The following is a 230,686-nucleotide window of genomic DNA, read 5'->3' as shown; positions in this document are numbered from 1 at the left end:
TACTATTTATTTTTTTTGTTTTAATTTTCTGATAGTAGCATTCAATTCGAATCCTAAAAGCAGAATCATACAGTTTATCCAAATGTAGAACATTAGAATCAATAATGTCCCAATTGAACCATAAAGTTCGTTATATTTTGAGAATTTTATAACCCAAATCCCAAAAAAGAACGAAGATATAACAATTAAGATGGTCGTAAAAACAGATCCAATGCTTATAAAAGGCACTTTATTATACTGCTTTGTACCATAACGCAATAATATTGAGGACGTTATCAAAATCATTAAAACCACAAACAAATATCGACCCAAAATAATCAACGGAATTCGATCACTAAGGACATCTTGAATGATTGTTTTTTGAATAAATACCTCAAAAACGACAATTGTTGCAACAGTAACAAACAAAATAACGGTCATCACAAGTGAAATAGCCAACGCCACCAAATATTGATGCAAAAATCCACGTTTGTCAAAAACATGTTTTGAAGATTCAAAACCGCTCAAAATACCATTTATACCATTTGCCATCAAAAATATGGACAGGAAAAAACCCGTTGATAATAAGCCTGAATGACTATTATTTAAAATATCGCTAATAATTTTACTTATAGCATCGAATGTGTTTGGAGGAACGCTCTGTTGCACAAACTGAAGAAAATCGTCCTGAAAATTATCAATTGGAATAAACGGAATCAAGTTCAAAATAAACAGCGCAAACGGAAACAAAGCCATAAAAAAGCTAAAAGAAACCGCACTTGCATGATATGAAAATGCCCCATCGATAATACCGATGGTATACATTTCAAGCAAATCATACAGCGAAAATCCTTCCAGCCAAGGCAATTTTATTTTCTTTAAAAGTCGGGCTAAAGAACGCACCACGGGTATTCTCTCAATCCGAGCTTCTATCTCTTGCGACATATTTTGTTGATTTTAGATTTTAGAGTTCAGATTTTAGATTACAAAACTCATAACTCATAACTTATAACTCATAACTTAAAAAGCTTTCAAGCTCAAATCCATGTTATAAATCGAATGCGTCAATGCCCCTGATGAAATGTAATTTACACCGCAAAGACCATACTCACGGATTGTTTTTTCATTGATATTTCCTGAAGATTCCGTTTGGCATTTTTTGCCAATTAATTCAACCGCTGTCTTGGTATCTTCGTAATTAAAGTTATCAATAAGGATTCTGTGAACACCATCACTCAATAAAATCTCTCTAATTTCATCTAGATTACGAGCTTCAACAATAATTTTTAAGTCCAAATTATTTTCCTTCAAATATTCTTTTGTTTTAGAAATCGCTCGTGTAATACCACCGGCAAAATCAATATGATTGTCTTTCAACATAATCATATCGTATAATGCATAACGGTGATTTTCGCCTCCTCCAATTTTTACAGCCCATTTTTCAGCGACTCTAAAATTTGGAGTTGTTTTGCGGGTATCTAAAATCTTTGCGCCAGTTCCTTCCAAAAGTTGCATTAAATGACTGGTTTTTGTTGCAATTGCCGACATACGTTGCATCGTATTCAAGACCACTCTTTCAGCTTTTAAAATAGACTGTGAGCTTCCTGAAACTTCAAAAACAACTTCACCGTATTCAACATGAGTTCCATCTTCGATAAAAGTTTTCACTTTCAGTTTTGGGTCCACATGTTCAAATATCATTTTAGCCAATTCAACGCCAGCAATTATCCCTTGATCTTTTACCAATAATCTCGCCTGACCATGTGCTGTATCAGGAATGCATGCCAACGAGCTATAATCACCAGGACCAACATCTTCTCTAATGGCATTTGTAATCAAAAGTTGTAATTCTGCTTGAAATTGCGCTTCACTTATCATTTTTCTATTTTTTATAATATGCTAAATTAGGATATATTTTATGGATTTAAAAATTCCAATAACACGAAAAGTTATATAAAGTATTAAATATCTCTTTTTTAACTATTAAAATATTCGGAAAAATAAAGTTACAATTCTTAACAAAACTTAATCTCTTAATAAGCGATCAATTAAATACCTTTGAGGTTCAATCAAGCAAAAATTTATGGGATTAATTAAAGATATTTACTCTGTTTCTTTTTACGAAAAATTTGGTCAAGCTGTGGCCGAAGTGCATCCTTCATTCAATAAAAAGAAATTCATTGACGCGATTTACGAAGGCGATTTTATTCAAAAAGAATGGAAAGAAAGGATGAAGCATACAACAGTTGTTTTACATCAATTTATGCCTCAAAATTTCGTAGAAGCAACTTCTTTGATTGATAAAATCATCGAAAATCTAAAGAAAAACAACTTTGCAGACAGTAATTTGGCTTTCATCTTTTTTGCTGATTATATCGAAATGTATGGTCTACACGATTTTAAAACTTCGGCGAAAGCCTTTGTTTCCATAACACAATTTATAAGCTGTGAATTTGCAGTTCGTCCTTTTATTTTAAAGTATAAAGAACAAATGATTGATGAAATGGTAAAATGGTCTTTACATGAAAATCATCACGTACGACGATTAGCCAGCGAAGGTTCTCGCCCGAGATTACCGTGGGCAATGGCGATTCCGTTTCTAAAAAAGACCCTACTTCTATTCTTCCAATTTTAGAAAATCTAAAAAACGATCCGTCAGAATATGTTCGTAGAAGTGTTGCCAATAGTTTAAATGATATTGCAAAAGATAATCCGCAGATTGTTCTTGAAATTGCCTCTAAATGGAAAAGCTATAGCAAAGAAACCGACGGAATCATTAAACACGGCGCTAGAACTTTATTAAAACAAGGTCATCCTGAAATTTTAAGCCATTATGGTTTACAAAGCACGAATATTGAACTTTCGTCTTTTGAAATCAAAACGCCAATTGTAAAAATTGGTGATTATCTTCAATTCCAATTTCATTTAAATAATAAAAATGAAGAACCAAAAACTGTTCGTTTAGAATATGCAGTTCATTATAAAAAAGCAAAAGGACATTTGGCGAAAAAGTCTTTAAAATCAGCGAGAAAATCTATCATCCGAATCAATTGACTAAAGTTGAAAGAAATCAGTCTTTTAAATTAATTACAACAAGAGTTTTTTATACTGGAATTCATCAATTATCGATTATTATAAATGGAACGGAGAGTGAGGTTTTGGAATTTGAATTGATTGGTTAAACAAAAAAATTCAATTTTCATGCTCCAGAGGAGCAAAATATTTATAGAAAACATCATATATTACCGCAAAAAAGCTCCAGCGGAGCGGCATTTATTTCACCCCACTGGGGCTTAATTTGGTGTTATATCCTTTTTTCTACAAATATTTCGTCCCTCTAGGACTTTTAAACTTAAATTTAATCATATCCTAAAAACTTAACCATCGTTTTTTCTTATTTTTATAATTCGAAAAAACTTTTCTTAATCTAAATTAAGTTACAGATTTCTATCACAACTGTAATTTTGTTTTCAAATCAAATCAAAATACCACATGTCAAATATTAGTTTAATTATCGAAGAACGCTCAGCCAATATTGGTAATTTTATGGTGGGTCGTTTATTGCCTTTCCGTGAAAAAAGAGCCGTTGGCCCATTTGTATTTATCGATCATATGGGACCTGCACATTTAAGTGATCATGAAAATATGGATGTTCCGCCACATCCGCATATAGGGCTTTCGACTTTAACTTTTTTGTTTGAAGGAAGTATCATGCACCGAGATAGTTTAGGAACCGAATTAGAAATAAAACCCGGCGCCGTAAACTGGATGACAGCCGGAAAAGGAATCGTACATTCTGAAAGAACACCAGAATATTTAAGACACTCAGATAAAATGCTTCACGGATTACAGATTTGGGTGGCACTTCCGAAAGAATTGGAACAAATGGATCCAAATTTCACGCATGTTGAAGCTGATGATATTCCGGCTTGGGAAGAAGACGGCGTTTCATATAAATTAATCGCCGGAGAAGCTTTCGGAAAGAAATCGCCTGTTCCTGTTTATAGTCCGCTTTATTTTATTGAAATTAAAAGCAAAGAAGCTAAGAAAATTAATATTGGAAGCCATTTATTTGGCGAAAGCGGTTTGTATATTTTAGAAGGAAGTCTTAAAAATGGTGAACATGTTTATGATCCTAGACAAATTTTAATTACAACAGAAGCTTCTCTTTGTGAGTTTGAAATTTCTGAAAACTCAACGGTTTATATCTTCGGCGGACAACCATTTCCTGAAGAACATTTTATCTTTTGGAATTTCGTTTCTTCGGATAAAGAATTAATCGAAAAAGCCAAAAAAGACTGGACAGAACAAACTTTTCCAAAAGTTCCAGGCGAGACCGAATTTGTGCCATTACCTGAACCAAGAATCAAATAATTATGGATACAATTTCAGCAAAAATAGATACGCGTTTATATAGAACGGAAATTACATCGGCAAGTGGAAATGTCTTAATTTCAGATGAACCACAATCATTAGGCGGAAAAAATTTAGGTTTAAATCCAACAGAGCTTTTGGCTTCGTCATTAGCTTCTTGCACATTGATTACTTTGCGAATGTACATTAATCGCAAACAATGGAATGTCGAAGAAATCAATATCAAAATTGATTTTGAAAGAGATTCAGAGCGAAATTGCACCTCATTTACCAGAAGAATTGAAGTAATCGGCGAAGTAGACGAAACGCAAAGACAAAGATTGGAAACGATTGCAAATAGCTGTCCAATTCACAAAACACTGACACATTCAATCGAAATCAAAACCACATTAATATAATTACAATGGAAATTCAACAAATAAACGATACAAGAAGAGGCTATTTTGAAGCGATCGAAGACGGAAAAGAAGCTGGAAAAATGACTTATACTTGGGCAGGAGATTCAAAATTTATAATTGATCATACTGAAGTAAGTCCTGATTTTAATGGAAAAGGTGTGGGTAAAAAACTGGTTATGGCTTCTGTAGAATATGCGAGAGCTAATAATTTGAAAATTATTCCGCTTTGTCCTTTTGCAAAAAGTGTTTTTGATAAGGTTCCTGAAATACATGATGTACTTTTTTCTTGAAGGGACAAAGTTACAAAGTAACAAAGGGTCAAAGGTTCCACTTTAAACCTAATATTTTTAATACTGAGACGCACTTTTGTGCGTCTTTTTTATTTTTTATAATACACATTTCTTTAAAACTTTGTCACTTTGCACCTCTGTACCTTTGTCACTTTGAAAACTTTGTTTTCAAATTTCTCCGAAAACTCGTATATTTGCGCGTAATTTAAACTTAGAGTATGACAAGGATAATTACGCTTTTCTGTATTTTTATAGCACAAATCGGCTTTTCTCAATCGGCTGAAAGTTATTTAGAAAAAATCAGAAATAATGAAGCGCTCTTAACCGCTTTTTTCAACAAATGCCTAAAGGAGGCGATTTACACCACCATTTTTCAGGATCAATTTACGCCGAACCGCTTTTAGAAAGAGCCATTGCTGAAGACTTTTATTTGAATGTAGAAACTATGGCAGTTTCGAAAACCAAACCTGAAAAAGGAAATTGGAAGAAGTTCTCTACTATAATTGAAGAAGAAAAAGCAGATCCAAAAAAATTAGAGCATGAAAAGCTAGATTACTACAAACAGCAAATCATGCAGACTTGGTCAATCAAAGATTATAATGGTTCTGTTCCTTCTGACGATCAGTTTTTTGATTCGTTTATGAAATTTGAACCAACAATCGCAGGTCATTTTGCAGAAGGAATGCTTGAACTTAAAAAACGTGCAATTGCCGAAAATGTAAGTTATATCGAAACACAATTATCGACAATTCCTTGTGATATGAATGTTTCTGATTTAGCTGATTTCAATACAAAATTACGTCAGGCTTCTGCTCAAAAAGATGAAAAAGCAGTTTTAAAACTTTTGGACGAATTGTATAAATCACTTCAGAAAAAAGAGGCTAAAAAATATGCCGAAGATTTCAACAACAATTTCTTGGCAAAACTTCATAAAGAATTAAAAATTGATGACGAAAAATTCACAATGCGTTATCAGAACTTTGTGCTTCGTTTTATGGAACCGGTTGATTTATTCAAAAATTTGGTGATTGCCTTTATTTCGTCAAGCGAAAGCAAATTGACAGCCGGTGTAAATATCGTTTCTCCAGAACATGGCGAAAATTCAATGAAAGACTATTGGCTTCACATGGTGATGTTTAAATACTGTCACGATAAATTTCCGAATGTAAAATACACGCTTCACGCAGGCGAATTGACTTTAGGTTTGGTTCAGCCAGAAGAATTGACTTGGCATATTAACGATGCGATTTATGTTGCCGGAGCAAACAGAATTGGACACGGAGTTGACATTGCATACGAGGCAAATTCATACGATTTGTTGAAATATATGTCAAAAAATAATATTCCGATTGAGATTAATTTAGCGAGCAACGAGTTCATTTTGAAAGTAAAAGATAACAGGCATCCGTTTACACTTTACAAAGAATTTAATGTTCCAATTGTAATCAGTACAGATGATGCGGGAATTTTAAGAAGCAATATGACAGAGCAATATGTTTTATTAGCAAAAAGATATCAGGACGTTTCATATTCAACAATAAAAAAATACGTTTACAACGGCATTAATTACAGTTTTATCCAAGACGAATCAGTTAAAAAACAATTGATTAAAGATCTTGATAATCGTTTTAAAGCTTTTGAAGCGAAATTCACTAAAAACTAATAAAAATCAGCCAAATCTGCTAAATCTGCGAGAGTATATTTTTCTCCCGCAGATCAAGCAGATCAAGCAGATAAAATTCATTTAAATATGATTCTAGAAGCGGCATTTCTATATGTAAAACCAGAATTAGCGAATCAATTTGAAGCTGATTTTGCGAAAGCAAGCCAATACATTTCATCAATAGACGGTTATTTAGGACATCGTCTAGAGAAATGTCTGGAAGTCGAAAACAAATATCTTTTATTGGTAGACTGGAATACACTTGAAGATCACACAGTAGGTTTCAGAACCTCAGAAGCGTATTTGGAATGGAAAAAGATTCTGCACCATTATTACGAACCGTTTCCAGTTGTAGAGCATTTTGAAACCGTTTTTGAAAATAAAAAATAGTTTTTTGCCACAGATTTCACAGATTAAAAGGATTTTTATTCAGTTTAAATAATTTAATCTGTGTTAATCTGTCAAATCTGTGGCAAAAAAATAAAAATAAATTCGTGCTAATTTGTGCAATTCGTGGCAAAAAAACTTTACAAATGAACATCAAGTTAATCGCAATAGGCAAAACAGACAATAAATCGCTTCAGACTCTGATTGACGATTATACCAAACGTTTGTCGTTTTACATCAAATTTGATTTGGAGATTATTCCCGACATCAAAAACGTAAAAAACTTATCTGAAAGTCAGCAAAAGGAAAAAGAAGGCGAATTGATTCTATCAAAACTTTCCGCAACTGATCAATTGATTTTATTGGATGAAAACGGAAAAAACTTTTCGAGCGTAGGTTTTTCAGAAGAATTGCAAAAGAAAATGAATTCCGGTGTAAAAACGTTGGTTTTTGTTATCGGTGGTCCTTATGGTTTTTCTGAAACAGTTTATAAAAAAGCACAAGGAAAAGTTTCGCTTTCGCTAATGACGTTTTCACATCAAATGGTTCGTTTATTTTTTATCGAACAATTATACCGCGGATTTACGATTTTACGAAATGAGCCTTATCATCATCAATAGTTTTTGTTTCAAGTTTTGTTTGTTTCAGGTTTCAGGTTTTAGAAGATGAATTCTTCATCAGTCAAATTAATTAAAGGAACTTGAAATTTTAAAGTTCCGATAAAAATCTTGTTTTTTATATAAGCGTCGTAGCTTATATTTTTATTAAAACAAAACATATACTTAAGAGGCTTATCATGAATCATGTGATTCAAATAACTCTGTAATTCTTCTCTTTTAACCAAAATTCCCTCTACTAAAATTGAATTATCTTTTTTGAAATACACTTCAACTCCAAACTTTGGTTTTTCCATTTTATAAAGCACTTTAGTAAAAGGCAAAAAAGCTAAATTCTTTCCAATCGAATCTGCATAAGAATAATAATTTTGAGCATTTTCATTTTTATGCGCACTATCTTCGCGTTTCTTTTCCTGCAATTTCATTACCTCAGGAATTACCAATTTTAAAGGAAGACGCTTGTCAATATTAAAAATCCAATTGGTTGAAATGATGCTATTTTTTCGATTGACATCAGCAATTGTGTCTTTTCCTTCTGTTTTAAAGAAGATATAAATTGGAGAATGATCTTGTACGTCTTTTACAATTGTAACATTTGATTTTGGGAGCAAAACATCTTTTTTTCTCCACAGGAAAATAGAAGACAAATTATGGCTAAGACAATGTATTTCATATCATTAATAGTATTTTTAAAAATTATTCAGCTCTGTATTTTTTCTTGTAATAATGAATAATATCTCTTTTCTAATTTCATATAATCATTTTTCCAATCCTGGACAGTTTTTGGAACGTTATACTTTGAATAATTCAAAATTAAAATCTCATCATCTATATCATCAAAAAGACTCCATTCTTCTTCATCTTCATATATCTCCCCCTTCCAGATATTCATTTTATTTTTATCAAAAGCTATGAGGAATTTTTCACCAACATATCTGCGAATTTTCCAAAATAAACTAACTGCATCTCCATGATTTAAATTGAAATTTATTTCAAATACTTCATAAAAATCTATAGGATCACCTATTTCCTGCACAAATTCATTTTTTGTCCAAATAGGTATATCTCCAAAATAGAATAAAATAGCTGTACTTTCTCCTATTTCAACTTTTTGCAGTATGTTTAGAGTATTTATAATGTTTGGTTTTTCCATAATCATCAATAAAATAAACTCGATTAATTAAACTTACTAAACAAAGTAACACATTCCACCGCTTCTTTCACATCGTGAACACGAAGAATTTTTGCGCCTTTCATTAAAGCAATCGTATTCAGAAAAGTTGTTCCGTTTAAAGCTTCTTGCGGTGTAATGTCAAGTGTTTTATATATCATCGATTTTCTTGAAATCCCTGCTAAAACTGGCAATTCTAATAAATTAAAAAGCTCCATTTTTTGCATGACTTCATAATTCTGATCGGTTGTTTTGGCAAAACCAAAGCCAGGGTCTAAAATCAAATCGTTGATTCCGAGACTTCTTGCCTTTTTTACTTTTTCTGAGAAATAAAAAAGCATTTCTTTAACGATATCATCATACTGTGTCAAACTCTGCATCGTTTGCGGATTTCCACGCATATGCATCATAATATAGGGAACGTTATAATGCGCAATTACCTCAAACATTTTTTTGTCTAATTCTCCCGCCGCAATATCGTTTATAATCGCTGAGCCACTTTCAATACTCGCTTTTGCAACTTCGGCTCTAAAAGTGTCGATTGATAATAACGTTTTTGGAAAATGTTTCAAAATCAATTCAATTGCAGGAACAATTCTATCGATTTCTTCTTGTTCCGAAACAAATTCGGCACTTGGCTTGCTGGAATATGCACCAATATCGATAAACGTTGCTCCTTCTGAAAGCATTTTATCGACTTGTGAAATAATTTCGTCTTCGTTTTTGTATTTTCCTCCGTCAAAGAAAGAATTTGGCGTAACGTTTAAAATTCCCATTACTTTAGGAATCGATAAATCTATAAGTTCGCCTTTGCAGTTAATCAACATTTTGTTTCAAGTTTTATTTGTTTCAAGTTTCAAGTTGATGCAGATTGCGCAAGTTCGAAAACTTGAAACGTGAAACCTGAAACTTGAAACATTTTCCGGTTTCAAGTTATCCCCGTTAACACTTTGTTTAGAAAAAACTTGAAACAAAGAAAACCTGAAACTTGAAACTCTAAAAAAATTATCCTTATTTTTGAAAAAATTTAAGCAAATATACAGCATATAAATGAAGAATACTTCCCAAGAGTTTGATAATGTAATTACGATCTGTCGTACTTTGTTTATCAATAAAATGAAAGATTACGGCAGTGCATGGAGAATTTTAAGACTTCCATCATTGACTGACCAAATTTTCATAAAAGCGCAAAGAATCAGAAGTTTACAAGAAAACGATGTTCGCAAGGTTGATGAAGATGAAAAAGGAGAATTCATCGGAATTATCAATTATTCGATTATGGCTTTGATTCAGTTAGAGCTTGGCGTTGTGGATCAGCCTGATCTTGACGTTGAAAAAGCAACCGAATTGTATGATGCTAAAGTAAAGCTTACCAAAGATTTAATGGAAGCAAAAAATCACGATTACGGTGAGGCTTGGCGTGATATGCGCGTAAGCTCTTTGACCGATTTGATTTTGCAGAAACTGCTTCGCGTTAAGCAAATTGAAGATAATAAAGGAAAAACTTTAGTTTCTGAAGGAATTGATGCTAATTATCAGGATATGATTAATTATTCTGTTTTTGCACTGATTTTAAATCCTATAAAATAAATAGTTCGCCACGAATTGCACGAATTTTCACAAATTAATTCGTGAAAATTCGTGCAATTCGTGGCAAAAAAATCCCAAATATATTCCCATGAAAAACATCATTACCCAATTTTCCCGATTATTTGTCGGTGTATTATTTATCATTTCAGGATTAATCAAACTGAATGATCCCGTTGGTTTCTCTTATAAACTAGCTGAATACTTTAGCGAACCTGTTTTCAATATGCCATTTTTAGAACCTTTGGCATTAGGTTTAGCAATCTTTTTAGTGATTTTAGAAGTAGTCTTGGGTGTAATGCTTTTGGTTGGATATAAATCAAAATTGACGATTTGGGCTTTATTATTATTGATCGTTTTCTTTACCTTCCTTACCTTCTACTCGGCTTATTTTGACGTAGTAAAAGATTGTGGTTGTTTCGGAGATGCCTTACACTTAACGCCTTGGCAGTCATTCACGAAAGATGTTGTTTTACTTTTCTTCATCTTGATTTTATTTATCAATAAGAAATTAGTAAAACCATTATTTTCAAAAATGGTTACTAATATTCTTGTATTAATCAGCATCATTCTTTGTGTATTTATGGCTGTTTGGGTTTTAAACCACAATCCGATAAAAGATTTCCGTCCGTATAAAGTGGGGACAAACATCGAGAAAGGAATGGAAATTCCGGAAGGTGCTCCAAAATCGGTTGTTGAAATGATTTTCATTTACAAAGTAAACGGCGTTGATAAAGAATTTACAGAAAAAGATTTGATGAATATTCCGCAAGGTGCCACTTTTGTCGATCGTAAAGACAAAGTGATTACAGAAGGATATATTCCGCCAATTCATGATTTCACGATGACAAAAGACGATTCTGATTATAAAGCAGAATTATTGCAAGAGCCTAAATTAGTAATTTTTGTGACTTATGATTTGGCTTTATCGAATCCTGAAGGAATGAAAAAATTAGAAAAAGTAAATCAGGATGCAAAAGCAAAAGGCTATAAAGTAATTGGAATGACGGCTTCTGGACCAGAAGAAATTGCAAAAGCAAAAAAACAATATGGCTTAAATGTTGATTTTTATTTCTGCGATGCAACAGCTTTAAAAACCGTTGAAAGAGCAAACCCGAGCATTGTGGTATTGCATAAAGGAACTATTATTCAAAAAGTACATTACAACGACGTTGATGATTTGAAATTATCTGATGTTGCTTACGGTATTTAAAAGCCTAAACAAATAATTTACTAAACGCCAATATTTCTCTTTTTTAGATTTATTGGCGTTTTTTTTGAATAAACAATTAACCAAAAAGAAATATGTTTTCAAGGCCAAAAAATGAATCAACTACCAAGTTTTCTAAAATTCTTTACTTTTTTTATTTATATTCTTTGTGATTCTTTATGTCATTTGTGATTCTAATTTTTACGAAACTGATGGTGTACATTTGATTCCTCTTCATATCCTAGCATTAATCTCAGGTATTATTTTTGAAAGCAAAAGAATCACAAAAGCATGGACAACAGTCGCTGTAATAACTATTATTTCTTTTATTTCTACTTTTGGCTTAGGTCTTTATTTATATTACATCTCGCCTAATTCAGAATTTGATTTGACGCAAATTTTAAATCTAAGTATTTTAGCTTGGCCTATTGTTTTCTTTATTTTATATGTTGTCTTTTCGTTACTATTTAACAAGAAACGAATTGTTCCCCAATTGACAGAAGGCATAACTTTAATTCTTTCGATATCCATGATTTACTGGGTTATAGATAATGGTTTGGTAAGATTTGATAATATCATTTTACGAACATTTATGATTATTGTAATTTCACTTTCCATATTTTCTCTATATAACGCTTTTAGCAAAGCTTATTTATCAGATACTAAAAAACTAATCTTGAGCATCTGGAGTTCCATAATTATGTTTTTTTTCGCTATCGATAATTTACATGGATTTTTTTATTACGGAAACGCTGTAAGCACTAATGAATTAATACAAGGAACTTACATTGCAATTCAATATTTTCTTTTAGGTGTTTCAAGTATTTACATGATTCAGAATTTTATGATGCTTATGGGTTTTCTGCTAAGCTGGAAAATATTCTTCTTTACAAAATATTCTGATGCAGTAAGAGAACTAAAAACTCAACACATCGATAGATATTCAGATACACAAGTAAGTAAATCAGACTCCAAGTTTTGTCTTCTTTTTGTTGGCACTATTTTCTTTTTAAATTATTATTATAAAATAGTTCCGAGACAATTTATAATCTGGTTAACTTTTGTGATATTTCCATTTCTATTAATGACGTATAATCATTTTCTGAAAAAGAAAAAATAAACTGGAAATCTGACGTTTTTTTGCTTTGAAATTCCGCTATAAAATTAAAATTCTGACTCATTTTTTATTTTATAAAAATTGCAATTAAAAATTAATCGGAATTTTGGCTCTACTATTACGATTTCATTTTACTTTTTTTAACCCAAATTTCACATTTTGTTATAAAATAAACGATTCTTCAAATTTTGTTAATGAACAATTGGCATTCAATTTGTTTGTTTAACTTTGTGAATTCAGTACTTAATAAAAAATAATTTAAATATAATATGAAACAATTAGCCCTAGTCTTTATTGCGTTTATTACTTTTTCATGCACTCAGGCTCAGAAAAAAGAATTTTCAAAAGAAGCCTTATCTGAAAAATTATTAGCTTCAAATGAAAAACAAGTTGCCTTCGAGAAAATTTTAAAAAAATACAAAGGAAAAACTTTAGTTATCGAAGTTTGGGCTTCATGGTGTGGCGACTGCGTAAAAGCAATGCCAAAAGTAAAAGAATTACAAGCCAATAATCCAGATGTATCTTATTTATTCATTTCAGCGGATAAAACAGCGGATAAATGGAAAGCCGGAATCGAAAAACATGAATTAAAAGGTGATCATTACATGATGAACGACGGTATGAAAGGCTTATTCGGAAAAGCGATCGACTTAGATTGGATTCCACGTTACATCATCGTTGACAAAACAGGAAAAATTGTGCTTTATCGCGCTATCGAAACTGATTTTGACAAAATCAACGAAGCTTTAAAAAGTTTAAAACAAGCTTAATAATTACTTTAAAAACAAAAAATTAAAAGAATAATAAAAACTACCAAAATGAGAAAATCGATTGTTGCAGGAAACTGGAAAATGCATAAAAATGCCGCACAGACTGAAGAATTATTGAACGAATTAATTGCTAAAATTCCAGCAAAAACTAATGCACAAGTAATTGTAGCGCCAACTTTTGTTAACTTACAGGTACATGCTACAAAATTAAAAAATACAACTATTGGTGTTTCTGCTCAAAACGTTCACCAAGCTGAAGGCGGAGCTTTTACAGGAGAAATTTCTGCAGATATGTTGACAAGCATTGGCGTTAATACAGTAATTTTAGGTCACTCTGAGCGCAGAGCTATTTTCCACGAAACTGATGCATTAATCGCAAACAAAGTTGATACTGCTTTGAAACATGATATGACAGTAATTTTCTGTTTTGGAGAAGAATTAAAAGACCGTCAATCAGGAAATCACTTCAACATTGTGGAGAACCAATTGCGTGACGGAGTTTTCCATATTGCAAAAGAATCTTGGTCTAAAGTTGTTTTAGCTTATGAGCCAGTTTGGGCTATCGGAACTGGAGAAACTGCTTCGCCTGAGCAAGCACAAGAAATGCACGAATTTATCAGAGAAACTATCCGCAAAGCTTTTGGAGCTGATATCGCTGATGAAGTTTCTATTTTATACGGTGGTTCTGTTAAACCAGAAAACGCTAAAGAAATTTTCTCTAAACCAGACGTTGACGGTGGTTTAATTGGAGGTGCTTGCTCTAAAAGCTGATGATTTCTTAGCAATTGTTACTGCTATCTAATTTTAGATTTTAGATTTTAGATTTTAGATTTTAGATTTTAGATTTTAGATTTTAGATTTTAGATTTTAGATTTTAGATTTTAGATTTTAGATTTTAGATTTTAGATTTTAGATTTTAGATTTTAGATTTTAGATTTTAGATTTTAGATTTTAGATTTTAGATTTTAGATTCCCTTATAAAAAAAGCGTTCGCACAGCGAACGCTTTTTTTATTCTCTTTTGACTTTCGACTTTCGACTTTCGACTAAATTTTAATTAATAAACGATTTCAAAAGCGGACAATTGTACTTTTTAAACGTTGGTGTTGTTTTATAAATGGAATAAAAATTAGCCAATTCTTTTCCTGCTTTAAAAGGATTTTTAGCTTCTTCTTCCTCTGTAATTATTTCCGCGTAATGATCATGATAATTACATTCAAAAATCATTAAACTTGCCATTGCTTTTTCGTTGCTGTTTTTAGACATTTTCAACGCTTTTTCATAATACATTTTGGCCATTTTTAAATTGTAATAATTTCCGTTTTGAAATTTCTTTTCGTTCTCTGTATTGTCTCCGTAAACATAATCTGTGTAGGATGATCCTGAAGTCCAATCATAAGACGTCATCATCCAGGAATTTCCTAAATACGAAACATTAAAATATGCGTGAGCCAATTGCAAATTACTGCTTGCTGTATTTTGTTTTTTTAGCTGAATTAATTTTGCAATAAAATCGGTTTTATTGAAATGGTAATCGAATTTACGTTCTTTGTCATTTTGGAGAATTTTAGGCGTAAAAGGATTTTCGTTTAAATAATTTTTATACTCATAATTCTTTTCCCAAAAGTCCTGAGGCATGCTTGAAAAAGTTTCATAAGCAAGTTCCAAATCATTATTTCTAAAAGCAATTGTGCCTTTTAAATCCTTGTAGTAATTGATATTTGGAGCAATTGTGCCTGAACAAATATATTTTTCAAAAGGAGTTTTATCATTTTTTTGCTGTAAAGTCATTAAAAGATCCATATCTTTTACAGATGCATTGCGATCAAAATAGCCAATATAACTAAAGAAATAAGGATTACTATATGCTGAATACTCTCCATCATTTTTAATATCTGATTTCATCGAAAGCAAACCAGCCGAAACAATGTCGCCTTTTTTACGAAAATCATCACTTGCAATTCGGTATAAACTGTATAAGTTTTTAAATAATCCCTGATCTGTTTCTACTAGATTTTCTACAGAATTAAAATAAGTATAAAGCTGATTCTGAACTTTCTCATCCTTTAAATCATCTTGTTTTAATGAAACCAAAGCCAGCTGAATATTTTTTTGCATTTGTATCGATGCATTTGCCTTACTAGAAATCATATCAGTATATTTTTTCCTTCGTCAATGTGATCGTCAATAAAGCATAATTGAGCAATTGTCGCGGTAATATAATCTTTCTGTGCATCAGAAGTTTGTTCGCGAATCGAAATCAGGAAATATTCTAATTCTCTCAAGTATAAAATATCCTTATTAAAGTTTTCATCTTTCGTTTTAGCATAATTTTCATACCAATCTGTACTGCTGAAAACTACAGACGGCGTTCCGTCATTAGTATATTGAGGCGTAAAAATCCAATCTTCGAGTTTGTTTACTTCTCTTCCAATCAAAAAACTCAAAAACAAGCTATTCGGACTTAACTCAAAAATTTCTTTAATCGATTTTAAATCCGGAGCAGGATTTCTAAGACTTTCAATTGACAAAATAACGCTTCGCTCTTCATCATTTTGTGCCAAAGCCAAAGTTTCTACAGTCAATTTCCAATTGTAATGCCGCACCACTGCAAATGATTTTTCTTCGCAGGAATTAAAAACTTTACTCAGCAAATAATTTTGCAAAGGTAAATTCTCAACACATAACGCATTGTAATACAACGCCCATGGTTTAAGAATTGTATTTGATTCTGAAGCAAAATAGTCATTAAATAATTCGGCAACTTTTTGCTTTTGCTGTGCATAAAAATAATATCGCAACGCTAAAAAAGCATAACGCTGTTTTAAAAATGAATCTTTAGCCGATTTTATTTTCTTTTCAAAATCAAAATTATCTTCTAAATCATAGTTTTTATAATTGCTTCCTACTTGATCCCAAGATTCCCATTTTGTATATTCTACATTCCCATATTCCAACTTTTTAGCCAGCAAAATATAATTTAAAAAGGCTTTATTTTTAGACAACAATAAAGCTTCTACAAAAGTGTTTTTAGGAAATGTACTTTTTAAAGTTTTGTTTTCAAAAGCAGTTTGAAATTGCTCCGAATCTGTTTCATACAAAATCTTATGAACGTCATCTGGATTAATGCTGTATCCTAATTTCTTTTTCCATTCTAAACAATTCTTTTCCTGATCTACGCTAGAAACAGTATTGGTCGCATAATAATAATCTGCCGAATAATAGAATGGCGTTAATTTAAAGAAACCTTCCCGCTGTGCTCTAAACAAAGCCAAACGGCTGGTTTCTGGCGAAACGCTCCATCCGCAGGCAAATGAAAACTGAACGCTTAAAACGAAAAGCAAACTGCTAAAAACGCGCATAAAAATTGGAGATATTTTCGGTTCCATAATCGTTTATATATTTTTTATCAAAAGAGAAAAAAGTCACTTTTGTCTGATTGTCAATCTGAATTTTGTTTTTAATAATCGAAATCATTTTATCGATTTCATTATCTGAAATTTTCTCGATTCTAATTTCATCGCCATTTCTAAGATACGTCTGTCCTACTAAAACATCATCTTGCAAAACATATTTGTCCTCTGAAGTTTTTTTCACCTTAATGGAATCTTTTATCAATCGATCATAATCGGATAAAATGCCTTTAAACTGATTTCCTCTAAAAGCTACTCCCCAACTATACAATGGCAACGCAATATCTAGTTTAAGTTTGTAATCGCTGTGCGTTATGTATTGCGCCAATTCTTCGCTAGTTCCAATAGAGTTTTTAGTCTGAAAATCGTCTGGTTTGGTAATATTGTAACACATCAGCAAGCCTTTATCAACTGGCGGTATTCCGGCTTTTGTAGCATATTTATACTGCCAAAGCCTAATTGTTGCCACAAGTTTTGAAGATGGAAATTGCTTTTTAACTTGTTTTAATAAATAGAAATAATTCTTTTGCGATCTTTCGGTCCAGTCACAATCAATCAGGATTTCTTTAAAATCAACTTTTAATTTGGCAGATTCTGCTTTTTTAACCGAATCATAATTCAGAGCTTTAAAGTCTTTCTGCTTATAATAATCTTTCGGATAAACAATATTATAGGCATTGCTTTCTGCTTTTCTATCGTTCATTTTTTTAGCAATCTGTTCGATTCGGCGAGCCATTCTCACCGCAAGACTATCCAGCTGTTTGGTATCTGATTTTAAAACCACTTCGTTCGTAATAAAAACACTAGGTGTAATTTCCGGATTACTTTTATTGAATGAAATATCCTGAATCGTAGCAACTGGCAACGATTCTTTAGTATAAGGATTATAATCTACATCAAAAAAACGGACATACATGTGGCTGATATCCATTTTTTTATTAAAGAATCTTCTTCCTTTTGAAAGTACATATCGGTTTTCCAATAACAAAAGGAACGGATAACGTCGTGCTCTTTTTCGCAACTTGCACCACTTAAAACAACTAAAAGTAGCACTAAAACAATATTTTTCATATCCTAAAAAACTTACAAAATCTACTTCAAAATTAATGCTAAAATTTATAACAATATGATTTATTTATGAACAACTTTTGCTTTCTATTCTTACCTTTGCAAAAATTTTTTATTTATGTCAAACATCTATTTAGGATATCATTTTACAATTGAGCCAAAAGAATTGGGTTCTGAAATTTTAGTGGCTGAATTGGGCGAAAAAGCGTTTGAAAGTTTTACAGAAACAGAAAACGGTATTTCTGCTTTTGTGAAGAAGGATTTATGGGATGAAAATATTCTGGATGATATTTATATTCTACAATCTGAAGAATTTAAAATTGAATATACGATTGAAGAAATCGATCAAGTAAACTGGAACGAGGAATGGGAAAAGAATTTTGAACCAATTGATGTTGAAGGAAAATGCCATGTTCGCGCTCCTTTTCACGAAAAAACCGATGCAGAATTTGATATTGTAATTGAACCTAAAATGAGTTTTGGAACTGGTCACCATGAAACTACTCACATGATGATTCAACATTTACTAGAAATGGATGTTAAGGGTTTAAAAACACTTGACATGGGTTGCGGTACTGCAATTTTGGCCATTTTAGCCGAAATGAAAGGCGCTGAACCTATCGATGCTATTGATATTGATAACTGGTGTTACTTGAATTCGATCGAAAATGCTGAACGCAATAATTGCAAACATATCTCCGTTTATGAAGGCGATGCTCGCTTTATTGGCAGGTAAAAAATACGATTTAATTATTGCCAATATCAACAGAAATATTTTGTTGAACGATATGCAAGCGTACGTTGATGCTTTAAATCCAAAAGGAATTATTCTTTTTAGCGGTTTCTACGAAGAAGACATTCCCTTTATTGATGCTTCATGTGTTGAAAAAGGATTGACTTATGTTAAAAAGCTTCAGAGAAACAACTGGGTATCTCTAAAATACGTAAATTAGACACTGATAATCAATTCAGTACAAAACATAAAACTATGAGTACTAAAGAAAAAGTAAGAGAAAGAGTTCGCGAAAAAGAAGCCATTGCTTTTAATAACGAGATCATTGTTTACAATGATGATGTAAATACTTTTGATCACGTAATTGATACTCTTATGCGTGTTTGCGACCATACTGCAGAACAAGCAGAGCAATGTTCTTTGATTGTACATTACAACGGAAAATGCACTGTAAAAACAGGTCCGATTGAAAAACTTAAACCTCAATGCACACAACTTTTGGAAGCTGGCCTTAGTGCCGAAATTGTTTAGTTGCAAATTTTTTAGAAAGCATTCTATTTTATTCTATATTTGAATAAAATAGAATGTTTTTTTTATGGAAGAATACGGAAAAATATTAATCATTGCGATGCCCGTTTTTTTGGCCTTAATCATTTTTGAAAAAATCTACGGCATTTATAAAAAAAACGATACTGCACCTTTAATTGACAGTGTGTCGAGCATCAGTTCCGGAATTACAAATTCGGTTAAAGATGTTTTGGGTCTTAGCGTAACTTTTCTTTCGTATGAATGGCTGGTTTCTAAAATTGCATTACAGCATTTAGAACCAAGTGTACTCTCCTATTTTATAGCTTTTTTTGTTATTGATTTTTATGGTTATTGGAGCCACCGATTAGCACATCAAATCAATTTTCTTTGGAACAAACATGCCATTCATCACAGCGACGAAGAGTTTAATTTGGCCTGTGCATTGCGCCAGCCTATTGCAAGTTTAGTGAATCTGTTTACGTTTTTATTGATTCCTGCGGCGCTATTAGGAGTTCCTGCTTCTGTAATTGCCATTACGCTTCCGTTGCATTTATTTTTGCAATTTTGGTATCATACCAAACACATCAACAAAATGGGATTTTTGGAACATATTATCGTGACACCTTCGCATCATCGTGTTCATCATGCCATAAATCCTGAATATTTAGACAAAAACCACTCGCAGATTTTTATTTTTTGGGACAAATTGTTCGGTACTTTTCAAGCCGAATTAGATGATGTTCCGCCGGTTTTTGGAATCACAAGACCTGCAAATACTTGGAATCCAATAAAAATCAACTTTCAGCATTTAACCCTTCTTATCAAAGATGCTTGGCGTGCCGAAAACTGGAAAGACAAATTCACTATCTGGTTTAAACCAACCGGCTGGAGACCAGAGAATTTTGAAGAAAAATATCCCGTAAACAAAATTGAGAACGTATTTGACTTTGAAAAATATGGCACACAAAACTCTCAAAAGCTGATTTATTGGTCGGTAACTCAAGTTTTGATAACATTATTGTTTGTTAGTTATTTGTTTGATAATATTGCTAAAATTGGTCTGCCAAATATTTTTGTCTATGGATTTTTTATTTTTATTACAATCTATAGCTACAGCGAGTTAATGGACAAAAGCAAATATGCCATTTTTTGGGAAGGATTCCGTTTTAGCATTGCGATCGGAATTATCGTTTTCAACGGCGATTGGTTTGGACTTAATACCATTTTTTCTTTAGCCAATTCTATTATTTTAACCTATTTAACTTTATCTTTTTTAGCTACAATTTATTTTGTGACTGTCGATTTCAAAAACAACCAACCCCAAACTATAAACCCCATGAATGCCTTATGAGAAATGCCACATATTTTAAAATTTACCTCGCTTTCTGCCTAATTTATCTAATTGTTTTACTGCTAGGATATGAAAACCTTGATTTATATTTAAAGCCAATTTTAATTCCGCTGTTAAGTTTTAGCGTCTATTTTTGTCGATCATTTCCAACAAAAAATATTTTATTGCTTGCTTTGTTCTTTTCATGGATTGGCGATGTGATTCTGCTTTTTGCAGATTTAGGCGAAATTTATTTCATTCTCGGATTAGTTTCTTTTCTTATTTCTCATGTTATTTATTGCGTTTTGTTCAATAGACAAATCAAAAAGAAAACCTCGAGAAATTTAATCGTTTTTGGAATTGGGAGCGTAACAATCGCTTTGTACTTAATTGGCATGCTCGCAGTATTATTGCCTACTTTAGGCGATTTGCAAATTCCGGTAATCGTGTATGCAAGCGTGATTTCGATTATGCTTTTATTTGCTTTTAATGGTTATTTAATGTGGCAGAAACCTGGAAATATTTATGTTTTTTTAGGGGCAATTTCTTTTGTAGTTTCGGACAGCATATTGGCAATTAATAAATTTTATGCGCCATTTGAGAAAAGTGCATTTTTTATCATGCTTACTTATCTTGTGGCACAATATCTGATTGCTGTTGGTATATTGAAAGTGAATCCAAAAAAGCTGATTGAGACGCAACTTGGATTTAATTTAAAACCAAAAAAGATTTTCAAAATCATTTTTTGCGAATGAAAAGCCGATACATTTGTATGACCAAAACTCTTAAAACCATGAAAAGAATATTCTTTTTTTAATTTTATTAATTAGCGCGACCTCTTGCATGAGTACTAAATCAACATTGAAAAATGTCGATGATAACGCTCCTGATTTAATTTTGAAGAAAGACAATACGTTTGCCATTACGCTTTTTGCCAAGGATAAAAAATACGGATATGATCCTGACTATCCAGTCAATATTTTTTATAGAAATACCAAAGACGAAACATTAAATGAAACTCGTTTTTTAAATGCATTGGCTGGTCCAAAAGGGGAAAAATAACATACAAGCGCTTAGAAACATGTTGCCCTTTTCCAACTAAAAGAAGCGATATGGGCGCAGGATTTTTAAATGTTTATGAATTGACTTGGGAAGGACAAAAAAAGCCAGTTATCCTTTATTTGAATGTATATGAAAAAGGAATTTTAATGGTTCCGATGGGACTGAGTTTGAAACAGAATTAAATATGACACTAAATAGAGACGAATTAATACATCCAATATTTCATTTGTTATTCATTTCAGCTCCAATAACTGGACTCATCTTTGATTATCATTCTGATTTTTCTGAAAAAGCATTATTGTCTTATTTCGTTTTAATGTTCTTAAATATTTGTGATTCTGTGAAATTAAAAGGAAATGAAATCATTCATGGAATTCATCTTTCCCCATTCGGCTTTATAAAAATTAAAAAACGAATGGCGATTGATGATATAAAAGAATTGAGCATTCATAAAAATGAGAAAAAATACTGCGAGATTAGAGCTATCTCTGATAATGATTTTTTAATTATTAAAACTGTTGCAAATAGAATTCCTGCCGCAGAAGAATTGAAAGAAATTCACTCTAAAATAAACTCCAAAAAACAGATTATTCAAAACTTTAGTTGACTTAATTTCTCATAATTCCACTAAATCTAGCCCTGATAGCAGTGGAAATCATTTCACTCTTAAACTTATTTTTTCCTGACTGGGCAGAGCGACCGGAGGAAGCTCCTGAACAGACTTTGGAAAAAAAGTTTAAGAGTGAAATATTGAAACGAATAGCAGGATTAGCTTCTTAAAATAATCTTAAATCTTCATCCGAAACTCATAAATCATAACTACCTTTGCAGTGCAAAAAATAATTTTATGAATCTACAACATATTCCTCAAATTAAGCATACTGACAGCGGGAATTTCTTTTTATTGGCGGGGCCTTGTGCTATCGAAGGAGAAGAAATGGCGCTGAGAATTGCTGAAAAATTAGTTGGTATTACCGACAATCTTCAGATCCCTTATGTGTTTAAAGGATCTTTTAAAAAAGCGAACCGTTCAAGAATTGATAGTTTCTCTGGAATTGGTGACGAAAAAGCGTTGAAAATCTTAAGAAAAGTATCCGAAACTTTTCATGTTCCAACCGTAACAGATATTCATACGAATGAAGATGCTGATATGGCAAGCACAATACGTTGATGTTTTGCAAATCCCAGCATTTTTGGTTCGTCAAACTGATTTAGTTGTTGCCGCCGCAAATACTGGAAAAACAGTAAACTTGAAAAAAGGACAATTTATGAGTCCAGAAAGCATGAAACATGCTGTTCAAAAAGTTTTAGACTGTAATAACGAAAATGTTATGGTTACTGATCGCGGTACTATGTTTGGCTACCAAGATATGATTGTTGATTTTAGAGGAATTCCTACTATGCAACAATATGCATCGACAGTTCTTGATGTTACACACTCTTTACAACAGCCAAATCAGACTGCGGGTGTAACGGGCGGAAGACCTGACATGATCGAAACAGTTGCAAAAGCTGGTATCGCTGTTGGTGTTGACGGAATTTTTATCGAAACACATTTTGATCCTGCAAATGCAAAAAGTGACGGTGCCAATATGCTTCATTTAGACTATTTTGAAGGTTTAATGAACAAATTGGTTGCTATTAGAAAAACTGTAAATGCCTTTTAATTTATAATACTTAAGTTCTTTGAAAACAAAAATTTTATTTTTCTTACTGGCTTGTGTTTCTTTAAACACATTTGCTCAGGAAGAAATACCTGTACAAAAATACGTCGCTCACAATAAAGGAAAATTCTTTGTGATGTGGGGTGGAAATAGAGAAAGTTACACTAAATCTGATGTAAATTTCAGAGGAAAAGATTACAACTTTACAGTTGCTGACATGTCTGCTCATGATAAACCGAAAGGATATCATGTTGATTATATAAATCCTGCGAACATGACAATTCCTCAGACAAACTTGAGATTGGGTTATTTTTTTAGTGATCACTACAGTGTAACAATTGGAGTTGACCATATGAAATATGTAATGACACAAAATCAGATTGCAAATGTTACCGGAAACATCAATTTACCTGCTGATCAACCTGGATCTTATTACAACGGAGTATATAATAATACACCTGTAGATATGTCTCAAAATGGTGCTATTGAAGGTGGATACCCTAAAGGTGAAGCACAAGGATTCCCTCCTGCTTTTTTAATGTACGAACACACAGATGGTTTGAACTACATTAATACTGAGGTTTCTAGATTTGATGATATTTCGAAGTGGTTTGGATTGCCAAATATTGATAAAGTTCAGATTAACTTAACTGAAGGTTTAGGAGCTGGAGTTTTATACCCAAAAACAAACACAAGTTTGTTAGGAATGGAACGTCATGATGATTTTCACGTTTCTGGATTTGGTGTATCTGCTAAAGCGGGACTTAACTTTACTTTCTTTAAACATTTTTACCTTCAAGGCGAGTTAAAAGGTGGTTATATTGATATGAAAGATATCAGAACTACTGTAAGCAATGACGATAAAGCTTCGCAACACTTTATGTTTTTTCAGCGAATTGTTGCTGTAGGAGGAATTTTCAGAATCTAAAAAGATTAATTTATAAAATTAAAGCAGAATTTCATTCATTTGAAATTCTGCTTTTTTGTTTATGTTAATTGGGAACGAAAACTGAAGAATAAATTATACTTTTAATTTTTTAAAATTTGAACATGAAAAAATCAAAATCCCTCTTTCTTATAATTACCTTTTTACTGAGTTTTGGATGTGCTTTATTTGTTGCTATGAAAGTTTTTCCGAATAATCCGTTTTCAGGAAAAAAAGTCGGAACTGCAGTTTTTGGTAAAATTCAGGATGGTGATATTATATTTCAAACTTCTGAGTCTCCACAATGTGAGGCAGTGCGAATTGCAACAAACTCTAAATTCTCGCATTGTGGCATTATTTATAAAATGAACGGAGATTTATTTGTTTTTGAAGCTGTTCAGCCTGTAAAACTGACTCCACTGAAAGACTGGATTCAACACGGAAGAGACAATAAATATCTAGTAAAAAGATTAAAAAATGCAACTGCAATTTTGACTCCGGCAACTTTGCAAAAAATGAAAGATTACAGCCAACAATTTAATGGCAAAGAATACGATGCTTATTTTGAATGGAATGACAACAGAATTTATTGCTCAGAATTGGTTTGGAAAATATATAAAAATGCTCGCTGGCATCGAATTGTCAAAACTTAGAGAATTGAAAGATTTTAATTTAGAAGATCCAAGAGTTCAAAAAATAATCAAAGAACGATATGGCAATGAAATTCCTCTTGAAGAAAAGGTAGTTGCTCCTTCTGATCTTGCTGATTCTGATTTATTAAAAACAGTGATTGATACTTATTAAAACAAAACATATATAAAAGCAAAAAGCTATGAGTTTTTACTCATAGCTTTTTTGTTTAAATTATAACGATAGCTTAGTTTGCTGTTGGTAAAACAATTCCGTTTTGATCTACTAAATAGATTAATGAAGTCATAGTTGTCGCACCAAGTTCTAATTCTCTTTTATTGATGGCATCAAATTTATCGTTTGTCGCGTGGTGATAATCAAAATAACGCTGAGAATCTGGCTGTAAACCTGCTTTTACAATTGTTTTTGACGTCAAATGCTCAATATCTGATCCTGCGTGTCCTTTTGTGAAGTTATGAATCAAATAAGGCTCGAAAAGGTTTTTATATTCTTGCAATTTTTTGAAGTTAGCATCATCAGCTTCGATTGAAAATCCTCTTGGCGTAAATCCTCCTGAATCACTTTCTAAAGCAAAAATGTGGTTTTCGTTCTTTTGTTTTGCAACTTCTTCATATTTTGCACCACCTTTTCCTCCGTTTTCTTCATTCATAAACAATACCACACGAATTGTATTTTTAGGCTTGTAGTTTAAGTTTTTCAGGATACGAACTACCTCCATACTTTGTACTACTCCTGCTCCATCATCGTGAGAACCATCGGCTAAATCCCAAGAATCAAGGTGTCCTCCAACAACAATAATGTTCTCAGGAGTTACTGTTCCTTTTAATTCTCCAATTACATTATACGACTGAGCATCTGGCAAAGTCTCGCAAGATTGTTTGAAATAGAATTTTATACTCGGATTGGCTTTCAAAGTTTTGCTCAATAATTCAGCTCCATTTGTACTAATTGCGTACTGCTGGAATATATTGCTCTTTTGGCAAATCGCCATAACTTTGTGCTCCTGCATGAGGAAAATCGTCTAAACGTAAGTTTAACGAACGAACAATTGCACCAACTGCACCAAGCTTAGTCGCTTCTTTTGCACCGCTTCTTCTTTGATCTCCTGCACCCGAATAGGAATCAAAAGTTCCGATGTTTTCAGGATTCATTGGTCTGTTAAAAAAACTATTTTACCTTTTACTTTATCACCAAGGCTTTTTAATTCGTCAAAGCTTTGTACTTCGATTACTTCTGCAGTAATTCCAGTTTTTGGAGTTGCTACAGAACCTCCTAAAGCACAAATTGGCACAGCAGTTTTTACTTTTCCGTCCAAAATAAAAGCAGTTTCTTTTTCACCGCGAACCCAGTGAGGAACTGTAACTTCTTGTAAATAAACCTTGTCAAGACCAAGGCTTTCTAATTGTCTTTTTGTGTATTCTACACCTTCTGCGGCGCCTTTTGATCCAGATAAACGGCTTCCGATATCATTTGATAAATATTCTAACCAAGAATAACATTTAGCTTCGGTTAAAGCTTTTTTGTAAAATAATTTAATGTTTTTTTCATCATTTGATTGTGCAAACGATGCGGTCAATCCATTTAAAACTAAAGCAGTTAAAAGAATCGTTTTTTTCATGTGTTTTATAGCATTTTTGGGTTGTTTTACAAAGGAACAAAATTCTTTTAGAACTGTCAGCGTTTTTTTTGCAGTCATTTGTTAAAATAAAAAGCTCTGATTGTAATTTTTAATTTACAACCAGAGCTTTAAAATTTTATCAAAGCAAATTACTTTACTTCAATAAGTTTATTTCTTGTACCGATTCCATTTTCATTAAAAGGTTCAATAGTGAAATAATATTTTGTTCCTTTATCAAGACCTCTAAAATCATATGAATTGTCGCCATAAACCATAATGCTGTTATATAATTTATCAGGGGCAATTCCGTAATAAATATTGTAGCCAACAACATCATTTTGTTTTTTCCAAGAAATCATAGCATTTCGTGAATCTGCTTTATTTCTTTCTACTTTAAAAGAAGAAACTGCTTTTGGTTTTTCTGCCAAACCATTTCCAAAAACTCTGAAATCAGAAATCGCAAACAGTCCCGATGCATTATGAATGTTCTCCATTTTGATATAACGCGCTTTAATTGATTTTGTAAGCTCCACATAATCATGTGGCACATCTTTGTCATTTTTGGATTTATCTACAACCAAAGTCCAATTTTGAGCATCATCAGACATGAATATTTTATATTGGTAATAAATATCCATTGCTTTATTATACTGCGTCGCTTTATGATCTGCGTAATTAATTTGAAACGCTTTGATTTCCATTTGTCTTCCTAAATCCATTTGAAGCCATTCACCAGGATTATTTGTTTTAGCTGACCAATAGGTTTGAATATTTTCATCTGTCAAGTTTTCTGGACCATAACAGAATTTCTCGTAGACTTTTTTCCACCATTATCCATTCTGTGCGTTTCAACTTCCATACATTCTTCAGAAGATGAAACCGTTACAGGCTTTTTGTATGAAAGCAACATCCATCCTGATGAAGCACCTTTTGTTTGATCACGTTTATCAGTTGGAAGTGCAATCGGGAAATCTCCGTATGCTGTAATAGAATACATTACATCATCTTTATCAAATCCGGCAGGAAACATATCGATACGACGCTCAAAACGGTCTTTTATTGAGATTTTGCAGGTTCCAGTATTCCAATAATTCCCGTAATTGTCAGCAAAAGTATTTCCGTGTCCAGCGCCAATTACAAATCCGCCTGGTTTATATGACATCGGATTGTGCTTTTGATATGTAAATGGCCCTAACGGATTATCGCCCACATGAACTCCATTTGCATAACCTTTAAATTCGGTTGCAGGCGCTCCATATTGCATATAATATTTTCCGTTATGCTTTGTCATCCATGCTCCTTCAATGAAATTTCCCCAAGGCGCTGGTTCCATGTCATTATTTGGTCCAAAACGCTCCCATCCGTGGGCTGAAGGATCTAAAATTGCAACTTCCTTAATCTGTCCGTATGGACGCTGAATATCTTCAACTTCGGTTGCTTTATACAATTGCGCATAATCTGCTTGATTTCCTTTTGGCAACCAAGTATTATAATCAACTTCTGTTCCTACAAGAGGTAGTTTTCCGCTTGATCCGTAGTACATATATACCTTTTTGTCATCATCTTGAAAAATCGCTGGATCCCAAGTTGGAAGCATTGCTTTATCAACATGACGCGTCCATCTTCCTGATTTTGGATCGGCTGTTTTCCAAATTGGATGATCTCTTTTCCAAGTTGAACCCACATAAAATAATGTATCGTTTACAACCCAAGCCGCAGGAGCGCATTGATCGTCATCTCCTGGCTGTCTTTGAAAACTTCCATAAACAAAATTCCAATCTGACATGTCTTTACTCCAAAAGAATCCCGCTTGATTGGTTGCAAATAAATAATATTCGCCTTTGTATGTAATAATCACCGGATCGGCACTAGAACGACGAGAATACGGAATTCCGTTATGATTGTAAGTCGTGTAATTGTATCCAATATTAATTGGATTACAGTATGTTGTTGCCGGTTTAGATGGATCAAACCATTCGGTTTTACCAGTATTCTGCGCTAATACAGTGTTATTGAAAACAATCAAAAACAATGCAAACGGCAGTATCAGTTGTTTATATATTTTTTTCATGATCTGATTTGATTTGTTTGATAAAGGCATTAAAGATTACTTTTTAATACTTAATCTTTCCTTTAAAAGTTCTGGTTCATTTGTCGTGATGTAATTGAATTTTTGATCGATAATCCAATCCATATCTGTCGATTCATTTACAGTCCAAGCATTCAAAATAATTTTGTTTTCCTTCGCTTCTTTTATCCATTCAGGATGTTTTTTAAATACTGAATAATGGTAATCGACGCCATCAATTTTATCCGCTTTAACCTCGATTGGAGATTTATTTCCTTCTAAATATTGAAGTTTTGTTTTTGAATCTATAGCTCTTATTTGTTTTAGAATATCATAATCAAAACTGATGTAGCAAGTCTTTTTTTCTGCTTTTAATCTTTTAATGACTTCAACGGCCATTAACGCTGTTTTTTGACCTCTTTCTTTACTGATTTCTGAAGGCTTTATTTCGCAAACTAAAAGTGTGTGTTTGTTGTTTTTTATTCCTTCTGAAATATACTCGTAAAGCGTTGGCAGTTTTTCTCCATTGGATAATTTAAATTGCATTAAATCGGCATAATTTGTTTGCTCGATCACCAATTTGTTAAAATGAGCATCGTGATTGATTACAAGCGAATCATCAGCCGTTCGCCACACATCAAATTCTGATCCTGGCAATTTTAAGTCAATTGCATGTCGTAAAGAAGCGATTGAATTTTCTGGAAGATTATTTTTTTCCACGCACCTCTATGTGCTACAATGGCATTTTTTTGTGCATTGCAAAAAGAGAAAGCGAATAATAAACTTAAAAAAAGAAAGTATGGGATTTTCTGAAAATATTCATGGCTTTTAAAGATTAAAAGGGTTTTGTCTTTTAGAAAAAAAGCCCTCCAAATGAAGGGCTCTTAACTAACCAATAAACCAACTATTTAGTTAACTCGAAACTAACTTTCTTGTCGGCAGTTGAATTTCCTCCAACGAAAACATCAAACTGTCCAGGCTCTGCTACGAATTGTAAATCAGAGTTATAAAATTTTAAATCTTCAACCGTAATATCAAAACTTACGGTTTGTTTTTCACCCTTTTTAAGCGCTATTTTTTGGAAACCTTTTAGTTCTCTAACTGGTCTTGTTACTGAACCAACTAAATCTCTAATATATAATTGCACGGTTTCTTTTCCGTCAAAATTTCCAGTATTTGTAACATCAACCGTTACTTTTAATTTTCCGCTAAAATTCATTTTATCAGAAGAAATTTTCAAGTTTGAATAATCAAAAGTGGTATAGCTTAATCCAAATCCGAATGGGAATAAAGGCTCGTTTCTTTCGTCAATATAGTTTGATCTGAATTTCTCAAATTTACCTTCTGTGTTAGAAAGTGGTCTTCCTGTATTTTTGTGTGCGTAGTAAATTGGCAATTGACCAACGCTTCTTGGGAAAGTTGCTGTCAGTTTTCCAGAAGGATTTACATCTCCAAATAAAACATCAGCAATTGCATAACCAGCTTCTGTACCCGCAAACCAAGCATTTAAGATTGCCGGAACTGTTTTTTCTTCGTCAGTAATTACTAACGGGCGTCCGTCAAATAAAACTACAACAACTGGTTTTCCTGTTTTTAGTAAAGCACTTAATAAATCTTTTTGCGCTTGTGGAATTTGCAAGTTTGTACGGTCGCTAGATTCTCCGCTCATTTCAGCTGATTCTCCTAGAGCCGCAACAATTACATCAGACTGGTTGGCAACTTTTAAAGCCTCTGCTAACAATTCTTCTTTTGAACGTCCATCTCGGTGCAATGTTTTTCCAAACATTGTAGCATTTGTTTCAAAAGTCTCATCGTAATCTAAATTACTTCCTTTAGCGTATAAAACTTTAGTTCCAGCTCCAGCAACTTCTTTTATTCCTGCTAATAATGAAACCGCATTTTCCATTTTTGTAGCTACACTCCATGTTCCTGGCATATTTTCTTTAGCATCAGCCAAAGGTCCGATCAAAGCAATTGTTCCTGATTTTTTAAGAGGCAATAATTGATTTTGATTTTTCAATAAAACCAATGATTGTGCTCGCAATCTGGCGCGCTTCTTTTCTACTGTCAGTTGTGAAGATTTCAGTTTTAGCTCTTTTTTCATCACAATATTTATAAGGATCTTCAAACAATCCTAAATCGTATTTTGCTTCTAAAATAAGTTTTACAGCATTGTCGATAGTTTCGATAGAAACTCTTTTTTCATCCAAAGATTTTTTCAAAGTTCCTAAGAAACCTTCTCCAACCATATCCATTTCAACACCAGCATTTAAAGCTAAAGCCGAAACATCTTGAAGATTCCCCATTCCGTGTTCAATCATTTCAGGAATTCCTGTAAAATCGGTTACTACGAAACCTTTGAAACCCCATTGTTTTCTTAAAACATCTGTCATTAACCATTTGTTTCCAGTTGCCGGAACTCCATCAATTTCATTGAAAGAAGCCATAACTGAACCTACACCAGCATCAACTGCCGCTTTGTAAGGAGGGAAATAATCATTGAACATTCTGATATGGCTCATATCAACTGTATTGTAATCACGTCCAGCTTCTGGTGCGCCATATAATGCGAAGTGCTTAACACAAGCTAAAATGGAATTGTTTTTTGAAAGGTCATGTTGCTGATATCCATTAACCATTGCTTTTGCAATTTGGCTTCCCAAATATGGATCTTCTCCTGAACCTTCAGAAACTCTTCCCCACCTTGGATCACGAGAAATATCAACCATTGGAGAAAATGTCCAGTTGATTCCGTCAGCACTTGCTTCTTTTGTCGCGATTTGAGCACTTCTTTCGATTAAAGCCATATCCCAAGTACAAGACAATCCTAACGGAATTGGGAATGTTGTTTCGTAACCGTGAATAACGTCCATACCAAAAAGCAACGGAATTTTCAAACGGCTTTTTTCAACCGCAATTTTTTGTACTTCTTTGATTTTTTGTACTGATTTTATATTGAACAAACCGCCTACTTTTCCTTCTGCAATATTTTTTGCAACGTTTGAGCTGTTTGCTTGTCCTGTTGTAATATCACCAGATGTTGGTAAATTTAACTGTCCTAATTTCTCCTCTAATGTCATTTTTGACATTAATTCAGCCACAAACTCTGACTTAGGTTTAATTTTTACTGTACTTTTTGTGCTCTTTTTTGAGCGTAACCCAAAACAGCACATCCTAAAAAAGTAAGACTAATTTGTTTTTCATTATAATTTATTTATTTGTTTGTATTCGTTTTTCTTTGTTGCAAGCATCCAGTCATAAATCGCCGCATTATCATAAACCCTTGTCCAACTATTGTGTCCGGCATCATCAAAAATGGTCAGCTTTACATCTTTTGCATTGCATTTTTTAATTCCTTGTAAATGGTCATCGCGTACTCAACATTTACTACGTCATCTAATAATCCGTGGAAAATTCTGGTTGGAATGTTCGCAATTTTACAAGCCCCTTCTAGCGGAATCAAATCTACAAAACCGGCAATAGGTACAACTGCGGCAAACATATCTGGATAAGAAAGTGCCAAATTCCAAGTTGCCCATCCGCCAGAACTTAAACCCGTAACATATATTCTATCTGAATCAATTTTGTTTTCCTTCTGAATTTTTAAAATCAATTCATAAATTGATTCAATACTCCAATTTTCATCTTCCTTGCATTGCGGAGCCAAAACATAAGCATCTAACTGATGCGTTTTTAAATAATTTAAAGGACCGTGAATTTTCACTTTTGAAATATCAGTTCCCTTTTCTCCATCTCCTGAAATAAAAACTATTAAAGGCTTCTTTTCTTTAGTATTTGCTGGCTTGTATAAGGCATAACCGAGCTCGTACTTTTCCATTATTACTGTATTGATTTTTCCTGTAGTTTCGGTTTGAGAAAAACCAAATGCCGAAAACAATAAGATTAGAAGCGTTACTTTAAATTTCATTTAGATGTATAATTAAATTCCGTATTTACCTGATGTAAAACCAAGTTTTTTCAGTCCTTGTTTTGTATCTGATGCATTCATGAACAATTTCCACAATAAACCACTTCTGTAGTTTTCAACCATAGGCGCAATAGTTCCCTGATCGATAGCCAAATAACGTGCTGTCACCCAATTATACTGTGGTGAAAACGCATCATAAGGCCCCGCAATTCCAACAAGTTTTGCCTTATTATCATCGTATAAATAGTGCAAAAACTTCATAGATTCTACCGGCGTATATGGAAAAGATGATAAAGTCGCTGTTGGCGAAATAACTCCGTTATCGTTATTTGGCTGATGCGCTGTGTAACCCGTTGTTCCGTCAGGATTACGAGTGTAACTTGCTGTTAATCCCCAACATTTATCAGAGTAATCTTTGAAACCTTTTGGATTAGCAACACTGTATTGAACCATAATTTTTGCATGGTTTTGTGTCAATTGCCAATAATCTGCGTATTTGTCTTTCAGCATATTTGGATCTAAACCTAAATACGAGTAATGCGACCAAAACATTGGCCCGACATTTCCAACAGCTCCATTATAACTTAAAACAACTGGAATACCATATTGAGAACCTCCATTTACTATAGCACCATTTCTTGCCCAAGCTTGGTGATAAACCTCCGCAGAAATTGGGTGTGTCGGAGATGAAGCCGCCATTACATAAGTAATCAAACATTCATTGTAACCTTCAAGTTTGAAGTTCATTTCCCAGCCATAATTTGGTGACCAATGCCAGTATAAAGCATTTTCTCCTTTTGTGTACCAGTCCCATTCCACACCTTTCCAAAGCTCATCGGCTTTTGCCGCTAATGCTTTTTCAGAAGTGCTTCCATCTTTAAAATATTCTCTAATCGTAATTAAAGCTTGACAAACGAAAGAAGTTTCTACTAAATCTCCTCCATTATCTTTTGTGCCAAATGGAATAACTTTTCCGGAAGTATTGTCCATCCAATGTGGCCATGCACCATGAAATCTGTCGGCTTTTTCAAGAAAATTCAATGCAGTGGTAAGTCTAGAAACAGCTTCAGCTCTTGGCAAAAAACCTCTTTCTACGCCTACTACGATTGTCATTAATCCAAAACCTGAACCTCCTGTTGTTATAATATTGGACTCAAAACTTGGATCTTCTGTCAGGTATCTTTCTCTTGCCAATTTTGAATTCGGATCAGCATAATCCCAAAAATATTTTATTGCATCTTTTTGAACTTGATCCATTGCCTCAGCATCTGTCAAAGGTTTTGCTGGCGTAGTTGGATTTGTTGGTAAAGGAGTTCCTCCGCTATTTCCTTCATTTGGTGTCGAAGATGAACAAGAACTCACAGCACTCAAAAACATTATAATATATAGACCTAACTTCATTTTATCAATTTCTTATTATTAATTACTAAAAAATACACCTGGATTTTCTCCAGGTGCATTTCTGAAAAATTTATCGTTTATCTTTCTCCAGTTTATATAAAGCCGTAACTTCATTATCTGAAAGAGTCGCATCATATATTCTGAATTCATCCATTAAGCCAGTATAATTAAGCATCCAGCTATCAGGAGCGCCCCATGGAGCACCTAAATGCCGCTGATAACCTCCAATAATGAATTTTGACACTTCAGAACTAGCTAATTCTCCAAAAGGACCGCCTCCTGTCGCAGGATCGCTTGCATACCTTTTTGAAATTGATGCTGGTAACGTTATTTTTTGTCCATCAATATAAATACTATAAGTAGAACTTGTTCCATTATATGACCAAACTACCTGCTTCCAAGCACCATACATATTAGGCAACATATTTGCTCCTCCGTGTTCTATAAATTGCCCCGCAAAAGGAATACTCGGAGTAACATCTCTTTGAACATGATTTTTAAGAAACATCGATGTGTTTGAATTACCATTTTCAATCAAAGAAAATATGTTTCCCCAGAAATCTGTTTTCTTTGGAAGCATAAATAATGACTGAGCACCACCAGTATGTGGATCAGTTTTGATCCACATTGAAATTGTAATATTCTTTAAACCAGCAATAGAACTTGCAACATTATTATAAGCTATAAATGAAGTTGTAGAACCTTTGTAAGCACTACCTTTCACGCCTGTGTCATAAGAAACATTTGTTCCTGTTCCACCCGTAATTGCGCCTTTTGAGTCATTGATATTTCCATCAAAACTGAATTTAGCAAGTAAATGACTTGGTGCAATATCATCTGAATTCTCATATCCGCCAATTGACTCGTATGGAATTGGACTGTTGACTTTATCTATACTATCCTCACAGCTTACAAAAATTTGTGAAGCCAAAGCAAAAGAAAGTAATAAAATAGATTTATTTTTTTTCATTTTAATTGATATTTAAGGATTAGTAACCAGGATTTTGAGATGATAAACCTTTTGCTTGATTAAGGAATGATGCCGGAATTGGGAATAATTCATTTTTACCTTCTGTAAAAGTCTTTCCATCAATTGCAAAAGCCGCTTTAGCTTGACCAGTTCTAACTAGATCAAAGAATCTATCATGTTCGAAAGCCATTTCTACTCTTCTTTCTTTCCAAATTGCAGTTCTTACATCAGCCTGAGAACTTGCACCAGTATTTCCTAATCCAGCTCTGTTTCTAACTTGGTTCAATAACGGAATCGCGACAGAAGTTTGACCTAATTCATTCGAAGCCTCAGCTTTCATCAATAAAACCTCAGCATATCTTAAATATTTGATATCAACATCAGTTTCCCATGCATCTGTGTAAGCAGAAGAATATGCTTTGTAGTTGTATCTTTCGTTTTCAACTGTATTTGGCACCACTCTACCATCATATAAAGTTTGTCCTCTAAAAATGATAGTTGCCGCTTTTCTAACATCTCCTGGCTCATATGCATTTACTAAACTTTGAGATGGTGTATTGAAGCCCCAGCCCCAGCCACCGGTACCACGTGCACCTTGTGTGTTAGAGTATCCTTCAATTCCTTTTGCAGGTACAGCACCTTGCGCGTAAATTTCGAAAATTGACTCAGAATCAAACTTTCCTGTAGCTTTATACATTGATGCATAATCACTTACAAGTGAGTAACCTGTAACTTTATTACAATTATCAATTACTTGTCGCCATTTCTTTTGGTATAAACTTACTTTTGCCAATAATGCATAAGTCGCGCCTTTTGATGCTCTTGATCTTTCGTTTGAAGAATAAGCCCCTTTTTCAGGTAATGTCGCGATCGCATCATTCAAATCTTTCTCAATAAAAGCATAAACATCAGCGGCTGTTTTACGTGTTAATTGCATAACTCTGTCTGATTCTGAACTTGGAACTGGTACATGGTCTACAATTGGCACTCCACCGTAACATTTTACCAAAGTAAAATACATAAAAGCTCTTAAAAACTTAGCTTCACCAGCAAGTCTGCTTCTAAGATTTGCATCTGCTTTGTCTAATTTTGGAAGAATAGCCAAAGCCTGATTGCATCTGTTTATCCCATCATAATTAGCAATAAAAGTACTTTCTGCTGAAGGATTAGAAGCATTGTAAGTTAACGCATCTAATACATCTTTATCTGTTCCAGTATCTCCAGGCGAAGATCCTTTATCAGCATCATCTGATGTAATACTAGATAATCCGATCCAACCAAAAGAGGTCATATCCCAATTTAAGAACTTGTTATAAATGGCAGTTACAAACTGCGATGCTCCTGCGTCATTATTATATAGTTCAGTATCATTTGTCGAAATAGTTTCTGTTTGCTGAACATCTAAATAATCGTCTGCACATCCTGTAAAAAAGAATGCCGAAAGCACAAACGTTGTAATATATATCTTTTTCATCTTTTTAAAATTTTAAATTAGCACCAATTACAAATGATCTCAATGTTGGGTAAGCATCAAGCTCAACTCCCTGAGTACCATATGGATTTCCGTCTCCATTTAATTCTGGAGAGAATCCTGAGAATTTTTGTGTAATAAATGGATTAATAGCATTTACATAAATTCTGCAAGCGCTAATAAAATTATTTTCTTGTATAGGCAATTTGTATCCTACTGTAATATTGTTGATTCTGAAGAAATCACCTGACTCTAAATAATAAGTAGAAGCAACTGGTACCTGATTAAAAGGTGCAGGATTTGAAGCTGTCAAATTATTTGGTGTCCAGAAATCAGTAGCGATTGCATCTTCAATGTTTTCTCCTGCAAAACGCTGTGCTTTTTTACCATTGTAAACTTTAGCACCGCCTGTTCCGTATCCGTCAACAGAAAAATCAAAGTTTTTATAGTTGAATCCTAACGTAACTCCATAGTTTGTTTTTGGTAAACTAGATCCAACATATTTTCTGTCTGTATTAGCATTTAAAGCATCTTGAGTAACTTTATCTCCTGTCGCGTTGTAGTACAACATTTTTCCGTTTGTAGCATCAAAACCAGCATAATCATAAATGTAGAAACTTCCTAAAGGCTGTCCAATTGTAGTATTGTCTAACAATTTAGTAGTTTGTCCGTTACCTAAACTTCCACCAACAACTGGAGATAGAATAGCATCTTTTAAACCTGTAAGTTCGTTTTTATTATTTGAGAAGTTACCACCAATCCAGTAACTGAAGTTGTCACCAATTTTATCATCCCAACGTAATGAAATTTCATAACCTTTGTTTGAAACTTCTCCTACGTGTGCTGGTGACTGATCTGTAAGACCTGAAGTCATGTAAGGTTTTGTATATAAAATTACATTTGATGTATTTTTATCATACAAATCAAAAGTTCCTTTTAATCTGTTATTTAAGATTTCGAAATCTAAACCTACAGAAGATTCCTCTGTAATTTCCCAAGACAATGTAGGATCAATTTGAGAACTAATTGTAGTACCTTCATTTAGAATAGAACCTCCTAAATAAGCATTTTTTCCAGAAGCGTAAGACTGATTGTTAAGTGGTACATTTTGATTACCTAATTTACCCCAGCCTCCTCTTAATTTCAACAAATTAATAGCTGTAACATCAGACATAAAACTTTCTTTTGTTATCACCCATCCTAGACCGAAAGCAGGAAAAGTTCCCCAACGATAATCTTTACCAAAATTTGATGATCCATCACGTCTAAGTGTTCCAGTAACTAAATATCTATCCATTAATTTATATTGGAAACGCCCAAAATAAGAAGCCAATTTAGTTTCGTTGAAAACTATATTATATAAGCTAGTTACAGAAGCGAGCATATTCTACACCATGTCCAGCATTAGGATCATTCAAAGCCCAATAATTAGAATCTGGATTAACATTTTTTCTAGCAATAGTAAGTGTTTCTCTAGGTCCTTTTACCGAAGTTTCAATACCAGCTGTTACCTCAACATCATGAATATTGGCAAACAACTTATTATATGTCAAATAATTCGATAAATTCCAGTTGAAATAATCTTCTCTTCCTTTTGTCAATAAATTAATATTTGCATTAGGGAATTCCTTAGCATAATCGCTATCTACTTTATTAGGATTTGCCGCTAACCAAATATTCTTTGTATCATTAAAATTATATTGTTTCCAAGTATAATATTCACCATTAAATTGTGAAGTAAATTTTAATCCTTTTAGAATTTCGTAATCTAATTTCAAACCACCTTGAAGTGTAACACTTTTTTGCTGTTCGTCATAAAAATTTAATTGAGCTACAGGATTTCCAACGTTGTTGAATGAAGAACCTGTTTCACTTGCAAAACCATTATCGCCTACACGAGATACACCATATTTTCCGTCAGGAAAATAGACAGGTACTATAGGAGATTGTTTGTAAGCATTTGTAAATGCACTTAATGGTTTTGGAGAAGAATTAGCTGATGTAAAGCTGAAGGTTTGATTTAAAGTCAGTTTTTTAGAAATTTTGTATTCATTATTATTTCTAAAAGTAGTTCTTCCGTAATCAAGTCCATTTAAAACAGCTTTCTCTTCATAATTTCCTAAACTGAAAAAATACTTGATATGTTCTGAAGATCCTGAAATCGATACGTTATTTTGAGTATAACTTCCAGTTCTTGTAATTTCATCAAACCAGTCTGTATTAACAGGTTGATCTTGAGAAAAGGTTGTAGATTGCAAAGCGACGTTTGAGTAATAAGCATATTTGTTGCTTCCTGCCATCTTAACTTTTTTAAGTGGCTGTCTTACACCTCCAAAGCTTTCAATCTCTACAGAAACTTTATCTCCTGTACCTTTTTTAGTTGTAATAATGATAACTCCATTTGCGGCACGAGTTCCGTAGATTGCTAATGCAGAAGCATCTTTTAAGATTTCATAAGAAGTAATATCATTTGCATTGATGTTATTGATATTCTCTGTCTGCATACCATCAACAATGTACAGTGGATTTCTTCCTCCTAATGCAGTTCCTAAACCTCTAATAACAACAGAAGGAGTACTTCCTGGCAAATCAGATGAAATTACCTGAACACCAGCCGCTTTACCTTGAATCGCTTGTGACGCATTTATTACTTTCGTTTTGGTGATTTCTTCTGCTTTTATAGATGAAATAGCAGTAGTATTATCTACTTTCTTTCTAGTTCCATAACCAATAACAACAACTTCTTTTAAAGCAGTATCGCCTGCTTCTTTTAAAGTAATTGACATTGTTCCCGCAGTTGCTGGCACAGAAACAGAATCAAAACCAAGCATAGAGATTTTTAGAGTTTCCCCAACTTTAGCATTAATGGTGAAATTACCATCGAAGTCGGCATCAGCAGATGTTCTGGATTCTGGAGCACTTATTATTGCCCCTGGAACTCCCATTCCATTACTGTCTACCACTTTCCCTTTAATTGCTTGAGCCTGCCCCATCATATATGTAGGCGGCAACAAGAGCGCTAAAAAGCTAAAAATAAAATTTTTCATACAGTACGTAATCGTTTAAGTTAGTAGAGCCAAATTAAGCAATTACAACGTTGTAGTACATCAATTAGCACTACTACATAGCTACATCATTATGTTAAAATCCTTTCATATACTACTAAAAATCAACACTATAAATGTTAATTTATTTTCTTTAACATAACCTTATGATGTAGTAATGATGTATTGGAATTCTATAAAAAAAGAACTGAAAAAATAGAATATTTTTAAAATTTAAATGCTAATCTTACAGAGTTAATAAAAACTTTGACAGGTTTTCCTCTTGATTTAGATTAAGTTTCTTTCTTAAACGATATCTGTGCAATTCTACGCCTCTAAAAGAGATGTTCATCATAGGTGCAATTTCCTTTGAAGAAAGGTTCATTTTAAGATAAACGCAGAGCTTTATATCTTTTGGAGTTAGGTTTGGAAACTTTTTAGAAAGATTTATAATAAACTCATTATGGATCTGATTCAGATTTGTTTCAAAAATTTCCCATTCGTGTTTATTCACTTCATTAATTTTAATTGCTTTTTTGATTTCGCTTTTCAGTTTATTAAAGTCTTTCTCCGAATCTAAAATATTCTGAATTTTATCAATCATTTCACTTTGCTTTGCAATAGACAAAGATTTTCCGGCAACTTCAGAGGATTTGGTTTGCAATTCTAATTCAAGAATGTGTTTTTCATATTCCTGAATATTCAATTCATTTTCTTTTTCAATTCCATTTCCAAAATTTCGCGCTGATGCTTCAGTTCCTCAGCTTGAAGTTTTAATTTTTGCGTGTAACGAAGCTTATTCCATTTGTAGTAAAAGAATAATACTGCGCCAACAATAAGCAAATAAAGCAGAATCATCCAGAAAGAAAAATACCACGGCTGGGCAACTTTAAACTCAAAAGTCGAAACTTCATCGTAGTTGGCACCATCGTGTTTGAAAATATCAATTGAATGATAGCCACTATTCAAATTGTTTAAAACGATTGTCCCATTTGAAATCGGAAAATAGTTTTTCCCTCCATTTATTTTATAAAACAAATTAGGCTTGCTGGCACCATAAATTCCCGAAATTACATTTATTCGGAGTTCTGTGTTGTGTTTTATTTTGCCTTCATTTTCTAATAAAACATTATCATTGTAAGCTTCAACTTTTACAGCTTCATTTTGTTTGTTTTCATATGAAAGTTGCAGTGATATAAATCCGTCGTCAAGATTCATTAAATAATGATTTTTGCTTTTGAAGATGCGCAAATTCTCATTAATCAATTTTCCTTTATAATACTTCTCCTGAATCATATTCCAGACAAATTTGTTGCCCGTTGCATAAATATGATATAGAATACCGTCTTGAAGTACTATAAAATGATGCTCATCGATTGCGACTACATCTGAAACATTCTTGAAATTGGTATTAAATAAGTCGTTCTTCTCTAATTTATTTGAAATCGAATTGAACGTGTACCAAACATTATTAATTAAAAAGAGTATTTCATCACGAAACTCAAAAATCTTTACGCCAAAGTCATTTTCTATTTTGCTCTGCTGTGTGATATTTTCAACTTTTTTGGTTTTAAAATTATCATCAAAAAGAACCCTATACAATCCTCGATAATTATCGGCGACCCAAATTTCATTTTTTTTATTTTGAGCAACATATTTTATTGGTTTTGTAAAATCATTAATTACTTTGCTTTGCTGTAAGTTTGAAGCATTGTTATAAACCAAAATTCCGCTGTAAGTAGATTGGAAATACGTTTCATTGATGATGCTTTTTGACAGATTCCATCCGCCACTGACATTATTGACTTTTGTCAATGCACCATTTTCATAGCAAAATGTTCCATCGTTGTGGCCGATTACATATTTATTTCCAATTTTGGTAATATTCCAACCTTGGCCTTGTGTATTCGGAAGCATTTTAAAATTTCCCGACTCAAATTCAAAAATACCGTGATTTGAAGCAATCAAATAGCCTTTGTCAATTGTAGCAACAGAATAAACAGATCCTAAAATACCTGAGTTATCATAAAAAAATGAAATTGGAGAATTGACTTCAACATGTGCAATTCCGTTATCCAAACCAAGCCACAAATCTTGTTCTTTATCAAAACCGATGCACAAAACAGAATTGTTCATCAAAACATTGTTTCGATCAATATTTTTATAGGTCTGCGAGGCAAGATCATAAATAAACACCCCTTTATTCCCAGTTCCAATTACAAGTTTGTCATTTTTAATAAATTTAGCCACATTGATTCCAGTACCTTTTAAAGTTTCATTTAATGGACTTTTCCACGCACTCAAACCATTTTTATCAACAACAAAAACTCCTTTTTTGTGTGTAAAAATATAGGTCTTCCCATGGAATTTTTCGACCGCATGAACAACAGTATTTTTCAAAACATTCCATCCTTTTGGGCTTGCAATTTTAGAACCTTGCATTCTAAAAATACCTTTATCAACAGAAGCTACATAAAGATTTTGATCTACAACAAAACAGTAAGAAATTAAGAATGGGAATTTGATTTTCTTAATTTGTTTGCCGTTGTAAATAAAAACATCATTAAACGACTGAAAGTATAATGAACCATTAAATCTGAAAATTTTCCAAATTTCTTCATTGTCTTTTTCATCAAACAAACGCAGATTTTTCGTAATTGAAACATACTGCATTTTTCCATCTTTCCTTTGCCAATAACCAAATTCCTTATAAGATCCCGAATAAATTCGGTCGCCTTCAATTAATATTGAACGGATAATTGTTTTATTTGGCAAAGAATATTTTTCCCAAACAACGCCATCATATCGCAACAAATAATGATTGTTGGCAAAATACATGGCTTTGTCATTTCCTTGAGAGATATTCCAAATTTGATTATCGCCCTGATAATCTGATTTATTATAATTTTCTACGAAGGGAAGTAATTCTTGTGCTTGAATTTGAAAAGCAATGAAAAAGAAGAAAAGTGATTTTAAAAGTATCGATTTCAAGATATTCAGTTTTGTCACCAAAGATACAATTTTAAGAAGTAAAAAAGCTTCTCAAAGGAGAAGCTTTAAGAGTTTAGAATGGTTCAAATTTAGTTTTTTAATAACTGAAAAACCTGATTTGCAATTTCATACTCTTCATCTGTTGGAACTACTAGAACTTTCACAATTGAATTTTCCTTGTTAATTTCTCTGATTTCCTTTGAGCGAACTTGATTCTTTGAAGCATCAATTTCAATCCCAAAATAATCCATATCTGTACAAACCAAATTTCGCATATAAGATGAATTTTCACCAATTCCAGCCGTAAACACAATTGCGTTTAAGCCATTTAAAGCCGCCGCATAAGCCCCAATTGTCTTTTTGATTCTATAGGCATTCATTTGTAATGCTAATTTGCATTCTTTATTTCCTTTTTCAGCTTCAGCTTCAATATCTCTTAAATCGCTGTAGCTTGTAAGACCAAGCATGCCACTTTGCTTCAACAAAACTGCATTTACTTCGTCAGGAGTATATCCTAAATTTTTGATCATATAAAAAATGACAGACTGGTCAATATCACCAGCGCGAGTTCCCATAATCAAACCATTTGAAGGTGAAAATCCCATTGTGGTATCAATACATTTTCCATCTTTTATCGCGGCCATACTACAGCCGTTTCCTAGGTGAATGGTGATTATTTTAGAATGATTTTCTAGAAATTTAATTGCTTTTTCAGAAACGTATTTGTGGCTTGTTCCGTGAAAACCGTAAACACGTACTTTGTTTTCTGTCAATAGATAATTTGGAATTGCGTATTTATAAGCAACTTCAGGCATTGTTTGGTGAAAAGCCGTGTCAAAAACAGCAATTTGCTCTGCAGAACTGAAAATCTCTTCAGCAACATTAATTCCTTCTAAATTTGCGGGATTATGCAACGGCGCCAATTCAAAAAGTTGCTTGATTTTTGCTTTTACTTTTTCGTCAATTTTTACGGTATCGCTAAAATCGCTTCCGCCATGCACAACGCGATGCCCAACTGCCGCAATTTCTGAAGTTGATTTAATTACGCCTTTTTCGGCATCTAAAAGCATATTTGCTACTTTTTGCAAACCAACTTTGTGATTTGGAATTGGAAGTGATTCCTCAATTACGTTTGAAGAAGTTTTAAAAGTAACATTTGAAGTTTCTAAACCAATTCTATCAATCATGCCTGAACAAATTACTTCGTTTTCCGGCATAACCATTAATTGATATTTTATTGAAGAACTTCCTGAGTTTATAATTAATATTTTCATTTTTAAAAAGGTGCTAAGATGCTAAGTTTCTAAGTTTTCTATTTTAGTTTTTATTGTCATCCTGAGCGTAGTCGAAGGCTCGCCAAACAAAAAGGGCTTCGACTACGCTCAGCCTGACATATTATTTTAAATTAATTAAATTCCTTGAGCCTGAATTGCTGTGATTACTACCGTATTAATGATATCATCAACCGTACAGCCACGACTTAAGTCATTTACAGGCTTATTTAAACCTTGCAACATCGGACCGATGGCCAAAGCTCCAGTTTCTCTTTGAACGGCTTTATACGTGTTATTTCCTGTATTTAAATCCGGAAAAATCAATACGCTCGCCTGTCCTGCTACCTCTGAATCTGGCATTTTGCTTTTTCCTACTGCGCGGTCAACTGCTGCGTCATATTGAATTGGCCCTTCGATTTTTAAATCAGGACGTTTTTGTTTTACAATTTCTGTTGCTGTTCTAACTTTATCTACTTCATCACCTTTTCCAGAGGCACCAGATGAATAGGAAAGCATAGCAATTTTTGGCTCAATTCCGAAAGCCGCGCTAGATTCGGCAGAGGAAATCGCAATTTCTGCCAATTGTTCAGCAGTTGGATTTGGGTTAATTGCACAATCTCCAAAAACAGAAACTCGATCTTCCAGACACATAAAAAATACGGAAGAAACTACAGATGAATTTGGTTTTGTTTTAATGAATTGTAAAGCAGGCAAAATGGTGTGTTGCGTAGTATGCGCCGCTCCAGAAACCATTCCGTCTGCATGACCTTTATACACCATCATAGTCCCAAAATACGAAACATCTTCCATTAAATCTCTTGCCATAGTGATGCTTATATTTTTAGCTTTTCTAAGCTCATAATACGTATTGGCATAATCCTCAAAAAGTTCCGATTCTTTTGGATTGATGATATTTACTTTTGAGAAATCCAAAGTAACTCCAAGTTCTGCAACTTTGCTTTCGATTTGTTTTTTCTCCAATGATTGAAATATCAACCACGTCCATATCCATCAATCGCGAAGCCGCCAAAATTATTCTGTCATCATTTCCTTCTGGCAATACGATATGTTTTCGATGTTGTTTCGCCCTTTTCACCATGTTGTATTGAAACATTTTTGGTGTCATACCTTCTGGCACAAAAGTAATTACTCTTTCAGACAGTGCTTCAATTTCAACATATTTCTCAAATGTATTGATTGAGGTTTCTATTTTATGTGTGTTATTGGCATAAATTTCAGATTTGATTGATCCAATTTTATTAGTAATATGATACGTTCCACCATCGACTGCTATAATTGGCACTACTGCCGAAAGTCCTTCGATCAATTTTAAAATACTGTCTTCAGGTACGATATTTCCGGTTAGAATAATTCCTGAAATAGTAGGGTAATTTGCTGATTCATTGGCCTGCAAAGCTCCTAAAATAATATCTGAACGATCGCCTGGTGTAATAACCAATGCATTATTATTCAGGTGAACCAAATAGTTGTGCAATTGCATCGCTCCTACACTGTAATGCCCGATTTCATTGTTCAGATAATTTTCTCCAAACAAAACTTTGGCATTAAGCTCATTTACAATTTCCTGCATGGTAGGATTGTTCAAGCTAGAAATAAGCGGAATTGTATTGACCAAAACGCTTGGAGGCAAGCTTTTTTGAAGGCTTTTGGTTACCAATTTAATGTTCTCAGGTTGTACTTTATTTGCAAAAACGGACAAAACCTCAACCTCTTTGACTTTAAATGAATCGTAAACTAAATATAAGCTGTCAACTAATTCTTCTAAGGTTTTTCCAACTCCTGAACCAATAATTATGGTTGGGATTCCGAGGTTTTTAGCAATTAAAACATTCAAATCCAATTCAATCGAAGTTCCTTCGCCAGTAAAGCTTGTTCCTTCAACCAACACAAAATCAAAACGGTCTTCAAGTTTTTTATACTTTTCAATAATCAAATCTAAAACCTCTCCTATTTTGCCTTTATTTTTCTTCTTGATTAGTTTGCTTTTTGTAATTGCATAAGCATCTTCAAACTTTATATCTAGATTAAAATAAGACAAAACGGTTTCAATATGATTGTCTTTTTCTCCATCTACAAAATCCTCAACAATAGGCCTAAAATATCCCACTTTAGCTGTTTTGCCAATCAAAATGCTCATTAAGCCTAGCGTAATTATCGATTTACCGCTGTTATGATCACTTGTGGCTATATATATTGCTTTACTCATAATTTATGTTTTGAAACTATTCTTATCCCTTTTAAAATTAGAAAACGCTAAAACCAGCGTCTTTTTTTGAAATATATTATCAGCGCTATCACCAACAAAAACATTACGCCCATAACTATAAAATAGCCGTTTTCAGTTTTGAGTTCAGGCATATTTTCAAAGTTCATTCCATACACTCCTACAATAAAAGTCAACGGAATAAATATTGCCGAAATAATGGTCAAAGTCTTCATAATTTCATTCATTTTTCGGCTTTGTTCCGAGAAATAAAAGTTTGATGCACTTTCCAATGCGCTCATATCTGATTCTATCTGCTCTAACAGCTCTAAACTCTTTTGATGAAGCCTAATAAAGAAATTAAACGTTTCTTTCTGAATCAGTCCGTTTTCATCTTCATCATCTTTAATGGTTTTTAAATAATACAAAGAATCCCTTAATGGTACAATGGAACGTTTTAAGAAGTTTAAATTATCGCGGTGATTTTCAATTTTTTCAAGAATAATTGGTTTTGCGTCTTTTTTGGTCAAATTGATCAATTCTTCCACTTTATCTTCTTCATCTTCTAGTGTTATATAGAAATTTTCCATTACGGCATCCAATAATAAATACAGAAGATAATCGACTTTTTTAGTTCTAACAATTCCTGCATGTGTGCGAAGACGTTCACGGATGTGTGTGAAGAAATCACTTCTTTTTTCTTGAAACGAAATCAGTATCCCGTCTTTCAAAATAAAACTAAGTTGCTCAACACTAATATTATCTGAATATTCAGAAGGCAAAAGCGATTTTATATTGAAAAATAAAATTTCTGGTTGTTCTTCTAATTTGGTTCTTTTGGTTGTATTTAAAATATCGGCAAGTAAAAAGTCGTCCAATTTAAAATGCGCTCCAATCATTTTAAGCAGACTTATATCATTTAAGCCATGAACATTTAGCCAATTGTTTTTAGTATAATCAAAACAAGAATTTAAAGCTAGGACCGTAAATTTATCATATTCAATAACATCTGCATCATTATAAACAAAAAGCCGCATTTCAGTTTCATTTTCTTTATGCGTGCCTGTATACTCTAATGTAATATCTTCATGACTTGCGCCCTTTCTTGTATTTAATCTTTCTCATTCATGAAAATTTACAATAGTAATATTACGAAAAAGATTTGGAATGAGAAATGACAATTGTCAGTTTGTAGAAATCCTTAATGTAGAACTCAGGGTAGTGTACTTCTGCATTAAATAAAAATTAGATATAAAAAAACCGAGCCATTTCTGACTCGGTTTTTATATTCATTGTAAAGACGCACTGCAGTGCGTCTCTACGGAGTAAATTATTTTACTTCTTCGAATTCAACGTCTTCAACATTGTCTCCAGACTGCTCTTGTTGTGGAGCGGCTTGTTGACCTGCTTGGTCACCACCTTGAGCGTACATTGCTTCTGTAGCTGTTTTCCAAGTCGCATTTACATTGTCTAATCCTTTTTGGATTGCGTCAAGATCTTGAGATTGGTGAGCCATTCTCAATTCAGTTAAAGCATATTCGATAGCTGTTTTTTGATCGTCTGTCAATTTATCTCCTAACTCTTTCAATTGAGATTCAGTTTGGAAGATAGTACTGTCAGCTTCGTTTAATTTCTCAGCTCTTTCTTTTGCAATTCTGTCAGCATCAGCGTTAGCTTCAGCATCTTTTTTCATTTTTTCGATTTCTTCAGCTGTTAATCCAGAAGAAGCTTCGATACGGATATCGTGAGATTTTCCTGTTCCTTTATCAGTAGCAGAAACTTTGATGATACCATTAGCATCGATATCGAAAGTTACTTCGATTTGAGGAACTCCTCTTGGTGCTGGTGGAATACCATCTAAGTGGAAACGACCGATAGTTTTGTTATCAGCGACCATTGCTCTTTCTCCTTGTAATACGTGGATTTCAACAGATGGTTGAGAATCAGCGGCAGTAGAGAATACTTGAGATTTTTTAGTTGGGATAGTTGTGTTAGACTCGATTAATTTAGTCAATACACCACCCATAGTTTCGATACCTAAAGAAAGAGGTGTTACGTCAAGTAACAATACATCTTTTACATCTCCAGATAAAACTCCACCTTGAATAGCGACTCCAATAGCCACAACCTCATCAGGGTTAACACCTTTAGATGCTTTTTTACCGAAGAATTTCTCCACTTCGTCAGCGATTCTTGGCATACGAGTAGAACCTCCTACAAGGATTACTTCGTCGATATCAGATGTAGATAAACCTGCATCTTTTAATGCTTTAGCAACTGGCTCCATAGAACGTTTTACTAAAGAATCAGATAATTGCTCAAATTTAGCTCTAGATAATTTTTTAACTAAGTGTTTTGGTCCAGAAGCAGTAGCAGTTACGTATGGTAAGTTGATTTCTGTTTCAGCAGAAGATGATAATTCAATCTTAGCTTTCTCAGCGACTTCTTTCAAACGCTGTAATGACATTGGATCTAAACGTAAATCAATTCCTTCTTCAGATTTGAATTCGTCAGCTAACCAGTCAATAATAACTTGGTCAAAATCATCACCTCCTAAGTGAGTATCTCCATTTGTAGATAATACTTCAAATACACCGTCTCCTAATTCAAGAACAGAGATATCAAAAGTACCTCCACCTAAATCGTAAACAGCAATTTTTTGATCATTTCCTTTTTTATCTAATCCGTAAGCAAGTGCGGCGAGCAGTTGGCTCGTTGATGATACGCATAACTTTAAGACCAGCGATTTCACCAGCTTCTTTAGTAGCTTGACGTTGCGCATCGTTAAAGTAAGCAGGAACTGTAATAACTGCCTCAGTTACTGTTTGACCTAAATAGTCTTCAGCAGTTTTTTTCATTTTTTGAAGTGTCATTGCAGACAATTCTTGAGCAGTGTATAAACGACCGTCAATATCCACACGTGGCGTATTGTTGTCACCTTTTACAACACTGTAAGGAACTCTTTTTGCTTCATTTTCAGTTTCAGCAAAAGTGTGTCCCATAAAACGTTTAATAGAAGCAATCGTTTTTGTAGGATTCGTTACTGCTTGTCTTTTTGCAGGATCACCTACTTTAATTTCTCCACCTTCAACAAAAGCGATGATAGATGGTGTAGTTCTTTTTCCTTCTGCGTTAGGGATAACAACTGCTTCGTTACCTTCCATTACAGAAACACAAGAGTTCGTCGTACCTAAGTCAATTCCGATTATTTTACCCATTTTTTATATATTTAATTTTTGATTTAATTTTTAAACTCATGTGGCATAAGTCAATCTTTGTGCCAATATAAAAAACCAAATAAAATTGTCAGTTTTACTGTCGAGGCTTAAAATTCATCTGCCAACATGACATTTTTTAAGACTGACATATGTGCCACATAGGCCTTAAGTATGTCATTAATAAGAAACTGGTTCCTGCTCCCGAAGCTTTATGACCTTTTTTTTATTATGATTTCTATCAGAGCTGGTGCATTCTGATGTTTAAAATAATTGGACATTCAAGAACTTTTTGGACACAATAGCAGTAAAACTGCAGAAATTTACGCATGTAAGTACAAAGAATATACAATAAATAAAAAGTTCTTTTGATGATTTGTAGCTATTATTTTATATTTTAGCAATACAAGAAAAAGCTATTTTATAGCGCATATATCCGTATACTTGCTACAAAGTAAGGCATATAAACTAGTTTGTGACAATAAAGCAAAAAATGACGATATAATGAGTTTTCACTTTTCAATAAAGAATAAAAATAAAATTTCGTTCCATCAATTATTAGAAAATAAATACTTGCAGAAAGAAACAAAAGTATCATTTGGAGTAAATCTAAATGACATTGTAAATGGATATTCAAAATTCTATTTACCAAAACTTTCTTCTAGAGGTGTTGCATTAACAACTAATTCTGAAAAATATGACGTAGAAATAAATGTTGGAGCTACTAAAGATGATTATTTATTAGCCACAAAAATTACTTTAGCCTTAGCAGAATTAAATGATTCATTAATCGATCCGGAATTTGATTCAGAATTAAACTTAACTGAATTTGAAAAAAATATAATTCAGATTGGATTGAAAGTGTAAAACATTTAGGAATTGATTCTTTTATTCAAATGATTCACGAAGGTGAAGATGTAGTCTTAGCTTTTATGGGACCTATTAGACATTATTATGTAGGCAAATATATAATTGATAAACTTTCTACTGATAGTGCTTCACAAGAAACATTAAATGATCAATTAATCGAAGAAGTTCGAAAAATTCAATACTTAGAAGACACCGAAGAAGGAATTGAATTTCCTTCTGTTAAAATAATGGATTTTCCAGAAGAAGGTGAAAAAAATTAACTGTAATACTTCCTAATTTTAAAGTTTTACTTAATAATGTAGATTATGTAGTTTTAAATAAAGTCGGAGAAATATTAATTAAAGTTTCTTACTTAGAATTTGTCAATTATATATCACCTAAAGCCAAAAGAGTTGATGAAAAACAATATATTATTTATCCGATTAATGAAGAAGATTATTTAAAAATGATTTTACACTTTAAAGCAATCGAAAATGAAAAAACAAATACTGTAAAATCTGAAGTCAAACCTGAACTTAAAACACAAATTATTAAAAAAGAAGTTGAAAAAGAAGTTGAAAAAGAAGATTCGAAAAAACTAAAATGGTGGCAAATTTGGAAATGAAACTTTAAGAATGGAAAAATGTAACTAAATAAAAAACTACTGCCAACAATCATTACAAACGATTTGCGAATTTAGTGGAATTAACGGTTTTTCATCGTATTTTCGTTAAACCAAAATACTCAGTTTCAAAACTCGCAAACTACTTGTAGCGTCGCGTTGTGTGTCACATTAAACACCACTCGAATGAAAAAAATATTGATATCCTTAATTCTTCCATCTTTGTGTTTTTCACAAACATCAAAAAAATATAAAAAGTGAAATTCTTTTCAGAGGGCCACTTTATATTCAAGTTTACAGTGTCATTGATACACTAGTAAGTCAAGAGAAAAGACAGATTAAGGATAGTTTGAATTTCACTATAGTTACAGAAAAGTATAAATCAGGATATAAACATTTTGAAGTTTTAGAAGATAGACTGACCAAGCTATTTTACTGGAGACAATTCTATCCAAATGGAAATATTAAGGAAGAAGGCACATTTACAAAAGAAGAATTGATATGCATTGGCAATTGGAAATTTTATCTTGAAAATGGAAACTTGAAAAAAACAACAAATTTTGATTCCTTATTCAATGTGCCATACACAACGGCGATCGAGATCGCAAAAAAACAAAATTACGTAATGCCCGACATTGAAATAGATTTGGTGGTAATTGAAAATAAATCCTATTGGCAAATAAGAAAATGGATAATGAAAAATGGAGATGGTATGTCTTCAACTATTTTGGTAGATACTAACGATGGAAATATTGTAAAATCAACAGAAGAAGTTGAACGACATTATTAAAATGCGAAAGAACAACATGCGTTTGGCGATATTACAAATTTAGCGGTAAAATCACGTTTACGTCTCGCAAGAAATTTTATCTTTAACAGAAAATAAGCAGTTCTGAACTTCGCAACCTTCGCCAAGCACGAGAACGTTAGCAGAAATATCGCCAAACTAAATGCTAAAATTAACCTTATGAAAATTTTTCTCTTATCTATTTTATTGTCTTTTTGCATGAATAAATCAGAATGTAAATTCGATTTTAGCGAGTTAAACATTAAAAAATTCGATTTGGATACTTCAGCAAAAGGTTTCAATTTTAGAGATAAATCAAAATTCAAAAAAACAATTATCTCGAATGAAGTATTTATAATAGAGTTTCATGAAAAAACTCAAGTGCTTTCATCAATAAAAACAGTGTTTTATGTTTTACGATTTGAAAATAATTTATTAGAAGGATATACTTTTAAAATCCCTGTTGATAAAAATGAAGATGGAACAGAATTTTTCAATAATATGTTGAAAAAAATAGACAAAACTAAAAACAATTTTATAGATAGTGAAGAAAAACTAGCATACATGAAAATGACTAATGATTGTAAACGTTTTTTTCGATTTACTGGTAGTGAAATATTTGGAGGAATACATAATAAACCTTAAGATAATTCTGCTAACACACGCTACAAGCAAGCTGGGCATTTGGCTGAATTTAAAGATGGTTTACTTGGAAAATTGTGCATAATGGAAAAACGCCGAAATTTATATTTGAAATAAGTAAAATTCATTTTTAAGAATTATGCAACCAAAAATAACAACTGGATAGGTAAATATTAGCACATCTACACAATGGAAAACTACACCATAATCATTTTCATATTAGCCATTGTAATTGGTCTTTCTGCTTTTGCTGAAAAATCAAAACTGCCCTATCCTATTCTTTTGGTCATTGTTGGAGTTGCCATCGGTTTTATTCCGACAATGAATGAAATCGAAATCAATCCCGAAATTATTTTCTTGATATTTTTGCCTCCGTTATTGTATGATGCATCGTTTAATATTTCGCCAAAACATTTCAAAACAAACCTTAGTACTATCAGCACATTAGCCATTCCATTAGTTTTTCTGACTACTTTTTGGATAGCTGTAGTTTCACATTATATGATTCCAGGCATGAGCTGGCCTTTATCTTTTGTTCTTGGTGCCATACTTTCAGCAACAGATGCCGTTGCGGCAGTAAATATTACAAAAGGGCTTGATATTCCAGAAAAGACTTTGACCATACTCGAAGGCGAAAGCCTTATAAACGATGCATCAGCATTGGTCGCTTATCGTTTTGCAGTAGCGGCCGTTATGGGATCGGCCTTTATAATATGGAAAGCGACATTCGAATTTATTTTCTTGCTTGGTGGCGGATTCTTAGTTGGTTTTGTAATGGGCAAAATTTTAGCTTTAATACTGAAAAAAGTTCGAGACAACATCAACGTCACAGTGAGTTTTATGCTATTAATGCCTTTTGTGACTTATTTGGTTGCAGAACATTTGCATGTTTCGGGCGTAATTGCGGTTGTTATTTTAGGTTTGGCAATGGCGCGTTTCAGCAACAAAATTTTGCCCGAAAATTTAAAAAACAATGCTAGAAGTCTTTGGGATGTTATCATTTTTCTGCTCAACGGATTGATCTTTATTTTAATTGGACTCAATTTTCGATACATTCTGAAAGATATTGATGACGGCATGATTTTACCATACATTGGTTATGCTGTAATAATTACAATCATCGCACTCCTAACTAGAATGACAAGGGTATTTTTCCAAAAGAAGAATCTGCAGAAGGCTTTTCAAAAGAACAAAAAAGAAAACGAAAAGTCAGTGAGCATGCGTTGCTTGATTTTGGCAATAGCTTAATTATAAGTTGGTCTGGAATGCGAGGCATTGTCTCGCTCGCAATTGCTCTGGGTTTACCTAAATTTTTAGAAGACGGAACTCCTTTTCCGGAACGAAATGCTATAATTTTTATTTCGGTAGCAGTGGTATTGATAACCATTATCGGGCAAGGACTTACGTTGCCTTGGATTGTTAAAAAAATAAATTCTTTGAAAGAAAAACAGCATTAAGAGATAATTGTTTTATTTTTAATCTATCAAATAAAAATAAAATGAAATCAGAAATTACCGCAACCACGCCAGAATCAGAAATTGTTACAACCCGAGTTCTGAATTTTCCTCAAGAACTGGTTTTTAAAGCTTGGAGTGATCCTGATCATTTGAAAAATTGGTGGGGACCAAAAGGCTTTACCAATACTTTTTACGAATTTGATTTTCGCGAAGGCGGAAGATGGAAATTTACAATGCACGGCCCTGAACGAGGAAATTTTGAAAATGAATGCGAATTCATAAAAATTGACAGACCCAATCTTATTGCTTGGAAACGTTATTCAAAACCTCTTTTTCAAATTTTGACAACATTTGAAACGGTTGATGAAAACAAAACAAAAGTCGTTTTTAAAATGCTTTTTGAAACTGTCGAAGAATGCCAAAAACTGAAACCTTACGTTATCGATAAAAATGAAGAAAACTTTGACAAACTTGAAGTTGAATTATCGAAAATGAGCTTATAAAGATCTCAAATAAATTATATCGCATGGTAATTAATGAAGAGAGAAAATGTGCAGAGTTTACAATACCATCGGATGTCTCAATACTTTACAATTTGATTTAGTCAGATATAACATCGACCATTTTCATTCGTTGAATGAATTGATTATTTTTCGGAAAAACCATCAAATCAATGAAGAGCAAATTATTTCCAATCATGTTTTATTTATTGAAGAAGAAAAATCGGCGCTCGAGAAAGACTTATCAGAATTAAATACCTCAATTCCGCAAAAAAAATGGTTCTCGAACTGCAATTAAGACAGCAACTCGACAATTTTAATGACCAAATTGAAAACCTTCCGGAAACCCATTCTAGAATTATCCCAACAATAAAAGACTATTGGTTCAATCTTGTTATCTGCACGAAATTTTGGTCGGCACAGCTCAAATTTCATTACAACATCTTTCTTTTCAATTATCAGGTAAAAAAACAGCTTTTTCGAAAAAATAAACGGTTCGAGTATATTTCTGCCAATTTCCAAAATGTTGTAAACGAAAGCAGTTTTTACGATTTACAAGCATTCGAAAAGAAAAAAGAAATAATAGAAACGCTAAGCAATACTATCTACGGCGCAGTTGGCGAGCAAAAAGTTGAAAGCATGCTCAAAAAATTAACCGACGATTACATTTTGATAAATGATTTTTGCCGCACATTCGATCCGCCAATCTATAATAAAAACAATCACGATCACATTCATTCGATTCAAATCGATCATTTATTGATTTCTCCTGCTGGAGTTTTCTTAATTGAAACAAAAAACTGGAGCGATAACTCTATAAACAATCCTGATTTGCGCTCACCTGTGGAGCAAGTCCTTAGAACCAATTATGCTTTGTTCAGATTATTCAACAATCAAATAAGCAAACTAAATAATGATTTTTCTCGGCAATATTGGGGAAATCGAAAAGTGCCAATCAAAAACATCATTGTTTTTACCAACAAAAAACCAGTTGAGGAATTCGAATTTGTAAAAATCCTCACCGTTGATGAATTGCTTCCTTACATCAAATACTTCGACGCAAGCTTTCTTATTGAAGAAACCGAAATAATCGCTGATTTCCTTCTAAAATTCTCCGAACAGAAACAAGTTCACTCTAAATTAAACAATTAACAATAGTTAAGATTTTCTAAAGCACAGTTATAATTAAAATATCATCTTTTAAAAAGCCTTATATTTATCAAAAAACTATAAAATCTAACCCATGAAAAAATTAATTTGTTTTACTCTTTTGTTAATTACACCATTCTTTTACGCACAAACTAAAGTTGCAAAAAAACCTGAAAGAGTAATCATAGCTAACAATGAAATTATCACCATGCAACAACTTGAAGAATATGGCAAAGAAGGGCGCATAAAATCAATGTCAAATGGTGTTTCGGAAGAAAAAAGAAATGAATTTGCAAAAAAATTTGGAGATAAAATTGGAGATAAAGAGTTTATAAGCTTGGTCGAGATTTATGACATTGCAAAACCAGAAAATAGTAGTTCAACACCAGAAAAAATAGCCAAAAAAGAAAATCCCGAATATCTTCTGAATGTAAACGACAAAGCCAAAGATTTTACCTTGAAACTAGTTGATGGTAAAGAAATAAAACTTTCCGATTTAAAAGGAAAAGTGGTTCTTGTCAATTTTTGGGCAACTTGGTGCGCGCCTTGCCTTCAAGAATTTTATGATGTTCCAGAAAAAATTCTAGAGCCATTCAAAAACGATAATTTTGTGTTTTTAGCTATTTCAAGTGGAGAAGCTGAAAAAATAGTAGCAAAAAAAGTTGTTAAACTTAAAGGTGACGGACTGAATTTTAATTACGGAATCGATGCCGACCGAAAAATTTGGAACGATTATGCTACAAATTCAATTCCTAAAAACTTCGTGATTGATCAAAATGGAGTTGTAAAATTTACGGCGACAGGAAATGCTGAAGGAAATCTAGATAATATTGCCTCTGAAATCAAAAAATTGCTTGCAAAATAATTTATTCTAATACATCTATTGAAATAAATCAAAAATAGCAAGATTTGGATTTTCTAATATTCTAAAACAAGTGATTTTTGCTTAAAAAAACTATGAAAGCAAATTTTAAAATTCTTCCTTTAAATCATGTTGAATTTTTAGGATTATTTGAATTAACTGATTTAGAACTAGAAAAAATTGGTGCAATTAAAATGACAGTTGATAAATTTCCGGGATTTCCTTGTAGAGTAAGTCTAGAAGATGCAGAAATAGGAGAAGAAGTTATTCTCTTGCCCTATAAGCATCACAAGACAAACTCGCCTTATCAAGCCAGCGGACCCATTTTCGTTCGAAAAAGAGCCACTACACCACTATTTAAAAACAACGAAATACCAACAATGCTAAATCATAGATTACTTTCACTCCGTAGTTATGACAAAAACGGCATAATGAAGGAGGCAGTTGTAATAGAAGGAAATACTCTTAAGGAGCAGATTTTTAAGTCTTTTGAAAACGAAAAAATAGATTACATCCATATTCATAATGCAAAACCTGGCTGTTATAACTGTCTAGTTGAAAGAGTAAAATGAAAATATTTCTTTTATAGAAAAACAAAAAAATATGCATGCATAACAATTTCATGCTATTCGTTTATTTTTTATTCGTAATTTCGGTTTTTCAATAAAATACTATATTAAAAATGGCTTCATTTATTAAAGAAATTTCTTTTCGTTGGTCAGATTTAGACCCAAATTTTCACGTTCGTCACAGTGCTTATTACGATTTTGGCGCACAGCATCGTATTGAAATCCTTGAAGAATTAGGTTTGACTTTAAGAGTGATGCAGACACAAGGTTTTGGACCGGTTTTGTTCAGAGAAGAATGTGTTTTCAGAAAAGAATTAAAACTTTCAGACAAAATATTCATTCATACTAAAACTTCAAAAATGAAAGCCGATGCTTCTCGCTGGTCTATCATTCACGAATTTAGAAGAGAAGATGATACACTTTGCGCAACCATTACTGTTGATGGCGCGTGGATGGACACAAAACTTAGAAAACTAGCTTCGCCAACGCCAGAAATCGCAATTGAAGCGTTGAGCATTTTCCCAAAAAGCGATGATTTTGTTGGACTGTAAAAACAAAATTATTTGTCTTAACTTTATAAAATCCAAAAAGCAATATTAAATTTGTTTTTTGGATTTTTTTCTCAAAATCAAAACACTTATGATTGATTACATAAAAGACTTTAGAATTTTATTCTTCATTGTTATTATCGCTCTTGTAACGATTGTTTTGGGCGCTTTGACAGATAAAATTCTTCGCTATTTTTTATATCGAAAATTGAGCGACAAAGAATTTGATCCAACGGGGTTTAGATTCTTAAAACACTTAGTCATAACTGTAATTTATATTCTCGGATTTGCTTTTGCTTTAATCCAAATTCCTGAATTTAAAATCATTGGACATTCATTTTTAGCCGGTGCCGGTGTTATTTCACTCGTTGCAGGTTTGGCTTCTCAACAAGCGTTAAGCAATATTGTTAGCGGAATATTTTTAGTTATTTTCAAACCTTTCAAAATCAACGACAAAATCACAATCAACAATTTTGTCGGAACAGTTGAAGATATCAATTTAAGGCAAGTGGTTCTCAAAGATGCTGAAAATAATAGAATTATTATTCCAAATTCAGTCATAAGCAATCAAATTATCGTGAATACCAACATGCATGATACCAAATGCTGTAAAATCATAGAAATCGGAATTGGTTATGATTCTGATGTCGAAAAAGCATTGGAAATTATGAAAGATGAAATCGCCAAACATCCATTTTTTATAGACACAAGAACTGCCGAAGCCAAAAAGCAAAACACACCGTTAGTTATCGCGCGCGTTGTGGCACTGGCAGATTCTAGCGTAAATTTAAAAGCGTGGGCATGGGCAAAAAACTCTACAGACGGATTTGTAATGTATTGTGATTTGCTTCAAAGCATTAAAAAACGTTTTGATGAAGCCAAAATCGATATTCCTTATCCGCAACGAGTCGTGACAATTAAACAGTAATTTACTCAAACTTTAATCCAAAGTTTACTTTCTCAAAAGTCGTACTACAGGAAATGGCAAATCGGCCAACATTTACAGTTCCGAAAATCCCTCCTACTGAATGTCCAGAATAAAATCCGCCAGCAGAAAATCGGCGAACTTGATATTTCAAGGCAATATCATTCACTCTCGAACTCAATTGTCCAAAAGCAATCACATGTGGAATAATTTCATAGCTTCCAAAAACCTTCGGAACTAATTTTTTATAATAATCAAAACTTTCATCGGTTTCGTAATCCACACTTGTTGAATGAAGATTTTCTAGATTTCCGCCTATGTAAGTGTTTTCAGAAAAATGCCATGAAATGCTAAAACCTGTAAAAGTTCCGTCGTAACCACTCCGCGATTCCAGATAACCAACTCCAATCGTGGCTCTGAATTTTCCGCAAATTTTTCCGATGTAGCCAATGTAAGTCCGGTCAATTTCTGACTTGTCAATTCCAGCGCCAAAAATAATATCGTCATCGCACATATTAAAAGCATACTGAAAATAAGCCGAATATTGATCTTTGTTGGTCGCAACAACGCTTCGGCCTTTATCAAGATCGATATTTGCAGAAATTAAGGTTGAATTTATAACGGCGAAATCAAATGTATTGAGTTCTTGGGCAAATGTGGGGACTGTGAGCAGGAATAAAAGTATCGTTTTTTTCATAATACTATTTTTTTAGCTTACAACTTTCTGATACTAAATTACATACTATTTTCCTGTTAATAAAAGAAGTCCTCTGAAGTGTAACATTACTCGTCAAAATGCATTATTTTCAAAATCAGCATCATTTAATCGATAAAATTTCAATAAATCATCGATAATTAGCAATAAAAATCAGCAAACCATTTTGAAAGCTTTTTTCTGATAACTTTAAGACCCAATTCTTTGCATTTCAAATTGGTTAACGGTAATTTTATGCTTCCAACATATAATCAGCTCAAAAATGAAAATTGCAAAGCTCTTATTGTTCTTATTCCCTTTTTTGGCCTCTTCGCAAGATGTCAATGTTAAAGCCTTAGATATTAATTTGACCAATTACGAATATCCATTCCCTGTTCATTTTTTAGAATTAAACAATCAGCGTCAATACATGCAAATGTTTTATATGGACGTTGTTCCGGAAAACTATAACAACAAAAATGTCGTACTGCTTCACGGAAAAAATTTTAACGGAGCTTATTGGGAAACTACTATAAAAGCATTAAATGCCGCAGGTTACCGCGTTATTGTTCCGGATCAAATTGGTTTTGGAAAATCATCAAAACCAGATAATTTTCAATATACTTTTCAGCAATTGGCAGAAAACACTAAAAAATTATTGGATCATCTTGGAATTGGAAAAGCTACTATTCTTGGTCATTCGATGGGTGGCATGTTGGCAACACGATTTGCTTTGATGTATCCAGAAATGACTGAAAAATTAGTTCTCGAAAATCCAATTGGCTTGGAAGACTGGAAATTAGTCGTTCCATACAAACCCGTTGATTGGTGGTACGAATCGGAGCAAAAACAAAACTTTCAGTCGATTAAAAATTACCAAATGGCCAATTACTATAACGGAAAATGGAATGCCGATTACCAAAAATGGGCCGAACTCAGCGCGGGTTGGACAACCGATCCTGAATATGACAAAGTAGCTTGGAATTCGGCGCTTTTGTACGAAATGATTTTTACGCAACCAGTTTTATATGAATTCAAAAACATTCAGGTTCCTACTCTTTTAATCATTGGAACAAGAGACAAAACGGCTTTAGGAAAACCCTTAGTTTCTGAAGACATTCAAGCAACAATGGGAAATTATGCTGAATTAGGAAAACGAACTCAAAAAGCAATCCCGAACTCAAAACTGGTTGAAATTCCAAATACAGGACATTTGCCACATATTGAATCTTTTGATCAATTTATAAAACCATTAATCGTATTTTTGAAAGAATAATTTTTTAATAGCCACGAATTCACGAATTATTTTAAATTAATTCTTAAATAAAAATTCGTGAATTCGTGGCGAAAACTTTTATAATAACTAATTTAAAACCATAAACTATGTTTACAATCGAACAAATAAAAGACGCACATGCTAAAGTAAAAAGCGGAGCAGATTTTCCAAATTATATACAAGATTTAATTATTCTAGGCGTAAAAGGCTATGATACTTACGTGAATGATGGACATGCAGAATATTTTGGCGTGAACAATTATTCTGTTTCTTCAGATGAAAAATACGGCACCATTTCAGTCGCTTCATCTGTCAACAAAGAACTTTTTATCGAATTTTTGGTAAAACATCAGCATGGAGAAACCGATTATCTCACTTTTTGCAATCATTGCGGACAATGCGGTATTGCAAAATGGCGCGTTGATATTATCGAAATGACTTGCACCTATTTTGACAGTGCGGAAAACGAAATTTTAATCGAAAAAATCCCAAGTTAATTTTTTAATAGATATGAAGATTTTCAAGAGAATAAATTCAGTTTTCAAAACAAATATTTTAATTGCTCTTTTGTTGGTTTGTTTTACAGCCTTTTCACAACATAAGAAAGAAAAAACTAAGTTTAAGGTAATTGCTTTTTACACGGCCAAAAATGATCAAGCACACATTAGTTTTGTGCATGAAGCCAATAAATGGTTTCCAAAAGTTGCTGAAGAAAATCATTTTGAATACGATTCTACAAGCAATTGGGACAATTTGAATGCAAAATTTTTGGCAAAATATCAAGTTGTGTTGTTTTTAGACACTCGACCAGAAACTCCAGCGCAACGTGAAGCTTTCCAAAAATATATGGAAAACGGAGGCGGTTTTATTGGATTTCACTTTTCGGCTTTTGCCTTGAATGATTCGTCATATCCTCAAAACTGGGATTGGTATCACAATACTTTTTTAGGTTCTGGCGAATACGGAAGCAATACTTGGCGACCAACATCGGCCATTTTGAGAGTTGAGAATCAAGATCCAATAACTAAAAATATTCCGAAAACCTTTAAATCGCAACCAAATGAATGGTACAGATGGAGCAATGATTTGACAAAAAATCCAGACATCAAAATCCTTTTGGCGATCGATGAAAGCAGTTTTCCTTTAGGAACTGGCCCAAAAGCTCATGAAATCTGGCACAGCGGGTATTATCCAGTTGTTTGGACAAACAAAAAATACAAGATGATGTATGTAAATATGGGTCATAATGATATTGATTATGAAGGCAAAACCAACAAAACCCTTTCGTACTCCTTTGAAAACGAAACACAAAACAAAGTGATTTTGAATGCTTTGCTTTTGTTTGGAAAATCAAAAAAATAAATAATTTCAAAATGTCAAACAAACTGTCTTCAATCACAAATTTTGAAGAAATTTTTAAACCAATTACCATATAATTTAATGAAAAATAAAATTGCGATAATTCTTTTTACACTATTATTGATTTCTTGTAATTCGAAACAACAGGAAAACAAAACTGACAAAACAGATAATCTAAAAAAAGAAACATCGGCAAAAGTAATTAGCAAAAAAATGAATCTGATACGTTAGATTATCAAACTTCGACATTTGATAATCCCGAAGATGCTGATCGTATATCTAGACAAAAGGAAAATTTGAAACGACTTTCAGAAAAAAGGTTTTCTTAAGCATTCATAATAAATTAATTGAAAAATTAAATGAAGAGCAAAAATCTTTTTTCAAAAAGAATCTCAATTATGAATTACTTTTTGTTGCAAAAGGAAGTCTATTTATGGAAAACAGCAATGATTTTGTCTTTGTTGTTTATGACAAACTCAATGTGAAAATTTCGTTTATACTCTATAATGAAAAAACTGCTGTATATGCTCGCATTATATAAAGACATAAAAGTCATAAATGGTTTAAAAGATGCAGATTGCGATTTCTATTCTTTTGGAACATTAGATTATCAATTTGCAGATGAATTTTTAGTTAGCAATGAAAATTACTTAACAAAAAGTATTGAAACTTATTTAGAATATTCTCCCGTTAAAATTGCTGATATATCAAAAGTGCAAGATTTTGCATTAAAAGATGGATGCTTTGCTAAAAATGTGTCAAAAACGAACCTTGCAAATACACTTTGTTTGGCTACAAGTGCTGTTTACAACAATTGGGAATGCTTGCGATACAACAAAACAAACAATACTTTTTTAATTTTTTACGGTCAGGCTTTCGCAGATTGATGATTAAAAAGTGTATTAAAAATATATTTAAAATGTCACACAAACTTTCTCCAATTATAAATTCTGAGGAATTAATTCAATTATCTGATTCAACAGTAATTGTTTTAATTGACGCTAGAGCAGGATTAAATGCCGAAGAAAATTATAAAAACGAACATTTAAAAAATGCGCGTTATGTTGATTTGAACAAAGATTTGGCAACAATCGACTGCAATCCGAAAAATGGCGGCAGACACCCGCTTCCATCTTTAGAAAAATTTTCAGAAGTACTTTCAAAAACAGGAATTTCACCAGAAAGTCATGTGGTTGTTTATGATGACAAAAACGGTTCAAATGCGGCTTCGAGATTTTGGTGGATGCTGAAATCGATTGGACATGAAAAAATTCAGGTACTGAACGGCGGTTTACAAGAAGCCATAAAAGCTGGTTTTCCTATAAATTCTGGAATCGAGCAATTTGAAAAAAGCAATTATCCCGCTTCAAATTGGAAATTGGCTGTTGCCGATATCAACGAAGTCGAAAAAGCGCGCAAAAACGATCAAAACATCGTAATTGATGTTAGAGATAAAAATCGTTTTGATGGCTTCACAGAACCGCTAGATTTAATTGCTGGGCATATTCCTGGCGCAATCAATATTCCGTTTAGCGAAAATTTAGATGAAAACGGATTTTACAAATCGGCAGAGGATTTAAATGAAAAATATACAGCCATTTTGGGCAATATCAATCCAGAAAATGTAATTGTGCACTGTGGCTCGGGTGTAACGGCCTGCCACACCTTACTGGCAATGGATTACGCAGGAATTCCGATTCCGAAACTTTATGTTGGTTCATGGAGCGAATGGTCACGAAATGATCGCGAAATGGCAACAAAAGAAGCGCAATAACCAAAAAAAGCAAAACAAAAAATCTTTTCAGCCACAGATTAAAAGATTCAAAAGATTAATCTATCTAATCTGTGCAATCTGTGGCAAAAACATAAAATAATTATTTTAAGAATTTATAATGCAACACTGGGATATACTTTTATCAAATCAGGTAAATAAAAAAACTAATCGACAACATATTAAATGGCGAAGCAACTGGAGAATTAGCTGTTTTTAATACTCAAAAAGGAATACTGTTTTCTGATATCGCGATCGAAAAATTCATTGAAAAAGAGTTTCAATATGACAGCGTAGAAGCTTCACCAGAATCGCACAGACAACTTCGAACTTTCTCGTCTGGCGAACGCAAAAAAGAGTTTTTAAAATACTGCATCAATCAAAAGCCAGATTTTATCATTTTCGACAATCCTTTTGATCATTTAGATCAGGCTTCAAGAGTTGTTTTAGCTGATTCTTTAAAAGACCTTACAAATGATATTGCAATTATCCAGCTCTTAAATCGTACTGTTGATGTACTTGAATTTGTTCCAAACAAAGCTCAAATCAAAGACAATACTTTTGAACTCCATCCATTTGTAAAAAACGAAAATCATTTCAAAACCTTAAATACAACTGCAATTCCAAAAGCAACCGAAATTCATACTTTTCCTGAAAATGAATTAATAAGACTGGAAAATGTTTCTGTAAGTTATGACGAAAGAAAGATTCTCAATAACATTTCGTGGACGATAAAACAAGGCGAATTTTGGCAATTAATTGGTCCGAACGGCTCTGGAAAAAGTACCATTTTATCTTTGATTACGGGCGATAATCCAAAAGGTTTTGGGCAAAATTTATATTTATTCGGAAGAAAAAAGGGACTGGAGAAAGCGTTTGGGAAATCAAAAAACAAATTGGAATTTACACCACCGCAATGATGGATTTGTTTCAAAAAGGTCATACTTTGGAACAAATGATTCTATCAGGTTTCTTTGACCAGATTGGACTTTACACGGAACCTACAACACATCAAAAAAACATCGTAACACAATGGCTAGAAGTGATTGAAATGACGCATCTAAGAAAAAAGCGCTTCATAGATCTTTCTATCGGCCAGCAAAGAGTTGCCTTAATTGTTCGTGCCGTTTTAAAACATCCGCCATTATTGATTTTAGATGAACCCGTAGAAGGTTTAGATGATGAAAATGTAGATTTAGTAATTCAGCTTATCAATACAATAAAACAAGAAACAAACGTTACCATTTTATACGTTTCACATCGTATCGAATCTGGATTAGCTCCTACTTCTATATTTGAACTTTTATCTTCTGAAACAGGATCTATTGGAAAAATAAAATATCACTCCGAATTAGTCAATTAGATAATGTGACAATTAGAATATTTGCTTACATTAAAGTAATATACACAAAGTAGATCTGTAGAGACGCACTGCAGTGCGTCTCCGCAACGAATATCCACAATGCGTTAGACGCCGCTGTGCGTCTCTACAGAAAATTGGAACGATAAAAAATTATGCTAAAACAAAAAAGCTCCAAAAAGGAGCTTTTTCAATATTAAGAAATTATCTAATTTTCTAATTGACAAATTATCTAATTCAATTCTCTTCATCAGTATTATGCGATTTCACATAATTTTGCCATTTCTCGATACAATCCTTAAAATCCTGAGGAAGTTCAGTATCAAAACGCATCATTTCACCTGTATTTGGATGAACAAAACCAAGCGTTTTAGCATGCGGCGCCTGACGAGGCAATGCTTTAAAACAATTCTCGATAAACTGTTTGTATTTTGTAAAAGTCGTTCCTTTCAAAATCAAATGACCGCCGTAACGCTCATCGTTAAATAACGGATGCCCGATGTGTTTCATGTGCGCACGAATCTGGTGTGTTCTTCCTGTTTCTAGTTTACACGAAACCAAAGTCACATAACCAAAACGCTCCAAAACTTTATAATGCGTTATAGCAGGTTTTCCAATTTCTGGATCATCAAAAACCGCCATTTGCATGCGGTCTTTTAAATGTCTTGCCAAGTTTCCTTCAATTGTTCCGCTGTCTGCTGTAACATTTCCCCAAACTAGAGCAATATATTCACGTTCTGTTGTTTTTGCTTCAAATTGTTTGGCTAAATGCGTCATAGCGCCTTCTGTTTTGGCCACAACCAAAAGTCCAGAAGTATCTTTGTCAATTCTGTGAACCAAACCTGGGCGCTCACTACTATTCATTGGCAAATTTTCAAAATGAAATGCCAACGCATTCACCAAAGTTCCGGTATAATTGCCGTGACCTGGGTGAACTACCAATCCGGGTGGTTTATTGATAAGTAAAAGCGCATCATCTTCGTAAACGATATCCAGCGGAATATCTTCCGGATCTACTCTATTTTCAAATGGCGGATGCGACAACATTACTGTTATCACATCAAAAGGTTTTACTTTATAATTTGATTTTACGGGAATATCATTCACAAAAATATTCCCATTTGTTGCCGCATTCTGAATTTTATTTCGCGTGGCATTCGGAATCAAATACATTAAATATTTGTCAATACGCAAAAACGCTTGACCTTTAGGCACTTCAAATCTGTAATGTTCGAATAATTCGTCTTCCAGATCTAAGTTTTCTTCAATATTATTGCTCATCTTTTGGGGTTTCTACAGGCTCAGTTGCAGTACTGTCTGCCTGGCTATCATCTACATAACTCGCTTTTCCATCACCTAAAACCAAATCAATTTTAGACGCTTTCAAAACACGGTCTCCTACTTTTAAATTTCTTCCTTTGTAACGCATTTCCAAAACCATATCTTTTCCAAGATTCGGAATATAAGTAATAGTTCCTGGCTCAAGCCCTAAAGCTTTCAATGTTGGAACTGCTTCACGATATGTTTTTTCAATTAAATCAGGAATCTTTACAGATGAAAATCCCGATGCATTAATTTTGATGTATATTTTTCTACCTACTTTAACCATCGTTCCCGGCAACGGATCCTGCTCAACAACGCTAAATTTCGGATATTCACTTCGGTAATCAACACTATCCAAAAGCACATAATCTAAGTCCAGTTCGTCAAGTTTATCTTCAACTTGCTCTTCTGTCAATTTAGATAAATTCGGAACCGCAATTTCATGTCCGTGATCAGTTGTAAAAGTCAGCCAATGCATAAACAAATAACCCAAAACTGCAATGATAGTCGCCGCACTTAACAATTGTAAAAAAATACGCGGCTAGTTAAATACTTACGTAAACTCATAAATTAATTTTTAGATGAACGCAAAGATAAAGTATTTCATTTCAAAAAAATGATAATTTTGTTTAAAACAAAAATGCTCTGCGATTGTTATTTCTATTAAAAACTAAAATCTTCGGAATTTGGTATTTTAGAATTTAAAATTTCAATTTTTAGGAGCTGTTTCCCGCTTTCGCCTATATTCCCGATAAACAAAAACTACGGCTAAAAAGCCTTGTTTTTCTAAATCGGGAGATACCGGCTCTATCGGGGCTAAGGCACTTGGTTTCAAAAGAAAATTTTGTTTTTAATAAACTAATTACAATATTGTCAAGCTGAGCGGAGTCGAAGCTCCGCAAAGTGATGCGAGCAAACGAGGCTTCGACTCCGCTCAGCCTGACAAGCAAAACGAATAAAAACAACAATTCGTGAAATTAGTGGCAAATAAAACGATTAAACAAATTAACGATTAAACAAATAAATAGAAAGTCAATGAAAAACATTGCCATTATCATGGGCGGATATTCAAGCGAATACAAAATTTCGCTTATCAGCGGGAACGTTGTCTATCAATATCTTGACAAAACAAAATACAACGGATTCCGAATTCATATTTTCAAAGAAAAATGGGTTTATGTAGATGCCAACGACGCCGAATTTCCAATTGACAAAAATGATTTCTCAGTAACTGTAAATGGTGAAAAAATCACTTTTGATTGTGTTTTCAACGCCATCCACGGAACTCCAGGCGAAGATGGATTAATGCAAGCTTATTTTGAATTAATTGGTTTGCCACAATCATCTTGCGATTATTACCAATCGGCTTTGACTTTCAACAAAAGAGATTTATTATCGGTTTTAAAACCATACGGAATCAAAACGGCAGTTTCTTATTATTTAAACAAAGGCGACGAAATCAATACAGCCGAAATCGTTAAAAAAGTTGGATTGCCATGTTTCGTAAAACCAAACAAAGCAGGTTCTAGTTTCGGTATTTCAAAAGTAAAAACAGAAGCTGAATTGCCAATTGCAATTGAAGTGGCTTACAAAGAAGACAACGAAATTATCATCGAAAGTTTCCTTGATGGAACCGAGGTTTCTGTTGGCGTAATCAATTACAAAGGAGAAATAAAAGTATTGCCAATTACAGAAATTGTATCAGACAATGATTTCTTCGATTATGAAGCAAAATACGAAGGAAAATCACAAGAAATCACACCAGCGAGAATCTCTGATGAACTGACACAAAAAGTTGGAGAAACAGCAAAACGTGCCTACGAAGTTTTAAAAATGAAAGGTTTCTCAAGAAGCGAATTCATTATTGTTGACAACGAACCATATATGCTTGAAATGAATACAATTCCAGGTTTAACAACCGAAAGTTTGATTCCGCAACAAGCAAAAGCGACGGGAATTTCTCTAGAAGAGTTGTTTACAAATGCTATTGAGCTAGCGCTTTCTTAAAGATGCTAAGATACTAAGGTGCTAAGATTCTAAGATTTTAGCACCTTCTTTTTTAATTATAACATAATCTTGTCGTTCTGAATTTCCGGTTCTAAAAAAACTTAGAAACTTGGTATCTCAGAACCTTAGAATCTTAAAAAAAATGCGAAAAGCCATATTCCCAGGATCGTTTGACCCAATTACACTCGGACACGAAGACATCATCAAAAGAGGAGTTCCTTTATTTGATGAAATCGTAATTGCCATTGGTGTAAATGCCGAAAAAAATACATGTTTTCATTGGAAGAAAGAAAACGTTTCATTGAAGAAACCTTCAAAGACGAACCAAAAATTTCGGTAATTACATACGAAGGATTGACTATTGATTTGGCAAAAAAAGAAAAAGCTAATTTCATTTTAAGAGGTTTGCGCAACCCAGCCGATTTCGAATTCGAAAAAGCCATTGCACATACAAACCGAAAACTTTCAAAAATTGAAACGGTATTTTTATTGACTGCGGCAAAAACTTCTTTCATTAGTTCAAGTATTGTACGTGATGTTTTGCGTAATGGCGGCGAGTATGAGATGCTGGTTCCAGACGCAGTAAGGGTTAAGAAATAACTGAATAAATCATTTATTCAGTTTACTTGCACAGGTAAGATAAATCATTATTTTTGTTAATATAACCTATAAAACTTAACTAATGATTTTTTACGGAACCAAATCAAAACACATTAAAAACGACCGAATTAACAATGTAGATTGCCCAGATTGCAACGCTACTGTTTCCATGAACTACAGTTTATATGAAAAGTATGCACACATTTACTGGATCCCATTTTTTCCAATTAAAAAATTGACATTTGCTGAGTGCAACTCATGTAAAAAGACATTTGAGCAAAAAGAATTTTCACCTACTATTAAGCAAAAAATACAACATTCTATTGGAAGAATCAGTAGTCCGCTTTGGATGTATTCTGGAATTTTTATTATAGCTGGTCTTTTTCTATTTGGTATGTATAGCACGGTACAAAAAGGAAAAGATAATATCTCGTATATCGAAAGCCCAAAAATTGGAGATGTATACAGCATCGACAATGCAAACGGTTTTTATTCGACGATGAAATTGACTGAAATTTCAAAAGACAGTTTGACTTTGTTATTGAATGATATGGAAGTGGATAAGAAAACAGGAATTGACAAAATTGACCTAGAAAAAAATTATAGAGATAAAAAGATTATAGCCAAAAAAGATTTGCAAAAACTTTTTAAAGAAAATAAAATTTATGAAGTGGTGAGGCATTAATACTTCTAACCACAAATTTGTAAGCGAAGCAAATTATAAGTAATTTCGCATTTTAAAAACAAACAAGAAATAATGAGCATTGAAAGAGAATTAAGCAAACGAAGCGGATCTAAATGTGAACTTTGTGGCGCTGAAGAAAATCTAAAAGTATATCAAGTATTACCAACTAAAAAAGGCGGAATTGATGAAGCAATATTTGCCTGCAATACCTGTATTGACCAAATCGAGAACCCTGACAATGTTGATTTAAACCACTGGAGATGCTTAAACGATAGCATGTGGAATGAAAATATTCCGGTTCAAGTAGTGGCATGGAGAATGTTAAGCAGAATGCGTTCTGCTGGATGGCCTCAGGAATTACTTGACATGATGTACTTAGACGAAGACACGCTAGAATGGGCAAAAGCAACTGGCGAAGGCGAAGACGATGAAAACAAACTCGTTCACCGCGACAGCAATGGCGTTGTTTTGCAACATGGAGATTCGGTTGTATTAATTAAAGATCTTAAGGTAAAAGGCTCAAGCATGGTTGCCAAACAAGGAACTGCGGTTAGAAACATTCGTTTAGACCATGAAAACGCTGAATACATCGAAGGAAAAGTCGATGGTCAGCAAATTGTTATTATCACGCAATATGTCAAAAAAATATAGTTTTTTTTTTGAGGTACAAAGGTTCAAAGCAACAAAGGTTCAAAGGTTTTCAATCTGGAACTTAAAATCAAAATAACCTGAAAAATAAAAAAAGCTGTTCTAATTGAACAGCTTTTTTGTTTTTATGATGTAAGAGACAAAGATTTAAAAACTTTGTCACTTTGTTCCTTTGAGACTATGAACCTTAAAAAAAATTATTTCTGGAATAATTTATTGATTTGATCTTTTACGAATGGCTCAGAAACACTGCTTGTTGCAGAAGTAGCTTCTTTGCTAGAAACCATAAATTGAACAGTTGCTTTATCTGGAACAACACTTCCTGTGTAATGCAACCAGATATAGTTGTTTGGCAATTCTAATTTAATATCGTATAAAGGGCTTGCTGTGAAACCATTCATGATAATAGTGTAAAGATTTGAGTAATCGTTATTCACATTTTTGAATGAAAATTTTCTTAAAGGTGAAGAATCGTCATCGTTTTGAATACTAGTGTAATACACTGTGTACTCGTCTCCAATTTTTTGAATGTAATTGTTATTTACTTTTCCTAATTTCTCAACAGGAACTGTTTCAAGAACTTTAATTTGTGCAAATGAAACGAAACTTAAAAACAAAGCGACAACGGTAATAATGTTTTTCATAACAGATTTGGGGTTTACAATTTTACTGTAGCAAAAAAACATAGAAATAATGAAAAAATCGCTATCAAATGATTATTTTTTTAACACAAAATTGCAAAACTTAATTTAAATTTTACAAAACACTGATAAACAACACAATAGACCAAATTTTACTCACCTATCCTTTTTTTCCTCAATCTAATATTTTTTGCTTTTATCTTCTTCTTTCTTCACGACATTGCGGGCAACTTCAATTTTAAACTTTTTCCCCTTCATTTTTTCGTCTTTAATATGCTTCAAAAGATCTTTTACTTTGTTGAATTTTACCGCCGCAAACGAAACAAAATCTTTTACTTCAATCAATCCTAAATCATCTTTTTCCAATTTTCCTTTTTGAGAAAAGAAACCTACGATGTCAAATTTATTCAGTTTTGTTTTCTTTCCGCCACTAATGTATATAGTTTGAAATTGTGGTGGTTTTGGCAACGAAACTTTTCCTTCAACGTCCAAAACTTCCATTTCGTAATCAATGTAATCCAATTGTTTTTCACTTTCATGGATAATTACGTAAGCCGTTCCTGTTGCCTGCATACGAGCTGTACGACCATTTCTATGTGTGAATTCGTCTTCTTTTAATGGCAAATGATAATGAATTACGTGTTTCATTTCTGGAATATCCAGTCCTCTCGCGACCAAATCTGTCGTGACCAAATAACTGATACTTCCATTTCTGAACTGAATCAAAGCGCGTTCACGCTCGTCTTGATCCATTCCGCCATGATAATAAACCGAATAAATTCCTTTTTCGTTCAATGTGTCACTAATTCGCTCTGCGGCATCTCTGTGATTACAAAAAATAATAGCCGATTCTGATTTTAGCGAACAAATCAAATTGAACAAACTCTGCAGTTTATCTTTTGCTGGCGAAATCACCATTTTCATCGAAAGATTTGTTTTTTCCTCTTCTTCTGGAATAAAATCCAAAACAACTGGATTTACAACTTTTGTATATTTCGGAATTTCAATATCTGATGTTGCTGATACCAAAACTCTTTTATTGATTTTCGGCAATCTTGCAATAATAAAAGACATTTGCTCATGAAATCCCAGTTGCAACGATTTATCGAATTCATCTAAAACAAGCGTCTGAATTTTATCTGTTCTGAAAGTTTCTCTGTCAATATGATCTGCAATTCTTCCAGGAGTTCCAATCAAAACCGCCGGCGGATTGCTCAAATTCTTGATTTCAGTATCAATCGAATGTCCGCCATAACAGATGTTTACTTTGTACTTTGTTCCCATTTTTTTCCAAACTTGTTCAATCTGCAATCCAAGTTCGCGCGATGGAACTAAAATCAAACATTGCACTGATAAAATCTCAGGTTGAAGCAATTCCAAAATTGGAAGCAAAAAAGCTAATGTTTTTCCAGATCCAGTTGGAGAAAGTAATAATATATTGTTTTCGTTTAAAATAGCATCATGTGCCATTTCCTGCATTTCATTCAGGTTATCAATCCCTAAATTCGAAAGTATATCGTTGGAATGGTGTTTTTTCATGCGAGCAAAAGTAATTAAAAGGTTTCAAGTTTTTCTTGTTTCAGGTTTCAAGTTACTTAACGTAAAGTTTTATTTCACGCAGATTTTGCAGATTGAGCAGATTAAATATTAAAATAAAAATCCGCAGAATCTGCCAAATCTGCGAGAGAAAAAATAATCATAAAGCAGATCAACATGAAACTTGAAACATGAAACTTGAAACAAAAAACTTATATTTGATTTCTATTAAAATAAAACTCATGAAACTTTTTACATTTCTCATTTCACTTTTTACCATCACTACTTTCGCTCAAAATAATAAAAAATACGATACTTTTTTTGAGAAAGGAAACGGAAACCAATCGGCTTCTTATCAAGAAACTATAGCTTATTTTAAAATGCTTGCCGCCGATTTTCCAACTATTCAAATGAAAGAAATGGGATTGACAGATTCTGGTGAACCATTACACATGATAACTTTTAATCCAGACAAGGAATTTGATTTCGATAAAATTCAGAAAACTAAAGCGATTTTATTTGTAAATAACGGAATCCACGCCGGCGAACCCGACGGAATCGATGCTACAATGCAGTTTTACAGAGATTTGGCAACCGGAAAAATGAAAGCACCAAAAAATACGGTTTTGGTTACAATTCCGGTTTATAATATTGGCGGTGCTTTAAATAGAAATTCGACAACGCGCGCCAATCAAGACGGACCTGAAGTTTATGGTTTTAGAGGAAATGCCAGAAATTATGATTTGAATCGTGATTTAATGAAATCGGATACTCGAAATACGAAGAGTTTTGTAGAAATTTTCCAAAAAATAGATGCCGATATTTTTATTGATAATCATGTGAGCAACGGTTCTGACTACCAATATAAACTGACATATATCATGACGCAACACAACAAACTTGGAAAAGTTTTGGGTGATTTTATGAATGACGAAATGATGCCGGCTTTGGTAAAAGATCTTCAGAAAAAGAAAATCGAAACTACACCATATGTAGATTCGTTTAAAGATACACCAGATAAAGGTTTTGGGCAATTTGTTGATAGTCCGCGATATACAACGGGTTATACTTCTTTATTTAATACTATTGGTTTTGTGGTTGAAACACATATGCTAAAAAATATGCTGAACGTGTAAAAATGACGTACGAATACATGAAATCGACTTTAGATTTTACCGATGCCAATTATCAAAAAATAAAAGATTTAAGAGTTAAGAATTTAGAACAATATCAGCCTAAAAAATCCTATACACTACAATGGGAAATGGACAGCACAAAAGCTACAAAATTTACTTTTTAGGCTACGAAGCGGGTTACAAAAAAAGTGACGCTACAACAGGAGATCGTTTGTATTATGACCGAAGCAAACCGTATAAAAAAGATGTTCCGTATATCAAAGAATTCAAATCGGCTAAGGAAATTATGATTCCTACGGCGTATATAGTGCCACGAGGTTATTGGAATATTATTGATCTTTTGAAAAACAATAATATCACATTCCGTCAATTTAAGAATGATACAATTATTGAAGTGGAAAGCTATAAAATTGCCGATTTTAAAACGGTTCCATCTGCTTACGAAGGACATTATACGCACCGAAACACGACTGTAACTTCTAAAATGGTCAAAATGGCTTTCGCCAAAGGTGATTATTACGTTCCAACAAACCAAAAAGGCGTTAAATATTTAATCGAAGCTTTTGAACCAGAAGGTGTTGATTCATTTTTTAACTGGAATTTCTTTGATCCAATTTTACAGCAAAAAGAACATTATTCGGAATATATTTTTGAAGATACTGCTGGACAACTTTTAAAAGACGAACCAACGCTTAAAGCAGAATTCGAAACCAAAAAACAGAACGACCGCGAGTTTGCTAAAAATTCTGAAGCACAGTTGGATTGGATTTACAAGCATTCTGTTTATTATGAGAAGGCGCATTTGCAGTATCCTGTTTATCGCGTTTTGTAGATTTTTTTGGATTGTGTTGATTTTTTAAACGCAAAGTACGCTAAGATTTTTTTATTTTGATTGGGTTGGGCTTCCGATAAGGTCGCAAAGCTTTGCGTGTAGAACATTGTCAAAGTTTGAAACTTTGACAATGTTGAAACTAAAAACTTTTTTACTTTTAGAAAATTATGACATACAAACTTTTTCTCGATGATATCAGAGATGTAAATATAGTTTACAAAAACCTTACTAATAACGATTTTGTCGTGGTTAGAAATTGCCATGATTTTAAAAAAGTGATTCTAGAAAAAGGACTTCCTGAACTAATTAGTTTTGACAATGATTTAGGTCTCGATGAAAACGATAATGTTGCCGAAGATGGCTACGCTTGTGCGAAATGGCTAGTTTATGAATCTGGAATAGATTTAAAGAATCTAAAATTCAATGTTCATTCTGCTAATCCTGTTGCCAGTCAGCAAATTCAGGGTTTACTTGATAATTATATTAGACATTTGAAATCACAATAGTGCAGATTTGCAATATGTACTTTTAAAAAACAAATATAAAAAGCAAGGTTGCCTTACTTTGTGGGCACGGATTGCAAATCCGCGCTATCGGATTAATAAAAGAACGACAATGATAAACAAAATCCTGAAACCAATAATTATTTCTTTTATTCAACTCATTTTATCAGTGATAACATATAAGGCAATAGTCCATCTTTATCCAATACCACACAAGTCTGTTGGGTTTGGATTAACGATTTTATTCACTGGATTTTTTTCAATTTGACTATTCTTTTATTTAATTTTTATTTAGCATTTTTTAAAAAGAATATTTATTGGGTCGCATTAATTCTTTTTGCTTCCGTCGCTATTTTTCCATTTGAGGCTTTTAACGAAAGACCATTTAGAAGCTTGCTTTTAATTTTACTTGCTCTAGTTGGTTTTCTATCTTCTTTGATACTGAATAAGATATTAACTAAAGAAAAACAATAGCTCAAGCTCAGATTTATAAATCTGTACTATCGTTATAGTTATTTTGATAATCAGAAAAACTTTTATTTTTTTACGGCTTCCCGTAACCATATTCAATTTCAACATTCTATATTTGGTTTTAGAATTCATTACCCAATTCTAACCTTAACCAAAAACTATGAATAACCAATCAGGCGACACTATTGTTGAGGGAATATTTTACGGATTAAATTATTTTGGAGCCCTATTCCATTGGTCCGTTTTCTTCGGCAGAAAATCTTTTCAAAAAGTACTTCAAAGCAGTTTTATAAATTCCGTAATTGGAATTCTTGTCCTTGTTTTGATCGTAATATTGTTCAAAAATGAAGTTTTACATTTAATCCTATCTCTAATCAAAAACCGCCTAAATCAACACTAAAAAATGAATCCACAACCTTCAAGAAATTCATCTTCAAGAAATTCATCTTCAGGAAACTCATCTTCAGGAAACCCAAAAGTCTTTTCAATAATAGGTTTAGTATTTGCCATTATTGCTTTTCTTTTTTCAATTATTCCATGTATCGGGTTTTATGCCATCGGGCCAAGTATATTTGCAATTGCGTTCAGCGGTATTTCATATCTCGGTTTAAAAGAAAGAAATGAAAGCACTGGAACTTCTCTTGCTGGATTAATTGTTGGAGTTGTCGCGATCTCAATTGGCGCTTTTCAATATTACCAATATCAAACTGTTTTTGAAACTAAAGCCGAAATAGAAAAATCGATTAATGAAACTGAAGAACATGTAATGGACACGCTTCAAAAAAGGTTTTAGAAAAAGTGGGCGAAAAACTAGAAGAAGAATTGGAAAAAGATTCGATACAAAAAGCCAAAAATGATTCGATCCAAAAAGATTCTATTTCAAAAAATAAGGAATATCATTTTTTCAATCTTTTAATATTTATGGCGATTGTGTTTTTGATTTTCTATTTAAAAACAGATCTCATAAATATCAAATGCCCTTATGCTGAAATTGGAGTAAAATGCAAAACCTGCGGACTTACAACCTCTTTTAATAGGATTTTAAATGGTAATTTTTCTGATTTAAACTTTGGTTTTTTATTGCTATTTATTGCTTTTCTATCACAATTGATTATTCGGCCGTTGGTCAGCTTTATTTTGCTTTTTTCGGACAAATTCAAATTGATCAGAAATATTGATATTGTGTTTTCTATTCTTTTATTTGGGTTTGCTTATGCTGAATTTATATAACATTTTATAAAATTATTTCTTTTAATAAACTGAAATCATGAAGTTTAAACTCCCAATAATAATCGCATTTGCTGTCGGAATTTCTTCATGCAAAAATGAAGCAAAAAAGAATAATCTTAAATCTAATCCAGATGCTTCGGGTTTCAAAAATCAATAGTTCAACTATGATAAAAAAATACAATGCTCTTCTTATTTTTGGAATTATAGAAACAATTCTGTTGCTAATAACTTTTTATTTTACTTCAAAAGACAACGCTCTTTCGTTTTCAGTTTTAACAGCACTTTTTCTAATTGTTGCTCCTGTTGTGTACTATTTTTTGAGTCGAAAAGAAAAAACAGAACTCACCTTTTGGTTTGTTTTCTATTTGGCTTTCAAAATAACACCTTTTATATTCCCAATGGAAGGCAACTTTTTTAAAGTTATTTTTGATTGGAAAATTTATTTCAATATTGCATTTCTTTTGTTTTTGATATGGACAGCCATTCAATTTATTTTAAACTTAAAAAAAAACATAAAACTAACCAATAACGAAAGCCAGGACGATTACGATGTAATTACTCATTCTTTACAAAAATCTATTAAGTTTAAAAAATTAGGCCAAATAATAACATTCGAAATTTGTTCGCTCTATTACTGTTTTATAAAATGGACAAACAACAAAACTCCTGAAAACCAATTTACCGGATATAAAAACAGTGGAGTATCTGCCATTTATATTGGCCTAATGCTGGCCTCGATTGCCGAAGCCGCAACGATGCATATGCTACTTATTTCGCACAGCAAAAAGGGCGCAATCTTATTTTTGGTCTTACACATTTACCTTTTGCTAAATCTAACCGGGCAATTAAAAGCAATAATTTTTAGAAGACATAGTATTTTGTCCGAAAAAATTATAATTCGTTACGGGCTTTTTAATTCGTTAGAAATCCCAATTGATTCTATTGAGAATATAAGCAGATTTGAAGGCGATTATGAAAAAAACGGCAATCTAGCAAAGCTAGCCTTATTAGGCAAATTAGAACCTCACAATGTAAGTATTGAAGTTAAAGACAACATAGAAGTTCATTTACCTTTTGGCATTATTAAAAAGCCGAAATTAATACTCTTCTACATTGATGATGTTGACACATTTGTGTTTAATGTTAAATCCCGATAACGCAGATTACAAATCTGCGCTATCGTTATACTAATTTCTTTGTCAGAAAAAATAACATTTACGGTTTCCCGCAACTATATTCAATTTCAAGATTTTATATTTGAAATAAAATAGCATTTCCTAACGCGTTCGCTTGGATTTGTAATACATGTCCGAAAAGAAAAAAATATCAAAGCACAAAAACGAATATACTTTGTGGATTTGCTTGTGCTGTATTTATGTAAAAATATTTCATTTAATAAACTTGTCTGATGAAATTTAAACCTGTACTTCTAGTTGTTTTTATTTTAGGTATTTCTTCATGTAAAAATGAGTCAAAAGAGGATAATCTTAAATCTAATCCCAACGCTTCGGGGCTAAAAACTGAAAAGAAAACTGTTTTGGAAGATTCTTTAAAGAAGGATTCCGTAGCTGTTGACTCGTCAAAAAGTAGTTTGGCTGAAGACAGAAAGTTATTAGCCGATTTTTTCATTAAAAATGACAAAAAGCCACAATTCTTTTTGATCAACAACCAGAAGGATACAACAATTATCTGTGCGGAGAAAACCAAAATTACCATTAAAGCAAATTCTTTTGTTTTTCTTAAAACAGGAAAAGAAGCAACAGGGAAAATTAAAATATCGGTTAAGGAATATTACGCTATTTCCGATATGATTTTGGGCGGACTTTCGACAACTTCTAACGGGAAATTATTAGAAACCGGCGGTATGCTTGATATTTCTGCAACAGCAAATGGCGAAAAATGTGATTTAAAAAAGGGAACGAACATCGAAATTGCTTTTCCTCAAAAAATCGCTAGAGACAAAATGCGGCTTTTTTATGGAAACTGGCAAAAAGATCAAATCAATTGGATTGTCGACAAAAGTTCGTTTGATCTAAGTGAGACTTTTGAGAATGTTGACGAAATGCCCGTTTATATTGGCGGAAAGGATGCATTTTACAAATTTATTGGTAATAACTACAGACGTCCTGACGAAGAAATTAGCGGCAAAATATATGCTACTTTTGTTGTAAACAAAGAAGGAAACGTCACTGATGTTAAGATAAAAAAGGTTTGAGCAGAGTCGCTGATGAAGAATTTCTTAGAGTTCTCAAAAAACTTGGAAAATTTACTCCTGGCAAAATAAACAGTGTTCCTGTAAACTATATGTACTCTATACCAATTACTCTACAGTCAGGAGACTCCAATATTTCCTCCTCAAATAATTACAACAATAGAATCGCTGTAGAACCGTATGTTACAAAAACTGATGAAAACAAAAAGGCAGATGAAATTAGTTATTATATTTTCAATAGTACAAATCTAGGATATATAAATTGCGATCGATTTTTGAGCTATATTCCGTCAATGGTATTTAATTATGGTGTTATTGTTGAAGATGAAAGCAATGTGTCGATAAATATTATTTACCATCGTTTTAAATCAATTATGAAAGGCGCATTAAGTCCTAAAAAAGCTATTTTTTACAATTCGCTTTTAAAAGAGAAAATTACAATTGTTGCTATTAAATATTTTGAAGGCAAACCATTTTTAGCCATTAAAGAAACTACAACTAGCGAAAAATCTGAAAAGGATTTGCAATTCAATCCGGTAACACCTGAAGAGTTAAAAAATGAAATTCTAAAATTGAATACATTAAATTGAAACTTTAAGCATTAAAAAAAATAAAGACAAAGTTTGGCGCCGCGTGAGGGATAGAAGCTGGCTACCGAAGTAGCGCGGATAGCCCGACAGCATCCCGATAAAAGGGCGAATATGCGCAAACTGAATTAGCCCTTTTATCGGAATGGTGGCACGCCCTGCTATTTCTGTTTAAAAATCAATCTTCGAACGCAACCTTTTCAAGCTTTTTGTACTATAAAATATAACGAAAACAAAAAGCAAAATGAAAAAACTAATCTTCTTATTTACCGCACTTGCGATTGTTTCTTGCTCTAATGATGAAAAAGCTGAAGCCAGCACTAAATCCAGCATACCTTCAAACTTACAAGGAACTTATTGCTATATCTCTGGAAGTACAGTTTTCTTTGACAAGGACAATAATGCAACTTGTGTTGCTAAACCAGAATCTACTTCTGCTTTTTACTACAATAGCTCATTAAATGCTACAAAAATTCAGTGGACTATTGAAGCGCAACCAGCCGGAAGCATAATTGTAAATGGAAATGATAATCAAGAAATGATTAGCCTAACTTTTAAAGATAATTTTGAGAAAGGATCTATTCATTCTGTTGGTGAAAGCGAAAAAGGTACCTGCGGACCTACTTTGTTTATTACAAACAAATAAAACTAAAGACAAAAAAAAGCCCAATATTTAGTATTGGGCTTTTTGATACCATTATGGAATCCAAATTTAAGATTCTAAGTTTTCTTTTTTTGCTTTTAGATCTACCGGAATTGTATTTTCTTCCTGAAACAATAATTTAATGTTTTCATAAGAATTTTTAAGTGCTTCTTTGATTTGTTCTCGATTTAACCAAGCAACTTTTTCGATTCCTTCTTCTAGTTGACCATGTGGAGTTCCTTCAAAATCAGATTGCATTTCGAACCAATGCGTGATTTTAAGTTTGTATTTTCCGTTACGTTTAAAGATATGATAGGTTTTTTGAAGTTTATTCGTAATACGAAGCTTGTTTACTCCTGTCTCCTCCTCTACCTCACGCATAGCCGTCGCTTCAATGTCTTCCCCTTTCTCAATACCGCCTTTTGGCAAATCCCATTTTCCGTTTCTAAAGATGAATAAGACTTCGCCTTTCTTATTATAGACAAAGCCTCCGCCCGCTTTATTTACCGGAATTTTGGCCTTAAGGGTTTTCATGATCTCACTTTCATCTGGATGATATAGAATAGCTTTTTGAATTTTATTTTGAAAAATTTTTATAATAAGCTGTTCGATATCAATACTTTCTAACAAGAACAATTGGAAATCTGTTTCTTTAGAGATTTCATTTGTCAAAAAAAGTGGTTTGTCGTTTACAAAAACTTTATACATTTGTATTATGATTTTTAATAAAGATACTGCCGAAAAAACAGCCGAATTGCTTTTGCAAATAAATGCAATTAAATTGAATCCCGAAAATCCTTTTACGTGGGCTTCTGGTTGGAAATCGCCTATTTACTGTGATAATAGGTTAATTCTTTCATTTCCGAGCATCAGAAACTATGTTCGTGATGAATTTGCTAAAAACATTGAAAAACAATTTGGAAAGCCCGATGTGATTGCTGGTGTTGCTACTGGAGCCATTGGTGTTGGAATTTTGGTTGCCGAAAGTTTAGGGCTTCCTTTCGTATATGTGCGTCCGGAACCTAAAAAACACGGAAGACAAAACCAAGTGGAAGGTTTTTTACAAAAGGGTCAAAATGTTGTAGTTGTTGAAGATTTGATTAGTACTGGAAAAAGCAGTTTGATGGCTGTTGAAGCGTTAAGAAGCGAAGGTGCTAATATTAAAGGTATGGTCGCGATCTTCACATATGGTTTTGGTGTTGCTGAAGAAAATTTCAAAGAAGCAAATATTGATTTATTTACTTTGAGCAATTACGAAAATCTTTTAAGCTTAGCTGTTCAAAAACAATATATCACAGAAGATCAACAATCAACTTTATTGGAATGGAACGCAAGTCCATCGACTTGGGGACAAGAATAGATTTTAGATTTTAGATTTTAGATTTTAGATTTTAGATTTTAGATTTTAGATTTTAGATTTTAGATTTTAGATTTTAGATTTTAGATTTTCTTAAAATCGCTTCGCTCTTTTTGGGATTTAGAAAATTGGAATTTACATAAAACCTAACTTTGCTTCCTTTTCGCTAAAAAAACAAGAAAAACAAAAACAAAAAAATACCTTATGAACTTAGAAAGTCCAAAAGTTACTGTTCAGAAATCAGCTCAAGATTTATTTGATCAACTGACTGACGTAAAGAATTTCGAAAAATTAATGCCAGACAATATCGCTAAATTTGAAGTGACTGGCGAAGACGCTTTTATTTTTGGATTGAAAGGGATGCCGGAAATCAAATTAAAAATGAAAGATAAAGTAGCACCAAACAAAATCGTTCTGGGCGCCGCAAGCGACAAGCTTCCGTTTACTTTGACTTCAAACATTGATAGTGTTTCTGATTCTGAAAGCGCAGTTCAATTATTCTTTGAAGGCGAATTCAACGCTATGATGGCCATGATGATCAAAGGGCCAATCAGCAAGTTTATTGAAACCCTTGCAAACAATATGAACAAGCTTTAATAATGGTGAATTATTAATTGTGAATTATAAATGAAAGTCCAATCTAACGATTGGACTTTTTTTGTTTCACGCAGATTTTGCAGATTAAAGAGATTTGTTTTCTAGTATGGTAAAAAACTTAGAACCTTAGAATCTTAGCATCTTAGAACCTTCCAAAAAAAACACTTCATCCTCAAAAAAACACAGTTCGGCGACAAAAATTATTTTCCGTTAAAATATTGATGGAAGTTTGAATCATCAAACTAAAACATATCAAAATGGAACCAGCTATTAAGATTTTAATTTACATTCACGCATTTTTTGGAGGAATCGGATTAATTACAGGAATTGGAAGTATCGTTGTCAAAAAAGGAGGAAAACTTCACAAACGAATGGGGAAATTATTCTCAATCGGAATGATTACAAGTTCGCTTATTTCAGTGCCAATCTGCTGGATGCCAAAACATCAAAACATCTTTTTATTCCTTATCGGATTATTCACTATTTATCTTGTGGTTTCAGGAAACAGAGCTTTAAGCTTTAAAACAAAACCAAAAGCTGATTTGACAGACAAAATAATTTCTGGAACAATGCTTTTCTTTTCAGCAATAATGATTTCTATAGGTTTGTATTGCCAACTAAATCAAATAACGAACGGAATATTATTTACATTTTTCGGCGGATTTGGGCTTTTTATGACCGTAAAAGATTTTATCTTTTTCAAAAACTTCTCAGAAACCAACAGAAACTGGCTTTCAAAACATATCGGAAAAATGATGGGCGCTCTAATCGCTTCTATTACCGCATATATAGTCGCAGGATTAGGAATCGGAACTTTGATCGCTTGGATTATGCCTTCCATTTTAGGAACATTCTACATCATTTATTGGAATAGAAAAATAGAGCCGAAACCCAAAAAAGCAATTCAACAGATTTAGAAAATAAAAACTTAGAATCTTAGTATCTTAGAAACTTAGAATCTTTTTTAATAAAGCATCTGAATTTCTTTGATATCAAACTCTGAAACCGAATCATCTTCTAATAAAACCTGCAATTTTCCAATCGAAGAAACACCTTGGATAATTCCCATAAAATTTCGTCTAGATGAATTCGGATGCAAGTTTTTAAAAGGCATTGGAACACCTTTTCGGAATAATGTATTATAATAATTGTCCCAAAACTGGAGTGAGTTATTTTCCCAAGAATTAATTTTCTCTTTTATTTTTTCAACAATCATTTCTGGCAAAAGATCTTTATTTAAAGCTTCACCTAAAATAACTGCTAATGAAGAAGCATTTGGCAATTCGTCAAAATTTGTCTGATTGACATTTAGCCCTAATCCGACAACTGACACGATTCTGCCATCACTTTTGATGGTATTTTCGATTAATATGCCACCAACTTTTTTATTGTATGACATAATGTCGTTTGGCCATTTTATGCTTAATTCGGGAATATTTAATGATTTTAAGACTTCAATTACACTTAATGAGACAATTAAACTTAAATTAAAAACCTGTTCATTATCAAATATAAAATCTTTTACCAAGGCACTCATAATTAAGTTTTTACCCGATTCAGACTGCCATTTCGCTCCCATTTGCCCCTTTCCTTTCGTCTGATTTTCAGCCGTTACCACCGTAAAATTCTCAAGTTCATCTTGGCTTGACAATGCCTTTAGAAAGTCATTTGTAGAATCTATGGCATCGAGTTTGATTAGTTTCATCTAAATAATTTAAATTAACTTAATTTAATATTTTGTTAAGGTTCAAAAATAATCACAAATTTTGGTAACTTTACAAATTCATAAAAATAATTCATGGCGAAAAAGACTATTAATAATGATGTTCTATTGGCGAACATAATCAAAGGGATTGAAGAAGTAAAAGGGAATGATATCGATATTCTTGACTTAAGAGATATAGATACCGCTGTATGCGACTATTTTGTTATTTGCAACGGAACTTCAAACACTCAAGTTAACGCCATAGTAAACTCTATACAGAAAACAGTATCTAAAGACTTAAAAGACAAACCTTGGCACGTAGAAGGAACCGATAATGCAGAATGGGTTCTGATGGATTATGTGCATATCGTGGTACATGTTTTCCAAAAACACATTCGTGAATACTATAATATCGAGAGCCTTTGGGGTGACGCCAAAATAACTACAATCGAAAACAAATACTAAAGAAAAATTTTTCTAATGGCTAAAGATAATAATCCAAATCCGAATAAATTTAAAATAAGTCCTTGGTTAATATATACCGCAATACTTTTAGTTTTTTTATTTATAAGTTTTGCAACCGGAGGATCTAACTTAAGCGAGCCCGCTCAATTGACTTCTTCTAAATTCAATACGCTTTTAGAAAAAGGCCAAATTGAAAAAGTTATCGTTTATAATAAAGCCGAAGCTGAGGTTTATCTAACAGTCGCAGACGCTAAAAGATAAAGCAAACGAAAAGGTTTCTAAAGACATTTTTAAAAATGTAAATAAAGGACCACACTATACGTTAGAAATTGGTAATGATCAAATTTTCCAAACTAAACTTGAAAAAGCAGTAAGCGAAGGAAAACTAAAAGATTTCAATTTCTTGCAAAAAAACAATTGGAGCGACATCTTAATCAGCCTTCTTCCAATTATCATCATTATTGGTGTTTGGATTTTCATCATGCGCAAAATGTCTGGCGGAGGCGCTGGCGGAGGCGGACAGATTTTCAATATCGGAAAATCTAAAGCGAAACTTTTGACGAAAAAACAGATATCAAAACAACATTTAAAGATGTTGCTGGTTTAGAAGGTGCAAAAGAAGAGATTCAAGAAATCGTTGAATTCCTTAAAAACCCAGAAAAATACACAAATTTAGGAGGTAAAATCCCTAAAGGAGCTTTACTTGTAGGACCTCCTGGAACTGGTAAAACTTTACTAGCAAAAGCTGTTGCTGGTGAAGCTCAAGTACCTTTCTTCTCATTATCAGGTTCTGATTTCGTTGAAATGTTTGTTGGAGTTGGTGCATCTCGCGTACGTGACTTATTCAAACAAGCAAAAGAAAAATCTCCTGCTATCATTTTCATTGACGAAATTGATGCTGTTGGTAGAGCAAGAGGAAAAAGCAATATGTCAGGCGGAAACGACGAGAGAGAAAATACTTTGAACCAATTATTGACAGAAATGGACGGTTTTGGTACAAACTCAAACGTAATTGTTTTGGCCGCAACAAACAGAGCTGACGTTCTTGACAAAGCTTTGATGCGTGCAGGACGTTTTGACAGACAAATTTTCGTTGACTTACCAGATATTCGTGAGAGAGCTGAAATTTTTAAAGTTCACTTAGCTCCTATCAAAAAAGTTGAAGGTCTTGATTTAGATTTCTTAGCCAAACAAACTCCAGGTTTCTCTGGTGCTGATATTGCTAATGTTTGTAACGAAGCGGCATTAATTGCGGCTCGTAACAATAAAGATGCCGTTGACAGACAAGATTTCCTTGATGCTGTCGATAGAATTATTGGTGGTCTTGAAAAGAAAAACAAAATCATTACTCCAGACGAAAAAAGAGCAATCGCAATTCACGAAGCTGGTCACGCAACTGTTAGCTGGATGTTAGAACACGCCGCACCACTTATTAAAGTAACAATTGTTCCTCGTGGACAAAGTTTAGGAGCCGCTTGGTACTTGCCAGAAGAAAGACAAATCGTGAGAACCGACCAAATGCTGGACGAAATGTGTGCTACAATGGGCGGAAGAGTCGCTGAAAAAGTAACTTTTGACAGAATTTCAACTGGCGCATTGAGTGATTTAGAAAAAGTAACACGTCAAGCCCGTGCTATGGTAACAATTTATGGTTTGAATGATAAAATCGGGAATGTTACGTATTATGATTCAAGCGGACAAAGTGAATACAGTTTCTCTAAACCATATTCTGATGAAACAGCAAAAATTATTGATGCTGAAATTTCAGAGTTAATTGAAGGCCAATATCAAAGAGCTATTCAAATTCTTGAAGAAAACAAAGATAAGTTAAACCAACTTGCTGATATACTGATAGAAAAAGAAGTTATTTTTAAAGATGACTTAGAAACAATTTTCGGAAAACGAACTTTTGACAAAAATCTGGAAGAAGTGGTTTCGTAAATTGCACAGAAATATGTAATATTTTTTAAAATCTTAATTCAAAATCGCCTTTTGAATTAAGATTTTTTTATCTTTGAACGTTTTCAATTAACATGTAAAGTATTTCATATAAAAATGAATTTTTTCAAAAAAATATTTGGTTCGAGTGAATCTGCTTCAGACGAAGAGCACGAAAGCGAATACGGAGGAAATCCTATTCAGAACAGTCATTTATCTATAGACGAACAATTCATTTTTAACTTTAAGAAAAATGGCGGTAAATTTTTGTATTGTGAAAACACACAAGAAGTTGCTGAACAATTTGAAAACATATTAGAAGAAAATGATTGGTTTGAAAACGAAGTTTTATGTTACGAGCCTGCTTTATTTCATTTATTAGAAGAAAATAAACTGACTTACATTTCACCTAGAAATCCAAGATTTTTATTGGCTTCATGCGAAAACTTAATTGCTGACGAAGGTTCCATTTTGTTTTCTTCCAAACAAATCAGACAAGACAAACCTAATGAACTTCCTGCAAACATTGTAATAATTGCTACAACGAGCCAGATTTTACCAATGAAAAGCGACGGCTTAAGCGCAATTAAACGCAAGTACGAACGTGACTATCCAACTAACATTACCACAATAAAATATTTCGAAAAGGCAAAAGAGGAAGATTTTACACAATACGGAAGTGTTGCAAAAAATCTTTATTTACTGCTTTTAGAAGATCTTTAAGATGAACGAAACGTTGAAGAGAACCATCTCTGGTGCTGTTTATATCGCTTTATTGCTTACCTCTATTCTGTTTTCGACTGAAAGCTTTATTATTCTTTTCGGTGTCTTCTTGATCATTACGATTTATGAATTCAGTAATCTAGTCAATCTGAACAAAATATTTTCAATTGTTTTTGGAACTTTGACTTATGCGAGCAGTTTTATTGATTAGTCATTACAATAAAGAAACTACATTGTTTTTGAATGATGCTTTCAAATCTGACTTAGATTTGAATATCAATATTAAACAACTAGATTTAATCTTGCTTGCGGTTACTTTAGTGGTTTCAATAAAATGTATTTTGTTTTTATTTTATGACTCGGTTCAAAAAATAAGCACATCTTCTAAATATTTATATTTATTAGGCTACATAACGCTTCCTTTTATTTTTATCGTTAAAATCTCTTTTGGAACCAATGATTATAACCCAAAAATCATTTTAGGCTTATTCATTTTGATTTGGACCAATGACACTTTTGCTTATTTGGTTGGAAAATCAATGGGAAAACACAAATTATTCGAAAGAGTTTCTCCTAAAAAAACAGTTGAAGGATTTCTGGGCGGCGCAATTTTCGCCGCTTTTGCAGGTTTTTTAATATCAAAATTGTACATTCAGCCTAATCCTGAATTCAGCGGCAAATCAATCTTAATTTGGACCATAATTGCTGTAATTGTGAGTATTTTTGGCACAATTGGAGATTTGATTGAATCCAAATTTAAACGAATTGCTGGGGTAAAAGACAGCGACTCAATAATGCCCGGGCATGGAGGCATCTTAGATCGCTTAGATAGTGTTATATTTGTAGCACCAATTATATTTTTATTTTATCAAATTTTATATTATGTTTCATAAAGAAGGAGGACCATCGATTTTAATAGGTACCGTTTTTGCAGTAGCCTTGCTTTTAATAGCTGAAAAGTTTATTGATATCACATGGCTTAGAATGCTTGTTCAAATTTTTGGCGTAGTAGTTTTGATTATTATTTTACAATTCTTTAGAAATCCTAAAAGAATTGCAATTCGCAATAGCGATCACGTTCTTGCACCGGTTGATGGAAAAGTAGTGGTTATTGAAGAAGTTTACGAAGGAGAGTACTTCAAAGATAAACGTTTACAGGTTTCTATCTTTATGTCTCCAATCAACGTACACGTAACACGTTACGCAATGGACGGAATTATAAAATTCAGTAAATACCATCCAGGGAAATTTTTGGTGGCGTGGCACCCTAAAGCAAGTGAGGAAAACGAAAGAACCACAGTGGTTATCGAAAATGATACTTTTGGAGCCGTTCTTTACAGACAAATCGCTGGAGCTTTGGCACGCAGAATTGTAAACTACGCAAAAGAAGGAATGCAAGTTGTTCAAGGAACTGATGCTGGTTTTATAAAATTTGGTTCAAGAGTAGATTTATTTTTACCTTTAGGTACTCCAATTGATGTGGTTTTAGGCCAAAAAGCAATTGGCGGAAAAACGATTATAGCTAAAAAAGCTTGATGACTGAAAAGGATTTAGATACACGTTTTTCAGAGGCTGTTGAAACTGCCATGCAAATGACTCAAGCCTCACTGCCACAGGATGTGCAGTTAAGGCTTTATGCATATTACAAACAAGCTACATTTGGAACAGCAGTTTACAATCAATCACAAAATTTTGATTTGAGAGATGCCTTCAAAACAAATGCTTGGATGCAGATTAGTCATATTTCTATTGAAGAAGCAAAAGAAAATTATATCGAAATCATCAATTCACTAACATCAAAATAAATTAATCATGAAGAGAAACATTACTCGTTTTGGCATTTTAGCTTCATTTTTTGTGTTATTTTCTTGTAATGACGGTAATAAACTGACTGAAGTTGTTGAAGTGCCTCTTCCAACTAAAGAAGAAAAAATTACCATAGGAACTCCTGATCAGGTGACTATAGATCCAGGCTCCTTTGGACTTACAAAACTGCCATTTGGTTATGACGGTTTAGCACCAGATATTCGTTCGCTAACTTTAGAATCACATTATTCCAAACACTATGTTACGTTCACGAATAATTTAAACAAAGAAATCGTTGCGACTGAGTATGAAAATATGCCAATCGAAGATATTCTAAAGAAAATGGATCTTAGCAATGCTAAGCTTCGTCAAAATGCTGGAGGTTATTACAATCATACATTGTATTTTAATGTTTTGACACCGAAAGAACAGACTCCTAAAGACACCCTTTCAGGATCGATCAATAAGGAATTTGGCTCATTCAACAATTTGACAAATCAATTTAAAGGACAGGCCGAAAAACAATTTGGTTCTGGCTGGGTATGGCTGGTTGTTGATCGTTATGGCAAACTGCAAATTACGACTACAGACAATCAGGACAATCCTTTAATGAAAAATGCTTTGATTCCTGGAACTCCAATTTTAGGAATTGATTTATGGGAACATGCTTATTATTTGGACTACCAAAACAGAAAAGGAAGTTATATAGACGCTTTTTACAAACATATAAATTGGGAAAAAGTGAACGAAAATTACGTCGAGGCTTTGAAGAAAGTCAAAAAAGTATAAATCATAAAAAAGCTGATACTCAAAAATGTATCAGCTTTTTTTATATCTTAATGTTTATTTTGAGAAAACATGAAAGATATTGCTAACCGTTTTATAGAAAATCCGCTTTTAGCTCCAGCAGATCTACCTCCAAGCAGAGAAGGATTAGAAATCACCTGTCTTCTAAATCCGGGTGTATTTCGGTTCCAAAATAAAATATGGCTGGCGGTTCGAGTGGCAGAAAGACCAAAACAAATTGAAAACATTATTTCGTTTCCAATTTTAACAGAAACGGGAACGATTCAAATCATTGAAATTCTAAAAGACCACCCAGAATTAATCGCAACAGATGCTCGGGTTATTAATTATAAAGGAAATGATCACTTGACAACACTTTCGCATATTAGACTACTCTGCAGTGAAGACGGACATCATTTTTATGAACCAGAAGATTATCCACTTTTAGTTGGTGAAGGAATTTTAGAGACTTTTGGAATTGAAGATTGTAGAGTTTCATTCCTCGAAGGGAAATATTATCTAACTTTTACTTCTGTTTCGGAAAATGGTGTTGGAGTTGGATTGCGTACCACGACAGATTGGAAAGCCTTTCAAAAACATGGAATGATTTTGCCTCCACACAATAAAGACTGCGCAATTTTTGAAGAAAAAATAAACGGATTATTTTATGCTTTGCATCGCCCGAGCAGTGTTGATCTTGGTGGCAATTATATCTGGATTACTTCTTCGCCTGATGGCATTCATTGGGGAAATCATAAATGCATTATCAAAACCCGAAAAAATTTCTGGGACAGCAAAAGAGTTGGTGCCGGCGCCGCTCCGATTAAAACTGAAAAAGGCTGGTTGGAAATTTATCATGGCGCCAATGAACAACATCAATATTGTTTAGGCGCTTTTTTGATGGATTTAAATCATCCTTCAAAAGTAATTTCCAGAACTGAAGATCCCATCATGTTTCCCTCAACAGACTATGAATTAAGCGGGTTTTTCGGAAATGTCGTTTTTACCAACGGACATATTATAGAACCTGATGGCGATACACTTATAATTTATTATGGCGCATCAGATGAATTTGTTTGTGGCGCTCAATTTTCAATTAAAGAAATTTTGTCACTATTAGTTGCTATTTAAAAACAAAAACAGATTCAGAACATATCCTAAACCTGTTTTCATTGATTTTAATACTCTTGACTAATTCACCTCATAAATAAACGATTCGGAAGGCTTTATTTTTACTCTCGCTACTCCTTCTCCATTCTTTACCGTAAAATAGGTTTTATTTTCTGAATACAATTTATCAACCAAAACATACGAACCATCTTTCAGTTTCCATTTTGAAATCACATCAGCAGGCACTTTCAACTCGAATTCACTTGTTTTTTCAGATGAAAAATTAGCAACAACGATCAATTTTTGTTTTTCAGACCATCTTGTGTACGAATAAATCAATTCGTCATATCCTGCATTCTGACGATTTGCAGATTGGATTTCTTGAAAACTTCCCATTAAAGCTGAACTCTTAATGGAAAAATTCAGCAATCTTTTATAAAAATCACGCAGATTTTTCTCTGAATCAGATAATTTTCCGCCATCAAACTTTCCATCGTTCATCCATTTTTGATGATTTGGAACTCCAATATAATCAAAAATTGAAGTTCTCGAGCGCTTTCCGAAACCAGCATCTTCATTTCCGGCCTCTCCTACTTCTTGCCCAAAATAAACCATCGTAGGCGAAGTGCTTATTGTTGTAGAAACGACCATTAAAGGTTTTCCGCGTTCTGGAGTTCCTGCAAATTCAGGACTTGCCAAACGTTGCTCATCATGATTATCCAAAAAGTGAAGCATGTGATGCTCTATATCGGCCATTCCTTTTTGAATATCTGACAAACCATCTGGCGAAGATTTTCCTCTAATTACATCTTTTAGTTTATCATACGTTTCAACTTTGTCATATAAATAATCCATTTTTCCTAAACGAATGTAATTTCGATATTCGTTCGGATTATAAACTTCAGCCAATAAAAAAGCATCTGGATTTTTCATTTTAATTGCCGAATTCATATAACTCCAAAATTCATACGGAACCATTTCAGCCATATCATAGCGGAAACCATCAACACCTTTTGCTGTCCAATATAAAGCAATGTCTTTAAACTTTTTCCAAGAACTTGGCACATCTTTATCTTGCCAGAAAGCAAAATGATCTTTGTATGATTTTTGATCAAATCCTGCAGGAAGTTCAGGAAAATCTTTTGATCCATCAGGACGAACGCCATAATTTACTTTTACGGTTTCGTACCAATCATTTTGGTCAGGTTTTGCTTTTCTAGAACCATTTCCGGTCCATTTTGCAGGATTTTCAGCAAACTTGCCATCAATCAGCGGATTTTTTCTCCATTTAGAGGAACATCGCCATCTGGAATTTCGAAAGGAGCATTCGGAATATAATAAAAGTTGTTATCTCTTTTGTATTCAGCAGTTACATCATCATCGGCACCGAAATCTCTTACTCCTTCCGGATTATTTTTCCCTTCATATTTTCTCGCAATATGATTGGGAACAATATCAATAATGAGTTTCAAACCTGCTTTGTGTGTGCGAGAAATCAAAGCTTCAAATTCCTGCAATCTGTTCGCTGGATTCTCCGCCAAATCTGGATTTACATTATAATAATCTTTTACTGCGTAAGGAGAACCTGCACGACCTTTAACAACTTCAGGATCATCGTTTGAAATTCCGAAAGAAGTATAATCACGAACCAGAGCATGATGAGGTACACCAGTGTACCAAATATACGTTACGCCTAGATCTTTAATTTCATGAAGTGCTTTGTCAGTAAAATCATTGAACTTTCCAACGCCATTTTCTTCGATCGTTCCCCAAGGTTTATTTGTTGTATTTTTATTTCCAAACAAACGTGTAAAAACTTGATAAACTACCACTTTATTTGCTGGAGTATTTTCTTCTTTGGCGTTATTCATTTTTAAATCTTGTGTTTTACATGCCGAAAAAAGCATGCTTGTCGCCATTCCCGCGACAATAAATCGTTTATTTATCATATTCTTTATAAAATCGGTCTTTTTTGAGATTTCAGAATAAAATTACGTCCTTAAAATCATTTCCTAAATTTACTCTAATTTTTAAAACTCAAATAAAACTGGTTTTAAATTGTTTGAGAATCAGCAAAAAACGGTTTACTACAACGTTAGAGTTGGTTATTTTGTTGATAAATTTAAGATTTAGAGGTTCAAAGCTTCAAAGGCACAAAGTTCTTTAAAGATCATTAAAAATGTGAAAAATCAATTTAAAACTTTGATACTTTGCCCCTTTGAAGATCTGAACCTAAAAATATAAATTAATCCTAATAACATTATAAGGTTGTAACCTTTTTCATAAATTTGACAAAAATTTAATCAATTGAAGAAATCACTCTTTTTCATATCTTTTTGTCTGTTGTTATTGACTACTCAATTCAGTTTTGCGCAGGCATCAAAAAATAAGCCGGGAACTAAAAAAATCATTATCGAGAACGCTGACTTTTCTGATGTCAACCAGGAAATAGCACCTGATGCGGTTTTATTAACTGGAAACGTAAAAATAAACCATGATGGAGTGGTTTTGACCTGCAACAAAGCTTATTTTTTTCAGAAAGAAAATTACCTAAAAGCATTTGGAAATGTACAATTAGTACAAGGTGATACTTTATACTTAAACAGCAAATATGCTGAATACAACGGAAATCTTAAAAAAGCGTTTGCGACTGGAGATGCAATAATGACTTCGCCAGATGCTACTTTGCAAACCGATACAATTAATTTTGACCGAAATGTACAGCAGGTTTTTTACAATACAAAAGGGACGATTGTCAATAAAGACAATACTTTGGTAAGCAAATCAGGACGCTATTTTGTTGAGGAGAAAAAATTCCAGTTTTTGACTGAAGTAACGATTACCAATCCGAAATACGTAATCAAATCAAATCATTTGGATTATTACAGTAATTCTGGACATACTTATTTACTCGGTCCTTCGACCATTACAAGTAAAGCCAATTACATTTATACTGAAAAAGGTTTTTATGATACGAAGAAAAATCTCGCTCATTTTCTCCGAAAATCATACATAAAGTACGACGATAGGCGCATTGAGGGAGACAGTTTGTATTATAACCGGAACATTGAATTTGCATCGGCAAGTCGAAATGTAAAAATAACCGATTCTATAAATCGTGGTATTGTTAAGGGACATTATGCCGAAATTTTCAAACTGAAAGATTCGATGTTTGTAACCAAAAGAGCCGTTGCAGTAAATTTTGTTGAAAATGATTCGGTTTACATTCACGGAAAAAAATTAATGGTGACTGGAAAAGAAGGCGAACGAATTTTAAGAGCTTATAATAACGTACGTTTTTACAAAACCGATATGAGCGGTAAATGCGATTCGATTCATTCAAATTCTAAAACTGCATTGACAAAATTGATCGGCAATCCGATTTTATGGAGTGGCGAAAGCCAAATTACTGGTGATGTGATGCATTTAATTGGCGACAACAATACCAAAAAAATAGATTCGTTAAAAGTACTCAACAACACTTTTCTGGTCTCGCGGGATACCCTCGGAACCGGATTTAATCAAGTAAAAGGACTGAATTTATTCGGGAAATTTAAAGATGGTAAACTTCATAATGTTGATATTATCAAAAATACCGAAGTCATTTATTACAGCAGAAATGATCAAAATGAGCTTGTTGGAATTGATAAAAGTGTGAGCAGTAAAATCAATTTGATTATAGAAGACAATCAAATCGAAACTCTGACTCTTTTTACAAATGTCGACGGAGACTTATACCCTGAAGCCGATTTGCCTGAAAACGCCCGAAAACTAAGAGGTTTGCATTGGCGTGGCGACGAACGAATAAAATCGAAGGATGATATTTTTACCGATGAAGACAATGAACTAAATGAAAAATTAGTAAAAGAAGGAAAAGATCAGGAAGAAAAAGGCAAAGACGTTCCGATGAAAGTCAGAAAAGAAACCTTGAATTACGACAAAAAGAAACCTGTCGCCAAGAGTAAAAAATAGTTTTCAGTCGCAGTCACAGTTTTCAGCTTACTTGACCTTTTCTAGAAATTAGTATAGAAAATTTAATCTTGGTGCAAAATTAACCTAAGCCTAAAATAAAAACCTTAGTCCCTTAGTACCTTTGCCACTTTGAACCTTAAAAAAATGAATCCAGATTTTATAAAATATCAGGCACAAACTTCTCCTTATCCGTTAGGAATGGAAGTTTCTCACGCCGTTGGCTCTTATATTTACGACACAAACGATAAAAAATACTTAGATTTTGTTGCAGGTGTTTCTGCCTGTACACTTGGACACCAACATCCACGCGTAAATCAAGCAATAAAAGACCAATTGGACAAATATTCGCATGTCATGGTTTATGGCGAATATTCACAAAGTCCAGCGGTTCACTATTGTAAATTAATGGCTTCACTCCTCCCTGAATCTTTAAACAAAACCTATTTGGTAAATTCTGGTACAGAAGCTATTGAAGGCGCTTTAAAATTGGCCAAAAGAACTACAGGACGTAGCCAACTGATTTCGTGCCATAATGCATATCACGGAAACACAATGGGTTCGATGAGCGTTATGGGTTTTGAAGAGCGCAAACAAGCTTTTAGACCACTTCTTCCAGATGTTGATTTTGTTACCTTCAACAATGAAGAAGATTTACAAAAAATAACCACTAGAACTGCCGCAATTCTGTTAGAAACTATACAAGGAGGCGCTGGCTTTATTCAGCCAGAAAATAATTATCTGGAGAAAGTTCGTAAGCGTTGTGATGAAGTTGGCGCATTAATGATTGTCGATGAAATTCAGCCAGGTTTCGGGCGAACAGGAAAGCTTTTTGGTTTTCAGAACTATGATGTCGTTCCAGATATTGTCGTGATGGGAAAAGGAATGGGTGGCGGAATGCCGGTTGGTGCATTTACCGCTTCGGCTGAAAAAATGGATCTGCTTACCGAAAATCCAAAACTAGGACATATTACAACTTTTGGTGGACACCCTGTCATTGCGTCAGCCTGTCTTGCTACTTTGCAAGAATTAACTGAAACAAATTTAATGGCAGAAACGCTAGAGAAGGAAAAACTCTTCAGATCTCTTTTGGTACATCCTTTGATAACAGAAGTAAGAGGAAAAGGATTGATGTTGGCGGCCATGACAGAATCGGCTGAAATTACAAACGAAGTCATTTTAAATTGTCAAGACAAAGGATTGATTTTATTTTGGCTTTTATTTGAAGGATGCGCAATCAGAATAACGCCTCCTTTGACCATTTCAGAAGATGAAATTAGAGAAGGTTGCGCGACAATTTTGGCTGTGATGGATGAAATATTGAAGAAACAGGAATAACTCAATTTTGAAATCTTTTTTCATACTTCAACACGACCACATCAAATATTAAACAACACATTTTCAACTGAATAAAATTCATCTTTGAAAATAAAAAAAGAACAAAAACGAAGTTAATCCCTTAAAAATAAAGGATATTTCTTCTTAAAATAGAATAAAAAACATCATATTTTGTTAATTAAATTGTTCAAAACAATTAATTCCCTTTCCTTACAACAATTATATGGTTGCCTAAATTTATAACAGGCTAATTTCAAATAGAGAAAGTATGCAATTAAGCAACGAAGAAGAAGATTATAACCTATCTCTATCCAAATTTGAGTCGATGTTAAAAACTAACAAAGTACTCTTTTTTGATTCTGAAGAATTTGAAGAAATTATTCTTCATTATTTAGATATAGGCAAGGCCAATTTAGCAAAAAAAGCCTTAAAACTTGCATTAGATCAGCATCCAAAATCTACAGGCTTAAAATTAGTACAAGTAGAAATGCTGGTTTACGACGACAAACTCGATATCGCTGAGAAGCTTTTAAACGAGTTGTATGCAATTGAACCGAACAACGAGGAAATTTATATCCAGAAAGCTAATATCTGCTCTAAAAGAGATCAACACGAAAAAGCCGTAGAATTACTGAAAATTGCATTGCAATATACAGATGATTATGCTGATGTGTACAACTTGATTGGAATGGAATATCTTTTTATGGATAATCTTGAGATGGCAAAAGACAGCTTCATCAAATGTCTTGAAGAAGATTTAGAAGACCAGTCGGCCTTATATAACGTAGTGTATTGTTTTGAATTTTTAGACCAAAATCAAGAAGCTATTGTTTATCTTAACGAATACATCAACAGAAATCCGTATAGCGAGATTGCCTGGCATCAGCTTGGACGCTTGCATTATGGCGTAAAAGAATATGAAGCCGCGATTCGCGCTTTTGACTATGCAACGCTTATTGATGATGAATTTTTAGGCGCGTTTATGGAAAAAGCGAAAGCTTATGAACGTCTTAAAAAGTACAACGAAGCAATTGAAAGCTATAATCGCACGATTGAGCTTGACGATGCAACTTCGTACGCTTTATTACGTATTGGAAAATGCTACGAAAAGCTTGGAAATGCTGTAAAAGCACTTCAGTATTACAATCAAACCGTTCATGAAGATCCGCTTTTGGATAAAGGATGGATTGCGATTACTGATTTTTATATGCGTCAGAAAAATTTCCAAAAAGCATTGTTCTTTGTAAACAAAGCTTTGGCAATTGATAATCAAAATCGTTTGTACTGGAAACGCTATGCGACAATCAACAAACAAATGAACTTTTTGAAGAAGCTGAATTTGGATATAGAAAAGCGGTAGAATTTGGAGATTATGCACTAGACACTTGGCTGTTTTGGGTTGACATTCTTCAATTTCTTGGCGAATTTGAAAGTGCTATTCAAACTTTGTTGCAAGCATCAGAATATTTTCCAGAAGAAAACGAAATTGAATACCGATTAGCTGGATTGTATTTCATGATTCAGGACAATACAAAAGCAAAATTCCATTTAAGTAACGGTTTGCGTTTAAACTTTGACAATTATATCTTAATTGAAGATTTGTTCCCTGTTGTATGGTCGAAAAAAATGGTAAAAAATTACATCGAAAAACATAAGAAATAAAGATGATTGATACTCTAAAAAGACGATTTGGCTTATTAGGCCGTAATATAAGTTACTCTTTTTCAAAAGGATATTTTACAGAAAAATTCAACAATGAAGTTTTTGCAGGCAACACCTACGAAAACTTCGACATTTCTGAAATCAGTCATTTCAAAGGATTGCTTAAAAACAATCCGGATTTGAAAGGCTTGAATGTTACAATTCCATATAAAGAGCAAGTTATTCCCTTTTTAGATAAACTTTCAACAAAAGCAACTTTAATTGGCGCTGTAAACACCATTAAATTCACCAAAAAAGGCAAACTTAAAGGCTACAACACTGACTATTATGGATTCAAAAATCCCTAAAGCCATTATTGGAACCACATCATAAAAAAGCATTGATTTTAGGAACCGGAGGCGCTTCAAAAGGTGTAGCTTTTGCACTTGATGAACTTGATATTCCTTATGTTTTTGTATCAAGAGAAGCTAAAGAAAACATCATCGACTATAGCTTGATCAATGCTACAACTTTTGACAATTTTCAAATCATAATCAATTGCACTCCAATAGGAACAAGCCCAAATATTGAAGCTTGCCCTGACCTGCCTTATGAATTTTTCACAGAAAAACATATCGCTTACGATTTAATTTATAATCCAGCAGAAACCCAATTTTTAAAAAATGCAAAAGAAAAAGGAGCAATTATTAAAAATGGTTACGATATGTTAATTTTTCAGGCCGAAAAAGCTTGGAAAATTTGGAACAAATAAAAAAAGCTGACTATCAGAATGTTAAAGTAATTTTTGTAAATTAGTCTACTCATTTGTAGACAGTTATGAAAAAAAACTACTTTACGTTTTCCTGTTTTTTCTGTTTGCTTTTTCAACTAAAGCACAAGATCAAGATATTAGCAAAGTCGATGGCCCGTTTAATGAACCACGATTTAATTATTTTCTAAAAACAATTTTGCTTTACAATGAATATTTGGATACTAAAAACGGTTCCTTCAATACAACCAATTTACGTATCCTGCATCCAATTGGAAACAAATCTTGGAATCTCAGATTTGATCTTCCTTTAATTTCAACTAATAACCCTAATTCAACCAATCAAACAGGTCTTGGTGACGTAGGCGCTGGAATTACTTATATTCCCTACTTTAAAAAAAATGAAGGATTTGCTGTTAGAACCAGAGTAACGGCGCCGTCAGCAGTTGCTCCAAGTTTTGGAAGTGGAAAATGGGTCGCTATTCCGGCTTTTTTTATGCGAGGTATTTTAAACACAGACAATTTTTATGGATTTCTGATGTAGAACATTCCCAAAGTTTTGCAGGCTCAAGCAACAGAAGCGATGTTAGCGTAACCGTGATTGAAAATAATTTGTTATGGTTCTTTGGCAAAAACTGGATTGCAACCGATGTAGCCTTTAGATATAATTATATATTGGATGGCTTTCAAAATAATGCCTTTGTTGAGTTTGGACGAAAAATTACACCAAAAAATCTAGCATACGTACACCCAAGCGTAGCGTTTGGGAGAGAAAAATCTTATAATTTTGGCATAGAAATGGGATTATTAGTTTTATTCTAATTTAAAGATTAGTTAGATAAAAAGACTATCTCTAACATTTTTCTTTTCCTTTTTCTAAAAAATATAAGAAATATAAATTTTCACTTCATTCAACAAAAAAGATAAAATTAAGGTATCCTAATTGCAAAATAGTATAACTAATAAGGATTTAATCGTAAAATAAAGCATAAACAAGTGATTTATTTTGTATTTAGAAACACCTTTACTATCTTTCGCACTGTTAAAGTAAAAACCTTATACATTTAAAATGTTAGAAGAAAAGAATGATAACCTGCAAGAAGCAGACGGAAAATTAGGAATCGACACTACTGATTCTATTCAAGAAAACGCAATTGATACATCAAGTGCTGAAATAACTGATGAAAATTCAGTTTCAGAAACAGAAACTGCACCAGTAGAAGCCGCCGTTGCTGAAGAAAATGATCATCAAGAAGCGCTAGACGCTATTACAAATTCTAATGCAGAAGAAAGTGAAGATGAAACGCTGAAAGAGCGTCATGATATTCCTATGAAGGATTATGACACTTTTACATTAGATGCTCTTGTCGATGAATTAAGAAAATTGATCCAAATTGACAAAGTAATGTCTGTCAAAGATCATATTGAAGAAATTAAAAAATCATTTTTACTGCAATACAATCATTTAATTGAAGAGAAAAAAGAAGAATTCAACGCTTCAAAACAAGACCCAAATGAAGAATTTGAATATCATTCTCCTTTAAAATCTAAATTCGACGAATATTATAATGTTTTTAGAGAAAAAAGAAATGCTCATTTTAAGCATTTGCAAACCAACTTAAAATCAAATTTAGAAAACAGACTTGCTATTGTTGAAGAGCTTAAAGAGCTTATCAATCCGCAGGAAAACATCAAGGATACTCTTAAGCATTTTAATGAATTAAGAGAAAGATGGAAAAATGCTGGAGCAATTCCAAAAGACAAATACAACCACGTTTGGAACAATTACCATTTTCACGTAGAAAACTTCTATGATTATTTGCATTTAGACCGTGAAGCGAGAGATTTAGATTTCAAATACAATTTGGAACAAAAGCAAAAAATCATCACACGCGTTGAGGAATTGGCTAATGAAGCTGATATCAGCAAAGCATTCCGCGAATTACAGGATTTACATAGAATTTGGAAAGAAGACATTGGGCCAGTTTCTAAAGAACACCGTGATACAATTTGGAATAAATTCAGTGAACTAACGAAAAAAATCCACGACAAGAGAGAATTATTGTTTGAAAGCCAAAGAGCTAACGAACAAAAAAATCTTGAAGTAAAAAAAGAAATAATTAGCAAAATTGAAGTTTTAGGAACTGAAAAAGTAAATTCACATTCGCAATGGCTTGTTCAGATCCAAAAAGTTGAAGAACTTAGAAATGAGTTTTTTGCGGCAGGAAAAGTGCCTTCAGAAGTAAACGAAGAAACTTGGGCCGCTTTTAAAACTGCAGTTCGCAACTTCAATGCATTCAAAAATTCGTTTTACAAAGACATCAAAAAAGACCAAAACGATAATTTAAACAAAAAAATGGCTCTTGTAGCAAAAGCAAAAGAGCTTCAGGAAAGTACGGATTTTAGTTCTACAACTCCAATCATGAAACAAATTCAGGAAGAGTGGAAACAAATTGGCCATGTTCCTAAAAAATATTCAGATAAAATCTGGAAAGAGTTTAAAGATGCCTGCAACCATTATTTTGACAAACTAAAAGAGCACAAGTCTGAAGAAAATGCTGATGAGGTTGTCGCTTTCGACAATAAGAAAGCATATCTAGATATTTTAAGAGCTTATCAGTTAACTGGAGATCACAAAACTGATCTAGATGCAATAAAACAGCACATTGAAATCTGGAAAGGTTACGGAAAAGTACCTTTTTCAAGACGCCATATTGAAGGAAAATTCAATAAAATCCTGGATGCACTTTTTGAAAAATTAAGCTTGAGCAAAAAAGAAAGCGAAATGATGCGTTTTTCTAATCGTATTGATTCACTTTCAGACAGCAACGATACACGCAAACTAGATAATGAAAAAATCTTTATTATGCGTAAAATCGAGGAAGTTCAAAATGAAATTTTCCAATTAGAAAACAATATTCAGTTTTTTACGAATACGAAGAATGCTAAAAAAGAAAACTCAATTGTTCTAGAAGTACGCAAGAATATTGCAATCCATAAAGAAAGCCTTGAATTGTGGAAAGATAAACTAAAACAACTTAGAAATTTAAATCAAGAATAAAACTTCTATTTAAATTCCAATTTTTAAATTCCAAATTCCAATTGAAACTCTTTTAATTGGAATTTGGAATTTTTGCTTTTATAAAGATGTAATGATCATTTATTGCATCTTTTTTTTGCATTTCACTTTCAGATAACAAATTGATAAAGCAACACTTAAAAATATTGACTATATTTGATATTATCATTATAATTGATAATCAATATTTTAACCACATTTTATTAATTAAAAATAACTGAAATATGAAATTTACTAGAAAAGCACACGCCAACTGGCAAGGAACCGGAATGGAAGGCAAAGGAACAATAAGCACACAAAGCACGACTTTAGATAATGCACAATTATCATTTAAAACCAGATTCGCAGATGGCGTAGGAACAAACCCGGAAGAACTTGTTGTACGGTGCGCATTCGGGCTGTTTTACAATGCAATTGAGTTTTTTGCTGAATGAAGCAGGTTTTACAGCAGATGATTTAACAACCGAAGCTACAGTAACTTTTGAAGATGGAACTATAACATTAATTCATTTAGAATTAAAAGGAAAAGTTCCTTCAATTTCAGCTGAAGAATTTAATGCAACAGCGGCTAAAGCAAAAGAGATTTGTCCAATCTCTAAACTTTTAAATACAACCATAACGCTTAATGCAACTTTAGAAAGTTAATTAAAACTTTAAACCATAAAAAAAACCATTCACAATAGTGAATGGTTTTTTTTATGAATTCTATTTCTTATTATCCTTTAGCCTTCAACGCTTTAGCTTCAGCCGTCATTTCAAGAGCACTATAAACCCCTAACAATGTTTTCTTAACATCATCATTTTGAGGATCTAATTCATTAGCTTTTTTAAGATAAGGAATCACACTTTTGAAAACACTTTCTCTTTGCGCTTTTAATACATCATAACGCTTCATATCTTTAGCAGAAGTACCTAATTTGTTCATCTCATCGATGATTGGTTTTTCAGCCTCTAATTTTAAAGCGACAATGTTAATGTAAGCATTTACATAATCAGGTTTAATTTCAATTGCTTTCGCGTAATATTTCTCTGCGTCAGCAGTATTTTTGCTCCAGCACTGATAACTCCCAAGTTAAAAATCAAGTCAGCATTGTTTGGATCTTTTTCTAAAGCTTCGTTTACTAATTTCTTGTATGTATCAAAATCTTTAGTTTCAAGATATAAATTAGCTTCTGTAAGAATCAAAGAAGTATCATCTGGGTTTGTTTTTCTTGCATCAGCAATTGCTTTTTTAGCGTCTTCAGTTCTTCCTTTTTGAACTAAAATCAAAGCTAAATTTTTGTAGATCTCGCCTCTTTTAGAAGGAATAGCTTCTGTTTTAGGTTTTTCGTGAGTTCCTAATTTTACAGCTAAATCTCTATCTTTTGCATTAGCAAAACCATCTTCGCTTCCAGAAATTTTGTTTACAGCAGTATACTGAGTTCCTTTTCCAGAATAGTTTAATTTTTTTAACTCTTCATACATTGGCAAAGCAGTATCATAATCCTGTGCATTTACAGCTGTTGAAGCCGCATAGTATAAATTAATTGTATCATTTTTATCTAATTGATAAGCGTCATACAATTTTTGTGCACTTTCCTTATGTTTATTAGCTTGAGAATCAGCAATAGCAGAATTGATCAACAATCCTTTAATATTAGTAATTGAAGCCGCAGACTTGAGTTGAGTATTTTTGTTTTCCAGAAGCTTTTTCAACATCAATTAACTTTTTGTAGCTTTCAGCAACAGACACTTAAATTTTTGCTTTCTTCAACTTTTTTGTTTGCTAGATCCAAGTAAGCATTTCCTTGCACAAAATAGTATTGCGCTTGTTCAACATCTTTAGCATTTACAACTAAATTTTCAGCATCTTTTAATATTGCAATTGCTCCTTGAGCATCTCCGCTTTTTAAAGCTTTCTCAGCGTTTTTGATTTGATCTTTTTGAGCAAAAGTAGCTACCGAAATCAATAAAGCTGATGCAAGTATTACATATTTACTTTTCATAATATTCAATTTGTGTATTTAATTTTAATTTTTCTTTTTTTATTCTTCTGATTCCTCCTCATCAGATTCTTCTTCGTCCTCAACTACATCATCAGCGTCATCATCGTCATCCTCTGATACTCCGTCGTCTTCAAGAACTTCATCAAGATCAGGCTTAACTCTTTCAATTGCAGATTCTATAACATTTCCATCTTCATCCACAACAACCTCTTCAGCTTCATCTTTCATTACAGTTGTTACAGCGGCGATAGAATCTTTTCCTTTTAAGTTGATCAATCTCACACCTTGAGTTGCACGTCCCATAACGCGTAAGTCTTCGATTGCCATTCTGATTGTCAATCCTGATTTGTTGATAATCATCAAATCATCAGAATCTGTCACAGCGTTGATAGAAATTAATTTACCTGTTTTTTCAGTAATATTAAGTGTTTTAACACCTTTACCACCACGGTTTGTAATTCTATAAACATCTTCTCCATCTTCGTCAACCAATTTGGTACGTTTTCCGTATCCATTTTCAGTAACAACTAAGATTTGAGATTCAGCTATATCATTTTTATCAACAGTTACCATTCCGATTACTTCATCAGTATCATCTTTTAAAGTAATTCCACGAACACCAGAAGCTGTTCTTCCCATCGGACGTGTTTTAGTCTCTTCAAAACGAACTAATTTACCAGATTTAACAGCCATAATGATTTGGCTTTCACCGTTAGTCAATTGCGCTCCAATCAGTTCATCTCCTTCTTTAATTGTAATTGCGGCAACACCATTAACACGAGGTTTAGAATATTTCTCTAAAGAAGTTTTCTTAACCTGTCCTTGTTTTGTTACCATTACAAGGTTATGTGTATTGATATAATCTTTATCTTTTAAGTCTTGCGTACATATGAAAGCTTTTACCTTATCATCGCTTTCAATATTTACCAAGTTCTGAATTGCTCTACCTTTTGCTGTTTTGCTTCCTTCTGGAATTTCATAAACACGCATCCAGAAACATTTTCCTTTTTGCGTAAAGAACATCATATATTGGTGGTTTGTCGCAACGAACATGTGTTCCAAGAAATCCTGATCTCTTGTTCCAGCACTTTTTTGGCCAACTCCTCCTCTATTTTGAGTTTTGTATTCTGTCAAGTTGGTACGTTTGATATAACCTGCGTGAGAAATTGTAATTACAACATTTTCGTCAGCAATTAAATCTTCAATACTTACATCTCCACCAGAATATTCAATTTGAGAACGACGCTCATCACCGTATTTATCACGGATTTCAGTCAATTCTTCTTTGATTAGATCAATTCTTAAATTAACATCTGCTAATAAAGCTTTCAAATGCTCGATCAACTTCATTAATTCTTCAAACTCAGCTCTTAATTTATCTTGTTCCAGACCTGTCAATTGACGCAAACGCATCTCAACAATAGCACGAGCCTGAATATCTGATAATTTAAATCTTTCGATTAATTTCTCTCTAGCTTCATCTGTGTTTTTAGAACCTCTAATTAACGCAATTACTTCGTCGATATTATCTGAAGCAATAATTAATCCTTCTAAAATATGCGCTCTTTCTTCCGCTTTGCGTAATTCGAATTGTGTTCTTCTAACTACTACATCGTGACGGTGCTCGATAAAATAATGAATCATATCTTTTAGATTCAATAATTGAGGACGTCCTTTTACTAATGCAATGTTGTTTACACTAAAAGAAGATTGTAATTGAGTATATTTATATAAGGTATTCAAAACTACGTTCGGCGTAGCATCACGTTTCAAGATATAAACGATACGCATACCGCTTCTATCTGATTCATCACGAATATTGGCAATACCTTCAATTTTTTTATCGTTAACCAAATCAGCCGTACGTTTGATCATTTCGGCTTTGTTAACTTGATATGGAATTTCAGTAACGATGATGCATTCTCTTCCGTCAACTTCTTCAAAACCAACTTTTGCACGCATTACAATACGTCCACGACCTGTTTTGAAAGCTTCACGAACACCTTCGTATCCGTAAATTATACCTCCAGTTGGGAAATCTGGAGCTTTGATGTGAGACATTAACTCATCAACTTCAATATCATTATTATCAAGGTATGCTAATGTACCATTGATAACCTCAGTTAAATTGTGTGGTGGCATATTCGTTGCCATACCAACTGCAATACCAGTCGCTCCGTTTACTAATAAAGTAGGAACTCTTGTAGGCATTACTTTTGGTTCATATATAGTATCGTCAAAGTTTAATTGGAAATCAACTGTTTCTTTTTCGATATCTGCCATAATTTCTTCCGAAATCTTGCGCATTCTAGCCTCAGTATAACGCATAGCCGCAGGACTATCCCCATCGACAGAACCAAAGTTACCCTGACCATCAACTAATAAATATCGCATACTCCACTCCTGAGCCATACGAACCATCGCATCATAAACTGAAGTATCTCCGTGCGGGTGATACTTACCCAGAACCTCTCCTACGATTCTTGCAGATTTTTTGTGGGCAGATCTTGAAGTTACACCTAAATCATACATTCCGTAAAGAACTCTTCGGTGCACTGGTTTTAAGCCATCTCTAACATCCGGAAGTGCTCTCGATACAATTACTGACATCGAATAATCGATGTAAGCTGATTTCATTTCATCCTCAATGTTAATAGGAATTAACTTTTCTCCTTCAGACATAAGTTGTTATGTTTAAATAATTATATTAGTTTCAAAGCGTGCCAAGATACGTTTTTTTGAAATTTTTTCAGCTATTTCCTTACACTTATTTCAATGATTTATTAACAACTTTATTTTCGCTTTTAGTTAATAAATTAAGCGTTTTTTAACGCTTTTATTGTTATTTTTTTGTCAATTAGCTGACAGCAGATATCGCTAGGTATGATTTTTGTTTTTCAACCAGTAAATAATTAAATTTACATTACGAATTAATATATTATGGATGATAATTTTTCACCAAGAGTAAAAGATGTTATTACATACAGTAAGGAAGAAGCTCTCCGTCTAGGGCACGACTTTATTGGTACTGAACATCTAATGCTAGGCATTTTAAGAGATGGTAACGGAAAAGCTATTCATATACTTAATAACCTAGCAGTCGATTTAGATCATTTACGCAGGAAAGTAGAAATACTTAGTCCAGCCAATCACAGCATTGAGATAAACACTGAAAAGAAAAACCTTCACCTAACACGTCAGGCCGAAAGAGCCCTTAAGACAACATTTCTTGAAGCAAAAGTATTTCAGAGCTCGTCGATTAGCACGGCGCACCTGCTTTTGTGTATCTTACGAAACGAAAACGATCCAACAACCAAGCTATTGAATAAGCTAAAAATAGATTATGATATAGCTAAAGAACAATATCTAAACATGACGCCAAACGAAGAAGAATTCTTAGAAAACTTGCCAAGAAACGAGTCATACAATGACGATTCAGGACAAGATGACAGTCTAAAAGAAAGTAGTTTTAATAATCCCGCCAATAAGTCAAACAAAAAATCTAAAACTCCGGTGTTAGATAATTTTGGGAGAGATTTAACAGAAATGGCCGAGGAAGGAAAACTAGATCCTGTCGTAGGACGCGAAAAAGAAATTGAACGCGTTTCTCAAATTTTAAGCCGAAGAAAAAAGAACAACCCGCTTCTTATTGGAGAACCTGGAGTTGGTAAATCTGCTATTGCAGAAGGACTGGCTTTGCGCATCATCCAAAAGAAAGTATCTCGTATTCTTTTCCACAAACGTGTTGTAACTCTTGATCTAGCAAGTTTAGTTGCCGGAACAAAATATAGAGGACAATTTGAGGAAAGAATGAAAGCCGTAATGAACGAGCTTGAGAAAAATGATGACATTATTCTTTTCATTGATGAAATTCACACTATTGTAGGTGCTGGAGGAGCAACAGGTTCGCTTGACGCTTCAAACATGTTCAAACCTGCTTTAGCAAGAGGCGAAATTCAATGTATTGGTGCTACTACTCTTGACGAGTACAGACAATATATTGAAAAAGACGGCGCCTTGGAAAGACGTTTTCAAAAAGTAATTGTGGAACCAACTTCTGTTGAAGAAACAATCGCTATTTTGAACAATGTAAAAGACAAATACGAAGATCACCACAATGTAACTTATACTCCAGAAGCTATTGAAGCTTGTGTTAAATTGACAAACAGATATATGTCTGAGCGTTTCTTACCAGACAAAGCGATAGATGCAATGGATGAAGCTGGATCACGTGTTCACATTACCAATATTGATGTTCCAAAACAAATTTTGGATTTAGAGCGTCAATTGGAAGAAGTGCGCGAAATGAAGAATATGGTAGTTAAAAAACAAAAATATGAAGAAGGTCGCCAAACTTCGCGATGACGAAAAACGCATCGAAAAAGATCTTGCTTTAGCTCAAGAGCAATGGGAAGAAGATTCTAAAAACAACAGAATTGAAGTTACAGAAGATAATGTAGCCGATGTTGTTTCGATGATGACTGGAATTCCAGTGAACAGAATTGCACAAACAGAAAGCAACAAATTAGCCCATTTGCCTGAATTGATCCAAAACAAAGTTATTGGTCAAAACGAGGCAGTTTTGAAAATTGCACGTTCTATTCAGCGTAACAGAGCCGGACTTAAAGATCCTAACAAACCAATTGGTTCGTTCATTTTCTTAGGTCAGACTGGTGTTGGTAAAACGCAGTTAGCAAAAGTTTTAGCAAAAGAATTATTTGATTCAGAAGATGCTTTAGTTCGTATCGATATGAGTGAATATATGGAGAAATTTGCGATTTCTCGTTTAGTTGGAGCGCCTCCAGGATACGTTGGATACGAAGAAGGTGGTCAATTGACTGAGAAAGTTCGCAGAAAACCTTACTGTGTAGTTCTTTTAGATGAGATCGAAAAAGCACACCCAGACGTATTCAATATGATGCTTCAAGTTTTAGATGATGGATATTTGACAGATAGTTTAGGTCGTAAAATTGATTTTAAAAACACGATCATTATCATGACATCTAACGTTGGTGCACGTCAATTGAAAGATTTTGGACAAGGTGTTGGATTCGGAACTGCCGCAAGAACAGCTCAGGCCGATGAAAATTCAAAAAGCATTATCGAAAATGCATTGAAAAAAACTTTTGCTCCTGAGTTCTTAAACAGAATTGACGATGTAATTGTATTTAATGCACTAGAAAAAGCTGATATCGATTTGATTATCGAAATCGAATTGAAAAAACTTTATTCTCGTATTGCTGAATTAGGATACAAATTAAGTTTGACTGACAAAGCAAAAGCATTTATTGCTGAAAAAGGCTTTGACAAACAATTTGGAGCGCGTCCTTTAAAAAGAGCAATTCAGAAATATGTTGAAGATTTGTTAGCCGAAGAAATCATCACTTCGAAAATACATTCTGGTGATGAAATCATGATGGACCTTAAAGATGATTCACAAGAATTATCAGTTGAAATCCACAAAGCTGAAGAACCGACAAATCAGTAATTTAGTTTAAATCTATAACAGAAATAACTTACCCGTTACGTTTTCATAACATAACGGGTATTTTTTTATTAAAAATCACTATCTTTAGTAAAAGCAAATAGCTATTTTTGAATTTAAATTCTCTAACAAAACCTGTTTGGTAGTCAAATCAAAAAAAACTTTTAAACACATAGAAACATAGATTTTTATTTTACTAAAGAAAGGAAAATCAAAAGAAACTAGTTTCTAACACATAGCAAACTATGTTAATTCATGCAAGTGAAACGCCTTTTACGCAGTTGCAAATACTATGTTTCTATGTGTTTAAAATAATTACAGCCAACAGATCATAAAACTAAATAACAACTTATGCTTCAAAACAAAGTCATTTTAGGCGGCGAAGAATGGTGCTCATTTCCAGAACTCGGAATCCCTACTATTAAAGCTCGTGTGGATTCTGGTGCCAAAACTTCGGCAATGCATGCAATAAACATAGCTCCTTTTATAAAAAATGATGCCAATTGGGTGAAATTCGATATTAATCCAATTCAGAATAATATCAAAACTATCATTCATTGTGAAGCGCCACTGGTTGATAAAAGAATCGTAAAAAGTTCAAGCGGCTTTAGAGAACATCGATATGTGATCCAAACCAGCTTAAAAATTGGCGATGCAAAATGGCCAATCGAAATGACTTTGACCAACCGCGATTCTATGGGTTTCAGAATGCTTTTAGGACGCGAAGCTATGAGCGGAAGGGTTTTGGTTGATCCAGAACAAAAATACCTTTTAGGACAACCTACAGCAGAATCTTTAAAAGAATTATACCAAAATTCAGAAAAAGCAAAAACAGGCTTGCGAATTGGCCTTCTTGCCAGCAATCCAGAATTATATAGCAACAAAAGAATCATGGAAGCCGGCGAAATGCGCGGACACGAAATGCATTTTCTAAACATCAAGGAATGCTACATGAAATTGGACGCTAAAAAACCTGAGATTCATTACAGAGGCGGAAAAATTCTAAATGAATTTGACGCTATTATTCCAAGAATCCGTCCTAGCATAACTTTTTATGGTTGTGCTCTAACGCGTCAATTTGAAGCATTGAAGGTTTTTGTTTTGAATTCAGCCACAGCCATAACTCAATCTCGAGACAAACTATATTCTTTACAATTATTATTGAATAGCGGAATTGATATTCCAACAACAGGATTCGCGAATTCTCCGCTAGATACAGACAATTTGATTAAAATGGTAGGCGGTTCGCCATTAATTGTAAAATTATTGGAAGGAACACAAGGAAAAGGCGTTGTTTTAGCCGAAACCAAAAAGCGACAGAAAGCGTTATCAATGCTTTCAAAAGTTTAAATGCCAATATCTTAGTTCAAGAATTCATTAAAGAAGCGAACGGAAAAGACATTCGTTGTTTTGTGATTGACGGAAAAGTGGTTGCGGCGATTCAGCGTGAAGCAATGCCAGGCGAATTTAGAGCTAACATTCACCTTGGTGGAACTGCATCTGTAATTAAAGTAACTGCGGAAGAAAAAAGATCGCTATTAAAGCCGCAAAAGCAATGGATTTAAAAGTTGCCGGAGTAGATATTATTCGCTCTTCTAAAGGGCCTTTGTTGCTTGAAGTAAATTCCTCTCCAGGTCTTGAAGGAATCGAAGGTGCAACAAACAAAGATGTTGCCGGAGAAATGATTAAAGCGATTGAAAAGAATTTTAAATTATAATCAATAGCTTTTCAAATCTACTCGTTCATGCAAAAAATCTCAATCTTTCTATTTTTTATCATAATAAGCCGCAACAAAAATGACTGTTTATCTAATGAAAAAATTAGAAAGATTGAAACTGATAAAATAGTAGAAATACTTGTAAAACAAAATTTTATCACTAATTCTAAAGACTCTTACGCAATTTGCAACAGTTTTAAGAAAATCAAAATTAACACTGAGGATATATACGCAGAACCAACAGAACCATCAATTGTAAAACTTCCACCACGCTTACCTATTATTCTCCAAAACACGGAAACTTACATCCAAATGTTATTGAACGCCAATACAAAAGGACAAAAAGTATTTCAAGATAAAGATTCAATAAATTTTGTAGAACAAAACAATTGCTTTTTAAAATATACATTACCTGAAAAAATATCAAAAAAGCTAAAAACAATTTCTGTCTCAAAAATAGACAAAGCTCAAGATTACATTATATTATCAATTCCAATATTTTCTGAAGACAACAAAAAAGCCTATATGGAAATTGATTGTTATTCGAAAGAATTGCCATTTGGAACATCCGTTTACTTAGAAAAAAAGATAACATTTGGAAAATCATCTACACTAAAGATATCTGGATCAAATGTGCCGGTTAAAAAAAACAATTATTATCTAAAGCTTTGTCAAAGTTTAAAACTTTGGCAAAGCTTTTTTATTTAACTTTAAAATAAAAAACATGACTTTCCCTTATTTAGATATCATCATACGAAGTATTGCTGTTTATTTCTTCATGACAATTGCCTTAAGAATCTTTGGCAAAAAAGAACTTTCTCAATTAAATACAGCCGATGTAATTCTTATTTTACTGATCAGCAACTCTGTCCAAAATGCAATGGTCGGCCCTGACACAAGCTTAACAGGTGGATTAATCGTCGCTTTAGTCTTATTTATCATTAACTACCTTATTAAAAAAATTACGCATCATTCTAAAGTTTTTGAAGAATTATTATTGGACAAACCCGAAATATTGATCCATGATGGAAAACTTGATTTTAAGGCGTTAAGCAAGCTAGATATTTCAGACGAAGAACTAAAAGAAGCTATGCGAGAACATGGCATAGAATTCTTTAAAAACGTAAAATTAGCGATGCTTGAAATTGATGGAACGATAAGCATTATTTCTGAAGACGAAAAAAACCTAAAACAAACACACTACAAAAGAAAACACAACCGAAAAAACTTGCAGAAGTCCTAAAAGCAAAAAGCCGATTTCAAAATTAGAAATCGGCTTTTTTATATCAATAAAATATGATTTTAATCTCACATTTTACAAAATTCATTTTACTTTTAAATAAATACGCTTAAAATAAAGTAAACCAAACCTGCTAATATAGCTGAAATAGGAATAGTCAAGATCCAAGCCCAGATTAAACTTACTGTAACCCCCAGCGAACTGCAGATACACGTTTTGTTAATCCAACACCAATGATTGATCCTGTAATAGTATGCGTTGTACTTACCGGAATTTTTAAATGCTCTGTAAAGTAAAGCGTCAAAGCTCCTGCAGTTTCAGCGACAACACCTTCAAAAGAACTTACTTTTGTGATTTTAGAACCCATTGTTTTTACAATTTTCCATCCACCACTTAAAGTTCCAGCCGCAATTGCAGAATAACATGCTAACGGAATCCAACCTGGCATAACACCTTTAATTCCTAAATCGTCATTTGGCAACACAACATTTAACCAAGAATCCATATGAACACCTGGATTTGTATTGATATAAACCGCTACTGCTCTGCGAGCAATAATACCCATTACTTTTTGCGAATCATTTCCTCCATGTCCTAAACTGAATGCGGCAGAAGAAAGTAATTGCATTTTTTTCAGAGCCGCATCTGCTTGATGAAGATTCAAACTGCTAAATATCAAACAAAAACCACTTACAGTCAAGATAATAAAAGCAACTAAGAACCATTTAATATTATGTGGATCAAAAGCTACACTCCAAAAATGAGATTCAAATCTAGGTTTCTCAATATCTGCATAAGGAACCATTAAGTTGCTAACCAACCAAACAGTTGCAATCATTAAAGCCACAGTAAATACTTTAGGCCCAATACTTTTGCGCGATGCATTCAAAAGCCAAATCGAAATTAAATACGATGCTAAAGCTCCCAATAAAGGCGCAAGAACAATAAAAGCAATAATGATAATAACCCCTGAAGGCATTCCACCGTCTTTTCCGGCTTTGTACCAGCTTACAATTTGATACCAATAATGTGTAGCACCATCTTCACCAACATATCCTGAAAATCCGTGAACTGCAATAGCATGCGCAACCAGTCGCTCCCGCAAAACCTCCAATAAGCGTGTGTGAAGAACTTGAAGGAATTCCTAACCACCAAGTCAATAAATTCCAGCAAATTGCCGCGATAACTCCCGCAAGAATCACTACTAGATTGATTTCCATGGTATGTGCCGTTTTTGCAACTGTATCTGCAACACCAAACCCGAAAACCCAATAGGCTAAAAAGTTGAAAAATGTCGCCTAAAGAACCGCCTGAAAAGGCGTCAGAACCTTTGTTGCAACAACCGTCGCAATAGCATTTGCCGCATCATGAAAACCATTGATGTAATCAAAAATTAAAGCTAATACTATAATTAATATAAGTATCGTCATAAAATTATAACTTCAGATTGAAAAATTAAGAATGTTTTACAGAAATAGATTCTAGTATGTTCGCAACACTCTTACATTTATCTGTTGCTGATTCTAAAACAGATAATACCTCTTTGTATTTAATGATATTTTTAGCGTCTGTTTCGTTTTCGAAGATTTCAAAAACCGCTTTGTTGTAAACATTATCAGATTTGTTTTCCAGTTTGTTGATTCTGGCACAAGCATCTTTAATGATTTTAAAATTCTTTAAATTTCTTAGCTCTTTTACAGCGCTGTCAATGTTTTGACAAGCCTCAAGATTGATTTCTGTCATTTTTCTGATAGATTTTGTAATCTTATCAACTTGATACAATCTCATACGGCTTGCGGCACCATGAAGGTAATCGGCAACGTTATCAATAGAAGTAATTAAGGTGTGAATATCCTCTCTATCAAATGGAGTAATAAAGTTTCTGCTCAATTCTAGATTGGTTTGACGTGTAATGTCTTCTCCTTTTTGTTCTAATTCGTCAATTTTTTGAAAAAGGATTTCTCTTTCTTTTAATGGAAGGTTTACAGCTTCGTGTAAGTTAGAAGCTAATTCAATTAAATTGCTTGAAGCCTCTTCAAAAAGTGGAAAGAATTTCTTGTCTTTCGGCACTAAAAATTGGAAAATACTGTTTATTGACATTTTTATATTTTTGATAGTGCAAAATTACTTCATTAATATTTTGCAGTGTTAAGCCATTGTTAACAAATCGTTTTCAATTTGGAAACTATTTAGGAACGCAACGGTGTTTTCAATATCATAATGTAAGATCCTGTCTTCCTTTACTAAAGGAACAACTTCTCTATAACTGCTCAAGAACATTTCGATAAAATCACTAGATTTTAAAGGCTCTCTGTAAGCAATTGCCTGCGATGCATTCAGTAATTCAATTGCCAAAATACGCTCTAAATTATCTAAAACTCGCAATGCTTTTGTAGCGCCATTTGCTCCCATACTTACGTGATCTTCCTGACCGTTGCTTGAAACAATGCTGTCAATGCTTGATGGAGTTGCCAATTGTTTGTTTTGGCTTGCAATACTAGCGACAGTATATTGCGGAATCATAAATCCTGAATTCAATCCCGGATTATCAACCAAAAATGCTGGTAGATTTCTCAAACCAGAAATCAATTGGTATGTTCTTCTTTCAGATATGCTTCCTAATTCGGCCAATGCAATTGCCATAAAATCTAAAGCTAAAGCCAAAGGCTGTCCGTGGAAATTTCCTCCTGAAATAATCTGATCTGCTTCAACAAAAATGTTCGGATTATCTGTAACAGAATTAATTTCTGTCTTAAATACTTTTCGAACATAATCAATCGCATCTTTTGAGGCACCGTGAACTTGTGGCATGCAACGGAAAGAATACGGATCTTGAACGTGTTTCTTTTCTTGAGCGATAATTTCGCTTCCATCTAAAAATTCAGCAATTCGCTGTGCCGTTACAATTTGTCCTTTATGCGGACGTATATAATGTATCAATTCGTTGAACGGTTCGATTCGTCCATCAAAACCTTCCAAAGAAATAGTTCCGATCAAATCAGCCAAATATGAATATTTATACGCTTTAATTAAAATATGAGCCCCATAAGCACTCATAAATTGTGTTCCGTTCAATAAAGCCAAACCTTCTTTTGATTGTAAAACGATAGGTTCCCAGTCAAAACGTTTTAAAACTTCAGCAGATGCTACTTTTTTCCTTCAAAAAGCACTTCCCCTTCACCAATTAAAGGCAAAGACAAATGCGCCAACGGAGCCAAATCTCCAGAAGCTCCAAGCGAGCCTTGCGTATAAATAACTGGAAGAATATCATTATTATAGAAATCAACTAAACGTTGTAATGTAATTAATTGCACTCCCGAATGCCCGTAACTCAAAGATTGAATTTTAAGCGACAACATCATTTTTACGATTTCGGCAGGAACTTCTTCGCCTGTTCCGCAAGCGTGTGATTTCACCAAGTTCTCCTGAAGTTTAGATAAATTTTCGTTAGAGATTTTCACACTATATAATGACCCAAAACCTGTATTGATTCCGTAGATTGGCGCTGTATGTGTTGCCATTTTTTTATCTAAATAATCACGGCATTTCTGAACATTTACTTTTGCTTCTTCAGATAATTCAAGCATTTTATTAAAGCTCAAAATTTCTTGTAATGTTTCTAAAGTTATGGTTTCAGTACTTATATAATGGATCTCTCTCATGATTATTTTAAATTTAAGACGTCAAAATTCAACAAATCAATATTAAAAAGCAACATTTTATCACAATAATTAAAATTTGCATTGGCACATTTCTTCGCTTTTAATTATTTCATAATGGCGAATTTTATTTAAATCGTCGTTTTTTCGCAAGTTTTTCGTTAAAAACCAATTCATTATACAACTTTCGCCAACAAAAAAACCACCATAAATAATATTAAAACTTCAAATTAGCATATTTAATTTTAACAAATACTCAATATTGATTTTTTGAGATTTGAATTATTAAAATATTCGCAAAAAGGCAAAAGAGGTTTTTAATGCTTGCTTAAAAGCTGTACTTTTGAAAAATCAAAATGAAAAGTAACAGCATAAAATATCAATCTACAATTATTACAACTCAAACAGGAGTTGCAATTACTGCTACCATCACTTCTACTACAAGTACTACTACCCCTTAGGGGTATACATTTTTACATATAATCCTAGGTTATCTATACTTTTTTCTTGAAAGAAGAGAGTCATTGGATACATAAAAAACATTTACAAAGAAAAAAGTCGCAGTTTTTAGTTTCAGTTCACAGTTGATAATCTTTGAACCTTTGTTACTCAAAATCTTTGCACCTTATTAAAAAATATCAAAAAAAATGAAAGTATTAAAATTTGGCGGAACTTCGGTAGCCAATGCTCAAAATATAAAACTCGTTCTTGAAATCGTAAAACAAAAAGCTGAAAAAGATCAATTAGTTGTTGTAGTATCTGCCTTAAGCAAAGTAACCGATTTACTGCAATCGGCAGCGGCAAAAGCGGCGACAAACGACGAAAGCTTCAGAGAAGTTGTTGCCGAAATCGAGAAAAAACACCTTGACACTTTAAAAGAACTGATTCCGGTAAGCGAACAAAGCAGTTTGCTGAGCCACGTAAAAAGAATCATCAATCATTTAGAAACTTTATTAGACGGTTGCTTCTTATTGGGAGAATTATCTCCAAGAACTGCTGATACTATTTTAAGTTTTGGAGAATTGCTTTCGTCATTCATTATTGCAAAAGCATACGAGCAAATCAATAACGATGCGGTTTACAAAGACAGCCGTGAGTTGATTAAAACAAATGCTGATTTTGGAAAAGCGGTTGTAAATTTCGAAATCTCGAATAAATTAATTCAGGAATATTTTGCTGAAAACAAAGCAAAAATCAACATCATGCCTGGGTTTATCGCGCAGACTTTAGACGGAATCACTTCTACTTTAGGACGTGGCGGTTCTGATTATACTGCGGCAATTATCGCTGGAGCAATCGACGCAGAACAATTGGAAATCTGGACTGACGTAAACGGAATGTTTACTGCAAACCCGAAAATTGTAAAGCAAGCACAGCCAATTGCAAACATTTCGTATCAGGAAGCGATGGAATTGTCGCATTTTGGTGCAAAAGTTTTGTATCCGCCAACAATTCAGCCTGTTTTAAGAAAAAATATTCCAATTCTGATCAAAAATACTTTTGAGCCGGAAGCCGAAGGAACTTTAATTTCTGACGTTGTTTTATCAAAAGATACAGTTGTAAAAGGAATCAGCCATATTGATCATATTTCGCTTTTGACACTTGAAGGTCCAGGAATGATTGGTGTTGCAGGTTCATCAAGACGTTTGTTCGAAGTATTGTCTCAGGAAAAAATCAATGTTATTTTTATTACTCAGGCTTCTTCTGAACATTCCATTTGTATCGGAATTTTAAATTCGGATGCCGATAATGCCGAAGCCGCGATTAACAGAGCTTTTGAAATCGAAATTGCACAAAACAAAATCGATCCTTGTTATGTAGAAAAAGACCTTTGCATTATCGCTTTGGTTGGTGAAAACATGAAAAATCACCAAGGTTTAAGCGGAAGAATGTTTAGTACTTTAGGAAAAAACAACGTAAACATTCGTGCCATTGCGCAAGGTGCTTCTGAAAGAAATATCTCGACTGTAATTAACGAAAGAGACGTTAAAAAAGCGTTGAACACATTACACGAAAACTTCTTTGAAGAAAACACAAAACAGCTGAATTTATTTGTAATGGGAGTTGGAAATGTGGGTGAGAAATTCATCGAACAAATCCACAACCAAAAGAAATTCTTAAAAGATGTTTTAAAGATCAATGTTCGTGTAATCGCTTTATCAAACTCAAGAAAAATGGTGTTTGACGAAGACGGAATTTCTTTAAAAGATTGGCAAGCGACTTTAGATAAAGGCGAAGAAGCAATTCCAACAGAATTCATAGCTCGCGCAAAAGAACTGAATTTAAGAAACAGCATTTTTGTTGATATTACAGCAAATGCAGGAGTTTCTGATCTATATGAAAAATTCTTGAAAGAAAGTATTGCGGTTGTAACTTGCAACAAAATTGCTTGTTCATCTGCTTACGACAATTATAAAAAACTAAAAAGCTTATCACGTCAATACAATGCTCCGTTTTTATTTGAAACGAATGTTGGTGCGGGATTGCCAATTATAGATACTGTAAAAAACTTAATTGCATCTGGAGATAAAGTGCATAAAATTCAGGCTGTTTTATCTGGAAGTTTGAACTTTATCTTCAACAATTTTGATGAGAATAATTCTTTCCACGATGTGGTAAAAGAAGCTGGTGTTCAAGGTTTCACAGAACCAGATCCAAAAATAGACTTAAGCGGCATCGACGTGGCACGTAAAATCCTGATTCTTATTCGCGAAAGCGGTTACGAAATGGACATCGACGCCATTGCAAACGAATCGTTTTTGCCTGCCGAATGTTTAGCAACAACAAATAACGACGATTTCTTTGCTTCGTTAATCAAGCACGCTTCTCATTTCGAGAACATTTACAAAGAAGCTTTAGCCAAAGATTCTAGACTGAAATACGTTGCGCAATTCGAAAACGGAAAAGCAAGCGTTGGATTGCAATTTATTCCAAAAGATCATCCTTTCTATAATTTGGAAGGAAAAGACAATATCGTGCTTTTCTACACCGATCGTTACGTAGATCAGCCTTTATTAATCAAAGGAGCCGGTGCAGGAGCCGCAGTAACAGCATCAGGAATTTTTGCAGATGTAATTCGTATAGGAAACATATAAATTTTTGTTTGAGGCTTAAAGTTTAACCGCAAAGCACGCAAAGGATTACGCAAGGTTCGCAAAGCTTTGTTTTTTCTTGTGTGCTTTGCGAAAAAACCTTGCGAACTTTGCGGTTAAGCTCGCAAAGTTTGGCAACTCAAAACTTTAAACCTGAAACCTGAAACAACCAAAAATGAAAGAAATAAAATTATTCTGTCCCGCTACAATCGCCAACCTCTCATGCGGATTTGACGTATTGGGACTTTGCTTAGACAATGCGGGCGATGAAATGATTGTTCGAAAAGTCGATCAAAAAGGAGTTCGAATCACCAAAATTGTCGGCGCCGATTTGCCTTTGGAAACCGAAAAAAACGTTTCTGGAGTTGCGGCTTTAGCCATGCTGGAAACTTTAGACGAATTAGACTTCGGATTTGAAATCGAAATTTATAAAAACATAAAAGCGGGAAGCGGGATCGGAAGCAGTGCTCGCAAGTTCTGCCGGAGCGGTTTTCGGAATAAATGAATTATTAGGAAGACCTTATTCTCGTAAAGATTTGGTTCAGTTTGCGATGCAGGGCGAGAAATTAGCCAGCGGAAACGCGCATGCCGACAACGTTGCTCCTGCCCTTTTAGGTGCTTTTACTTTGGTAAGAAGTTATTCGCCTTTGGATATTATTAGAATTGATAGCCCAGAAGAATTATACGCAACAGTTGTTCATCCTCAGATTGAGTTGAAAACATCTGACGCTCGTTCGGTTTTAAAACAAAACGTTTCCCTTAAAAGCGCCATAATGCAATGGGGAAATGTAGGCGGATTGGTTGCAGGTCTTTACACCAAAGATTACGAATTGATTGGACGTTCGCTTCACGACGAAATTGTTGAACCTGTACGAAGCGTTTTAATTCCAGGTTTTGATCAAATCAAACAAACAGCTTACGAAAACGGCGCTTTAGGTTCTGGAATTTCAGGTTCTGGCCCATCGATTTTTGCTTTAAGCAAAGGAAAAGAAACCGCCGAAAAAATCGCAAAAGCCATGAGCGACGTTTACGAAAAAATGAATTTGCCGTATGAAATTCACGTTTCGAAAATTAATCCTGATGGTGTTAGGATTTTGTAAAATGTGAGATGGGAAATGTGAGATGTATTAAGTAAAAAGAATTAAGTATTAAGACAAAGTTTGTCAGGCTGAGCCCTTCGTTCCTCAGGATAAACTCCGTCGAAGCCCACGCACATTATTGACACAAAGCATAACCGTACAGTTTGTCATTCCGAGGAACGAGGAATCACACTAGAAACTCGACAAAGTATAAACACACAACATAACCGTGTAGTTTGTCATTCCGAGGAACGAGGAATCTCCACGAGAAGCTCGACAAAGATTGGCTCAACGTTGTGGAGTTACTTGCGAAGAGTTCTCCTTACGTCGAAATGACAAACATGGTGTGCTATACTTTGCGTGGGCCGCGACTCCGCTCAGCCTGACAAAAGCAAAACATAATTGAAAATATAAATTATTGGAATTTGGAATTTTAGTATTGGGATTTACCTTCCAAAAAATCTAAAATCTAAAATCAAAAATCTAAAATAATGAGATACTACAGTTTAAACCATAATGCCCCAAAAGTTTCTTTTAAAGAAGCCGTAATACAAGGACTAGCGAGTGACAAAGGATTATATTTTCCAGAAAGCATAACACCGCTTGATCCTTCATTTTTTGATAAAATTGAAAGTTTAAGCCACGAAGAAATTGCCTTTGAAGCAATCAAACAATTCGTTGGCGATGAAATACCTGCAGAAAAATTAAAAGAAATCATTGCCGAAACTTTAGTTTTTGATTTTCCGGTGGTGAAAGTCGAAGACGGAATCTATTCGTTAGAATTATTTCACGGACCAACAATGGCATTTAAAGACGTTGGAGCACGTTTTATGTCGCGTTGTCTAGGTTATTTCAATAAAGATAAAAAAGAGGCTAAAAACACAGTTTTAGTAGCGACTTCAGGAGATACAGGCGGAGCTGTTGCCAGCGGATTTTTAGGCGTTGACGGCGTTGATGTTGTGATTTTATATCCGTCAGGAAAAGTGAGCGATATTCAGGAAAAACAATTGACTACTTTAGGGCAAAACATTAAAGCACTAGAAGTTGACGGTGTTTTCGACGATTGTCAGGATATGGTGAAAAAAGCGTTTTTAGATGAAACTTTGGCGCATAAAAAACTGACTTCTGCAAACTCTATTAATATTGCGCGCTGGTTACCACAAATGTTTTATTTCTTCTTTGCTTACAAAGCGTTGAAAAGCCAAAACAAACCTTTAGTTTTCTCTTGTCCAAGCGGAAACTTCGGGAATATCTGTGCGGGAATTATGGCGAAGAAATTAGGTTTACCAATTGAACATTTTGTTGCTTCTACAAACGTAAACGACACGGTGCCAAGATTCTTAGAAAACGGAAAATACGATCCAAAACCTTCTAAAGCAACAATCTCTAACGCAATGGATGTTGGAAACCCAAGCAACTTTATTAGAATTCAGGAATTGTACAACAATGATTTAAAGGCTTTCGAAAAGGACTTTTCTTCTTATAGTTATACTGATGAAGAAACTCTTGAAGCGCTAAAGAAAATTTATAACACAGACGGTTATATCGCAGAACCTCACGGCGCTGTTGGTTATTTAGGCTTGAAAAAGAATTGGAGAAACACCCTAACGCCATTGGTATTTTCTTAGAAACGGCGCATCCTATTAAATTCTTAGATGTTGTTGAGCCTGCTTTAGGAATTACGCTTCCTATTCCTGCTCAAATTGAGAGTGTAATTAATGAGGAGAAAGTTAGTGTTAAGATTGGAAGTTATGAGGAGTTGAAGGGGTTCTTGGGATAGAAAAACATATAATAAATAATTAAAGCGAGTAAAAAATTTTTACTCGCTTTTTTATTGCATAGCATTATAAATAATTTTGAATTGAAGTACGGAAATCCGTAAAAATTGGCAAGAAACAATATATATTTTTGAAAAACTAAGAAAACAAAACAAAGCTTCGTTTATCCACCCACATTTAAATGTATATATGAAGGTTTGCTTCGTCGATAAATGAGTTACGAAAAAAAAAAAAACGAATGAAAAATGAAGACATTATTTTATTACAACTTTTAAACGATACATTCGATAAAAGCACAAAGGAAAACATTAAGAATAATTATCTTAAAGATTTACGAGATGTGACAAAATGGAAATGTTTTAGTGATTATTGTTTTGATGACAAAAACAAACCAAATGATGTTGTTACATTCTCTATATTTCCATATATTTCTGATTATTATTTAGTAGAAAATTACATTAAAGAAATTGCTAAAACTGACATTAAAAACACAAAAATTATACAAAATAACTTTATAAAATTTTTAAAAGAATATCCCTTAATTAATTTTAGTTTCATTCTCAAAGATAGAAAACATTTTTTTGGAGAAACAACTGAAAAAAGAAAAGAAGGTGTTTTACAAAATCTAAATTCGGCAAAAAAATTATACGAAACTTGGATTGCAAATGAGCCTGAAAAAGAAGAATCTTATAAAAAAACAATTAAGATTATCGATATTTGTATTAAAGAAGCAACTAATGGAAAAAAATTAATATCTATATTGATTTATTCCTTATATCTTTTTTAGGAGCTTATGTTTCATATGTTATTTTAAATGAGTTAAAAGAAATTGAAGTTTTTGGATGGTTTTCCGATAGAGATAAAATATTTGATATTGGAAATGGAATTATAACTAACTTTTTCAAAACAATCTACACGGATTATTAATAGACACAAAAAATTCATATCAGTTTGCAACTTCAATATCTAATTCTAGTTTTGATATATTTTATGATCAATTTATTAAAGTTCCTGATTATATTGCAGGAACTTTAGCAGATTATAATATGGATAAAAACCTTATTAGTAAAGATAAATTTGACAAAATGCTAACTGATTATATGGGAGACAACATTCATAATAATTTTATTTTTAGAATTTTTAAAGAAGATAATCAATTTAAGTGTGGTAGAATTGTCATAAGTAAAAAATAAATCCCAGCACTAGCAAGGAGATTTACTGAAAGTATGAAATCTTTACTTGAAAAAAGTAAAAAACAACTGGACATAACAAGCACTACAGCGGATTTGACAACATTACACAGGCATTGCATGGAAGACAATACTATAAAAAAATCAGAAGAGTTTTAACATATAAAGGAAGAGAAGATTTAGCAGATTTACTTAGACATTCCACTTCCATCCTAGACGAATCTTCTACATTTGGAAGTCGCTGGTATTCGCGTTTAAGTAGCTTTGAAATTAAGTCGCATCCACAAACTCAAGAAAAAATTGATAAACTTCCGAAAGAAGATATCGATGAAATTAAAAGAGCAGTAATGGTTGTGTTTCCCGTTAAAGATAACGAACCTGAAATTACCGAAATAACTTTTTATCCAGATTTTGACATTGAAGCTCACGATTTGGTTGAAGTCAAAGAGCTTAAAAGAATTTCATTTGAATATATACACGAGCAAATAAAAAAGTGCAATAATAAAATTGCAGAAAAAGATTTCGACGGAGCAGTCACTAGCGCCAGAAATTTAATTGAATCCATTTGTTTATTCATCTTAGAATCTAAAACTGGAGAAAGGCATGAATATGATGGAAATATGGTTAAACTCTACAAAGTGGTGGCATCTATTTTAAATATGTCCCCTGGAGATTACGGAGACGAGTTTCTAAAACAAATTTTATCTGGAGTATTTAGTATTGTAAATGGAGTTTCAGGATTAAGAAACGCATATAGTGATTCTCACGGAACTGCGCCTTCCAAGTCTGCATATAAAATTGACGAACGACATGCAATTCTCACAGTTAATCTAGCCAAAACTATTTCGGAATATTTATTCTTGAGTTACGAAAATAGCATAAAGTGACACAACTCCTCGCTAGCGCGAGCGTCTAAGAACCAAAAATAAACAAGAATTGTTATGAAGCTTTACCCATTATTTTTTTCAATATTTCTACTTTGCATATTTCATGAAATTAGAGAAAAGAAAGAAGAAAATCTTATTCTAGGAAAATGGAAAGTTTCAGGAATGTTTTGCTCTGAAAAAGAAGAAGTTCCTAAAGGTTTTTCATTCACTTTCTTAGAAAATGGAAAAGGCTATTTAGAGCACGAAAAAGTAAAAGAAAAAGAAGTTTTTATTTGGCATACAAATTCAGACACTCTACAACTAAAATTCGAACGTGAAAGTGAGGTTAAAAACGTTCTTTTTAAAAAAGATAAATTTCTATTTAGAAAGTTGCCTTATAATAAAAAGCACATTGAATTAAGATATTTAGATTTTAAGGAATGTGGTGTTGAGCTAGAATTTATGAAATAAACAAAAAAAGAGACCTCATAAAAGGTCTCTTCTCAATTTAATATATCCCCTGCTAGCGCTAGCGTCCCGTTCGTGAACACAAAGAAATTCAAAAACCAAGTTTCTTTTTAAAATTTGAATAAGTTCATTATGTTTGATTACTAAACATTAAAATTCAATATGGGCACAAACATTATTTTGGTCTTTTTAGCATTAATTATTATTTCGCTTCTCTGTTATCCTAAAGTCCAATCTTGGGTGGATTACTATAGAGAACAAAGAGCAATAGAATTTAAAAAAAGAACAGGTCTTGATTTGTGGTCTCTTTATAGATTATCAGCACCTACACCTTTTTTTGGGGTTTAGAAAAATTTATTTTTAACACCACCATTTTTTACTTCGATGAAAATAATTTATACCTCATAAAATCAAATCAGCCTTTAATAAAGTATCCGCTTTCAACAATTATTGAAGCCAGAAGAACTGCCGTTACTATTAACAAAAGAAGAGTCTGGAAAATAATTATAAACAATGCGGGCCAGCAATTAACTTATAAGCTAAGAACTTATAATAACTTTAGTCATTTCTTAGAGAAAGTAAGTGAAAATCCAAATGCAATTGTAGACGATAGATACATTTGGGGAATATTTGAGTAATAAAATTAAATACCGTTTACAGGAATGGCAATTTGGCAATATCTTTCAATTGTAGTTCTCAAAAAATCCCACTAGCAAAAACGTTTCGCACGAAGTCAGAAATAAACATCTGTTTTTCATCACTTTTATTATATTTAAAAGAAAAACAAAGCCTCGGAAATCTTTCAATCTCACTAAAATAAACCTAGAAAATTATATGCACATTATAGTTACAATCATAGTCATTATACTAGCAATTATGTTCATTTGTTTTATATTGTATATCCTATTTTCAATGTTTGGAACTTTATTTTTTATTGGTTATGTTTTTAAAAAGTCAGTAGAAAAGAAAACACCTGATTTCTTAAGTGCTGAAAAATTAGAGATGGAAAAAAAGGTTAATAGTCTGAAAACCTCGATTGTAGATTGGAATAAATATTCCATAAATGATATCACAAACGACCTTGAATATTCCTATAAAAAGTGGATAACGAACAAACTAACTGGGCATATTTTAGCGCAAGACGGCAATCGAGTAATTGCTTTTCAAAGGCTACAGAGAGGAATTCGCTTAAATTGCAGAATATTGGCATCTTCTACTGAATTCAAATATTTTTATGAAATAAATCCGGAAGAAATTATCATTGAATACAATGATCAATATTTTGGAAAAATCATGCATTTAAAAGATATTTTTGATTCTTCAAATAACAAAATTGGAACTTTAAACCGAGATAATCCTAATAGCAAATATGTTATAGCTTTTGATTCAGAAAATAGTTTGGAAATCAACAAAAGTTACGATAATAACAGATATGTAAGAAACGTATTTTACGAAAGTCCACATTCTACATACCGCTATAAACGAAGTATGATGGAATATAGAGAACCCTATCCCGAATATTCATTAATGAATAATAACGAAAACTTAAATGCAGAAGAACAAAAATGGGCTATTGCAATTGGCATTTATGAATCTGTATTTTATAGTTTCGATTTTACTTTCGCGTAATTTCAAGGATTGCTTAGAGCATATAAAAATCAATTGCCTCGAACTTTAGTTGGAGGTTTATATTTTGAGTAAGATTCGGCTTTAGCCAAAAAACGCGAAAGATTAGGCTAAAGCCATTTTCTAATGTAATTCTGTTCCTCCAGCTAAAGCTGTAGGCAATTTATTTTTTTGTTCCCAACAAATATAAAATCTTAGCCGGCCCAGATTTTACTTTTCCAACTTCCCAATTAAAACTTTCCTTATTCTCTAACTTAGAAATCAATTCGTTCATTTCTTCAACAGAATAGGTTCTTAAAGACGAAACTACGCCATCCCACAAAACCAAAACTGGTACAATTGGAATTAAATACGTAAAAATAATTCTGCCAATTTTAAACGGACGAATAAAAGGCGTTGTCAGCAAAACACTAATTGGCGAAAAAATCATCGCAATAATACTTGGGGCACTTCGCTCCTGCCCTTCAAAAATTGCAATCGAACTGTTGGTGTCAATCGCATTCTGTAGAATTTGTTGTGCGTCTTTTGGTTTAAAATGATGCAGAGACAAAAACTGTGTTCGAAGCCCTTTTAGGTTTTCGGGAACATGTTTGGCATCAACAGAAGTTTTTATAAATTCAAAATTATCGGCTTGTTTTTGGGTATGTTCGAACGCAGGAATATTGGGAAAATAATCCGTCAGCAGAATTTTTAAATTGGGATTGGTTTTTCGCAATTCGGCATTGAGCCAAATTAATCCGCCTCCTCCACCTGAGGCCAAATCGATAATTTGATTAGTTTGACTTTCTTTTAAACCTTTTTCTATTATGGGCACAATTGCTTTATACATTGCAGTTTTATTCGAAAGAAACTGCAAAAAATCGGTCATATAATTTCTGATAAATTCTGGAAGCCATTGCTGATCTTCAAATTCAAATAAATGTACTCTGCTCATACTCTCCTGATTTTCGGTTCTATACAAATTTCAATAATTTTATTTAGATATTTACTTACAGAATATAAAAATCAATTGCTTACAGCTTTAGCTAGAGGTTTATATTTTTAGTAAAATTCGGCTTTAGCCAAAAAACAAAAGATTAGGCTAAAGCCATTTTCTAATGTAATTTTATCCTTCCAGCTAAAGCTGGAGGCAATTCAAAAAAATAGAATCTCCTTATTAAGCACCTTCATAAAAGATGCCATCCTTATTTAAGACTAGAAAATCATCACTTCTTATTTTTTTATATCTTTAAAAACTTTAATCAACAATCCCCAAATTCGGAACAATAAAATAATAACACGCCTAATTTTATGAAAAAGACATTACTTTCATTTCTTTTAGTTGGATTTTTAAGTGCCTACGCTCAAGAATCAAAGCCAGATTCAAAACCGAAAACGCCTCCTGCAAAAGAAGAAAACTCTCCTTCTAATCTTACTTTCAACCCAGATTCTCAAGTTGTAACCAATCATACAACTACTATAAAAGGCCAAAAGGTTTCATATAAAGCAACGGCTGGTACTATGCCGGTTTGGGATGAAGACGGAAAAGCGATTGCCGGATTATTTTATACTTATTATGAGCGTTCTGATGTGAAAGATCGCGATTCTCGTCCGTTAGTTATTTCATTTAACGGTGGCCCAGGTTCTGCTTCAGTTTGGATGGAGATTGCTTATACAGGGCCAAGTTTATTAAATATTGATGAAGAAGGATATCCTTTGCAACCTTACGGAATAAAGGAAAATCCGTATTCGATTTTAGATATTGCCGATATTGTTTTTGTAAATCCTGTGAATACTGCTTATTCAAGACCTACAAACAAAGAAATTCCTCCTGCAAAATTCTTCGGTGTAAATGCCGATATCAAATACCTAGCCGATTGGATCAATGGTTTTGTAACTCGAACGAATCGTTGGGCTTCACCAAAATACTTGATTGGAGAAAGCTATGGCACTACTCGTGTTTCGGGATTGGCTCTTCAATTGCAAAACAATCAATGGATGTATCTTAATGGGGTAATTTTGGTATCTCCTACTGATTTAGGAATTACTCGCGGCGTTGTTTCTAATGCGGCTCTTAAATTACCTTATTTCATGACTACTGCTTGGTATCATAAAATGCTAAGTCCTGATCTTCAAAACAAAGATTTAACTGCTATGTTACCAGAGGTTGAAGATTTCACCATAAACGAACTTCTTCCTGCTTTGAGCAAAGGAGGATCTTTGGACGAACAAAAAGAAAAGAAATTGTGTCTAAAATGGCGCACTATTCTGGCATTTCAGAGAAAGTTTTTCTGCAAAACAATTTAGATGTTCCTAATGATTATTTCTGGAAAGAATTGTTGAGAGATCAAGGTTATACTGTTGGAAGACTTGATTCACGATACAAAGGAATTGACCGAAAAGACGCCGGTGAAAGTGTTGATTTTAATGCTGAACTTACTTCTTGGTCGCATTCGTTTACACCTTCGATCAATATGTATCTACGAAATAATCTTAACTACAAGACTGACTTTAAATACAATATGTTTGGTCCAGTACATCCTTGGGACAGATCGAATGATAAAACTGGAGAAAACCTGAGACAAGCAATGGCACAAAATCCTTATTTACATGTTATGGTGCAATCAGGATATTATGACGGTGCTTGCGACTATTTTAATGCGAAATATGATTTATGGCAAATGGATCCAAGCGGAAAATTAAATGATAGAATGTCATGGAAAGGCTACAGAAGCGGTCATATGATGTATTTAAGAAAAGCCGACTTAGAAACGGCAAATGAAGACATCAGAACATTCATAAAACAATCTTTACCTAAAGCGGGCGAACCAGCAAAATATTAAATCTGGTTTCTTTGCTACTAACAGATAAAAAGTCAATTGCCTCCAGCTTTAGCTGGAGGTTTTGTTTTTAAGCATAAATCGGCTTTAGCCAAAAGCGTAAAAAATTAGGCTAAAGCCATTTTCTAGTCTAACTTTGTCCCTCCAGCTAAAGCTGGAGGCAATTCATTTTTTAAATTATACAATTACATCAGCATTATAATGATTACAAAATCAACACTGGAAGACATTCCTGCATTAACAACCTTAATAAATTCAGCTTACAGAGGTGAAACTTCCAAAAAAGGCTGGACAACTGAAGCCCATTTACTGGAAGGAAAAAGAACCGACGAACAGGAAATGACAGCCATTTTCGAAGATTCAAAAAATACGATTTTGAAATTTACTGAAAACGAAAAAATTATCGGTTCGGTTTTATTGGTTGAAAAAGGTCATCAATTGTATTTGGGAATGCTGACGGTTTCGCCTGAACTTCAAAATAGCGGAATCGGGAAAAAGCTTTTGGCTGAAGCCGAACATCATGCAAAATCATTAGGATTGTCTTCTATCATTATGACAGTAATTTCGGTTCGCGAAGAACTTATTGCTTGGTATAAACGTCACGGTTATGTGGATACGGGCGAAAAAGAAGCTTTTCCTGAAAGTGGTATTCATGTTACAGTTTCTGAAGAACCCTTGGAGTTTATTTACTTGGAGAAAGTGTTGTAGCGTTTTACCGCAAAGATTCACAAAGGATTGCGCAGAGATTCACTAAGTTTTTTAATCTCGCAAAGACGCAAAGTCGCAAAGTTTTATTTTTCTTTGCGACTCTGCGTCTTTGCGAGATGTTTTTTCGCAATGTTAGACGCACTGCAGTGCGTCTCTACGAAAACCTTTGTCGCTTTGCATCTCTGAGCCTTTGTACCCATTATAAAATAAGCTCTTCAAACAATCTCTGAATCGTTTTTTCCAAATCCTGACATAAACCCGGATGAGGTCTGGAAGTTTGAATTGCAGAACTCCTAATTGCAGTTAACCAACGAAAACGCTCAGGAATCTCAAATTCAGCGATTGGACCACCGTCTTTGGCTCCGTTGGCAATTTTTACTAATGAAGTTAAATTGCATTCTAATTGTTCGATATCAAAATCGTTAGAAAGCGCCTGTATTTTTTCTTTATTTAAATGAAAAAGCACTTTTATAAACTTGGCTTTTTTGCAAAACAAAATGATTCCGATATTCAGGAATTCTTCGCGCTCTACCCTTGGCACAACACGAATCACAGCATATTCGTATAAATGGTTATCTTGCATTTTGAGCCTGATTTACAAATATTTCTGAATTCTCTAATCTTGTTTTTAAAAACTGCAAATAAACGTTTCGCAATCCTTCTGGTGTTTCGTCTGCGTCTTCCCATTGCAACCAATCTAACGGAATTGTATTTACAATTTCTTCTAAAATTTGTGGTGTTAAAATCGCTTTAAATTCAGCATCGACTTCTTTTAAAAGTGAAGCTTGAGGCAATAAAACGTGATCTTTTATCAACGCAAACGGACTTTTAGCATGCTGTTCCCAGTTGTTCCAGGAATGATGAAAATACAAACATGCGCCATGATCGATCAGCCATAATTCTTTATGCCAAATCAGCATATTGGTATTTTTGAAAGTTCTGTCGACATTTGTAATATAAGCGTCCAGCCAAACAATCTGCGAAGCTAATTTTGCGTCAACAGTAGTTACAGCAGGATCAAACGTAATCGCTCCTGATAAAAAATGAAGCGCTAGATTCAATCCCTGACTTCCTTGAAGCAAATCCTGAATTTCCTCATCAGCTTCGGTTCTTCCAAAAGCTTCGTCGAGATTCGCGAAAACTAATTCTGGCAATTGCAATTTTAAGGCTTTTGCTATTTGTCCGCCAACTAATTCGGCTATAAGGGCTTTTACACCGTGTCCGGCACCTCTGAATTTTAATACATATTTAAAGTCGTCATCGGCTTCTGCTAGAGCGGGTAAAGAACCTCCTTCACGCAACGGCGCTATATAACGCATGACATTTACTGTTCTTAAGTCGAAGTTTTTCATATTACAAACTTAGTAATTTTAACCGTAAAGAACGCAAAGGTTTACGCAAAGAACGCAAGGATTCTTTTATGAATGTAGAGAATTTGCTCGCAAAGACGCAGAGTAGTAAAAAAATAAAAACTTTGCGACTCTGCGTCTTTGCGAGATTAAAAACTTTGCGAACCTTGCGTAAACCTTTGCGCTCTTTGCGGTTAAATTAAACTCAAAAAGCTTTTCCTAAGTATTTGATAATAGTAGAAGCAGTAAAAGATTCGTAACCCGTTTTTGGCAGAGCAATATCTGCAGTCAAACCATGAAGATAAACTCCCAATTTTGACGCATATTTGGGTTCGTAGCCTTGCGCAAGCAAGCTTGTGAGGATTCCAGTTAAAACATCTCCGCTTCCTGCAGTTGCTAGAGCTGCGTTTCCGGTTGTGTTTTCGTAAACCGAAGTTCTGTTTATGATATAAGTCGGTGCGCCTTTCATGACGACAATGACTTTGTATTTTTCTGAAAAAGCGACTGTTTTTTGGAATTTCTCAGATTCAGAATTCCATTTGCCTATCAAACGCTCCAATTCTTTTGGATGAGGTGTCAAAATTGTGTCTTCCGGAACCAATTCCAACCAAGATAAGTTTTCTGAAATAATGTTTAAGGCATCTGCATCAAGTACTAAAGGCACTTTGCTTATTCTTAAAAATTCAAATAACGCTTTTTGTGTCCCAAGCTCCTTTCCTATTCCTGGACCAATTCCGATAGCCTGTGGCATGAACGGTAAATGAATAGTAGTAATGAAATTTGTATTTTCATCGGTTACCGTCATCACTTCGGGAATGGAAATTTGAAGAATTTGATAACCGCATTTGGGTATAAAAGTCGTTACTAGTCCGCAACCTGATTTTAGACAGGATTTTGAAGCTAAAACTGCTTGCTCCAACTTTTCCGTAACTTCCGGCAATAATTACTGCGTGGCCTTGTGTTCCTTTATGAGTTTGAGGATTTATAGGTTTATATAACTTCTGAATTTCTTCTTTATTGATTAAATACGGAGATTTCATTTCAATGGTTTTTATTTTAAACACATAGAATCATAGCTTTACTTTACGAATAAAGGCATTTCACTTGTTTAAATAAACATAGCTAAACTTGAAAAGCATAATTCAACATTAAAATTACATAAAAAATCGAAATCACGAATTCTTCTTTTGAAACAGTCAGCCCTAGCCCTGATAGCGATGAGCATCCTTTTACTTTTTTCTTTAAAAAGTAAAAGATATAGCGGATAGCAGGAAATAGCTCCTAATTATTGCGAAATTTATAATTTAGGTCATTTAAATTCGATATTTTTTGAATAGATTTGCATAACAATTTTATAAAACAACACAATGAAAAATACTGCGCTTACGCACATACATGAGGGTTTGGGAGCGAAAATGCCGCCATTTGCAGGTTATAACATGCCTATTACATATGAAGGAGTTAATGCTGAACATGAAACAGTTCGTAATGGTGTGGGCGTTTTTGACGTTTCGCATATGGGTGAATTTTTGTTGACAGGTCCAAATGCTTTGGCTTTGATTCAGAAAGTGACTTCAAATGATGCATCGACGTTGACAATTGGAAGAGCACAATACTCTTGTCTTCCAAACAATGAAGGCGGAATTGTTGACGATTTGATTATTTATAAAATGAAAGACGAAGAATATTTACTTGTTGTAAATGCTTCGAATATTGAAAAAGACTGGAACTGGATTTCTTCTCACAATGATTTGGGTGTTGAAATGAAAAACCTTTCTGATGATTATTCATTATTAGCCATTCAAGGACCAAAAGCGGTTGAAGCAATGCAGTCTTTAACTTCTGTTGATTTGTCAGCTATTGTTTATTATCATTTTGAGGTTGGTAATTTTGCTGGTTTCAATGATGTAATTATCTCTGCAACTGGGTATACTGGTTCTGGCGGATTTGAAATTTACTGCAAAAATGCTGATGCTGAAGCAATTTGGAACAAAGTTTTTGAAGCTGGAGCATCTTTTGGAATTAAGCCAATCGGACTTGCGGCGCGTGATACTTTACGTTTAGAAATGGGATTCTGTCTTTATGGAAATGACATTAACGATACTACTTCTCCGCTTGAAGCTGGTTTAGGATGGATCACTAAATTCACAAAAGATTTTACAAATTCGGAAGCGCTTAAAAAACAAAAAGAAGCAGGAGTTACTAGAAAATTAGTTGCTTTTGAAATGCAAGAGCGTGCAGTGCCAAGACACGATTACGAAATTGTTGACGCTTCTGGAACTGTCATCGGAATTGTGACTTCTGGAACAATGTCGCCTTCTATGAACAAAGGTATCGGCTTAGGATACGTTACAGTGGCTAACAGCGCTGTTGATAGTGATATTTTTATCAGAATTAGAAAAAATGATGTTCCTGCCAAAGTGGTTAAATTACCGTTTTACAAGAAATAATTTCCAATAAGTCTTAAGGTCGAAAGTTTTATATTTTACAACTTTATGACTTTCGACTTAAAGAAAATTCCAAAAATGCATTGCAATTTTATAAAGTTGTAATGCATTTTTTTTATGCCAATTCGGAAATTGCAATGTTCCATTTTAAAGTTTTTGTTAATTTTTATTTCCCTTTTTTTGATTTAATGTCATTCACAGATAAAATCTTTTACTTGTCGATATTCTTCGGAAATTACTGTCTTTTCTAAAAAAAATACCGTAATTTTAGTGTAACCGATGATTTAGAGATTTATGAAAAACCTAGTAATAATATTTCTGCTGACTTCAACTACACTATTTAGTCAAAATAGCGACCATACATGTCAGATCTTAAATAAAATCAATGCCCTAATCCAAAAAGAGCATATTCGGCCAAAACCGGTTGATGATAGCTTGTCTGTTTTTGTTTTTGATAATCTGATCAACGAACTTGATCCGTCGCGAAACATTTTTTTAAAAGTGAATACGATGAAATGTCCAAAAAATATCGCTCAAATCTTGATGATTTAATTTTAAATAATGACTGCAGTTTTCTGAATGATATTACTTCAAAATATCGAGCAGGTCTTTTGAGAACGAAAGCTGTTTTAGAAAAAATTCAGACCACAAATATTGATTATTCTATTAAAGACACTATCCGATTTTATAAAAAAGCTTTTCCTTTTTATCTGAAAAAAGAAGATTTGGAAAAGGTTTGGCAAAAAAACTGCGTTATCAGATTTTGGACGAAATTGCCGAAACTAGTGAAAATCTAGACTCAATAAAAGCTAATTTCAAATCGATTGAAGCCGCTTCAAAACAAATGATTTTATCTAATGAAATTTGCAGAATAAGTACTCTCTTAGAAAACAACAACAAGCAAGAGGAAAATCTGTACAATTATTTCTGTACCTATTTTGATCCGCATACAGCTTATTTCAGTGATGATTCTAAGACTAGCTTTGTTGCATCTTTATCTAAAGAACATCTTTCACTTGGAATGAGTGTAAATTTGAATGAAAAAAATGAAATAATTATCGCTGAAGTCGACCCGAATGGCCCTGCATACCAAACTGGACTGATTAAAAAAGGGGATCAAATTATTTCTATTTCAAATCAAAAGGAAACTTTAAAGGTTTCTTGTGCTTCGCTAGAATTAATCTCAAACATGATTTTATCGGAATCCAATAAAAGCATTACGCTTACGCTGAAACGAAATTCTGGAAAAAGCTTCGATGTTTACATTGAAAAACAAGTAATGAAAGATGAAGACAATTCGGTTTACAGTTTTATTATTGGAAAAGATAGTAAAATTGGCTACATCAAAATTCCAAGTTTTTATGCTGATTTAGACGAAAACAATCGAAAAGGTTGTGCCGATGATGTTGCACGCGAAGTAATGAAACTCGAAAGAGATGAAATAAAAGGCCTTGTAATTGATTTGATTGACAACGGCGGTGGTTCTATGGAAGAAGCTATCAAACTTGCAGGAATGTTTATTGATTATGGCCCAATTTCAATAGTGATTGATAATAAGAAAGAGAAATCAATAATAAATGATCCTTATCGCGGACTGATTTACAAAGGCCCTATTGTGGTTTTGGTAAACAGCAATACTGCATCGGCAAGTGAATTTTTTGCTTCTATTTTGCAAGATTACAACCGTGCGCTTTTGATTGGCGAGCAATACACTTGGAAAAGCAACTATGCAAACCATTCTTCCGCTTGACGAGGAAAAAATACTGATTTTTTAAAAATCACAATCAATAAATTTTACCGTATTACGGGAAAAAGTCATCAATATATTGGCGTTAAGCCAGATGTTATTTTACCTGAATTTTATGAAGATGTTTATCAAAAAGAAAGTGATTTCCCTACTGCAATCAAAAACGACAGTATTCAATCTTTTTGAAATACAGACTTTATGCAAAAAGAACTTTGATCGACAAACTGGCTAAAAATTCTGCCACAAGACTGGCAGACAACTACTATTTTAACGACATTAAAAAAATAAATCTAAAGATTGACCAAATTGTAAATACGCCAAAAGCAGAACTTCCAATGACTTTGGATGCCGTTTTCAAACAAAAAAACTGGTTAATTCGCTTTGGAAAGAAATCAACACTTTCAATGACGAAAACAATCCCCTAGATGTTTACAACTCTACTGTAAATCAATTTTTGCTTGGGGTTTACCCGAATGATAAAACGGCAAATCAATATCAGCTTGAGAATCTAAAAACAAATCCTTATTTGAATGAAGCTGTAAATGTTATCAATGAATTTAATGCTTCGAAATAGGATTTTTGTTTCAAGTTTCAAGTTTCAGGTTTAACCGCAAAAGGCGCAAAGATTTACGCAAAGTTCGCTAAGGTTTTACACAAAGCTTTGCGTCCCGAGGCTTCGGGATGCGTTTATAAGCTTAACCTCGGACAAAAAAACTTTGCGTGCTTTGCGGTTAAACCAACACAAGCCATTCAACTTAAAACATGAAACTTAAAACATTAAAAAAAGAATAATTTTGTTTTTGGAAAAATAAGGAATAACCGTATTTTTGCATCACAAAACTAAAAATTAGAAATGGGAAGAGCGTTCGAATTTAGAAAAGGAAGAAAAATGAAACGTTGGTCAGCAATGGCCAAAACATTTACCAGAATTGGTAAAGATATCGTTATGGCTGTTAAAGAAGGCGGACCAAACCCAGACGCCAATTCTAGATTAAGAGCTGTAATACAAAATGCGAAAGCGACCAACATGCCTAAAGACAATGTGGAGCGCGCGATCAAAAATGCAAGCAATAAAGATACTGCCAACTATAAAGAAATTTTGTTTGAAGGATATGCGCCTCACGGAATTGCAATCTTGATTGAAACTGCTTCTGACAATAATAACAGAACTGTTGCAAACATCCGCAGTTATTTCAACAAATGCAACGGAACAATGGGAACTCAAGGTTCTGTTGAGTTTATGTTTGACCACACTTGCAACTTCAGAATTGCAAAAGATGGTATCGATGCTGAGGAATTAGAATTAGAACTTATCGATTTTGGTGCTGAAGAGGTTTTTGAAGACGAAGACGGAATCTTAATTTACGCTCCTTTTGGAAGCTTTGGTGCTTTACAGAAAGAATTAGAAAACAGAGGTCTTGAAATTTTATCTTCTGGTTTTGAGCGTATTCCGCAGATCACAAAAGAACTTACTGAAGCTCAAATCGCTGACGTTGAAAAACTAATCGAAAAAATCGAAGAAGATGATGACGTTATGAACGTTTATCATACCATGAAAGAAGAATAGTCTTTCTATAAAATATATTTTAAAAAGCTCTGGATTTTTCTGGAGCTTTTTTTTTTCGGAATTTCCCCTTAATTCAAATAAAAAATTATATTTGTTTATAGAGCAAATACGAATCAAACCTCCTAAACAAAACTAATTGAAAACTTCTACTTCATCCAATCTGAAATTTTTGGTAATGGAACCACAAATAATACTGAAGGAATAAGTTCAATAATAACAGAATTGGCAAGACCTTCGATAAGAATATTAGATATAGAATATTCTGAGAAAAAAACCTATACAAAAAACTTAGTCGCTGAATCATGCGCGGCTTCTGATGAATATTTTACTTTAGGTGAATTATTGTTTTTATCAAAAACATACGGATTCGAAATTGAAGAAGACAATAAATCATAAAGGATATTATAAAAGTGTTTTAAAAATTCATAAACTATATGACTGCCCTGATTATATCAATTTGATGGAATTAGACGGGAAAGAGTATTTAAGAATCGAATTTCTTCGCTGGCAATTTGATTGTCAACCGAGAGGCGCTGGAGAAGATATGCTGGGAGAAGATATTACTTATATTCTTGGCATTTGGGAGTCTCCATTATTGACAGATGAAATAGTGGCTAAAATTAAAGCAAGCATTAAGAAATGATAAAAGTATTAGAAAAAGATTGGGAAATTTTACATCAAAACTTCAGAATTAGGAGAGAAGAATTGTTTCCTATTTTTCCTTATAGGGCAAATTTTGAAGAACTGAAACAGTTACTTCTGGAATCAAAAACAGATTCTGTATTCAATAATCGATTTAATGCAATATTATGGAGATTCCCAATTTCTATGTCTGATAATGAATTTATGAAATTATTGCAATTCTTTTTATTAGAGAATTGGCATCATGATCATGAATTCATAATTAGTTCTTTTCAGGATACTTTTTATGACGATAAAGAGAACATCAAAATTTTAATGCAAGCCTTTTCTTCGCTTCCTGAGTTTTATAAATATGACGAGGCAATTAAATATCCCTATATCCGTAAAATAATCTATGCTATTGGTGCACAACCTGAGCCATACAATATTGAAGCATTAGAAACTATTTCACAATCCGAAGACGAAGAAATAAAAGCATTAGCACTGCATCAAATTGAAAAAAGAAAACGACTAGGTAGATGGGAAGCAGAAAATGATCAATAATTTTTTCCATTAGAATTTCAACTGAACTTTTTTAGAACTAAATCATGATGCAACTCACAAAGATTGACAATTTAAACGACTTCAAAAGAGAAAACAAAAAAATAGAACTCGTTTACAAAGGCCGAGAAGAACCTAACAGAGGTCAGGAACTTGTCTATTATGCTTTGCTGATTGATGGAATAGATAAAACCAAAGAATTGTTCTCGGAAAACGCAATTCAATGTGTTATAAATGAAAAAATAGAAACGGAACACCCATCTAAAAATTTCGCATTTATTCCTAACAGAGATTTTCTTTTGCTTAACACTTTAGACTTTACCAAAACTAGCTTAAAAGTATATTTTAGAGAAGACAGAAATACATTTCAAGACAGTCTGGTCGGGAGTTTCTTTTATCCAGAAAATCATTTATTAATCAATAAAAGAAGTTTGGTTTTGACCGATCTTCGAACTTTAGAAAGTAAAAAAATAAAGTTTGATGAAGATATTAATATCGAATGGGCATATTTAATTGATTCTAACCAAATTCAAGTTATTCAGGCATTTTCGAATATGTCATTTATATATGATTTAGAAACAAACAAAATCATTGATAAAAAAACATTGCAGACAAATTACTTTATACTGATATTTTTAGATGGATATACAGAGGGCAGGAATACAAATCTAATGCATTACAAATGGAACTGTTGCAAAAAATTGACAATACATTTATAAGTACTTATTTTAAAATAAACTAAAAATGAAAAATGTACTAAACGATCCCTTTTTTATTTAATACTATTCACAAGTTTAATTATAAATACCAAATCTGACAATCCTTGCCTACTTGCTATACTAGCTAATGATTTATCCACTAAAAATATGAGAAAATTAACATTAAGTGACAGGTTTTTACCTCATCAGTACATTAGAATTGAAAATGAAATTGGCATCACAATACCTAATACCATTAAACATTTTATTTCAGAATATGCTGATTTGTCAGTAAAGGAAAATAAGTTTATAAGTAATGACGGAAAATTATTTGAGATCTCACAATTTATAACTTATAGAATGATGTACGATTTTAAATGTAAGAATTGGCGACACAAAGCTTTCACCAAATACTGCCTTTACACCAAATCAAAAAGTTGCTAATGGTTTAAACAATTTTACAATTAAATCAATTAGTCCAGGATCCTATGTCAAAGGAAAAAAATTACTAAACTTACACCTGGAACAGATGTTGTAAAAACTGGCACTATTTTAAAAATTTACAGCAATGGTAATGGTGATTATGGAGGACTAAAATATTAATATTATGGAAGTATTTAAAATAATTGATAAAGCGATCGTAAAAAATATAGATCTACAGAAATTTAATTTTTCTCATCTAAATTATATGTATGACTACAATACTGGCATTTTCTATAAAGAAACAGAGACTAAAATAGATGTTTTAAGTTATGGATTTAATTATGATTATAGAGACAACGATCCTATTTCTATAAGCCATGAAAATTTTGTACCGTGGATTACTTTCAAAAATGTAGAAAAAATATTAAATTTTGTTCTTTATAATTTATATGAAACTAAACAAATTACTAATGCTCATAATTTTTATGTAAATAATCAGAAGACCTTATTTATTGATGAACCAATGATTAATGAAGATGCTTTTATATATGAGCTTTATAAAGACAAACAATATCTTGAGCAAAACATATTGAAAAGTACTGAATCTGCCGAAATTCTTATAAAGAACCATTTTTTTTCATTTTTTGAAAATTTTTCTACTTTACAAGATATAAATGATAAAATCATTGAAAAATATGAATGGCAACAATGGAATAAGTTTTTTTTAAGGACAACTATTTTAAAGTTATTATCATATTGAAATTGTGCAATAATGATATAAAATATAATGAATTTACAGCAATGTATAAGACAAGAATATATGATGGAATTAAAAATGGACGAAGTGATGTAATTCCTTATTATGAAAACTTAATAAAATTAATGGATTATCTGGAAAATGATAATCATAAAGAATTAAATTAACGCTATTCAAAGAATATCGATTGTATTATGAAGAAGTAATCTATAGATAATTTACAAAACACATAGTATTTAATTTCTAAACTTCATCAAAGACACAAAAACTATTGAACGATGTAGCACCCCGCTCCCCGAAGTGTTCCCATGAAAAGTCGCGCAAACGTCTCTGACTTTACGCAATTTTTTTAATGCCTCAATAAACCCTAAATCTGTCAAAATCTCCAGACTTTTTATGAAATGTTTTTGAATAGAATAAGACAAATACGGTATATTTATAAAAACTTGATATGAAAGTTAGATATATAATTCGCAACCAAAGTAGCGAAATAATTGATAAATTTACAAGCGGGAACGGTGTGCCTACAGATACAAAAGGTTTACAATATGTTGAACTTGAAGTAAAAAGTAGTGCAAATTATTTCAAAGACTATGAAGGAGTTTTAAAAACTGGTGATAAGATTAGAATTTACAAAAATGAAATTTATAAATCAATTAGTAATGGTGATGGAAAATCAATTAAAATATTCAAATAAACATGACAAAAGAATATATTAACGAAAGATACAACCAAATTCTACCTGATAATTTTAACATTTTAATATTAGAAGAAAAATATATTGAAGCAATATCTATTGCCGATAATAAAGTAAATGCTCTATATTTAGGAAACATTGAAATTTACCTATTAAAGAATATATTAGCCAGTATTGAGTTCAATGACGTTGAAAAAATTTTAGATCCCAAATATAAAATTGGTCAAGGAAATTCAACAATCAATATCAATATAAACAAGCATCTTTTCAATCATAATGTAGGAGAAGGAATTTTGAACCAATTACCTGCTAATTTAGATACTGAATCTGGCGTAGAAAAAGCTTGCCATCTTATGCGGCAATACATCCAACAGGAAGCATTGCCTTTTTTTAACTATTGGCAAGATATACGCGATTTTTTGCCTTTTTTAGAATCCGATGACATTAATTTTATATCAGATATATTTTATAGTGATGCATTATTTAAAAAAATAATTATCTGGAAACTGTGTTCACATCCCCAATACAATAATTTTACAGACAAAAAAACTGAGCAATTAACAAAAAGACTTCTCGAAATACCCAAAGATAAATCATTTAAAAAAAATTATGATCGGTATATTAAAATTTTAAAAACATTAGAAAAAACAAAACCTTTGTATGAATGGGATGAAAAATATCTGATAGAAAAACCTTATATAAAATAGATTTAATTTTAATAGTTTATTGAGAAAAATTCCCCTGGCGGTTACGAGTAAGACACTCAAACCGATAGGGGAATTTTTAAATTATCGATGGAAAACATATTTCGGAATAACAACATATACATAAAAAATGAGAAAATTAAATCTATATCCAAGAATGGGTGACTCAAATATGAGACACATCGAAAGTATCATTAATGAAAACTTACCTGAATATTTTAAGGATTTTTTAAAATTAAATGGAGGATTGAGTCATTATGAAAGATATTTTGTAGATCATAACGAAACTGTCTGGGAAGTTAAAAATTATTTAAACTATGCTGATTTATTCAAACTTACTGAGGAGTTTCTTCAAAATTATCATCGTAAACTCGTTCCTTTTGCTTTAGATATGGGAGGATGGCATTTTTGTTTGTGTCTAGATGAAGGTCCTGATTATGAAACCATCTTAATCAACCGTTGGACAGATTATCTTCCTGAAGAACAATTTTTAAAAATTGCAGATAATTTTGAAGATTTTATAAATGGACTAAAAACTGAAGAAGAAATAAATTTATTATGATTGATTAATTTTTAAGTTATGACACTTTATCCACCAGGAAAATCAAGAGGGAATTGGCATTTTTACAGCAATAAATATGATTATAATTATGACATAGCACCATACCCGGAAATTAGATCAGATTTAAAAACTTTACTAACTATTCTCATCGAATCGAAACTATTGATTCCAAAATCATTAGACAGCAAGAATGAAAAATTGGATTATAATAACATAGAAGATTTAATCTCTTTAATAGAAAAAGACAATTTTTTACAAACATGTTTTGAGTTTGATATTAAAGGAGACACCGTAATATACACTGAAAAGGGCGAAGAAATACACTCCGGTATATTTTGTCTGCAAAGCTTTCGTACGTTTCAGCAAAGTTTTGTATTATCAACAAAATCTGATATTTGGATGCCGATGTCTTTTGATGAAGACAGTTATTCATATGTTTGGAATCCGGAACGCTATAATTTAAACAATCATAGATTATCATCTGTTTTAGAAAAAGTAAATAAAAGTTTAAACTGGGAAAATGAAAATCTATTACAGAAAGAATTTAATGAAAGAGGGAGTTTACAAATAGGATATAATATTTTTCTATCTAAAGAAGTAGTAATAAGAGAATATGAAGGGAATCCAAATCCTGATTTTAACATAAACGAATACTTAGCAAAAATGGAAACTTATACTTTTACTTTTTCTAAGCCTCAATAAAAGCATCTATTTGAATTCATTTTAAACTAAGGTTAAATACTTTTAAAGATAACATTTCGATTATATTTGCAACACCTCAAATAAAATTAAAACTAAAAATGCAAACATCAAAAATCACTCGAATTGCTGTAGTAGCCCTAGTACTTCTTTTTTAGCATTAAGCGTAATTAGCTGTAGTACTCATGTCCACACAACAGGACCAGCACCAAAAGCTAAAAAATACCGCCAGGACAAGCTAAAAAATGTCAGGAAGCAAAAGCGCAAAAGCTTATGCCCCAGGACAACAAAATAAAAATTAAAAAAAGCCTTCTGAAAAACATCAGAAGGCTTTTTTGATTTATTCTATATTCAAAGTCAGTGAATTTTACAATCTAATTTATTTTTTCGCTGGTTTTTTTGTTACTTTCAGCAAATAAGTTCCTTCCGGCAAATCATCAATGTTAGAAGCATTGTCGCCTGTAATTTTTCTTCCTTGCGAAAAGACTTCGATCACTTTTTCTGTATTTGCTTCTGGTGCGCTTGGCGTTACAACTGGAGCTTTTGGAGGATTTTGAGTTTTTACCGGTGCAGATGCAACTTTTTTATCACTTGAAACCGTTTCTGTTTTTGCACTTCCAGCTGGTTTTGAACTGTTGTATGATTCCAAAACTTGTTCATCAGTCATTGCGACATTATAAATTTTCAAATCGTCTATATCAGCGTTTAGAGTTGTCGTGGTATTGATTTGCCCCAACCTCAAAACATAACCTTTAGTGGCGCGTAAAATACCGCTTGCTGATTTTAATAATTCACCATTGCGGTATATCTTAGAATTGTTGCCGTCGTAAGTAATATTATATTGATACCACACTTCTTTTTGGAGCGGTACTGTCGCAATAACATTATTTGCATCGCCCCAACCTACCAAGCTTACATCTGAACTTCCAGAAACGGCAGGTTGTCGCAATAAACCAAAAAATTGAGAATTTGATGGCGTTCCATAACCAAAAACATAATTTGTCGCATTGACCGTATTGAATTTTATCCAAAACGAGATTGATCTAGGTTTATTTTCTTGCGGAAGCTCTCCAACCATGCCTTGCGACACTTTGTTTGTAATGCGTTGCGCCGCTTTAGCTGTTCCCATTCTGTCTGCAACAAAATTAGGAGTTCCTAGCAGGGAAATAGTATTATCAGCACTATTAAGGGTTCCGTTAAAAGTAAATTCCTGAATAGGATTTTGAGCATTAGAAGTTAAAAAAGTTACAAACATTATCGTAAGTAATAATTTTTTCATGGGCAGGATTTTTGAAGATTTAGGGGTTATATCTTTATTTAAAACAATTTTAATAATTTATTATGAAGAGAATCTTTTTTAAATAAAAATGATTCCTAATGTTCATAAAATAATTTTATTTATTTGTTAAAATTATAAATTTAATTCAAAGTCGCAAAACATTTGTCGATAACGAGTACGATATTCTTATTAAAATTCAGAAAAACAAATATAAAAAGAAGCTCTCTTTAGAATTTGTAAAAACATCTTTACAAAAACTATATTGACAATAAAAAAACCTTCTGAAATTCAAAAGGCTTTTTCTACTATCCAAAATAAATTGCTCACTAAACAACATGATAAAAAATAAAAAAAAACTAAAAACTAACTATTAACTATTAACCAAATTTCTTATTTCGATGTTAATTTGTTCGCGGGAGCATTTGTAATTTTCAACAAATAGGTTCCCTCTGGCAAATCTTTTATGTTCATTGAATTGTTTTCAAGAACCTTTTGCCCCTGCGAATAAACCTCAACATTTTTTTGTCCTTCACTTACATCATTGTTTCTAATAATTGCATTTGATTGTGTAGTCTTAGTCGCAACTTTGGTTTTTCCTGCAACAGTTTTTACAGGAACTGTTTTAGGAACTGCTTGCTCAAGCGCAACCGCAATTATAGGTTTTGTTTCTTCATAAAGTGCTAAGACTTGCTCATCTGTCATTGCCACACTGTATATTTTTAGATCGTCAACATCAGCATTGATACCTACAGTTGTATTTATTTCACCTAATCTAAAAATATTGCCTTTTGTAGCACGTGTCAGGCCACCTAAAGATTTCAATAGTACGCCGTCACGGTAAATTTTTGAAACTGTTCCGTCAAAAGTAATCGTATACTGATACCAAGTTCCTTTAGCTAACGGAACTGAAACAATCACGTCGTTGCTTGCGCCCCATCCAGCCAGACTTAAATCTGAATTTGACGAAACTGCGGCTTGCTGAAGCAAACCATAATATTGTCCGTTATAAGCAGTACCGTAACCCAAAATGTAATTTGCTTTAGAAATATCGTTTAGTTTTACCCAAATACTTATTGTTCTAGCCGAGTTGTTTTGAGGAAGATCATCTATTACAGCTTCTAAAGATTTATTATTAAGGCGCTGTGCTCCATTAATATTTCCCATTCGATCCGGAACAAAATTGTTTGCCCCCATGAAAGTGATGGTATTTTGAGTATTATTTAAAGTATTGTTGAAGTTAAATTCTTGAATAGGATTCTGCGCACTAGCATTCAAATAACTTACAAACATCAAAGAGAGTAGTAATTTTTTCATAGCGATAGATTTAGGAGATTAAACAACTTTGTGTCATTTTAACACTGCTAAACTATATTTTTATGCTTTTTAGCGAAAATTTTTTCGACAACGAACCAAAAAACTCGTTAAAATAACCAAAATTGATGATTTTCGACGGTTAATTGCATTTATTTATACTATCAGCGATACTATTAATTTTTTAAATTTAATTCAATCAAAACAAATCTTTCTTACGTATAAATACGGTTTTTGCAAAAATATATTAAATATTCAAATTCAATACATTTTACACAATAAGATATTTTTTCTGCTTTTTTAATGATTCTTTGAACTGGGTTCAAAAAAAACTCCATCACAACGGATGGAGTTTTCTATATATCTAAAAATTGTTTTATTTAACAAATTCAACTTTTTGAACTTCTTCTTCATTAATACTGTCGAAGAATCCTTGTTCATTCATCCAATCATCACTAAATACTTTGCTCATGTAACGAGAACCGTGATCTGGGAAAATAGCAATGATATTGCTGTCTTTTGTAAACTCACCTTCTTCCGCATATTGTTTAATCGCCTGCATTACCGCTCCAGATGTATATCCAACGAATAAACCTTCTTTACGAGTGATTTCTCTTGCAGAGTGCGCACTTTCTTCGTCAGTTACTTTCATGAATTTATCAATAATATCAAAATCAGTAGCTGATGGAATCAAATTTTTCCCTAAACCTTCTATACGATACGGATAAATTTCTTTATTATCGAATTCTCTTGTTTCGTGATATTTCTTTAACACTGACCCAAAAGCGTCAACACCAAGAATTCTAATATTAGGATTTTGTTCTTTTAAGAATTTTGCAGTTCCAGAGATCGTTCCTCCCGTTCCGTCGCAAGCAATTAAGTGTGTGATTTTTCCTTTTGTCTGCTCCCAGATTTCAGGACCTGTAGTGTTGTAGTGCGCATCAATATTTAATTGATTGAAATATTGATTGATATAAACAGAACCTTTTGTTTCTTCATGTAAACGCTTGGCTACATTATAATAAGATCTTTCATCATCTGCTGAAACGTGCGCTGGGCAAACATAAACTTTTGCTCCTAAACTTCTCAACATGTCAATCTTATCTTTTGATGATTTTGAGCTTACTGCTAAAATACAGTTATATCCTTTAATAATGCTGACCATTGCCAAACTAAATCCTGTGTTTCCTGATGTAGTTTCAATAATCGTATCACCTGGTGACAAAATTCCTTTTCTCTCAGCTTCTTCAATAATATATAATGCGATTCTATCTTTTGAGGAATGACCTGGATTAAAAGCTTCTACCTTTGCGTAGAAATTTCCTTCTAACTCTTCGGTGATTTTATTTAGCTTAATAAGCGGGGTGTTACCTATTAATTCTAAAACATTATTATAAGCGTTTATTTCTTCTTTCATAAAAAAATAGTTAATCGAGATGGTATTTAAAAATAAACTCGATAGGTTGCAAATTTAACAAAAAATTTTTAATTAGCTTTTAATTTTCTCTAAATCTAATAAAAAACTAAATTCTTTTGCTAGGTCCTTCAAAGCCTCAAAACGTCCTGAAGCACCGCCATGTCCAGCATCCATGTTGGTATCTAAAAACAAAAGATTTCCATTTGTCTTCATATTTCTCAATTTGGCTACCCACTTGGCAGGCTCCCAATATTGTACCTGCGAATCATGCAATCCTGTAGATACATACATATTTGGATAGTCTTGCGCTTTTACATTATCATACGGCGAGTACGATAACATATAATCATAATATTTTTTATTGTTTGGGTTTCCCCATTCATCATATTCTCCCGTTGTTAACGGAATGGTATCATCTAACATTGTTGTTATGACATCCACAAAAGGAACCTGAGCAATTACTCCGTTGTATAATTCAGGAGCTTCATTTATGATAACTCCCATTAAAAGTCCTCCTGCTGATCCGCCTTCTGCGTACAAATGTTTAGAAGATGTATATTTCTCGTTTATTACAAATTTAGAGCAATCGATGAAATCTGTAAAGGTATTTTTCTTTTTTAACAGTTTTCCGTCTTCGTACCATTGTCTTCCTAAGTCTTCTCCGCCTCTAATATGTGCGATAGCATAAATAAATCCGCGGTCTAAGAGCGAAAGTCTTGTCGAAGAGAAATAAGCATCCATTGTGATTCCGTACGAACCATAAGCATACAATAAAAGCGGATTTTTGCCATTTTTCTCTAATCCTTTGCGATAAATCATCGAAATTGGCACTTTTACACCGTCTCTTGCCGTTGCCCAAACACGCTCTTCAACGTAATTTTCTTTGTCAAATTTACCTCCTAAAACCTGTTGTTCTTTTAAGATTTCTTTGGTTTTAGTTTTCATATTAAAATCAATTACCGACGATGGAGTTGCAAGCGATTGATAACTATAACGCAAAATATCGGTGTCAAAATCAATATTTGTTGTCGTGTAAGCATTGTAAGTTTCACTTCCGAAAGGCAAATAATAATCTGGTTCACCATTCCAAGGCATGATTCTGATATGATTTAAACCGTTTGAGCGTTCTTCTACAACTAAGTAATTCTTAAAGATTTCAATATCTTCCAATAAAACATCTTCTCTGTGCGGAATAACGTCAACCCAATTTCTTTTTCCTGTTTTATTCTCAGGCGTTTTCATCAACTTGAAATTGGTCGCTTTATCTTTATTCGTCAACACATAAAACGAATCTTCAAAATGTGAAATACTATATTCTAATCCGCGAACTCGTGTCTGAAACACTTCAAATTCTCCGTCAGGATTATCAGAATTCAAAATTCGGTATTCCGTAGTTAAAGTACTTCCAGAACTGATTACAATGTATTTTTTAGATTTTTCTTTGTGTACAGAAACATTAAATGTATCGTCTACTTCATTATAAACCAAAACATCATCCTTAGAATCTGTGTTTAATTTATGTCTGAAAATTTTGTCGGCCCTTAAAGTAACTTCATCTTGTCTGGTATAAAACAAAGTATTATTGTCATTTGCCCAAACAGAACTTCCTGTTGCATTTTCGATTTTATCTGAAAGAATTTCTCCAGTTTCTAAGTTTTTAACTTGAACTGTATAGATTCTTCTTCCAACAATATCAATTCCAAAACTCGCAAATTTATTGTCCGGACTGATGCTTAAACCTCCTAATTTGAAATAAGCGTGTCCTTTTGCCAGTTCATTGCAATTGAACAAAATTTCTTCATCTGCAGAAAGGCTTCCTTTTTTCTGGCAAAAATTGGATAATCCTGCCCAGTTTCAAAACGTGTGATATAGAAATATCCGTTATAAAAATAAGGAACAGATGAATCGTCTTCCTTGATTCTGCTCTTCATTTCCTCATACAATGATTCTTGCAAATCTTTAGTATGAGCAGTCATATTTTGATAGTATTCGTTTTCTTTGTTCAGATAATCAATTACTTCTGGATTTTCGCGGTCATTAAGCCAAAAATAATTGTCAACTCTGGTTTCTTTATGCTTTTTGAGTTTTTTTGGAATTTCTTTCGCCTTTGGAGCTATTATGTTGTTTTGCATTGATTGAGCATTTATTTTTAAGTACGGAAGGGCAAAAGTAGTATAATCAAAACAGAACCGAAATTAAATTTTTCATAAAATATTCTATTGATTTACCATAGCAATATACTAATTTTGTCTTAAATAATTTAAAAAAGCAAGAAAAATGGATTTAATGGGAATGATGGGCAAACTTAAAGAAACCCAACAAAAAATTGAAGATACAAAGAAACGCTTGGATACTGTTTTAATTGACGAACAAAGCGCTGACGGATTATTGAAAATAACAATTACTGCAAGCAGAAAAATAAAATCGGTTTCAATTGACGACTCTCTTTTAGAAGATAAAGAACAATTGGAAGATTATTTAGTGGTAACCTTAAATAAAGCAATCGAAAAAGCAACAAACATCAATGAAAGAGAGCTTGATGCTGTAGCAAAAATGGATATGCCGATGATTCCTGGAATGGATAATCTTTTTAAATAAGGGACAAAGGTTCAAAGTTACAGAGAGACAAAGAGACAAAGGAACAAAGGTTTAAAAAAACTTTGAACCTTTGTCTCTCTGTAACTTTGAACCTTTCTACTAAATTTTTGAGAAGATTTCCATCACATACGTATGCATTACTTCTTTGTAATCTAAATGCGTAACGATTCGAAGTTTATTATGTCCTAACGAGCTTATAAGGATGTTTTTTTGTTTTAACTTTTCAATTAAAAGTGTATCGCTATAGCCTTCTGCCAAAGAAAAAATCAGAATATTAGTTTCTACTGGCTCTACAGAAGCAATCCATGATTTTGTGCTCAAAATTGCACCAATTTCTTTTGCCCTTCTGTGATCTTCGGCTAATCTTTCGATATTATTCGCTAAAGCATACAATCCCGTCAGCGCTAAATAACCAACTTGACGCATCCCTCCCCTAATATCTTCCTGATTCTCAACGCTCTGTGAATATCAGCTTTACTTCCAAGAAGTACTGAACCAATTGGCGCCCCTAATCCTTTTGATAAACAAACTGATATCGTATCGAAAATTGCCCCAAATTCCTTCGGATTTTGTCTTTTGGCAACTAATGCATTCCAAATTCTCGCTCCATCTAAATGGAATTTTAAATTATTGGCATCACATACTTTTTTAATCTCTCTTAAATCTTCTAATTCATAACAAGCTCCGCCTCCTTTATTGGTGGTATTTTCCACGCAAACCAAACTTGTCAACGGACTATGATAAAATTCTGGATCATTGATTGCTGCAGACAACTTGTGAAGCCTTGATCATGCCTCGGTCACCATCTAATAAACAACATGAAACACCACTGTTAAAAGAAACACCACCTCCTTCATAATTGTAAACGTGTGCAAATTTATCAGCAATTAATTGCTCGCCAGGTTGCGTATGAAGTTTTATAGCAGTTTGATTTGCCATAGTTCCAGACGGAAAAAAAGTCCAGCTTCCATACCAAAAAACTCGGCTACTCTTGTCTCTAATTCGATAACCGTAGGATCCTGTTTGTACACATCATCACCAACTTGCGCATTAAACATGTACTGCGAGCATTTCATACGTTGGTTTTGTAATGGTATCGCTAACTAAATTTATTTCCATATAAAACTGATATCTTTTTTCGGACAGCAAAATTACGTATTACTGTTATTTAATAATCGTAAGTTTTAATAAATTTTAACTTTCGATTACGATATAACCAAATTAACGTTTTATTTATAAAAAACATATAAATCTAACATTAATAATTTAGAAATTGATTTATCCTCTTTCAATTCTCTTCCTTAAAACAAAAATCAGCATTTTGACATCATTAAGAAAATAATGCAAAATCATTAAATACCAAACACTTATATAGACATGATTGTATTCTAAATTATTTCTGGTATTCTGAAAACTAAATCTTATTTTTGTATAAAGAAATTGCGTTAGAAAACAAATGTAATTTCAGCAAAAAACATTTAAAACAAGTTATTAATTTATGACAACAGCCGAACAAGTAAAAGGTATTGTGGAGCGCCTTGGTGCGTTGAGGAGGTATCTTTGACGTTGATGCCAAGCTAATCGAAATTGCAAACGAAGAAGAAAAAACTTTTGCGCCTAATTTTTGGAACAATCCAAAAGAAGCCGAAAACATTGTAAAAAATCTTCGAAACAAGAAAAAATGGATTGAAGATTATGACAAAGCCGTATCACTAACAGAGGAATTACAGCTAGCTTATGATTTTTATAAAGAAGGCGAACTTTCTGTAGATGAATTGGATGAACAATATAACAGTGCGCAATCACATATTGAAAACATCGAATTCAAAAACATGCTTTCTGACGAAGGCGACAGCCTAAGTGCCGTAGTTCAAATCACCGCAGGAGCCGGCGGAACCGAAAGTTGCGACTGGGCGGGAATGCTGATGCGGATGTACATGATGTGGGGCGAAAGTTATGGCTATAAAATCAAAGAGCTTAACTTTCAAGAAGGCGACGTTGCCGGAATCAAAACGGTTACTTTAGAATTTGAAGGAGATTATTCTTTCGGATATCTAAAAGGAGAAAATGGAGTTCACCGTTTAGTTCGAATTTCACCTTTTGACAGTAATGCAAAACGTCATACTTCGTTCGTATCGGTTTATGTTTATCCGCTTGTTGATGACAGTATTGAAATCGACATTAATCCTGCTGATATCGAGATTACAACTTCTCGTTCGAGTGGTGCTGGTGGGCAGAACGTAAATAAGGTTGAAACTAAAGTTCAATTGGTACACAAACCAACTGGAATTCAAATTCAATGTTCTGAAACACGTTCGCAACAAGACAACAGACAACGTGCGATGCAAATGCTTCGTTCTCAATTGTACGAAATCGAATTGAAAAAACAACAAGCACAGCGTGCTGATATTGAGGCCGGAAAAATGAAAATCGAATGGGGTTCGCAAATTCGTAATTACGTAATGCAACCTTATAAATTAGTAAAAGATGTTCGTACAGGCTATGAAACCAGCGACGTTGATGGCGTAATGAACGGAAATATTGACCCATTCCTTAAAGCATATTTAATGATGATGGGGCAAAAAGAGGAAGAGTAAACAGTGTTCAGTCGCAGTCTCAGTTTTCAGTTAACTGAGACTGAATACTAAGACTGGAGACTGCGACTGCGACTGAAAACTTAAAAGAATAGTTATGATAAAATGGGCCGATGTAATTCATTTTACAAATAAAGGAAATCCTGCTCCAGACAAGAGAGTAGAAAAAACAGAGGAAGAATGGAAACAAGTTCTGACTCCAGAAGAATTTCAAGTTACTCGATTGAAAGGAACTGAAAGATCTTTTAGCTCTGAGTTATGCAGTTTATTTGATCCTGGAATTTATGAATGCAAATGCTGTGCAACGGTTCTTTTTGATGCAAGCGAAAAATTTGAATCAGGAACCGGCTGGCCTTCATTCACACAGCCAATCAAAGAAAATGCAATTGCATATCATGCTGATAGATCATACGGAATGGTTCGAGTTGAGGTTGTCTGCAATGTCTGCGATTCTCATTTAGGTCATGTTTTCCCTGACGGACCTCCTCCTAGTGGTCTACGTTATTGCATTAACGCGGTTTCACTTTCTAAAATTAAAGATTAAAACAAAAAAACGATTCCTTTAAAAAGTGAATCGTTTTTTTTTGTTTGAAAATTAAGCAGTTAATACAAAATGTAAGTTAACGCCTATCAATAAAAAAATCTTTTTTATTTTCTCAAAAAAGGCTAAGCATCTACTATTAAATATAATAAAACTCATGCATAGTTAAATTCCAATATTAAAAAACTATCAAAATTTTAATATCTAAAATGTTAATTTTGTAATATTTAAATTGTTATTTTAAACATCTTTCAATAAACCTTAAAAAAATATTAGGTAATTAAAATGTAAATTATTTTATTTGGCAAAAATTAACCCTAAATTCTATAATTACAGTAAATGAGATCCTATTCAATACAAGAAATTAATGAAGTTATTAATGGCGTGATATATGGCTCAACTTCTCAAAGCATAACTGCAACTGAGCAACTTGAAAAGGCAACAACTTCGCAAATTTCATTTATTGGAAACAAAAAATACGAAAAATATTGGTCTGCATCAAACGCTTCCATTGCGGTTGTAAATGAAGACATTTCGATAGAACCAGGAGAAAATCGCGCATTCATTAAAGTAAAAAATGCTGATTTGGCTATGTCGCAAATCCTCAACCTTTTTGCTCCTCCTACCCCTGTATTTCATAGCAATATTCATAAAACAGCAAATATTGATGAAACGGCAATAATTGCAGAAGATGCTAAAATTGGGGCTGGCTGTTATGTTGGACCAAAAGTAGAAATTGGGGCTAATGTGACATTATATCCAAATGTGACAATTTTGGACGAATGTACCATTGGAAAAAATACAATAATTTGGTCTGGCGCAGTGGTTCGCGAACGTTGCCATATTGGAAACGACTGTATTATTCACCCAAATGCTACTATTGGTGCTGATGGTTTTGGATTTCGTCCCTGCAAAGAAAACGGACTTGTAAAAATTCCGCAAATTGGAAATGTAATTATTGGAAACGGTGTCGAAATTGGAGCAAACACTTGTGTTGACCGCGGAAAATTTAGTTCTACAATTCTAGGAGACGGCTGTAAAATTGATAATTTAGTTCAAATAGGGCACAACAGCAAATTAGGGAAATTCTGTATTATGGCTGGAAACAGTGGTTTGGCAGGATCTGTAACTTTAGGAAATGGCGTTATCATTGGCGGAAGCGCATCGATAAAAGATCATACCAGTATTGGCGATGGAGCCGTAATTGGCGCAGGATCTGGTGTTACTGGAGATGTTCCTGCTGGAAAAACAATGTTGGGTTATCCAGCAGTTGAAGCTAGAGATGCATTAAAACAATGGGCAATGCTCAAACAAATGGTTTGTGGTTCCAAAAAATAAATACATTTTAAATATTTTAGAAAAATAGAAGTATTTGCTTCTGTTTTTTTTGCCTTGATTTGACTAAAATTAGACAATCTCAAAACTTTCCATTTATTTCAATTGATTTTGTAAATTAGCCAAGACTATTTTGTAAAATCAATATTATACCATGGATTTAAACTTCAATAAAAACGAAGATCACAATAAATTACTACTTTCAGAATTAAAACAAAAATTTGCCAAAGTAAAATTAGGCGGGGGTGAAAAGCGAATTGAGAAACTTCATTCGGAAGGAAAAATGACTGCTCGTGAGCGCATCGCTTATTTATTGGATGAAAATTCAGAAAATATTGAAATTGGAGGTTTTGCCGGCGAAGGAATGTATAAAGAACATGGCGGGTGTCCTTCTGGTGGTGTTGTGGTAAAAATTGGCTACATAAAGGGAAAACAATGTATTGTTGTAGCTAATGATGCAACAGTAAAAGCTGGCGCTTGGTTTCCTATTACTGGAAAGAAAAACCTTCGTGCACAGGAAATCGCCATAGAAAACAGACTTCCAATCATTTATCTTGTTGATAGCGCTGGAGTTTATCTGCCTATGCAAGATGAAATTTTTCCAGATAAAGAGCATTTCGGCCGCATCTTTAGAAATAATGCCCAAATGAGCAGTATGGGAATTACCCAAATCGCCGCTGTTATGGGAAGCTGTGTTGCTGGTGGTGCTTACTTACCCATTATGAGCGACGAGGCTTTAATTGTCGATAAAACTGGAAGTATTTTTCTTGCCGGAAGCTATTTAGTAAAAGCGACCATTGGTGAAACTATTGACAACGAAACTTTGGGAGGCGCTACAACGCATTGCGAAATATCTGGAGTTACTGATTATAAAGCTAAAGATGATAAAGATGCTTTAGACAAAATTAAAAATATCGTTGATAAAATTGGTGATTTTGACAAAGCGGGCTATAGCCGAATCAAAACTGAAAAACCTGCGTTAGACCCACGTGATATTTACGGAATTCTGCCAAAAGCCCGCACAGAACAATACGATATGATGGAAATCATCAAACGTTTGGTTGACAATTCGGAATTCGAATCTTACAAGGAAGGTTACGGTCAATCATTGATTACAGGCTATGCAAGAATTGATGGCTGGGCAGTTGGAATTGTTGCCAATCAGCGAAAAGTGGTAAAAACCAAAAAAGGTGAAATGCAGTTTGGTGGCGTAATTTATTCTGATAGTGCTGACAAAGCAACTCGTTTTATTGCAAATTGCAACCAAAAGAAAATTCCGCTTGTGTTTTTGCAAGATGTAACCGGTTTTATGGTGGGTTCAAAATCTGAACATGGCGGTATTATAAAAGATGGCGCAAAAATGGTGAATGCAGTCAGCAATTCGGTTGTTCCAAAATTTACAGTTATTGTCGGAAATTCATATGGTGCAGGAAATTATGCCATGTGCGGAAAAGCTTATGATCCAAGATTAATATTTGCTTGGCCAAGCGCTGAACTTGCTGTAATGGGTGGCACGCAAGCCGCTAAAGTTTTGGCACAAATTGAAGCATCTTCGCTTAAAGCAAAAGGAGAAATTGTAGATGAAGCTAAAGAAGCTGAACTTTTCAATAAAATAAAAGCAAAATATGACGAGCAGGTTTCTCCTTATTATGCTTGCGTCGCGATTATGGACAGACGCGATCATTGATCCGCTTGACACACGCAAATGGATTTCAATGGGAATTGAAGCCGCAAACCATGCTCCTATTCAAAAACCATTCAATTTAGGCGTGATTCAGGTTTAACATATTCCGAAATTCTCAAAACAAAACAAATAAACCCCAAAAAACTCATTTTCAACGACTTATTTTTAAATATGTGATTAAAATTTTGTAATTTTAATAAACAATTTTTAATCACATTATGTCATGGAAAATGTAAAAAGCTTGAATAAATGGGCGAATTCGCACACTTATTTGCCAATAGATTTAGTACGTATTGTATTGGGTGTTTTTTTATTTATGAAGGGAGTTTCATTTGTAACCAACGTTCAATATCTGCATGATTTAATTTCTCCGATAGATCAATTTGGAGGCGGAATGTTCTTACTGCATTATATTGCGCCTGCGCATATGATTGGTGGAATAATGATCGTTTTTGGTCTGCTCACCCGTTGGGCAATTGCCGCACAGCTTCCTATTCTTTTTGGAGCCGTTTTAATTAACTTCATGGGAAGAATGCATTCTGAAAGCTTAATTCTTGCAATAGCAGTATTGGTGCTTTGCATTTTCTTTCTATTTTATGGCGGGGGAAAGCATTCCGCCGACTATTATTTTAAAATGCAACAATAATATATTTTATCCTCGGCTTATCTATTTAAGCTGAGGATAAAACAAAAAAGCATTTTTAAGAAGTAATTAGCACTTCAAAATTTCTTTTATTGTGTTTTATGAACTAAATTCGCCCCCATGAATTGGATTCGTAAAACTGTTTTATTTATATCACTTTTGATTATTGGCTTCTTTGCTTGCTCAAGCAAGCGATGTTCCTATGCAAAAAATCGAGAGCCAAAAAACAGATACCAATTTCTCTAAAGACATTCCTGATTCTTCTGCATTTATTCAGCCACAAGCAGGTTACCAATTAGCCGCAAGTATTAAAACAGAATATCCAGTTGTAGTAAAATGGTTTGATTCTTTACTATCAATTGTACCTCAACATGAAACAGTTAAGTCTGTTTTTAATTTTACCCGTCAATTTTCGACTCAGAGCAAGAAAATAACACTCATGCTCTATGCTTTCCATTTTTTTGGTAAATAGATCCGTGAAATTTTAACACGAAAGACATTTTCTTTCACACTCCTAAACAGTTTTCTAAATAGAAAACTATTTACAATTTCATAGTATTTATCAAAATAAAATCAAAAATGGAAACAAGTGTAACCATAATTGGTATTGTGATTGCGATTATTGTCGCGATTCCAATCTATTTTTCAGCACGATCGAGTGCTGAAAACAAAGCTAAAATCTTAAACATCAAGAAGAAATTTGACTCTGTAAATCCAGAAAATTTCAGCTTGACTGAATCGCAAAGCAACAAAACCCTTACTATAGATCAAAATAACAAAAGATTCATTTTAATGAATTTTAATCCAAATCAACAGGAATCGACTTATGTCGATTTAAAAAATATTTCTTCCTGCAGATTAGTTTTGACTACAGATGGAAATTCAGATACAATTTTGAAAATTGATTTCGAATTTCAAGAAAAAGACAACGCAAAAAAATCAATATACCTTTCTATGATTTTGATGACGACCGAATCAAACAGATTAGTGCTTATCAAGATCATGTCTTTGCAAAGAAATGGCTTAAAATCATCCAAGATTCTATTTCACGTTAGTTATTTAATTCAGAGAAGAGGCTCAAATTTTGAGTCTCTTTTTTTATGTTGTAATATGATATTTATCATTTTAATTTTTAAATGGTCACTGTAATTTTGATCATCTCTAAATGTTTTATTTATGAAAATATCATTGACTCAAAAATATAACGTCCCAGGTCCAAGATATACAAGTTATCCAACTGTTCCGTACTGGAATGAAGAAAATTTCAATTTAGAAAAATGGATAACTTCTTTTCAAAAATCATTTTTAGAAAGCAATACACAAAACGGAATCAGCTTATACATTCATTTGCCGTTTTGCGAAAGCATGTGTACCTTTTGTGGTTGTAATAAACGAATTACAAAAAATCACTCTGTAGAAGAAAAATATATAGATGCCGTTTTAAAAGAATGGAAATTATATTGTCAACTTGTTACTGAAAAACCTCTTATAAAAGAAATTCATTTAGGTGGCGGAACACCCACTTTTTTTCGGCCAAGAATTTAGAAAATCTTATAAACAGCATTTTTAAATTAGCTGATAAAGCACCAAACTATGAATTTAGCTTTGAAGGACATCCAAATAACACAACCTACGAACAGCTTAAAAAATTATATGATTTAGGCTTTCACCGAGTTAGTTTTGGTGTTCAAGATTATGCCGAAAAAGTTCAGAAAGCCATTCATCGCATCCAACCTTTCCATAATGTGGCAAAAGTAACTTTCTGGGCTAAAGAAATTGGATATACTTCTATTAGTCATGACATTATTTTCGGACTTCCTTTTCAGACTTTAGAAGATGTTGTTGATACAATTGAAAAAACAAATTCATTAAAACCAGATCGCTTAGCTTTTTACAGTTACGCGCATGTGCCGTGGATAAAAGGAAACGGGCAACGCGGTTTTAATGAAGAAAATTTGCCAAAAGATGCCGAGAAAAGAATGCTCTATGAAATTGGAAAGACTTTACTTTCTGCAAATGGATACCATGAAGTTGGGATGGATCATTTTGCATTGCCCTCAGACAGTTTATTTCATGCCGCACACAGCAAAAAAATGCACCGAAACTTCATGGGATATAGCGCTTCAAAAACACAGCTTATGATTGGTTTAGGTGTTTCATCCATCAGTGATAGCTGGTACAGTTTCGCACAAAACACCAAAACTCTTGAAGATTACTACCAAATCTTGGAATCAAATCAGCTTCCTGTTATAAAAGGACATATTCTGGATGGAGAAGATTTAATTATTAGAAAACACATCTTAAATTTAACTTGTAACCTTGAAACTTCCTGGAGTAAAGAATCTTTATATTTTACTGAATTACCAGAAGTTTTATTGGCTTTAAAGGAAATCGAAAATGACCAATTGATTGTAATTGAAGAAAACAGAATTAAAATTACAGAAGCTGGAAGACCTTTTGTCCGCAATATCTGCATGGCTTTTGATTTGCATTTAAAAAGAAAATCACCGGAGACAAATTTGTTTTCGATGACAGTTTAATAAATTAGTGACAATTTGGAGATTGCTGAATAAACAAGCTCATATTTGAAGGAGATAAATACGGAATCCCCAATCCTAATCCTCTTAAGATAAACAATACTCCAATAAAAACAGCTACATAAGGAATTGCCTTTTGAATTTTATTTCGAAACGGTAATTTTAATAAGGAATGAATGTAAACTACAATCGTCATAAGCGGAATCGTTCCTAACCCGTAAAGCAACATATAGAAAACGCCTAAACTTGCACTTTGCATGGCAATTGCACCAAATAAAGCTACATACACCATTCCGCAAGGCAAAAAACCATTCAATAAGCCAATTATAAAAAGTGATTTGTAGCTTTTCTTTTTAAACTGACTTCCTAAACTTGATTTGATTTTTGAAATTACTTTATAAACTGGCTTTGAGAAATTGTATTTAGCAACTGTTTTTTCGGGAATCAAGACAACTGCAACCATAGCGATACCAATAAAAATTGATATTTTTTGCTGTATTCCTGCCATGAAAAAACCACGTCCTAATAAGCCAAAAATCAAGCCTATCGTGGCATAAGCAGTCAAGCGTCCGAAATGGTAAGTGATAATCTGAATTACTTTTTTTGCTTCATTTCGATGATCAACTGGGAGCATTACCGCAATCGGTCCGCACATTCCAACACAATGCAAACTACTAATAAGTCCTAATATGAGTGCAGAATATAACATTCCTATTTAATTATGAATTATGAATTATAGGTTATATGTTTCAAGTTTCACTTTCGACTTTTGACTTACCAAAATCAGTTTACGTAGATCACCTCTTTAGTCAAATATTTTGTGCCGTTATATTGCCATTCCATATTAACATCCCAACGCCCTTTAATCAATTTGTTCTTTGGAATTACTAAAGCTGAATTTGTTAAAGCAATCTTGGTATTAAAGTCAAATTTCTTATTAGAAGGACGATACAACAATATATTTCCAGTTACTTTATCATTTTCAAAAGTTGCTGGAAAAGCTACTTTTACACCAGCATCGCTAGAGGTAATTGATGGTTTTTGCTGTAAATCATGCGCATTTTGAACACGAGCCATTTCTTCTTGAAAATGTGAATCATGTTTGTAATATTCTTCTACAACCAAATCATTGTCATACTTTGAATTAGACTGCACCTCGAAAACAAAATACAATATAAAGCTCATGAAAAGAGCAAAAGCAATAACAATTCCTGTTCCCCAATTTATTTTCATAATCGTATTGTTTTAATTAAAACTTCTTGGACTTAAAAAGTTTGTTTTGGTAGTTTCAAGCAATTCTTTGCCGTTATAAACTCCAATTTTCACTGTTGTTTTATCACTTTCTAGAATGGCTTCATTAATTTCTATAAAAAGAGTTCCTTGAGCAGTCTCTTCTCTTTTAATTTTGAAATGTTTGTTTCCAACATTTTTGATTTCACCCTTTTGATCAATCAATTCAAAATGAATATCATTGTAGTCATTCATTGTTTTATTAACGATTTTATAGGTGTAAACATTGCTTATGTTTTCGCCTTTATGCTGAAACAATTGTCCAGGTAAGCGTAAGATAATCGCCTCTACATTTGTTCTTAAAAATAGCATCCCAACAAAAACACTCAACAAAATGCATAGAACAGCAGTGTATCCTTTCATTCTTGCCGTGAATTTAAAAGGCTCTTTTTTCGCTATTTCATCTTCAGAAGCATAACGAATTAGACCTTTTGGCAAGCCAACACTTTCCATTATATGATCACATTCATCAATACATGCCGTACAGTTTGTACATTCTAATTGAGTTCCGTTTCGAATATCAATTCCCATTGGGCAAACATGTACACATTGAAGACAATCAATGCAATCACCTTTTCCGGTTAAAGCACGGTCTTCTTTTTTATTAAATTTTCCGCGTCCCGTCTCTTTTTCGCCACGAACAAAATCGTATGCAACATTTATTGATTTATTATCTAAAAGAACGCCTTGAAGCCTTCCATATGGGCAAGCAATGATACAAACTTGTTCACGAAACCAAACAAAAACGAAATAAAAAACACTAGTAAAGATAAGTAGTGCAATAAAGTTGCTGGCTTGTTTTACAGGACCTTGCTCAATCATCAGGAACAATTGATCACTTCCAACTAAATAAGCTAAAAAAACATTCGCGATACCAAAAGAAATCAAAAAGAAAATAGCCCACTTAAGAAGTCTTTTTCGGATTTTTTCGGCATCCCATTCTTGTCGAGCTAAACGCGATTGTGAGCCTCTGTCACCATCAATCCAATATTCAATTCTTCTGAAAACCATTTCCAAAAAATAGTCTGCGGACAAATCCATCCGCAAAAAATCCTTCCAAAAACAACTGTGAATAAAATAACGAAAACAACACCAACAAGCATTGAAATCACAAAAAGATAAAAATCCTGTGGCCAAAACGGGAAACCAAAAATATTAAAACGACGTTCTATAACATTGAACATCATAAATTGGTTTCCGTTTATTTTTATAAAAGGATTTGCTACTAAGATGGCCAATAAAACATAACTGACAATCTTTCTATAATCATAGAATTTACCAGACGGTTTTTTAGGAAAGATAAATTTTCTGTTACCACCTTCATCAATTGTTCCGATGGTATCTCTAAAAGCTTCGTCTGGTAAATTTGACATGATTTTTATTTTTTAACTTCTGTACTATCTTTTGTAATATTTGTGGTCGCGTCTTTTTTGGAGCGCTTTCATCTACCCAAACTTCGCCTTCAGCTTCTTTTGGATCTTTAGGATTGCTTCCTTGCAGAGACAAGATATAACTTGCTACTTTTTGAATGTCTTTTGGCTTCATACCATTAGTTTTCCACGAAACCATTCCTTTTCCGTCACGACCTCCGTTTGTAATGGTATGGAAAACGTTTTTAATACCTCCACCCAAAATCCATTTGTCGTCAGTCAAGTTTGGCCCAATTTGTCCTCCTGCGTCAGCTCTGTGGCACGCAAGACAATTTGTCATGAAAATTTCTTTACCTGTCGCTAAACTTTCTGCATCTGTAAGCAAAACCACAGTTTTTTCATCCATTAAATCCGGAGCCGTTTTTAGATATTCGTCGACATCAATTTTGGCTTGCGCCATTTCTTTTTTCAACTCTGTTTCTTGATCGTCTCCTCCAAGAATTTCATAATGAATAAGATAAATAGCACCAAAAATGATACAGATGTAAAATAAACCTACCCACCAAGGCGGTAAATTATTATCAAGTTCCTTGATTCCGTCATAATCGTGATCCATCAACAATTCGCCTTCTTTTTCCATAGGCTCTGTTTTGGTCAGTTTATGCATTAATTCTTTGAACCAAGTACTTTCCGTTAGACTCAAACTGTTTTCATAATCCAATTTTGCTTTTTCTTCAGGCGACATTAATTGGTACAAAACCTTGTTTACTGCACTAAGTGTAATTTCAATTGCAACCAAGACAAATAGAAATACAAACAAAAAGACTGAAACCATTGGATATTTTATAAAAGCTGGCTTATCGCCTGAATCAATAAAATACTCCATCAAAGCAAAACCAATGAAGAAAATAAGCGGGACTCTTACATATACTGGGAAAAATTTTTTCATTTTATTTATCTTTTGAAATTATACCAAGTCCTCGTTTAAAGGAATTTCACTCATTTCTTTAATCTTTTCCTTTTTGTATGAAAACACCCAAAAGGCTAATCCTACGAAAAACAAAAAGAAGATCATTAGAGAGAGAATCGGGTAAATTTCTACACCCGATATCGTCTCCATATTGTGTTTTATCTGTTCAAACATAATGCTGTTATTTAGAAGTTTCTTTTACCTTAATATCAGTACCAAGTCTTTGTATATAAGCAATCAAGGCAACAATTTCTCTTTCGTTCATTGGAACAAATTTTTCGCCTTTAGCTTCTGCTTTCTTTTTGCTATCTGCATAACTTTTTACGAAATCAGGATCATTTTCTAAGCTTTTCTCAATTTTGACAGCTTGATCTCTCAATGTTTTTTGAGCGTTTGCAATTTCAGCCTCAGAATATGGAACTCCAAGAGAAACCATTGCCTGCATTTTCTTTTGAGTCAATGAAATATCCAGCGGTTTATTATCAAACAACCATTTGTAGCCTGGCATAATTGAACCTGCAGAAGTACTTTGTGGATTCCACATGTGATTGAAATGCCAGTTGTCATTGTACTTGCCTCCTACTCTAAGCAAATCTGGACCTGTACGTTTTGAGCCCCATAAAAATGGATGATCATAAACAAATTCTCCTGCCTTAGATTGTGGCCCATAACGCTCTACTTCACTTCTGAATGGGCGTACTGACTGTGAGTGACAGCCCACACAACCTTCTCTAATATATAAATCACGTCCTTCAAGTTCTAATGGCGTATAAGGTTTCACGCTTGAAATTGTCGGGATATTTGATTTTACCATAATTGTTGGCACAATTTGAATAATTCCTCCAATCAAGATTGCAATCGTAGCTAAAATGGTTAATTGAATAGGTTTTCTTTCCAACCAAGTATGGAATTTCTCTCCTCTAAGTCTGTTACCACTTATTGTTTGCAAAGCTGGAGCTTGAGCCAATTCATCTTCAATAGTATCTCCTGCTTTAATAGTCATTATAATGTTGTACACCAAAGTCAGCATTCCAACTAAATATAAAGTACCACCAATTGCTCTCATCCAGTATAATGGCATAATTGCAGTAACTGTTTCAAGGAAGTTTCCATAAGTTAAAGTTCCATCTGGATTAAATTGTTTCCACATAGATGCTTGCTGGAAACCTGCCACATACATTGGAAGTGCATATAATATAATTCCTAAAGTTCCAATCCAGAAATGGAAATTAGCCAATTTTTTAGAGAACAAAGTACTTTTTGTCATTCTTGGAATCAACCAATAAATAATGGCAAATGACATAAATCCGTTCCATGCTAATGCTCCTACGTGTACGTGTGCAATAATCCAGTCTGTATAATGCGCAATAGCGTTTACATTTTTAAAAGAAAGCATTGGACCTTCAAAAGTTGCCATTCCGTAGCCTGTAATTGCTACAACAAAGAATTTTAAAACGGGTTCTTCACGAACTTTGTCCCACGCACCTCTTAAAGTCAAAAGTCCGTTGATCATACCTCCCCAAGATGGAGCAATAAGCATTACAGAAAATACTACACCTAAATTCTGAGCCCAATTTGGCAAAGCAGAATACAATAAATGGTGTGGTCCTGCCCAAATGTAAATAAAGATTAATGACCAAAAGTGAATAATAGATAATCTATAAGAATAAATAGGACGGTTCGCGATTTTAGGAACAAAATAATACATCAATCCCAAAAATGGTGTTGTCAAGAAAAAGGCAACTGCATTATGCCCGTACCACCACTGTACCAAGGCATCCTGAACACCAGCGTAAACCGAATAACTTTTTAAAGCCGAAACTGGCAATTCAATATTATTAAAAATATGAAGTACAGCTACTGTTACAAATGTGGCCAAATAAAACCAGATCGCAACATATAAATGTCTTTCTCTTCTGCGAAGCATTGTACCTATCATATTGATTCCCATCACTACCCAGATTACGGCAATTGCAATATCAATAGGCCATTCTAACTCGGCATATTCTTTTGAAGAAGTATAACCTAATGGCGGCGTAATAGCGGCGGCAACAATGATCAACTGCCAGCCCCAAAAATGCAGATTACTTAAAAAATCACTGAACATTCTGGCTTTCAACAAACAGCCGCAACGAGTAATATAAACCCGCAAAAAAGGCATTCCCTACAAAGGCAAAAATAACCGCATTTGTATGCAAGGGTCTCAATCGGCCGTAGCTCAACCAAGAGATTCCGTCTGTCATGTTGGGAAAAAGGTACATAACCGCTAAGGTCAGTCCCACTAACATACCAACTACTCCAAAGAGGATAGTGGCATAAATGAATTTTTTTACAATTTTGTTGTCGTAATAAAACTGTTCCATTTCCATAATTATACTTGTTTTTCTTCGGTTGGTGAATTATTTTTCTGGGGAGTAATTTTGGTTTCGTCGTCAAAAAGCATTCTGACAGAAGGCGTATAGTCATCATCGTATTGTCCAGATTTGACAGCGATAATAAAAGCAATGAAAAACCCAATTGCTACGAAAATACTAACTGAAATTAATAGATAAATTACACTCATACCTTAAATTTATGTTAACAAAATTAGTAGGTTACTATTGTATAAAATATGATAATTATCATAGTAAAAAGACTTATGATAAATTTAGTAAAAAAACTCCTCAGTATTATTTATAATCAGTTTAAATTACTCTTACTGAAATAGTTAGACATTAAAGTCACAAAACTCACAATCGTAATTGTGCTCAACGGCATGATGATCGCCGCCACTAATGGCAACAAATTTCCAGTGATTGCAAAGGCAAGTCCTACGACATTATAAAGTAGTGATAAAACGAAACTCATTTTGATAATCAGAATCGATTTATGCGATAATTTTAAAAAATAATCCAATCTTGAAAACTCGATTGCATCTAAGATTGCATCACAGGCAGGAGAAAAAACATTGACATTTTCTGAAATTGAAATTCCAACGTTACTTTGCGCCAATGCTCCGGCATCATTCAAGCCATCACCAACCATCATAACATTTTGTCCTTCTTCCTGGAGTTTTTTTATGAATTCGAGTTTTTGTTCCGGCTTTTGATTAAAGATAAGTTCTGTGTCTTTTGGAAGAATATTTTCAAGATTAGCTCTTTCTCCGTCATTATCTCCTGAAAGCACTTTTAACTTGTAATTTCGGCTTAAAGTAGAAAATAACGTTGCAAGACCATCTCTATATTGATTTTGGAAATTAAATTGTCCGTAATATATATCGTTTATTTTGACATGAAGAGCCGTTTTTTCAATTTCTGATGTATCTAAATCTGGGCTTCCAACAAATGTCGCCGAACCAATTTTTATTGTTTTATTATCAGCTTTGGCCAACAATCCTTTTCCCGTAATTTCCTGAAATTCATCAATTTTGATTCGTTTTGTTTCTGGCAAAAAATCATACAACATTCTGCTTAATGGATGATTTGAAGCACGCAGTACATTTTTCAATAAAATCATATTTTCATCCGAAATCACAGTTCCTTCATAAATAATATTTGACTTTTTATTTGTTGTAATCGTCCCTGTTTTGTCAAAAACAATAGTATCTACTTTTGCCAATTGCTCTATTACCAAAGCATTTTTGAGATACATTTTTTGTTTTCCCATAATTCTGAGAATATTTCCGAAAGTAAATGGAGCCGTTAGTGCCAGAGCGCATGGACAAGCAACAATTAATACCGCAGTGAAAACATTGAAAGCAGTATTGGCATCAATAAATATCCAATAACCAAATCCAGCAAAAGCGATCAATAATAATATCGGAGTAAAATATCGGCTGATTTTATCTGTTATGGTTTTATGCTTTTGAACGACTTTTTTCTGGAAAATTTCATTGCTCCATAACTGCGTAAGATAACTTTGAGAAACCGAATGCAATACTTCCATTTCAATGACTTTTCCAATCTGTTTTCCACCAGCAAAAACTTTATCTCCTGATTTTTTGTTGATTGGAACTGCTTCTCCGGTAACAAAACTATAATCAATTTCGGCTTTTTCGCTGATCAAAATACCATCGACCGGAATCAATTCTTGGTTTCTGATCAATAATCTGTTTCCTTTTAAAACATCATAAATAGGAACGCTTTCCTCTGAAGCATCTGAATTGATTCTTGTAACTGCAATTGGGAAATACGATTTGAAATCTCTTTCAAAGCTTAAGAAACTGTACGTTTTAATTTGAAACATTTTCCCTAAAAGCATAAAGAAAACTAAACCTGTAAGGCTGTCAAAAAAACCTCCTCCGTAATTCATTATAATATCAAAAGTACTTCTGACGAACATGACAATAATGCCCAATGCGATCGGGATATCAATATTCAACATTCTTGAATTTATACTTTTATATGCCGAAACATAATAACCGCTCGCTGAATATAAAAAACTTGGCAGAGCCAAAAGAAAAATCAGAATCCTGAAAAAAGGTTTATAATTATCCAGCCAAAATTCTTTGATTTCGAAATATTCTGGAAATGAAAGCAACATAATGTTTCCAAAACAAAAAAATGCGACTCCCAATTTATACGTCAAACTTCGGTCAACATTGCTTTTTCCTGTTTCATAATTTTCAAGACTGATATACGGTTCGTATCCTATCGAACTCAGCAAATACGCTATCGATTTGAGAGAAACTAGCTCAGTGTTAAATGTAATTCGGACTTTTTTTGTGGAAAATTAACTTGAGACATGCTAATTCCTGGCTGAATTCTGTTCAGATTTTCCAGAATCCAAATACAAGAACTGCAATGTATATGAGGAATATTTAAAGAAACTATCGAAGTATTCCCTTCGTGAAATTCGATTATTTTTGAAGAAATGGATTCATTGTCTAAAAAATCATATTTCCCTTGAATGTCTTGAGGAGTAGCACCTGGCGATTTTTCAAAATCATAATAGCAGGTTAAATCATGGAGGCTAAAAATTTCATAGACTGTTTTACAGCCGGCGCAACAAAACTTTTTTCATCAAAATTGATTTCTTCATTTTTAGGAATATCGATTCCACAATGAAAACAGCTCTGCTCAGTCATAATTTGTTTCTTTTTTAATGTAACAAATATTCCAAATAAGAATTAACTATAAATATGACATTTATCATATGAAAATGAAATCAAATTCTAATTTAATAAAATAAAACAGGCAAATTACATCCGTAAAATTTTTCTTCAAATTTTAATGTCTTTCAATGCGAATATTGGTTAATTTTGCACTAAATTATATTGCGATGAATAAATGTGATCAATGTATTGTACGCCAGTTGTCGTCTTTAAAAGCCCTTAGTAAAGAAGAAGTTATCAAGTTAGCGAATAGCAAAACAAGTTACTCAATTAAAAAAGGTGAAGCTATTTTTGAAGAAGGAGAAGTTACTAATGGCGTATTTTGTGTAAAAGATGGCGTTGGGAAATTATCAAAATTGAGCGCAAACGGAAAAGATCAAATTGTAAAACTGGTAAAGTCTGGTGAACTTTTAGGCCAACGCTCTATGATCAGCAATGAACCAGCTAATTTATCTGCTAAAGCAATTGCTGACATGGAAGTATGTTTTATTCCTAAATCAGAAATCATACATTTTTTCAACAATAACAATCAATTTTCTTTGAATTTAATGCAATCTATTTGTGAAGATTTGAAAGAATCTGAAAACGACAAAATTGCTTTAGTCCAAAAAACAGTAAAACAGCGTCTTGCAGAAACCTTATTGCATCTTCATGACGAATTTGGAGAAAATGACGATAAAACCTTGAAAGTTCAACTTACTCGCGAAGAACTTGCAGGAATTATTGGTACAGCAACTGAAAGCTGTATTCGACTTTTATCTGATTTTAACAAACTGGATTTGATTGAACTTGTCGGAAAAAAATTATGCTGAAAAATGTTCGAGCATTAAAAAAAATGGCCGAATAATTAAAGCTTTTTAGCTTCGTTCCAAAAAACATCCATTTCAGCCAAAGTCATTTCTGAAAGAGGTTTTCCTAATTCACTGGCTTTGCTCTCCAAATACTGAAAACGCTTAATGAATTTTTTATTGGTTCGTTCCAAAGCATCTTCGGGATTTACATTTAAAAATCGGGCGTAATTGATCATCGAGAATAAAACGTCGCCAAATTCAGCTTCTATTTTATCCTGATTTCCTGATTTTACTTCAACTTGAAGCTCTTCTAATTCTTCCTGAACCTTGTCCCAAACTTGATGAGGTTCCTCCCAATCAAATCCAACGCCTTTTACTTTATCTTGAATTCTGCTTGCTTTTACTAATGCTGGAAGACTTCTTGGAACTCCTTCTAAAACTGATTTTTTGCCTTCTTTTAATTTGAGTTTCTCCCAATTCTGCTTTACTTCTTCTTCATCTTTTACAACAGTATCGCCGTAAATATGCGGATGACGATGAATCAATTTATCACAAATTTCATTACATACATCAGCAATATCAAAATCATTGGTTTCTGAGCCTATTTTGGCATAAAAAACAATGTGAAGCAACAAATCGCCAAGCTCTTTTTTAACTTCGTTTAAATCATTATCTAAAATGGCATCTCCAAGCTCGTATGTTTCTTCGATTGTCAAATGACGCAAAGTCTGCAATGTTTGTTTTTTATCCCACGGACATTGCTCACGAAGTTCATCCATGATAATTAATAACCTTTCGAAAGCTTTAAGCTGAAGTTCCTTGCTCATTTTAATGTTTTTTGAATTGTAACAGAATAGTGTAAAAGTAAAAAATCCTGTCAAGAAAATATCTCAACAGGATCAATATATTTAAAAGTAGTTGACTACTATTCTTCTTTTTTAGCTTTTGCTTTTTTAGCAGGTGCTTTTTTAGGTTTTTCTTCAGCTACCGGAGCTTCTTCAGTTGCTTCAACTGCCGCCGGAGCTAAATCTGTAACTAAACCTTTTGCTTGAAGCGTGTTGTACCAGCTTAATACTTTTTTAATATCAGAAGGATAAACTCTTTCTTCATCATATTCAGGCAAAATTTCTTTAAAATATGCGCTTAAAGTAGCATTATCTTCTTTATGCGAAATCGCTTGACCTTTATTTTCTTTAGTCGCAATTTTTTGCATTACTTCAGTTAATGGTTTTTCACCTTCGTATGTATAAATTGAAATTTCTGACAATAAACTTACATTGCTTTTTAAGTTCACTGTGATTTTTTTCCATCTGTTAATGATTCCGCCACAAAACCTGTACGAGTCTGAACTTTAAGTACATATAAACCTGGTTTCCCTGAAATGGCTAAAATTTTGTCTAAATTCATGTTTTATTAATATTAGTATTAGGAATTTTTATTGTATGTTTTCGTCGCTTCCGAATGATTATCTTCCTTTTTTAGCAGTTGCAAATTTCATTCTGTATTCTTGAAAAGTCTTTCCTTCGGTGATATTTTTCAATTTCTTTTGAATCAAACGCTTTTTCAAAGAAGATATTTTATCGGTAAATAAAACTCCCTCGATATGATCATATTCATGTTGAATAACTCTTGCAATCAATCCGTCAAAAACTTCGGTTTTCATCACAAAATCCTCTTCACAATACTCGATCGTAACGGTTGGTTTTCTATAGACATCTTCGCGAACATCAGGAATACTAAGGCATCCTTCATTAAAGCTCCACTCTTCCCCTTCTTCCTTAACGATTTTAGCATTGATAAAAGTTTTTTTGAATCCTTTTAATTCTTTAGCCTCATCGGTTCCTAAATCATCATCTTCACTAAAAGGAGTTGTATCAATAACAAACAAACGAATTGCTAAACCTACCTGCGGCGCGGCAAGCCCAACACCGTAAGCATTGTACATGGTTTCATACATGTTTGCTATTGTTTCTTTTAGGTTTGGATATTCTGGCGTAATTGCCACACCTACTTTTCTTAAAACAGGATCACCATATCCTACAATTGGTAAAATCATTTGTATTATTTTATTGCATTATCTACTGTAAAAACTGAATTTTAGTTTACCTCAATTCAGCTGGCAAAAATAGTAAAAAATAGTCTACGAATGATTTCAAACAACATATTATATCTTATTTTTTGCTCATATGTTAAAATCTCATCTATAATTATGCCAAATTAATTCGTACAATTCTTACCTTTGTTAGTAAACCTTTATATATGTTTGATCGCATCTCGAAATTCACGAACAGTACTTCTTTCTTAAACGCCTCAAAAGTAACTATTGCTTCTGTAGTTCCTGTTGTGATTTTAAATTTCTTTGGACATTTTGAGATTGGGTTTACCATAGCGCTTGGTGCTTTTTATACTTATCCTAGTGATATTCCAAGTTCGTTGAGCCATAAAATAAAGGGCCTTATTGTTGCTTCATTTATTGTCTCTGGAGTGACTTTACTTGTAAATTTTGCTTATCCGTACCCACTCTTATTTTATCCTTTCTTGGGTATTTTATTGTTTTTATGTTCAATGATTTCGGTTTATGGACAACGTGCAACACTTGTATCATTTTCTGCTTTGTTGTCGATTTCATTATCATTTGGACATTTAAACCAAGGCTGGCAAGCGATTGAATATGCTCGCATTTATTTTTATTGGAGGAATTTTATACCTAATTGTTTCGCTTGTTTTTCATTTTATACAACCTTATAAATATGTTGAATTAGAAATTGCAGAAGGAATAAAACTTACAGCAAAATATTTGAAATTAAGAGGCGATTTATGGAATCCCGAAGCCAATAGAGATGCCATTACAGAAAAACAATTAGCCGTTCAAGTTGAATTGAATTTGATTCATGAAGATTTAAGAAAAATGCTGATTGGAAACCAAAATGCGTCTGGTACGACGGCTCAAAACCGTAAAATGCTTTTGGTTTTTATTACTTTGGTCGAAATTCAGGAACTTGCGCTTTATACTTCATTTGATCATAGTAAACTTCATGAAAAATTCGCCAAACATCCAGAAGTACTTCGCACTTATCAAAATGTAGCCTACAAACTGGCTTCAACTTTAAAAAAACTTTCTAAAAATGTACATCACATTGCAGTTTATGTCGACAAAAATGATCTGAAAAATGAATTGGATGCTCTTGAATTTGCCATTTTTGATTATGAGAAAAGTTTAGGAAAAGATGAAGCATCAGAAGGCGTTTTAATGTTGACCAACATGCTGAATTATGCCAAAAATCAAGTTGGAAAAATCAAAATCATTCAGCGTGCTTTTTCGTTGGCGATGCAATCTTACAAACTGAAAGACAAAGACAAAGAGTTAGAAAAATTCTTGACGCCACAATATTATCCGTTACGCACATTGATTGAAAACCTAACTTTTTCATCTTCTATTTTCAGGCATTCAATACGATTGACAATTACAATTTTAATTGGTTTTCTGATTGGAAAAATACTTCCGTTTCAAAATGTCTATTGGATTTTATTGACAATCGTTGTGATTATGCGTCCCGGTTATGGATTGACAAAAGAGCGCTCTTACAACAGGATTTTCGGTACCATTTTGGGAGGTGTTATCGCCTTCGGAATTGTATCTGTCATTCAAAATCACATTGCGTTGAGCATCTTTTCCATTGTCTGCATGCTTTTGGGAATCTCATTTACACAAATCAACTACAAAATCAGTGCGACCTTTGTTACTATGTACGTCGTTTTTATTTACGGAATTTTGACGCCAAATGTTGTTGAGGTAATTCAATTCAGGATTTTAGATTCGCTTGCAGGAGCCATTTTGGCCTTTATTGCCAATCAATTTTTATGGCCGGCGTGGGAATTTATAAATACGCCGATACATATTGAAAATTCGATTCGGGCAAATCGAAATTATCTTAAAGAAATTGCTGATTTTTATAATAAAAAAGGAGAAGTCCCAACTTCATATCGACTAGCAAGAAAACATGCTTTTGTTGAAATTGGCAACTTAATGACATCATTTCAGCGTATGATGCAAGAGCCAAAATCAAAGCAAAAAACAATGCCTTTGGTAAATAAATTGGTTGTGCTGAATCACTCTATTTTATCGGCTTTGGCTTCACTATCAACTTATATTCAATCCCATCAAACTACATCGGCCTCAGATTCTTTTAATTACATTATCAAAACGATTTTATCTAATTTGGATCAGTCGATTTCTATTCTGAGAAATGAAATGATTATTAAGGATACGTTTTTTGACAAAGAAGATGTAACACTGCAATTTGAAGAATTAAAACGCAAAAACTTTACGCGTCTTGCCGCAGACGATGAACTCGACAAAGAAACGCGCCAAGCCAAAATGCAGGAAGCCCAAATGGTAATTGAACAATTAATATGGATGAGCAATCTAGCCGAAAAGATTTTAAAAATTACAAAAGAGCTAAAAGCAACAAATCCAGATTAATTCATCTGGATTTGCTATTTTTTTATCTAACTTTAAGTTTAATTAAGCTTCAAAACTTCTGAAGTTTCTTTTCTAAGTTGAGCCAAAAGTTCTGGTTTGTCATTCAAAGTTTGACCATAAGAAGGAATCATTTTTTTCAATTTTGCTTCCCACTCTGGTGTTTTTATTTGATTTGTAAAACATCTGCTTACAAGATCCACCATAATTGCAACGGCTGTTGATGCTCCAGGCGAAGCGCCTAAAAGAACCGCAAGAGTTCCGTCGTGTGTGTTGATTACCTCAGTACCAAACTCTAAAACCCCACCTTCTTTTTCATCTTTTTTGATTACTTGAACACGCTGACCTGCTTTTTCAAGTTTCCAATCTTTAGAACGTGCCGAAGGCAAATATTCACGAAGCGCTTTCATTCTGTCTTTTGGAGACTGACGCACTTGCTCAATTAAGTATTTTGTCAATGGAATATTGTGATATCCAGCCGCCAACATCGGAATTAAATTGTTTGACTTGATGGACAAAGGCAAATCTAAATAAGAACCATTTTTCAAAAACGAGTTGAAAAACCTGCAAATGGACCAAAAAGCAATGCTTTTTCACCATCAATTACGCGGGTATCAATATGTGGTACTGACATTGGAGGGGCTCCAACGCTAGCTTTTCCGTAAACTTTAGCTTGGTGTTTTGCAATAACTTCTGGATTGGTACATTTCAACCATTGACCACTTACTGGAAATCCTCCGTATCCTTTTCCTTCTGGAACATCGGCTTTTTCTAATAATGGCAATGAACCACCTCCTGCTCCAATAAATACAAAACTTGTATAAGCTTTGCGTTTTTGTCCAGTAGAAAGATCCGTGATTTTGATTCTCCAAGATTTATCTTCGCGCTGTCTTAATTTTTTAACCTCGTGATTAAAAAACAAACTTACGCCATCTAATTTTTCAAGATAATTGAACATGCTTCTGGTCAAAGCTCCGAAATTAACGTCGGTACCAATTTCCATGTACGTAGCCGCCAATTTTTGATCATTTTCTCTGCCTTCCATCACTAATGGCATCCATTTTTTCAACTGCTCAAAATCAGTGCTGAATTCCATTTCAGAAAAAATTGGATTGCTTTGTAAAGCGGCGAATCTCGTTTTTAAATATTCAACGTTTTTATCGCCCCACACAAAACTCATATGCGGAACACTTTTTATGAAATTCTCTGGAGAAGGAACTTTCTTTTCCTTCACTAGATAGGACCAAAACTGACGTGAGATTTCAAAAGATTCTGCTATGCTGATTGCTTTTTTAGGATCAATACTTCCATCCGCCTTTTCTGGTGTATAATTTAATTCACAAAAAGCAGAGTGTCCAGTTCCTGCATTATTCCAAGCATCAGAGCTTTCAGCGGCAGCAACATCTAATCTTTCGTAAATTTCAATTTTAATATCCGGTTGCAACTCTTTCAAAATTAATCCAAGAGTTGCACTCATAATTCCAGCTCCAATAAGCACTACATCACTATTGGAACGTATTGTATTGTCAGGCATAACAGTATTTGTTTTTAAAAATGCAAAGGTACTTTTTTCAATCGCAAAAAAAAACTAAATTTTGCATGATAAAAGTTAGGAAATCATATTTTTTCTAAATAAAGTGAAATTTTTAAGCCGGAAACTTAAAATCGATTAGAAGAAAGATAGTCTTGTAGCATAATCGTTGCAGAAATTTCATCGATCAGTCCTTTATTTTGGCGCTGTTTTTTACTCAGACCACTGTCAATCATGGTTTGAAATGCCATTTTTGAAGTAAAACGCTCATCAACGCGAACCACTTTCATGTCTGGAAAAATATTTGAAAAATGAGTTACAAAACCTTTTATAATGGAAGCACTTTCCGAAGGCTGTCCATTCATTTGTTTTGGTTCGCCAATTAAAACCGCTTCGACTTTTTCTTTGGCAAAATAATCTTTTAAAAAATCAATTAAGGTATGTGTCGGAATTGTAGTCAAGCCTGATGCGATAATTTGCATTTCGTCTGTAACGGCAATTCCGGTGCGCTTTTGTCCGTAGTCTATGGAGAGAATTCTTGGCATTTTATTTTTTTAGCAGGTTTCCTTTAAAACAATTCATTGTATTTTAGAATACCAATAATATAAACAATATCTATTTCTGATTCAATTCTAATAACTACAGTGTAGCCTTTAAAAACATAGTCTCTATATTTTTCTTCTTTAAAATAAATGGATTTTTTAAAGTGAAAAGGGCTTACTAAATCTTTTTTAATATTTTTAAGCAGATCCTTTTTAAATTTTCTTGCCGCAATTGGTTTATCTTTAGCTATATATCTTATTTGTTCTTTTAGTTGCAATATAAAATCTTCAGTAAAACTAACTTTCATATTTAGAGATAGTTTTTTCTAAGATTTCATCGACTTCCTCAAATGAATAAAACTTTGCCGTGCCGTTATCAATTTTAGCCGCTGTGGCTTCAAGCTTTCTTTTGTTTTTAATAAAATTAGGATCAACAAAATTATTCTCCTCAACTATTTTCAATTCATCAGAAGAAAACGAACTTAATAATTTCAAGATCTTATCTTTGATTTCTGGCTGAAATTCTAATCTAATTGCTTCCATAATATTTTTATTTTACAATACAAATATAGTGCATTTTCTACGCAGATTTTCCATATTTAACATTACAGCAATTGGATATTTAAAATAAAAATCCGCTTTAAAAAACTTTAAAGCGGATTCGTCCAAAATATTCAAAACCTAAAAAATTCAAATCTATCTATTAAATAGTCGTCTAAAAAAGCCTCTTTCCTCCTCTTCTTCGTCTTCTGTTTGTTCTTCATATTGCACAAATTTAGATTGGGATTTTTCATGCTCAAGAATCAACTCCTTAATATACTCTACGTATGATCTCTTTTTTCTTCTAAAAATCCAATTAAATATTTTTCACTGAATTCAACTCCGCTGGCGGCTTCAATTTGTAAAAGCTTTTTATATAATGGCTCAATATGCAATGAAATCACTTCATGCGGAACTGATTGACGTCTTCCAAAATAATTGACGATTACACCATTTTCATCTTTTGCAATTTCAAAATCGGTAATAACCCAATAGTATCTTCCAGATTTTGCCAAGTTTTTTACTATTGCGTGAAAATTTTTTCCTTGTTTAAGATTTTCCCATAATACTTTAAAAATAACTTTTGGCATATCTGGATGACGTATAATATTATGAGGCTGTCCCATTAATTCATAATCTTCGTAACCTGAAACATCAACAAATACTTCATTAGCATATTCAATAATACCAAAGGCATTTGTTTTACTCATAATAACCTGTGTCTTGTCCCAAGTAACTTCTTTATCGATTATTGCAATTTTGCCTTGAAGTTGATTTTCCTGATTCATAATGTTGTCGTACTTATTAATTTGTTTTGGAGTAGTTTTAATTAATTTCAATTGTTTCATTGAAATTAACTGCGCGAAATTAATCTGAAGAAAAAAGACAAAATCTGATTTTTGTCATATTTTGATATAAAAAAAACTTTTAGAGGTATTTTAAAAGTTATAGATCCATGAAGGATTTATTTTATTTATCAAATTCAAAACAAAATGTTACACATGTAACACTTTCAAAAGGTTTTACTTTTTCGCTTTTACACAAATACCTTATCTTTGCCAAAAATTAAAACTTATGAATTCTTTACAGACTATAATTGAACAAGCTTGGGAAAACAGAGCTTTATTACAAGAAACTGCTACAACTGATGCTATCAGAGAAGTTATCGAACTAGTAGATGCAGGAAAATTACGTGTTGCTGAACCTGTTGGCGAAGGCTGGCAAGTAAACGAATGGGTTAAGAAAGCGGTTGTAATGTATTTCCCAATTCAAAAAATGGAAACATGGGAGTCTGGTATTTTTGAATACCACGATAAAATGTTGCTAAAAAGAGGATATGCTGAAAAAGGAATTCGTGTAGTGCCAAATGCTGTTGCACGTTACGGAGCTTATATTTCTAGCGGTGTTATCTTGATGCCAAGTTACGTAAATATTGGTGCTTATGTTGACGAAGGAACTATGGTTGACACTTGGGCAACTGTTGGAAGCTGTGCACAAATTGGGAAAAACGTACACTTAAGTGGTGGTGTTGGTATTGGTGGTGTTCTTGAACCATTGCAAGTCGCTCCAGTAATCATTGAAGATGGTGCATTTATTGGTTCTCGTTGTATTGTTGTAGAAGGAGTTCACGTGGGCAAAGAAGCTGTTCTTGGTGCTAACGTTTGCTTAACTGCTTCAACAAAAATTATTGACGTTACAGGTGATGAGCCGGTTGAAATGAAAGGTTTTGTTCCTGCACGTTCTGTTGTAATTCCAGGAAGTTATACTAAGAAATTTGCGGCTGGAGAATTCCAAGTTCCATGCGCCTTGATTATTGGTACTCGTAAACCATCTACAGATTTAAAAACTTCATTAAACAATGCGCTTCGCGAATACGACGTTGCGGTGTAGATTTAATAAAAATCAATTAAAAAATCCAAATTCCAATGTAATAATTGGAATTTGGATTTTTTTTGCATTATCAGAAAAAAAATTATACTATTGCACAAATTTTACAAGATTTAAAACTGCCCGTTTATGTCTACTAAAAATAAAAAATTATCTGTCATTATATTAACTTATAATGAAGAATCCCATATTGCTGATGCAATAAAATCTGTCGCATTTGCAGATGAAATAATTGTTTTAGATTCTCATAGCACTGATGCAACTGCTGAAATTGTTATAGATCTTGGCGCTGAACTTCTTTTTAGAAAATTCGATAATTATTCGAATCAAAGAAATCATGCAATTGAATCTGCTAAAGGAGAATGGATTCTTTTTCTTGATGCCGACGAAAGAGTTACACCTGAACTTAGAGATGAAATCCTAGAAAGCATCCATTCAAATAAATCTGATGCTTACAGAATCTGGTTTCCTCATTTTTTTATGGACCGTTTTTTATTTCATTACACAGACAAAGTAACACGTTTGATGAAAAATGAAAATCTTCGTTTTGAAAATGAAGTGCACGAAAAATTAGTTGTGAAATCGAAGCCACCTGTACTTAAAAACTACATGATACACTATACCTATAAAGGTCTGTTCAATTTTATTTACAAAAAAGATAAGTATGCGTGGTTTCAGGCCAAAATGTCACACCAAAAAGGAAAAAAGCAACTCTTTTTCTATTATTCTTTAAACCTTTTTATAGATTTTTCCATACTTACTTCGTAAAAAGAGTTTATCTTGATGGAGTGCCGGGATTAGCAGTACTTCGATTGATGCGTATGGTGTTTTTTCTAGATATGCAAAAATGGTATTGCTTGAAAAAGATTTAGAATAATTTCAATTTTCCAAATCGTATTTTCAATTTGAAAATCATTAAGCTATCGAATCCTTTAATATCAATACGTTTGATTTCATAATTGTCTTTAAATGGAAATGCATTGGGCCTATTTCCTATTTTTAATCCAAATTTCATCTTATTTTCTTTAAGTAATGATTTGAAATTGGCATTTTCGACACCTTCTTTTTGGTAATTCCCGTACGGATATGCAAGTGCGGGAAATACGTTAAGATTATGCTTTTTGATTTCCGCCTCGCATTTTAAAAAATCGTCTTCGATTTCTGATGCGCTCAACGTGTCATATTTATTATGTCCGTATGAATGATAACCAAGTTCAATGATATCATTTGGCAATTCTTTTAATTGCTCAACAGACATAATTTTTTGTTCAGGCTCTCCTGTATCTTTATTCCAGGAATCCGTTTTTCCTATGTATTTAAAGGGAATAAAGAAACTGGCTTTTAGGTTGTATTTTTTTAATAAAGGCAGAGCAAAAATTAACTGATTTTCAGTAACGTCGTCAAAAGTTAGGATAATACTTTTTTGGGGAATCGTTTTCATTTTTTCTAATTCAGAAAAATGAAACGTCTTATAATTATTGTCACTTAAATATTGAAATTGTCTTTCTAAATTTTGTACCGAAACTGTCAATTTATTACAATCTGAAGAAGATTGACAGACATTGTGATACATTAAAATTGATAATTTAGACATTTTAATTAATTTTCGGCAAAGTTATGGTTTTTAACATTATTTTTGGCGAAAAAATCAGAAATCGTGTTGGCAGAAAAAATAAGCATCATCTCGCTTTGTTACAATGACGAGACCTACATAAAAAAACATTTCGACAATTTATCATTTGCCAATGAGATTATTCTAATTGACAATAACAGCACAGATAAAAGTGTTGAAATTGCTAAAGAATTGGGTGCAATTGTTATTTCACAAAACGACAAGTTCAAAGCTGATTGTATAAAATTGGCAATTGAAACTGCAAAAAACAATTGGGTAGTATTACTTAACTGTACCGATCATCTTTCTGAGGAACTTATAAATGAAATGAGTTCCGAAATTTCCAAACCAAAAACTGAAGCGTCTTATTTTTCGGGACAAACCCTGTTTTTCTTTGGAAAAACAATAAAATATGGCGTATTTTTAACAAGAAAGAAACTCTTGCTTTTTGACAAAACGAGATACTCTTTTAGTGAAGTCGCATATAACAGCTTTTTTAAAAGGCCAAAACGCTTCAAAAACAAAATAGAATCTTTTGCTTATAAAAATTTCGATGATTTTAGCAACAGGGTAAACATAGTTCGAAAAGAAGAAGCCTTGGTTTTGTTTAAGAAAAACAAAAGACCTAATATTTATCATTTTTTCATAAAACCATTTTTCATTTTTATAAATCAATTTTTTCTAAAATTAGGTTTCCTTAATGGCCGCGAAGGATTTATTTTGGCTTATATATATGCTTTTTCCATATTAAAGCGTTATTTTATCCTATGGCTGTTATATCGTAATATGGATTGATTTGTTCAATACATTTAAAAAAGCCTTAATTTAAAATACTCAAAAACAATTTAAAATGAAAATATTAGTAATACAGCAGAAAAGAATTGGAGACGTTTTGCTAAGTTCTATCCTTTGCAATAGCTTGAAACAAGCACACCCAGACGCTACAATAGATTTCATGTGTTATCCTAATTGCAAAGATGTTTTGCTTGGAAATCCAAATATTGATTCAATACTATTGCTTCCAAATGAAACGCGAAAATCATATCCTTCTTTATTTAAGTTCTTTTTTGAGATCAGAGCCAAAAAATACGATGTTCTTATAGATGTTTACGGAAAATTAGAAACCAATTTAATCACCTTATTTTCTGGTGCAAGCACAAAAATATCCTATTACAAATGGTATTCTTCATTGTTTTACAATCATAATCTTCATCGATTGCCAAAAGAAACCAAAACAAAATACGGTCAGGCAATCGATAATAGACTTTTATTGTTGCAACCATTGAAACTGGATGAAAATTCAATTAATCCATATCCAAAATTATATGTTGATCCTAAAGAAAATGAAGAAGCATTAGCTTTATTCCAAAAGCATAATGTAGATCAAAACAAGAAAATTATAATGATCAGCCTTTTGGGAAGTGAGAAGATTAAAACATATCCTTTAGAATATATGGCCGAAATCGTTGAATATGTAGGCCAAAATAATGATGCCGAAATCCTATTCAATTACTTTCCGAGCCAAATCGAAGATGCGCAGAAAGTATACAATTTATGTTCAGAGGCAACTCAGAAAAAAATACATTTTGACTTGCTAGCTGGCAATTTAAGTTCTTTTATTGCTATAATGGATCTGTGTGATGTTATTTTAGGAAACGACGGAGGCGCAATAAATATGGCAAAAGCGTTAAACAAACCTTCTTTCACTATTTTTTCTCCTCACGTTGACAAAAATGACTGGGCAACTTTTGAGGATGGCAAACAAAATATTTCTGTACATTTAAATGACTTTAAACCAGAATTATTCAGCGAATTGGGAGATAAGGAAGTAAAGCCAAATACACTTCAATTGTATACTCAATTTACTCCTGATTTTTTCAAAGATCAAATCTCCTATTTTTTAAACGAGAATTTATAGTCATCAATATTGTCAAGAAGCAAAGGCAGATCTTATTATTTTTTCCAGAATTTTAATTTCTTTTTAAGTCTTTGCTTTCTCGCAAATTTCTCTTGGAATTCACACGTTTCATTCCACATTCTTTCAAAAATCTCAGCTTCTGTTTTGCTTGGATAAAGTTTAGCATATTCATTACTCATTACAGCAATCATGTCTTTTTCAGGCGTTAAACGTCTTAAATTGTGCATTCTTTGCTCAAAACTCATGGTTTCATGAAAATCCATTCGGTTTAAATCGACTAAAAAGAATTCATATTTATCGTCTGCAACCTTCTTTATCAAAGTATTTCCAGGAGAGTGATCTAGAAACTCAATTCCTTTTTCATGAAGATCAAAAGAAAATCTGGTAAACTGTCTTAAAATATTGTCTCCATCTGGATAATCTGGAATTAGAATCAGTTCTCTATAAGTCAATTCTGTTACTAAATGCTCGCTTACATAATAACTGTCTTTTAAGCCTAAAGCATTAAAATTTTCAACAAATGCAATTGGCTCGGGTGTTCCAATACCTTTACTCAGCAGAATTGTAGCGTATTCATAAGAGCGCTCTGCTTTTGATTTTCGAAAAAATCTATAAACGACTTTATTTATTAAATTAGGAACCTTAAATGATTTAATATTAATTGTTTTACCATCAAGATCAAATAACTTAATAATATTACGTTGTCCGTTACCAAAAATAGTTCCAGACACATTGAAATCTCTAGTAACACCAAGAATAGATGAGATAGCGTTTAAAAAAACGGGGTTTACTCTAAAATTCATTTATGATTTTTTATAGACGGCAAAAATACACATAGAATATAATACTTCCAATGAATATGCTTTTTCATATTCATTAAATGACAATAAACCGAGTAGTTTGTCGTAATTTGTTTTTTTTGTTTGTTTTTAACCTTCAAAAACACATAATCTCTTTAAAAATACGTGTTTTCCAAATGGAAAACGGACATTTTGCTTTTATATTACTTCAAAGCAAATTAAACTGAAAAAATATGTTTCTATCTTAGATATCAAAAAAGCAAAAAGGTTTAATCTAAAAATATAAAAACAAAATTTTCAACTAATTTCTTCTAGATTTTCTCAGCAATCAAACTTCTCAATTAAAGTCTTATACTATTGTTTTTAAAACTTTTAAAAACAATTTACTGAATTTTCATAATTAATTTCGTACACAGAAAAAGAAATAAAAAATGAAAATACTAAATATTACCTCTGGAACAGAATTAAGAGGTGGCGATGTTCAGATGTATACTGTTTATAAACTTTTAAAAGACAAAAAAGACTTAAATCAATTCATTTTGTGTCCTGAAAACTCAACATTGGCTTCAATCTGCAAAAATGACAATGCAAATTTTTACACCTACAAAAAAAACAGCATCAAGCTTCTAAACCTAATTATTGCAATAATTAAAATTACTAAAAAGGAGTCAATTGACATTTTACATATTCATGATTCATCCGCATTAAATGCTGGATTAATTGCATTGAAATTCTTAAAAAAGACAACTCATCTAATATTAAGCAGAAAAAGAAACAATAAAATTAAGGATAAATTTTTAAATAGATACAAATACTCACATTCAGGAATAAAAAAATAATTTCTGTATCTAAAGCCGTCGAGGCCATTTTTGATACCATCATTACCAACAAAGAACGATTAGTAACCATTTACGACGCAATTGATGTTGACAAATTCAATCAAAAAAGCAATCAAAATTTACTTCACAAAGAATATAATTTTTCTTCAGACACAAAAATCATAGGTAATGTTGTCGCATTGACAAATCAAAAAGATATTTACACCTTTATCGATACTGCAAAAAAAATAAAAGCTAATTGTCCGGCAAATTATCCTTTGAAATTTGTAGTCATTGGAAATGGTCCCTTAAGTGATGATCTAAAAAAATATACAAAAGTAAATAATTTAGAAAATGATTTATTTTTTACAGGGTTCAGAAACGTAATTGACTTACTTCCTGAATTTGATATTTTTCTAATCACCTCAATTACTGAAGGACTTCCATTAACAGTTTACGAAGCATTTGCTAGCAAAATTCCTGTTGTTTCAACCAAAGCAGGAGGAATTCCTGAAGTAATTATAGATGGAAAAACTGGTTTTTTAGCAGAAATAAAAGACTCTGAAACGCTTTCGAAAAAAGTACTTCAACTTTTATCAGATCCTGTTTTAGAAAAAAACATAAAAACAAATGCTTATAAATTAGTAAAACAAAACCATGACTTAAATATCATGCAAAAGAATTACTACGATTTTTATAAAAATTTTATTTAATACTGATCAATTATAGGTTTCCAAAAATCAATCACTTTTGGCTTATTAATTCCGTGACAACCAAAAGGAAGTTCGTTGTTTGTAAGTTTCATTCCGATATTTGGTTTTCGGTCTAATGCAAAATAAACAGCTTCTTTATAATCAGGAATTTTAAAATTACGTTCAAATTCAGGAGCTTTCAATGACCAAAACACATCTTCTATAGCATAGATCTTCTTTTTTCTTCTTTTAGAAAATCAGAAATAAATTGCTGGTATTTTTTTGTGATCACATAGTGTGATGCCACTTTGCGCAATGAAAAACCGCCATTTCCTGACTTATAAAATATTTGATGTCTTTCTTGCTTTTTCTTAGAAAGCTTTCGCACTAATTCATGATAGTATTTTAAAAACAGATTGCTTTCAGGTGTTGCAAGCCAAGGTGCTCCGATATAATCATATCCTTTTTGGCACCATTTTGTCAAGTCATCCTTAAAAACAAAAGCATCTAATTGGTAAATCAAAATATATTCAGAATCCAAGAAGCTTTCGTAAAATAGTGACGACAAAAGCAATTCATTATAACCGTCAATAGAAGTAAAATATTTTTTCGGAAAACTTTTAGCCAAAATATTCTCAAACTTATCAGTCAAATAAGAATGATTTAATCCTTCTGGATGCACAATTACAATTTCATAGTCTTTTAAGACTTTGCAACATTGCAAAAACGATTTTTCTTCGAGTTCACCAAAATATTCCTTGTAAACAGGAATAATTACTTTTACTAATTTTTGAGACATGTGGTATTTTGTGGTATTTTAAGATTAATCTGCAAGAATGCGATTTGGACCACATTCTTGTTTTTAGACATTTTAACTTAAGCAACAAAAATAATCTTATAAATTACAAAAACTGGATTATTGTAAATAATTTTAAACTTTATACGAAGAAGAAATATTATTTTTGCAATAAATTACATTCCATTTTACAATGAACGAAGAAATAATCAAAGCGTACGAGGTCATTAAAGAAGGCGGCATCATTTTGTATCCGACAGATACGGTTTGGGGAATTGGATGCGATGCAACTAATCCTGAAGCTGTTGCAAAAATTTACAAATTAAAACAACGTGCCGAAACTCAAAGTATGATTGTTTTGATGAACGGAGAAAAAATGATCTACAATGTTTTCAAAAATATTCCTGAAGTTGCTTGGCAAATCTGGGATTTGGCAGACAAACCAACTACTTTGATTTTGGATGACGCGAGAAATGTTGCGCCAAACATTATTGCCGCAGATAAATCTTTGGGAGTTCGTTTGGTAAAAGAGCCTTTCTGCTTTAAATTGATGGAAAGAATGAAAAAGCCTTTAGTTTCAACTTCTGCCAACATTTCAGGACAACCTACTCCAATTGCCTTCAAGGATATTAGTCCGGAAATCGTTAACGGCGTTGATTATGTCGTAAAACTGAATCAAGATAAAATAAACGGAAAATCATCTACAATTATAAAACTGACAAACGATTCGCAAGTAAAAGTGATTCGTAAATAGTTTTTTTGTTTCAGGTTTCAGGTTTCAGGTTCTGCATAAAACTTGAAACCTGAAACCTGAAACTTTAAACCACCTTAAGGCTCTCAATAAGCCAATCAATATCTTCTTTTGTGTTATAATGACTAAATGAAATTCGGAGATTTGGTAATTTTAAATCCGTCTCCGAAAGCATTTCTTTTAAAACATGCGAAGGCTTGATGCTTCCTGATTGGCAGGCGCTTCCTCTTGAAACCGCGATACCTTTCATATCGAGACTAAACAAAAGCATCGAAGTCTTATCTGAAGAAAAAGGCAGAATTATATTGATGATATTATAGAAATCCTCTTTTTTGCCGTTAATTCTGAAACCAGGAAAATGAATTTCCAACTGTTCAATCAAGTACGATTTTAAACCCGAAATATAAGCTCTTTCTTGATCGAGATTTTCATACGAAAGCGATAATGCTTTTGCCATTCCCGCAATTTGATGAACAGCTTCGGTTCCGGCGCGCAGGCCTTTTTCTTGTTCTCCTCCAAAAATTAAAGGTTGTAAACCAGAATTTCTGCGTACAAATGCAAATCCAATTCCTTTTGGTCCGTGAAATTTATGAGCGCTTGCGACGATAAAATCAACTGAGATTTTTTGAAGATCAATTTCTGTTTTCCCTACAGACTGTACTGTATCCGAATGAAATAATGCATTATATTGTTTGCAAATAACTCCAACCCTTTCAATATCCAAAATTGTACCTGTTTCATTATTTACATGCATCAAACTCACTAGTGTCTTTTTATCTTCTGAAAGCAAATTAGACAAATGCGTCAAATCAATGCTTCCGTCTGGATTGACATTTACGTAATCAACCTGGATTCCGTAATCAGATTCTAATGCTAAAACAGCATATAAAACGGCGTGATGCTCAATTTTTGAAGTAATAATTCGTTCTACTTTTAGATCTTCGACAGCAGAGCGCAAAATCCAATTGTCAGCTTCAGTTCCGCCAGAAGTAAAAATAATTTCTTGTGCAGTACAATTTAAATGCTTGGCAATGCTTTTTCTAGAAAGTTCCAAAATGGTTTTTCCATTTCGTCCAAAACTATGCGTAGAAGATGGATTTCCAAAATCTTCTGTCATAACTTTTGTCATTTCCTGAATCACTTCAGGACGCATGGCACTTGTAGAGGCGTTGTCGAGATATACTTTTTTCATTGCTCGCAAAGTTATGAAATATCAATTGTCCAATCTTCAATATCATTTGCCAAATTTTTCACTATTTTTGACCCAAATAAAATTACGATGAAAAAATATGCAAGCCTTCTATTATTTGCGCTTTTATTAAATGGTTGCGATGATGGCGATTTAACGGTAGAAACTATTGACTTTAAAGATATAACAGCAACAAGTCGCGATGCTACTAATACGTTAATTTACAAACTAAAACCTCAGGAAGCTTTAATATTACAAATGCCTGAAGATAAACTTGCAACTCAACCTGACACTATAACTTACACGTTTGACAACAGTCAATATCGTTTTTTTATAGAACGTATGACGGAACAATATCTAAATCAAACATTTGCGATGCAATACCACCAGCTACGCCAAATATTAATCAAGAATGGTATGCAACTGGCGGACAAATAGAAATTATTACTACTGCAGTTTACAAAAGCCCTGCTCCAACGGACGGACATACAGAAATTGAGGCATATAATCACAACATCACCTTTAACGGAATCACATTTTCGAAACCAGGCCCAACTCAAGTTGAAGATAATTTTGTTTTCGGAGATTTTAAAACATCAGTTACTCCTGTTGTAGTAGCTTTTACAGACGAAGTTGCAAAATATTGTGATGTACAACTTAAAGTTTACAACAATAATTTGTCAAACTCATTGGTGATCGAAAATCTAGACAAAAATTTGATTGTAAATACAGATACTCCAATAGGCCAACCTAGAAAAAGCTTGATTAATATAAGCTCTGGAACTCCAGCAGTCATTTCAAATAATGTTTATTATAGAACTTATAATACTAATTTGCCGGAAATCACAAAAGACTATTATTGCACCAATACAACACCAACGAGCCCAACTGTAAAAGATACTTGGGTAGGCGTTACAGGTGTTGCAAATGTAAGTGGAATTATAGAAGTAACTACGACTCATTCACAAAAGGTATACAAGCATAAAGTTGTTTTAAGAAACGCTAGTCTGAAAAAAGGCAACAATACTTTTAAACTCGCAACCGAATTTGTTTTAGGAACAGTAACGACTGTTGAACCATAAATTGGAATCTTAAACCAAGCAAAAAAAGCTTTTCATATTCTTACAAAAAAACATCCGTTTTTCAAGTTGATTTCGTAACAGAATCAAGTCGAAAAACGGATGTTTTTTTATGCTTTTAAAAAGTAATTTTAAAGCCTAAAAAATAGAATCATTTATTGTTTTGCCTAAAATAAACTTCGGTTGCTCCAAGTCCATATTTTTGATAATTGGCATCTTGAAAATCTATTCCGTCATAACGTCCCAATAAAAAATCAAGTTCGGCTTTTAGAATTCCTTCGCCAACGCCATGAATAAAAACAATTTTCGGAATCCTATTTTTGATCGCAAATTCGATATGTCTTTTTGCCGTTTCAGTCTGCAAAGTCAAAATATCATAATTCGACATGCCTCGTTTATTTGGCACCAATTTTTCGATGTGTAAATCAAATTCTGGAACAGCAATATCGCGTTTGTCTTTCTTTTCTTTTACAAAACTGCGTGGTTTTGGCTCAGTTTTCTCTTTTTTGATTTCATCTAAATCAACTCTTTTAATAGAATTCATTAAATCGCTGGTTTCTTGAATTTTAATCAATTCATTGACAAAAAATGTCATCATAAAACCATCTTCAGATTCTATCAAAACCTCGTTATTTTTAACCGAAACCACCGTTCCGTTTATCGCTTCGTCTAAAACCGAAACCTTATCTCCTTTACTCAACATTGTCTTCGTCTTTATCTTGATTTTTACTTGGCGTTTTTGCACTCAGTTGCATCATTCCATACATGAAAACTACAATTGCAACAATCATGATGTAGATATTTTTTCTTCAGAAACTTGCTCATAAAGTGCTACTCCAATTGCAAGAATCATTATTAAAATTTTAAAGGCTTTCATTTTTTCTAATATATAAGATTTCAAAAGTATGAAACTTTAAAATAGTAGTTTGCTTATTCTAAAATCATATCCAATATTTTTTTGTAAAATTGCAAAAACACCTTGCATGAATTTCGAGAATTACATGGTTCCTTGCGTCTTCAAAATGCTCTTCGGATTTGACTGTTTAGGGTGTGGTTTTCAGCGTGCCTTATTCTTACTTTTTCATGGTGATTTTTTAGGTGCTTTCAAAATGTATCCGGCACTTTATACTACTCTTTTATTTTTCGGTTTTTTGATTTTTTACTATTTCGAAAAATCAAAAAAACACAAAAAAGCAGTTTGGAATTTTGCTTTCATCAATCTCCTTTTTGTTATTGGAGGTTATTATCTAAAGCATTTTTACTTCTGATTTTTGTCCCGAAGCCTCGGGATTATTTTTTGATCTGATTCAAGATATCATTCATCATTTCGATTTGAACTTTCTGAATTTCGATTAATTCTTGTTGCTGATGCATAATCAAATGATCGATTTTATCATGAATCATTCTGATCTCCAATTCCGATTTTAAATTGATCATAAAATCCTTTTTTGCACGATTTCTGTCTTTTTCTTCTTGACGATTTTGGCTCATCATAATAACCGGAGCTTGCAAAGCGGCAATACAAGACAAAATCAAATTAAGCAAAATAAACGGATAAGGATCAAAACCTTTGTTCATCAAAATAAAAACATTGGAGCCAATCCAGATTACAATAAAAAAGACGAACGAAATGATAAAAGTCCAGCTTCCGCCAAAATCAGCCACTTGATCGGCCACTTTTTGCCCAAAATTTCGCGTTTCTTCTTCATCTTCAACAATACTTACTATTGATTTATCTTCTTTCAATGAAGAAATAACATTTTTTTCAAGATCCGAAAGCATTCCTATTTCGCTTGACAAATAATTCGAAATATACTTTTGACGGTATTCATTCAATTCATGTACCGAGATGCAGTCATCATCACAAAACGAAGGATGATCTTTCGTTATAAGGCCTAAAATAGGATTGTGAATTGCTTTTCCACATATTTTCTCACTTTCTGAAAATTCAATACCAGAAATTGCACTTTTAAAAGTTGAATTATTTTTCATTTTAGAAATTTTATAAAGCTAATTTAAGCAATTAACTTCTTAGGAGCTGCATCTAAATTCATGATTCGGCAATCTTTTTAATATCACAAATACAAGTCGCAACGCAAAATTTCTTTGGTTAATTCATGCCCTTATTTACAAAAAACGCCTTACTTTTAACGTTTCAAAATTATCCACTCAATTTTACAATTGTGACAAAAGAAAGTATCATACAAAATATAAAGGCCTTAAAGAGCCATTCTAACATAAACTACGGTATTAAAACTAAAACAGAAGACTTTACCGAAAAGCTTTTTTACACTCTATTTGATTCGAATGCGGCTTTAGACGAAAGCATCAATGATCTTGAAATCCGTTTTAAAGAAATTGCTGTTTTGGCTTGCAAAAAACCAGAAAATTTATGCGAATCAATTTGGGACAAGTTTCTTGAAAAACTTCCTGCCGTTTTAGAAAAACTAAATCAGGACGCTGAATATATTTTAGAAAATGATCCAGCATCAAACAGCATCGATGAAGTTTATCTGGGTTATCCAGGCTTTTATGCCATTGCCATTTACAGATTAAGCCACGAATTATACTTGCTTGATTTATTGCTTTTTTCAAGATTGATGAGCGAATATGCACATAGAATTACCGGAACTGATATTCATGCAGGAGCAAAAATTGCATCGCCATTTTTTATTGACCACGCGACGGGAATTGTTATTGGCGAAACGACCGTTATTGAAAAACATGTGAAAATTTATCAAGGTGTTACTTTAGGCGCGCTTAGCGTAAGCAAAGACATGAAAAATGCAAAACGCCATCCTACGGTTGAAAAAAATGTATGCATTTATGCCAATGCAACGATTCTTGGCGGGGAAACTGTGATTGGGAAAAATAGTATTGTGGGAGGAAATGCTTGGATCACCAAATCGATTCCTGAAGATTCTATCGTTTTAAATACCACAACAACTGAAGTTAAAATAAAAGAAAAAAATAAAATGAGTCCACAAAAATTGCTAAACCTAATTGGAAATACTCCATTGATGGAAACTGTCAATTTGGTTAAAAATAAAAACGTAAAACTGTTGCTTAAGCTTGAAGGAAACAATCCTGGCGGAAGCGTAAAAGATAGAGCAAGCATATAACATGATTGCTTCTGCTTTAGAAAGAGGCGAGATTAAAAAAGGTGACAAATTAATTGAAGCCACAAGTGGTAATACAGGAATTGCGCTTGCGATGATTGCACAGTTATTTGGCATCGAAATCGAATTGGTTTTACCAGAAGATTCGACAAAAGAACGAACTCAAACCATGCGTGCATACGGTGCTACAGTAATCCTGACACCTGCTGAAGAAGGAATTATCGGCTCAAGAGATTATGCAGACAAAAAAGTAGCTCAAGGCGGTTATTTGATGTTGAATCAATTTGCAAATGATGACAACTGGAAAGCACATTATAAAACAACTGGACCTGAAATTTGGAATGACACCGAAGGAACTGTAACTCATTTTGTTTCGGCTATGGGAACCACAGGAACTATTATTGGTACTTCGACATATTTAAAAGAAAAAATCCTGCGATTCAAATTATAGGCGCACAGCCAAGCGACGGATCTCAAATTCCGGGAATTCGCAAATGGCCTCAAGAATATTTGCCAAAAATATTTGATGCTACCAAAGTTGATACTGTAATTGATGTAAGTGAAGAAGAAGCCAGAGCAATGACAAAAAGATTAGCCCTTGAAGAAGGCGTTTTTGCAGGAATGAGCAGTGGCGGGTCTGTAGCTGTTGCTTTGAAAATTGCAGAACAATTAGAATCTGGAGTTGTGGTTGCTGTTATTTGTGACCGTGGCGACCGTTATTTATCTTCGGATTTATTTGATTAAAAAAGGTACAAAGTAACAAAGGTTCAGAGGTTCAAAGTTTTTTTTACTGAATAAAAACACCTCACCAAAGACGCACTGCTGTGCGCCTCTACAAAAAACCTTTGTCACTTTGCACCTTTGCAACTTTGTAACTAAAAAGAAAAAAATGCTCTACAGAAAACTAGGAAAAACGAACTTCAATATCTCAGAAATCTCACTTGGCACTTGGCAAGTTGGAGGAAAATGGGGATCAGGATTTGATGATAAAACTGCTGATGCACTTATAAACACAGCAATTGACAATGGCGTTAATTTTATTGATACTGCCGATGTTTACGAAAACGGTTTGAGCGAAACTGCTGTTGGACGTGTAGCCCGCTCTCGTTCTGAACGCATTTATGTGGCGACAAAATGCGGACGCCAAATCAATCCACATGTGAATGAGGGGTATCAACCAAAAGTACTTCAAAAATTTGTTGAAGACAGTTTAAAAAGAATGGGCTTGGAAACATTAGATCTGATTCAGTTGCACTGTCCTCCTACCGAAGTTTATTATCGCCCAGAAATCTTTGAATTGTTTGACCGACTAAAAGAGCAAGGCAAAATTTTAAATCTTGGCGTAAGTGTCGAAAAAGTTGAAGAGGCATTAAAAGCAATTGAATATTCAAATGTAACCACGGTTCAAATTATTTTTAATTTGTTCCGCCAACGCCCTTCACAATTATTTTTCTCTGAAGCAAAGAAAAAAGACATTGGAATTATTGCTAGAGTTCCATTAGCAAGCGGACTTTTAACAGGTAAATTTGATTCAAAAACTACTTTTGAACCTCAAGATCATCGTAATTTTAATCGTAACGGAGATGCTTTTGACAAAGGTGAAACATTCTCTGGAATCGATTATGAATTAGGGCTAAAAGCCGTCGAAGAATTGAAAGCTTTATTTCCTGAAAATCCAAACCTTGCTCCCATCGCTTTACAATGGATTTTGAATTTTGACGAAATTAGCTGTATTATTCCAGGCGCTTCGAAAGCAGATCACGTTTTATCAAATTTATCTGTTTACGATCTTCCTAAAATAAGTCCAGAAAAAATTGTCGCTATGAATGCGATTTACGAAAAATACATAAAATCTTCCGTTCACCATTTATGGTAGCCTAAGATACTGAGACACTAAGTTTCTAAGATGCTAAGATTTTGAACTTAGCAACTTAGAATCTTAGAAACTTAGCATCTTTTCCCCGCACGCAACCTTTTTTGATTTTGCCCATCTACATATAAAACTAGCCAACAATCATTTACCATGAAAAAATTAAGTTTTATACTAGCTGTAATTTGTCTGATTTTTATTTCTTGCAATAATGACGATGCCAATTCAAACGCTTCTCAGGAAGAGGACGCTCAGAAATTAGAAAAAATGTATCAAGAAATTGTGGTGATTTCGCAAGTAAACACTACACCTTGCACTGATTCTGAAGATTGGGATTTTACAGCAATTGGTTCAAAAGCTTGCGGTGGTCCAGCCAAATACATTCTTTATTCTAAAAAATAAATACGGTAGATTTTTTAGCTAAAGTAAAATCATATACAGAAGCAGAAGCCGCATTTAATGTAAAATGGGGTGTTTTTTCCACTTGTGACGTTCCTGTTGCGCCAGATGGAATTGGTTGTGTTGATGGAAAACCAACTTTTTTACGAAATACTGCTTTTTGAGATACTACCTTTCTAAGATACTGAAATTCTAAGTTTTATTTTCAATCTTAGCGCCTTAGCATCTTAGTCCCTTAGAACCTAAAAAAAACTAAAGCTCAAATTCAATCTTAAATTCGGCGCCTTTGTTTTTTCCTTCACTTATTGCAGTCAATGTACCTTTATGACGTTCAATGATCTTTTTGCATAAATAAAGGCCAATTCCGGTTGATAATTCGTTTGCAGTTCCTAAACGACTCATTTTGGTGAATTTTTTAAACAATTCTTCAATTTGATTTTTATCAAATCCCACACCTTTATCGGTAACTGTTATAGTTAATTTTGAATCTTCATTATAAATTCGAACTTTGATTTCGCTATCAAAAAAGAGAATTTGATAGCGTTGCTGATCAAATTAACCAAAACTTGAACCAACAAACCTTCATCTATTCTAAGTTCGGCTTCAGAAATTTCCAGACTTAGACTCATAGTAATGTTTTTATCTAAAAGTCTTTGCTCGACTTGTTCATTAATAAAAGACGCAATATTAGAAAAAACGACAGTTTTAGCTTCAGGGTTAAGATTTGCAACTTGATCTTGTTCTTTCAAAAGCTTTATAAAGTTATCGATATATCGAAATTGCAAACTTGTCGATTCACAAATTAATTCTGCCAAATGCTTCACTGACTCAGATGGATTTTCACTTAAAATTAATCGTGCCAGACCTTGCGGATTTCCAGCAAAATTTTTCAAATCGTGCGAAAGCATATAAATCAAATCTTGTTTTTCGTTGATAAAACTTTCAGATTCATAAATTGATTCCTGAATGTTTCGCATTAACAATCCAGCCTCATCATTATATTCAGTAGGTAAAACCGAAAGTTTTCGATTATTTCGGTAATCATCCAGAGATTTTGATGCTATTGAAATCGGCTTGATTAATTTTTTTAAAATAAACAAGGTTACTAGAGTTGCGACCAAAGTCATAACCAAGGCAAAAATCAAAATCGAAATTGCTGAAATATCGTGTGCTGAAAACAACACAAAGAACAAAATACCAATTAAAGGGATATGTATTCCTATGAAGGCAACAAACAAAAATTTCAAGACATAGCTCTTTTTTAGAAAGCTTATTTGTGACAAATTATGATATAACTTCATAATAAAACAACAATACTATAGGTTAAAAATGCGGCAGTCGGGGAAATTACCAAAAAACAAAGTTAACCTTTAAACTTAATTTATGTGTTAAATTACACAATTTGATAAAATATTTTGAAAATTAAATTTATAAAAGTTTACAAACCCTTATTTTTGCGCTATGGGAAGAAAAAATACAGACAAAGTTGTCTTTCATCAAATTGAAGTATTAGACGCAGGTGCAAAAGGAGTATCGGTTGCAAAAGCTCCAGACGGGAAAGTAATCTTTATTCCGAATGTTGTGCCTGGTGATGTTGTTGATGTACAGACATTCAAAAAAGAAAAGCATACTACGAAGGAAAAGCCGTAAAATTTCATGAATTATCAAAACACCGTATTGATCCTATCTGTGATCATTTTGGAGTTTGCGGTGGGTGCAAATGGCAAAATATGAAATACAGCCAACAGTTGTATTACAAACAAAATGAAGTCAAAAATCATTTACAACGAATTGGAAAAGTTGAGCTTCCTGAATTTGAAGATATTTTAGGTTCAGAAAAACAGTTTTTCTACAGAAACAAAATGGAATTTTCGTTTTCAAACAGCCGTTGGTTAACTGAAAAAGAAATTGGAAGCACTGAAGATCTAGGAAACAGAAATGCACTAGGATTCCATATTCCAAAAATGTGGGATAAAATTCTAGATATCCAAAAATGCCACTTGCAAGAAGATCCTTCAAATGCGATCAGAAACGAAATTAGAGCTTTTGCAAATGAGCATAATTTAGCTTTTTTAATCCGAGAGAACATGCTGGATTATTGAGAACTTTAATGATTCGTACTGCTTCAACTGGCGAAATCATGGTTTTGATTCAGTTTTTTGAAGATGACAAAGCAAATCGTGAATTGGTTTTGGATCATTTATATGAAAAATTCCCACAGATTACATCGTTGCAGTATGTGGTGAATGCAAAACAAAATGATACCATTTACGATCAAGATATCAAGCTTTATAAAGGAAGAGATTATATCTTGGAAGAAATGGAAGGCTTGAAATTTAGCATCAACGCAAAATCTTTCTATCAAACAAATTCAGATCAAGCATACGAATTATACAAAATTACACGCGATTTTGCTGGATTGACAGGAAACGAAACCGTGTATGATTTATATACTGGAACTGGGACTATTGCTCAGTTTGTTTCGAAAAAAGCGAAAAAAGTAATTGGTGTAGAAAGTGTTCCTGAAGCCATTTTAGATGCAAAAGCAAATGCTGAACGCAATAACATTACCAATTGCGAGTTTTTTGTAGGAGACATGAAAGTTGTTTTCAATGAAGCTTTTATTGCGCAACATGGCAAACCTGATGTAATTATTACAGATCCGCCGAGAGACGGAATGCATGCATTAGTGATTGATCAAATCTTGAAAATTGCTCCAAAAAAGTAGTTTATGTAAGCTGTAATTCGGCTACACAGGCACGTGATTTAGCTTTAATGGACGAGAAATACAAAGTTGTCAGAGTACGTCCAGTGGATATGTTTCCGCAAACGCATCATGTCGAAAATGTTGTACTTTTAGAACTTCGCTAATAAATTATAAATGAAAAAAATAGTTTCAGTTTTACTACTTTTTACTTTTGGCTTATCAAGCTGTGAGAAAGATGATATTTGCGATCCAAATACACCTACTACTCCTAGATTGGTTATTGAATTTTACGATTCTAATAATCAGTCAGTGCTTAAACCCGTTACGAATTTAAAAGTAGTTGGAGAAGGCATGAGTCAAGGAATTATTTTTAATGAAAATGCTTCAACTGATGAAGCAAAACAGCTTACAAACGCAAGCAAAATATCAATTCCATTAAAGACAGATGCAGATTCTACAACTTACACTTTCATTTTAGATTCTGGCAATGAAAATGCGGCGACTGTTAATACAGATAAAGTAACATTTTATTACTCGCGCCAAAATCTTTATGTTTCTAGAGCTTGCGGATTTAAAACGATTTTCAAGCTTAATCCTCTTTCTGATGGACCGCCAATTTCGGCTCCCTTTATAAAAGAGGATGTAGATTCAAAAGGTTATTGGATGACCCAAATTTATGTAAATGATTATAACATAGAATTAGAAAATGAAGTACACATTAAAATATATTTCTAGTTTTTGCTTATTGTTTTCAATGTTTTTGGGTTATGCTCAAGAAACACCAACAACTACAGTAACCAAAGAAATTGTTACAGAAAAACCTAAAACCGAAACGGTCGCAAAACCTGCATTACAGGAAGTAAAAAAAGCCGACAGCATAAAAACTGATCGTTACGGACTTCGTGTTGGAGTTGATTTGTACAAATTGACTCGTGGTTTATACGACAAAGATTATAAAGGAGTTGAATTTGTTGGTGACTGGCGATTAACAAAAAAATATTATTTGGTCGCTGAACTTGGTTTTGAGGACAAAACTACTGATGACGACCGATTAAATTCGACTGCAACCGGAACTTACATAAAAGGTGGTTTTGACTACAATTTGTATCAAAACTGGCTTGATATGGAAAACTTAATTACAATAGGTTTACGAGGCGGATTCAGTACTTTTAGTCAAGAACTGAATAGCTATAAAATTTACAATCCTAATCCATATTGGGGTGAAATGCCTCCAATTACTGAGCATCAAAAATACAGCGGACTTACAGCAGGCTGGATTGAAGTTGCAATGGGCCTAAAAGCAAAAGTATTCAACAATATCTTTGTTGGCTTTGGTGTTCAGCTGAAAATGTTGGTTGCAAATACAAAACCAGATGGTTTTGACAATTTATATATTCCAGGATTTAACAGGACTTATGATGGAAGTTTCGGAATTGGTTTCAATTATACAGTTTCGTACTTCATTCCTATTTACAAGAAAAAAACTGTTATTCCGGTGCCAGCTAAAACAGCTCCTAAAAAATAACTTTTTAGTATAAAATAAAAAACCACGAATTCGAAATACTGAATTCGTGGTTTTTTATTTTATTCTAAATTGTATTAAGACAACTGAAAATTAACCGCCGCTTTTGAATGAATCAAAGCAGTATCAAAAACAGCAACCGAAACATCTTCTGGTTTTATTACTAAAGGAATTTCAGTACATCCTAAAATAATTCCTTCAGCTCCCTTCGAAATCAAATCATTGGCAATTTCCAAATAGCGTTTTTTAGTTTCGTCAGTTACCAATCCTCGACCTAGTTCTTCGAAAATAGTGTAATGAATAAAATCTTTATCTTCCTGTTTTTCTGGAATTATTGTTTCGATGCCTTTAGCTGTCAGCTTTTCTTTAAAGAAATCAAGTTCCATTGTAAACTTGGTTCCTAATAAAGCTACTTTTTTAATATTTTGCTTTTGAATTTCAATCGCCGTCGCTGTCGCAATATGAATTAGCGGAAGATCAATAGCTTCTTCAAGTCTGTCAGCAATCAAATGCATGGTATTGGCGCATAAAATAATCGCTTCCGCCCCGCCCGATTTTAAAAATTCGCATCCTTTAAAAAGCATTTCAAAAGTCGAATCCCAATCGTTGTTGTCGTTATTTCTTTTAATATCAGCATAATTAAAAGAATAAACCAAACATTCTGAGAAGTTTAAACCTCCCAATTTTTCGTTTATTCCTTCGTTAATAAGTTTATAATAATCTCCGGTTGAAACCCAGCTGATTCCTCCAATAAGACCAATTTTCCTCATAATGCTGTTTTAAAAAGTTATCCGATTTCTTTAATTCCTTTTATAAATATCCATTTCATAAAAAGCTTTTCGCCATCTTTTGTTCTTACCGCTTGGAATTTTGGTCCAATAATAGTCGCAACAATAAAAGAAGTCATTGGAATCCAGATTCCAGTTAATCCAGTATACATCGCAATTACATATCTTCCTGCGATAAATAAAATTGCAAATGTCCCCAATTGATATAAAAAAGCTCTTACTTGTAGTTTTGTCATTTTTTTTATAGGTTCAAAGGTGCAAAGTGACAAAGGTGCAAAGTTCTTTTCTCTGCAATTTTGAAGCTTTACAACTTTATATTATTTACTTGACTTATTTTTTTAGGTTCAAAGCTACAAAGTGACAAAGAGGCAAAGTTTTTTTCTTTGCTACTTTGAACCTTTGTCACTTTGTAACTATTCAGAAACCTGAAATTTCGTTCTTTTGCTTCCTTCGTACATTTCGTATTTAACCAAACGCGCTTCAAGGCTTGCGTTGAAAAGTTTGATTTTTCTTGAAGGTTTTAATCCAACAAATTTTAAAGCTTCTAAATTTGCCGTAATAAACCAAGCGTTTGTTCCTGGATAATTTTTCTTCAAAGTATCGCCAATACTAGCGTAGAATCTTTCCATATGAATATCCAAACGCTCATCATAAGGCGGATTGAAAACAATATGCAACTTGCCTTCTACTTCTTTTTCGGTGTCAAAAAAGTTGTCTTCGCGAATGGTCACATAATCCTCAAGATTTGCATTTCTGATATTGTCCTTAGCTTTACTAACTGCACTCGGCGCTTTATCAAAACCTTTGATTGTATAATGAAACTCTCTAGTTTTTTTCATCAAACTATCGACAATCTTGTCAAATAAGTCATTATCCCAGTCTTTCCATTTTTCAAAAGCAAATTCTTTTCTGTTGATATTTGCTGGAATATTGCAGGCAATCATTGCCGCCTCGGCCAAAAAAGTTCCTGAACCACACATTGGATCTAGAAAATGACTTTGTCCGTCCCAACCAGACAATAAAAGAATTCCAGCAACCTAAAACCTCATTAATAGGCGCAATATTAGTAGCCGTTCTATAGCCACGCTGATGCAGTGAAGCTCCAGAAGTATCTAAAGAAACCGAAACCTGATCTTTGTCAATATGAATGTTAATTCGCAAATCTGGATGTTGTTTGTCAATGCTTGGACGCTGACCTGTTCTTTCTCGAAACTGGTCAACAATTGCATCTTTACATTTTTGAGAAACAAATTCAGAGTGGTTGAAGTAAGTCGAATGCACTGTAGTATCAATCACAAAAGTCTGATTGGCATTTAGATATTTTGCCCAGTTCATACTTGAAATTCCTTTATACAAAGCTTGATCGTTATTTGCTCTAAAAGAATAAATTGGCTTCAATACCTTAAGCGCAGTTCTAAGGGATAAATTGGCTTTGTACATAAAACCTTTATCTCCTTTAAAACTTACCATTCGCACACCTTTCTCAACATCTTGAGCACCAAGTACGCGCAATTCATTCTCTAATATTTCTTCAAAACCAAAAAAACATTTGGCTATCATTTTAAAATTTTCTTCCATTTTTTTTCAATTAAAAAAAGCCAATCACCATTACCTATGATAGCGAAATAGTTATTTTTCGGCAAAAATACACTAAATTTGCCGGACTTTGAATTAATTGAAATAGAATAAATGTCTGAAGCACCTAACTCATCAACACCTAATCAAGATCGTAACACTGAAAACTGGTTTACATCATGGTTTGATACTCCGTATTATCATATCCTTTACAAAGATAGAAACTATAGAGAAGCTCAGATTTTCATGGACAACTTAACGCATTACCTAAACTTGCCAGAAAAGGCAAAAGTATTGGATTTGGCATGTGGAAAAGGAAGACATTCTATTTACTTGAATCAATTAGGTTATAATGTTTTGGGCGCTGATTTATCTGAAAACAGTATTGCCGAAGCAAGTAAAAACAGCAACGAAAATCTTCATTTCAAAGTGCATGACATGCGTGAGCCGTTTGAAGAAAAATTTGATGCCATATTTAATCTTTTTACAAGTTTTGGCTATTTCGAAAGCGATGATGACAACCTGACAACCTTAAAAGCCATCAAAGAAAGTTTATCTGAATATGGTTTTGCGGTAATCGATTTTATGAATGTGACTCAAGTTATTGAAACTCTTGTTCCTGAAGAAGTCAAAACTGTTGATGGAATTGATTTTCATATTAAAAGATATGTTGAAGACGGTCATATTTTCAAAGAAATTGATTTTGAAGATCAAGGTCGAAAATTTCATTTTACCGAAAAAGTAAAAGCGCTGACTTTAAAAGATTTTCAAGATTTAATGGACGAAGCTGGAATTTATCTTTTAGATATTTTTGGAGATTACAAACTCAAAAAATTCCACAAAACCGAAAGCGAAAGATTAATCATGATTTTTAAATAGCGTTTAATCGTTTAACCGTTAATTTGTTTAATCGCTTAAGCAAATTGACAAAAGACCGATTAAACAATTAAACAAAAAAACGATTAAACAAAAAGATGAACTATTTACTACCTTTAATTTCTGTACTTTTAGGATATAGCGTGGCTTTGTTTATTAAACCAAATAACAAAACCAATTTAAAATTATTGCTGGCTTTTAGCGGTTCTTTTTTATTGTCATTGACTGTAATGCATCTTTTGCCGGAAGTTTACGAATCGCACAACCACAATATTGGAATTTTCATAATGGTCGGGATTTTATTTCAGATTGTGCTTGAATTTTTCTCCAAAGGTGCTGAACACGGGCATGTTCACGGGCATGCGAAGATGTCTCAAATTCCATGGCTTTTATTCATCAGTTTGTGTATTCATGCTTTTTTAGAAGGTTTTCCTGTTAGCCATCATCACGGTTTGGCTGTCGGAATTGCCATTCATCATTTGCCGATTGCCGTAATTTTAACGACATTTTTCATCAATGCCGATTTAAATAAAAAAGCCATTTTTGCCTTCATGCTGACTTTTGCGATCATGACGCCTCTTGGAACAATCGCTTCAGAATATTTATCAATTTTAAATGACTATTATACCGAAATAACCGCAATTGTAATTGGTATTTTATTCCATATTTCATCGACGATTATTTTCGAAAGCAGTGAAGGACATAAATTTAATGTTGCCAAGGTTTCGATGATCGTTCTAGGAATTTTATTAGCATTCTTTTTATAATAACTTAATGTGTCAATGAGATAATGTGTCAATTAGAAAATTATCCCATTGACACATTATCTCATTATCTCATTTAATTAGCTCTCTTTCTCTCGTCCTGATTTCCGAAATTACGTTCCTTCACATTTATCTTTTTATTTCCAAAATTGTAAACTACAGACAAACGAACAAATCTATTGCCTTCATTATTACTATAAACCTGTTTTACACCATTTACCACCGAAGTAAAATCTTTTAAATATGAAGTATTAAAAATATCATTTGCCAAAAACGCTATTTGCATGGTTTTATCAAATAAATCTTGTTTAAATCCGATATCAAAACTAGAAGCATATCCTATTTCATATAACCCGCTTTTATAAGGTGTCGTATATGAAAAATCAATTTGCAATTTTGTATTTTTTCCTAACACAAAAGTATTGTTTGTTGAAAAATCAACTTGCAAACTGTTCGATGGTGTTGCATTGATATCCTTAATAAATTCCGTTTTTGCACCTAAAAAATATACCGAATTTTCACTTTGCCACCATTTCGCAAAACTTGCCGAATAATTCTCTCCAATACTATAATTCACACTTTTAAAATAATTATCACGAGTTATGATCTGAGTGTTTGTTTCTGGATTCGAAGTAAATAAAACGCCATAACCATCTGTAATTATGTTTAAGGAAACACTTGTTCTTAAAATTTCTTTGTACGAATGAGCAAACTCAAAATTATCACTAAAAGAAGGCTTTAAAAACGGATTCCCTTCTGAATAACTATTACTGCTGATGTAAATACGGAATGGATTCAGCAAATCAAAACGAGGTCTGTTGATTCTTTTTCCATAATTCAAACTGAAACTATTATTTTCATTCTTTTTATATGAAGCAAAAACAGTCGGGAAAAGCTTGAAATAATTATTTACCGTTTCTTGATTCAGAGTTTCAGAGAATCCGTTAGTTTGTGTGTTCTCTAGTCGCAATCCCAATTGAAGATTCCACTTTTCATTTATTTTCTTGTCTCCGTTTATATAAGTCGCCTGATTGTTTTCAGTGTATTTAAAGCGATTCGATTGACTTGGATCCAGTACTGGAGTTCCTGTAATTGAATCATAATAAAGTACATCGCTTATGCTGTTTGTAAAACTTACTTTGGCTCCATAAGACAAATTCAATGTTTCCAGAGGATGTTCCATATCTGCTTTAAAACTCACATTATCAATATCCTGATTCGAAATATTTCTTCCAGCTTGGTTCACATCAACAAAAGTTCCATCAGCTAAATAATTATTTGCAATAAACTCACGATCAAATTTTGAATTGTAATTAAAGTAATCTACATCAAAAGATAATTTTCTGTTCAATGGATCTAGTTTTGTAATCAAATGCGCATTATATGTTTGATTTCTGGATTCTCTGTCTGCGAAACTATTGTTGACGATGTAATGTTGCAATTGATTTTCTGTATTGTACTTATTGACTACAATATCAGATTGAAAATCAGGATTTGTTCTATCATTCAAAATTTGAAAACCAGCTGATGTTTTTTCTGAAAAATCATAGTCAAAAGCTAATTTTCCTGATAGACTTTCGTTTTTCAATTTTGTACTTGCATTCAGATTCGAAAGTCCGTCTTCAAAATAAGCATCTGAAACTTCATCTACATTTTTATAACCTGTTTTACCATTGATACTTGCTGAGAAACGAAATTTATTTTTATTGTAAAAGAAATTATCTCTTAAAGTAAAAACTCCATATTTGTTTTGATCGTAAGAAGCCGTAGTTGTGTTTTTCCAAGAATCACGAGCTCCTTTTTTCATCACAATATTTATTAGTCCGCCTGTTCCGTCAGCTTCATATTTTGCAGGTGGATTGCTGATAATTTCAATATTTTTGATGTCGCTTGCCGAAATTGATTTTAAAAAATTGTTCAATTCTTCACCCGTTAATTCAATAATTCTTCCATCAATCATAACTCTTGAAGTTCCTTTTCCTAGTATATTGATTGTATTATTTTGCACTACAACGCCAGGAGCCGTATTAATGGCGCTCAAAGCATCTCCGCCAACATTGGTAACATTATTTTCAAGATTATAGACCAAACGATCTGTTTTCTGTTCGATTGTTTTCTTTTTTGATTGAACAACAACTTCTACCAATTGGGTTTCGCTTTCTTTCATCATAATAATTCCCAAATCTGTATCTTTTTCTACTGAAACTTCTTTTTCGAAATCAGTAAATCCCAAAAGACTTACTGCTATTTTATAATTTCCTTTCTTTAGATTGATTTCAAAACTGCCGTCTTGTTTGCTTGTTGTGCCATCAATTATTTTTCCTTCTGAATTTGAAATTGAAATATCTGCCCATTCTAATGGTGATTTTTCGCTGGAAATTTTCCCTTTTAATTGAAATGATTGTGCTAAACAAAATAAAGGCAATACTAAAAAGATAAGGACATGTAATTTTTTCATGGTTTCTAATTTTAACTTGTTCGATTAATTTGAAGCAAAGTTGCCTTAGAAAATCTTCCTATGCGACCGACAAAAAAAGTCGAACCATTTTCTGTTTAAGAAATTGGTTCGACTTTATTGCACTTAAAGTACGACTTTTTACAAAGCTCTTATTATGAAGCGTTTCGGTACGCCGTTGGTGTTAAATTAGTGTACTTTTTAAAATACGTATTAAATGATGATTTTGAGTTAAAACCCACTTCGTATAAAATTTCCAGAACGGTCAAATCATTTTTTAAAGGATTTTTTAAAATACTCATGGCTTTTTGAATGCGATATTCATTCACAAAATCAAAAAAATGTTGATCAATATGATGATTAATCAAAATTGACAAATCCCGTACCGGAATATTAATCTGATTAGAAAGTTCCTGAATCGTAAGCGACGGATCAAGAAAAGGTTCTTTTTCGGTCATGTATTGTTTCAACAAAGCAATTTGAGTCGTAATTTCCTCGTTTTGATTCTCTTTTTTTCGGCACTGTTTTCATTATGTGTGTGAATAATATCCCTTGCTAATTGCAATTTTGAATCAATTCCTCTAAAAAGTTCAGGATGATTCAGTGCTTTTAAAACAAACCAACAGGTTATTGTTAAAACAAAAACCTGCATTATTACATTGGCCCAAATCCATAATACTTCAAGGTCAATAAATCGTAAAGCATTTTTGGCGATTGACAAATAATACAAAACAAAAAGTACCGTTGCTATTTGAAATAACCACTTAAAAATAGAAGTTTTAGGATTGGCATAATTTTCCTGATAAAGTGCTTTATATTTTTTAAAACCAAAAACACAGCAATGCTATAAACCACAATTTGAACACCCAACATGAGCTGGAAACCGTACAATTCAGGCATTTGATCTCGATGATCATAGAATTGTATTTTTTCTGTATTATTTAAAAAGTATAATCTGAGTAGATAAACTGCATTTGTAATTAAAAATGGAATAGCATGAAACAAATGCTTGGATTTCAACCGAAAATCAGTAAAACAAACTGATATAATATACAAATAAAAAGTAGGAATAATCAAAGCGCAAATACTCCATCTGAAAAATTCAAAATTAAAATGACGTCTGATAAAATCTTCATTAATAAAAATTCCGATATTATCAATTGCAAAAAATATCAAATAGCACGCAAACAGACGATTTGCTAATTTATTTTCGGTTTTTACTGTGAATAGAAAAAAGGCCAGCAATAAGGAAACAAAAACTGACATTCCGCTCAAAACACTTAAAAGACTGGCTATATTCATTATTTTTTCTGTTATTAAACAAATATACTATTTTAGTTTTTTAGCACGTTTCTTTTATTATGAAGCATTTCTATAAGCTGTCGGCGTTAAATTCGTGTGTTTTTTAAAAGAAGTATTAAAAGAAGATTTAGAGTTAAAACCAACTTCGTATAAAATTTCTAAAACAGTTAACTCTTTTTTCGAAGGATTTTTCAAAATATTCATCGCTTTTTGAATACGATATTCATTCACAAAATCAAAAAAATGCTGATTCATATGATGATTAATCAGAATTGATAAATCTCGAACCGGAATATCAATTTGATTCGCTAATTCCTGAATTGTAAGTGACGGATCTAGAAAAGGTTCTTTCTCTGTCATATATTTTTTTAATGCCGAAATTTGAGAAAGAATAGCTTCATCTTTATCAGCTACTGTTTCGGATATATTATTATTTTCTTTTGGAAGAAAGTCTTTAGTCAAAGTCAATTTGGAATTAATGCCTCTAAAAAGTTCCGGATGATTTAACGCTTTCATAACAAACCAGCAGATCACACATAACGCCATCACTACCATAAGAACATTCCCCCAAAGAAAATTATCTCTAGAAGTTGTGTAACGCATTAAGTTTTTTGTCGCCGTAATAGAATGCATAACTACAAAAACACAGGTCATCTGAAAAAGCCATTTATAGGTAGAAGTGCTTGGATTGGTATAGTTTTCAAGATAAATTCTTTTGTATTTTCTTAAAACTAAAAACATACCGACAATATAAAACCAATACTGAACTTCGATTAAAATCTGAAAAAAATAAATCTCAAACATTTCATTGAAATGATTTAAAACATATTGCTTTTCAGCTCCAGATTTCAAATAAATCCTCGGCATTAAAACAAAATTCATCACTACAAAAGGAAGCGTATATACTAAATGCTTCCATTTTAATCGAAAATCAGAATAACAAACTGCTAAGACATATAAATAAATCAAAGGCATTTCCAGCAAACAGATCGTACTTCTGAAAAACTCTATATTAACATATTTCAAAGGAAACGAATATGTCAAAAGTCCACTGAAATCAATGGCTGAAAAAATAATAAAACAAGCAAATAGTCTATTAGCTAATTTATTTTCCGTTTTTACCGTCAACAAAAAAATAGCTAGTAATAACGAAACAAAGACAGCAATACGGGCAACGCTATCCAAAAAAACTAATTTATCCATTCTTATTTTTTTATTTAACAAATATAATATTTTAGTTCATTTTTTGCAGATGTAAGAAAGGATTCGCAACATCGTCAACAAAACTTCAAATCTTTGTGAGTTTGTAATCTAAATTTCGGGATTCAGAGAAAAAATATTAATTTTGGCCAGTCTAAATAACGATAAAATGACATTTACAAAAACTACTGAACAAGCCTCAAAATACGAACATTTAGAGAAAATGTCTGTTCATGAATTGTTGTCGAATATTAATCAAGAAGATAAAACTGTCCCTTATGCAGTAGAAAAAGCTTTGCCACAAATTGAAGCTTTGATTCCGCAAATAGTTGAAAAATTGAAACTTGGTGGCAGATTGTTTTATATTGGAGCTGGAACTTCAGGCCGACTTGGTGTTGTTGATGCTTCAGAATGTCCTCCGACATTTGGTGTTCCTTTTGATTTAGTAAACGGAATTATTGCTGGTGGCGATACAGCCATAAGACGTGCAGTTGAAAATGCTGAAGACAGTACAACAAATGCTTGGATTGATCTTCAAAAATATAAAATCGATTCAAATGATGTTGTAATTGGTATTGCGGCATCTGGAACAACACCATATGTTATCAGTGGTTTAGAAACTTGTAATCAAAATAATATTGTTACAGGATGTATAACTTGTAATGCAGGAAGTCCGTTGGCATTAACAGCACAATTTCCTATTGAAGTAGTTGTCGGTCCAGAATTTATAACTGGAAGTTCTAGAATGAAAGCTGGGACTGCTCAAAAATTGGTCTTAAATATGATTTCGACTGTCGCGATGATTCAGCTAGGAAAAGTACGTGGAAACAAAATGGTCGATATGCAGTTGAGCAATGTAAAATTGGTTGATCGAGGCGTTAAAATGATTATGGAAGAAATTCCTGTTTCGTATGACGAAGCATCAGAATTATTAAAAAAATATGGCGGCTGTAAGAAATGCTGTTGACAATTACAATAAATAAAAAGGGTTTGTTTCAGATAATTTAACAACCTGAAACCTTAAACTTGAAACAAAGGCCATGGCAACAAACAAACAATTACTCGGAAAAGGAATCAAGTATTTAACAGGTGCACTTCCTCTAATGTTTATAGGGCCTACTTTGATTTACAATGCTTTTCAGAATCAGCATACCAACTGGCATTATCTGGTTTTAGGAGTGGGAATTGTGGCTTGCTTGAGTTCTATGTTTTTGATTTTTTATGGATTGAAAACGATTATGAAAGGCATATTTAATGATTAACAAATGAAATATTAAACCCGACAGAGATTAAAACCTGTCGGGTTTAAACTATAACTTTTATCCAAAAAATTCATGGAAAGTCTAATTCACATTCAGAAAACATTCGAAAAAGTTGTTTACATCGACAAAAAAATAAACAATCGAGAGTTTGAAGATTGTGTTTTTAAAAACTGTGACTTTTCTAACAGCAATTTTGCCTACAATACATTTTTAGATTGCGAATTTATCGACTGCAATCTCTCTATGACAAGTTTAGCAGGAACAAGCTTAAAAAATGTCACTTTCAGAAACTGCAAACTTTTAGGAATTGCTTTTAATGAATGTGATGATTTTTTATTTCAAGTTCATTTTGAAGAAAGTGTTTTGGATTACGCTTTGTTTTCGAACAAAAAAATGCCAAAAACAAAATTCATTAATTGTTCCGTACGCGAAGTTACTTTTATTGGAACTAATTTAACGAGTTCTCTATTTGACAATTGTGATCTTGACGGAGCTATTTTCAACGAAACACAATTAGCGGGAGTTAATTTTAGAACTGCTTACAATTATAAAATTGATCCTGAATTTAATCCAATGAAAAAAGCGCAATTTTCTAATGAGGGAATTGCTGGACTTTTAGATAAATATGACATCAAAATCGTTTAATTATGAGTGCCGATCAATCTTATTTGGAAAGTGTTAAAAAGCAATTTTTATATTATAAGATGCTTGGCGAAAAAGCAATCGATCAGCTAGAGCCAGCACAGCTTTTTGTTTCTTTTAATGACGATACCAATAGCATAGCTACAATTGTAAAACATATTTCTGGAAATATGCTTTCGCGCTGGACCGATTTTTTGACTTCTGATGGCGAAAAAGATTGGAGAAACCGTGATTCAGAATTTGAAAATGATTTACAATCTAAAGAAGAAGTGCTTGAAGTTTGGAACAAAGGCTGGAATTGTCTTGAAAATGCTCTGGAAAGTTTAAAACCTGATCAACTTTCGGATATCATTTACATCAGAAATGAAGGCCACACGGTTATTGAAGCCATAAATCGTCAACTGGCACATTATCCTTATCATGTTGGACAAATTGTTTTTTATGCTAAACAATTGAAAAACAGCGAATGGAACAGCTTGTCGATTCCGAAAAACAAATCAGGAAATTATAACGCTGAAAAGTTTGCCAAAGAAAAAGAAATCAAGAACTTTACCGATGATGAACTAAAAAGATTAAAATGATTGAATATTATGCAAATTTTGGCGGGACATGTTGGTGGATCTTAATTAAATTCTGCAAAACAAATTTAACCGAAGAACAGAGTTCCAAAAACAAAAAACGAAATTTACTTTTTATAGCTTTTATAACTCTTGTAATTTTCTTTTTATTCTTTAATTAAAAAAGCACTTTTGAAAACTGAAGCCCTAGCCCTGATGGAAGTGGCATCCTTTTGTGCCGGGGTTCGGCACAAAAGATACAGCGGACAGCAGGATTAGCTCCTAAAAAACAACTCAATTCAAAATGAAAAAAATTATATTCTTATTTCCTTTTCTGGCTTTAGTATCTTGTTATAATGCCGAACACAATTGCAAAGACTTCAAAACCGGAAAGTTCAAATTTGAAACCGAAGTCAACGGAGTAAAAAAACAACCTTCTTTGAACGAAAAGACAGTATTGAAATCGAAACTTTTGAAGGAAAGACAGATACCGCAACCATTCGCTGGGTAAGTGACTGCGAATATGTTCTGCAAAAAAACATCCAAAAAACATGGCTGAAGAAAAAGCAATAAGCATGAAAATTCTAACAACCGAAAAAGATTCTTATACTTTTGAATTTGGTCTGGTTGGTTCTGAAGAAAAGCGACGTGGAAAAGTTTATAAAGTCGATTAAATAATTAAGCTTTTTTCTGTCACAAAGGCACAAAGACACCAAGGATTTATTTCTTTGTGACTTTGTGCCTTTGAGGCAAATTATTATAATGTGTTTCTTTTACATTTCTATTTTAAATAGTATTTTAGGGCTTTAATCTAGCCACATGAAAAATACCATTTCGCAAAGAGTTGCCGACTTTTTAAAGAATTATCCGCCGTTTAATTTTTTGCATCAGAAGGATCTGGAAAAACTATCGGAACAAATTTCTATTATTTATAAAGAAAAAGATTCGGTCATTTTTGCTGAAAATGACAAAACGCACGATTCCTTTTATGTGGTTCATAAAGGCGCTGTGGCTTTGAAAAAAGTACTAAAAACACCGTTTTAGACATGTGCGATGAAGGCGATATTTTTGGGCTTCGCCCGCTTCTGGCGCAAGAAAACTATATTATGGAAGCAGTCGCTCATGAGGAAAGTATTTTATACGCCATTCCGATTGCGGTTTTTAAGCCTTATGCGTTGGAAAATAGAAATGTTGGTAATTTCTTGATCGAAAGTTATGCGTCGAATACCCGAAATCCATATTCTGACATTCATAAAGATAAATTATACGGTGATGATGATCAACTGAATGAAAATCTTCATTCCAGCAATCATTCTTTCGACTTAGCACCCATAAAATATTCTAAAAAAATTGTGACCTGCAGTCCGTCAACCACGGTTAAAGATGTTGCAAAAATTATGAATAAAAAGAAAGTTGGTGCCATTTTAATTGTAGATGAAATGTTGCCAATTGGCATTTTGACAGATAAAGATCTTAGAAATAAAATCGTTACAGGCGATTTTCCGATAACGACAACCGCCGAAACGATAATGACAAAACCTGTTATTACATATCCGAAAAAAATGACGGTTACGGAAGCCCAAATGGCAATGATGAAAAGCAATATCAGTCATCTATGCTTAACCAAAGACGGAACTGTAAATACTAAAGCTGTCGGGATTTTATCAAAACATGATGTTATGGTGGCACTCGGAAATAATCCAGCTGTCTTGATAAAAGCTTTAAAGCGAACCAAAAAAATCAAAGAAATAAAGCCTATTCGAAACCGAATCATGCAATTACTTCAAGGTTATTTAGATCAAAACATTCCAATGACTTTGATAACCAAAATAATTACTGAACTTAACGAAGCTTGTACAAATAGAGTAATTGAAATTTGTTTGGAAAAAATGAGCAGTCCGTCTCCAGTAAAATTTGCATGGTTGGCACTTGGAAGTCAAGGACGCGGTGAACAAATGCTTCATACTGATCAAGATAACGCGATTGTTTATGAAAATGTAAATGAGGTTTTTAGAGATGAAACCAAAATTTATTTCTTAAAATTTGCTCGTCTTGTAAATAAAGGCCTTTTCGATATTGGTTACGATTACTGTCCTGCCGACATGATGGCTTCTAGCCCAAAATGGTGTATGAGTTTAGATGAATGGAAAGCTCAAGTGCATCATTGGATTACAAATCCTGGAAAAAATGAAGTTTTGCTCTCGTTTATTTTCTTTGATTACAGCAAAACTTATGGTGATTCTGAAATCGTAAATCAGTTATCCGATTCTATTTTTGAAGATGTAAAAGCGAATCCGATTTTTTATATGCATTTAGTGAGTGGAGCTTTGCAAAGCCCTTCTCCAACAGGCTTTTTCAGGCAATTTCTGGTTGAACAAGATGGTGCAAATAAAGACAATTTTGATATTAAGCGAAGAGCTTTAATGCCTTTGACAGATGCGAGCACGTCTTTTAATCTTATCTCATTCGGTAAAAGGAATCAGCAATACCGCTGAACGTTTTGAAAAACTGGCCGAACTTGAACCTACAAATAGAGAATTGTATTTGTCATGTTCGTATTCGTTTAAAGCTTTATTGAAATTCAGAACCAAACAGGGATTACTGCATCATGATTCTGGTCAGTTTATCGAATTGGAATCTTTAACCAAAATGGAAAAAATCAAACTGAAACGCACTTTTAAAACTATAAAAGAGCTTCAGGAATTAATTTCGGTTCGTTTTAATATCTCAAATCTGGTATAATAATGAGTTTATTCAATTTTTGGAAGAAGGAAGAAAACATTCTATTCGATGAAAATATTACTATCGAAGAAACTCGTTTTGTGGTTTTAGATACCGAAACTACAGGATTTGATTACGATAATGATCGTATTTTGTGCATCGGCGCTCTTGTTTTACAAAATGGTGTAATTTCTCTTCAGGACAGTTTTGAAGTTTATGTCGAACAAGATCATTACGACAAATCGACTGCCCAAATTCATGGCATTTTAAAAGATTTGCTTGTTAAACGTCCAACTGAGCTAGAGGCTTTACAACATTTTTTGCACTTTTTAGGAAATTCTATAATCATTGCGCACCATACCATTTTTGATGTTACCATGATCAAGAGGGCTTTAGAACGAAATGGACTTCCGCAATTGACAAACAAAACTTTAGATACAGCTTATTTATACAAAAAGACTTTGATTCAGTCGCATTTATTTGAGCGAAAAGATCATTACACATTAGACGATTTAGCTGATAAATTTGATATTTCTAAAAAAGACCGTCATACTGCTTTGGGCGATGCTTACATTACTGCTATCGCATTTCTTAAAATTGTGAAGAAGTTGAAAGAGAAAAAAGAAATCAATTTGAATTCTCTTTTTAAATAGAAAAGACTTGATTTGCTATCAAGTCTTTTTCTGTTTCTTACTTATCTATAAATAAGCGATATGGATAAACATTTGAAGATTTATTTTTAAGGTTTTTCATAAAACTATCACATAAATAACTCCACTCAGAATCTGATAAATATTGTTTTTCTTCAAGTTTTGTCTTGATAAAAATATCAACCGTTCGGCTAAAACCTGCTTTTACGGAGATTTCTTTTCGTGTTCCTTTTTCGATTCTGATATCTTGAATTGAACTTTTAAAATGATTAAATCCAAAAGCTTTGATATCAGCAAAAGTCACAATTCTTCCGCGTGTCAGCAAGGCATTTCTATAAGCCAGTATTCGATCTTTGTTAGTTTGTTTATTTAAGCCTCCAACTGTATTAGTCATAAGAGTTGTTGACTGACTTACAAAAAACAAATCATCTTTACACTCCAGAACAGTTCCTGCCTTAATATCATTTGCTTCTTCTGCACATGTAGACCAATAACTAATCTTAAATGATTTTCCTATTGATTCATCAGCTTTAGGTTTAACCATTAAATAAGGATCATTATTTTTAGAAAAATTACTTTCTTTGGCTTGTTGCTCTACAGACGCCAGCAACTGGTTGATTTGAATTAACGAACTATTCATAAAGTCTTTTCCTAATCCTGCAAAAGATGAAGTTTCATCTTTTAATAAATCTAAAACATTTTGCAATAATTCAGAAGCAGTTCTAGAATCAAATCTCGAAACGCCTCCTGCCCTTAGTACTGCATTTCCTTCTTCTAAAATGCCTTCTTTAAACTCTTTTATTTCGTAATGCCTATTCAATCCATCTACAACGGTGTCTATATCAAGAAAAATATCATTCTTTGTGTCTAAAGCTATATAGGACAAAAAAGTATCTAACGTCTTGGTTAGATTATGTTTCTTTTTATTAATTACCGGAATACAGTTTACTGTAAAGGAAACGTTATCTATAATTTGAGGAACTAACGATTCTGGAAATACCATTTTTACCCAAATTACTGGTTTTTCGTTTTTATTCGATGTTTCTACAAAAGGCTTGTATTCAGCATTATATTCTTTTATGTTTTTGTATTTTAAAGTTCCTTTTAAAGTATAAAAATTATCAAAATAAAACTCATTCACTTCCTGCATTATACCACTAAGATTAGAATAATTATTATTGATAATCCCGTCAATATCAAGATTGTTCAGAGCAACATTATAACCTTCTCTTACTTCTATTTCCTTATCGTCAAGAAAGCATTTTATTTGTTTTAAATAATAATGAAACATTTCTTTCTGATGGGTATTTTTAATATCGATGTACAACATTAAATCTTCCGGCTCTGATAGCTCGTCACTTAATTCAATTCCTAAAACAATCTCTCCAGATGGCAGAGTATGATTATAATCTCGAACAATATCTTTATAAAAAAGATTAGAGATTTGATATAGATTTCTTTCGTAAGCAATATATTTAATTTCGCAGGCTGACAGCTTTACTTCGAGAGTTGGAGCAAATGCAATATCTTTTGTAATTGGTGCCAGCGGATTGTAAATATTATGAATCCTTCTGCTTACTGTCATTTGATTTTGCAGAGAAACTTTGATATTATTTTCTATTGGCAATACATGCATAATCGCTCTTGCAGGTTTTGCTCCAGATGTAACTTCGGGAAACATAATTTCTAAAACCCTTTCGACTACACGAGTTTTAGAATCTTCGAGTTCGTGAGCTACTTTTTCTAATTCATATGATAATGCGTTTAACATCATCGATACTACTGGATCGAAGGATGTTTCCATTTCAATGGTGCTCCTCCAGGCTACGTGGGTTATGAAGAAGGAGGTTTATTAGTAAACAAAATCAGACAAAAACCATACTCTATTGTTTTATTTGACGAAATTGAAAAAGCGCATCCTTCGGTTTTTGATGTTTTTCTTCAAATAATGGACGAAGGAAAACTGCACGATCGCTTAGGAAAAGAAGGTGATTTCTCAAATGCTATTATTCTTTTTACTTCAAATATTGGTGCAGATCATATTGTGAATACTTTTAATAATGGTGAAACACCAAGTTCAACTTCGTTAATGGAAATAATGACAAATTATTTCAGACCTGAATTTTTAGGCCGATTGACTGAAATTATTCCTTTTGCCCCTATTAGTAAAGAGAATTCCTTAAAAATATTTGAGATTCATCTTAAAAAAGAATTCATGGATTTACTGAAAAATATCAATATTACAGTTCATCTTCCGATGGAAGCAAAACTTTATCTTGCTGAAAATGGATACAATGCTAAGTATGGGGCCAGACCAATAAAAAGCATTATTAGAAGTCATTTGAGAAGACCTTTGGCTAAGAAAATAATATCTGGAGAAGTAAAAGATGGAGATACAATTTCTGTTCTTATTGAAAATAATGAGGTAAAATGGATTAAAGAAGAAATTCTTTCTTCACTTGATTAGTTTTAAGCATAAAAAAACGCTAGGAAATCAAATTCTTAGCGTTTTTATTTTTTATTCTAGAACCAAACCTATCTGGCCGTCGTCATCTAATTCTGTTTCTACAGGATCATCTTCTGAAATTTCCGGTTTTTCAGGAACTTCTTCCACTGGCTCTTCGTAAGGAAGCGGGTCTAATAAATTAACCTGTCTTAATTTGTCAGTGGTTAATTGGTTTCCTAAAGCTTTGAAACCTTTTACAGCTATAAAGTCTTCTACATCGATATGTAAATCGTCCTTTTGAACTCCTTTTACTTTGGCAAAAACCAATTGTGCTACCGGACGATAATCAGTCGATACAATCTCTAATTGCGAATTCGGGTGGTCAGTAATAAAGGTTTCTTCTTTTCCTTCGTTTTCTACAAGGAAACGCTTCAAGAAATAACGTTCTTTTTCTCCATCGTAATAAATCGCAGAAATTGGTTTTTTAGGTTTCCATTTTTCCAAAACAATCATATCTTCATCGAAATGAGTTGATAATTCTGGAATAATTACTTTCAATTTTCCTGACTGACTAATTACTAAGATTTTGTCTGTTGGTTTAAACTCTCCTAAAAGTTCTCCTCTTGCATCAACATTTAAACGTTTTACAGTATCATCAAACCAAACTTTTCTTGGCAGTAAAGTAGAAATACCTTTTTCTTTTAATTCGATTTTCTTGATTGGATATTTAGTTACTAAATTTCCTTTTGAGCCACGTCCTTTAATGGCTAATTTAGCAAAATCAATATCGAATTTCAGTTTTTTAATCGTTCCAACTTGGCGCAATAAAATAGTCACAACCTCAGCTTCTCCATTTGGATTATGTGAAAAATAAACTACCTGAGAACCGTTTGTACCGTTTGTTAAATCGTAAGCTTTATCACGTGTCACACCAGTAACATTAAAACGCTTTATGTAAGACGGACCTGATTTTCCATCACGGTACATCATATTATAAATAGTGCGTTTATCATTTTTATCAAAAACGGCGCTGTGTATAATATCTTTTCCTATGAAAGTTTTGGCGTCTACTTTTGTAATCATTAAAGTCCCATCTCGCAAAAACACAATAACATCATCAATATCAGAACAATCGCCTACATATTCATCTTTCTTTAAACTCGTCCCTACGAAACCTTCTTCGCGGTTTACGTAAAGTTTTGTGTTACGTAAAACTACTTTTGTTGCTTCTACATTATCAAATACGCGAAGTTCTGTCTGGCGTTCGCGTCCTTTTCCGTATTTCTCTTTTAATTTGGTAAAGTAAGCAATTGCAAAATCTGTTAAGTGTTCCAGATTATGCTCTACTTCTTTCATTTCGTCTTCTAACTTAGCGATTAAATCATCAGCTTTATCAGAGTCGAAACGTGTAATACGAATCATTGGAATTTGAGTCAGTCTTTGTAAATCGTCGTCATTAATTTCTCTGACAAATGATTTTTTGAAAGGCTCAAAACGATCATATAAATATTTGTAAAGTGATTCTCTGTCACCGTACAATTTAAAGTCGATATACATTTCTTCACGAATGAAGATTTTTTCCAAAGTAGAAAAGTGCCACTTATTTTTTAATTCTTCTAATTGAATTTCAAGCTCTTGCTTAAGTAAATCAACAGTCCTTTGTGTTGAGATTTTCAACATTTGTGAAACCCCAATAAACAACGGTTTATTGTCTTCGATAACACAACCTAAAGGTGCAACAGAAGTTTCACAAGCTGTAAACGCAAACAAAGCATCAATCGTTTTGTCTGGCGAAACGCCTGGGAAAAGATGAATTAAAATTTCAACATCAGCGACAGTATTGTCTTCAATTTTCTTGATTTTGATTTTACCTTTTTCATTGGCTTTCAAAATACTATCAATCAAACTCGATGTATTGGTAGAAAACGGAATCTGTGTAATCACCAATGTATTTTTGTCTAACTGCGAAATTTTAGCACGCACACGAACGCGACCACCACGCATTCCGTCATTGTAGTTGGAAACGTCGGCGATACCTTGCGTCATAAAATCAGGATAAAGCGTAAACGGCTTTCCTTTTAAGATTTTAATCGAAGCGTCAATTAATTCATTGAAGTTATGAGGAAGTACTTTCGTTGAAAGTCCAACTGCAATACCTTCTGCACCTTGCGCTAAAAGCAAAGGGAATTTTACCGGAAGATTAATCGGTTCGGCTTTTCTACCGTCATACGATAATCCCCATTCTGTGATTTTCGGAGAATATAAAACCTCCAAAGCAAATTTTGATAAACGTGCCTCAATATAACGGGGCGCCGCCGCACCATCTCCTGTTAAGATATTTCCCCAGTTTCCTTGGCAGTCAATCAATAAATCTTTTTGGCCAATTTGTACCATCGCGTCACCAATACTCGCATCTCCGTGTGGGTGATATTGCATGGTGTGACCAACAACATTGGCAACTTTATTATAACGACCATCATCCAGCTCTTTTAAAGAGTGCATAATACGACGCTGAACAGGCTTGAATCCGTCCTCGATAGCAGGAACCGCACGTTCCAGAATTACGTACGAAGCATAATCCAAGAACCAATCTTTGTACATTCCGGTTACTTTCGTAATAACGTCTTCGCCTTCTTCTTCCTGATTTTCGTAAAAATGTGCTCCTTCAAAGTGTTTTTCTTCACTATCAATCACATCATCATCGCCATCTTGAATGTTATCTAGATTTTCATCTTGATTATTCTCGTCGTCGTTTGGAATTATGTTATCGTCTTCTTCGTCTTTCATTTTTATGCTGAATTTATTTCAGTACTTTATTGTTTATTTTTTTTCGTTTTCAAACTATCCAAAAACAATCTTTCTTTTTCTTCCTTTTCTTTTGAATCAACAAAATATTTGATTCCGGCTCTTTTGAAAAAATCTTTAACATCATCTTTACAATAATCCCAATTTTCTCTAAGATTATTAGAAGATTCAGAAGTTCCGCATTCAAAACACAGCTCAATATGCCCTATAATTCTATTCTCATTATTATAAAAAAGAATTAAATTTCTTGGTATATAACAACTAGAATTAGGTGCAACATCGCCTTCAACTTTACAATGAATCTTTATTAAATCAAATAATTCATTAATTTGAGTTTCCTTCAATAATGTAACTTTTTCATTAATCATTGAAGTATCAAAATCGATCTTATTATTTATAATAATTTCTTTATGCCTTAATGTATCCCAAGCTAATCGGTCTGGATAAGAGAATATTTCAATCTTTTTAATTGATTCTTTCTCTAAATCAAAAGCATCAGAATAGTCAAGATTTTTTCTCCATCAAAAGCTTTATTTTTATTACAGGAAACTATAATTGTCCCCAAGATAATTGATAAAACTAAATGTATATTAAGCCTCCTCAAGCTCATCAATCTCTACCTTCAAGTTTTTGATAATAAACTCTTGTCTGTCTGGCGTATTTTTACCCATATAAAAAGACAACAACTGCTCTATAGAAGTATGTTTATCCATCATAACCGGATCAAGGCGAATCGTGTCTCCAATAAAGTTTTTAAACTCATCTGGCGAAATCTCTCCCAAACCTTTAAATCGGGTGATTTCTGGTTTTGGTTTTAGTTTTTCGATGGCGTCTTTTCTTTCTTCTTCAGAATAACAATAAATTGTTTCCTTTTTGTTTCGAACTCTGAAAAGTGGTGTTTGTAAAATATACAAATGGCCTTCTTTGATTAATTCTGGGAAAAACTGCAAAAAGAACGTAATTAAAAGCAAACGAATATGCATTCCGTCGACATCGGCATCGGTTGCGATTACAATGTTGTTGTAACGTAATTTTTCTAATCCGTCTTCAATATCTAAAGTCGCTTGAAGTAAGTTGAATTCTTCGTTTTCATACACGATTTTTTTGTCATTCCGTATGAATTCAAAGGTTTACCACGTAAACTAAAAACGGCTTGTGTATTTACGTCACGCGACTTTGTAATCGATCCAGAAGCCGAATCTCCCTCGGTAATAAATAGCGTGCTTTCTAAATTTCTTGGGTTTTTTGTATCTGGAAGATGCGCTCGGCAATCTCTTAATTTTTTATTGTGCAGATTGGCTTTTTTAGCACGATCTGTCGCCAGTTTTCTAATTCCTGATAATTCTTTTCTTTCGCGTTCTGCCTGAAGAATTTTACGCAATAAAGCTTCGGCTGTTGGCGGATTTTTATGCAGATAATTGTCTAGTTTCGTTTTGATAAAATCGTTAACGAAAGTACGAACAGAAACTGCAGGCGTTCCATCATCAGAACCCATATCAGTAGAACCTAATTTGGTTTTGGTCTGAGACTCAAAAACCGGTTCCATTACTTTAATACTAATCGCACTTACAATCGATTTACGAACGTCTGATGCTTCGAAATTCTTATTGTAAAACTCACGAATTGTTTTTACAACAGCCTCACGATACGCCGCTAAGTGCGTTCCTCCTTGCGTTGTATTCTGACCGTTTACGAAAGAGTGATATTCTTCACTGTATTGGGTTTTACTATGTGTCAGTGCAACCTCAATATCGTGGTCTTTTAAATGGATAATTGGATATTCTAAATCTTCTTCGTTGATCGTTTCTTCTAACAAATCACGAAGTCCGTTTTCTGAATAATATTTTTCTCCGTTGAAAATAATCGTCAAACCATTGTTCAAATAACAATAGTTTTTGACCATTTTCACTACATATTCCATACGGAATTTATAGTTTTTGAAAATCGTTTCGTCTGGAGTAAAGATTACTTTTGTTCCTTTACGTTTGGTCGTATCTATTACATCTTCTTCTAAAACTAAATTTCCTGCCGAAAATTCTGCTCCTTTTTGTTTGTCATCACGAACAGATTCTACGCGAAAAAAGTAGAAAGTGCGTTCACCGCCTTTGTTCCGACACCGTTCAAACCAACTGACTTCTGGAAAGCTTTAGAATCATACTTTCCTCCAGTATTCATTTTCGAAACTACATCGACCACTTTTCCTAACGGAATTCCACGTCCATAATCACGAACAGAAACTGTTTTGTCTTTAATACTTACTTCGATAGTTTTACCGGCACCCATAACGAATTCATCGATACAGTTGTCTAAAACCTCTTTCAAAAGAATGTAAATACCATCATCCGGTGATGATCCGTCCCCTAATTTCCCGATGTACATACCCGGACGCATACGAATATGTTCCTTCCAATCGAGTGAACGAATATTATCTTCGTTGTATTGATTTTGCTCTAGCATAAATGAATTTAGGATTTTTGGCTAATGTACCATTTATCAACAAAAAATGAAAGCGTATTTCTTTTTTGTTATGAATAATAACAGTTCAAAATCTATTTTAAATTGATTTTGAACTAAAATGGCCTTTAAAAATATAAAAAAACTGCTTTTTCAGCAAAAAAACTATTTGATTCCGAGTACTTCTTTTGCGAGCGCAATCATTTCGGGTGTTCCCGTATTTTTATTTTTTTCGTCAGAAAGCTTTACAACGCCTTGCCAATGTGTATTGTTGGGTTTTGTTTCAGTTAGCTTTATAACCATATTCATCGCTGGCAAACCGACATCGTTTGTGAAATTTGTTCCGATTCCGAAAGACATTTTTATTTTGTCTTGGCAGAAATCCACAATCGTTTTTACTTTGTCGTAATTAAGTGAATCTGAGAAAACGATTACTTTTGATTTTGGCTCAATTCCCATTTTTATATAATGAGAAATCACTTTTTTAGCAAATTCTATAGGATCTCCACTATCATGTCGAACGCCGTCAAAAAGTTTGGAGTATTTTTTATCAAACTGATTGAAGAATATTTCGGTAGTATAGGTATCTGTTAACGCAATTCCGAGATCTCCTCCGTAAACATTTGTCCAGTTTTCAAGACTTGTAAAATTCGCTACCTGAAAACCATATTGCGCGGCATGAAACATAAACCATTCGTGTGCATGCGTGCCTAAAGGCCTTCTATTGTTGACCATCGCAAAATGCACATTACTGGTTCCAATGAAACTCTGTCCTCCATAAGTTTGCAAAGTTTCATTTACCAGTTCGTGGACATCATAGGAATGACGTCTTCTTGTTCCAAACTCTAAAATAGAAACGCCAAGTTTATTGTATTTATCAATTTTTTCTTTGGTCAGGTCTTTAATGGCTTCATCATTCAAACGAATTAAATGATTGGATTTATAAAAAAGTTCCGAAATCAAGGCCATTAAAGGTACTTCCCACAAAATTGTTCTGTACCAAAATCCTTCAACAGTAACTTTTATCTCTGAGCCTTCCTGACTAATTTGTACTTCAGACGGATCATAACTATAACCTTGCAGAAAATCCAAGTAAGTTGGGTCAAGATAAGGGCAATAATGCGCCAGATAACTCTTTTCTTCCTTCGTCAAGCGAAGATCTGCCATTGCATCTACAGACTTTCTAAGCAAATCAGCAAAACCATCAGGAAAAATATGCTTTCCACGATTTATAAATCCATAACGAACCTTTGCCTTTGGAAAAAGCCTGATTACGGCATGTTGCATCGTAAATTTATAGAAATCATTGTCTAAGATTGATTTCAGAAAAGTTGTTTCCATAGCATTCAAATTCATTTCATTCTTGCTAAGATACGGCTATTTCGTAAAAGAATAAAATGTAATAAAAGACTTGGCTATGAATTATTCGAAACAATTTTAAAAGAAACAATACTATTTGTATTGGCATAAATCGTAATATATTCTCCCACATTACTATCAATCAAAATCTGAAACTCCAAACCTCCCCTTTTTTCTTTTGCATTTTGGATTTTTACAGGCTGATTTCTTTTATTCAAATAAAAAACCTGATCTGATTTTGAAAGATTTTTGATTTCAAAAGTGATTTTATCTCCTTTCCTTGCTTCAATAATTCCAGATTCGGGCGTTTTGATTTGATAATCTTCTTCAATGGTTTTATTGTAAATCAAAGGTCCGTTCAGGAAATCATCTTTACTTAATCTATCGCCTAAAAAAGTTCCTGAATCCGGAAAATGTTTCGCAAAGAAATAATCTGGATCTGTGTCAAAATAAGCGGGATTAAAATCATTGACCATTCTACCTTTACTGCTGTCATAATAGCCTTGACCCCAAGTCACATCAACCAAACGCCATTTTTTATCGATCAAGACCATATTCCATGCATGATTGGATGAAGTCGTTTTTCTTCCGATATCTCTCAATGAAATTTTAGAATCTCCGCGAATGATTTCACATTTAATCCCCATTTCAGTAGCCAAATGCTGATATAAGGCTGTAAAACCTTCACAAACGGCTTTTTGAGATTTAAAAGTTTTCTGAATCAGATTGTCATTAATCTGTTTAATTTTTCGTTGCTTTTCAGCCTCGGAAGAATAACTGAAACCTTGTGTTCTGGGCGGATTCAAAAAAGTATTAAAGTCATATTTTACATTAAATGCAATCCAGCTGTAAATGGCGCGCGCGCGATCATAATCCGAATCAAAATCTTTTTCGATTCTGTCGGCTAATTTTTCAGTGCTAGCAAAACTTTTAGGGTATTTTGCAACAATTTTATCAACTTCGCTTACTTTTTGTGCAGAAGCGAAATTGAAAAAAATAATATGAAGCAAAAGGAATAAAAATGAAATCTTTTTTTGTGGCATTTAAAAATTTGATTTGATAATATTTTTCAGTTCATTGTCTAACTCGACATTAGAAATTTTATTATCATTCAAATCAAAATTCGCGCCAAATGATGGCAAAGAGAAACTTCCTTTTATTTCGGCGCCATAACGTGGGAAAAGATTCTGTGCAATTCCTAAAACTGATGCGCCTCCTCTGCCTCCTGGCGAAGTTGCCAATAATAACATTGGTTTGTGTTGAAAAACATCTTTTTCGATGCGAGAACTCCAATCGAAAACATTTTTGAAAGCAACAGAATAGTTTCCGTTATTTTCTGCCATTGAAACCACCAAAACATCAGCCTCTTTTAATTTGTTTAAGAATGCCTGTGCAACTTTATGTTGACCAACTTCTTTTTCAAGATCCACACTAAATACAGGCATTGCAAAATCATTCAGGTCTAAAACTTCGACATCTGCATTTTCAAACAAACTAGATGCATAAGTCGCTAGACGTTTGTTGATTGATTGTGTACTGTTGCTTCCTCCAAAGGCTATTATTTTCATATTTGTGGTATTTGGTTTATTCAGGTTCAATTTCAAAAACTTCTTTTTGTATTTCTACAGAATAATCATTTGGCGAAATACTTCCTCCGAAAGCTTTTGCATAGACTTTAGTAAATTCAGCTCCAAAGTACAAAATAATAGCCGAATAATAAACCCAGACTAATATTATAACGACAGAACCCGCCGCACCATAAACACTTGCAATAGTTGAATTTCCTAAATAAAGTCCGATGGCAAATTTACCTATCATAAATAAAATTGCCGTACAAGAAGCTCCAATAAAAGCATCTTTCCATTTGATCACTCCGTCAGGTAAAGTTCGGAATATAATTGCGAAAAGCAATGTGATGCTGGCAAAAACAATTACCAAATTAACCACATAAAAAAGTAAACCGTAGTATCTGGAAAATAAAGTTTCAGACGGGCATTTAAAACGTCTAAAGTAGCGTTGACCATTAAACTGACCAACATCAAGAATCCAACCGAAACTATCATTGAAAACGACATAATTCTGTTTTGGATAAATTTTCGCAAGCCTCTATTGGGTTTGGCCCGCAATCCCCAAATATAATTAATGGAACTTTGGATTTCTGCAAAAACTCCAGACGCCCCAATTAGCAACATTACAACCCCAAAAATGGTTACAAACACATTGCTGTCTGACAATTGAACATTTTTTATTGCCTCCTGAATTTGTACCGCCGCATTATTCCCCACCAACCTATTTATTTGGCCGTATAACTGGCCTGTGACTGCCTCTTCCCCAAAAAAGACGCCACAAATAGTAATTATAATTATCAATAAAGGAGGCAATGCAAAAATGGTATAATAGGATAATGCTCGCGCTTAACTTAATGGCATTATCGTCGTTGAATTCTAAAAATGTCGTCTTTAATAAATACCAAGTTTTTGAAAAGATATTATGCTTTTTCATTTGCTGATTGTTTGATATTTATTTCAAATGTAAGCATTACGAAAAATTCTCTAGTTCTTGGATTTTGGTGGAATTTTATATTATTACCATGTTTATTTAGACACTTTTTTAAATTCTTGATCGTATCCCAAATTTTTAATTTTAAAAATCTTTTTAAATTCACTTCTTGCTGGTTTCATCAAATACGAAATAGAATCAAGCTTTTTTGCTTTTATCTTAGTTACTGAATCTAGCTTTTTTAAGTCTTTTAGGTCATATAGATTCTTAAATTTAAGAATGTTTTTGTCGAATGAAACAAATCTAACCTTCCAAAATATGGAATCTTTTTTGCTTAAAATCAATTGTCCGTCAATACGCTTTGCTTTTTCATAAAGAGAAAACCTAAAGAGCGTATCAATATTTTTTTGAATCAATTCGATTGAGTCGCCTTTTGGTATCATATCATAAGTATATCTTGTCTCTTTTACTACTAATTTGCCATCAACAATATCACATTCAGCCTTTAGTGAATCTAATTTAAGCTTATGAATTTTGAACTTCCAAAAATATTCTTCTAGAATTCTGTCTTCTTCAATTCTTATAAAGGTTGAATCGTTATTGACGTACAATCCTCTAAATTTATTCGGAAAATGGTCTAACTCAGAATCATTGTCAGGCTGTGGTTTTTCAAAATAAAAAGTGGCGCATCCTTCCACACATTCTGCCGGCGCATCTGCTTTCTTACAGGAAATGCTTACTGCTAGTATTGCTATAATTAAAACTATCTTTTTCATAGCAAGATTATTTATAATGACAGAAAATCCCCTTATCATAAACCGTCCACAAGCTCGCCTTTTGGTTCGCCTCTTTTAAAGCATTATTCGCCCAAGTATTGCAGGTATTAAAAAGGCTGTAACTTCCTTTTGCTTCATAAAAAGCATCTTTTTTCCGTAACTATGACCTTCAATCCATTGTGGGTGAATTGGATCGGTAAAACTATTAGAGATGTAATTGACTAAATTTTGATAATTTTCTTTTGAAATCAAAATACGTTTACAATCATCGCCTTCTCTTAATTGTTTAAAAAATGTGGTATGCATTGCAGAAGAACTTACTCCAAAAGCCGCTTTTAATGCTGTACTAGCTTTTAAGTCTGACCATTCCGGCGTATCGAGATAAAAACCTTTATCACCCCACCCGAAACCAATATAATTCATCAATGAATCTTTTGATTGTGTCTGGCTGAACTGGATTTCATTTCGCCAATCTTTGATTTCGTTTTTTACGGGAACAACAATATCTGTATGAACGCCATTGGAAAGAATGTAAATTGGAATTGCATTTTGTCCTTCGACTTTTGCAACATCTGAATTAACCGTTATTTTCGAAATAATTAAGACTGAAGAAATGTACAAAGCAATAAAAGTGAAAATTCCGAAAAGTGTCCAGCCCAGAAATTTGAATGATTTTTTTAGCATTTTGATTGGTTGATTTTTAGATTAGTAATTGGTTAATTTTTCTGTAACCAATTTTTGAGCCAAAAATTTTTAAAGCTGAAATTTATCTCTCGCAGATTTTGCAGATCAAGCAGATTTATTCTCATTTTTTTGCGATCCTGAGCGAAGTCGAAGAAGACTCAAGAAGCTCCATAAAGAAAATCGCCAATCTGTGCGCGGGCTTCATCTTCGCTCAGCCTGACAAACAAAATCTTAAGTTATAGACATAAAAAAAACTGCTGAATCTCTCCAGCAGTTTTTTAGTCTATTTTCTTTGTTCTTTCTTCTATTATCTAAAAAAGATTAAACGTTGAAACGGAAGTGCATTACATCACCATCTTTTACGATATACTCTTTCCCTTCAACTCTGAATTTTCCAGCTTCTTTTGCTTTTGCTTCAGAACCGTATTGAACATAATCATCATATGAAATTACCTCAGCACGGATAAATCCTTTTTCAAAATCAGTGTGGATAACTCCTGCCGCTTGTGGCGCAGTTGCTCCAATATTGATTGTCCAAGCACGAACTTCTTTTACACCAGCTGTAAAATAAGTCTGTTGTTTTAATAATTTGTAAGCCGCACGAATCAAAACAGATGCTCCTGGCTCTTCTAATCCCATATCTTCAAGGAAAACCTGACGCTCTTCGTAGCTTTCTAATTCTGTAATATCAGCTTCTGCTCCAACTGAAAGCACAATTACTTCAGCATCTTCGTCTTTTACTAATTCACGAACTTGATCTACATATTTGTTTCCGCTAACTGCTGAACTTTCGTCAACGTTACAAACATATAAAACTGGTTTTGCCGTAATTAACTGGAAGCTTTCCATAAGAACTTCTTCGTCATTATTTTGAGGAACAATTGTTCTTGCAGATTTTGCCTGCAATAAAGCTTCTCTAATTCTGTTTAATAAAGCTTCTTCAGTTTGCGCTTCTTTATTTCCTGTTTTTGCAAGACGTTTTACTTTTTCTAAACGTTTATCGATTGTTTCCAAATCTTTTAACTGCAATTCGATATCGATCGTTTCTTTGTCACGAATTGGATTTACATTTCCGTCAACGTGAACAATATTATCATTGTCAAAACAACGCAAAACGTGAATAATAGCATTACACTCTCTAATGTTTCCTAAAAACTGGTTTCCAAGACCTTCTCCTTTACTTGCACCTTTTACTAAACCTGCAATATCTACGATATCTACAGTTGCCATTTGTACACGCTCTGGTTTTACTAATTCTTCTAACTTATTGATTCTTGGATCTGGAACGTTTACAACACCAATATTTGGCTCGATTGTACAAAACGGAAAGTTAGCACTCTGCGCTTTTGCATTAGATAAACAATTAAATAATGTTGATTTTCCAACATTTGGCAATCCTACAATTCCTGCTTTCATCTGTTTGTTTCTATATTATTTATTCGACCTTTAATTTTTAGGTCTAAACATTAAATATTGTGCTTTAATGTTTTGCGTTTTAAATATTCTTTTCTGATTTCTGCCAAAATCATATTTTTTGGCTTTAAAATTTTGCAAATATAAGATTTAATAGCTCTTGCACGAACTAAAAATGTTCATTAATACAATTTTAAAGCAAATCTTGAAAATTTTTAAACATATTACTAAATTTTTGTTAAAAAATACTACTTTTATAAACCAAACCAATAAAAAACAAACCAAAAAACCAAACCCACATGAAAAGAATAGTTTTTATATTATTTCTGCTGAATACAGCATTTCTTTTTGCCCAAAAAGAAGTCTCAGGTGTCGTAAAAGACAAAACTGGCACACCCCTACCCGGCGTAAACGTTGTCGAAAAAGGAACTTCAAATGGCGTTTCAACTGATTTTGAAGGAGCCTACAAAATCAAAGTCAAAGATGGCGCCACATTAATTTTTAGCTATGTTGGCTTTTCAACAGTTGAAAAATCAGCCTCAAGCGATAAAATAGATGTCAATTTAAGCGAAAGCGATGGCCAAGTTTTAAATGATGTTGTTGTCGTGGGTTCGAGAAGCACCAAAAGAACCGTTGTAAATTCGGCAGTTCCTATTGATGTAATTAATGTAAAAGATGTTACTACACAAAGTGGTAAAATCGAAATCAACCAACTTTTACAATATGTTGCTCCTTCGTTTAACGCAAACAAACAATCTGGTTCTGACGGAGCAGACCACGTTGATCCTGCGTCTTTAAGAGGTATGGGACCTGACCAAACCTTAGTTTTGATTAACGGAAAAAGAAGACACCAATCGTCATTAATCAATTTATTTGGTACTCGCGGACGCGGGAACACAGGAACAGATTTAAATGCGATTCCTGCGGCTTCTATCAAAAGAATTGAGATTTTGCGCGACGGAGCGGCGGCACAATATGGTTCTGATGCGATTGCGGGAGTTATTAATATCATAACAAATGACAATGTAGATGAACTTACAGGATCTGTAACATATGGTGTTTTCAATACACATGCGAAAGGCGATTTTCTTCCGGGAACTCCAAACACAAAAGGTTTTAGATTAGATCAAGATGGAAATGGAAATTCATATGGAAAAGATCAGGATTTAGATGGTGGTTCTGTAAAAGTTGCGGCCAATTATGGAACAGGAATTGGAAGCAAAGGCGGTTACGTAAATATTACAGGTGAGTTTCTAAGCAAAAACAAAACATTAAGACCTGCCTACGATTTTAGAAAAGGTTTTGGTGATGCCGAAATGCAAGGCGTTAATTTATTCGCTAACTTGTCTATTCCAATTAGCGACAAAACTGAGTTTTATGCTTTTGGCGGAAGCAATTTCAGAGATACTGATGCTTATGCTTTTACTAGAAATGATGGCGAAAGAGTTGTTGAATCAGTTTATCCTGGCGGATATACTCCAAGAATCACATCAAAAATTAATGACAATTCTATTGCCGCGGGAATCAAAACAGAATCTTCTGGCGGATGGAAATTTGATTTGAGCAATACTTTTGGAAAGAATAAATTCCAATATGACATCAAAGGGACGATCAATGCTTCTCTTGAGGAAAAATCTCCTCATGAATTTGATGCCGGCGGACATAGTTTGCTTCAAAATACAACCAACTTTGATATTTCTAAAAACTACGATGATATCATGAGCGGATTCAATATTGCTTTTGGAACTGAATTCAGAGTAGAGCAATTTGAAATTTTTGCTGGCGAAGAAGGTTCATACGCAACTTATGATACTAACGGAAATGTTATTACGGATCCTACAACTCAAAGCCCTCCAATTGATCCAATTTCAGGCGAACCAAGACCTGGAGGTTCACAAGGTTTTCCTGGATACAGCCCTTTAAATACCGTAAATAAAGACAGAACAAACTTCTCGCTTTACACTGATGCCGAATTAGATGTTACAGAAGCTTGGATGGTTAGCGGTGCAGTTCGTTTTGAAAATTATAGCGATTTTGGAAGTACTATAAACGGAAAATTAGCTTCAAGATTAAAAATTACAGATCATATTAATGCTAGAGGATCTATCAGTACTGGTTTCCGCGCACCATCTTTAGCTCAAATTTATTACAATTTACATTTTACAAATTTTAATGCGCAAGGAGCACAAGAAGTTTTGCTTGCTCCAAATGACAGTCCTGTTACACGAGCGTTTGGAATTCAAAAATTAAATGAAGAAAAAGCAGTAAATGCTTCTTTAGGACTAACTGCAACATTTGGTGATTTTACAGCTACTGTTGATGGTTATTATATTAAAGTTAAAGATCGTATCGTACTAACAGGTTATTTTGACGCAAGCAATTTAAATCTTGGCGTTGATTCTGCTCAGTTCTTTGCTAACGGAGTTGACACAAGCACGCACGGTTTAGATTTGGTTTTCTCTTGGAAAAAAACGTATGATTTCGGACATATTGGTGCCACTTTAGTTGGAAATATCAATGACATGAAAATTGATAAAGTAAAAAATGGCGATTTAGATGAAGCGACTTTCTTTGGAAAACGTGAAAAAGCCTTTTTATTGGCTTCTGCGCCAGACAGCAAATTTGGCTTAAACCTTACGTATTCAAAAAACAAATTTGATGCAGGATTGGCTTTTACACGTTTCAGCAAAGTAGTTTTAGTTGATTATGCAGATGAAGATGACGTTTACAACCCTAGACTAGTAACTGATTTGACTGTAGGTTACCAATTGACTAAGAGTTTAAAATTAAGCCTTGGAAGCAACAACTTATTCAATGTTTATCCAACAAAACAAGATGAACAAGGAAATACAGAAGCTGGTGGTTATTGGGATGCCGTTCAAATGGGATTCAGCGGTGCTTATTACTACGCAAGACTTGGATTTAACTTCTAAAATATTTCAGAAAAAAGACTTCTCCCGAAGTCTCGGGATTGCTCAGCCTGACAATAAATACAAAATCCTGAACGATTGTTCAGGATTTTTTTATCAAAAATATCTCTCATTTTAAATTTTATAGCTTATAATCTAAACCCGCTATAATTGCTTTTTCTTCATCAGTCGCTACAAAACCCGAAATATCCCAATAATTGGTCATGATTTTATTCTTTTTATTGAAAAGCGTTTTCTCTTTAAAAACGTCACTCTCTTTATAAGTGAAATTTTGTCGGTTAAAATGTGTTGTTGTAAAACTGTTTCGAACCTCAATTTTCTTTATTTGTTCTTTCAAAACAAGATTATACGCAATTTCTTCATTCGAGCTTAACAAATAATAATTTTCGCCATCAATTCTGTAACTAACTTTGATATTAGACTTGGTTACATTTTTTGAGCCTGGTTTAGTCTGTTCTTCAATTTGCATAAGATTTCTTGGCTCAATCGTAATTGTATATTCGATAATCAGTTTTTTAACCGGATCATAAACAATTTCAAAAGTATCTAATGCTTTTTTTGATTTATCGAGAGGCGTAATTTTCAGTACATAATAATCTTTATTATTAGGATGCCCTGTGGTTGTAAAATCATATTCTTTTCTAGTTTTCGGATCTAGAACCTGATCAAAATATTTTAAATTCGAATAATTCTCCATGATATTATTCAAATTATATCCCTTCAAATCGGCACTGACATCAGTTTCTAACAAACCGTAGGATCTATTTTGCTCTACCAATAATGTGGTTGTTGATTTTTTTTGATTTACTGAAAACTGAAAATTTACAAGTCCGTCATTATAATAAGAGTACTTGTTATCGAGCATAAAAAACTCTCTTACATAGACTTTTAACCTATAAGACGATGCTAATTTTTTTCTGGAATTAGCCACAATTTTTTGAAAGATTTTTTGAGGATTTTCCTTTGAAACTACAATTTCATCCAGTTTATTATTGTTGTTCTTCAAATAGACCACAAACTTTTGATCATCTTTTAAAGAAACCCATCGAATATTTAAAGTTTCATAATCTGTTTGCGAAATTTCAATATTAGAACCTCCTGTAAGCATAAAGGTGACCTTACCCTCTTTATTGCTCAACAAAATTTGCTTCGTCTTCATAATAACTACTGTTGCATTTTCTATCGGCAATTGAGTTTCGATATCTTTTACAATAATAGAATATTCAGATTTTTGTGCAAAAGCTGTAATACTAAATAATACGATAAATAAACATACCAGTCTCCTCATAGGCTGTTTTTGGAATATTAACATCAAATTAACAAAATAAATCGTTATGTAACAGCATAATAAAGAATAAATATCAAAAAAAAGATAAAAAAAGATAAAAAAAATCCTGAGCATATTACTCAGGATTTTTTAAAGTTCTGAAATTAAGTCTCAGAATATTATTCTCCGTGTAAAAACGCTTGTCTATTCAACAAGGTTTCTTCATCTTCTACGTGGTTATCATCTGGTACACAGCAATCAACAGGACACACAGCAAGCACATTGAGGCTCATCGTGAAACCCTTTACATTCTGTACATTTTCCTGGAACGATATAATAGATTTCATCAGAAATTGGAGTTTGCGCATCTTCAGCGTCAACCTCAGTTCCGTCAGGTAAAACTACTTTTCCAGAAAGACTTGTTCCGTCTTTATATCTCCAATCATCTGCACCTTCATATATTGCTGTATTTGGGCACTCTGGTTCGCAAGCCCCACAATTAATGCATTCGTCAGTTATAATAATTGCCATCTTTTTTAGTCTTAAAGTTTAAAAGTCATAAAGTCTAAAGTCATAAAGTCTGTCATAAAGTTTGAAAGTATTTAAAGTAAAAGTATTAAAGTCTTTTCAACTTTAGACTTTCGACTTTGGACTTTTGTCTTTCGACTTAATTATGCTTATTTTTGTGCAAAATTACAATCAAAACTCTTCATAAACAAACATTATGACATTAGAAACAAAAAAAAGTGTTTTTGTTGAATTAGGAAATTTTTTAAGTCAGTTCTCTGAAAAGGAATCGATAAAAAAAGTGACGTTTTATATAACGACATTTTTTTTGATGATTTTGAAAACCTGATCCATTTATCACAATCTCATAATGGCTGGTACACACCAGAGCAAGTTTATTTTGCTATAACTTCTTGGGCAGAAGCTCTGACAGAAGAAAATATTACAAAATGGATTTCTAAATATAATTTTGAAGCCAATCCAAAAGAAAAAACTGTTGCCTTGATTTTGGCAGGAAATATTCCGTTAGTTGGTTTTCATGATTTTTTATCTGTTTTGATTACAGGAAACAAAGCTTTGATCAAAACTTCGTCAAACGATCAGCATCTACTTCCTTTCTTAGCCAAATATTTAATTGCTGTAGATGAAAACCTAAAAGATAAAATCACTTTTGTAGAAGGGAAATTGGAAAACTTCGATGCCGTAATTGCAACGGGAAGCAACAATACTGCTCGTTATTTTGAATATTATTTTAAAGACAAACCATCGATCATCAGAAAAAACAGAAATTCTGTTGCGGTTTTGAACGGAAAGGAATCCAAAGAAGATTTAGAAGCTCTTGGTGAAGATATTTTTAGATATTTTGGATTAGGGTGCAGAAATGTTTCCAAACTTTTTGTTCCAAAAGGATATGTTTTTGATGGATTTTTTGAAGCGATGTTCAAATATCAAGATGTAATTCATTACGAAAAATACGCTAATAATTATGACTATAATAAAGCGGTGTTTTTAATGAGCAATTTCAAGCTTCTGGATAATGGATTTTTGACTATAAAAGAAGATTCCAGCTACGCCTCTCCTATCTCGAGTGTTTTTTATGAATTTTACGAAAACATTGATGATTTGCAATCTCGTATTGAAGCTGATTCTGAACAAATTCAATGTATTGTTAGCAACAATTTATTTGAAAACAGCATCATATTTGGGCAAACTCAAAAACCTCAATTGTGGGATTACGCAGATAACGTTGATACTATAACGTTTTTGTTAACAACAAAGTAAAAATATGTGTAATTATTTCGAATAATTTATCGCTTTTTCGTCTCCTATTGCCGAAATTTGCATCTTTAAATTTTTCGACTATTAACAACAACCATGAAAAAACACAACTACAGCGCAGGACCAAGTATTTTACCTCAGGAAGTTTTTGAGAAGGCATCAAAAGCAATTTTAAATTTTAATGATTCAGGATTATCTATTCTTGAAATTTCGCACAGAAGCAAAGATTTTGTTGCGGTTATGGAAGAAGCTCGCTCCCTTGCTTTAGAATTATTAGGACTTCAAGGAAAAGGATACCAAGCATTATTTTTACAAGGTGGTGCAAGTACAGCATTCTTAATGGCACCATATAACTTAATGAAAGAAAACGGAAAAGCGACT

At 33.1% G+C, this 230,686-nt stretch carries 187 protein-coding genes and 54 pseudogenes (1 of these 241 running past the window's edge); 145 read left to right on the top strand and 96 right to left on the bottom strand.

Annotation, left to right across the window (positions count from 1 at the left end):
- Positions 1-6 precede the first annotated feature (6 nt).
- Both ACQ9BO_RS12885 and nadC read right to left on the bottom strand, forming a co-directional pair.
- Positions 7-924, bottom strand: coding sequence for a YihY/virulence factor BrkB family protein (locus tag ACQ9BO_RS12885; protein WP_431245002.1), 918 nt, complete (start codon positions 922-924; stop codon positions 7-9).
- Positions 925-999: 75 nt separating this feature from the next.
- Positions 1,000-1,857, bottom strand: coding sequence for a carboxylating nicotinate-nucleotide diphosphorylase (gene nadC / locus ACQ9BO_RS12880; protein WP_431245001.1), 858 nt, complete (start codon positions 1,855-1,857; stop codon positions 1,000-1,002).
- A gap of 205 nt (positions 1,858-2,062) precedes the next feature.
- On the opposite strand from nadC, the gene ACQ9BO_RS12875 reads away from it, so the two are divergent.
- From ACQ9BO_RS12875 to rlmH, 9 genes are all read left to right on the top strand, one after another.
- Positions 2,063-2,614, top strand: coding sequence for a hypothetical protein (locus ACQ9BO_RS12875; RefSeq protein ID WP_431245000.1), 552 nt, complete (start codon positions 2,063-2,065; stop codon positions 2,612-2,614).
- Positions 2,557-3,033, top strand: coding sequence for a hypothetical protein (locus ACQ9BO_RS12870; protein ID WP_431244999.1), 477 nt, complete (start codon positions 2,557-2,559; stop codon positions 3,031-3,033). The genes ACQ9BO_RS12875 and ACQ9BO_RS12870 overlap by 58 nt, the downstream gene beginning before the upstream one ends.
- Positions 3,030-3,161 carry a hypothetical protein gene (locus tag ACQ9BO_RS12865; RefSeq protein WP_431244998.1) on the top strand — a complete coding sequence of 44 codons (132 nt, stop codon included), beginning with the start codon at positions 3,030-3,032 and terminating at the stop codon, positions 3,159-3,161. The genes ACQ9BO_RS12870 and ACQ9BO_RS12865 overlap by 4 nt, the downstream gene beginning before the upstream one ends.
- A 310-nt stretch (positions 3,162-3,471) precedes the next feature.
- Positions 3,472-4,353, top strand: a complete 882-nt coding sequence (locus ACQ9BO_RS12860; RefSeq protein ID WP_431244997.1) for a pirin family protein — start codon at positions 3,472-3,474, stop codon at positions 4,351-4,353.
- A gap of 2 nt (positions 4,354-4,355) precedes the next feature.
- On the top strand, positions 4,356-4,751 hold the full coding sequence (locus tag ACQ9BO_RS12855) for an OsmC family protein (protein ID WP_160782612.1): 396 nt from the start codon (positions 4,356-4,358) through the stop codon (positions 4,749-4,751).
- Positions 4,752-4,756: 5 nt separating this feature from the next.
- A complete protein-coding gene (locus ACQ9BO_RS12850) occupies positions 4,757-5,041 on the top strand; it encodes a GNAT family N-acetyltransferase (protein ID WP_132990422.1) in 285 nt (94 codons plus the stop codon).
- A gap of 340 nt (positions 5,042-5,381) precedes the next feature.
- On the top strand, positions 5,382-6,704 hold the full coding sequence (locus ACQ9BO_RS12845) for an adenosine deaminase (RefSeq protein ID WP_431244996.1): 1,323 nt from the start codon (positions 5,382-5,384) through the stop codon (positions 6,702-6,704).
- Between the two features lie 87 nt (positions 6,705-6,791).
- Positions 6,792-7,094 (top strand): antibiotic biosynthesis monooxygenase family protein, encoded by a 303-nt coding sequence (locus ACQ9BO_RS12840; RefSeq protein ID WP_431244995.1) that lies wholly within the window; start codon positions 6,792-6,794, stop codon positions 7,092-7,094.
- A 143-nt stretch (positions 7,095-7,237) separates the two neighbouring features.
- The gene (rlmH, locus tag ACQ9BO_RS12835; protein ID WP_026729408.1) at positions 7,238-7,711 is read left to right on the top strand and encodes a 23S rRNA (pseudouridine(1915)-N(3))-methyltransferase RlmH; all 474 of its coding nucleotides are present in this window, start codon (positions 7,238-7,240) and stop codon (positions 7,709-7,711) included.
- Positions 7,712-7,749: 38 nt separating this feature from the next.
- Here rlmH and ACQ9BO_RS12830 read toward each other — a convergent pair whose 3' ends face one another.
- The 3 genes from ACQ9BO_RS12830 to folP all read right to left on the bottom strand — a co-directional run bounded on the left by ACQ9BO_RS12830 (position 7,750) and on the right by folP (position 9,706).
- Positions 7,750-8,319 (bottom strand): hypothetical protein, encoded by a 570-nt coding sequence (locus ACQ9BO_RS12830; RefSeq protein ID WP_431244994.1) that lies wholly within the window; start codon positions 8,317-8,319, stop codon positions 7,750-7,752.
- Between the two features lie 89 nt (positions 8,320-8,408).
- On the bottom strand, positions 8,409-8,861 hold the full coding sequence (locus tag ACQ9BO_RS12825; protein ID WP_431244993.1) for a hypothetical protein: 453 nt from the start codon (positions 8,859-8,861) through the stop codon (positions 8,409-8,411).
- Positions 8,862-8,884: 23 nt separating this feature from the next.
- On the bottom strand, positions 8,885-9,706 hold the full coding sequence (folP, locus tag ACQ9BO_RS12820) for a dihydropteroate synthase (RefSeq protein WP_431244992.1): 822 nt from the start codon (positions 9,704-9,706) through the stop codon (positions 8,885-8,887).
- 223 nt (positions 9,707-9,929) lie between these two features.
- Here folP and ACQ9BO_RS12815 point away from each other — a divergent pair, with 223 nt between their 5' ends.
- The 5 genes and pseudogenes from ACQ9BO_RS12815 to tpiA all read left to right on the top strand — a co-directional run bounded on the left by ACQ9BO_RS12815 (position 9,930) and on the right by tpiA (position 14,365).
- Positions 9,930-10,469, top strand: coding sequence for a DUF1599 domain-containing protein (locus ACQ9BO_RS12815; protein ID WP_431244991.1), 540 nt, complete (start codon positions 9,930-9,932; stop codon positions 10,467-10,469).
- Between the two features lie 88 nt (positions 10,470-10,557).
- On the top strand, positions 10,558-11,679 hold the full coding sequence (locus ACQ9BO_RS12810) for a BT_3928 family protein (RefSeq protein ID WP_431244990.1): 1,122 nt from the start codon (positions 10,558-10,560) through the stop codon (positions 11,677-11,679).
- A gap of 166 nt (positions 11,680-11,845) precedes the next feature.
- The gene (locus ACQ9BO_RS12805) at positions 11,846-12,796 is read left to right on the top strand and encodes a hypothetical protein (RefSeq protein WP_431244989.1); all 951 of its coding nucleotides are present in this window, start codon (positions 11,846-11,848) and stop codon (positions 12,794-12,796) included.
- A gap of 266 nt (positions 12,797-13,062) precedes the next feature.
- Entirely contained in the window at positions 13,063-13,563 is a 501-nt protein-coding gene (locus ACQ9BO_RS12800; RefSeq protein WP_431244988.1) for a TlpA family protein disulfide reductase, read from the top strand.
- A 48-nt stretch (positions 13,564-13,611) separates the two neighbouring features.
- Positions 13,612-14,365: pseudogene (gene tpiA / locus ACQ9BO_RS12795) on the top strand (triose-phosphate isomerase).
- 250 nt (positions 14,366-14,615) lie between these two features.
- Here tpiA and ACQ9BO_RS12790 read toward each other — a convergent pair.
- From ACQ9BO_RS12790 to ACQ9BO_RS12780, 3 genes are read right to left on the bottom strand one after another with little or no spacing between them, the layout of a single operon-like run.
- Positions 14,616-15,713: a hypothetical protein gene (locus ACQ9BO_RS12790; protein WP_431244987.1), complete on the bottom strand. Its 1,098-nt coding sequence runs from the start codon at positions 15,711-15,713 to the stop codon at positions 14,616-14,618.
- Positions 15,710-16,951, bottom strand: coding sequence for a hypothetical protein (locus tag ACQ9BO_RS12785; protein ID WP_431244986.1), 1,242 nt, complete (start codon positions 16,949-16,951; stop codon positions 15,710-15,712). Before ACQ9BO_RS12785 ends, ACQ9BO_RS12790 begins: the two co-directional genes overlap by 4 nt.
- Positions 16,911-17,996 carry a hypothetical protein gene (locus ACQ9BO_RS12780; protein WP_431244985.1) on the bottom strand — a complete coding sequence of 362 codons (1,086 nt, stop codon included), beginning with the start codon at positions 17,994-17,996 and terminating at the stop codon, positions 16,911-16,913. The genes ACQ9BO_RS12785 and ACQ9BO_RS12780 overlap by 41 nt, the downstream gene beginning before the upstream one ends.
- A gap of 165 nt (positions 17,997-18,161) precedes the next feature.
- On the opposite strand from ACQ9BO_RS12780, the pseudogene prmA reads away from it, so the two are divergent.
- From prmA to ACQ9BO_RS12730, 10 genes and pseudogenes are all read left to right on the top strand, one after another.
- Positions 18,162-18,996 (top strand): annotated as a pseudogene (gene prmA / locus ACQ9BO_RS12775) (50S ribosomal protein L11 methyltransferase).
- Between the two features lie 35 nt (positions 18,997-19,031).
- The gene (locus ACQ9BO_RS12770; protein ID WP_095927736.1) at positions 19,032-19,307 is read left to right on the top strand and encodes an ATP-dependent Clp protease adaptor ClpS; all 276 of its coding nucleotides are present in this window, start codon (positions 19,032-19,034) and stop codon (positions 19,305-19,307) included.
- Positions 19,308-19,371: 64 nt separating this feature from the next.
- Entirely contained in the window at positions 19,372-20,655 is a 1,284-nt protein-coding gene (locus tag ACQ9BO_RS12765; RefSeq protein ID WP_431244984.1) for a sterol desaturase family protein, read from the top strand.
- On the top strand, positions 20,652-21,389 hold the full coding sequence (locus ACQ9BO_RS12760; RefSeq protein ID WP_431244983.1) for a lysoplasmalogenase: 738 nt from the start codon (positions 20,652-20,654) through the stop codon (positions 21,387-21,389). The genes ACQ9BO_RS12765 and ACQ9BO_RS12760 overlap by 4 nt, the downstream gene beginning before the upstream one ends.
- An 88-nt stretch (positions 21,390-21,477) precedes the next feature.
- Positions 21,478-21,878 (top strand): annotated as a pseudogene (locus ACQ9BO_RS12755) (2-dehydro-3-deoxyphosphooctonate aldolase).
- 2 nt (positions 21,879-21,880) lie between these two features.
- Positions 21,881-22,303, top strand: coding sequence for a hypothetical protein (locus ACQ9BO_RS12750; RefSeq protein ID WP_431244982.1), 423 nt, complete (start codon positions 21,881-21,883; stop codon positions 22,301-22,303).
- A gap of 240 nt (positions 22,304-22,543) precedes the next feature.
- Positions 22,544-23,363: pseudogene (gene kdsA / locus ACQ9BO_RS12745) on the top strand (3-deoxy-8-phosphooctulonate synthase).
- Positions 23,364-23,382: 19 nt separating this feature from the next.
- Positions 23,383-24,288, top strand: a complete 906-nt coding sequence (locus ACQ9BO_RS12740; RefSeq protein ID WP_431244981.1) for a hypothetical protein — start codon at positions 23,383-23,385, stop codon at positions 24,286-24,288.
- Positions 24,289-24,410: 122 nt separating this feature from the next.
- Positions 24,411-24,938, top strand: coding sequence for a YiiX/YebB-like N1pC/P60 family cysteine hydrolase (locus ACQ9BO_RS12735; RefSeq protein WP_431244980.1), 528 nt, complete (start codon positions 24,411-24,413; stop codon positions 24,936-24,938).
- Positions 24,907-25,089: a hypothetical protein gene (locus ACQ9BO_RS12730; RefSeq protein ID WP_431244979.1), complete on the top strand. Its 183-nt coding sequence runs from the start codon at positions 24,907-24,909 to the stop codon at positions 25,087-25,089. The genes ACQ9BO_RS12735 and ACQ9BO_RS12730 overlap by 32 nt, the downstream gene beginning before the upstream one ends.
- A gap of 73 nt (positions 25,090-25,162) precedes the next feature.
- Here the strand turns inward: ACQ9BO_RS12730 and ACQ9BO_RS12725 are convergent.
- From ACQ9BO_RS12725 to dnaK, 17 genes and pseudogenes are all read right to left on the bottom strand, one after another.
- Positions 25,163-26,554: pseudogene (locus ACQ9BO_RS12725) on the bottom strand (M20/M25/M40 family metallo-hydrolase).
- A gap of 149 nt (positions 26,555-26,703) precedes the next feature.
- Positions 26,704-27,339 (bottom strand): discoidin domain-containing protein, encoded by a 636-nt coding sequence (locus ACQ9BO_RS12720; RefSeq protein ID WP_431244978.1) that lies wholly within the window; start codon positions 27,337-27,339, stop codon positions 26,704-26,706.
- Positions 27,336-28,625, bottom strand: coding sequence for a family 43 glycosylhydrolase (locus tag ACQ9BO_RS12715; protein ID WP_431244977.1), 1,290 nt, complete (start codon positions 28,623-28,625; stop codon positions 27,336-27,338). The genes ACQ9BO_RS12720 and ACQ9BO_RS12715 overlap by 4 nt, the downstream gene beginning before the upstream one ends.
- Positions 28,626-28,661: 36 nt before the next feature.
- Positions 28,662-29,342: a glycerophosphodiester phosphodiesterase family protein gene (locus ACQ9BO_RS12710; RefSeq protein WP_431244976.1), complete on the bottom strand. Its 681-nt coding sequence runs from the start codon at positions 29,340-29,342 to the stop codon at positions 28,662-28,664.
- 184 nt (positions 29,343-29,526) lie between these two features.
- A pseudogene (bglX, locus tag ACQ9BO_RS12705) lies at positions 29,527-31,826 on the bottom strand (beta-glucosidase BglX).
- 121 nt (positions 31,827-31,947) lie between these two features.
- A complete protein-coding gene (locus ACQ9BO_RS12700) occupies positions 31,948-32,550 on the bottom strand; it encodes a prolyl oligopeptidase family serine peptidase (RefSeq protein ID WP_431244975.1) in 603 nt (200 codons plus the stop codon).
- Positions 32,551-32,562: 12 nt separating this feature from the next.
- Positions 32,563-33,951, bottom strand: a complete 1,389-nt coding sequence (locus ACQ9BO_RS12695; protein ID WP_431244974.1) for a glucoamylase family protein — start codon at positions 33,949-33,951, stop codon at positions 32,563-32,565.
- A 70-nt stretch (positions 33,952-34,021) separates the two neighbouring features.
- Positions 34,022-34,921: a LamG-like jellyroll fold domain-containing protein gene (locus ACQ9BO_RS12690; RefSeq protein WP_431244973.1), complete on the bottom strand. Its 900-nt coding sequence runs from the start codon at positions 34,919-34,921 to the stop codon at positions 34,022-34,024.
- A 19-nt stretch (positions 34,922-34,940) separates the two neighbouring features.
- On the bottom strand, positions 34,941-36,395 hold the full coding sequence (locus ACQ9BO_RS12685) for a RagB/SusD family nutrient uptake outer membrane protein (RefSeq protein WP_431244972.1): 1,455 nt from the start codon (positions 36,393-36,395) through the stop codon (positions 34,941-34,943).
- 4 nt (positions 36,396-36,399) lie between these two features.
- A complete protein-coding gene (locus ACQ9BO_RS12680) occupies positions 36,400-37,776 on the bottom strand; it encodes a TonB-dependent receptor domain-containing protein (protein ID WP_431244971.1) in 1,377 nt (458 codons plus the stop codon).
- Positions 37,757-39,439: a SusC/RagA family TonB-linked outer membrane protein gene (locus ACQ9BO_RS12675; RefSeq protein WP_431244970.1), complete on the bottom strand. Its 1,683-nt coding sequence runs from the start codon at positions 39,437-39,439 to the stop codon at positions 37,757-37,759. The genes ACQ9BO_RS12680 and ACQ9BO_RS12675 overlap by 20 nt, the downstream gene beginning before the upstream one ends.
- Positions 39,440-39,683: 244 nt before the next feature.
- Complete coding sequence (locus ACQ9BO_RS12670) at positions 39,684-40,142, bottom strand: helix-turn-helix transcriptional regulator (protein ID WP_431244969.1); 459 nt, start codon at positions 40,140-40,142, stop codon at positions 39,684-39,686.
- A complete protein-coding gene (locus tag ACQ9BO_RS12665) occupies positions 40,139-42,427 on the bottom strand; it encodes a histidine kinase (protein ID WP_431244968.1) in 2,289 nt (762 codons plus the stop codon). The genes ACQ9BO_RS12670 and ACQ9BO_RS12665 overlap by 4 nt, the downstream gene beginning before the upstream one ends.
- A gap of 89 nt (positions 42,428-42,516) precedes the next feature.
- Positions 42,517-43,701 (bottom strand): acetate/propionate family kinase, encoded by a 1,185-nt coding sequence (locus ACQ9BO_RS12660; protein WP_431244967.1) that lies wholly within the window; start codon positions 43,699-43,701, stop codon positions 42,517-42,519.
- A 135-nt stretch (positions 43,702-43,836) separates the two neighbouring features.
- Positions 43,837-45,928: pseudogene (gene pta, locus ACQ9BO_RS12655) on the bottom strand (phosphate acetyltransferase).
- Between the two features lie 47 nt (positions 45,929-45,975).
- Positions 45,976-47,050: pseudogene (gene corA / locus ACQ9BO_RS12650) on the bottom strand (magnesium/cobalt transporter CorA).
- 205 nt (positions 47,051-47,255) lie between these two features.
- Positions 47,256-49,143, bottom strand: a pseudogene (gene dnaK, locus ACQ9BO_RS12645) (molecular chaperone DnaK).
- Between the two features lie 501 nt (positions 49,144-49,644).
- On the opposite strand from dnaK, the gene ACQ9BO_RS12640 reads away from it, so the two are divergent.
- The 13 genes from ACQ9BO_RS12640 to ACQ9BO_RS12580 all read left to right on the top strand — a co-directional run bounded on the left by ACQ9BO_RS12640 (position 49,645) and on the right by ACQ9BO_RS12580 (position 58,053).
- Positions 49,645-50,007 carry a hypothetical protein gene (locus ACQ9BO_RS12640; RefSeq protein ID WP_431244966.1) on the top strand — a complete coding sequence of 121 codons (363 nt, stop codon included), beginning with the start codon at positions 49,645-49,647 and terminating at the stop codon, positions 50,005-50,007.
- A 29-nt stretch (positions 50,008-50,036) separates the two neighbouring features.
- The gene (locus tag ACQ9BO_RS12635) at positions 50,037-50,270 is read left to right on the top strand and encodes a hypothetical protein (protein WP_431244965.1); all 234 of its coding nucleotides are present in this window, start codon (positions 50,037-50,039) and stop codon (positions 50,268-50,270) included.
- A 185-nt stretch (positions 50,271-50,455) separates the two neighbouring features.
- Positions 50,456-50,614 (top strand): hypothetical protein, encoded by a 159-nt coding sequence (locus tag ACQ9BO_RS12630; RefSeq protein WP_431244964.1) that lies wholly within the window; start codon positions 50,456-50,458, stop codon positions 50,612-50,614.
- Between the two features lie 346 nt (positions 50,615-50,960).
- Positions 50,961-51,401: a hypothetical protein gene (locus tag ACQ9BO_RS12625; RefSeq protein ID WP_431244963.1), complete on the top strand. Its 441-nt coding sequence runs from the start codon at positions 50,961-50,963 to the stop codon at positions 51,399-51,401.
- A gap of 273 nt (positions 51,402-51,674) precedes the next feature.
- Complete coding sequence (locus tag ACQ9BO_RS12620; RefSeq protein ID WP_431244962.1) at positions 51,675-52,043, top strand: hypothetical protein; 369 nt, start codon at positions 51,675-51,677, stop codon at positions 52,041-52,043.
- Positions 52,044-52,229: 186 nt separating this feature from the next.
- Complete coding sequence (locus tag ACQ9BO_RS12615) at positions 52,230-53,288, top strand: cation:proton antiporter (RefSeq protein WP_431244961.1); 1,059 nt, start codon at positions 52,230-52,232, stop codon at positions 53,286-53,288.
- Between the two features lie 17 nt (positions 53,289-53,305).
- Positions 53,306-53,497 carry a cation:proton antiporter gene (locus ACQ9BO_RS12610; protein WP_431244960.1) on the top strand — a complete coding sequence of 64 codons (192 nt, stop codon included), beginning with the start codon at positions 53,306-53,308 and terminating at the stop codon, positions 53,495-53,497.
- A gap of 41 nt (positions 53,498-53,538) precedes the next feature.
- The gene (locus ACQ9BO_RS12605; RefSeq protein ID WP_431244959.1) at positions 53,539-54,000 is read left to right on the top strand and encodes an SRPBCC family protein; all 462 of its coding nucleotides are present in this window, start codon (positions 53,539-53,541) and stop codon (positions 53,998-54,000) included.
- Positions 54,001-54,273: 273 nt separating this feature from the next.
- Entirely contained in the window at positions 54,274-55,149 is an 876-nt protein-coding gene (locus ACQ9BO_RS12600; protein WP_431244958.1) for a nuclease-related domain-containing protein, read from the top strand.
- A gap of 91 nt (positions 55,150-55,240) precedes the next feature.
- The gene (locus ACQ9BO_RS12595; protein ID WP_431244957.1) at positions 55,241-56,011 is read left to right on the top strand and encodes a TlpA disulfide reductase family protein; all 771 of its coding nucleotides are present in this window, start codon (positions 55,241-55,243) and stop codon (positions 56,009-56,011) included.
- Positions 56,012-56,103: 92 nt separating this feature from the next.
- Entirely contained in the window at positions 56,104-56,580 is a 477-nt protein-coding gene (locus tag ACQ9BO_RS12590; RefSeq protein ID WP_431244956.1) for a DUF1203 domain-containing protein, read from the top strand.
- 110 nt (positions 56,581-56,690) lie between these two features.
- Positions 56,691-57,128: an acyl-CoA thioesterase gene (locus ACQ9BO_RS12585; RefSeq protein ID WP_026982233.1), complete on the top strand. Its 438-nt coding sequence runs from the start codon at positions 56,691-56,693 to the stop codon at positions 57,126-57,128.
- 88 nt (positions 57,129-57,216) lie between these two features.
- Positions 57,217-58,053: a mechanosensitive ion channel family protein gene (locus ACQ9BO_RS12580; RefSeq protein ID WP_431244955.1), complete on the top strand. Its 837-nt coding sequence runs from the start codon at positions 57,217-57,219 to the stop codon at positions 58,051-58,053.
- A gap of 1 nt (position 58,054) precedes the next feature.
- Here ACQ9BO_RS12580 and ACQ9BO_RS12575 read toward each other — a convergent pair whose 3' ends face one another.
- Positions 58,055-58,747: a hypothetical protein gene (locus ACQ9BO_RS12575; protein WP_431244954.1), complete on the bottom strand. Its 693-nt coding sequence runs from the start codon at positions 58,745-58,747 to the stop codon at positions 58,055-58,057.
- Positions 58,748-59,027: 280 nt separating this feature from the next.
- Between ACQ9BO_RS12575 and ACQ9BO_RS12570 the strand changes: the two genes are divergently transcribed.
- The 7 genes from ACQ9BO_RS12570 (at position 59,028) to ACQ9BO_RS12540 (ending at position 64,513) form a co-directional block, all read left to right on the top strand.
- Complete coding sequence (locus tag ACQ9BO_RS12570) at positions 59,028-60,020, top strand: alpha/beta fold hydrolase (protein ID WP_431244953.1); 993 nt, start codon at positions 59,028-59,030, stop codon at positions 60,018-60,020.
- A 107-nt stretch (positions 60,021-60,127) separates the two neighbouring features.
- Positions 60,128-60,517 carry a DUF1398 domain-containing protein gene (locus tag ACQ9BO_RS12565; protein WP_431244952.1) on the top strand — a complete coding sequence of 130 codons (390 nt, stop codon included), beginning with the start codon at positions 60,128-60,130 and terminating at the stop codon, positions 60,515-60,517.
- 13 nt (positions 60,518-60,530) lie between these two features.
- A complete protein-coding gene (locus tag ACQ9BO_RS12560; RefSeq protein WP_431244951.1) occupies positions 60,531-61,382 on the top strand; it encodes a ThuA domain-containing protein in 852 nt (283 codons plus the stop codon).
- Positions 61,383-61,903: 521 nt separating this feature from the next.
- Entirely contained in the window at positions 61,904-62,266 is a 363-nt protein-coding gene (locus ACQ9BO_RS12555) for a hypothetical protein (RefSeq protein WP_431244950.1), read from the top strand.
- Between the two features lie 32 nt (positions 62,267-62,298).
- Positions 62,299-63,153, top strand: a complete 855-nt coding sequence (locus ACQ9BO_RS12550) for a sulfurtransferase (RefSeq protein ID WP_431244949.1) — start codon at positions 62,299-62,301, stop codon at positions 63,151-63,153.
- Positions 63,154-63,308: 155 nt separating this feature from the next.
- On the top strand, positions 63,309-64,070 hold the full coding sequence (locus ACQ9BO_RS12545; RefSeq protein WP_431245113.1) for an ATP-binding cassette domain-containing protein: 762 nt from the start codon (positions 63,309-63,311) through the stop codon (positions 64,068-64,070).
- Positions 63,989-64,513 carry an ATP-binding cassette domain-containing protein gene (locus ACQ9BO_RS12540; protein WP_431245112.1) on the top strand — a complete coding sequence of 175 codons (525 nt, stop codon included), beginning with the start codon at positions 63,989-63,991 and terminating at the stop codon, positions 64,511-64,513. Before ACQ9BO_RS12545 ends, ACQ9BO_RS12540 begins: the two co-directional genes overlap by 82 nt.
- A gap of 234 nt (positions 64,514-64,747) precedes the next feature.
- Here ACQ9BO_RS12540 and ACQ9BO_RS12535 read toward each other — a convergent pair whose 3' ends face one another.
- Positions 64,748-65,791, bottom strand: a complete 1,044-nt coding sequence (locus ACQ9BO_RS12535; protein WP_431244948.1) for an RluA family pseudouridine synthase — start codon at positions 65,789-65,791, stop codon at positions 64,748-64,750.
- Positions 65,781-66,400, bottom strand: a pseudogene (locus tag ACQ9BO_RS12530) (PASTA domain-containing protein). Before ACQ9BO_RS12530 ends, ACQ9BO_RS12535 begins: the two are co-directional and overlap by 11 nt.
- 468 nt (positions 66,401-66,868) lie before the next feature.
- Between ACQ9BO_RS12530 and ACQ9BO_RS12525 the strand changes: the two are divergent.
- The 4 genes and pseudogenes from ACQ9BO_RS12525 to ACQ9BO_RS12510 all read left to right on the top strand — a co-directional run bounded on the left by ACQ9BO_RS12525 (position 66,869) and on the right by ACQ9BO_RS12510 (position 69,776).
- On the top strand, positions 66,869-67,840 hold the full coding sequence (locus ACQ9BO_RS12525) for a D-alanine--D-alanine ligase (RefSeq protein WP_431244947.1): 972 nt from the start codon (positions 66,869-66,871) through the stop codon (positions 67,838-67,840).
- Positions 67,841-67,982: 142 nt separating this feature from the next.
- Positions 67,983-68,440 (top strand): annotated as a pseudogene (coaD, locus tag ACQ9BO_RS12520) (pantetheine-phosphate adenylyltransferase).
- A gap of 82 nt (positions 68,441-68,522) precedes the next feature.
- On the top strand, positions 68,523-69,125 hold the full coding sequence (locus tag ACQ9BO_RS12515) for a zinc-ribbon domain-containing protein (RefSeq protein ID WP_431244946.1): 603 nt from the start codon (positions 68,523-68,525) through the stop codon (positions 69,123-69,125).
- Between the two features lie 72 nt (positions 69,126-69,197).
- Positions 69,198-69,776, top strand: coding sequence for a PhnA domain-containing protein (locus tag ACQ9BO_RS12510; RefSeq protein WP_431244945.1), 579 nt, complete (start codon positions 69,198-69,200; stop codon positions 69,774-69,776).
- Between the two features lie 194 nt (positions 69,777-69,970).
- Here the strand turns inward: ACQ9BO_RS12510 and ACQ9BO_RS12505 are convergent, their stop codons facing one another.
- Both ACQ9BO_RS12505 and ACQ9BO_RS12500 read right to left on the bottom strand, forming a co-directional pair.
- Positions 69,971-70,417 carry a hypothetical protein gene (locus ACQ9BO_RS12505; protein ID WP_431244944.1) on the bottom strand — a complete coding sequence of 149 codons (447 nt, stop codon included), beginning with the start codon at positions 70,415-70,417 and terminating at the stop codon, positions 69,971-69,973.
- A gap of 177 nt (positions 70,418-70,594) precedes the next feature.
- On the bottom strand, positions 70,595-71,953 hold the full coding sequence (locus ACQ9BO_RS12500; protein WP_431244943.1) for a DEAD/DEAH box helicase: 1,359 nt from the start codon (positions 71,951-71,953) through the stop codon (positions 70,595-70,597).
- A gap of 239 nt (positions 71,954-72,192) precedes the next feature.
- Between ACQ9BO_RS12500 and ACQ9BO_RS12495 the strand changes: the two are divergent.
- From ACQ9BO_RS12495 to ACQ9BO_RS12480, 4 genes and pseudogenes are all read left to right on the top strand, one after another.
- Positions 72,193-73,918, top strand: a pseudogene (locus ACQ9BO_RS12495) (M14 family metallopeptidase).
- Positions 73,919-74,085: 167 nt separating this feature from the next.
- A complete protein-coding gene (locus ACQ9BO_RS12490) occupies positions 74,086-74,424 on the top strand; it encodes a cyclic-phosphate processing receiver domain-containing protein (protein WP_431244942.1) in 339 nt (112 codons plus the stop codon).
- Between the two features lie 871 nt (positions 74,425-75,295).
- Complete coding sequence (locus ACQ9BO_RS12485; protein WP_431244941.1) at positions 75,296-75,685, top strand: hypothetical protein; 390 nt, start codon at positions 75,296-75,298, stop codon at positions 75,683-75,685.
- 5 nt (positions 75,686-75,690) lie between these two features.
- Positions 75,691-76,122 (top strand): hypothetical protein, encoded by a 432-nt coding sequence (locus ACQ9BO_RS12480; RefSeq protein WP_431244940.1) that lies wholly within the window; start codon positions 75,691-75,693, stop codon positions 76,120-76,122.
- A 21-nt stretch (positions 76,123-76,143) separates the two neighbouring features.
- On the opposite strand, the gene ACQ9BO_RS12475 is transcribed toward ACQ9BO_RS12480, so the two are convergent.
- Positions 76,144-76,269, bottom strand: a complete 126-nt coding sequence (locus tag ACQ9BO_RS12475) for a hypothetical protein (protein WP_431244939.1) — start codon at positions 76,267-76,269, stop codon at positions 76,144-76,146.
- Positions 76,270-76,286: 17 nt separating this feature from the next.
- Between ACQ9BO_RS12475 and ACQ9BO_RS12470 the strand changes: the two genes are divergently transcribed.
- The 4 genes from ACQ9BO_RS12470 to ACQ9BO_RS12455 all read left to right on the top strand — a co-directional run bounded on the left by ACQ9BO_RS12470 (position 76,287) and on the right by ACQ9BO_RS12455 (position 79,567).
- Positions 76,287-77,279 carry a hypothetical protein gene (locus tag ACQ9BO_RS12470; protein ID WP_431244938.1) on the top strand — a complete coding sequence of 331 codons (993 nt, stop codon included), beginning with the start codon at positions 76,287-76,289 and terminating at the stop codon, positions 77,277-77,279.
- A gap of 251 nt (positions 77,280-77,530) precedes the next feature.
- Positions 77,531-78,337 (top strand): hypothetical protein, encoded by an 807-nt coding sequence (locus tag ACQ9BO_RS12465; RefSeq protein WP_431244937.1) that lies wholly within the window; start codon positions 77,531-77,533, stop codon positions 78,335-78,337.
- The gene (locus ACQ9BO_RS12460; RefSeq protein ID WP_431244936.1) at positions 78,334-78,924 is read left to right on the top strand and encodes a hypothetical protein; all 591 of its coding nucleotides are present in this window, start codon (positions 78,334-78,336) and stop codon (positions 78,922-78,924) included. Before ACQ9BO_RS12465 ends, ACQ9BO_RS12460 begins: the two co-directional genes overlap by 4 nt.
- Before the next feature lie 241 nt (positions 78,925-79,165).
- The gene (locus ACQ9BO_RS12455) at positions 79,166-79,567 is read left to right on the top strand and encodes a hypothetical protein (RefSeq protein ID WP_431244935.1); all 402 of its coding nucleotides are present in this window, start codon (positions 79,166-79,168) and stop codon (positions 79,565-79,567) included.
- A 66-nt stretch (positions 79,568-79,633) separates the two neighbouring features.
- On the opposite strand, the gene ACQ9BO_RS12450 is transcribed toward ACQ9BO_RS12455, so the two are convergent.
- Entirely contained in the window at positions 79,634-80,272 is a 639-nt protein-coding gene (locus ACQ9BO_RS12450; RefSeq protein ID WP_431244934.1) for an NUDIX hydrolase, read from the bottom strand.
- Between the two features lie 7 nt (positions 80,273-80,279).
- Here ACQ9BO_RS12450 and pyrE point away from each other — a divergent pair, with 7 nt between their 5' ends.
- From pyrE to ACQ9BO_RS12435, 3 genes are all read left to right on the top strand, one after another.
- Positions 80,280-80,924, top strand: coding sequence for an orotate phosphoribosyltransferase (gene pyrE, locus ACQ9BO_RS12445; RefSeq protein ID WP_431244933.1), 645 nt, complete (start codon positions 80,280-80,282; stop codon positions 80,922-80,924).
- Between the two features lie 201 nt (positions 80,925-81,125).
- Positions 81,126-81,518, top strand: coding sequence for an SRPBCC family protein (locus ACQ9BO_RS12440; RefSeq protein WP_132990285.1), 393 nt, complete (start codon positions 81,126-81,128; stop codon positions 81,516-81,518).
- 257 nt (positions 81,519-81,775) lie between these two features.
- Positions 81,776-82,435 carry a hypothetical protein gene (locus ACQ9BO_RS12435; protein WP_431244932.1) on the top strand — a complete coding sequence of 220 codons (660 nt, stop codon included), beginning with the start codon at positions 81,776-81,778 and terminating at the stop codon, positions 82,433-82,435.
- Between the two features lie 47 nt (positions 82,436-82,482).
- On the opposite strand, the gene ACQ9BO_RS12430 is transcribed toward ACQ9BO_RS12435, so the two are convergent.
- Entirely contained in the window at positions 82,483-83,223 is a 741-nt protein-coding gene (locus ACQ9BO_RS12430) for a biotin--[acetyl-CoA-carboxylase] ligase (protein WP_431244931.1), read from the bottom strand.
- A 93-nt stretch (positions 83,224-83,316) separates the two neighbouring features.
- Between ACQ9BO_RS12430 and rsfS the strand changes: the two genes are divergently transcribed.
- From rsfS to ACQ9BO_RS12390, 8 genes and pseudogenes are all read left to right on the top strand, one after another.
- The gene (gene rsfS / locus ACQ9BO_RS12425) at positions 83,317-83,688 is read left to right on the top strand and encodes a ribosome silencing factor (protein ID WP_026729351.1); all 372 of its coding nucleotides are present in this window, start codon (positions 83,317-83,319) and stop codon (positions 83,686-83,688) included.
- A gap of 15 nt (positions 83,689-83,703) precedes the next feature.
- Positions 83,704-85,629, top strand: a pseudogene (ftsH, locus tag ACQ9BO_RS12420) (ATP-dependent zinc metalloprotease FtsH).
- Positions 85,630-85,743: 114 nt separating this feature from the next.
- On the top strand, positions 85,744-86,349 hold the full coding sequence (locus ACQ9BO_RS12415; protein WP_320566969.1) for a lactate utilization protein B/C: 606 nt from the start codon (positions 85,744-85,746) through the stop codon (positions 86,347-86,349).
- A gap of 1 nt (position 86,350) precedes the next feature.
- A pseudogene (locus ACQ9BO_RS12410) lies at positions 86,351-87,242 on the top strand (phosphatidate cytidylyltransferase).
- Entirely contained in the window at positions 87,232-87,885 is a 654-nt protein-coding gene (locus tag ACQ9BO_RS12405) for a phosphatidylserine decarboxylase family protein (RefSeq protein WP_320566967.1), read from the top strand. The pseudogene ACQ9BO_RS12410 and the gene ACQ9BO_RS12405 overlap by 11 nt, the downstream one beginning before the upstream one ends.
- The gene (locus ACQ9BO_RS12400) at positions 87,885-88,154 is read left to right on the top strand and encodes an acyl-CoA-binding protein (protein WP_132990278.1); all 270 of its coding nucleotides are present in this window, start codon (positions 87,885-87,887) and stop codon (positions 88,152-88,154) included. The genes ACQ9BO_RS12405 and ACQ9BO_RS12400 overlap by 1 nt, the downstream gene beginning before the upstream one ends.
- A 7-nt stretch (positions 88,155-88,161) precedes the next feature.
- Positions 88,162-88,944: a superoxide dismutase gene (locus ACQ9BO_RS12395; protein WP_132990277.1), complete on the top strand. Its 783-nt coding sequence runs from the start codon at positions 88,162-88,164 to the stop codon at positions 88,942-88,944.
- Between the two features lie 69 nt (positions 88,945-89,013).
- On the top strand, positions 89,014-90,072 hold the full coding sequence (locus tag ACQ9BO_RS12390) for a glycoside hydrolase family 130 protein (RefSeq protein ID WP_431244930.1): 1,059 nt from the start codon (positions 89,014-89,016) through the stop codon (positions 90,070-90,072).
- A 60-nt stretch (positions 90,073-90,132) separates the two neighbouring features.
- On the opposite strand, the pseudogene ACQ9BO_RS12385 reads toward ACQ9BO_RS12390, so the two are convergent.
- Positions 90,133-92,000: pseudogene (locus ACQ9BO_RS12385) on the bottom strand (alpha-amylase family glycosyl hydrolase).
- Positions 92,001-92,358: 358 nt separating this feature from the next.
- Between ACQ9BO_RS12385 and ACQ9BO_RS12380 the strand changes: the two are divergent.
- The 8 genes and pseudogenes from ACQ9BO_RS12380 to ACQ9BO_RS12345 all read left to right on the top strand — a co-directional run bounded on the left by ACQ9BO_RS12380 (position 92,359) and on the right by ACQ9BO_RS12345 (position 101,492).
- On the top strand, positions 92,359-94,023 hold the full coding sequence (locus tag ACQ9BO_RS12380) for an OstA-like protein (RefSeq protein ID WP_431244929.1): 1,665 nt from the start codon (positions 92,359-92,361) through the stop codon (positions 94,021-94,023).
- 144 nt (positions 94,024-94,167) lie between these two features.
- A complete protein-coding gene (locus ACQ9BO_RS12375) occupies positions 94,168-95,358 on the top strand; it encodes an aspartate aminotransferase family protein (RefSeq protein ID WP_431244928.1) in 1,191 nt (396 codons plus the stop codon).
- 268 nt (positions 95,359-95,626) lie between these two features.
- Positions 95,627-97,020, top strand: a pseudogene (locus ACQ9BO_RS12370) (tetratricopeptide repeat protein).
- A gap of 2 nt (positions 97,021-97,022) precedes the next feature.
- A pseudogene (locus ACQ9BO_RS12365) lies at positions 97,023-97,771 on the top strand (shikimate dehydrogenase family protein).
- Positions 97,772-97,967: 196 nt separating this feature from the next.
- Entirely contained in the window at positions 97,968-98,312 is a 345-nt protein-coding gene (locus tag ACQ9BO_RS12360; RefSeq protein ID WP_431244927.1) for a hypothetical protein, read from the top strand.
- A 53-nt stretch (positions 98,313-98,365) separates the two neighbouring features.
- Complete coding sequence (locus tag ACQ9BO_RS12355) at positions 98,366-98,590, top strand: hypothetical protein (protein ID WP_431244926.1); 225 nt, start codon at positions 98,366-98,368, stop codon at positions 98,588-98,590.
- A gap of 247 nt (positions 98,591-98,837) precedes the next feature.
- Positions 98,838-100,829, top strand: a complete 1,992-nt coding sequence (locus ACQ9BO_RS12350; RefSeq protein ID WP_431244925.1) for a DUF349 domain-containing protein — start codon at positions 98,838-98,840, stop codon at positions 100,827-100,829.
- Between the two features lie 242 nt (positions 100,830-101,071).
- Positions 101,072-101,492, top strand: a pseudogene (locus ACQ9BO_RS12345) (OsmC family protein).
- Between the two features lie 70 nt (positions 101,493-101,562).
- On the opposite strand, the pseudogene ACQ9BO_RS12340 reads toward ACQ9BO_RS12345, so the two are convergent.
- Both ACQ9BO_RS12340 and gyrA read right to left on the bottom strand, forming a co-directional pair.
- A pseudogene (locus ACQ9BO_RS12340) lies at positions 101,563-102,832 on the bottom strand (tetratricopeptide repeat protein).
- Positions 102,833-102,871: 39 nt separating this feature from the next.
- A complete protein-coding gene (gyrA, locus tag ACQ9BO_RS12335) occupies positions 102,872-105,514 on the bottom strand; it encodes a DNA gyrase subunit A (RefSeq protein WP_431244924.1) in 2,643 nt (880 codons plus the stop codon).
- A gap of 258 nt (positions 105,515-105,772) precedes the next feature.
- Here gyrA and ACQ9BO_RS12330 point away from each other — a divergent pair.
- The 4 genes and pseudogenes from ACQ9BO_RS12330 to ACQ9BO_RS12315 all read left to right on the top strand — a co-directional run bounded on the left by ACQ9BO_RS12330 (position 105,773) and on the right by ACQ9BO_RS12315 (position 111,277).
- Positions 105,773-108,320: pseudogene (locus tag ACQ9BO_RS12330) on the top strand (ATP-dependent Clp protease ATP-binding subunit).
- A 348-nt stretch (positions 108,321-108,668) separates the two neighbouring features.
- Positions 108,669-110,034, top strand: a pseudogene (rimK, locus tag ACQ9BO_RS12325) (30S ribosomal protein S6--L-glutamate ligase).
- A 27-nt stretch (positions 110,035-110,061) separates the two neighbouring features.
- Positions 110,062-110,742, top strand: coding sequence for a hypothetical protein (locus ACQ9BO_RS12320; protein ID WP_431244923.1), 681 nt, complete (start codon positions 110,062-110,064; stop codon positions 110,740-110,742).
- Between the two features lie 16 nt (positions 110,743-110,758).
- Positions 110,759-111,277 carry a DUF421 domain-containing protein gene (locus tag ACQ9BO_RS12315; RefSeq protein ID WP_431244922.1) on the top strand — a complete coding sequence of 173 codons (519 nt, stop codon included), beginning with the start codon at positions 110,759-110,761 and terminating at the stop codon, positions 111,275-111,277.
- Positions 111,278-111,455: 178 nt separating this feature from the next.
- Here ACQ9BO_RS12315 and ACQ9BO_RS12310 read toward each other — a convergent pair whose 3' ends face one another.
- The 5 genes and pseudogenes from ACQ9BO_RS12310 to hutH form a co-directional block, all read right to left on the bottom strand.
- The gene (locus tag ACQ9BO_RS12310) at positions 111,456-112,379 is read right to left on the bottom strand and encodes an inorganic phosphate transporter (RefSeq protein ID WP_431244921.1); all 924 of its coding nucleotides are present in this window, start codon (positions 112,377-112,379) and stop codon (positions 111,456-111,458) included.
- Positions 112,318-112,512, bottom strand: a pseudogene (locus tag ACQ9BO_RS12305) (inorganic phosphate transporter); the annotation flags it as partial. The gene ACQ9BO_RS12310 and the pseudogene ACQ9BO_RS12305, both read right to left, overlap by 62 nt.
- 60 nt (positions 112,513-112,572) lie before the next feature.
- On the bottom strand, positions 112,573-112,704 hold the full coding sequence (locus ACQ9BO_RS12300) for a hypothetical protein (RefSeq protein WP_431244920.1): 132 nt from the start codon (positions 112,702-112,704) through the stop codon (positions 112,573-112,575).
- A gap of 25 nt (positions 112,705-112,729) precedes the next feature.
- A complete protein-coding gene (locus ACQ9BO_RS12295) occupies positions 112,730-113,374 on the bottom strand; it encodes a DUF47 domain-containing protein (protein WP_207296872.1) in 645 nt (214 codons plus the stop codon).
- Between the two features lie 48 nt (positions 113,375-113,422).
- Positions 113,423-114,936 (bottom strand): annotated as a pseudogene (hutH, locus tag ACQ9BO_RS12290) (histidine ammonia-lyase).
- 644 nt (positions 114,937-115,580) lie between these two features.
- Here hutH and thrA point away from each other — a divergent pair.
- From thrA to ACQ9BO_RS12255, 7 genes and pseudogenes are all read left to right on the top strand, one after another.
- Positions 115,581-118,028, top strand: a complete 2,448-nt coding sequence (thrA, locus tag ACQ9BO_RS12285; RefSeq protein WP_431244919.1) for a bifunctional aspartate kinase/homoserine dehydrogenase I — start codon at positions 115,581-115,583, stop codon at positions 118,026-118,028.
- A 172-nt stretch (positions 118,029-118,200) separates the two neighbouring features.
- Positions 118,201-119,125: pseudogene (locus tag ACQ9BO_RS12280) on the top strand (homoserine kinase).
- 470 nt (positions 119,126-119,595) lie between these two features.
- A pseudogene (thrC, locus tag ACQ9BO_RS12275) lies at positions 119,596-120,884 on the top strand (threonine synthase).
- A 236-nt stretch (positions 120,885-121,120) separates the two neighbouring features.
- A complete protein-coding gene (locus ACQ9BO_RS12270; RefSeq protein WP_431244918.1) occupies positions 121,121-121,669 on the top strand; it encodes a hypothetical protein in 549 nt (182 codons plus the stop codon).
- A gap of 519 nt (positions 121,670-122,188) precedes the next feature.
- Positions 122,189-122,959 (top strand): abortive infection family protein, encoded by a 771-nt coding sequence (locus tag ACQ9BO_RS12265; protein WP_431244917.1) that lies wholly within the window; start codon positions 122,189-122,191, stop codon positions 122,957-122,959.
- Between the two features lie 54 nt (positions 122,960-123,013).
- A complete protein-coding gene (locus ACQ9BO_RS12260; protein WP_431244916.1) occupies positions 123,014-123,409 on the top strand; it encodes a hypothetical protein in 396 nt (131 codons plus the stop codon).
- A gap of 999 nt (positions 123,410-124,408) precedes the next feature.
- The gene (locus ACQ9BO_RS12255; protein ID WP_431244915.1) at positions 124,409-125,035 is read left to right on the top strand and encodes a hypothetical protein; all 627 of its coding nucleotides are present in this window, start codon (positions 124,409-124,411) and stop codon (positions 125,033-125,035) included.
- Between the two features lie 160 nt (positions 125,036-125,195).
- Here the strand turns inward: ACQ9BO_RS12255 and ACQ9BO_RS12250 are convergent, their stop codons facing one another.
- Positions 125,196-125,966 (bottom strand): hypothetical protein, encoded by a 771-nt coding sequence (locus tag ACQ9BO_RS12250; RefSeq protein WP_431244914.1) that lies wholly within the window; start codon positions 125,964-125,966, stop codon positions 125,196-125,198.
- 356 nt (positions 125,967-126,322) lie between these two features.
- Here ACQ9BO_RS12250 and ACQ9BO_RS12245 point away from each other — a divergent pair.
- A pseudogene (locus tag ACQ9BO_RS12245) lies at positions 126,323-127,854 on the top strand (S10 family peptidase).
- 198 nt (positions 127,855-128,052) lie between these two features.
- Positions 128,053-128,559 carry a GNAT family N-acetyltransferase gene (locus ACQ9BO_RS12240; RefSeq protein WP_431244913.1) on the top strand — a complete coding sequence of 169 codons (507 nt, stop codon included), beginning with the start codon at positions 128,053-128,055 and terminating at the stop codon, positions 128,557-128,559.
- A 199-nt stretch (positions 128,560-128,758) separates the two neighbouring features.
- Here ACQ9BO_RS12240 and ACQ9BO_RS12235 read toward each other — a convergent pair whose 3' ends face one another.
- The 3 genes and pseudogenes from ACQ9BO_RS12235 to ACQ9BO_RS12225 form a co-directional block, all read right to left on the bottom strand.
- Positions 128,759-129,142 carry a DUF3037 domain-containing protein gene (locus tag ACQ9BO_RS12235; RefSeq protein ID WP_431244912.1) on the bottom strand — a complete coding sequence of 128 codons (384 nt, stop codon included), beginning with the start codon at positions 129,140-129,142 and terminating at the stop codon, positions 128,759-128,761.
- Positions 129,132-129,911: a HipA family kinase gene (locus tag ACQ9BO_RS12230; RefSeq protein WP_431244911.1), complete on the bottom strand. Its 780-nt coding sequence runs from the start codon at positions 129,909-129,911 to the stop codon at positions 129,132-129,134. Before ACQ9BO_RS12230 ends, ACQ9BO_RS12235 begins: the two co-directional genes overlap by 11 nt.
- A 202-nt stretch (positions 129,912-130,113) precedes the next feature.
- A pseudogene (locus ACQ9BO_RS12225) lies at positions 130,114-130,948 on the bottom strand (NAD(P)H-hydrate dehydratase).
- Between the two features lie 327 nt (positions 130,949-131,275).
- Between ACQ9BO_RS12225 and gcvT the strand changes: the two are divergent.
- From gcvT to ACQ9BO_RS12150, 15 genes and pseudogenes are all read left to right on the top strand, one after another.
- A complete protein-coding gene (gene gcvT, locus ACQ9BO_RS12220) occupies positions 131,276-132,358 on the top strand; it encodes a glycine cleavage system aminomethyltransferase GcvT (RefSeq protein WP_431244910.1) in 1,083 nt (360 codons plus the stop codon).
- A gap of 291 nt (positions 132,359-132,649) precedes the next feature.
- Positions 132,650-133,262, top strand: a pseudogene (locus ACQ9BO_RS12215) (S41 family peptidase); the annotation flags it as partial.
- Positions 133,263-133,376: 114 nt separating this feature from the next.
- A complete protein-coding gene (locus ACQ9BO_RS12210) occupies positions 133,377-134,105 on the top strand; it encodes a S41 family peptidase (RefSeq protein ID WP_431245111.1) in 729 nt (242 codons plus the stop codon).
- A 179-nt stretch (positions 134,106-134,284) separates the two neighbouring features.
- Positions 134,285-134,527 (top strand): hypothetical protein, encoded by a 243-nt coding sequence (locus ACQ9BO_RS12205; RefSeq protein WP_431244909.1) that lies wholly within the window; start codon positions 134,285-134,287, stop codon positions 134,525-134,527.
- Between the two features lie 428 nt (positions 134,528-134,955).
- Entirely contained in the window at positions 134,956-135,669 is a 714-nt protein-coding gene (locus tag ACQ9BO_RS12200; RefSeq protein WP_431244908.1) for a YebC/PmpR family DNA-binding transcriptional regulator, read from the top strand.
- 222 nt (positions 135,670-135,891) lie between these two features.
- Positions 135,892-136,065: a hypothetical protein gene (locus tag ACQ9BO_RS12195; RefSeq protein ID WP_431244907.1), complete on the top strand. Its 174-nt coding sequence runs from the start codon at positions 135,892-135,894 to the stop codon at positions 136,063-136,065.
- Positions 136,043-136,312, top strand: a complete 270-nt coding sequence (locus ACQ9BO_RS12190) for a hypothetical protein (protein ID WP_431244906.1) — start codon at positions 136,043-136,045, stop codon at positions 136,310-136,312. The genes ACQ9BO_RS12195 and ACQ9BO_RS12190 overlap by 23 nt, the downstream gene beginning before the upstream one ends.
- Positions 136,309-136,854: a hypothetical protein gene (locus tag ACQ9BO_RS12185; protein ID WP_431244905.1), complete on the top strand. Its 546-nt coding sequence runs from the start codon at positions 136,309-136,311 to the stop codon at positions 136,852-136,854. Before ACQ9BO_RS12190 ends, ACQ9BO_RS12185 begins: the two co-directional genes overlap by 4 nt.
- A gap of 44 nt (positions 136,855-136,898) precedes the next feature.
- Positions 136,899-137,570 (top strand): hypothetical protein, encoded by a 672-nt coding sequence (locus ACQ9BO_RS12180; protein ID WP_431244904.1) that lies wholly within the window; start codon positions 136,899-136,901, stop codon positions 137,568-137,570.
- Positions 137,571-138,156: 586 nt separating this feature from the next.
- Positions 138,157-138,732, top strand: a complete 576-nt coding sequence (locus ACQ9BO_RS12175; protein ID WP_431244903.1) for a hypothetical protein — start codon at positions 138,157-138,159, stop codon at positions 138,730-138,732.
- A 41-nt stretch (positions 138,733-138,773) separates the two neighbouring features.
- A complete protein-coding gene (locus tag ACQ9BO_RS12170) occupies positions 138,774-138,896 on the top strand; it encodes a hypothetical protein (RefSeq protein WP_431244902.1) in 123 nt (40 codons plus the stop codon).
- 284 nt (positions 138,897-139,180) lie between these two features.
- Positions 139,181-139,426: a hypothetical protein gene (locus ACQ9BO_RS12165; protein ID WP_431244901.1), complete on the top strand. Its 246-nt coding sequence runs from the start codon at positions 139,181-139,183 to the stop codon at positions 139,424-139,426.
- A 2-nt stretch (positions 139,427-139,428) separates the two neighbouring features.
- Positions 139,429-140,133 (top strand): hypothetical protein, encoded by a 705-nt coding sequence (locus ACQ9BO_RS12160; RefSeq protein ID WP_431244900.1) that lies wholly within the window; start codon positions 139,429-139,431, stop codon positions 140,131-140,133.
- 169 nt (positions 140,134-140,302) lie between these two features.
- The gene (locus ACQ9BO_RS12155) at positions 140,303-140,692 is read left to right on the top strand and encodes an SMI1/KNR4 family protein (protein ID WP_431244899.1); all 390 of its coding nucleotides are present in this window, start codon (positions 140,303-140,305) and stop codon (positions 140,690-140,692) included.
- A gap of 18 nt (positions 140,693-140,710) precedes the next feature.
- Positions 140,711-141,394 carry a hypothetical protein gene (locus ACQ9BO_RS12150; RefSeq protein ID WP_431244898.1) on the top strand — a complete coding sequence of 228 codons (684 nt, stop codon included), beginning with the start codon at positions 140,711-140,713 and terminating at the stop codon, positions 141,392-141,394.
- A gap of 376 nt (positions 141,395-141,770) precedes the next feature.
- Here the strand turns inward: ACQ9BO_RS12150 and ACQ9BO_RS12145 are convergent, their stop codons facing one another.
- The 4 genes and pseudogenes from ACQ9BO_RS12145 to ACQ9BO_RS12130 form a co-directional block, all read right to left on the bottom strand.
- Positions 141,771-142,670: a LamG domain-containing protein gene (locus tag ACQ9BO_RS12145; protein ID WP_431244897.1), complete on the bottom strand. Its 900-nt coding sequence runs from the start codon at positions 142,668-142,670 to the stop codon at positions 141,771-141,773.
- Positions 142,671-143,060: 390 nt separating this feature from the next.
- Positions 143,061-143,984, bottom strand: a complete 924-nt coding sequence (locus ACQ9BO_RS12140) for a LamG domain-containing protein (RefSeq protein ID WP_431244896.1) — start codon at positions 143,982-143,984, stop codon at positions 143,061-143,063.
- Positions 143,985-144,357: 373 nt separating this feature from the next.
- Positions 144,358-145,398, bottom strand: coding sequence for a PLP-dependent cysteine synthase family protein (locus ACQ9BO_RS12135; protein WP_431244895.1), 1,041 nt, complete (start codon positions 145,396-145,398; stop codon positions 144,358-144,360).
- 72 nt (positions 145,399-145,470) lie between these two features.
- Positions 145,471-147,530 (bottom strand): annotated as a pseudogene (locus ACQ9BO_RS12130) (S9 family peptidase).
- A gap of 145 nt (positions 147,531-147,675) precedes the next feature.
- On the opposite strand from ACQ9BO_RS12130, the gene ACQ9BO_RS12125 reads away from it, so the two are divergent.
- A complete protein-coding gene (locus tag ACQ9BO_RS12125; RefSeq protein WP_320566922.1) occupies positions 147,676-147,996 on the top strand; it encodes a YbaB/EbfC family nucleoid-associated protein in 321 nt (106 codons plus the stop codon).
- A gap of 99 nt (positions 147,997-148,095) precedes the next feature.
- Here the strand turns inward: ACQ9BO_RS12125 and ACQ9BO_RS12120 are convergent, their stop codons facing one another.
- The 3 genes and pseudogenes from ACQ9BO_RS12120 to ACQ9BO_RS12110 all read right to left on the bottom strand — a co-directional run bounded on the left by ACQ9BO_RS12120 (position 148,096) and on the right by ACQ9BO_RS12110 (position 149,054).
- Positions 148,096-148,422, bottom strand: a complete 327-nt coding sequence (locus ACQ9BO_RS12120; RefSeq protein ID WP_431244894.1) for a hypothetical protein — start codon at positions 148,420-148,422, stop codon at positions 148,096-148,098.
- Positions 148,401-148,769, bottom strand: coding sequence for a threonine aldolase family protein (locus ACQ9BO_RS12115; protein ID WP_431244893.1), 369 nt, complete (start codon positions 148,767-148,769; stop codon positions 148,401-148,403). Before ACQ9BO_RS12115 ends, ACQ9BO_RS12120 begins: the two co-directional genes overlap by 22 nt.
- Positions 148,750-149,054 (bottom strand): annotated as a pseudogene (locus ACQ9BO_RS12110) (beta-eliminating lyase-related protein). Before ACQ9BO_RS12110 ends, ACQ9BO_RS12115 begins: the two are co-directional and overlap by 20 nt.
- 440 nt (positions 149,055-149,494) lie before the next feature.
- On the opposite strand from ACQ9BO_RS12110, the gene prfB reads away from it, so the two are divergent.
- From prfB to hemN, 8 genes and pseudogenes are all read left to right on the top strand, one after another.
- Positions 149,495-150,593, top strand: a protein-coding gene (gene prfB, locus ACQ9BO_RS12105) for a peptide chain release factor 2 (RefSeq protein WP_431244892.1) whose coding sequence is annotated in 2 segments (ribosomal slippage) — positions 149,495-149,557 and positions 149,559-150,593 — 1,098 coding nt in all. Because the reading frame shifts where the segments join, the coding sequence is not laid out codon by codon here.
- A 94-nt stretch (positions 150,594-150,687) separates the two neighbouring features.
- Positions 150,688-151,134, top strand: coding sequence for a peptide-methionine (R)-S-oxide reductase MsrB (msrB, locus tag ACQ9BO_RS12100; RefSeq protein WP_431244891.1), 447 nt, complete (start codon positions 150,688-150,690; stop codon positions 151,132-151,134).
- Positions 151,135-151,470: 336 nt separating this feature from the next.
- Entirely contained in the window at positions 151,471-152,469 is a 999-nt protein-coding gene (gene lpxD / locus ACQ9BO_RS12095) for a UDP-3-O-(3-hydroxymyristoyl)glucosamine N-acyltransferase (protein ID WP_431244890.1), read from the top strand.
- A gap of 151 nt (positions 152,470-152,620) precedes the next feature.
- Positions 152,621-154,250 (top strand): annotated as a pseudogene (locus tag ACQ9BO_RS12090) (acyl-CoA carboxylase subunit beta).
- 123 nt (positions 154,251-154,373) lie between these two features.
- Positions 154,374-154,796 (top strand): DoxX family protein, encoded by a 423-nt coding sequence (locus ACQ9BO_RS12085; RefSeq protein ID WP_132990232.1) that lies wholly within the window; start codon positions 154,374-154,376, stop codon positions 154,794-154,796.
- Between the two features lie 172 nt (positions 154,797-154,968).
- Positions 154,969-155,265 carry a hypothetical protein gene (locus tag ACQ9BO_RS12080; RefSeq protein ID WP_431244889.1) on the top strand — a complete coding sequence of 99 codons (297 nt, stop codon included), beginning with the start codon at positions 154,969-154,971 and terminating at the stop codon, positions 155,263-155,265.
- Positions 155,266-155,372: 107 nt separating this feature from the next.
- Positions 155,373-155,942, top strand: coding sequence for a hypothetical protein (locus ACQ9BO_RS12075; RefSeq protein WP_431244888.1), 570 nt, complete (start codon positions 155,373-155,375; stop codon positions 155,940-155,942).
- A gap of 27 nt (positions 155,943-155,969) precedes the next feature.
- Positions 155,970-157,333, top strand: a pseudogene (gene hemN / locus ACQ9BO_RS12070) (oxygen-independent coproporphyrinogen III oxidase).
- A 4-nt stretch (positions 157,334-157,337) separates the two neighbouring features.
- On the opposite strand, the gene ACQ9BO_RS12065 reads toward hemN, so the two are convergent.
- The 8 genes and pseudogenes from ACQ9BO_RS12065 to ACQ9BO_RS12030 all read right to left on the bottom strand — a co-directional run bounded on the left by ACQ9BO_RS12065 (position 157,338) and on the right by ACQ9BO_RS12030 (position 166,025).
- A complete protein-coding gene (locus ACQ9BO_RS12065) occupies positions 157,338-158,039 on the bottom strand; it encodes a sulfite exporter TauE/SafE family protein (protein ID WP_431244887.1) in 702 nt (233 codons plus the stop codon).
- A gap of 74 nt (positions 158,040-158,113) precedes the next feature.
- A complete protein-coding gene (locus ACQ9BO_RS12060) occupies positions 158,114-158,563 on the bottom strand; it encodes a FixH family protein (protein WP_431244886.1) in 450 nt (149 codons plus the stop codon).
- Positions 158,564-158,575: 12 nt separating this feature from the next.
- Positions 158,576-159,993: pseudogene (gene ccoG, locus ACQ9BO_RS12055) on the bottom strand (cytochrome c oxidase accessory protein CcoG).
- Complete coding sequence (locus ACQ9BO_RS12050) at positions 159,965-160,939, bottom strand: cbb3-type cytochrome c oxidase N-terminal domain-containing protein (protein ID WP_431244885.1); 975 nt, start codon at positions 160,937-160,939, stop codon at positions 159,965-159,967. The pseudogene ccoG and the gene ACQ9BO_RS12050 overlap by 29 nt, the downstream one beginning before the upstream one ends.
- 1 nt (position 160,940) lies before the next feature.
- A pseudogene (locus ACQ9BO_RS12045) lies at positions 160,941-161,134 on the bottom strand (CcoQ/FixQ family Cbb3-type cytochrome c oxidase assembly chaperone).
- Between the two features lie 7 nt (positions 161,135-161,141).
- Positions 161,142-163,329 (bottom strand): annotated as a pseudogene (gene ccoN / locus ACQ9BO_RS12040) (cytochrome-c oxidase, cbb3-type subunit I).
- 2 nt (positions 163,330-163,331) lie between these two features.
- Complete coding sequence (gene ccoS, locus ACQ9BO_RS12035) at positions 163,332-163,523, bottom strand: cbb3-type cytochrome oxidase assembly protein CcoS (protein WP_343533581.1); 192 nt, start codon at positions 163,521-163,523, stop codon at positions 163,332-163,334.
- A gap of 116 nt (positions 163,524-163,639) precedes the next feature.
- A pseudogene (locus tag ACQ9BO_RS12030) lies at positions 163,640-166,025 on the bottom strand (heavy metal translocating P-type ATPase).
- Between the two features lie 194 nt (positions 166,026-166,219).
- On the opposite strand from ACQ9BO_RS12030, the pseudogene ACQ9BO_RS12025 reads away from it, so the two are divergent.
- Positions 166,220-166,899 (top strand): annotated as a pseudogene (locus tag ACQ9BO_RS12025) (Crp/Fnr family transcriptional regulator).
- Here the strand turns inward: ACQ9BO_RS12025 and mazG are convergent.
- The 3 genes and pseudogenes from mazG to def all read right to left on the bottom strand — a co-directional run bounded on the left by mazG (position 166,900) and on the right by def (position 168,899).
- Complete coding sequence (gene mazG, locus ACQ9BO_RS12020; protein ID WP_431244884.1) at positions 166,900-167,670, bottom strand: nucleoside triphosphate pyrophosphohydrolase; 771 nt, start codon at positions 167,668-167,670, stop codon at positions 166,900-166,902.
- Positions 167,671-167,768: 98 nt separating this feature from the next.
- Positions 167,769-168,250 (bottom strand): annotated as a pseudogene (locus ACQ9BO_RS12015) (DUF5606 family protein).
- Positions 168,251-168,308: 58 nt separating this feature from the next.
- On the bottom strand, positions 168,309-168,899 hold the full coding sequence (gene def, locus ACQ9BO_RS12010) for a peptide deformylase (RefSeq protein ID WP_431244883.1): 591 nt from the start codon (positions 168,897-168,899) through the stop codon (positions 168,309-168,311).
- Between the two features lie 203 nt (positions 168,900-169,102).
- On the opposite strand from def, the gene ACQ9BO_RS12005 reads away from it, so the two are divergent.
- The gene (locus ACQ9BO_RS12005) at positions 169,103-169,591 is read left to right on the top strand and encodes an FUSC family membrane protein (RefSeq protein WP_431244882.1); all 489 of its coding nucleotides are present in this window, start codon (positions 169,103-169,105) and stop codon (positions 169,589-169,591) included.
- Positions 169,515-171,326, top strand: coding sequence for an FUSC family protein (locus ACQ9BO_RS12000; protein WP_431244881.1), 1,812 nt, complete (start codon positions 169,515-169,517; stop codon positions 171,324-171,326). Before ACQ9BO_RS12005 ends, ACQ9BO_RS12000 begins: the two co-directional genes overlap by 77 nt.
- Positions 171,327-171,364: 38 nt before the next feature.
- Here ACQ9BO_RS12000 and ACQ9BO_RS11995 read toward each other — a convergent pair.
- From ACQ9BO_RS11995 to ACQ9BO_RS11975, 5 genes and pseudogenes are all read right to left on the bottom strand, one after another.
- A pseudogene (locus tag ACQ9BO_RS11995) lies at positions 171,365-172,800 on the bottom strand (malate:quinone oxidoreductase).
- A 182-nt stretch (positions 172,801-172,982) separates the two neighbouring features.
- Positions 172,983-173,399: a Holliday junction resolvase RuvX gene (ruvX, locus tag ACQ9BO_RS11990; RefSeq protein ID WP_320566899.1), complete on the bottom strand. Its 417-nt coding sequence runs from the start codon at positions 173,397-173,399 to the stop codon at positions 172,983-172,985.
- A gap of 23 nt (positions 173,400-173,422) precedes the next feature.
- Positions 173,423-173,704 carry a type II toxin-antitoxin system RelE/ParE family toxin gene (locus ACQ9BO_RS11985; protein WP_132990214.1) on the bottom strand — a complete coding sequence of 94 codons (282 nt, stop codon included), beginning with the start codon at positions 173,702-173,704 and terminating at the stop codon, positions 173,423-173,425.
- Complete coding sequence (locus tag ACQ9BO_RS11980) at positions 173,694-173,939, bottom strand: hypothetical protein (protein WP_431244880.1); 246 nt, start codon at positions 173,937-173,939, stop codon at positions 173,694-173,696. Before ACQ9BO_RS11980 ends, ACQ9BO_RS11985 begins: the two co-directional genes overlap by 11 nt.
- A 153-nt stretch (positions 173,940-174,092) precedes the next feature.
- Positions 174,093-174,724: pseudogene (locus ACQ9BO_RS11975) on the bottom strand (PAS domain-containing protein).
- 286 nt (positions 174,725-175,010) lie between these two features.
- Here ACQ9BO_RS11975 and ACQ9BO_RS11970 point away from each other — a divergent pair.
- Positions 175,011-175,826: a 2,3,4,5-tetrahydropyridine-2,6-dicarboxylate N-succinyltransferase gene (locus ACQ9BO_RS11970; protein WP_431244879.1), complete on the top strand. Its 816-nt coding sequence runs from the start codon at positions 175,011-175,013 to the stop codon at positions 175,824-175,826.
- 126 nt (positions 175,827-175,952) lie between these two features.
- Positions 175,953-176,591 carry a glycosyltransferase family 2 protein gene (locus tag ACQ9BO_RS11965; protein ID WP_431244878.1) on the top strand — a complete coding sequence of 213 codons (639 nt, stop codon included), beginning with the start codon at positions 175,953-175,955 and terminating at the stop codon, positions 176,589-176,591.
- 100 nt (positions 176,592-176,691) lie between these two features.
- Here ACQ9BO_RS11965 and ACQ9BO_RS11960 read toward each other — a convergent pair whose 3' ends face one another.
- Complete coding sequence (locus ACQ9BO_RS11960) at positions 176,692-177,417, bottom strand: polysaccharide deacetylase family protein (protein ID WP_431244877.1); 726 nt, start codon at positions 177,415-177,417, stop codon at positions 176,692-176,694.
- A gap of 63 nt (positions 177,418-177,480) precedes the next feature.
- On the opposite strand from ACQ9BO_RS11960, the gene ACQ9BO_RS11955 reads away from it, so the two are divergent.
- Together ACQ9BO_RS11955 and ACQ9BO_RS11950 are read left to right on the top strand one after the other, a co-directional pair.
- Positions 177,481-178,230 (top strand): glycosyltransferase, encoded by a 750-nt coding sequence (locus tag ACQ9BO_RS11955; RefSeq protein WP_431244876.1) that lies wholly within the window; start codon positions 177,481-177,483, stop codon positions 178,228-178,230.
- 55 nt (positions 178,231-178,285) lie between these two features.
- Complete coding sequence (locus ACQ9BO_RS11950; RefSeq protein WP_431244875.1) at positions 178,286-179,353, top strand: glycosyltransferase family 9 protein; 1,068 nt, start codon at positions 178,286-178,288, stop codon at positions 179,351-179,353.
- Between the two features lie 35 nt (positions 179,354-179,388).
- Here the strand turns inward: ACQ9BO_RS11950 and ACQ9BO_RS11945 are convergent, their stop codons facing one another.
- Complete coding sequence (locus ACQ9BO_RS11945) at positions 179,389-180,156, bottom strand: Kdo domain containing protein (protein ID WP_431244874.1); 768 nt, start codon at positions 180,154-180,156, stop codon at positions 179,389-179,391.
- 428 nt (positions 180,157-180,584) lie between these two features.
- On the opposite strand from ACQ9BO_RS11945, the gene ACQ9BO_RS11940 reads away from it, so the two are divergent.
- Positions 180,585-180,992: a glycosyltransferase gene (locus ACQ9BO_RS11940; RefSeq protein WP_431244873.1), complete on the top strand. Its 408-nt coding sequence runs from the start codon at positions 180,585-180,587 to the stop codon at positions 180,990-180,992.
- On the top strand, positions 180,959-181,684 hold the full coding sequence (locus ACQ9BO_RS11935; protein ID WP_431245110.1) for a glycosyltransferase family 4 protein: 726 nt from the start codon (positions 180,959-180,961) through the stop codon (positions 181,682-181,684). The genes ACQ9BO_RS11940 and ACQ9BO_RS11935 overlap by 34 nt, the downstream gene beginning before the upstream one ends.
- Here the strand turns inward: ACQ9BO_RS11935 and ACQ9BO_RS11930 are convergent.
- Positions 181,681-181,866 carry a DUF5672 family protein gene (locus tag ACQ9BO_RS11930; protein WP_431244872.1) on the bottom strand — a complete coding sequence of 62 codons (186 nt, stop codon included), beginning with the start codon at positions 181,864-181,866 and terminating at the stop codon, positions 181,681-181,683. The genes ACQ9BO_RS11935 and ACQ9BO_RS11930 overlap by 4 nt on opposite strands.
- A gap of 17 nt (positions 181,867-181,883) precedes the next feature.
- Complete coding sequence (locus ACQ9BO_RS11925; RefSeq protein ID WP_431244871.1) at positions 181,884-182,462, bottom strand: DUF5672 family protein; 579 nt, start codon at positions 182,460-182,462, stop codon at positions 181,884-181,886.
- A gap of 190 nt (positions 182,463-182,652) precedes the next feature.
- On the opposite strand from ACQ9BO_RS11925, the gene ACQ9BO_RS11920 reads away from it, so the two are divergent.
- Complete coding sequence (locus ACQ9BO_RS11920; protein WP_431244870.1) at positions 182,653-183,213, top strand: L-threonylcarbamoyladenylate synthase; 561 nt, start codon at positions 182,653-182,655, stop codon at positions 183,211-183,213.
- A 64-nt stretch (positions 183,214-183,277) separates the two neighbouring features.
- Here ACQ9BO_RS11920 and ACQ9BO_RS11915 read toward each other — a convergent pair whose 3' ends face one another.
- Positions 183,278-184,402 carry a cysteine desulfurase family protein gene (locus ACQ9BO_RS11915; RefSeq protein WP_431244869.1) on the bottom strand — a complete coding sequence of 375 codons (1,125 nt, stop codon included), beginning with the start codon at positions 184,400-184,402 and terminating at the stop codon, positions 183,278-183,280.
- 87 nt (positions 184,403-184,489) lie between these two features.
- Here ACQ9BO_RS11915 and ACQ9BO_RS11910 point away from each other — a divergent pair, with 87 nt between their 5' ends.
- Complete coding sequence (locus ACQ9BO_RS11910; RefSeq protein ID WP_431244868.1) at positions 184,490-184,837, top strand: hypothetical protein; 348 nt, start codon at positions 184,490-184,492, stop codon at positions 184,835-184,837.
- Positions 184,838-185,091: 254 nt separating this feature from the next.
- The gene (locus tag ACQ9BO_RS11905; RefSeq protein WP_431244867.1) at positions 185,092-185,481 is read left to right on the top strand and encodes a hypothetical protein; all 390 of its coding nucleotides are present in this window, start codon (positions 185,092-185,094) and stop codon (positions 185,479-185,481) included.
- A gap of 148 nt (positions 185,482-185,629) precedes the next feature.
- On the opposite strand, the gene ACQ9BO_RS11900 is transcribed toward ACQ9BO_RS11905, so the two are convergent.
- Entirely contained in the window at positions 185,630-186,181 is a 552-nt protein-coding gene (locus ACQ9BO_RS11900; protein ID WP_431244866.1) for a Smr/MutS family protein, read from the bottom strand.
- Positions 186,182-186,461: 280 nt separating this feature from the next.
- Here ACQ9BO_RS11900 and ACQ9BO_RS11895 point away from each other — a divergent pair, with 280 nt between their 5' ends.
- Positions 186,462-186,746, top strand: coding sequence for a DUF2752 domain-containing protein (locus tag ACQ9BO_RS11895; protein ID WP_431244865.1), 285 nt, complete (start codon positions 186,462-186,464; stop codon positions 186,744-186,746).
- A gap of 22 nt (positions 186,747-186,768) precedes the next feature.
- On the opposite strand, the gene ACQ9BO_RS11890 is transcribed toward ACQ9BO_RS11895, so the two are convergent.
- Positions 186,769-187,470, bottom strand: a complete 702-nt coding sequence (locus ACQ9BO_RS11890) for a DUF1003 domain-containing protein (RefSeq protein WP_431244864.1) — start codon at positions 187,468-187,470, stop codon at positions 186,769-186,771.
- 191 nt (positions 187,471-187,661) lie between these two features.
- Here ACQ9BO_RS11890 and ACQ9BO_RS11885 point away from each other — a divergent pair.
- The 4 genes and pseudogenes from ACQ9BO_RS11885 to ACQ9BO_RS11870 form a co-directional block, all read left to right on the top strand.
- Positions 187,662-188,447: pseudogene (locus ACQ9BO_RS11885) on the top strand (serine O-acetyltransferase); the annotation flags it as partial.
- A gap of 6 nt (positions 188,448-188,453) precedes the next feature.
- Positions 188,454-189,341, top strand: a pseudogene (gene cysM / locus ACQ9BO_RS11880) (cysteine synthase CysM).
- Between the two features lie 145 nt (positions 189,342-189,486).
- Positions 189,487-190,473 carry an aldo/keto reductase gene (locus ACQ9BO_RS11875; RefSeq protein ID WP_431244863.1) on the top strand — a complete coding sequence of 329 codons (987 nt, stop codon included), beginning with the start codon at positions 189,487-189,489 and terminating at the stop codon, positions 190,471-190,473.
- A gap of 147 nt (positions 190,474-190,620) precedes the next feature.
- The gene (locus tag ACQ9BO_RS11870) at positions 190,621-190,869 is read left to right on the top strand and encodes a hypothetical protein (protein ID WP_431244862.1); all 249 of its coding nucleotides are present in this window, start codon (positions 190,621-190,623) and stop codon (positions 190,867-190,869) included.
- Between the two features lie 249 nt (positions 190,870-191,118).
- Here ACQ9BO_RS11870 and ACQ9BO_RS11865 read toward each other — a convergent pair whose 3' ends face one another.
- Both ACQ9BO_RS11865 and ACQ9BO_RS11860 read right to left on the bottom strand, forming a co-directional pair.
- Positions 191,119-191,340: a sensor histidine kinase gene (locus ACQ9BO_RS11865; protein WP_431245109.1), complete on the bottom strand. Its 222-nt coding sequence runs from the start codon at positions 191,338-191,340 to the stop codon at positions 191,119-191,121.
- A gap of 2 nt (positions 191,341-191,342) precedes the next feature.
- Positions 191,343-192,113 (bottom strand): sensor histidine kinase, encoded by a 771-nt coding sequence (locus ACQ9BO_RS11860; protein ID WP_431244861.1) that lies wholly within the window; start codon positions 192,111-192,113, stop codon positions 191,343-191,345.
- A 214-nt stretch (positions 192,114-192,327) separates the two neighbouring features.
- Between ACQ9BO_RS11860 and rlmD the strand changes: the two are divergent.
- The 3 genes and pseudogenes from rlmD to ACQ9BO_RS11845 all read left to right on the top strand — a co-directional run bounded on the left by rlmD (position 192,328) and on the right by ACQ9BO_RS11845 (position 195,098).
- Positions 192,328-193,737 (top strand): annotated as a pseudogene (gene rlmD, locus ACQ9BO_RS11855) (23S rRNA (uracil(1939)-C(5))-methyltransferase RlmD).
- 10 nt (positions 193,738-193,747) lie between these two features.
- Positions 193,748-194,308: a DUF6452 family protein gene (locus tag ACQ9BO_RS11850; protein ID WP_431244860.1), complete on the top strand. Its 561-nt coding sequence runs from the start codon at positions 193,748-193,750 to the stop codon at positions 194,306-194,308.
- Entirely contained in the window at positions 194,280-195,098 is an 819-nt protein-coding gene (locus ACQ9BO_RS11845) for a DUF6048 family protein (RefSeq protein ID WP_431244859.1), read from the top strand. Before ACQ9BO_RS11850 ends, ACQ9BO_RS11845 begins: the two co-directional genes overlap by 29 nt.
- A 74-nt stretch (positions 195,099-195,172) precedes the next feature.
- Here ACQ9BO_RS11845 and ACQ9BO_RS11840 read toward each other — a convergent pair whose 3' ends face one another.
- The 3 genes and pseudogenes from ACQ9BO_RS11840 to ACQ9BO_RS11830 form a co-directional block, all read right to left on the bottom strand.
- Positions 195,173-195,865: an aspartate/glutamate racemase family protein gene (locus tag ACQ9BO_RS11840; protein ID WP_431244858.1), complete on the bottom strand. Its 693-nt coding sequence runs from the start codon at positions 195,863-195,865 to the stop codon at positions 195,173-195,175.
- 17 nt (positions 195,866-195,882) lie between these two features.
- Positions 195,883-196,119, bottom strand: coding sequence for a hypothetical protein (locus ACQ9BO_RS11835; RefSeq protein WP_431244857.1), 237 nt, complete (start codon positions 196,117-196,119; stop codon positions 195,883-195,885).
- 177 nt (positions 196,120-196,296) lie between these two features.
- A pseudogene (locus tag ACQ9BO_RS11830) lies at positions 196,297-197,461 on the bottom strand (THUMP domain-containing class I SAM-dependent RNA methyltransferase).
- A gap of 111 nt (positions 197,462-197,572) precedes the next feature.
- Here ACQ9BO_RS11830 and ACQ9BO_RS11825 point away from each other — a divergent pair.
- Both ACQ9BO_RS11825 and ACQ9BO_RS11820 read left to right on the top strand, forming a co-directional pair.
- Positions 197,573-198,337 (top strand): class I SAM-dependent methyltransferase, encoded by a 765-nt coding sequence (locus ACQ9BO_RS11825; RefSeq protein ID WP_431244856.1) that lies wholly within the window; start codon positions 197,573-197,575, stop codon positions 198,335-198,337.
- A 95-nt stretch (positions 198,338-198,432) separates the two neighbouring features.
- On the top strand, positions 198,433-199,101 hold the full coding sequence (locus tag ACQ9BO_RS11820) for a ZIP family metal transporter (RefSeq protein WP_431244855.1): 669 nt from the start codon (positions 198,433-198,435) through the stop codon (positions 199,099-199,101).
- 73 nt (positions 199,102-199,174) lie between these two features.
- Here the strand turns inward: ACQ9BO_RS11820 and ACQ9BO_RS11815 are convergent, their stop codons facing one another.
- The 3 genes from ACQ9BO_RS11815 to ACQ9BO_RS11805 form a co-directional block, all read right to left on the bottom strand.
- On the bottom strand, positions 199,175-201,556 hold the full coding sequence (locus tag ACQ9BO_RS11815) for a TonB-dependent receptor domain-containing protein (RefSeq protein WP_431244854.1): 2,382 nt from the start codon (positions 201,554-201,556) through the stop codon (positions 199,175-199,177).
- A gap of 152 nt (positions 201,557-201,708) precedes the next feature.
- Entirely contained in the window at positions 201,709-202,023 is a 315-nt protein-coding gene (locus tag ACQ9BO_RS11810; RefSeq protein ID WP_431244853.1) for a helix-turn-helix domain-containing protein, read from the bottom strand.
- A gap of 889 nt (positions 202,024-202,912) precedes the next feature.
- On the bottom strand, positions 202,913-204,058 hold the full coding sequence (locus tag ACQ9BO_RS11805) for a helix-turn-helix domain-containing protein (RefSeq protein WP_431244852.1): 1,146 nt from the start codon (positions 204,056-204,058) through the stop codon (positions 202,913-202,915).
- A 166-nt stretch (positions 204,059-204,224) separates the two neighbouring features.
- Between ACQ9BO_RS11805 and murQ the strand changes: the two are divergent.
- The 7 genes and pseudogenes from murQ (at position 204,225) to ACQ9BO_RS11770 (ending at position 209,890) form a co-directional block, all read left to right on the top strand.
- Positions 204,225-205,038: pseudogene (gene murQ / locus ACQ9BO_RS11800) on the top strand (N-acetylmuramic acid 6-phosphate etherase).
- Between the two features lie 57 nt (positions 205,039-205,095).
- Positions 205,096-205,317, top strand: coding sequence for a DUF6095 family protein (locus ACQ9BO_RS11795; protein WP_431244851.1), 222 nt, complete (start codon positions 205,096-205,098; stop codon positions 205,315-205,317).
- A gap of 72 nt (positions 205,318-205,389) precedes the next feature.
- A complete protein-coding gene (locus tag ACQ9BO_RS11790) occupies positions 205,390-205,962 on the top strand; it encodes a pentapeptide repeat-containing protein (RefSeq protein WP_431244850.1) in 573 nt (190 codons plus the stop codon).
- A gap of 2 nt (positions 205,963-205,964) precedes the next feature.
- Positions 205,965-206,540 (top strand): DUF1572 family protein, encoded by a 576-nt coding sequence (locus ACQ9BO_RS11785; protein ID WP_431244849.1) that lies wholly within the window; start codon positions 205,965-205,967, stop codon positions 206,538-206,540.
- A 280-nt stretch (positions 206,541-206,820) separates the two neighbouring features.
- Positions 206,821-207,190, top strand: a pseudogene (locus ACQ9BO_RS11780) (DNA topoisomerase IV).
- A gap of 145 nt (positions 207,191-207,335) precedes the next feature.
- Positions 207,336-209,258: pseudogene (locus ACQ9BO_RS11775) on the top strand (DUF294 nucleotidyltransferase-like domain-containing protein).
- Between the two features lie 2 nt (positions 209,259-209,260).
- Positions 209,261-209,890, top strand: coding sequence for a 3'-5' exonuclease (locus ACQ9BO_RS11770; protein WP_431244848.1), 630 nt, complete (start codon positions 209,261-209,263; stop codon positions 209,888-209,890).
- Between the two features lie 37 nt (positions 209,891-209,927).
- Here the strand turns inward: ACQ9BO_RS11770 and ACQ9BO_RS11765 are convergent, their stop codons facing one another.
- Positions 209,928-211,691 (bottom strand): type VI secretion system baseplate subunit TssF, encoded by a 1,764-nt coding sequence (locus tag ACQ9BO_RS11765; protein WP_431244847.1) that lies wholly within the window; start codon positions 211,689-211,691, stop codon positions 209,928-209,930.
- 6 nt (positions 211,692-211,697) lie between these two features.
- Here ACQ9BO_RS11765 and ACQ9BO_RS11760 point away from each other — a divergent pair.
- Positions 211,698-212,354 (top strand): annotated as a pseudogene (locus ACQ9BO_RS11760) (AAA family ATPase); the annotation flags it as partial.
- A gap of 51 nt (positions 212,355-212,405) precedes the next feature.
- On the opposite strand, the gene ACQ9BO_RS11755 reads toward ACQ9BO_RS11760, so the two are convergent.
- The 10 genes and pseudogenes from ACQ9BO_RS11755 to ychF form a co-directional block, all read right to left on the bottom strand.
- On the bottom strand, positions 212,406-215,120 hold the full coding sequence (locus ACQ9BO_RS11755; protein ID WP_431244846.1) for a DNA gyrase/topoisomerase IV subunit A: 2,715 nt from the start codon (positions 215,118-215,120) through the stop codon (positions 212,406-212,408).
- Positions 215,121-215,146: 26 nt separating this feature from the next.
- Entirely contained in the window at positions 215,147-215,482 is a 336-nt protein-coding gene (locus ACQ9BO_RS11750; RefSeq protein ID WP_431244845.1) for a hypothetical protein, read from the bottom strand.
- 246 nt (positions 215,483-215,728) lie between these two features.
- Positions 215,729-217,595 (bottom strand): annotated as a pseudogene (locus ACQ9BO_RS11745) (DNA topoisomerase IV subunit B).
- 162 nt (positions 217,596-217,757) lie between these two features.
- Positions 217,758-218,933, bottom strand: coding sequence for a nicotinate phosphoribosyltransferase (pncB, locus tag ACQ9BO_RS11740; RefSeq protein ID WP_431244844.1), 1,176 nt, complete (start codon positions 218,931-218,933; stop codon positions 217,758-217,760).
- Between the two features lie 74 nt (positions 218,934-219,007).
- Complete coding sequence (locus ACQ9BO_RS11735; protein WP_431244843.1) at positions 219,008-219,994, bottom strand: transglutaminase domain-containing protein; 987 nt, start codon at positions 219,992-219,994, stop codon at positions 219,008-219,010.
- Positions 219,995-220,519, bottom strand: a complete 525-nt coding sequence (locus ACQ9BO_RS11730) for an NADPH-dependent FMN reductase (RefSeq protein WP_431244842.1) — start codon at positions 220,517-220,519, stop codon at positions 219,995-219,997. It lies immediately after the preceding gene.
- Between the two features lie 16 nt (positions 220,520-220,535).
- Positions 220,536-221,320 (bottom strand): annotated as a pseudogene (locus ACQ9BO_RS11725) (YihY/virulence factor BrkB family protein).
- Positions 221,321-221,545: 225 nt separating this feature from the next.
- On the bottom strand, positions 221,546-222,226 hold the full coding sequence (locus ACQ9BO_RS11720) for a hypothetical protein (protein WP_431244841.1): 681 nt from the start codon (positions 222,224-222,226) through the stop codon (positions 221,546-221,548).
- Between the two features lie 7 nt (positions 222,227-222,233).
- Positions 222,234-222,910: pseudogene (locus tag ACQ9BO_RS11715) on the bottom strand (TIGR02117 family protein).
- 321 nt (positions 222,911-223,231) lie between these two features.
- Positions 223,232-224,326, bottom strand: a complete 1,095-nt coding sequence (gene ychF / locus ACQ9BO_RS11710) for a redox-regulated ATPase YchF (RefSeq protein ID WP_431244840.1) — start codon at positions 224,324-224,326, stop codon at positions 223,232-223,234.
- A gap of 296 nt (positions 224,327-224,622) precedes the next feature.
- Here ychF and ACQ9BO_RS11705 point away from each other — a divergent pair, with 296 nt between their 5' ends.
- Complete coding sequence (locus tag ACQ9BO_RS11705) at positions 224,623-227,256, top strand: TonB-dependent receptor (protein ID WP_431244839.1); 2,634 nt, start codon at positions 224,623-224,625, stop codon at positions 227,254-227,256.
- Positions 227,257-227,374: 118 nt separating this feature from the next.
- Here ACQ9BO_RS11705 and ACQ9BO_RS11700 read toward each other — a convergent pair whose 3' ends face one another.
- Both ACQ9BO_RS11700 and ACQ9BO_RS11695 read right to left on the bottom strand, forming a co-directional pair.
- Positions 227,375-228,541: a hypothetical protein gene (locus tag ACQ9BO_RS11700; protein WP_431244838.1), complete on the bottom strand. Its 1,167-nt coding sequence runs from the start codon at positions 228,539-228,541 to the stop codon at positions 227,375-227,377.
- A gap of 158 nt (positions 228,542-228,699) precedes the next feature.
- Positions 228,700-229,051, bottom strand: a pseudogene (locus ACQ9BO_RS11695) (4Fe-4S dicluster domain-containing protein).
- A 193-nt stretch (positions 229,052-229,244) separates the two neighbouring features.
- On the opposite strand from ACQ9BO_RS11695, the pseudogene ACQ9BO_RS11690 reads away from it, so the two are divergent.
- Positions 229,245-230,308, top strand: a pseudogene (locus ACQ9BO_RS11690) (acyl-CoA reductase).
- 93 nt (positions 230,309-230,401) lie between these two features.
- Positions 230,402-230,686: pseudogene (gene serC, locus ACQ9BO_RS11685) on the top strand (3-phosphoserine/phosphohydroxythreonine transaminase); it runs 788 nt beyond the window's last position.

Source organism: Flavobacterium sp. P21 (genome assembly GCF_050632225.1).
GTDB lineage: Bacteria > Bacteroidota > Bacteroidia > Flavobacteriales > Flavobacteriaceae > Flavobacterium.
The sequence above is the reverse complement of the archived record's forward strand: the minus strand, read 5'-3'. Positions and strand labels throughout refer to the sequence as shown.

Excerpts from the sequence above, each read along its gene's own strand:
- ACQ9BO_RS12885 (WP_431245002.1), bottom strand. The coding sequence starts at position 924 with ATGTCGCAAGAGATAGAAGCTCGGATTGAGAGAATACCCGTGGTGCGT.
- nadC (WP_431245001.1), bottom strand. The coding sequence starts at position 1,857 with ATGATAAGTGAAGCGCAATTTCAAGCAGAATTACAACTTTTGATTACA.
- ACQ9BO_RS12875 (WP_431245000.1), top strand. The coding sequence starts at position 2,063 with ATGGGATTAATTAAAGATATTTACTCTGTTTCTTTTTACGAAAAATTT.
- ACQ9BO_RS12860 (WP_431244997.1), top strand. The coding sequence starts at position 3,472 with ATGTCAAATATTAGTTTAATTATCGAAGAACGCTCAGCCAATATTGGT.
- ACQ9BO_RS12855 (WP_160782612.1), top strand. The coding sequence starts at position 4,356 with ATGGATACAATTTCAGCAAAAATAGATACGCGTTTATATAGAACGGAA.
- ACQ9BO_RS12850 (WP_132990422.1), top strand. The coding sequence starts at position 4,757 with ATGGAAATTCAACAAATAAACGATACAAGAAGAGGCTATTTTGAAGCG.
- ACQ9BO_RS12845 (WP_431244996.1), top strand. The coding sequence starts at position 5,382 with ATGCCTAAAGGAGGCGATTTACACCACCATTTTTCAGGATCAATTTAC.
- ACQ9BO_RS12840 (WP_431244995.1), top strand. The coding sequence starts at position 6,792 with ATGATTCTAGAAGCGGCATTTCTATATGTAAAACCAGAATTAGCGAAT.
- rlmH (WP_026729408.1), top strand. The coding sequence starts at position 7,238 with ATGAACATCAAGTTAATCGCAATAGGCAAAACAGACAATAAATCGCTT.
- ACQ9BO_RS12825 (WP_431244993.1), bottom strand. The coding sequence starts at position 8,861 with ATGGAAAAACCAAACATTATAAATACTCTAAACATACTGCAAAAAGTT.
- folP (WP_431244992.1), bottom strand. The coding sequence starts at position 9,706 with ATGTTGATTAACTGCAAAGGCGAACTTATAGATTTATCGATTCCTAAA.
- ACQ9BO_RS12815 (WP_431244991.1), top strand. The coding sequence starts at position 9,930 with ATGAAGAATACTTCCCAAGAGTTTGATAATGTAATTACGATCTGTCGT.
- ACQ9BO_RS12810 (WP_431244990.1), top strand. The coding sequence starts at position 10,558 with ATGAAAAACATCATTACCCAATTTTCCCGATTATTTGTCGGTGTATTA.
- ACQ9BO_RS12800 (WP_431244988.1), top strand. The coding sequence starts at position 13,063 with ATGAAACAATTAGCCCTAGTCTTTATTGCGTTTATTACTTTTTCATGC.
- ACQ9BO_RS12790 (WP_431244987.1), bottom strand. The coding sequence starts at position 15,713 with ATGATTTCTAGTAAGGCAAATGCATCGATACAAATGCAAAAAAATATT.
- ACQ9BO_RS12785 (WP_431244986.1), bottom strand. The coding sequence starts at position 16,951 with ATGGAACCGAAAATATCTCCAATTTTTATGCGCGTTTTTAGCAGTTTG.
- ACQ9BO_RS12770 (WP_095927736.1), top strand. The coding sequence starts at position 19,032 with ATGAGTACTAAAGAAAAAGTAAGAGAAAGAGTTCGCGAAAAAGAAGCC.
- ACQ9BO_RS12765 (WP_431244984.1), top strand. The coding sequence starts at position 19,372 with ATGGAAGAATACGGAAAAATATTAATCATTGCGATGCCCGTTTTTTTG.
- ACQ9BO_RS12760 (WP_431244983.1), top strand. The coding sequence starts at position 20,652 with ATGAGAAATGCCACATATTTTAAAATTTACCTCGCTTTCTGCCTAATT.
- ACQ9BO_RS12750 (WP_431244982.1), top strand. The coding sequence starts at position 21,881 with ATGACACTAAATAGAGACGAATTAATACATCCAATATTTCATTTGTTA.
- ACQ9BO_RS12735 (WP_431244980.1), top strand. The coding sequence starts at position 24,411 with ATGAAAAAATCAAAATCCCTCTTTCTTATAATTACCTTTTTACTGAGT.
- ACQ9BO_RS12730 (WP_431244979.1), top strand. The coding sequence starts at position 24,907 with ATGCTCGCTGGCATCGAATTGTCAAAACTTAGAGAATTGAAAGATTTT.
- ACQ9BO_RS12715 (WP_431244977.1), bottom strand. The coding sequence starts at position 28,625 with ATGAAAAAAATATATAAACAACTGATACTGCCGTTTGCATTGTTTTTG.
- ACQ9BO_RS12700 (WP_431244975.1), bottom strand. The coding sequence starts at position 32,550 with ATGAAATTTAAAGTAACGCTTCTAATCTTATTGTTTTCGGCATTTGGT.
- ACQ9BO_RS12695 (WP_431244974.1), bottom strand. The coding sequence starts at position 33,951 with ATGAAGTTAGGTCTATATATTATAATGTTTTTGAGTGCTGTGAGTTCT.
- ACQ9BO_RS12690 (WP_431244973.1), bottom strand. The coding sequence starts at position 34,921 with ATGAAAAAAAATAAATCTATTTTATTACTTTCTTTTGCTTTGGCTTCA.
- ACQ9BO_RS12685 (WP_431244972.1), bottom strand. The coding sequence starts at position 36,395 with ATGAAAAAGATATATATTACAACGTTTGTGCTTTCGGCATTCTTTTTT.
- ACQ9BO_RS12680 (WP_431244971.1), bottom strand. The coding sequence starts at position 37,776 with ATGCTCGCTTCTGTAACTAGCTTATATAATATAGTTTTCAACGAAACT.
- ACQ9BO_RS12675 (WP_431244970.1), bottom strand. The coding sequence starts at position 39,439 with ATGAAAAATTTTATTTTTAGCTTTTTAGCGCTCTTGTTGCCGCCTACA.
- ACQ9BO_RS12660 (WP_431244967.1), bottom strand. The coding sequence starts at position 43,701 with ATGAAAATATTAATTATAAACTCAGGAAGTTCTTCAATAAAATATCAA.
- ACQ9BO_RS12640 (WP_431244966.1), top strand. The coding sequence starts at position 49,645 with ATGAGTTTTCACTTTTCAATAAAGAATAAAAATAAAATTTCGTTCCAT.
- ACQ9BO_RS12635 (WP_431244965.1), top strand. The coding sequence starts at position 50,037 with ATGATTCACGAAGGTGAAGATGTAGTCTTAGCTTTTATGGGACCTATT.
- ACQ9BO_RS12630 (WP_431244964.1), top strand. The coding sequence starts at position 50,456 with ATGATTTTACACTTTAAAGCAATCGAAAATGAAAAAACAAATACTGTA.
- ACQ9BO_RS12615 (WP_431244961.1), top strand. The coding sequence starts at position 52,230 with ATGGAAAACTACACCATAATCATTTTCATATTAGCCATTGTAATTGGT.
- ACQ9BO_RS12610 (WP_431244960.1), top strand. The coding sequence starts at position 53,306 with ATGCGAGGCATTGTCTCGCTCGCAATTGCTCTGGGTTTACCTAAATTT.
- ACQ9BO_RS12605 (WP_431244959.1), top strand. The coding sequence starts at position 53,539 with ATGAAATCAGAAATTACCGCAACCACGCCAGAATCAGAAATTGTTACA.
- ACQ9BO_RS12600 (WP_431244958.1), top strand. The coding sequence starts at position 54,274 with ATGGTTCTCGAACTGCAATTAAGACAGCAACTCGACAATTTTAATGAC.
- ACQ9BO_RS12595 (WP_431244957.1), top strand. The coding sequence starts at position 55,241 with ATGAAAAAATTAATTTGTTTTACTCTTTTGTTAATTACACCATTCTTT.
- ACQ9BO_RS12590 (WP_431244956.1), top strand. The coding sequence starts at position 56,104 with ATGAAAGCAAATTTTAAAATTCTTCCTTTAAATCATGTTGAATTTTTA.
- ACQ9BO_RS12585 (WP_026982233.1), top strand. The coding sequence starts at position 56,691 with ATGGCTTCATTTATTAAAGAAATTTCTTTTCGTTGGTCAGATTTAGAC.
- ACQ9BO_RS12580 (WP_431244955.1), top strand. The coding sequence starts at position 57,217 with ATGATTGATTACATAAAAGACTTTAGAATTTTATTCTTCATTGTTATT.
- ACQ9BO_RS12575 (WP_431244954.1), bottom strand. The coding sequence starts at position 58,747 with ATGAAAAAAACGATACTTTTATTCCTGCTCACAGTCCCCACATTTGCC.
- ACQ9BO_RS12570 (WP_431244953.1), top strand. The coding sequence starts at position 59,028 with ATGAAAATTGCAAAGCTCTTATTGTTCTTATTCCCTTTTTTGGCCTCT.
- ACQ9BO_RS12565 (WP_431244952.1), top strand. The coding sequence starts at position 60,128 with ATGTTTACAATCGAACAAATAAAAGACGCACATGCTAAAGTAAAAAGC.
- ACQ9BO_RS12560 (WP_431244951.1), top strand. The coding sequence starts at position 60,531 with ATGAAGATTTTCAAGAGAATAAATTCAGTTTTCAAAACAAATATTTTA.
- ACQ9BO_RS12555 (WP_431244950.1), top strand. The coding sequence starts at position 61,904 with ATGCTCGCATTATATAAAGACATAAAAGTCATAAATGGTTTAAAAGAT.
- ACQ9BO_RS12550 (WP_431244949.1), top strand. The coding sequence starts at position 62,299 with ATGTCACACAAACTTTCTCCAATTATAAATTCTGAGGAATTAATTCAA.
- ACQ9BO_RS12535 (WP_431244948.1), bottom strand. The coding sequence starts at position 65,791 with ATGAGCAATAATATTGAAGAAAACTTAGATCTGGAAGACGAATTATTC.
- ACQ9BO_RS12525 (WP_431244947.1), top strand. The coding sequence starts at position 66,869 with ATGAAAAACATTGCCATTATCATGGGCGGATATTCAAGCGAATACAAA.
- ACQ9BO_RS12515 (WP_431244946.1), top strand. The coding sequence starts at position 68,523 with ATGATTTTTTACGGAACCAAATCAAAACACATTAAAAACGACCGAATT.
- ACQ9BO_RS12510 (WP_431244945.1), top strand. The coding sequence starts at position 69,198 with ATGAGCATTGAAAGAGAATTAAGCAAACGAAGCGGATCTAAATGTGAA.
- ACQ9BO_RS12505 (WP_431244944.1), bottom strand. The coding sequence starts at position 70,417 with ATGAAAAACATTATTACCGTTGTCGCTTTGTTTTTAAGTTTCGTTTCA.
- ACQ9BO_RS12500 (WP_431244943.1), bottom strand. The coding sequence starts at position 71,953 with ATGAAAAAACACCATTCCAACGATATACTTTCGAATTTAGGGATTGAT.
- ACQ9BO_RS12490 (WP_431244942.1), top strand. The coding sequence starts at position 74,086 with ATGACATACAAACTTTTTCTCGATGATATCAGAGATGTAAATATAGTT.
- ACQ9BO_RS12485 (WP_431244941.1), top strand. The coding sequence starts at position 75,296 with ATGAATCCACAACCTTCAAGAAATTCATCTTCAAGAAATTCATCTTCA.
- ACQ9BO_RS12470 (WP_431244938.1), top strand. The coding sequence starts at position 76,287 with ATGATAAAAAAATACAATGCTCTTCTTATTTTTGGAATTATAGAAACA.
- ACQ9BO_RS12465 (WP_431244937.1), top strand. The coding sequence starts at position 77,531 with ATGAAATTTAAACCTGTACTTCTAGTTGTTTTTATTTTAGGTATTTCT.
- ACQ9BO_RS12455 (WP_431244935.1), top strand. The coding sequence starts at position 79,166 with ATGAAAAAACTAATCTTCTTATTTACCGCACTTGCGATTGTTTCTTGC.
- ACQ9BO_RS12450 (WP_431244934.1), bottom strand. The coding sequence starts at position 80,272 with ATGTATAAAGTTTTTGTAAACGACAAACCACTTTTTTTGACAAATGAA.
- pyrE (WP_431244933.1), top strand. The coding sequence starts at position 80,280 with ATGATTTTTAATAAAGATACTGCCGAAAAAACAGCCGAATTGCTTTTG.
- ACQ9BO_RS12440 (WP_132990285.1), top strand. The coding sequence starts at position 81,126 with ATGAACTTAGAAAGTCCAAAAGTTACTGTTCAGAAATCAGCTCAAGAT.
- ACQ9BO_RS12435 (WP_431244932.1), top strand. The coding sequence starts at position 81,776 with ATGGAACCAGCTATTAAGATTTTAATTTACATTCACGCATTTTTTGGA.
- ACQ9BO_RS12430 (WP_431244931.1), bottom strand. The coding sequence starts at position 83,223 with ATGAAACTAATCAAACTCGATGCCATAGATTCTACAAATGACTTTCTA.
- rsfS (WP_026729351.1), top strand. The coding sequence starts at position 83,317 with ATGGCGAAAAAGACTATTAATAATGATGTTCTATTGGCGAACATAATC.
- ACQ9BO_RS12415 (WP_320566969.1), top strand. The coding sequence starts at position 85,744 with ATGAATTTTTTCAAAAAAATATTTGGTTCGAGTGAATCTGCTTCAGAC.
- ACQ9BO_RS12405 (WP_320566967.1), top strand. The coding sequence starts at position 87,232 with ATGTTTCATAAAGAAGGAGGACCATCGATTTTAATAGGTACCGTTTTT.
- ACQ9BO_RS12400 (WP_132990278.1), top strand. The coding sequence starts at position 87,885 with ATGACTGAAAAGGATTTAGATACACGTTTTTCAGAGGCTGTTGAAACT.
- ACQ9BO_RS12395 (WP_132990277.1), top strand. The coding sequence starts at position 88,162 with ATGAAGAGAAACATTACTCGTTTTGGCATTTTAGCTTCATTTTTTGTG.
- ACQ9BO_RS12390 (WP_431244930.1), top strand. The coding sequence starts at position 89,014 with ATGAAAGATATTGCTAACCGTTTTATAGAAAATCCGCTTTTAGCTCCA.
- ACQ9BO_RS12375 (WP_431244928.1), top strand. The coding sequence starts at position 94,168 with ATGAATCCAGATTTTATAAAATATCAGGCACAAACTTCTCCTTATCCG.
- ACQ9BO_RS12350 (WP_431244925.1), top strand. The coding sequence starts at position 98,838 with ATGTTAGAAGAAAAGAATGATAACCTGCAAGAAGCAGACGGAAAATTA.
- gyrA (WP_431244924.1), bottom strand. The coding sequence starts at position 105,514 with ATGTCTGAAGGAGAAAAGTTAATTCCTATTAACATTGAGGATGAAATG.
- ACQ9BO_RS12320 (WP_431244923.1), top strand. The coding sequence starts at position 110,062 with ATGCAAAAAATCTCAATCTTTCTATTTTTTATCATAATAAGCCGCAAC.
- ACQ9BO_RS12315 (WP_431244922.1), top strand. The coding sequence starts at position 110,759 with ATGACTTTCCCTTATTTAGATATCATCATACGAAGTATTGCTGTTTAT.
- ACQ9BO_RS12300 (WP_431244920.1), bottom strand. The coding sequence starts at position 112,704 with ATGACGATACTTATATTAATTATAGTATTAGCTTTAATTTTTGATTAC.
- ACQ9BO_RS12295 (WP_207296872.1), bottom strand. The coding sequence starts at position 113,374 with ATGTCAATAAACAGTATTTTCCAATTTTTAGTGCCGAAAGACAAGAAA.
- thrA (WP_431244919.1), top strand. The coding sequence starts at position 115,581 with ATGAAAGTATTAAAATTTGGCGGAACTTCGGTAGCCAATGCTCAAAAT.
- ACQ9BO_RS12270 (WP_431244918.1), top strand. The coding sequence starts at position 121,121 with ATGAAAAATGAAGACATTATTTTATTACAACTTTTAAACGATACATTC.
- ACQ9BO_RS12260 (WP_431244916.1), top strand. The coding sequence starts at position 123,014 with ATGAAGCTTTACCCATTATTTTTTTCAATATTTCTACTTTGCATATTT.
- ACQ9BO_RS12255 (WP_431244915.1), top strand. The coding sequence starts at position 124,409 with ATGGAAAAAAAGGTTAATAGTCTGAAAACCTCGATTGTAGATTGGAAT.
- ACQ9BO_RS12250 (WP_431244914.1), bottom strand. The coding sequence starts at position 125,966 with ATGAGCAGAGTACATTTATTTGAATTTGAAGATCAGCAATGGCTTCCA.
- ACQ9BO_RS12240 (WP_431244913.1), top strand. The coding sequence starts at position 128,053 with ATGATTACAAAATCAACACTGGAAGACATTCCTGCATTAACAACCTTA.
- ACQ9BO_RS12235 (WP_431244912.1), bottom strand. The coding sequence starts at position 129,142 with ATGCAAGATAACCATTTATACGAATATGCTGTGATTCGTGTTGTGCCA.
- ACQ9BO_RS12230 (WP_431244911.1), bottom strand. The coding sequence starts at position 129,911 with ATGAAAAACTTCGACTTAAGAACAGTAAATGTCATGCGTTATATAGCG.
- gcvT (WP_431244910.1), top strand. The coding sequence starts at position 131,276 with ATGAAAAATACTGCGCTTACGCACATACATGAGGGTTTGGGAGCGAAA.
- ACQ9BO_RS12210 (WP_431245111.1), top strand. The coding sequence starts at position 133,377 with ATGAGTGTAAATTTGAATGAAAAAAATGAAATAATTATCGCTGAAGTC.
- ACQ9BO_RS12200 (WP_431244908.1), top strand. The coding sequence starts at position 134,956 with ATGGGAAGAGCGTTCGAATTTAGAAAAGGAAGAAAAATGAAACGTTGG.
- ACQ9BO_RS12185 (WP_431244905.1), top strand. The coding sequence starts at position 136,309 with ATGATAAAAGTATTAGAAAAAGATTGGGAAATTTTACATCAAAACTTC.
- ACQ9BO_RS12180 (WP_431244904.1), top strand. The coding sequence starts at position 136,899 with ATGATGCAACTCACAAAGATTGACAATTTAAACGACTTCAAAAGAGAA.
- ACQ9BO_RS12175 (WP_431244903.1), top strand. The coding sequence starts at position 138,157 with ATGGAAGTATTTAAAATAATTGATAAAGCGATCGTAAAAAATATAGAT.
- ACQ9BO_RS12170 (WP_431244902.1), top strand. The coding sequence starts at position 138,774 with ATGTATAAGACAAGAATATATGATGGAATTAAAAATGGACGAAGTGAT.
- ACQ9BO_RS12165 (WP_431244901.1), top strand. The coding sequence starts at position 139,181 with ATGAAAGTTAGATATATAATTCGCAACCAAAGTAGCGAAATAATTGAT.
- ACQ9BO_RS12160 (WP_431244900.1), top strand. The coding sequence starts at position 139,429 with ATGACAAAAGAATATATTAACGAAAGATACAACCAAATTCTACCTGAT.
- ACQ9BO_RS12155 (WP_431244899.1), top strand. The coding sequence starts at position 140,303 with ATGAGACACATCGAAAGTATCATTAATGAAAACTTACCTGAATATTTT.
- ACQ9BO_RS12150 (WP_431244898.1), top strand. The coding sequence starts at position 140,711 with ATGACACTTTATCCACCAGGAAAATCAAGAGGGAATTGGCATTTTTAC.
- ACQ9BO_RS12145 (WP_431244897.1), bottom strand. The coding sequence starts at position 142,670 with ATGAAAAAATTATTACTTACGATAATGTTTGTAACTTTTTTAACTTCT.
- ACQ9BO_RS12140 (WP_431244896.1), bottom strand. The coding sequence starts at position 143,984 with ATGAAAAAATTACTACTCTCTTTGATGTTTGTAAGTTATTTGAATGCT.
- ACQ9BO_RS12135 (WP_431244895.1), bottom strand. The coding sequence starts at position 145,398 with ATGAAAGAAGAAATAAACGCTTATAATAATGTTTTAGAATTAATAGGT.
- ACQ9BO_RS12125 (WP_320566922.1), top strand. The coding sequence starts at position 147,676 with ATGGATTTAATGGGAATGATGGGCAAACTTAAAGAAACCCAACAAAAA.
- ACQ9BO_RS12120 (WP_431244894.1), bottom strand. The coding sequence starts at position 148,422 with ATGCGTCAAGTTGGTTATTTAGCGCTGACGGGATTGTATGCTTTAGCG.
- msrB (WP_431244891.1), top strand. The coding sequence starts at position 150,688 with ATGATAAAATGGGCCGATGTAATTCATTTTACAAATAAAGGAAATCCT.
- lpxD (WP_431244890.1), top strand. The coding sequence starts at position 151,471 with ATGAGATCCTATTCAATACAAGAAATTAATGAAGTTATTAATGGCGTG.
- ACQ9BO_RS12085 (WP_132990232.1), top strand. The coding sequence starts at position 154,374 with ATGGAAAATGTAAAAAGCTTGAATAAATGGGCGAATTCGCACACTTAT.
- ACQ9BO_RS12075 (WP_431244888.1), top strand. The coding sequence starts at position 155,373 with ATGGAAACAAGTGTAACCATAATTGGTATTGTGATTGCGATTATTGTC.
- ACQ9BO_RS12065 (WP_431244887.1), bottom strand. The coding sequence starts at position 158,039 with ATGTTATATTCTGCACTCATATTAGGACTTATTAGTAGTTTGCATTGT.
- ACQ9BO_RS12060 (WP_431244886.1), bottom strand. The coding sequence starts at position 158,563 with ATGAAAATAAATTGGGGAACAGGAATTGTTATTGCTTTTGCTCTTTTC.
- ACQ9BO_RS12050 (WP_431244885.1), bottom strand. The coding sequence starts at position 160,939 with ATGAAAAAATTTTTCCCAGTATATGTAAGAGTCCCGCTTATTTTCTTC.
- ccoS (WP_343533581.1), bottom strand. The coding sequence starts at position 163,523 with ATGAGTGTAATTTATCTATTAATTTCAGTTAGTATTTTCGTAGCAATT.
- mazG (WP_431244884.1), bottom strand. The coding sequence starts at position 167,670 with ATGAGCAAGGAACTTCAGCTTAAAGCTTTCGAAAGGTTATTAATTATC.
- def (WP_431244883.1), bottom strand. The coding sequence starts at position 168,899 with ATGATTTTACCAATTGTAGGATATGGTGATCCTGTTTTAAGAAAAGTA.
- ACQ9BO_RS12005 (WP_431244882.1), top strand. The coding sequence starts at position 169,103 with ATGTTTGATCGCATCTCGAAATTCACGAACAGTACTTCTTTCTTAAAC.
- ACQ9BO_RS12000 (WP_431244881.1), top strand. The coding sequence starts at position 169,515 with ATGCTCGCATTTATTTTTATTGGAGGAATTTTATACCTAATTGTTTCG.
- ruvX (WP_320566899.1), bottom strand. The coding sequence starts at position 173,399 with ATGCCAAGAATTCTCTCCATAGACTACGGACAAAAGCGCACCGGAATT.
- ACQ9BO_RS11985 (WP_132990214.1), bottom strand. The coding sequence starts at position 173,704 with ATGAAAGTTAGTTTTACTGAAGATTTTATATTGCAACTAAAAGAACAA.
- ACQ9BO_RS11980 (WP_431244880.1), bottom strand. The coding sequence starts at position 173,939 with ATGGAAGCAATTAGATTAGAATTTCAGCCAGAAATCAAAGATAAGATC.
- ACQ9BO_RS11970 (WP_431244879.1), top strand. The coding sequence starts at position 175,011 with ATGAATTCTTTACAGACTATAATTGAACAAGCTTGGGAAAACAGAGCT.
- ACQ9BO_RS11965 (WP_431244878.1), top strand. The coding sequence starts at position 175,953 with ATGTCTACTAAAAATAAAAAATTATCTGTCATTATATTAACTTATAAT.
- ACQ9BO_RS11960 (WP_431244877.1), bottom strand. The coding sequence starts at position 177,417 with ATGTCTAAATTATCAATTTTAATGTATCACAATGTCTGTCAATCTTCT.
- ACQ9BO_RS11950 (WP_431244875.1), top strand. The coding sequence starts at position 178,286 with ATGAAAATATTAGTAATACAGCAGAAAAGAATTGGAGACGTTTTGCTA.
- ACQ9BO_RS11945 (WP_431244874.1), bottom strand. The coding sequence starts at position 180,156 with ATGAATTTTAGAGTAAACCCCGTTTTTTTAAACGCTATCTCATCTATT.
- ACQ9BO_RS11940 (WP_431244873.1), top strand. The coding sequence starts at position 180,585 with ATGAAAATACTAAATATTACCTCTGGAACAGAATTAAGAGGTGGCGAT.
- ACQ9BO_RS11925 (WP_431244871.1), bottom strand. The coding sequence starts at position 182,462 with ATGTCTCAAAAATTAGTAAAAGTAATTATTCCTGTTTACAAGGAATAT.
- ACQ9BO_RS11920 (WP_431244870.1), top strand. The coding sequence starts at position 182,653 with ATGAACGAAGAAATAATCAAAGCGTACGAGGTCATTAAAGAAGGCGGC.
- ACQ9BO_RS11915 (WP_431244869.1), bottom strand. The coding sequence starts at position 184,402 with ATGAAAAAAGTATATCTCGACAACGCCTCTACAAGTGCCATGCGTCCT.
- ACQ9BO_RS11910 (WP_431244868.1), top strand. The coding sequence starts at position 184,490 with ATGAAAAAATATGCAAGCCTTCTATTATTTGCGCTTTTATTAAATGGT.
- ACQ9BO_RS11900 (WP_431244866.1), bottom strand. The coding sequence starts at position 186,181 with ATGTTGAGTAAAGGAGATAAGGTTTCGGTTTTAGACGAAGCGATAAAC.
- ACQ9BO_RS11895 (WP_431244865.1), top strand. The coding sequence starts at position 186,462 with ATGAATTTCGAGAATTACATGGTTCCTTGCGTCTTCAAAATGCTCTTC.
- ACQ9BO_RS11890 (WP_431244864.1), bottom strand. The coding sequence starts at position 187,470 with ATGAAAAATAATTCAACTTTTAAAAGTGCAATTTCTGGTATTGAATTT.
- ACQ9BO_RS11875 (WP_431244863.1), top strand. The coding sequence starts at position 189,487 with ATGCTCTACAGAAAACTAGGAAAAACGAACTTCAATATCTCAGAAATC.
- ACQ9BO_RS11870 (WP_431244862.1), top strand. The coding sequence starts at position 190,621 with ATGAAAAAATTAAGTTTTATACTAGCTGTAATTTGTCTGATTTTTATT.
- ACQ9BO_RS11850 (WP_431244860.1), top strand. The coding sequence starts at position 193,748 with ATGAAAAAAATAGTTTCAGTTTTACTACTTTTTACTTTTGGCTTATCA.
- ACQ9BO_RS11845 (WP_431244859.1), top strand. The coding sequence starts at position 194,280 with ATGAAGTACACATTAAAATATATTTCTAGTTTTTGCTTATTGTTTTCA.
- ACQ9BO_RS11840 (WP_431244858.1), bottom strand. The coding sequence starts at position 195,865 with ATGAGGAAAATTGGTCTTATTGGAGGAATCAGCTGGGTTTCAACCGGA.
- ACQ9BO_RS11835 (WP_431244857.1), bottom strand. The coding sequence starts at position 196,119 with ATGACAAAACTACAAGTAAGAGCTTTTTTATATCAATTGGGGACATTT.
- ACQ9BO_RS11825 (WP_431244856.1), top strand. The coding sequence starts at position 197,573 with ATGTCTGAAGCACCTAACTCATCAACACCTAATCAAGATCGTAACACT.
- ACQ9BO_RS11820 (WP_431244855.1), top strand. The coding sequence starts at position 198,433 with ATGAACTATTTACTACCTTTAATTTCTGTACTTTTAGGATATAGCGTG.
- ACQ9BO_RS11815 (WP_431244854.1), bottom strand. The coding sequence starts at position 201,556 with ATGAAAAAATTACATGTCCTTATCTTTTTAGTATTGCCTTTATTTTGT.
- ACQ9BO_RS11805 (WP_431244852.1), bottom strand. The coding sequence starts at position 204,058 with ATGGATAAATTAGTTTTTTTGGATAGCGTTGCCCGTATTGCTGTCTTT.
- ACQ9BO_RS11795 (WP_431244851.1), top strand. The coding sequence starts at position 205,096 with ATGGCAACAAACAAACAATTACTCGGAAAAGGAATCAAGTATTTAACA.
- ACQ9BO_RS11790 (WP_431244850.1), top strand. The coding sequence starts at position 205,390 with ATGGAAAGTCTAATTCACATTCAGAAAACATTCGAAAAAGTTGTTTAC.
- ACQ9BO_RS11785 (WP_431244849.1), top strand. The coding sequence starts at position 205,965 with ATGAGTGCCGATCAATCTTATTTGGAAAGTGTTAAAAAGCAATTTTTA.
- ACQ9BO_RS11770 (WP_431244848.1), top strand. The coding sequence starts at position 209,261 with ATGAGTTTATTCAATTTTTGGAAGAAGGAAGAAAACATTCTATTCGAT.
- ACQ9BO_RS11765 (WP_431244847.1), bottom strand. The coding sequence starts at position 211,691 with ATGGAAACATCCTTCGATCCAGTAGTATCGATGATGTTAAACGCATTA.
- ACQ9BO_RS11755 (WP_431244846.1), bottom strand. The coding sequence starts at position 215,120 with ATGAAAGACGAAGAAGACGATAACATAATTCCAAACGACGACGAGAAT.
- pncB (WP_431244844.1), bottom strand. The coding sequence starts at position 218,933 with ATGGAAACAACTTTTCTGAAATCAATCTTAGACAATGATTTCTATAAA.
- ACQ9BO_RS11735 (WP_431244843.1), bottom strand. The coding sequence starts at position 219,994 with ATGCCACAAAAAAAGATTTCATTTTTATTCCTTTTGCTTCATATTATT.
- ACQ9BO_RS11730 (WP_431244842.1), bottom strand. The coding sequence starts at position 220,519 with ATGAAAATAATAGCCTTTGGAGGAAGCAACAGTACACAATCAATCAAC.
- ACQ9BO_RS11720 (WP_431244841.1), bottom strand. The coding sequence starts at position 222,226 with ATGAAAAAGATAGTTTTAATTATAGCAATACTAGCAGTAAGCATTTCC.
- ychF (WP_431244840.1), bottom strand. The coding sequence starts at position 224,326 with ATGAAAGCAGGAATTGTAGGATTGCCAAATGTTGGAAAATCAACATTA.
- ACQ9BO_RS11705 (WP_431244839.1), top strand. The coding sequence starts at position 224,623 with ATGAAAAGAATAGTTTTTATATTATTTCTGCTGAATACAGCATTTCTT.
- ACQ9BO_RS11700 (WP_431244838.1), bottom strand. The coding sequence starts at position 228,541 with ATGAGGAGACTGGTATGTTTATTTATCGTATTATTTAGTATTACAGCT.